This is a genomic window from Rummeliibacillus sp. NPDC094406 (assembly GCF_044763875.1).
Lineage (GTDB): Bacteria > Bacillota > Bacilli > Bacillales_A > Planococcaceae > Rummeliibacillus.
In genome coordinates this window covers 1-230686 of record NZ_JBIWGZ010000004.1, presented here as the reverse complement: position 1 = coordinate 230686, position 230686 = coordinate 1, and the positions used below count along the sequence as shown (strand labels likewise).

Sequence of the window (230686 nt, the reverse complement as noted above, 5' to 3'; positions counted from 1 at the left end):
TTTTATATGCTTCATCTTCGAAAACGTTTAAAGTCATAAGACCAGAAAGAACCGTAAAATAGGACGAAATCAGTTGTCGGGGATCACCTTTTGCAAATTCTCCTGCTTTCTGCCCCTCAATGAATAGAGGCTCCAATATGTCGACTACATAAGATTCCAGGGAATACTGACCAATAAGCTGTTTCGCCTCCTCAGGTACTCCGTCCGATGTACGAGCTTGGTGAATCAGCATGAAATAATGCTGCCCCTCATCGTCTAATTGCGTAATTGCCTTTAATTTTTTAAGAGGTGATCCAGGTAATTGATAAACACTCTTCATACTATCTATTGATTCCTGAATAGCTTGTTGAATAAGCGTGATGAATAGCTCATCTTTGGATTTGAAGTAGTGATATAGAAGGCCTTTACTAATACCTGCTTCTGTGGCGATCATACTCAATTTAGTCCCAATAATGCCTCTTCGTGCAAAAATCTTAAGACCTGCTTTCATGATCTGTTCTTTTCGTTCATCTCGAATATGTTGCAGCTGTTTTTCATTCATAGGTGCCAACGGATATTCACTCCTATATTTATTTTCGTTTTTTTAACCTTCCGGTGGAAATGGTGCAAAAGATGCTTCAGTAAAGATAGGTAATTGATCCAAATATTCTCCCAAGGTCCAACCATTTTTTTGTAAAAACTCAGTGAACCATTGTTTGTTAGTAATCGATGCATCATCAAGAATGGAATGTATCATTTGTTGATTGATTATTACACGTGGGGAGAACAATAATGAATTCACTCCCCAATATAATAAAAATTGCTCAAAGTTACGTTTCATCGTTGCCTCTCGGAGAAAAAGATTAAAGTATTTCTGAGTGAATTCGATCCCTTCCAACGGCCGACCTACATACTCTACGCCCGACCATTGTTGATCAGAAACGCAATTCAACCACCAGGCAGGTTCTACAATAGCTTGAAATCTTTGAAGCACTCTATGTTCAAAATCGGGTTTAGGATTTGTGCGCTGTTCACTTAAACATTGCTCTAACATATCCACTTCAACCGCAGCCATCGTCATCCCCAGACCATAAATTGGATCAAAGTTGCAGAATGCATCTCCTAAAACTAACAATCCAGATGGCCATTGTTCCATTTCTTCAAAGTGATGACGATATAATTCCGGTATCCGATACCCCCGGGGTGATGTAAGAGGTTCTATCTCCTGTACAATTTCTGCAATGAGTGGGTCTGCAAGCTGGGCAACGGTTTGTTCAAAAGTTTGAGCATTAGTCGAAGGATAGCTTCCACCCGCATTCCAAAGTAAAACTTCTGCCCTATTATTTTCAACAATGGAAAAGACCCCTGTGAATTCCTTCTTAGTGGGATTTCCATCTACCCGAATAACATCCCATTTTTCCGCTAAATGTGAGGGAATCTGATAGTGGCGAGTACTATATCCAAGAGAGACTTTTAATATGTCCGGTTCGGGTACAGCATAACCTAGATCCTGAAGCCATGTCACTAGCTTGGAAAAACGTCCGCTGCAATCTAATACTAGATCAGCTGTCAATGTTTTTTGCTGTCTAGATAGGCCACGATCTCGTATAGAGATACCTGTGACAATAGTCCGTTCCGGATTGGTTAACAAAGCAACCACGTCTTGTTTAAGTAAAAATCGTACATTTGGAATCCCTTTCACTCGTTCACGAAAGACCCATTCCAGCAAAGCTCTGCTAAATGTAGCTTCATTCTCTGAGTTTGGCATAGATAGGCTTCCATATGGATTACTCAAATGAGAGGTTTTGTTAAGTGAAGAAGGTGCACCTTGTGCAAATAAATCATCATTAAATCTAGGAAAGAGGCGGTTCATAATCATGCTCCCTCGTGGTGTAAGACGATGTGGTTGAAAAGCTTGTGGAGTACCAGAACGATTCTTAGGTTTTTCAGGAAAGTCATCTTTATCTACGATTACTACTTCATTGTAATACGCTGACAGCACTTTTGCAGTCAGTAATCCACCTATTCCTCCCCCAATGATAATGGCACGTTCTGATTTTTCTTGTGTAACTATAAAATTCGTTTCGCTCATGAAATTATCCCTCCAAATGATGAATTCTTGCTGATAATTCTATGAAACTCAAAAAATCTTACTTTTAATTTTTTGATTGACTCAACCGTTCAATATAAGATTAAAACAGTTATAATAATAAGTCAATAATAAATTGGAAAAAAATTCTATAGGGTTATCCATTTTTATTTAAAAAGTTTGAAGAAACCAGTGTAGCCTTGAAATAAAGTTTGATAAAACGGATGAAGGTAAGCCTTCTTTCGCAAAAACACAAAGAATCCGTTTTGAAAAAAGATTGATCAAAACGGATTCTTTTCTTATGGCTGCTATGAAAATTTTTATAATAAAGTTTAATCGTTTTTTGCGATCGTTATTGAGAAACGCTCCCCCTTGAAAATGGCCAACAATCGATCAAGAGAAACCAAACCTATCAAAAGGAGAAGTAACCCAACAAAAACTAACACAACCAACTTTCCCTTCTTTCTTTTCTTTAAACGCTTGGTTTGTAAAAAATTCTACATTATCACATCAGGATTTTAATCAAACTTAATTCAAAAGCTACAGTGACTGTGCTTTGAAATAAACTTTGATCAAAAATACCCCACAAACCAGTTTTTTACGTTAAATAAAAAGAATCCCTTTTGAAAAAAAGATTAATCAAAATAGATTCTTAGCTTTTTTGCCAAAAATTTCTTCCTTGTTCAACTAACCTTCACCGTTAGTTGAATAAGATATAACTTAACATCTCACTTATACTATATTTAAGTTGTGTGAATATTCTGGATTACACTATACCATTAAACACAAATAAAAGCTGAACTATTACAAAAATTAGTTCAGCTTTAAAATAACTTATTATAATGTTACACATTGTATAAAGAACACTGATACATTAAGTGCATTACTTAAAATCTTGAATTTAATAAAATTAAAAAAACTGAGTTCTTTTTTGGTTGTATACCTCAATACTACCAAATAAACAATCCTACAAGCATTGCACTTAATAATGAAACAGCAATACCACTGATAAGAAGTTTCCACACGTTTCTGCCGATAATCGCTGATTTCTTTTCGTTTAAAAGTGAGCTGAATGCGCCGTAAATCATACCAATTGTACTGAAGTTCGCAAATGATGTTAAGAAAGTTGCTGCTACCGCAACAGTATGTGGAGCCATTGAATGAATATGTTTCGTTAAATCCATCATGGCAACGAATTCATTGGTTGCTAATTTCATACCCATTAATTGTGCTACATACATGGCATCTTTCGTAGGTAAACCAAGCAAATAAGCAAACGGGCTAAAGAGGTAAGAAAAGACTTTTTGAATCGTTAGGCCATGAACTGCTAGACCTAGAATCCCATTGACTGCAGCTGTTAAAGCTACATAGCCAACAAGCATTGCAGCAATAACGATGACCATGTTCATACCAACTAACATACTGTTAGAAATGGTTGAGAAGAAGTCCTTCTTCTCTTCTTTTGATGGTTTGTAAACAATGTCTTCTTCGTTTGGAACATCAACTGGATGTAGCATATTGACAACAAGCAACGCGTTTAAACAGTTTAACGGAATCGCACAAAATACATATGCCGCTGGAACCATTGATAAGTAAGCGCCTACAATAGATCCACTAATACAACTCATACTCATAATCCCAAAAGTAAGTAAACGATTCTCATTTAATTTATCCAACTGATTTCGAATAACAGCTAATGCTTCGGTGTTCCCTAAGAACATCATTTGGATCGAGTAAAAACTTTCTAATTTTGGTAAACCTGATACTTTAGATATTAACCAACCTACTTTATCAATAATCCAAGTCAAAATACCGAAGTAAGATAAAATATCAAAGAAAGTTACGATGAAAATAATTGGCACCAATGCACTGAAGAAAAAGTCAACATTGTGATGTGCTAAAGCACTTGGCCAAACAAATGCAATCCCCTCATTTGCACACTTAATTAACCAATTAAAGAAGTCGGCAATCTTATTGATAATCCAACCACCAATTGTCGTTTTTAGCATAAACCACGTGATCAGTACTTCAGCTATAAGAATTGTAACAATGGCACGCCATTTTATTTCTTTCTTGCGAGGCGAGCACAGGAATACGATTCCCATAACAATAATTAACCCCAAAATGTTCAATAAAAAATACATATAAGCAACTCCTGGCTATAAGAATAAGCAACAAAAAAGCCCTTACATTTTTCACAATTGAAAGAATGAAAAGTAAGCGCGTCAGAGTAAAAATAGTCCAATTCACTTGAAAAACTACTTTTATTCAAACTTTCCTGTAGTTAAGTAATGAAGGATCCTAGTATTAACAATCATTCCTTTAATGATTCAATACAAGGAAATACTTTTCTTTAATTGATAAGAATATTACACTTTGCAAATTGAATTATCAATATTTTATCATTTAGTCGCAATAATAAAATTAACTTGAAAATTCCTAAAGGTCAGACGACTAACTTTTATAATGTACAATAATTAATTTTCTATACAATAGTAGTTATTCCACAAATTCATGTTTCTAATCAACCTCATATCATTTATGTTTGTTTATGAATGAATCAATTCAAAATGCAAAATTTATATAAAATATGTGAACATTTTTTAATGATATCCAATTTTGTTCCTTGCAATGCTTTCGAGGGCGAGTCATCGCGAATGTATTCGCAATTTCCTTCGTGTGATGTTAATTCAGTGAAGTTCATTCAAAGTCCTACGGAGAAAATATTAATCGTATTAATCTGTTTTCTGCATGATGTGGAATTAGCTTCGCTTTCCGCGGGCGAGCGGTGAGCCTCCTCGGAAGCCCGTACCGTGCTTCACTGCGGGGTCTCACCTGTCTCGCTTTCCCGCAGGAGTCTTCGCTAATTCCACATCAATAAAGAAGCTATACAAGATTTTTATTATTAATTTTCATCATTTTTACTTTTTCAGCACACTTCAACATAGTGTTACTAAGTCGAAGTGTGCTGCGAATAGTATAAAGTTAATGTGTTGAAATGTTCGTATTTAAAAATCGAAAATAGATTTATGAAATTGATTCATTTAGATATTCCAAGATTGAAGCCATATACGAATGAAAAGTTACCAATAGAGCGAAAGACAGGCGACTCCTGCGGGAATAGCAAGCGAATCAAGACCCCGCACGAACGGTTTTAAGGAACAAAGCCTAAGAACGCCACATCCTGTGGCAACGGCTTCGTGACCAACATCGTGTTGGCCCGAGGAGGCTTGATGCTTGCCCGCGGAAAGCGCCTGTCTGTAGCGGAACATCCAAATCTAATATTGAAAAGTTCATGTGTTTAAATGTTCGTATTTTATAACCCAAAATGGATTTATTAAATTGATTCGAATAGGAAATAATAACTTTCTTTATCATGATTTTTTACCAACATCTTATAGCACTAATGCTTAAGAGTAAATTTTTGTTTTTTTCAGAAAAAACTTTTTAAATTTTTTATGAACAAAATTCTATTATAATAAAATTATATTTTTATTAAGAATTGAAATGCAATTTTTGACAAATAACTGCGGACAAAGGGATAGTTGGGAGAGTAAAAATGCGCAATATTATTACCATCATTATTGGTTCTGTTTTAGTTGGGTTTGCTTTTAATTTTTTTCTAATACCGCATAAAATTCTAAGCGGTGGATTAAGTGGCATTGCAATAATACTTGGTATTGTCACTCCTTTAAATACAGGTGTGTTAAACTTCTTATTAAACCTACCATTACTTATAATAGGATTATTAAAATTAGGAAAACGATTTATTGGTTACACGATTTTGTCAGTCGTTGTACTTTCAATTAGTCTATATGTAATTCCTGTTTACGACATATCAGATGAACCTATTTTAGGGTCGCTTTTTGGTGGGGTTCTAGCAGGTGTTGGCGTTGGAATTATCTTCCGTGCGTCAGGATCTTCTGGAGGATTCGATATTATTGCTATGCTGTTAGCAAAAAAAAGAGATTTTCCACTTGGTGCAATAATTTCTTGTATGAATGCTGTTGTTGTTTTAATATCAGGTTTTGTATTTAGCTGGGATGCTGCTTTACTAACGTTATTATCCATCTACGCATCTGGAAAAGCGATTGATATGGTTCATACAAATCACATCAAACTAACACTTATGATTATTACTTCTAAAGGTGATGATATGAAGAAACAGCTTCTTGCAACTCTCTATCGAGGTATTACAATTATGGACGGCGAAGGTGCATATACTGGAGAAAACAGAAAAGTTCTAATTACGGTCATTACACGCTATCAACTTTCAGATGTTAAAAATATCATTCATGAAGTGGATCCTCACGCTTTTGTCAATATTACGGAGACAAAAGAAGTAATCGGTATGTTTGACCGTGGATAATAGTCATTCATTCTTCAATTACTTGAAGAGAACGATTAAAATAATGCTTGATGAATTAAGTAAAAAATAGAGTATTTTTATACTCTATTTTTTTTGCATTCTAAAATCTATATTTTTCACTTACACTTTTTAAAACATGGTTATTACTTATCTACATATGATGTAAAAAAGAGTTAACGAAAAATAATTTTCGTTAACTCTTTTATTAGTTCTTATGAAAGTCTACCCTTGAAATCTTCATAATTAAATTGATGAAGAATACGACAATCTCCATTTTTATCTTTAATCATAAGATTCGGTAGCGCCATTCCGTTGAACGTATTTGTTTTTACCATTGTATAAATCGCCATGTCACCAAATACGAGACGGTCGCCATTTTTCAACGGTTGATCAAAGGAATAATCTCCAATGATATCGCCTGTTAGACAAGTTGGACCACCAAGACGATACGTATATGGTTTTTCCCCTTTTTCTCCTGAACCGAATAGAGGTGGACGATAAGGCATCTCTAACACATCTGGCATATGACAGCATGCGGAAGTATCTACAATTGCAATATCGATACCATTTTTTAGTGTATCAAGTACTGAAGTTACTAGGACACCAGCATTCAATGCAATTGCTTCGCCAGGTTCTAGATAAACTTCTACATCATATTTTTTCTGGATTCTTGTAATACATTCTTCCAGTAAAGAGATATCGTAATCTTCCCTTGTAATATGATGACCACCGCCAAAGTTAATCCATTCCATTTGAGAAAGCCATGATCCGAACTTTTCTTCAATTGCGTCAAGCGTCGTTGCTAAATCATCGGAATTTTGCTCACAAAGTGTATGGAAATGAAATCCTGAAACACCTTCCAGTAATTCAGGACGGAATTGACTTAAATTCACTCCAAATCGAGAACCAATTGCACATGGATCATAAATTTCATGTCCTTCTTGTGTTGAGCATTCTGGATTGATACGTAAACCTATACTTTTCCCAGCACTTAACACTTTATCGCGATACTTTTCGACCTGTGAAAAGGAATTGAAAACGATATGATCACATAATTCGATAATCTCGTCGATTTCATCTTCACGATAAGCTGGTGAAAAGACATGATTTTCTTTACCCATTTCTTCATATCCAAGCTTTGCTTCGTATAAACCACTACCGGCAGTACCACTCAAGTACTCACCAATCATTGGATACATTTCATACATTGAAAATGCTTTTTGAGCGAGTAGAATCTTGCATCCTGTTCGATCCATAACACCTTTTAGAATTTGGAGATTCTTCTCAAGTAATGATTCATCTACTACAAAACTTGGAGTTGGGATTTCACTAAACTTCATCTTAGTCTACTAACTCCGGATCGAAGCTTTCTTTCCAAGGAAGTCCCCATTTGTTTAAGGCATCCATAAATGGATCTGGATCGAATTCTTCAATGTTGTAAACGCCTTTTTTATCCCATGTTCCTGTCATTAACATCATAGCACCGATCATAGCAGGTACACCTGTTGTGTAAGAAACGGCTTGTGAGCCAACCTCTTTATAGCATTCCTCATGGTCACATACATTGTAAACATAATAAGTTTTATCTTTTCCATCTTTTTTACCACGGAAGATACAACCAATGTTTGTTTTACCTTTTGTGCGTGGACCAAGTGAAGCAGGATCAGGTAGTACAGCTTTTAAGAATTGAAGTGGAATAATTTGTTTACCATCAAATTCAATTGGTTCAATAGAAGTCATACCAACATTTTCAAGGCATTTTAAGTGAGTTAGGTAGCTTTCACCAAATGTCATGAAGAAACGAATTCGTTTAATTCCAGGAATATTTAAAGCAAGAGATTCGATTTCTTCATGGTGTAATAAGTACATTTCTTTTTCGCCAACTTCTGGGAAGTTATACTGACGTTTGATTTCCATTGGTTCAGTTTCTACCCATTCACCATTTTCCCAATAGCTACCATTTGCTGAAACTTCGCGAATATTGATTTCTGGGTTGAAGTTTGTAGCGAATGGATATCCATGGTCACCTGCGTTACAGTCAAGAATATCAATGTATTCAATTTCATCAAATTCATGTTTAAGAGCATAAGCAGAAAATACACTTGTTACGCCTGGGTCAAAACCGCTACCTAAAAGTGCTGTAATACCAGCTTCTTCAAATTTTTCACGGTAAGCCCATTGCCAGCTATATTCAAATTTTGCAGTATCTTCTGGTTCATAGTTTGCAGTATCTAAATAGTTTGTTTTTGTAGCTAGACAAGCATCCATGATTGTTAAATCTTGATATGGTAGTGCCAAGTTCATTACGATATCTGGTTTTACTTCTTCAATTAACGCGATCAATTCATCTACGTTATCTGCATCAACTTGAGCAGTCGTAATTTTAGTACCTTGTCCATCTAACTTTTCTTTTAACGCATCACATTTTGATTTTGTACGGCTTGCAATACAAATCTCTTCGAATACTTCACTGTTTTGAACAGCTTTGTGAATGGCAACAGAAGCCACTCCTCCACAACCAATAATAAGTGCTTTTCCCATCATTATCGCTCCTAACAATATATATTTTACAAAGCATTTCTTGGTATCTACTCAGCAATCAAAGTTGCTACAGATTAATTCTTTCCAAGAAAACATTCATTGACACAACAATAAACAAATCAATGCGGATTCTCACGTTAACTCCACGAGGTAAATTCTGTCATTTCAGTTCTTTACCGAGATTAACGGGCGTTTTTCGCTTTCCAATAAAAAAAGCAAGTGCATAACGCATATCGCGCATCACTTGCTTTTGATATAAAGACAAATAGAAAGAAAATGTACAAGTATTATTACATATGTATCCTTTAACCATAAACTATCATGATTTTACGGCTGAAAGCTCTTTACTATTCAAATATATCATTTTAGGATCAGAGTCTATATAGCAAACAATTACTTTTACCACTCTTATTGACCGTTTCACAAGTTGATGTGCGCTTGCACTGGTTGTAAAGTAACCAACTTATAAAATTTGAGCTTCTAACTCAATCAATAAGGCAACGAAAAAGTTGCCAATCGGCATTTGACCCGGCACACCGTTGCCTTAACTCTCCAAAAGGAAAATGGTCAAAATCATCTGCTTGGAAAACCCCGATAGTTTGTATATCAGCTTTCCAAAATTCATAACTCAATCATAATATCAACTAATAACCAAATTATCAATAGGGAAAATTGAAATTAATTCGATATTCGAATATTGAAAATAGACCTTGTACTTTTCTTTTTACAATTGTTCCATTTTTTTGATTAAACTAAACACTTATAATAACAACCATTTTCTATAAAATAGTTAGCCATTTCTCGAAAAATCAAGAAATGGCTAACTGATTTAAAGTAGTATTCATTTTTTAGTGTCCTATTTGAAAAAATTAGGAATTCCTATGTTTAGTTCTGGCAGACACTAACTATTAATATTTTTTGAAAATTCAACGAACCTTTAATGCTACCGCTAATAATTACTGCATCTTATTTTTTTCATGCACTAATAAAATACAACTAGATATTGAGGAAGCTAAAAACACAATAGCACCAGTTATTGATCTAGCTAAAATATAATCAGATACATATGATGCAAACACCAAATAATAAAACACATACACAAAAGAAATTAACGATATTATATAAAATATGAATTTAATCATAATAAGCTCATTTTTTCTCACTATATCTATTCCTTTCAATGATATTTTTTTCATTCTACAGAATTATGTTTTATAGCTCCTATTTCAATATGACAAAATTTCTTCGAGATCAATTTACCTTTACAATATCCAAAACGCTTAAACAAATCCTCTACACAAATTTTAAGTTTATGTCTCCCTTTTTTTTAAAATCTCTTGATTTATATCCTTTATCTGGACCAGTAATAGAAACTTTAGTAGTAAAAGATTGTACTTACAACTAGCAGGTGCGTTTATTCATTAAATTTAAAGAACTTTATTATCATTTTTTATAGGTAATTGAGTCCATTTCATAAGTATTTTAGAACATTGTTTATGAAGCGGAAGATGGCGGCTCCTCGAAAATGCATTCGCATTTTCTTCGTGCGGTGCGAATTCAAGGAAGCTCATTCAATGTCCTGCGGGAAAGCGAGACAGGTGAGACCCCGCAGTGAAGCACGGTACGAGCTTCCGAGGAGGCTCAACGATTGCTTAGCACGAAAGCGCCATCTGGAGCGGTATACTAAGTAAAATACTAGAAATGGAATGTTATCCGAATTTTCGAATTATTAATTTAGGATGGGTGTTCGTCCTTTTTAAATAGTGACAAATTTGTACTAATTAATTGGTATACTAATTTTATCATCTAAAACAAAGGAATGAAGATTTATATGAAAAAACATCGTAACATTATTTTATACATTGGTACTTCAATTGATGGCTATATTGCAAATGATGATGGTACATTAGAATGGTTAGAATCAACAGAAGTAGAAGGAGATTCTGGCTACCATTCACTCCTAGACAGAATTGACACTGTTGTTATGGGAAAAGGAACCTATGATGTCATTCGTGGATTTGATATGAACTATCCATATAGTGATTATAAAAATTATGTATTTTCTAAATCTGTTAGTGGATCAGATGAATATGCTTCATTTATTAATGAAGATGTCAAAACTTTCATTAGAAATATAAAACTAAAGCCTGGTAAAGATATTTGGTTAATTGGTGGAGGAAATCTAGCTCGTGAATTTTTTAAAGAAAATTTAATTGATGAATTCCAACTAGCCATTGCACCTATTATTTTAGGGAAAGGAATCTCCCTTTATACCGGAGATGATATTACCCAAAAATACACATTAACGAAAGTAGAAAAATTAGGTCAACTTGCTATGCTTCATTATATCAAGTGAAACTTCCATCAGTTATCAGTGGGGGGTTTTTCATACCCCACTGATGGTTAGTTGAACCAATCGGGCGTTTACGGGCAGTTTATCCCCCACCTATCTTCTTTGCCTCTCTCTCAATCTTAAGGTGGGTCTTACTGCCCGTTATTAAGGGATAAAAAAATAATTTTCATCATCTTTCCCTTTTTCAGTAGGGCATGTTCTCATACTTCATAAAATGCAAAAACTCCATTTTGATCAATCTTTTTTCAAAATAATGTCTTTGTATTTGCTGTTAAATAAAGGTTGAATGGAACTTTTTAATCAACCTTTATTATAAAGCCACACCATAAGTCGTTTCAGCAGACTTCAAGAAAGCTCATTTTAACCCAGAAAACTTCTACCCTCGCTCTTTTTATACTTTAGTAATGATAAATAATTAAAAAAAGCCATTCCTTCAGTCTTTGGACGAAAGGAATGGCTTTAATCTATTCTGGCTAGCAATCACAATTTAATATATGAACGCTAGCAGTATGTGATAACCATTGTGCTGTAGACACTATGATCCCAATATTCTAATATTGAAGACTTTATGGTAAATAACGAAATATAAGGCAGGGAGCGTAATCAACATTAGCATTGAATACTGTATTGGTAAGCTAGTATTAATCAGATTACCTAATATAATAAATATAAGCGTAGCCATTAAAAATTTTATCATTTTCATAACTTCCTTTTCAGTAGTATTATATTTTTTCATTCAACGAAACTTTTAGTATTACAAAACGAGAATAATGCACTTTTTCCTCATTACTTAAGTAAACTAATGGCACATTCTTTTAAATTAAAAATAGAAAAAAACACGTATTATTAGTCTTATTTTACACTTATATGTCCGTTTTGTGAACAATATGTGTAGATTTTTTTCGAAATTCGAATATTAGTCCTTATTTCCGACTTTGATGTAACATTTTTTTGACACTTCGTTTCCTTGTTCAATAATTTGTAACAAATTAAAAGAGCTCCTTTTTGAGGAGCCCTTTTAATAAATACTAATTTCCTAAGAAATTAGAAGCTTAAATTTAATTAAATTATCCGAATGAATATCAGAAACCTAAAATATATTTTTCCTGTTCCTCTTTTGGCACCATACTTCCTCCAGTTGCCCAAACAATATGTGTAGCATTCGGATTTTGAGCCGCTTCAGGTAATTGTTTTAATCCGATAAATCCTGCAGTTGCGGATGGCTCAACGATAATTTGTTCAGCCTTATATAATTCACGAACATAATGAGATAATTGTTCATCTGAAATCGTCATTAGGCCATCTAATAGCGGCTCCAACTGTTTTCCTACGAATGAGGATGGGCGACCAACTGCTAATCCGTCAGCAATCGTTCGATTGGATAATCCGATATCCTTAACAGCAATTTGATCATGTAGTCCTGTTGCCATTCCTAAGAGCATGCAAGGTGATTCCGTTGGTTCAGCAAAATAACAATGTACGTATTCGCCAAAGCTTTCCTTCAGACCATAGGTAACCCCACCTGGTCCACCACCAACTCCACATGGAATATATACATAAAGAGGGTGATTGGCATCCACCATAATCCCTTCTGTTTTAAGTTGATGCTTCAATCTTCTCCCTGCAACTGCATAACCACCGAATAGTTGCTTTGAATTTTCGTCATCAATAAAATAACTGTTCGGATCTGCAAGCGCCTCTGCTCGTCCTCTGTCAACAGCTAAGCTAAAATCTCCACTATGTTCAACAACTGTTACACCCATTTCCCTCAATAGCTGCTTCTTCCACTCTTTTGCATCATGCGACATATGCACCGTGACCTTAAACCCAAGCGTTGCACTCATAATCCCGATACTTAATCCTAAATTACCTGTGGAGCCTACCACAATTGTATAGTTACTCAACAATTCTTTAACTCGCTCCGTCGTAAAAATAGCATAATCATCATCTTTTTCTACAAGCTGGTGCTCCATTGCAATTTTCTCCGCAGCATAAAGCACTTCATGAATCCCTCCACGTGCCTTAATAGAGCCGCTAATTGGTAAAGCATCATCTCTTTTTAAGTAGAGTTTTCCGGCTACCCCTAGCTTCTCCTGCATTTGCGGAATGTACTGTAATGGAGATTCAATTCTTCCATTATGTATTTTCGTTTCTGGAAAGACCTTCTGAAAATACGGTGCAAAACGATTTAACCTCTCTTCTGCATCATCGATGAGCTGTGAGTCAATTTGATAATTAGTTGATTTCTTCGGATTTTGCCAAATTATCGATTGTCTAGTTTGTAGTCTTTCAATTAGTTCTTTAAAAGGTGATAAATCCATTCCCATCCCCTGCTTCCTATTAGAGTTATTTTCATTCTACTCTAAGAGAAAATACAAAAAAAATCCAGCACTTCTTCTAGATTATGAAGAAATGCTGGATTTATTTAGAATAGCTTTAATCACTTCTCATCTTTCTTTTTAATAGTTATTTGATCATGAATGCATCAAAAAAGGACATACAATCATTCTAAAATGAGATACTTGCCAAAACTAGCCCCAACAATCCTAATATTGCAATCGGTGCAAAAGCTTTTCCTGAATCGTTTACACGCATATGAGAAATGACGCCACCAATTCCCACTGCAGTAATCAATACGGCACCCCAAAAAACATATTCTTGATACCAATAACCTACTATTAAAAAGGCAACTGCTACAGTTTCCACTAATCCAGTAATAACTCTAAACCATTGTGGTAATTTCAAATGAGTGAATGTGTTCTTATGGCTTGTTGTACCGAAAATTTTACCAATACCTGCAAATACAAAGACTAAAGCTAAAAACCCCTGTAAAATCCATATGAAAATATCCATCATTTTCACCTCCCTACTTGTTATTCACAATCGTTATTTCACCAATTAAGGCAACTTCATCTGTAAGTGAACTACCATCATTTCTGTTGATTTTGCTACCTATCTACAGCATATTCACTCTCTATAAAAGCGGTTACTTTAAAGCCTTTACAAGTGTTTTTGTGCAGTTATAGGGGAAATAAAATGACATAAAAAAACTACCTAATATTCAAACACTAGATAGTTTTTTAATTTATTCTGTTAGCAGGGCAACTGTATAGATAACGCAGGAATAGAGAATTTTTTTAGATTAGTAAGTGGTCTATGCTCCCTTATCTACAGGAATTTGATAGTATAGCTCATTTCTAACGATATCTTGCGGACTATACACACTCTTACAATCACAAACGAATGGAGGCTAAATTAAAAGACCTAAGTCTGGTAGAATACCGAGCTCAGGTCTTTGAAGCTGAATAGATTATTTGTCTAAGGGTTATTCAATATCATCTAGTACACTTTGCATCCTCAGTAACTCCAAACAGGATTGCAACAAAGAATTGGTGAATTTGGAGAGCATTATTTGGCATCATTTTTCCATGATGAAGTAATAATCCGAACTCCATGTAAACAGTTCTTTTCTATTTCAAGGTCTGGACCAATTTCTTGTAATACTTCCAATACTCTTAGTTACTCAACCATCACTTCAATTCCAATACCATCTCCTGGTTTAATGGCTATTTTTTATTTTTCATTGCCGACACCTTCACTATTTAAAAAGTGTAATGCTGCTTCTCTATAAATTGCTGTCGTAACAGCCAGCTCTTCAATATCTACATACTCATTTATTTGATGTGGAATATCTCTGTCTCCTGCTCCTATCGTAACAATTGGAACCCCATGCATATAAAGGAATGTCCCATCCGTAGCTCCAGGTACACCATTATACATGGGTTCTGAACCTGTTACATTTCTGACAGCTTCATAAATTGCTTGGACAACAGAGTCTTCTTTTGAAGTGCTGGTTGCAGGACGATTATCCAAAACCGTTAATTTCACTTTAAAATCCGGATCATCATTCTTTAGTTTTTCGATAATCGTATTGATTTTGCCAAGCAATTCATCATGATCTTGAGCAGGTAGAGTTCGAATATCGAGTGTCATCATACAATGATCGGGTATGACATTAATTTGCGCTTCACCTTTAACAGGAGCTTTTAGAATAGTTGGTGTAATAGAAGGCCATTTCAATAATGGATCTTCCCCTAATCTTTGGTGCTCTTCTTTCTCTAGTTTTTCCAGTTCCACAATCAGTCTAGCCATTCTCCAGTTTGGATTAATCCCGCTCCAAGACATTGCCCCATGAGCCATCTTGCCGAAGACATCGACTTGAAGACGAATCGCACCACGCTGTGCTATACAAACATTATTTTCTGTAGGTTCACATATAATGGCACCATCTACGCCATCCGCCCATCCTTGTTTGATAAAATGCTTAATACCAAGCATTAAACCCTCTTCATCAACAGGAATGCAGAGAATTATTTTTCCATTAAATACTTCTTTATCTAGTAGCAGCGATTGTACAGCCGTAATCATGCATGCTAAATTACCTTTTGTATCATTTGTGCCTCTACCATACATTCGTCCATCAACAATTTCTGCGCTAAAAGGATCATATGTCCATGCCTCTCTATTTCCTTCCGTTACGACATCTGTATGACCTTCAAAAAGGAGAGTTTTCCCTGGTTTACCTGAGTCAATAACCCCAATCACGTTTGGTCTTCCTGGTACCACTTCTTCCACGTATATTTCGATACCGATATTTTCTAAATACGCTGCAACAAACATCGCAACTTTTGTTTCGTTGCCTTCCGGATCATTCTCTCTGTAAACACTAGGAATTTGCACAAGTTTTTTCGTCAAATTAATAACTGCCTTTTTATCTCTTAAATACGTTTCGTTAATTGCTTGAATTTCCATGCGCTTCTCTCCCTTATTAATAATTAATAAAAATTGTAGAATTCAGAAAATTCTATACGTAAATTATATTTTAAAAATACTCTCATTTAAGTAGACACTATGTTAATACTTCACCGTAAAAAATTAACATAGTGTATATAAGTTTTAAGTTTAATACTCCTTTGTACACCCTTCTGCTTTGATATTGTTTAATCAAGCTTTGAATAGAAAAACCAGCATTTCTTCACATATACATGAAAAGACGCTGGTTTATATTAAGCATTTATATAATTTATATCATCTGGCACATTCTAATTCCCTAAAAAACTCATCATACCACCAGAAAGGAACGTACCATTCGAGGTGGTTTTACTTGTGTATTCTTCTAAAAACTCATTCCCACTCCTCTTCTAATACAGAGTAATAATACTCATCCCACCATTCAGTTCCATTTGGGATACATTTTTTGAAATAACCTTCTCTTCTCATTCCAATTTTCTCCATTACTCGATAGGAAGGTATATTTTGAGGTTGACACGTAGCAATAATCCTATGTATTTTCATCTTTGTAAAACCATAATCTACTATAGCTTTTGCAGCTTCTGAAGCGTATCCTTTATTATAATATTTCGGATTAAACACCCAGCCAATCTCATATGTATGCTCACCAAAACACTTAAAAAATGTAATGTGACCAATGACAATTTTCTCATCCTTCAATTCCACAGCGAACTTCTCAGGATTTTCACCACTATTTTCATTAACAAAATTCTTAGCATTGTCTTTCGTAAAAACACCTTCTGGTATATATTTCATCACATGACTAATAGATGTGTATTCATAGACATCTTGCCAGTCTTCTAATTTTAATTTACGTATCACTAGCCTTTTTGTTTTTATATTCATTTCATTCTCTCCTATCTAAAATATTCATCCATTTATCTTTATTTCAATAGTAAAGATATAAAAACCTCTAAAAATCTTATCTTTAATTCTACTTTCCCTGACCTTCCCTAGTGAAATAAACCATGTATGTCTTACACTGCAACAAATTATACGAACAGAGCCTTATTAACTCTTAACTTGTTTTCAGCCACATGCATAAACAGTTAACCAGATTAAATTTATATCAATTAAATTCACTATAAACACCATTGTATAATCTGAACAATCATTTAAATAAGAGATTCAATCATAAATCATGATCATAAATGACTGCATACTTAACATACGGTAAATCCAGCATTTCCCCACCTATAATCTAGAAAAATACTGGATTCCCTTGAGCATAATTTTATTCGATGCGATTGATTGTCCAATCTAACAATAAAGAAAATTCTGTAAATTATAATCATTTATCTTTTATGATTTTTCAAATTCATGATTACATCTTCCAATTTCTCGAATTTCTTTTCAAAACGGAGAAATAGATATACAGTAATAGCTATTGGAAATCCGAAATTACCAAGTAAGCTTACCCAAAGTGGAAATTCTGTAGGAGTCATTTTCTCACCTCGTTTCTATTAAGTGATTGCTTACATCCATTAATTCGATCATTTTCTTTTTCGTAAAATCCCCAAAATCCATCGATTTCTTCTATATCATACATTTTTATGATATTAACTAATTTGAGTTGGAGTTCTTGTTCTAGATCATCTCTGTTTTGAAAACTAGTTTGTTGTAGGGTTTTTTTTATCTTGGGTTTGAAAGCCTTTAATACCTTTTCAACTGCTTCAGTGTCATGTTTTGAATCAATTGCCAACTGATATAAAGTTTCAACCATTAAAATCCCCCCTTCAAAATCGAATTATAAAATACAATTTTCCGAAGATAAGTTAAGATCTCTTCTAATTTTCTTTATTGCTTTATTGCGGGACTTTGACACGGCTTGCTGTGACTTTTTCAAATAACTTCCAACTTCTGAGTCTGTCCATCCTTTTATATAAACAAGGTAAAGGATATTTCTTTGGTTGGATGTTAAGCTCTGCAATGCCTTATAAATATTAGGATCCGTTATATAATCTAGTATGTTATCGGATTTTAATTCAAAATCTTCGTGATAGATTGCAAAGTCTTTGAGAGATATTTCTGAATCTTCTTTTACTGGTTTATCTAGTGTTAAAGGAAAACGGTAATTCACTTTACTAATTTTTTTATCCAAATTTATTGCATGAAAGTAAAGTGTCGAAGAAATATATGCCGTAAATCGAATATTAAAATAAAACCCTCGAAACGCTTGATCTAACAGTTCTTTATTTTGAAAAGTTGGATGACAAATGGACTGTTTCAACAATTGATAATTCGCTTTTTCGGATATAAAATCTTTAATAACTGGATTATTTAGAAACTTTTCATTATCTTGCATGAATTCGCGGAATTTACAACACTCTTTTTCATTCACCAACTTTAATCCCCCCTTTATAACGTAGTTGAGTAATTTTGATTAAATGAATATATTTTCCTAATATCATAAAACTGATATGTTGATACTGTTTAATCCTTTTGTATTACATTAATAAATATTATTGGATTTTTATTAAATAAAAGAAGATTTTGGAATAAAAATAACAACCTTTAACAAATTATTCAAAACTTGTTTTAATAATATTTTAGTAGTTTTTTTCAAAAACATGCAACATTATTAAAAATATTTTTGTTTCAATTGTTTTAGGCTGTTTAAATTCCTACATAACTACTGCTTTTCTACTCGAAATCGCAGGTTCCATACCTCCTTTTCTAAACAAAAAAAAACGACCTGATTGTCTACAGGTCGCTCATTTATCAAATCTTTGCAATTTTTTTTTATCAATTTTCCCAACATGCGTTTTTGGTAGTTCTGATATGAAGTGTATACGTCGCGGAATTTTATACCCCCCAAGAAATTCTCTACATAGGACTTGAATTTCTTCGTCGTCATGAAATGCATCTTCAGCTACGATAAAGGCCGTAACAATTTCACCCAAATGGTGATCAGGAATTCCTATAACGGCCACCTCTTTTACTTTTGGATGTGTGATAATGCATTGTTCAACTTCTTGAGGATAGACATTTTCCCCACCCGAAATAATCATTTCTTTTACACGTCCTACAATAAAGAAATCTCCATCCTGATCCATCTTTGCTAAATCCCCAGTACGAAGCCATCCGTTGACAATGGTTTTAGCAGTTTCCGCAGAGTTATTCCAATATCCACTGAACATATGCTTTCCTTTAATATAAAGTTCCCCTACCTCATTACTTCTACATTCTAATCCACTTGAAGCTAGAATCTTTATGTGATTGAATTGCATACATTTACCGACGGATCCTAGTTTTTTTGCTGCTTCTTCCGGTTGTATGACGAAATTATTTGGTCCAGCTTCTGTTAATCCATAGCCCTCTTTAAATCGCAATCCCCTTCTTAAGAACGCTTCATGTACCGTGACTGGGCATGGGGCACCGCCTGATATAAAAACTTTTATTGTTGGAAAAGTTGAATTTCTGAATTCATCTGTTTCAATCATCATTTGATACATTGTAGGGACAAATAAGGATATGGTTGTCTGATAATCATTAAGAGCTTGAATCGCTTCATGAGGATTAAACTTTCTTCCAATGACAACAGTTCCTCCAGCCATAAGGATTGGAATAGATAAGGCATTAAGCCCCCCAGTATGAAATAATGGCATATAGTTCAATGTACAATCATCACTTCCAAGATCCCAACTCACGATTGTATTAAAGGCATTCCAATTTACCGAATCGTAGGATAATACAACTCCCTTGGGCTTGCCAGTGGTTCCCCCTGTGTAGATCAACAACCATGCATCATTAGAATTCCAGTCATTTTTCGGTAAATCTTCATCGTCAACTTGAAGATTTGGTGTAATTGAATATGATTTTATTTGCGGATTGTTCGTTGCAAGCGTAACAAATTGATGTTCATATAATAGTAGTGAGGGTGTACAATCTTGCAAAATATAGTTAAGTTCTGGCTGACTTAATCGCCAGTTTAAGGGGACATAAATATAGCCCCCTATTCCACAAGCAAAAAGAATAGCAAATAGATCAATCCTATTTTCAGCAATGACTGCAACTCGATCGCCCTTTTGTAATCCATTGTTCCCCAAAAATTTTGCCCATTTTTTCACTTCATCTGCTAATTGTTGATAGGTCCAACTTCTAGCAGTTGCAAAATCGACCAATGATGTTTTATCGGGAGTGATGGAAGCTCTTTTTAATATCCATGATTGCTCAGTTTGCATGTTCTTCCCCCTTACATCATGATCCCACCATCTACATGTAATACATGACCAGTGATATAATTCGCTTCATCTGAAGCTAAAAATAGATAAGCATTCGCGATATCTTCTGGAACAGCTAATCGCTGAAGGGAGACAATAGATTCCATTTTCTCTAATATTTTTTCAGGCATTTTCTCTACCATCGGTGTTCTAGTAAAACCAGGTGCAACTGCATTGACATTGATTCCTTTTCTGCCAAGTTCTTTCGCCCAGGTTTTCGTCATCCCAACAATCGCAGCTTTTGTGGCAGCATAATTTGTTTGACCTACATTACCATAAACACCACTAACCGATGAAGTATTAATAATTTTCCCATAACCTTGTGCCACCATAGAAGGAATAACAGCTTGCGTACAATTAAATACGCCTTTTAAATTGACATCGATGACTTGATCAAATTGCTCTGACGTCATTTTCGATAGCATCGCATCATTGGTTATCCCTGCATTATTCACTAATATATCAATCTTGTTATATTGTTCGAGAACTTTTTTAACGACAGTGTTGACACTTCCCCGTTCTGCTACATTAATAGGATAAAAAGCTACATGGTAGTTTTCTTCAATTAGTTCTGCTTCAATTTTTTTACCAGCTTCGTTGTTAAAATCAGCAATGATGACAGTTGCACCTTCTTGCGCAAAAAGTTTAACGGCAGCTAATCCGATTCCACTCGCTCCTCCTGTAATAATAGCCACCTTATTTTCTAATCTCATCTCGATTCCCCCTTTATATAAATTGTTCAATTACTCCAAGTAATTGTGGTAGATCATCGATTAATGGTGAATGACCACAATTATTTAGTTTCACAACTTTAGCACGCCCTTCAAAATCTTCGATAATCTCTTTTGTCATACTTTCCGCTACAACATAATCACGTTCACCATAGAGAACAAGAGTAGGTATTTGAATTTTGTTCACTTCGTTTTGTCCACTGCTCACTTCGTTATGAATTGTACTAATATTAAATGTATTTAACACATGATAAACATCCGCAAGATTACGTTGTGTTAGCATGTCATCAATATACGCTTCATATTGCGCTTCACTAGGTTGGTTATGCGTATAAATAAGCGCATTCCATACAATTTTCAATCCCTCACGGTTCGCTGTATCATATAGATTTTGCACTGGTAATGTTTTAGCGGTATCATTTTCTACTTCTTCTAAAGTTAGGAGCCTTTTTGATAGATTTGGTGTACCATCTACATTTGAATCATAAAATGCGTATCCCCTTGTAGATGCTGATGCTAATAGGATGAGCTTTTGACATATACCGGGGTAATCTGCACAGAATTGCATAGCAACAGCACCTCCAGTAGACCAACCCATTAAAGTAAAATCTTTTAGACCTAATGCATCAACCCAAAGCTTTAAATCCTCACTAAAGTCACGGATATGTGATACCCGTTTATTATAGGAAGATTGCCCAAACCCTCTTAAATCGGGAGCTAGAATAGTAAATCTTTCATTCAATGCTTTCATCAATACATCCCAATGTTTTGAAGATGTCATATTACCATGGACTAGGATGAGAATTTCCTCGCCACCTGCTCTTTCACGATATGCAATTGTTTCTCCATTTGTTAACTGTACCTTCTTTAATACTTCTTGATGATTTGTCATACAATCTCCCCCTTTTGTTTTCCCCATTGAATTGTTACTGCTCCCCATGCATAACCAATTCCAGCACTAACAAGTGTCACTATGTCACCATTTTTTATCTTACCTGCTTCTAAAGCTAGCTCTAATGATAATATTTGATCAATTTGGCCAATATGCCCGTAATGTGAAAGATAAACTGATTGAGATTCTTTTAACCCTAGCGAATGGAGTACATAATCATGCGCTGATTTTTTCATATGCAGCATGGCAAGGTAGGATAATTTGGATTCATCATAGCCACTTTTCGTTAAAGATTGGCGAATTACCTTTAAAAAGTTACTTAATGATTTTTGTTCAAGGCGTGCTTTCATACCTTCAGGGTCCGTCACATCTAATCGATATGCACCTGATTGTAATAATTCTGGTGTTAACGGTTGCTTTGTTCCGCCAATAGGTACAACTACATCCTCAGAAAATGAGCCATCCGTGATTACATCGCTCTCAAGTACGATATTTTCTATCACTCCTTTTCGCAATATCATGGCTCCACCGCCAGCCCCTAAGTTATACATGAAACGTGTGCGGTCATTTGTATAATCTATGAAATCATGATTGCGATAACCACCTGCCAGTAAGATTGTATGAATTTGATCGTCTGCTAACATCAAGCTCTTAGCAACCTTCATTGCCATGATGGTCGTTCCGCATCGAAGCTGTATGTCAAATGCCCAAGCATTTGAAGCACCAATTTCTTCTTGAATTTTAATTGCTGCGGTCCATAATGGATATTCCTTATGCTCCTCGCCTATATAAATAATGACATCAATTTCTCTGGGAGATTGATTCGCTTTTTCTAATGCCTTTTTCGCAGCCCATATAGCCATTTGGACAGTGTGATCTTCTGGTCCTGCAATCGTCTTTTCAATAACTCCTAATTTTGTTTGCACAACATCGACTGGAACATTGGATTGTCGGCTAATCTCTTCTGCTGTCATTCGATAATTTGGTAAATAGATTCCTGTACTGACAATCCCTACATTCATTCGAATCGCTCCTTATCATTCGCCAATGGTACGGATGGTGGTTGCTGCTTGTGTTTCACTTTTTTTGTCTTCCAAATCAAATATTTCGAATAGATTGTACCTACAATACCTTTCGGGAAGAAAATCACAGCAAGGATATAAAGTAATCCGAAGAAAATAATCCAACGTTCAAAAATTGGATAATCTTTTGCAAGCCCTGATAAATAATGTTGAGCAATTTCAATCACGAAACTTCCGATGATTGGTCCAACTAGAGTACCAACGCCTCCAATGATGGTCATTAATAGTGCATCTAATGTAATATCCATTGACATCACGCTTGTATTGACGAAGCGAAGAGATATCGCATAAAGTGATCCTGATAAACTGGCAGTCACACCAGCTACTACTGAAGCAATTACTTTGTAGTTTAGTGTTTTAAAACCTAACGATCTAGTCCGTTGCTCATTTTCACGAACTGCGATCAACACTTTTCCTAAAGGAGAAGATACAAATCTTCGAAGTACAAGGAACACTACTACTAAACAAACTAAGACAAAGAAGTAGAAGAAAATGCGGTCTCTAAATGCATCTGGTGCTCTAAATGTAAAACCATCATTCCCTTTTGTGACAGTACGCCATTTTTCGGCTAGCACTAAAAACAATCCTGATATGGCCAATGTCAGCATAGCGAAGAAATGACTCTTTAAGCGAAGTGTCAGTAAACCTACCAGGAAACTAACAATCCCAGCAAAAAATACGCCTATTAGTATAGATATAAGGAAAATTGTCATTGTGTTGTCATATGTACTAAGCATAATTGCTGTAGTATAGGCACCGATTCCAAAAAACATTGCATGACCAAATGACACGATTCCGGTATAGCCAAGTAAAATATCATAACTCATCGCTAAAATACTGAAGATAAATACTTGGGTCATTAATATTGTTAATGTCCTAGAATCTGCAATATAAGGAAAGAGGATCAACGCTAAAAGAATTATCAAAAATATTATATTTTTAATAGAATAGAATTTTTCCAACTTCATTTGTTAACCCTCCTTCGCATTTGTGAATAAGCCTTGAGGTCGGAAGATTAATACAATCGCCATCAATATCATATTGACTGCAAGGGACAAATACGGTACATAGTACGCCATGAAACTACCTGCAAGCCCCACCAATATAGCTGCCATTAATGAACCAGAAAAGCTCCCCATGCCCCCTATTACCACTACGATAAATCCTAAAATCGCATATTCCATTCCCATTTCAGAATAAATAACCCCGGAGTATGGTGCCATTAGTACACCTCCTAAAGCTGCAAGAGCCGATCCTGTCATAAATACAAATAAAAAAACGCGTTTGATGTTAATCCCTAATACTTGCACCATTTCTTTATTCATCACACCAGCTCGCACAATTAACCCAATCTTTGTTCGCTTCAATATATATTGGAATATTCCAAAAATAATAAGCCCAATTAGGATAATAAAGATGCGATATTTAATTAAAATTACGTCGCCAATTTCCCAGCTTCCCGCTAAATAGGAAGGTACTTCTACTGGAATACCATTTGGTCCAAAAACCACTTTTATAAATTCGGATAGTACAAGCATAAATCCTAATGTGATTAAGATTTGTTGTACGTGGTTGCCATATACTGGTGTAATGATTAGCTTCTCAGTAATCCATCCGAATACAAGCCCTGTGACAATTGCGCCAAGTATACCCACGAAAAAACTCCCCGACCAAATGTAAGCGAAAATTCCTGCATAGGCACCCCAAACAAACAGTCCGCCATGTGCAAAATTAAGAACATCCATCAAACCAAAAATAAGTGTTAACCCAGCTGCGAGTAAAAAGATTAGCATTCCTGTCGCTAGACCGTTTATCAATAAATTAAAGAATAAATCCATACTCGGTTCCTCCTAACCAATTCCTAAGTATTTCCGCTTCAATTCCTCATCTCCAATCAAGTCATTCATTAACCCTGAATGAACGGTTTTGCCATCATCAATTAATGTATAGGTATCCCCAATACGACTAGCCATTATAAAATTCTGCTCAACAAGAATAATGGTTGTTTTCATTTTCATCTCCGTAATTGCCTCCATTACCTTTTCAATAACAATAGGCGCTAATCCTTTGGAGGGTTCATCGACTAACAAAAGCTTACTATCATTTACAAATGCTCTTGCCATTGCTAACATTTGCTTTTGACCACCTGACAAATGACCTCCCGCTTTTTTCCAAAACTTTTTCAAATCAGGGAACAATTCAAGTACATAAGCTTGTTTTGCATAGATTTCATCTGTTTCTTTCCGCATAGCAACTTTCATATTCTCTTCTACTGTTAATTCATTAAAAATCCCTTGATCTTCTGGCACATACCCAATCCCTAAATTCGCAATATCATATGGTTTTCGTTTTGTAATGTCTTGCCCGTCAAAAAGCACGTTTCCATGCGTGGCAGGTGTCAACCCCATAATAGTTTTTAACGTAGTCGTTTTACCCGCTCCGTTTCTGCCAAGCAATACAGATACTTCACCTTCTCTTGCTTCAAATTCAATTCCTTGCAAAATATGATACTGTCCTATATGTGTTTGCAACTGATTAAGTTTCAATAAGTTGTTCATTATAGAGTCCTCCTAAATAGGCTTCTTGAACGATTTCATTGTTCATTATTTCTGAAGGCGTACCATCCGCTAAAAGTTTTCCATTAAAGAGCACCATAATCGAATCTGATAAATCTAAAATCATATCCATCTTGTGTTCAATTAATAATATGGTTTTATCTCCTTTATCTTTAATTGAACGAATGACATCTAAGATTGCTGGAACTTCTTCTAAAGACATTCCTGCAGTTGGTTCATCTAGCAATAAAATTTCAGTATTTAGTGCTAACAACATCGCTATTTCTAGTTTTCGCTTTTCTCCATGAGAAAGTTGACTAGCGATTGCATTTACTTTATTACCAAGCAACACTTGATCTAGAATTTCGATAGCTTCATCGGTAATCGCCTTATATTGCATATAATGTTTGAAAAAATTGAATCGAATTTTTCCACGGGATTGAACAGCAAGTCGAACATTCTCAAATACAGTTAGATTAGGAAAGACATTGGTAATTTGAAAAGAACGACCAAGCCCTTTTCGCGTCCTTTCGATCGGCGAATCATTTGCTAAGGATTTTCCTCGTAAAAAGATTTCTCCTGATGTAGGCTTCAATTCTCCACTTAGAAGATTAAAAAAAGTTGTCTTTCCTGCTCCATTTGGTCCAATTATGGATTTAAAGTGTTTTGCTGGCATTTCGAAATTCACGCCATCAACTGCTAGATGGCCACCAAATTGAATGCTTAAATTTTCTGCTCGAATGATTGATTCCAATGTCATTCCTCCTTCGTCTTGCTCTCTTGAAATCTTCTTTATGTAAAAAGATTTGAAGAGAGCTAGACCTACGATTTGGTCTGTAGCTCTCAGTTATTTAACTTTAATTAAAGGAAAGTTTTAAACGACGTCCTATAGGGGTTGAACATGTTCCGCTATAGACGGCGCTTTCCACGGGCTTAGCTTCCTTTTTGGGTACTGAAAAACAGTTTAAATAGAAATATTCATAGTCTTTATCTGGTTTCTACATGATGTGGAATTAGCTTCGCTTTCCGCGGGCGAGCGCTGAGCCTCCTCGGAAGCCCGTACCGTGCTTCACTGCGGGGTCTCACCTGTCTCGCTTTCCCGCAGGAGTCTTCGCTAATTCCACATCAACCAGGATAGTTATACAAGATTTTCATTATAAATTCTCATCTTTTTTACTTTTTCAGTACCTTCACTAAGTCAAGCTTTTCCCGTAACACTTTGAAAGAACCTCCTGAATTAACCTCGCACCAAGGAAATAGAAATGCATTTTCGAGTAGTCGCCGTCTTTTGCTTCATAGACAAAATCCTAATGGTGTTTAGATAAAGAACAAAGGCTTAATCTAATATTATTTATTCGAGTTGTTTAGGGAAACTTTGAATAATGAAATCAATTCAAAGATTCATTTTATTTTTTATTGAGTATTGGTGGCGCAGTTTCTTCAGGTGTTAGTTCACGAATTAGTACAGGAACAGGGTAATCAACGCCTTTTTGATTTTCTAATTTAATGGAATACATTGGTTGTAATGCCTGATGATCTTCTTTTCGGAATGTCATTGTTCCTTTAGGAGTATCAAAAGACATACCTTCCATTAATGGTATTAGTTTATTACCATCCGCATCACCATCTGATTTCTTTAATGCTTCTACAATTGCTACAGCAGCTGAGAATCCACCTGGTGTAAACAAATCAGGTACTGTATTGTTAAATCTTTTTTTATGTTCTGCTACTAACCAATCATTCACTTTGTTATTTGGAAGTGTGTGATAATACACAGAGAATCCTTCCATTCCAACTAGTGGCTTCATCAATTGAAGTGCAGTTATATCTGGAGCACCTGTTGAAATTTTGATTCCTTTTTCAGTTAATTTAAGATCTGCGATTTGATTCCAAGGTGAATTTGCTCCAGCCCATACAACAAACAAATAATCAGGTTTTGCTTTGATAATTTTTTGTAGGTTAGAAGTAAAGTCCGTCGCAGCTGGGTCTGCATACTCTTCTAACACTACTTTTGCACCTAATTTTTCTGCAGCTGTTTTAAAAGCTTTAACACCATCCAATCCGAATGCGTAGTCAGGTGCAAATGTTGCTATTTTCGTTCCTTTTTTTGCAATCGCTGCTGCGGCTGCATATGCGTCTTGTGATGAATTACGTGCAGTACGGAAGATAAATGGATTAAACTCAGAACCCGTAATACTATCTGCTACTGCTGGCTCTACAATCATGATTTTCTCGTATTCTTCTGCTAACGGTAAGACTGCTAGAGTATCGCCAGAGCTAGAAGATCCAACTAAGAAGTCCACCTTGTCATCTTCTAGTAATTTTGTTGCTTTTTGTACAGCAACTTCAGGCTTCGTTTCCGTGTCTTCCCAAACCACTTCAATCTTCTTTCCAGCAACCTCCATTTTGCCATCTGTTGCATAATCAAGTCCAAGTTCAAAGCCTTGTTTTGTCTGTTTACCGTATGATTCCAACGCACCTGTTAAAGATGCCAATACACCAACTTTGATTGTTCCACCTTCTTTTTCTTTCTCATTAGAAGCAGAGCCATTGGATTTTTTTGCACTTCCACATGCAGCAAGTAATACCATTACCGCAACTACTAAAAAGAGCAACCATTTTTTCATTTACTTACCCCCCTTTTATTTTTAAAGCTCTTACACCTTGCTGTAGTTGTATCATATCTGTTCTTAGTTACAAACCAGTTACAAATAAAAAAGACCCAACGTGTTTACGCTAGGTCATCTTAAGATCATGTCGAACATTTGAATGGTTGTTTCCATCGGTTCAATATTCAATTCTGTCTTTAATACTTTCTCACATTTTTCGTACCATTTAACCGCCTGCGTCCGATTCTGTAACTGATAGTAGCCATACATAATTAAGCGATATGCTTCTTCCCATGTATCATCGATTTTTAACAACTGTTCTGCCCAATAGATGGTTTGGTTAAATTCTTTTAAACGGATATAATTCTGCGCCAATCGTTCTATAGCTTCCAAAAAAAGAAATTGTATCTCCTCACGTATATCTTGAAGCCATATTAATTGGTGTTTGTCTGCAATCAATTTACCACTATATATTCGAATTCCTCTTAAAAGCCATTCATTCGAAAAATAAGGATCCTTTTCCTGCATCCCAAAAGATATAAATTGTTTAAATGAATCTAAATCACTTGTAATACAATGATTTGTCATCAGTTTGTACATTGACTGCTTTCGAACAACATAGGCACTTTCCGCACGGGGTAAACGGCTCGGTTCTAGCACTTTTAATAAAGCATTATAGACTACTTTAAAATCTCTCGTACTAGATTCTTCTGTAGCATCTGGCCATAAGACATTTATCATCTCTTCTTTAGACACAAATCTTGTTTGATTCAAATAGAGATAGATCAATAACTCTTTCGCTTTTTCTCGCTGCCAAGTTTTTTCATCGATTTCTTTATCATCTCTATACACTGTAAAATTCCCTAATAAATGTATTGTATATAAATGTTTCGGAACTGGAAGATTAGCATCCACTTCTAATAATTGATAAATTCTTAGAGTATAAGGGGATGGATTTTCTTGTAAAGTCGTCCATTTTTGCATCATTTGCCACCACACTATGTTCTTCCTAGGTCCAAAAATATGTTGGTTTCTGATATAAAAATCAAAATTTTTTTCTACAATAGTAGATATACAGCGATTAAAATTTGATACAAATGCAATATCATCATTTTGTAAATAAGCCAAATAAGCTTCCCAAAAATGGACAATTGTCAACCCAAAATAATCTTTTGTATTTTCAAATTTTCTATTAGCTTTTTTAAGTGTTTCTTTTGCTTCTTCGTAGTGTTCATGCTCCACAAAGATAACGGATAACGCGACATAAAGCAGGGCTGAAACCCAGTGATCATGTACTCTTTCTGTCTCAATTAAACCCAGTTGCGCATACATGATGGCTTGATCAAGTTGACCCTGCCGACTTTTTACAATTGCAAGACCCATATAGGATTCTGCCTTTGCACGATTCACCTGAATACGATCCATTATTTCAATCGTGTTTTTATAGCATTGTTCTGCTTCAGCTATGTCAGAAGGATTCAAAGCTAATAGTGTATGTCCTTTACGTAGGTATGCTACCGCAAGTATATATTGTGCGTGCTCATTTTCTTTTTTAGTAATACTTTTATTTGCCGATTCTAAAGCTATCACATGTTCACCTAATAATAATAATATGAACGCATGTAAAACATCTCTCTCTCTATACGCATCCGATGCAAGACTACTTGTGTCTAATCGATTCTCTAGTAGATTTTTTGCTTCATGGAGTTTTCCTTGTCGTAATAATATTCTTGCATCTAAATTTCCTTGCATCAGTACGTCAGGAGGTAGCCCTACCTCCGCAACCCACTCTTCTGCCTCATAGGGCTTGCCTAGATTCACTAGATTTTCTGCATATTGTTTCTGTATAAACTGGAGATGACTTTCTTCTAATTCCGCTCTTTCTACTAATTCAAGCGCTTCTTGCAAATAATTTTCAGCAAGTGACGGTTGAATAGTATCCAAATAGATATGTGCAATTCCTGCCTTTGCTTTAAAAATAACGTCATAAGCATTGTATTCTTCAGCAAAACGAATACATTTTTCATAAGCCTTTTTTGCTTTTTCATATTGTGCACGGAAACGTTGGCTTTCTCCTTCAAAATAGTAAAGTTGAAAGTGTTCTGCCATCGTCTTCTCAGATAACTCTCGAATTCGTTCGATAAACCAATCAAATTTTCCAACTTCTATAAATTGATTTGCAAAACAAATTAAAGTCGAAGCAATAAAATCTTCATCTTTCGTTTTCATCGCATGAAATACTGATTGTACTGAGTTTTGTTTTTGAGTGTAATACTTAGCAGCCTTTAGATGCAGTGAAATATATTCTTCTAGTTTCTGCTCCATCATTTTAACTTCTAAAAATTGCTGAAACAACACATGATATCGAAACTCTGAATGGCCACTTAAAGGTTGGATGAACACATGCTTATGCACAAGATTTTGAAGCAGTTCTGAAAATCGTTCTCCATAAAATGTTTCGATTAATTCATAAGAAAACGATTCGAAAATACTAAACTTCATAATGGCTTCTTTTTCGAATTCATCCAGCGATTCAAATACTTCCTCTGATAAATAATGGAAAAAGTCATTTGCCGAAGGATTCTGCAATTTCTTAATGGATTTCTCTAAATCAATTGTTTGAGTCGCAAGGAATAAAATAGCGATTGCCCAGCCCTCAGTTGTTTGGAGTATATGTTGTACTTGCTCCTCATTAATTTGCCGATCAAAATAATCTTCAAAGAAAACTTGAATTTCTTCAGCTGAGAAAACAAAATCCTCTTCAACACATTCGACTAACTGATGATTAATTCTTAGATTCCGTATATAACTCCAAGAAGGATTTGTTCTAGATGAAATAATAAGATGAATATTTGGTGGTAAATGTACGATCAACTTTTCCATGACATAATGTATATGAAAAATATGATCTACTAGATAGTAATCATCTAACACTACAAAAAAAGGAGTATTTATTTTGCAAAACTCATTTATAAAAAGGGTAAAAAGCTTGTTTAACTCTTCTACCTTTGGGAACATAGAAAGTTGATCCCATCCGCTCATTTTCTCTCCAAAAGAAGGCTGCACGCGCCGTACGCTATAAAATAAGTGACGTAAAAAAGGCAAAATATCATCATCATCTTCAGTCACTTGATACCATGAAAAAACTATATTTTGATCTGATAAAAATTGTGCCAAAGCTGAAGTTTTACCGAAACCTGCTCCACTATGCAAAATAGTAAGCTTAGCCCGATGGCTATTGGCTAATTTCTTCATTACTTTCGATCGTCTCATGTAATGGATAGCCGGTTCTGGTGGAATAAGTTTAGATAACAATATGTTGTCTTCCATATCGAAACCTCCTTTTAATTCCTATGTAAGTAATATTTTAACATATTCGTATGAATTCATATGTTGAAGTTCGATTTATAACTATTAATATATGCAGGGAAATCTGTGGAAAGACTTTGAGGTTTTTTTGTGGTGTAATTTTTGGAATGTGATTGTGTTGAGATGAAAATCAGACTTACAAAAAACTTCATATAGGTATTCTAACTACCCATATGAAGTAAAACTTCCCCTAAACAGGAAATAATATGATAAATGTAGTACCTCTCCCCTTTTTACTTTCTACTTTAATCGTACCCCCAGCTTTATGGATAGCATTATAAACCATAACCATGCCAAGTCCAGTCCCTTGCTTTTTCGTTGAATAATAAGGTTTTCCCAATGATGAAATCTGTTCATCTGTCATCCCAATTCCTGAGTCCTTTATTTTTAGAATGATGGTCCTCTTTTGCTCAGAGACTTCAATTTCCAATTTGCCGCCTTTTTCTTTCATAGCCTCTATACCATTTTTGTATAAATTAATGAAACATTGTTGAATCTGACTTTTATCGAAACTTTTATGCAGAGAATTATGAAAACGGGTTTGTATATCTACATTATGCATATTTGCATATGGCATCAGTATGTTTTTCGCATACTCAGTTTCTTCTTTTAAATTAGAATCTGCCATATTTTCATATTGAGGTTTGGAGAAAGTAAGAAAATCACTAACAATTTTTTCGGCACGTATTAATTCTTGTAACGAGTAATCAACATAACTTTTTTCTTTTGATGGAACCGATTCTGATTGACTTAATAATTGCAGAAAGCCGTGGGTTGTAGTAAGCGGATTTCGTATTTCATGAGCTACACTAGCTGATAATTCACTAATCACTTGATAACGATCTGATTGCATAATCAATTTTTGCGCTCTCATATTGGCAATAAGTCGCTCTATCATACTAACCATAATAATCATCATAATTAAATGAGTTCCCGTTGCATTAATAGCTAGTATCCAAAATTCATGATTTAATGGTGTTTGAAAGCTAAGTGTAAAAAGATAAAAAACCATCGTTAAGAAAGAAACCATTCCGGCAAATGGAATACGATACTTAGTATCCAAAGAAAGAAATTTTTTGCTACATAATGAGGCAGCTATTAAAATGACCGTTGAAAAGAGAAATGACTGTATAATGCCATCTCCACCAATAATAAATCGATATAAATTAAGTGCAAAATAAGGGATAAGTGCATTTTTAAATCCCCAATAAAGCGCAATAATGATAAAAGAAATATATCGTAAATCGAAGATAAATCCGCTCTGTAAATGAATTGGTAATGATAAACAACCAATCACTGAAATTGTAGCCATAATAGAAAAGATTAGATTTAAATGAGGATAATTCTTTGCATCGAAAAATATAGAATAACCTATAAATGGTAATAGTAAAAACATGAAGTCTAATAGTAATGTTTCAAACAAAATCGTACGTCCTTCCAAAATAAATTGATGCCTACTTTATTTTTACCATAGCTTTATCTCTAAAGATATGGTAAATCTGTAAATGGTACATTTGATTCAACTTTCGATATTATCTTTATTTTCAAACACCTATCAACAATAGTATATATAACTGGATCAAGGTACTACCTTTCTTATTCAAAACTGTCATAAATAAAACCAACCTAATTCTTTCATTATCATACTCTTATTCAATCTAAAATTATTGTGAGTTGTTATTATTTTGTTTTTTCCTGTATTAACTTGCAGAATTTATATTCCACCTGAAACACTTAAGTTTTCACCTGTAATACCCGTTGCTGCATTTGATGTTAAAAAATACACGCCGTCTGCAACTTCTTCTGGTGTTATCAATCGTTTCATCGCTTGTTTCGGATAAATAATTTCGGCAAGTGCTTGCCCTTCATCAAGCCCTTTTTCCTCTAATTCTTTGATTTGTCTATCTAAAAGTGGAGTTTTTACCGGTCCAGGCAAAACAGCATTTGCCGTAATATTATATTTAGCTCCTTCTAGTGCTGTCACTCTTGTAATGCCAATCACGCCATGTTTTGCTGCTACATAAGCTACTTTTTCCGGAGTTGCCTTATCTCCGTGAATGGATGATATATTGATAATTCGGCCATATTGCTGCTCTTTCATGTAAGGCATTGCATGTTTTGTCATAAGGAAAGTTCCTTTTAACATGACATCTATTAGAAGATCCCATTGTTCTGTTGGAAAATCCTCTACTTTTGCTCGATATTGGAGGCCAGCATTATTGACTATGACATCTACTTGACCCTTTCTTGCAACATGTTGTATAGCTTGTTTCACTGAGATTTCATTCGTCACATCTAATTGGATAGCTTGTACTCTTCCTGGAAAAATTTCTTCTAATTTCTTAACTTGGTCAAGATGCAGGTCTGTTGCAAATACGAAATCACCTTGTTCTACAAATTTTTTCACTAACGCTTGTCCTATTCCTCCAGCTGCACCTGTTATAATCACATTTCTCATATATTCCCCTCCATTTGATTGAACTATATTTTTTAGTAGATTCCATAAATAAACCGTAACTTCCCATTCATATTTTCTATTTGATGAAATTAACTTCTTTGATGACTAATATTTATAGATTACAAATGCCTGTATACCATTTCTGAAAACAATTAATTCTATTTAATTAGATGATTTTCTCTCGATTTTTAGAACATAGATCCTCTAAAATCTATTAATTTTTAATAGCTGATTTAGCGTAGCTTTCAGTTAAACGAATACCTCACATTGAAGCTTATCTACCAGCAAGTAAAACACACTATTTGTAGAAATAAAAAAACTGTAATATACAATCAGATATTGTATACTACAGCTCTTTAACGATGAAAATTTTGTTCAATAGTCATTGAATCTCCATTCGAATACACTTCCAATGATTATTCTTTTCTAGTTAAACAATACGAATATTTTCTAAATAAACAAGTCAAGGTTACTGTTGATATCTCATTTCCAGTATTTACTTAGTATGTCGCTCCAGATGGCGCTTTCCCGCAGGAGTCGCCATCTTCCGCTCCATAGATAATGTTCTAATATATATGGCATATAACAATGGCACATTTAATGTTCGTGTATTTTATCAAATCTTTGAATTATAAATTGATTCATCTTAATAAATTCTATACTTAACAGTTCAAAGAATATTTAAAACATTTCCTCGCCTATGTTTATGGATGAAACAGTTTATTTTGTAGAATATTTAAAGCTTGTTCAATTTCTTCTATATCCTTTTCAGTAGTATTCTGTATTCGGTTTAGGAAGCGTGATTCAATCGTGGCAAATGCCTCATTCATCATGATTTCCCCTTCTCTAGAAAGGCAAATAGATTGTTTTCTTCGATCTTCAGGATTACTTATTTTTTCAATTAGATTCTTTTCCTTTAATTTTTTTATTTCTCTACTCGTATTTGGCATAGAAATATGCTGACAATCGCTAATTTCACTAAGTGTGACTGGTTGACTAACCTTTAAATATTCTAGGATTTTGTATTGAACAGTAGTAAGTGAATCTGACTTGATGTTATGTGTTAAATCATGTGTTACTTGATGTACGGATGTTGTAAATGCTATTACTTTATTGAATAGTGCGTTCTTATTAATTTTTCTCACCTCTTTTTGATAACATATCAAAATAGTTATCAAAAAACAATTATCATTTGACAACAAAATGATATGAGTTGTATTATTTAGTTATCAAATGATAAGTATTGAGGGAGATGCTATGAAGGCGTTAATCATTTACACGTATCCAAATCACAACAGTCTAAATCATTCATTTTTGCAAAAAATTATCGAAGGATGTAATGAAAATCCTAACATTAAAGAATTACAGGTCTTAGATTTATATGAAGATAAATTTGACCCACTTTTAGTATTTAATGAAGAAAAGCGTAGACGGGATATGTACCGAGATCCTGAATTAGAGAAATATCGTAAGCAGATCACTTGGGCTGACAAGATTGTATTTGTTTATCCGATTTGGTGGGGACGTCCACCTGCTATGCTTATGGGATATATTGATCAATTGTTTGCATCTAACTTTGCTTATCGAGATAAGAAGGGAATATTGCCAGAGGGGCTTTTAAAAGGGAAGTCTGTTGTATGTGTGTCAACCATGAAGGGACCTACAAAATATCCACTTATTTGGTTGAATAATGCACATAAAATCCTGATGAAGAAAGCTGTATTTAATTTTGTAGGAATAAAAAAAGTGAAATTTTTTGAATTCGGAAATATGGAAAGTTCAAAGGGAAAGCAGACACTAAAATTAGAAAAAGTCTATCGCTATTTTAAAAAAATAGCAGAATAAGGAAAAGTTACATAGTCATTTAATAAGAAAATAATATAATTAGTTCAATTTTAAAGGCTATTTAAATGGATAGTTATGAATTCATATCCATAGTGCCATCACTTTAAACTCACAAATCAACGCGTAACTCTGTTGTCTCACTCATTTAAACGGGACAACGTTTCATTCTCGCAATCTGAGAGGAGAGCTGACACAATAACTATTTCTTCTAAATATAAACCATCAAATTAAACATTCCATAAAAAAACCGAAGAGGAAACTCTTCGGTTTTAGACTATAGAAAATAAATATAGATAATTACGATAGTTAATTTTCACTGCGGGCAGATTCTTTCAGTGGCTAGAGAGGGCCGAGCCGCTTCCATCGTTTTACGAAAGAAGATGGTCTCGCCTGTCTTCCTTTTGAGTGCACTGAAAAAGTAAAAATAGATGTAAATTTATGATAAAAATCTTGTATATCTATCTTCGTTGAAGTGGAATTAGCGGAGACTCCTGTGGGAAAACGAGTTAGACGAGACCCCGGAGCCCAGCGAGGAGGCTCGTCAGTTCGCCCACGGAAAGCGGAGCTAATCCCACTTCATCTAATAGCAGATATATACTATGAAAATTTTCTTTTGGTACTAATTGATCAGTTGAGCATTTCTAACTGTTCTAAATTATAAAGGTAAATTACGTTTTCTAAAAATTAATATACCTATTCCAGCGGTAAGTATTCCAATAAAACATAGTATGATAGATGTTTGCACTATATCGGCACTTCCGCTTACAATTTCACTTGGTCTAAACAAAGAATAAATAGTTATATTTCTTAACCATTCGACCTTATCACTTATCTTACCGATCATATCTAAGCTAAAGAAGCCAAATGCTATCACACCTGAGATTCCAAGTGCTTTCTTTTCATCATTTGCCAAGCAAGATATTAAAAATGAAATCCCTCCTACTGCAATGAAAAGGAATAACGTTGCGATATTAAGTTGAATAAATTTAATTGCATGAAAAGAATTTTCTCCTTTCATAAATATACCGTATCCCACAAAACCAGAAATGGTCGTAATTAGCATAATAAGAAAAACACCTGTTAATAAAACGCTTGCTTGTGTAAAAGCAATCTTCCCCCTTGTAGTAGGAGTAGCTAATAAATACGCCATTGAACCTTGATCAACTAATTTCGCCATTAGCTGAGTAGGCAACATAACACAAAAGATCGTTAAGATAATTGTTAGGATTACTCCATAATATTCACCCGAAATATATGATTCAAAGCTTCCAAAGCCATTTTCAAACCCAAATGCCTTCATAACACCTTTTGGCATAACTTTCATAAAATCATTTAAAGATTTTGTATTTTCTGCGATACTAGGATACACCCAAACCATTAGAAGCATATAAAAGGCTGATCCTATAGCATAATTCATCATTCCTTTTAGGTGAACTTTCATCATGTGCTTATAAAGTGAAAAATTCATTATAATCCCCCCGCATTATCATAATAATTCATGAAAATTTCCTCGAGGTTCTGAGTAAATACATCTATATTTCGTACATGATATTTAGCGGTTTCAGCCAAAAATTCATCAAAGTTTCCTTGTACAGCTACTCTCACCGTATTTTTTTCATGAAGTTCAATATGCAGGTTTGATTTTGCAAAAGCTGCTGCATCAGAAGGATCTTGAAAGGTTACTTCAAAAAGCTTACGCTGCATGGATTGTAATTCATGGATATCTTTTACCGCAATCACTATACCGTCCTTTATAATCGCAGCTCTATCGCAAGTTCTTTCGATTTCAGGCAGGCTGTGTGATGATAATAAGATTGTCTTTCCTTTTGCTTTTTCTTCAAGAATTAATTCAATAAACACTCTTTGCATTAGCGGGTCTAATCCGGATGTCGGTTCATCTAAGATAATGACTTCAGGGTCATGCATTAAAGCAGCTACAATGCCTACCTTTTGTTTCATTCCTTTGGACATCTTACGTATTGGCGTATTTACATCGAATTGAAGGCGTTCAATTAATTTATTGCGCTTTGATAGGTCTTTCAATCCTTGCATTTCACCCATAAAATCTAAGAAGCCCTTGCCAGTCATCCCTTCAAGAAATGCTATTTCTCCTGGCAAATAGCCAATATATTTTTGAACTTCACCTTGGTTTTTCCATGTATCTAAATCATTAACCTTTATAAAACCAGTATCCGGTTTCATAAAACCCATAATATGGCGAATGGTTGTTGACTTCCCGGCACCATTTGGCCCTAAAAAACCGAAAACCTCACCTTGCATAATCGAAAAAGATACGTTGAATATCCCTTTTCCATTCTTGAACTTTTTTGTAACATTATGAACTTCTAACACCCTAGCACCTCCTGAATAATTATGAAATATTCGTCCCTTTACATTTCATAATCATATTAAACTTTGGCAATAATCGTGTCAATATAATTATGAAATATTAATATGCTATAATTTCATAAATAAGAAATTTTCAATTTAAGGAGAAATAAATGAACGGTTTTGAGAAAAGAGCTGCTTTAATAAAAGATAAAATTTTAAATACGACTCTTGAAATGCTAAAAACATTGGAGCCCAGCAACTTACGTATTGCCGATATCGCTAAGGCTGCCCAGGTTTCACAAGTGACTATTTATAATTATTTTGGTGGTAAAGAAGCGTTAATACATGAAGTAGTCAAAAATTATATTGATTCATCTATTTCTGATTTTCAGAAATACATGCAACAGGATGGAACAGTTAAGGAAAAGATCGAACGAATGATACTACAGGATAAGGAAGCTTATCATACCTTATCACCATTTCTGATTAACCAGTTACTCACTGAAGACAAAGAATTGGCTGAGTATGTTCAAAAGGAAACTAATGAAAAAATAATTCCCTCTATGATTAAGCTGATAGAGGATGGGAAAGAAAATGGGGAAATTTCAGAAAAAGTTACAACGCAAGCATTTTTAGTATTCATAAACTTTTATTTAAAGCATTATCAAGAACTTGTTGAAATGGTTAATCAAGAAAACAATACAGATTTAATTGAAAGTATGCACCATATTTTCTTTTACGGCATATGTGGTAAAGAAGAGTAAATCGTTTAAGGTTCTTGAGTTACTCTTCTTTTAAAAGAATCCATTATTACAGGAATTACTTATTCGAATGGGGGAGATTATGAAAATATTTCTATTAATTAGCCAAATCTTCTATTTAATTTGTATAGTTTTCTGGATTCCGATTTTCGGATTGTCGTTTATGAGTTTTGATGCCGGCTTCAACCTATATAACGTAACTTTTGCCTTTACAATTGGATTCTATCCGATTGCGGTAATAGTTTGTTCCATTATTGCTTGGATCTTTCGGTTACGTAAAAAACGCGTTGCTATCATCATCAATCTTATACCAATGCTGTGGATTCTGCCTATAGGTCTGTCAATACTGTATTTTCTATAAAAACTAGATTACAAGATTAGTTTTGAAGGAATATAACAAGTCACTCCTTAGTGGCTTTTCTTTTTTTGTAAATGAATAGTATGAGAATTTTATCGCTGAACGAAAGATTTCATCCTACACGGTTTAAGCCAAAACTCAAGTGAGCTATCCTTCTCTATTTCCTTTATCCCATTTTTTACTTCTATAGTTATTCCATCGCCTCTTTTCCTTAATAATCCCTATTCTTTATTTCATAGTATCCTCTTACAACCTATTAATTATTTTTATTTTTAAATTTTCTAAAAATATAGATTGTTTTTTAGTTTCAAAAGGTTTATTATATTTACAATCCAAATAAGAATACTAAGAATTAATTGAGGAGGGATTTTTTAATGAAGAAATTTTTTACAGCAATTATTTTACTAGTTGCATTAGCTTCATTATCAGCTTGTGGTAAAGGTGCCGAAAGCAGTGCTGATAGTGGCAAAAAACTTAACAAATTAGAACAAATTCAAAAAGACGGAGTTATTAATATTGGGCTTGAAGGAACTTTTCCGCCATTTAGCTTTCATGATTCAAAAGGAAAATTAACTGGTTTCGAATATGAAATTGCAGATCAAATTGCCAAAGATTTAGGTGTGAAACCAAACTATGTTGAAACAAAATGGGATTCACTAATAGCTGGTCTTGATACAGATAAATATGATTTTGTTATAAATAACATCTCTATTTCTGATGAACGTAAACAAAAATACGACTTCACTATTCCTTATATGATTTCAAATGCGGTATTAGCAGTTCGAAAAGATAATTCAGAAATCAATTCACTTAAAGACTACAAAGGTAAAAAAAGTGCACAAACAGTTACTTCTAACTTTGCACAAGATGCAAAGAATCTAGGCGCAGAAATTGTTCCAAACGAAAATTTAACACAATCTCTTGACCTAGTAACTCAAAAACGCGCTGATGGTACAATCCATGATGAAGTAACTTTCCTTACCTATTTAAAAGAACATCCTGATGCAAATTTACGAATCGTAGACGGTAAAGTAAGTTCTACAGACATTGCGCTTATCCTAAACAAAAATCAAGATGATTTCCGCGAAAAATTAAACGAAGTTATTCAAAAAAGACTTGATGATGGTACTTTCTCTAAAATCTCAGAAAAATACTTTAATAAAGATATCATGAACAAATAGTCTTCAGATTTAGAGATTGTTAATTCTTGCAATCTCTATTTATTCACCATAGGAGGTCGTTTAATGGAACGTTCACTTGAAGTTGCAATCGAGGCATTTTGGCCAGTTTTAAAAGCGGGTCTTACGATCACTCTTCCTTTATCTCTTATTGCATTTGCCATTGCCCTAGTTATTGCAATCATTACAGCATTAGTTAAACTTTCACACTTCAAGCTGTTAAAGGCGATCTTCAGTATTTATGTATGGATATTCAGAGGTACACCATTACTTGTTCAGCTATTTATCGCATTTTATGGTCTACCTTATGCTGGAATTGAACTTGACCCTTGGACAGCAGCAATTATTACATTTGCCCTAAATACTGGAGCCTATTCTTCGGAATCAATTCGGGCATCAATTTTAGCAATTCCGAAAGGACAGTGGGAAGCCGCAGAATCTCTAGGCATGAGCTACGGTCAAGTATTACGTCGTGTAATTGCACCACAAACTTTCCGTATTTCACTACCCCCTATTACGAATGACTTTATCGATTTAGTAAAAGGAACTTCTCTTGCAGCAAGTATTACGATTGCAGAAATGACCATGATTGGGCAACAAATTACGGCTGTTACATATGAACCCCTAGCCATATATTCATTGGTTGCGCTGATTTATCTTGCTTTCTGTTCAATATTAACTTACTTCCAAAGCCGTTTAGAAAAAGCCGCTTCCAAATACGTTTAAGGAGGGATTGTCCATATGGTTCAATTCAAAGACATTACGAAAAGATTTGGAGATCATATCGCCCTAAAAAATATTTCAATCCAGTTTCATGAAGGTGAAACTACTGTGATTCTTGGACCATCTGGTTCTGGAAAATCAACTTTACTTAGGTGCATCAATTTGCTAGAATTACCAAATAGAGGATTTCTTTCGATTCCTCCTACAATCATTTCATTTGATCAACCAATATCAAAGATTGATAAGATGAACATTCGAAAAAATACAGCAATGGTGTTTCAAAGCTTTAACTTATTTCCACACCGAACTGTTATCGAAAATGTTATTGAAGGTCCGGTGACTGTACTTAAGCAAGATAAGCAACAATCGCTTGAAGACGCAAAGGAATTACTTGCAAAAGTAGGCATGTCACAGCGCGAAAATCATTATCCTTCTCAGCTTTCTGGCGGTCAGCAGCAACGCGTAGCTATTGCTCGAGCACTCGCAATGAATCCGAAATTCTTATTATTTGATGAGCCAACTAGTGCCCTAGATCCCGAACTTGAGGGGGAAGTTTTAAAGGTATTACAAAAGCTAGCTGAAGAAGGAAAATCGATGATTATTGTCACACATAACTTGAACTTTGCTCGTAAAGTTGCTGATAGGATTTTGTTCCTTGAAAACGGTGAACTGTTATTTGACGGATCAACCGACCAATTTTTCAATAATACATCAAATGAACGAATTCAAACGTTTATTCAATCTATGGAATTTATTTAAAGGAGACGATCATATGTCAAAAGATAAAACAAATGTAGAAAGTTTCGATTTAGATCATACAAAAGTTGTTGCACCTTACGTTCGATTAGCAGGTGTAAAGGAAGGTCAAAACGGCGATGTTGTGTACAAATATGATATCCGCTTTAAACAACCAAACAAAGGTCATATGGAAATGCCTGCACTTCACTCGCTTGAACATCTAATGGCTGATAATATCCGTAACCATTCAGACAAAGTCATAGACCTATCACCTATGGGGTGCCAAACTGGATTTTATTTATCATTCATCAACCATAATAATTATGAAGATGTGCTAAATATTCTAGAACTTACATTAAAGGATGTACTTGATGCAAATGCTGTACCTGCTTGTAACGAAGTACAATGCGGATGGGCAGCAAGTCATAGCCTAGAAGGTGCTCAAGAATTAGCAAAAGAATTTTTAGCAAAACGCGATGAATGGCATCAAGTTTTTGGTGAGTAGTTTTTATTATACGAGCTTGAATTGTTAAAAATAGAGATATTATATAATGCATAGGGCTATCTTAAACGTGGAATTCTTCACATTCAGATAGCCCTTTAAAATTGATAATTATCTGAATTTCTCCGTTTCTGAAGAGTTTTTAATCAAATCCAAAATAAAAAATGTACACCACTAAAATGAATTAGTAATGTACATTCGTTTACTTTAAGCTACATTTTATTTTAGAGTAAGTTTAAATATTATTAAATGATTTCCAAAAATGTACGTGAACGTTTTTCTATTTCTTCTGATGATGAGGATATTCTCTTGAAATCTTCCATTGTCACATTAATTTGTTCGTTTGTTTTCTCCACACTTTCAGATACCCGATTAATGCTATCTGTAACATTTTCGATTTCTTTCACAATACCTTCAATATTTTCTTTAACTTCGGTAATGGAATGTTCTACTCTAACAGAGAGTTTTCTTACTTCTTTTGCAACTACGTCAAAACCACGACCATATTCGCCTGCTCTTGCTGCTTCAATTGCAGCATTTAATGCCAATAGATTGGTTTGAGAAGCAATTTCACGAATCGCTTTAACTATTCCTTTAATGGAATCAGCCTCATTATGTAATCTTACTAAATTGTCTGCATTAACCTTGGAATCATCACTTATTCGATTTATAGTTTGAAGTAAATCTTTACTTCTTGTTATTCCTGCTTCTGAGCTATTAAATAATTGTTCTGACATTTTCTTCAAATTATCTGCTACATCAATAATCATGTTTTGCCGTTCTGTAATATTCGAAGCAATTTTCAATACGCCTATCACCTTTCGACTATTTGCTGCAAATATAGGCATATAGGTTGCTTCTAACCACACTGAATCTCCAGAAGCGTCCATTCGTTCCACCTTGTCTTGAAAGCTTTTTCCTGAAAATAAATTTCTCCAAAATCTTTCATAATCGACGCTTTTCACAAATGAAGTAAAACAAAATTCTTTATGACTTTTCCCATACATCTCTTCCACTCGATAGCCTAAAGTATTTGCAAAAAGCTCATTCACATATTCTACTTCCCGATTTAAGTTGAATTGGATCATCGCTACATTATTTTCAATTGAACTTAGCATAAGCTCTTTATTAATCTGACTTTCTGCAATCAACACATTCATCACATTCCTTAATTAGTCTAAGTTAACTGTATTTATATTATTTATGTACAAGCAATTCACTCGATTAGTTCTTTTATAACATTGTACGAGTATTTTACTTTTTTATCAAACAATATGATATGACAACGAATGACATATTACCTACAAAATTAAGATTAAATAACATTTTTATATTACTTATAAATAATCCCCCATCATTTTTCTAAGATTATTAAACTTTGTATACATATGTAAAACGTTATTTAAGGTTGAGATTCAAGTGAATAAACTAAATCCAAAGTCACCTACTGCAACGGGGGTTCTAAATTATGAGTAATCTCTTTAACAGCATGAATTGCCCAATTAGGTTCCTTTAGAATGCCACAAGCAACTGCTACAAGATCAGCATAACCCTATGATAAAATTGCTTCAGATAAGATTGAATTTTCAAAATGAGACAAATCCGATTATTGATTTTTTTATCTTAAATTTCACTAATATTAAATGTCATAATTTTATGTAAATTGACTACAATATTTCACATTTTCATTCATCAACTTATTTACAATATAATCCATATCTTATAAACTTAATGTATTGGCACCGAAAAATTCGATAACCATTTTCGGAGGGTTGAGATTATGACTGCATTAAAATCAAAAAGTGTTTTATGGCTAGTATTCGGCATACTGGTTATTACTTCAAACTATGTTTTATATCGTACTTCATTTGGCATGTCGATTTTGCCTGAAGACACAAACGGCGTTGTATTAGGATCGCTTGTAGACTTTATTGTAATTGCTCCATTAACTTTTCTGCTATATCAAAAAAAATTCACATTAAAGAGAATGGATCTTCTTGCTGCTTCAGGTTGTATCGCAGCCCGTTTCATCATACCAATGGAGCATTTGCAACCATTTGTTGCTTTTACATGGTTAGGTTTTGCCATTGAAGCTGCACTTTTTTTACTTGAAATTTCTTTACTACTGTCTCTTGTGATTTACATGCCAAAAATTATTCGCACAACAAAAGAAAGCCCATTTTCTATCGTCTTTGCGTTTCCACAATCAGTTGATCAACATGTAAAATCACATAGGCTCGTTCATATCATATGTTCAGAAGCATTGATGTTTTATTACGCCTTCTTCAGTTGGCGAAAGGAACCTCAGGAAGGATTTACACTTTACAAAAATTCAAGTTATATCGCCCTTCAAATAATGATGATTCACGCTATTGTCATTGAAACACTCGGAATTCATTGGTGGCTTCACGATAAATCAATTATTTTATCAATAGTATTGCTTATTTTCAACGTCTATTCCGTTTTCTTCTTTTTAGCTGACTTGCAAGCTATGCGATTAAATCCGGTGACATTCCAAAAAAATTCGTTGCTCATTTCTGCCGGGATTATGAAACGTTCAGAAATCCCATATGATTTAGTAGAAGAAATTATTGTGGATAACGAAATTTTGCAGAAGAAATCTTCAAAAGATACACTCGAATTTATTGTTCGTGATTTTGAAAAAGTTTATCCTAATGTATTGTTAAAACTTAAACAACCAGTTGAAGGAATCTTCTATCTTGGCATACGAAAAAAATACAATCAAGTTGCAATTCGAATTGATCAACCAACTGAATTCATAGCCGAGTTGCGAAATCAAACAGCACAAAAAAATAAGTAGATCATTTCGAGTAAAAATTAGTGCCTCTTTACATTAAAAAGTAAAGAGGCTTTTGAATTGCAATCTCAAGTATTAACGAAAAGCTTTTAGTTTTATCTCTCTATCATTTCTTCCAATCTTCGTTTTACTACCGGCCAATCCTCGTTTGTCACGCTATACATAACAGTGTGTCTTATCGTGCCATCTTTACGCATCATGTGATTGCGAAGGACTCCTTCTCTTTGCGCACCAATTCGCTCAATTGCTCTTTGGGAACGCTTATTTTCATGATCTGTTTTGATTTGTACACGTCTCAATTTTAGAACTTCAAAGCAATATTGCAGTAATAAGTATTTACAATTTGTATTCACTGCTGTTTGCCAATAAGCAGGCGTTAGCCATGTGAAGCCTATTTCTAATCGACTATGTTTCTCATCAATATCCATAAATTTAGTTGAACCAATAATCGTTTTTGTTTTTGGATCCATGATCACAAATGGGCATTCCACTCCGCTTTCTTTATTGGCAAGTGCATTCGCTACATATTTTTGCGTGTCTGTTAAAGATTCAATTGTAATTGATAAATATCGCCAGATTTCTGGATAAATAGCAACTTCTAAAATCCCTTCAATATCGCTTTTTTCCATCGGTTTTAGCATAACCTGTTTATTATGTAATGTTGTAAATTCCATTTCTATTCACTCCTTTTCTCTAAACTATCTTATTTTTGGTATGTTTAACATAACCAAATCAATCATAATAGCCCCTACCAGAAATGAAGTTTATCACTAATATTCAGCTAGTGATTGGCAACAAAAAGAGCATATGCAAATTTACATGCACATGCTCCTATGATCAATTCAAAACGAATTATCGAATTGTTTTTAATGCAGTTGACCATGCAATTACTTGATCTAGCATTTGGTTTACTGAATCCGCTTGAACCTCTTTTGGTTTGAAAACTGAACCGTTTTCGAAGTCAGTAAATAATGATAATGCTGGGTGTACGCGAACATCTGCGACTAATAATTCGCCCAAAATACCTCGCAAATGTTCTGCTGCACGAGCACCACCTACTGAACCGTAAGATACGATACCTGCTGCTTTGTTATTCCATTCTTCACGTAAGTAATCTAATGCGTTTTTCAATGCACCTGTGATAGAGTGGTTATATTCTTGAGCGATAAATACAAAACCGTCACAAGCAGCAACTTTTTGTGACCAAGCAGCTGCACCTGATGCATCTAATCCAGGTTCGCCTAATAGTGGTAATTTGAATTCTGCGATATCAATAATTTCGTATTCTGCATCGCCGCGTTTGTCTGCTAATTCTTTAACCCATTGACCTACTTGTGGACTTACTCTTCCTTCACGTGTTGAGCCTAAGATAATACCGATTTTAACCATTTTATCTCCTCCAGTTTGTTTTTCATCTATATTCTTACCAAATAAACTTTGTAAAAAACCCATTTATAAAATTTCACCTCCTTAAAAGTATTCTTATTCTTATTCCATTATGCTTTGAACTGTATTAATTGGACGTACCAGTTTTTCATTTTTGTCATACTTCTCCTCTAAAAATGGAGGTAATGAAAAAAATTCCTCCTATTGTTTTATAAAGCTCGTCACCCATAAATCCTGGACCATCGATTTCCCACTCAAATAATACCCCTAGTACTACTGTACATTCTCTCGATTTCGAGATATATTATTAAAAAAAAATTAGAGCTTCTCTGCCTGATATCCAATTTTCTTCATCAGCTCTATTATTTTATCTAACTCATTTTCTTCTAGACACCCAAATATGCCCGCAACTTTTTCTTGATGCAGAGGAAAAATCTGATCCATAAGCTCATTGCCTTTTGTTGTCAATGTTGCATAGATTACTCGTCGATCATTTGGGCAATCTCTACGTAAAACAAGTTGTTTTTTCTCTAATTTGTCAATCACATACGTAATACTGCTACTTGCAATCAATATTTTTTTACCAACTGTTTGAATCGGTTGTTCACCTTTATGATAAAGAAGTTCAAGTACCGCAAATTCAGTTGAATTAAGATCGTATGAAGCTACATCTTTTCGAATCACTTCTTGAATCGCTTGGGAGGCACGAAATATTACTGTTAAAGCTTTTAATTCTTTATTTTCTAGTTCCATTCGTATCACCACTTTTATTACCTTTAATTCTAGTATCTTTAATTCGAGATAATAGTAACACATCTTCGAAAATAAAGTCAACGCATTTATCCTAGAATTAGTGCCTTTAATTTCAAGAGGACAACGATCAGTATCGCTGCCCCTATTTTTAGATATTTAACCATCTTATTCATCTGGAAAATTCACGATTGTATTAAACACACCTAATTTATTTTCTTTCGCAATTTCATCAATCGTACGTGTAATTTCTTGAATAGTCTTTTCCTTATCCTTCGTTTCTGATCTTACAACGGCTTCTATTTCCTTCTTATTTTCCGGATATATGGAAAGTATAAAGCCAACTTGATATCCCTTTTTCTTCAGCTGCTCTGTAACTTTTTCAATCAATTGTGCTTGTTCAATTTCTTTCATATTGATTGCACCTTCATTTTTTTGTTGTTTTTTCTCCATTATTTTCATAGATGGTGTTGCTTCAGAATTCGTAATATAATGTCCAATTGAAGTGCATATAAGTAACCCAGCTAATAATGTTCCATTAAATATAACCTTTCCATTCATTTTCACCATCTCTCACCCTCTCCATTAATAAGCTACTAAACACTATGTCAAATCTCTTCAAAATATTTGTACTTTAGTAGATTTAGTTGCTATTTAATTTAGAGTAAGAGTTTCCTTTCTTTTATAAACAAAGAAAAACGCCTCACTTAATAATGAGGCATTGTCAATTAACTTCTATAGTGAAAAGTAAATGTGTATCATGTTCGGATTAAAAACAAAAATGGATTTATAAAATTGATTCAAGCGAAAAACAATTACTTTACTTCTGTGTGGAGCAATGAAAAAACGAAGGCATCATGAGATTGATTATTTTGATAGATGTAACCTCTTAGCAAGCCTTCTTTTTTAAAGCCTATTCGTAACAATAATTGATTAGAAGCAGTGTTTTGCGGATAAGTAACTGCCCCAATTCTAAACAAATCTAAATCTTCAAAGGAATAACGTAACACTTCTTTAACTGCTTCTGTCGTAAAACCTTTGTTCCAGTATGCAGGATGAAGTTCATATCCAATTTCAGCTTTTTTACTTCCAATGTTCAGATTATTTAACCCAATTGTACCAACGAAATCTCCTGTTTCTTTCACAATCATTCCCCATCTTATGCCTTTATTGCTCTCGAACGTTTTCTGAAACGAATCAATCATTTTAAAAGCATCTTCAATACTTTTCAAAGGATCCATTCCATAATACTTAGTCACCTTCTCATTTGACATTATATTATAATAGGATTGAGCATGATCTTTTGTAATTTGAACTAACTGAAGTCTTTCAGTTTCTAATTTTGGAAACTCCATTACACATTCTCCTCTCTATTAATCTTTTAAGCCCCCAATTTTCTATACTACTTAACCGGTAGCATTCTCCAGAAATACGATGATTCTTAGCAAATCGAATAACCATGTAACAATCGAATGATTCTACTTTCTATTATAGGATTCTTGAATCTAAAAATTTTACATAGAAAAAAATTGAGTCAATGGAATTTTTCTACCTTGATTGTGCCAATGATGATAGTCATTAAATAATTCCAGAATATTATGGTTATAGCGTCTTTCAACTAACTCATATATTTGAATAAAGCTTCTCCAATAGTCAAACATAATACTCGATAAACTCTCTGTGTAGGATTCTATGCCAAAATCATCTAAGGAATGATGACCATACTCACTTGAGAATTCTTGAATTAATTCCTTCTCTACTTGTAAGATTTGTTGAAAATCTGCTTCATTAAGGAGTAGCTTTCTTGGCAAGTAAAAGCACATGCCCTCTTCAAACCAAATACTATTTGTCCATTCATCATCAAAATCATCTATAAATAAATCGAGATGATGTGTTAGTTCATGCGCAAGTATGACAAATAAGTGTACTTCAGAATAGCTCTCGTAAAACTGTCGAATCTTATGTACGTTTTTATTATCTAATTGTCGAATAAATAATTTCCGCCATTCTTCGATATCCGGAGACATATAGATTACATTTTTACTCGTGTACGCAGGTAATGGAATAGTAGAAAATGTTTCCGTCGCTAATTGGGAAGAAGTCCATACTACTGCATTAGGGCTATCATCTAACGAGAAATCTCTTTTTAATATTTGCTCATATTCAATCAATTTCTTTTTAAATTTCTGAATGATTTTATCGTATTGATCATATTCACTTTTGCTTTCGAATGCATAAACATGTTTCATTTTCCTACCTCATTTGTTTATAAAATAAAATCTCTATGGTACTCCGAATTTCCACAAAATAAATCTTGGCATTATTGAAAATCTAGTTTAAGATTTCTATTTAAAGTCATACGAATTACAAAATTTTATCCAATATAATTGCTTATCGCAATCGCGACACCAGCAATGACTACGATAATGATCATTTCAACAAATATGATTTCCTGTTCTTTCTTTTCTTGTATTTGCATTCGATAAAGCTTTTGAATTTGCTTCTTATTCGTAAACTTCATCAAATCCCCCACACTTTCACATTTGTCTCTAAATTATTTATTTGCATGCACATTATTTTCTTTCTCAAGCTTGACCTAGGAAATAACAAAATATTTTTTCCTTTGGTATTGAAATAAATTAGTTATAATTATAACATAAAAGTAATTATTTGTTAATTTAGTAATAAATGAAAGGGGTGAGTAAATATTAAAAAGAAAAAGTTCACCATTCCTATAGCAATAGCTATTCTTCTTTTATTAGTTGGACATTTATATTACAGATTTGATGTATCAGAAAATACGAAGAAATATCCTCCAGTTGGAGAAATGATAGAAGTGAATGATCATCAAATACATATTTATAAAAATGAGAAAAAATCTGAACCTAAACCTACCATAGTTTTAACTTCGGGAAGTGGTACAACAACGCCTTTCGCAGATTTTTATCCGCTTTACATTAAATTAGACATCAATATGCATTTCGCCTTATACGAACGCCCTGGGTATGGTTGGAGTGAAGACACTTCTTCTTCTAGAGATATCGACACAGTTGTAAAAGAATTGCGCGAGCTACTGCAAAAATCACAGGAGAAGCCACCTTATATTTTCATTGGACATTCAATGGGAACTCTTGAAATCATACGATACGCTCAATTATATCCTGAAGAAGTAAAGGCTTTAGTGATGATTGATGGGATCAGCCCACAATACGCCAAAAACTATCAACTAGGTAAATCGCAATATCTAGGTTGGATAGCTTTGAAAGGACTTCGAGATTTCGGAATTATGAACTTACTTGCAAAAACAGGTGCAATGGATAGTTTATTCATTGATATTGATGGCTTGCCACAAGAAATACAGAATCTAAAAGTAAATATGGCATTAAAAAATATGAATAACCCTAATATGAAAGAAGAACTAGAACAGATGAGCGAAAACGGAGAAACAATTTTAAGTAGTGGAACAATCGGGGCTATTCCTATTCTCATTTTTTCAGCCACAAACAATGGTTATGATCATTGGGAGAAAACGCAACAGGAGCTATTATCCATTTCGACTCACTCAAAACAAATCATCTTTGAAAACACAAATCATTATATTCATCATGAAAAATCGAAGGAAATTGCAAAAGAATTAAAACAGTTCCTTACTGATCTTGAAAAATGAACTATGTTAAGCAAAAATTTTGGCCAAAGAGAAATTGTTTGCTTCCTTTTTAAGCGAAAATTGAAATTTTTTTCATTACCTTCACGTATAAATATAGAAAAACACTAAAATTTTCCGTAAGAATTTTAGTGAAATTTTTTTCTAAACACAAAGTCTGTTATTCAACATAATGGCGAAAAGCTAACGATTATGCAAAATGGGCTATTTACTCATGAAGTAACGAGTAAAATTTCAGGATCGCAAAATATGGGAATATTATGGATGTATCTTCATAAAAAGGAGGCGATTTTGATTAGAAAATATTTATCAAGACACCCAATTATGAATTTGCTATTTATGATTATTTTCTTTTTGTTATTCACAACTTCTGTAAATGCACTTAAATGGGCGTATCCGTTTGTATCATGGGATGGGTATGTCTATCAAGTATTAGATGAAAGGATTCCAGACGATAAAATCGGTAAGGAGATTGGTGAAGTCGATACGATACCAGATGAAATTGGCGATTTTAACGGAAACGCCTCAAATAGGTACGATATTGGAACTAAGTATTATCAAATTGTAGGTAAAAAAACTTCCAATGCAATCGCTGTGAGAGATGGTAATGAGTATCTGAAGGCAACCATTGAATATAAACAAACCTTCTCCCTTTCATTCTTTTTAAAGGAACATTCAGAGTTGCTTAAAATGATTGGCTTGGCCATAATCGTGATTATTTTATTAATACTTTTCCGTAACTTAGCTCTAAAAAGAAAAAATAAAACTTAGGAGGATCTATGACAAATAAAAAAAGCATTAGTGTAGTTACAATTATTTCTGCAATATTATTTTGTACAATAATTATTGCCGGTTCGTTATCACCGTTATCAGAATTGGGGGAAAATGCAAATAAGTTTAACTCTCAGGGAATGTGGGAATCGATTGGTAGTATTCTTCTCTTTTATGCGATTCCTTTATTCTTGTATCTCACCGGTTTGGATTGGATAATATACATCATGACATTTCTATGTGCTTTCGGCATTATAATTTTTGCTTTCGTATTATTTATTGCTTTGGTCATCGGAAATTCAATAAATTATTCAATTCCAGCACTGGTTAATGTCTTAGTCGTTTGTAGTTTAGCTATTATAGTCAATGTGATTTGGTTCTTTGTTGCATTTCGCAAAGAGAGAATACCCTCTCTTAAACCTCAGGCTTAATATAAACAAGAAACCAGCAAATATCTGATAGATATTTGCTGGTCATCCGTTTTCTTATTTAAATAAATTAATCGTTGTAATGATGATTGGCATTCCAAACACATCGATTAAAAACGCACCAACTATAGGTACGATTAAGAATGCCCTGCGGGATGGACCGAATTTATTTACTACAGCAGACATATTAGCCATCGCATTTGGAGTTGCCCCTAAACCATGACCTAAGAATCCGGCTACCATGACAGCTGCATCATAATCTTTTCCTAATAAGCGGAATAATACAAAAACTCCGAATAGGACAATAAATAGAACCTGTACGATAATAATACCGAAAAGAGGCAATGCTAGGTCAGCAATTTCCCAAAGCTTAATACTCATTAACGCCATTGAAAGAAAAACACCTAACGAAACATCACCAATTAGGTTAATTTCCTTCATATTAACGAAGCCAGGTTTTACTCGATCCATAATATTACGGGCTACAACAGCAGTAAACATAGCTCCAACATAACCTGGCAATACAAAGCCTGTTAGTGATGTAAAAAAGTCTCCAACATATGTACCTACAGCCATACAAAGTGTAATTAAGAATACTTGATGCATAAATGATTTTTCTTCTACAGGTTTCTCATCGTTGTCAATATATTCTTCCATTTCTTCAGTAGATGGTTTTAAGTTAAATTTGTTAACCAAATACTGTACAACTGGTCCACCTACTAAACCACCTGCAACCAAACCACAGGTAGCTGCAGCCATTCCAATCGTTACTGCTGAAGAAACTCCTAATTCCTCGATTGTTTGACCATAAGCTGCAGCAGCCCCATGTCCACCTTCCATGGAAACTGCTCCTGCCATCACGCCGAATAGTGGGTTAATATCAAACATTTTAGCCAATGAAACCCCAATTACATTTTGCATTAGTGCAAGAAAGCCACAAGCTAACCAATAAATAATTAATAGTTTTCCTCCGAGCTTTACCAGTTTAAAACTTGCTCCCAAACCAATTGTTGTAAAGAATGTAACCATGAAAATGGATTGTAAAGAAGTATCTAATACTATTTCTACAATTCCCGTCGTCTTTAAAATCGTTGCAACAATCGCAAAGATTAATCCACCAACAACTGGAGCAGGAATACAAAATCGATTAAGAAAATTTACTTTCTTTACAAGATATGTACCTAGTATATACAAAGCTACAGCTAAAAATAGAGTCGTAATTTGGTTGATTTCAATCATTTATTTTCCCCCTTTTGAAGAGCAATCACCGCTTCATTAATTAAATAAGCTCCCAATTTAACCGTTCTATTATTCTCATCAACCTCTGGATTTACTTCACAAATATTAAAACTTGTAACTTTAGGATTTTCACATACATAGCGAATAATGTTTCTTACAATTTTCGGTTCCAGGCCAAATGGTGATGTTGCACTTACCCCTGGTGCATGTGCTGCACTTAATACATCCGCACATAAGGTTAAAAGAATCACGTCGCAGCGTTTTATAAATGTATCCACTGTTTCTATAGTAGATTCAAAGCTCATTTCATCCTCATACAAATATGTAACCCCTAATTCATCCGCACGATTAAATAATTCTGTTGTATTACCATATCGCTGTATACCACAAACAAAATATTCTACATTTTGATCTTCATCAAGAATTTGTTTAAACATGGTACCAGAAGAAATTTGTTCATCATATTCACGGAGATCAAAGTGAGCATCGATATTTATTAAACCAATTCTAGATTCTTTTCCTACACTTTCTCGAACTCCAAGATAATGTCCATAGAGTGTTTCATGCCCCCCACCTATAACAATACATTTTGAATTTGCATTTAATATTTCTTTCACATAACTACCTAACTCCGCTTGCGCATCTTCTAATAGTTTCCCTTCACAAGATATATTGCCTACATCATATAAACCAATTTCTTGAGGCCCTCTCCAAGCATTGCTTGCTAATTGTTTTCTAATTTCATTTGGTGCCTTTCTAGCGCCAACTCTCCCCTTGTTTCTTCTAACACCTTCATCACATTCAAATCCAATGATAGAAAGTTTCTTTCCTGATATCTGTTGTAGCTGATAAACAGGTAGACAATTCATGACTTGATGATAACGAAAACTTTCTAAACGGATGGTACTATCTGTTCTCCCACTCCAAATCAGAGCATCTGTTTCTTTATACATTCTCTACACTCCTTTGTGCTTTCGAAAAATTCTATAATTTCAGTATAGATTTATTTTTTTATAATTTCTAATACTCATTTTTAATATTATAATAGTTAAAAACTATAAATGAGTTAGGAGTTGATATTCATATGGATTTAAAACAAATGACATATTTCATCACAATCGTTAAATATCATAGTTTTTCAAAGGCAGCTAGAGCGCTCCATATATCACAACCATCATTAAGCAACTCTATTCAAAATTTAGAAAGAGAACTTGGAACTCCGCTTTTAGAACGCACTACTCGTAATTTACAACTCACAGAAGTGGGGAAATTATTGTATGAACGAGCTAACAAAATGTTGCAAGAGATGAATATTTTACAAGAGGAAATACAAGACATTATTGATGGAGATCGTGTTGAAATTATCATTGGAATGATTGAATCAGCTAATAGGTGGTTTGCCAGATTAATGTATGAACATAAACAAACTTATCCTCATAATGATTTTACGTTGATTGATACGCTTTATAGTAAAACCGTATTAGAGGCTCTATTGCGATACGAGGTTCATGCGGTTGTGACAAACCAAGAAATCATCGATGAAACAATTGAAGCTGTACCGTTATATACCGAAAAATTTGTGGTGGTTCTTCCTAATAATCATCCTCTAATGTTAAGAGAAAACATTGATTTACAAGATTTATGTAATGTGCCTTTAATCTTAGGAATGCCCTCTTTTCAAACGTGTTCCCAGATTATGAGGGCATTTGAACATATAGATCTTAAGCCACAAATTGAATTCCAAATTGAACGATTTGAAATGGCTAAAATTCTAGTAGAAAATGGCGCTGGTATTACTATTCTCCCTGAGAACTATGTAAAAGATGCTTTACCTTCAACCTTATCTTATCGTTATATTAATAATGATTTATTACAAAGAACCGTATACTTTTGTTATGTTAAAAACCGGCATTTTCCAAGCGCAATCTTAAGTTTCTTTCTGCTGATTAAAAACAACTTCAAAACAACTCGAGTTCAAATTTCCTAATTGCTATGAATTCCGCTTGAAAATCTAACATAACATCTATATCAAGATTGACAAAAAACAGGCTTTCATGGAAATTATCCTATTAAAGAAAGCCTGTTTGATAGTATTTAGGAATTCTTGATTTCAATTACGATGGAGTGCGCTCAATTAATATTACTATTATTTTTTGTATGCTTAATATATTCATATTCATCGCAATAATTCATATCAGAGGTGAGTAAAATGGAAATATCTATTATTTTAACAAATGGTACTCCAAAATATATTCAAATATACGACCAGATTAAAAAAGCAATAATCGCCAAAAAGTTAGTATCACAAAGCAAGTTACCTTCCAAGCGTAATTTGGCAGCTGATCTTGGTGTTAGTGTACATACTGTGAAAGAAGCATATGAACAGCTAGATGCAGAGGGATTTATATACAGTAAGGAGCGTTCGGGTTACTTTGTTTCGCCTTTTGAATTTGAATGGCAGCAATCTCAGAATACAATTCTACCCTCCCCCTCTATTGAAAGCATCAAATCAAAAGTGGATATTGATTTTCATAACGGTCATATTGATACTACAACTTTTCCTTATTCAAGTTGGCGGAAATTATACAACAAACAATTTCAACCGCAAAACTTGATGAATAACACTTGGCAAGGAGAGCCTATACTCCGTCAAGAAATAGCATACTATGTTCAGCGTTCGCGGGGTGTACACTGCAATCCATCACAAGTATTTATCTATGGTGGTACCCAGCATCAATTACAGGCACTTTGTAACTTTTTCGGACCATCAATTCAAGCTGGAATTGAAGAGCCAGGTTTTAAACGAGCTCGGACTATTTTTAATCAACACTGTCTTCATACACATCATATCTCCGTCGATGAGTTTGGGGTTACTGTACCAACAGAGAAGATCAATCTATTGTATACAACACCAGCCCATCAATTTCCATTAGGGATGGTTATGTCTGTGGAGCGCCGTGCAGCATTATTAAAATGGGCTGCTGCAGAAAAAACTTTTATTATTGAAGACGATTATGATTCAGAATATCGTTTCAAAGGGCTGCCAATTCCCTCTTTAGCTAAAATGGATCAATTACAGCGTGTCATCTATTCCGGTACTTTTTCAAAAACACTTGTCCCGTCGATACGGATTAGCTATATGATTTTACCAAGAGCTCTTGTGGATTCATATTCTGAATTCTACAATGAACAGAAAACAGTCGTTTCAAAAATCGATCAGCTCGTACTTGCCGATTTCATAGCCCAAGGGCAATTTGACAAGCACTTAGCGAAAATGCGTACTCTTTATCGAAAAAAACAACAAGCGTTGATTTCTGCAATTAACATGCATCTCTCAAAAGAATTTCAAATAATTGGCGAGAAATCAGGTCTACACATCGTATTAAAATTGCCTAACTCTCTAAGTGAAAAAGAGGCCATAGAAAGGGCATTTTCAGTTGGAGTAAAAGTCTATCCGTGCTCCTCCTCTTACCAACAATCTTCAAATCAGCAACTCGTTATCATTGGATATGGAGGTTTATCATTAGAGCAAATCGAGGAAGGAATAATGAGACTGAAAAAGGTTTGGTGCAAGTAATACAAAGAGCTTCTCTCTAATAAAAGAAAGAAGCTCTTTAACGAATACTATTTTTTCTTATTATTTATACTACCTGTTTTTTCGAAAAAGCCAATCGATAAAAGATTATACTAAATAGGGAAATAGCAGCCATCACAATGTACAGTTGAGATTCAAAGTGGACTAGTAACCATCCACCTAATACCGGTCCTATAAATCCTCCTAAATTTTTAAACTGTGAAGCCCCTAGATAGGTTGCTTTTTGAGTGGCTGGTGCGATTTCTTCAATCAAAGCATTCATCATTGGAAACGCGAATATTTCACCGATTGTAAAAATGATCATCCCCACAACAAATACCCAAGAAGTATTGGCAAAATTAAAAATGACGAAACCAGCTGCAAGGAAAAGAATCCCGATAATTAGACTTTTCATAATGGATATTCTTTCAGTATAAATCCCAATTGGTAATTGCAACGCCAATACAACAATGGCATTTAGCGTAATCAAAACAGAAAATAGCTTAACCCCATTTTCAATATTCAAATTTATGTACTGTGGCAATGTTGAGTCAAATTGAGAATAGCCTAGACTAACAAGGATCCCTCCTGCAAGTAAGTACAACAGTTTTTGATCTGCAAAAACGACTTTGAACATTTGCAAAATCGTTTGTTTTTCTTCATGCTTTTGAGGTGTTACTTCATATTTTTTGAAAGTGAAAATCAAAAATACACCGTAAATTGCGTACATCGATGCCGTGATTAAAAAAGGAACCTTTGCATTGGACATGCTAGAAATCCATACACCACAAAGTGGACCGATTACTGCTGCTATATTAATCGCTGTGTATCGGAATGAAAACAAGCGTCTTCTCTTCTTCTCTACTGTAAAATCAATCATCAACGCCTGTGTTGCAGGTTCAAAAAACGATCGACACAACCCATTTACTGCATTTAGCACGATAAACAATCCAACAACTCGGACAGTTGCAAATCCCACGAACACTGCACTCCAAATAAAGATGGTTGTTAAAATGATAAATTTCCGTCCAAATTTATCTGTTAAATAGCCACCTATAAAACCACCAACTGTTGCACAGAGTTGCGCAATTCCTAAAGTTACGCCAATAATTAATGGAGAGGCATGTAACTCATTTTGCAAATAGATAGCTAAAAAAGGAATGGTCATAAAGCTTGCAATACGGGTAAAAATTGTTCCATTTAAAATAATCCAGACAATCGGATGGAAATAGGACATAAATTGCATTAGTACCTCCTATAAAGTAGTGACACTACTTTATCCTAAACTACCACAATTTACAATATGGCTTTATCATTAGATTCATAAGCTTATAACTTTATCAAACAAAAATACATTTAAATCAATTTTTAAATCCAATTTTTAAATACGAACATTTTACACATTGAAATTTCACTGTTCAGAATTATATGCTCTACTACAGACGGCACTTTTCACTGGCTTTGCCATAATAATCTATCAACATATAATATTCCCCAGGGAATATTCTGATAATTATTTCGCGCAATATCATTATTCACCTTCCATGCTATCTTTCTAATGATAATTACTAATTTACAATTGTTTTCAATCTCTCAATATCAACTTAATAATTATGTTTTATAGTAGAAATAATCAACAAACTCCGCAAAATTGGTTGTTAATGAGGCAATTTGTCTTGCTCTAAATGATCGTTAACAACATTGTCTGGACGTCTACAATTGGCGTCCAGTTTTTTAGTTTCAAAGTGGGACAAACTCTTATTACCTTTAAGTTTATGTTTTTATCATTAACTAGAGTTTGCATCCCTCAATGAGTTATTCTGATGATTTTCATGTTACAAAAAAACCTCTAAATAAACTATCGAGTAAATTCTCAAGCAACAGATGACTAAACAATTTATATCATTAAGAAACTTTTTAAAATAACACCCGTCACTAATAACATGGTAAACTATAATATATGAATATATTGGAAGGAGGAAGGTTTACATTAATTAAGCCGTAAATCCATGAAAAAGACTTTACTACTAACACTTTTTACAACAATATTATTTGCTACCTCTGTTTTTATCATCATTCAACAATTTTCTGAAACTGCTACTGGACCATCCGAAAAATACATAGAAGATCAAAGTGTGGAAAGTTTTATCGGCTCCATTGCTGAAAATGCGCGTGACATCGCATCTAACCATGATTTGTATGCTTCTGTTATGATTGCCCAAGCAGTGTTAGAAAGTAATGGAGGGACTAGCGATCTTAGTTCACCACCAAATAATAACCTTTTTGGCATCAAAGGTTCATATAAAAAACAATCTGTAACCTTTCAAACTTCTGAAGATAATGGCACTGGTCAAATGCACCAAATACAAGCAAAATTCAGAAAATACCCTAACTATAAAGCTTCATTAGAAGACTACGCAGAATTACTTCAAAAAGGCGTTTCTTGGAATACAAAGTATTATCAAAAAACATTTAAAAGTAAAACAAAATCATATAAAGAAGCAACAAAATATTTAACTGGCACCTACGCGACTGATACCAATTACCATCAAAAGTTAAATGCCCTGATTAAACAATATCATTTAACTCAATATGATCACCCAGCTAATGGCCCAAAACAAGTAGTCGTAAAAAGCGGTGAAACACTTCATTCACTATCAAACAAATACGGTGTCTCAGTGACATCGATCAAACAATGGAATCGATTAAATACCAATGCCATAGAAAGTGGCCAAAAACTTTTCATTTATCAATAATTACAGCTACTTTTTAAACCAAAAACCCTCTTTCAAGTCTAACAAACTTAAAAGTGGGTTTTTAATTTCTGAAAATATAATAATCTATCCTATTAAATAGTGTTGAAGTACAGGGAAGAATGTATCAGACAAAACAATACTAATCAGTGCTGCCACAATCATTGCTAGGCTTGAATAAGTTCCTTCTAACTCCCCTATTTCAAACGCTTTAGATGTGCCACAACCATGTGCCCCCATACCAAGAAGTAACCCTTTTGCCGCTGATGTTCGAATACGAATCGATTTAATTACAAATGGCCCGACAATACTACCTGTCAACCCTGTGACAATCACAAAAACAGCTGTCATTGTTGGCTCCCCACCGATGATTTCTGAAATATCCATTGCAATTGGAGTTGTAATGGAACGTGGCACTAAACTATTAATCATTTCATTGGATAACCCGATCCACATCGCAAATAAGAATGATGAAACAATTGCAACAGCAGAACCTGTTACAAGACTTGCTCCGATTGCTATCGCATGTTTTTTTAATAAAGCAAAGTTTTTATAAATCGGAACTGCAAATGCAACAGTTGCTGGCCCCAAAAGATTAGATAACCAAGTAGCTCCTGAATTATAATCTGAGTATGAAGTATGTGTAACAAGCAATACTACAATAATAATTAATGGACAAATTAATAATGGTGATAATATAATCCAATTCATCTTTTGATATACTTTTTTACTTAATAGAAAAATAATAATTGTCCCCAAAAAACTAATGATACCTATTAGGCTCATACTTTCTTCATCCCTCTTTTTTGTACATAATCCGCAACTAAACCTGTACATGCCATCACAACAATTGTACTAAGAACAATCACTGTAACAAGTTTAATACCAATTACCCCAAGAATTTGATCATATTGCACAACCCCTACTGCAGAAGGAACAAAGAATAATAATAACTCACCAGTTAATAGCCCAGCCCCAAGATCTACCCATTCGAGTTTAACAATGTGCAACTGTAATGCAACGAATAATAAGATAAGTCCAATAATACTACCTGGAATTGGTAGTTGGCTTACTTTTGCAATACCATCCCCTAAAAGCAAAATACCGTATAGAAAAATAATTTGAACAATTATTTTTAGTATCTTCACAAAAATCACACCTTTATTTTCAAATAGAAAAAACCGTCCGATGCAGTAGACGGTATTCGCGGTAACCGTCTGACCTTCGTACGATTTTTTTAACATATTTACTTTACTCTAAAAGGAAGCATTCGTAAAATATATATTTTTTATATTTTGTATGCCTAAATGGCATAGTTCGGTGCAATATATTTGATAAATCCTTTCGTTGCATGAGATACGTAATGACCTTTTTTAGCGATAAGCACAATTTCCCACGGAATAGATGGGTTTACGATAGGAATTGCCTTTACTGCCATTGGATTTACCTTCTCTGCAATCGCTTTTGGAAACATAGCAATACCAAGATCATGTTCTACCATTTGACTTATAAAATCCCATTGAGAACTTTCATAAGCAATATTTGGTGTAAATCCTGCCTGCTCACATTCTTGTAATATGCAATCATGTAGCGTGAAATCTTGACTAAAAAGTAGCATTGGCTCATTTTTTAAATCCTTCATCATGACTGTTTCTTTGTTTGCTAAAGGGTTGGATCGATTTACGATTAGCATAAGCTGTTGGGACGTGTATGGAATAACATGAAATTCTTCCATATCTGCAGGTAACATGACAAAACCAAGATCTAATTCACCTGTTGCTACTAAATCTTTAATTACATTTGCGCCTCGTTCATCAATTTCAATCGTAATCCCAGGGAATTTTTCTTGAAATCCTTTAATCATTTTAGGGAAAAACAGAATACCAATTAAAGGAGGCATGCCGATTTTAATCTTCCCTTTTTGTAAATGGGTTACATCTTCTAAGACAACATCTAATTCTTCTACTAAATTTAATATTTTTAAGGCCTGTCCATATACGACTTCCCCTACATCCGTTAATTCACTTCTTCTTGCAGAACGATGAAATAATGTGACATCTAACTGTTTTTCTAATGATTTGACGACTTTACTAAGCGTTGGTTGTGTAACATGTAAAGCTTCAGAAGCTTTTGTAAAACTTTTATATTTTGCAACAGTAACAAAATAATTTAACTCTCTTATCTCCATTACATAACACCTTTCCTATCCAGAATAATTTATTTATATCAAATTACACATATTTTATTGGTAAATTTAAACTATTTTTATAACAAAATAAGTTTTATTTAATCGAAAAGTACGATATGATTAACAGGTAAAAAGTTATAAATAATTAATTCGCAGTATATTATGAAAGAAGGTTTTTTTGTGAAAATAGGTAAAAAACTATTTCTATCATTTAGTGTATTTATCTTAATTATAGCAGTGACTTCTATAATCAATATGATCAATGCCAAAAAATCAGCAAATTCTATAGATGAATTGGTTAATCATCGTATTGAACAGGTAGAATTAGTAAAAGATGTTCAATATGAAACGGCATTACAAGGTTCTTATTTACGAAGTTACATCTTACAAAACCAGAATGTAGCACTTGATAAGATGAAAAAAGAACAACAAAATTTAGATAAAACACTAGACAGATTAGATAAAACAGCTAGATCATCAACAATGCAACAACTAATTAAAGATTCAATTACAGAAAAAGCAAATTTTGACCAATATGCTCAAGAAACCGTAGATGCATTCCAAAACAAAGATACGAAAAAAGCAATTCAGCTATTGAATAACAAAGTACAACCTACAAATGAAAAAATTTTAACAAATACTGAAGGTATGACACAACATCAAAATAAAGAATTAGCCATTATTAAAGAAGCAACGAGAAGTGATGCTTCATTTGCTTTAAATACTGCTATCTGGGGTTTCATTATTGCTCTTATTATCGCTTTATTAGTTAGTATCATTATGATAAAAAAATTAACTGCACCTATCCGTCAATTATTAAACGCAATAACTCGTGTTGCAAATGGAGATTTAACAGGTAAGCTTATTAAGCTTAAAACTAAAGATGAATTCGCCGATTTAGCAAATGCTTTTAATAAGATGAAAGACAATTTACAAGGATTATTATACAAAACTAAGAGCAGTTCAGATCATTTAAGCACTACAGCTTATGAATTATCATCGAGTACATCTGAAGTTGCTTCTTCTACAGATGATGTATCTAATTTAGTTGACATGACTGCTCAAAATGCTAAATTATCTTTAGTCGCTTCAAAAGACAGTGCAAACGCTATGGATGAAACAGCTTTTGGAGTTCAAAAAATTGCTGAATCTACCCAAAGCTTATTGAATAATGCTTTAGAAACATTGAATCACTCTAGAGAAGGTCAACAAAAATTAGCTGAAGCGAAAGATCAAATGCAAGAAATTTTTGATGCTACTGTTCAAGTCACAGATTTAACTAAACAATTAGGTAATCAAACGAAAGAAATAGAAAAAATTACACAAGTTATTACGGAAATTACGGAACAAACAAACTTACTTGCACTTAATGCAGCCATTGAGGCAGCTCGTGCTGGCGAACACGGAAAAGGCTTTGCAGTGGTTGCTGATGAAGTACGAAAGTTAGCTGAAGAATCAAAAACATCAGCCACTCATATTGTAAACTTAGTTGAAACAATACAACGTAATACTAAGAATGTTGAAGAAGGTGTAATACAAGGATTGGATACAGTAAAAGAAGGTGTTACTGTTATCAATCAAGCAGATGTTTCCTTTGGTTCTATTACCGAATCTGTACGTTCAATGACTACTCAAATTGAAGAAATTTCTGCTTCATCTCAACAAATTTCTGCAAGTGCAGAAGAAGTTGCTGCTTCCATTGCAGAGATTTCAAATCAAGCAGAATGTGCATCCGATCAAATGGAAACTATCGCTGCATCCATACAAGAACAAAATGCTTCTGTACAAGAGATCGATCATATATCCAAAGAATTAAAGGACAGATCTGTTTCCTTAAAAGAAGATATTCAAAAGTTCACTATTTAATAAGGTTTTATAGAGTATAAAATAATAAATTTTTCAGGAGTTGTCCAAAATAATGGACGGTTCAGACCGTAGACCACACACGAAGAAATTCGATTATATCTACGGTCTTTTTTTATTATTTATCGATAATTAAACGTTGATTTCCGCGACGGTGAACCTTTTCCAATGGCAAGTGCCAATACTATATCCCTATAATCACTCTTCTCTTAATAATTACAAATAAATTCTATTATATGTTAATATATACTTAATTTGATGATGTGGAGGGTTTATATGGCTAAGTTTGAGAAGATTGCTGAGCATTTGTTTTGTATTGATACGTATGATTTAGGATTACCGAATCGGACGAGCTCTTTTTTGTTGAAGGATGAGAAAATTGCATTGATTGAAACATCTGCAAGCCCATCCGTACCATATATTTTAAAAGCATTAGAGGAGTTAAATATTTCACCTTCTGATATTGATTATTTAATTTTGACGCATATTCATTTAGATCATGCAGGTGGTGCAGGCGTATTTATGCAGCATTGTCCTAAAGCAAAAGTGTTTGTGCATCCAAAAGGTATGCGCCATTTAGTAGACCCAAGCAGATTGATTGCTAGTGCTAAATCAGTATATGGTGAAAAATTCGATGACATTTTCGGTGAGATTCTCCCAATTGCTGAAGAACGATTCCATTCAGTAGAAGATGGTGAAAGTTTAAATTTGGGAACATCTACTCTCACTTTCTACCATACGAAAGGACATGCAAATCATCATATTTCCATTCATGATTCAATGACGAATGGGATGTTTGTTGGAGATACAACAGGAGTATATTATCCTGACATGGCCGAAGAAGATTTTGACGTAATTTTACCTTCTACTTCTCCAAATCAATTTGATCCTGATTTAATGGATGAATCCATTCGACTTTACGAAAAAATAAAACCTGAGATGATTTACTTCGGCCATTATGGTGCATATTCAAATCCAGAATATGCGTATGAAGAAGTAAGACGTTATTTACCAATTTTCGTTCAAGCAGGCCGTCAAGCTATGCAAGAAGAAAGTGAATTTACAAAGCAAGTAAATCGTACTGAGCAAATATTGACAGAAACAATATTTAAAGAATTAAAATTAAAAGGATTAACTGAAAATCATCCAATTTTCAAAGTAATCCCACTCGATTTAGCTGTAAGTGCTATGGGGATAATCGATTATTTGATAAAAGCTGAACAGAATTCACATGTAAAATAGTTTAGGTAACAAAAAATAAAAGAGTGATGGCGCAAAAATCATATGCCATCACTCTTTTAACTTATTCAATTAAACTGGAAGAAGTTTTTCTACAACGATACTATTTACTGCATTCATATATGCAAGAGCACTTGCTTTGATAACATCTGTATCTGTTGCTTTTGCTATATATTTTTCACCATTGTATTCAACTTGTAGTTTTACTTTACCTAGTGCTTCCTTACCTCGTGAAACGCTTGAGATTTTATATTCAAGAAGTTTAATGTCCATATCGATGATTTCTTTCATAGCAGAGTATAGTGCATCGATTGGTCCAGTTCCAACTGTGCTTGCGCTAAATATTTCGTCACCTTTTTTGACTTTGATACTTGCAGATGGGAATGTTGTATTACTAATTACTTGTAGATCTACAAGCTCAAAGAATTCATCACTATGGTGCTCAATTTTTTCGGCCATTTGATGACGAACAAAGTATTTTTCTACAAGAATATATAAATCGTGGTTGTATACTTCTTTCTTAGCATCTGCAAGATTTAAGAAATCAGCAAAAATTTCTTCAAATTGTTCATCTAAAATTTTACCAATTGATAACTTTTCTAATGCATTTTTCACTGCATGACGACCTGAACGTGCTGTTAATACAAGTTCCATATCATCTAGACCAACTTCTGTTGGGTGGATAATTTCATAAGCATCACGTGATTTTAGAAGGCCATCTTGGTGAATACCTGAAGAATGGGCAAATGCATTTTCGCCTGTGATTGCTTTGTTTACTTGCACATCCAATCCCATTAAGCTACTGACGAGTTTTGATGTATTCATTATTTCCTTTGTTTTAATGTTTGTTGCAACGTCACCAAAGTAATTGCCACGTGTGTGTAATGCCATAACTACTTCTTCTAACGAAGCATTACCTGCGCGTTCACCGATACCGTTAATTGTACATTCTACTTTATCTGCACCGTTTTTGATTGCAGCAAGTGTGTTTGCTGTTGCCATGCCAAGATCATTGTGGCAGTGAACACTTAGTAAAACTTGGTCATTTAAGTTTTTAATACGATCATTTAATTTATAAATCATTTCACCAAATTCTTCTGGAACTGCATACCCAACTGTATCAGGTACATTAATCATCGTTGCACCTGCCTTAATGACGGCTTCAATTGTTTTCCAAAGATATTCAAATTCTGATCGTGACGCATCTTCTGTTGAATATTGAACTTGTGGTATTAGTGATTTTGCATATTTTACTGCTTCCACGCCAATATCTAAAATTTGATCTTTAGATTTACCGAATTTCTTTTCAACATGGATATCAGATGTACCAAGTACCATATGAATCATCGGATTTTCTGCATATTTCACACTGTGATATACTGCATCGATATCAGCTTTTACAGCACGAGCTAACGCTGTAATCATAATATCATCTGTGTTACCAACTTTCATCGCCACTTCTTTTACCGCATTAAAATCGCCTGTAGATGAAGCTGGGAAGCCTGCTTCAATAATGTCAACTTGTAATTTCTTTAGTTGTTTTGCTACTTCTAATTTTTCATAAATGTTAAGTTTTGCTCCTGGAACTTGTTCCCCATCACGTAAAGTTGTATCAAAAACCCAAATTTTTCTAGACATCGTCAACACTCCTCTTTTTTTAATAAAATAAAAAATCCCGTCTCTATAAAACTATAGAGACGAGATTATACTCGCGGTACCACTCTAATTGAACAATTTAAAATTGCTCCACTTATTCGATAGCTATCACTATCTATCCTAATAACGGAAGGAATCCGAACTCCATTACTGTACTTTTCACGGAGTAGCTCATGGACGAGTTCAAAAGTATCTGACGACCGATTCACACCATCCATCGGCTCTCTTAGCGCTCACAACACTTTTTACTATTTCCAATCTTTGCTTTGATTTATGTGATTGATAGGATTGTAACGCAGAATGTTAACCACTGTCAACAGAATTTTTAGAAAATTTCATTATTTCAGAACTATAAGTGGTCGATCATTTCGCCAAATACACTCGACAGGTGCTTCAAAAAATGCACTTAACTTTTCACTTGTCAACATTTCTCTCGTTTTACCTTTCGCGAATACTTGCCCTTTTTTTAGTAATAATGTATTTTCAAATACCGGCAAAATTTCTTCCACATGATGTGTAACATAAATGATTGTAGGACCGTTTTCCATATTCGAAATATCAGAAACTGTTTTTAGTAAAGCTTCTCTTGCGATAAAGTCAAACCCTGTTGCAGGTTCGTCTAAAATAAGTAGCTCTGGTTCCCCCATTAATGCACGCCCCATTAAGATACGTTGTTTTTCCCCTTGCGATAAAGTTTCATAATCCCGATCTGCATATTCTATTGACCCTAATTGATGTAATAACTGAATTGCTTTTTTTCGTATTTCAGCAGTTGGTTTTTCATATAAACCGATGGAAGCATAGGCACCGCTTAATACAATTTCAAAAGCACTGTCCAATGGATTTAGTTTTTCTTGAAATCCAGCTGAAACAATACTTATTTTACGTCGTAATTGATCACCTAGAACCGATTTTCCAAAAGTTTTTCCAACAACTTCTACTTGACCACTTGTAGGAAAATAATAGGCACACAGCATATTTAATAAGGCGGTTTTCCCCGCTCCATTCAAGCCATATAAAACCCAATGTTCTCCCTTTTGAATCTCCCAATCAATATGTTGTAATATCCACGATTCATCTCTTCTTAAAGAAACATCTTGTAAATTCAGGACCATTTTAACATCTTCCTTTTATTTTCATCTTATATTTTAGTATTTTCATATAATTTGAGACCTTGTTTAATTTTTCTCTAATGCTAATTTAATACCAAATCCAACTAAAACAGTACCTGTAATACCTTCAATTGCCAATTGTGTTTGAGGCTTCATCATGAAGGTACGTATAGCATTTAAAAGAAGGATATAAAAGACAAACCAAATTGCTGTTAAAGCAACATATGTCAACCCCATCCAAACGAACGGCAAAAATGAATGATTATTTGGGTCCACAAATTGAGGTAAGAAAGTCAAAAAGAATACCGCTACTTTAGGATTTAGTAAATTTGTTAAAAATCCTTGTTTAAAACAAGAATAATCATCATATTTTACCTCATCTTCTTTCAAAATCTCCATTTTTTGTTTTCTCATAGAAATAAATGATTTTACACCTAGATAAATTAAGTATCCCCCACCTATATATTTAAAGATGGAAAAGATAAATGCAGATTTTGCGATTATTGCAGACAAACCTACTACTGCTGCTAATGTATGAATTAGCAAGGCACAACAAGTACCTAATATTGTTTTTAAGCCACCCTTTTTCCCTAAAGTTAAAGTATTTTTTGTCGCAATTGCTGTATCAGGTCCGGGTAAAAGTATTAGTAAGATACACATTGTCACAAATAACCAATACTGTTCCATTTTATTCACCTCTTTCATTTATGGATATCATTTTATCAGAAAACTCTAAATAAATCATATGTATTTTAGTTTGTTCTCTACGTCTACTATTCTACTTTCGAAACACAATATTAATATAGATGATTCAATTTCATTATACTTTTCTAGTTTAACAATACGAATATATTCTAAATAATCAACTCAATAATTCGGATAATATTTCCTTTCTAGTATTTACTTAGTAAGCCACTCCAGATGGCGATTTATAGACAATGTTCCAATAGAGAAGGCATATAACAATGGCCCATTATATGTTCGTATATTTTATAGATCTTTGAATTATGAAATTGATTCAATAATAATTTAAATATACTAATCTTACAGCAAAATGGATTCCAACTATTATTTTCCTTGTAATTGAGAACATATTCATCATTAGTAATACATATTTTGTACTATCAATAGTTTAAAAGATTGTAATCATCATTTTTACAAAGGGGTATTGATGATATGCATTCTATTAAATAAATAGATAAAGGGGATGTTTAGATGAAAAAGGTATTTGTTCTACTTATGATAGTACTTTCAGTAATTTTAACTGCATGTGGAGGTTCTGGAGCAGATAGTAGTAGTTCTGATAGCGGTACATCTACGATTGAAAAGGTTAAGAAAAACAAAAAAATCGTAATTGGGACTGCACCTGGCTATGCACCTTTCGAAATGGTAGATTTGAAAGGAAAATATGTTGGTTACGATATCGATACAGCAAAAGCAATTGGAAAAGCTCTTGGGGTAAAAGTTGAGTTTAAAGAATATTCCTTTGATGGATTAATCGCTGCTTTACAAGTTGGAGAAATCGATATGATCGTTTCTGGGATGACGATTACAGGACCACGTGCTTTATCTGTTAGCTTCGCAAATCCATACTATAAAACAAAACAAGTAGCACTTGTACCAAGTTCAGATACGACTACAAAAGAATGGACAGACTTAGACAAAAAAGGAATGAAAATTGCTACAGTTATCGGTACAACAGGACAATTAATTACAAAAAATACATTCAAACATGCAGAAATTAAAGATTATAAAGAAATGCCTGCAGCAGCACTTGCTATGATATCCGGTCAAATCGATGGTGTAGTTTATGACGAATCTTCTGTTCGTATTTGGAACAAAGAAAATGGTAAATCTAGAGTAATTGACAATCAAATTTCAGCTGAAAATTTAGGTATTGCTTTAAAACATAATGATTTAAAAACTGTACAATGGCTAAATTCATTCTTATACAGCTATATTGATGGACCAGATGAATTGAAATCAAGAAAATATTGGTTCGAAAGTGATGAATGGTACGACAACATTAACAACAAAGTAGAAGCCGAATAACGAATATGGAAGAAAGTATCGTTTATACAATCCTTACTTTCTTCCTTTTTTATATATGACAATATTTTTCCTAAAGGAGGAGGACCTTTATGATCTATCAACCGGACTGGAGTATTATTACAGATAATCTAGATATATTTTGGAAAGGCTTGCTGTTAACACTTAGAATTTCAGCTCTTTCTTTACTTTTAGCCATCCCAATCGGCATCATTGTTGGTATGGGACGTATTTCTAAAAATCGTTTAATCAATTTTCTCGCTTCTGCTTATGTAGAAATTATGAGAGGGATACCATTAATTGTTATTCTTATTTGGATTTATTTCGTGTTAGGGCAATTTTTAAAATTAGGCTCATTTTGGGGTTCAATATTCTCGTTGGGTATTTTCTCCGCTGCTTTTATTGCTGAAATTGTGAGAGGCGGTATTCAATCTATTCCTAAAGGGCAAATGGAAGCAGCGCGGTCCTCAGGTATGTCTCATTTCCAAGCTATGAAACTCATAGTACTACCACAAGCAATTCGGAAAACTCTACCACCCATGGCATCTCAATTTATATTATTAATAAAAGACTCTTCTCTCGTATCTACAATTTCTGCAGTAGATTTAACATTAAAAGCTACTAACTTAGCAGCAATATCCTATCGCTATATTGAAATTTGGTCATTTGTAGCTGTAGTATATTTTGCTGTGACATTTACATTATCACTGATCATCAGACAATTTGAGAAAAGATTGTTAAAAACTGAATTCTAGAGGGGGGAACAAAATGATAACTATCAAAAATGTTTCGAAGAGTTTCGGAAAAAACAAAGTCTTAGAAGATATAAATCTATCAATTGATAAATCTAACGTCGTTGCACTAATTGGGCCAAGTGGTGCAGGTAAATCCACCCTTATTCGCACAATTAATGCACTTGAGGAGATAGACCAAGGTGAAATTCTTGTTGAAAATATTCCTATTCATCAAAAAGGAACAAACATTAATAAAGTCCGAACACAAATTGGTTTTGTTTTTCAAAGCTTTAACTTATACCCATTTTTAACTGCTATAGAAAATGTCACAATTGCACCAATTAAAGTGAAAGGTATTCCAAAAGAGAAAGCGATTGCACATGGAAAAGAGTTACTTGATTCATTAGGACTTGGTGACAAATTTGATGCTTACCCATCCCAATTATCTGGTGGTCAACAACAACGGGTGGCAATTGCTAGAGCTCTTGCTATGGAACCACATGTAATGCTTTTTGATGAACCTACTTCAGCCTTGGACCCTGAAATGGTTAAAGAGGTATTAGACGCAATACGTAAATTAGCACATGAAGGAATGACAATGGTTGTTGTTACCCATGAGATGGGGTTTGCCAAAGAAATTTGTGATCAAATTGTATTTATGGCTGAAGGAAAAATTGTAGAGGTAGCTCAGCCAGTAGAGTTCTTTTCTGACCCTAAATCCGAAAGGGCAAAATCATTCTTATCAAAAGTTTTAAATCACTAACTCTTTGCTACTATTAATATTATTTTCTGTCTCTTTAAATCAATTTTGTATAAAAAAAGCACTCATATTTGAGTGCTTTCTTTACATATTAACCAAGTAATTCATGTTTAACTACTTCATAAGCTTGGCAAATTGATGCCAACTTATCTGCTGGTTCATTTTTAATTAATTCATTTGCGATTGTATAAAGATTTGCGTCATCATGATCAGCAAGATCCATTAGAATTTGTCCTTCAATCTTATCTATATAAAATTCAATATTGCTATCCATTTAAAATACTCCTTTTATTTTTTCAATAAGTACATCTTGTTGTTATATACATTTTTTAGCCTTCTATATCTTACATGGTCAGACATCTTACATCTAGTCTTTTGCTCTATTTTTATTAATGTTGTGTCAAATATTTGACACCCTCATTTCTTTGCTGTGTGGAATCGTTTTCATTATTTCAAACGAAATTTTCAGAACTTTAAATTTAACACTTGCACTCAAGAACAAATGTTCTTATAATGTAATTGAGGTGACAGACTTGCATCCGCTAGATAAACAAAAGATCACACTTTCCCCCAATGACAAAAACGCTTTAGAAACCGTAGCAAAAGAATTATTACAAACAGCATCAAAAGAACTTCTATTAGAAAACCTAGCTATCTATGAGATTAAACAAAAAAACAAAACGGTTGCTCGTTAGAACAACCGTTTTGTGAAAATTGATTATTTACTTATTAACTTTAACATTAGGATTATCATAGCCACGGAATGTATATGGTTCTTCAGGCTTTTCTGTATCTTCTATCTTCGTTACTTTTAAATAAGGAATTTTCGATTTAAAAGGTTGATAATATATTGTAGATAATGTTCCTTCTACATTAACCCATTCATCATTTTTAAAATGTTCATCCTTTGGAAGTTGTACAAGCATGCCATAAACACCGGCATCTGCGATACAGTGAATAACACCAAAACGTAATACAAACACTTGATTCTTCCCTAATTCATGATCTTCACCATGATAAATAAACCCTTTATAAGAAACTGTTTTACCCATGAAGTCTCCAGGGAAGTTATATAATGTTTCCATGCCCATTAAGAAATTATTATCATTTAAAGCAACAGGATCCATTTTAGAAAACTCATCTAACTCTTGTTGCATTAAATCTAAATAGCCATCTTTTCCAAAGAACACACTCGTATCCGGTTTTAGATACTGAGGTTTGATAAACTGGTCACCCTTTTGTAACGTATTGATTGATTGGAAAGAAAATCCCTTCGACCTAACAACGGTTGAATCGAGTGTAGCAATTGGCAAGCCTAATCCCGTTATTAAAGGAAAAGCAAACAACCCATAAAAAAGAATTCTTTTCCACCATGGCTTATCTTGCTCATGTTCATGGTCATGCCCACAGTCACATTCTACTTTTGAATCACCTTTTGCAATATTGAAAATTTGCACAACTGTTAAAGTAGCAAATAATATAATACCTAGAATGTTAATATACTCATATTTCATATTAATGTATTTCGCATTATCGCCTGAAGCAAAGAGGTAATAAAAGAAATACGTAAATCCCATTAAGATTAAAGCTCGGATCATCAATATTCCCCTCCTAGACTAGCATAGAGCTGATAAATACTAATACAACAATATACAAAATCAGCACTGCAATGAATTTTTTCTTAAATGTATGATACATCATTAATAAATTTTTGATATCTACCATTGGACCAATTAATAAAAAAGCTACCAATGATGATGTCGAGAAAGTGCCTCTAAATGATGCCGCGATAAACGCATCTGCTTCTGAACATAATGACAAAATACCTGCCAACATCATCATTACTAACGAAGATGTTGCTTTTGTTTGGCCAAGTTCCATTAAAACATCTGTTTTCACAAAAATTTGCATAGAAGCCGCGATAAATGCACCTATGATTAAATATTTACCTACAGAAAAGAATTCCTCAACTGCATGATTTAATGTACCCACAAATTTTTGCCAAAGAGTTGTTGCATGTTCATGATGGTGATCATGCTCATCTTCATCCAGAAGTTGTGTCCCCTTACCCTTGTATTGGTAAGATAGTATGATCCCAATGATAAATGCAATGATAATAGCAAATCCTGCACGATACCATACCATTTGCCAGCTATTTCCGAAAGCGATGAATGTTGAAAATAAAACGATTGGATTTATAATTGGTCCTGTTAACATAAATGGAATTGCCACATGAAGAGGAACTCCCTTTTTAAGTAAACGATGGACAATTGGTATTATCCCACATTCACATGAAGGAAATAGCGCTCCTATCAATGTACCATATAAAACAGCTAGCACTCTATTTTTAGGTACAATTTTTGCAATCATTTGATCGGTAACGAACATTTGAATAATACCTGATATAAAAACACCAATCAGTACAAATGGGAACGCTTCTATAATTATACTGATAAAGATGGTGTTTAGTTGTAAAAATGTAGACACGCTTCTCAAAACCTTCTTTTCTATCTATTTTTAAGCATTAGCATTATACTCTTTTTTTTATAAAAAAAGAAGTTTATCCAAACTAAAACTCCATTATAACTTGACTTTATTTAGAGGGTTTTGGTTGCATATTTTTTTAAATAAAAATCCTGCTGCGCTTACATACTCTTCTTTTGCCCCAAACTTAATCCAATAACAACACAATCACCTGTTAGATTTTCACCAAGTACTATTCTACCTTTAAATGTTTGCATATTCCTTTCCCCCTTAGTAATTTTTACCGTTTGCGCTTTATAATTAATGAATGCGTTAAGTATCACCATAGAAAAAGCACACCCATTTGGATGTGCTTGATTATTAATACTTATCGTATTTATTTTTAATGTAATAACCCAAATCTTACTCTTTCATCAATACCTAATGGTCAGGAATCTTACTTTATAGTACCCATTCCTTCTAACATAATTTTGGCATCTGTATTGAGATAAGCTAAAACTTCTTCGCGAAGAAATAAAGACTCTTTTCCTTTTATAACGAGCTTTAATCCTCTTATATCAAATTTTGACGCGTATACATTAATTGCATTGATTGTATTAATTTCAGACTTTGTTAATGGCTTAGCACCTTGATTTTTCTTATCAAGGATAAAGTTTAGAATTTCTCTGGCGTTACTATTTAAATGCACTTTAAAATGTTTTACTAAATCTGAATTTTCTTCGATATGTCTTCTTGCAGTAACAAAATCCAATTCATCAACGGATTTATTTATAACTGAAATAAGTTCTTTACTCTCCAACATGCTTGCCTCTTTCTAATTGTTTTCTTTACTTTATCGGTTTAAATAATAAAAATTGAAGAAAGATGTTAAAAATGTACTTATTATTATGTTGTGATAGGGTTCTAAATGTAGGTCAGTAAGTCAACTGATCTACCTGTTGACTCTATATTTTATTAACCTAAAGGTTTCAATATAGAATCAGCAATATCCCCCTCCCCATTGTAGACTTGAAGTTTCACTTGTTTGATGTAATATAGTATCCATTTATCGTCTCTAATTATTTATCCATAACATCACTAAATATCACTGAAAGCATATAATACTCTGAAAGGATTGATGACTATGCCATGGCAACATAAAATTGCGTACTTAATAGGTCAACCGGTAGGGATATCGCTTTCAAATGGGCAAGGAACATCAGGCATATTGTGTGGTGTATCAGATGGAAAGCTCCTTGTTATTGAATATCTGTATCATACTCAATTTGCGTTAAAAAAATATGATTTCCACATGATTCAAGATATAAATGGATTCCCACCTTGTAATAATCAACGATTATATTAAAAATTCATTACTAACCGACAGCTCAAAATTTGAGCTGTTTTTTGATTCACAAAATCTTTGAAATGTGTAACATATCGACTATTTGTTCAACTTACCGTTCTGATAATTTTCTCCTTACTTTTGAGAAATCACAAGGAGAATCAAAATAAGTGTAGGCAACGAATTTCTTCCCGTTCAAATATAATGATGAACAGTTTTTTGGATCAATATTTAACACCCCTGACAACAAGATCTGGCTTTGTCACTACCCCCTGTGAATAAAACGAATCTTCTTTATGCACCATTGCATGGTCTAGCTGTCTTTCGAGTATTTTTTTGTCGCCCCCCATGGAATTCTTACTTTTGTTTCGCAATGGTAGTGAATACAAGTCACGGATGGTTCCATTTAGGATGTAATGTTTCATATACATTTTGTAAAGGTACATTGACACACTTCCTTAAAATGGATATAATCACTGTAACAAGACTCACATAAAGGAGAAATGGTGGATTTGGTCATAAATAAAGTAAAACAATTCCGCGTTGTTAGAGACATCACCCAAGAACAACTCGCTTCAGCTGTTAATATTACCAGGCAATCCCTCATCGCTATCGAGAAAAACAGATATAACCCTAGCTTAGAATTAGCCTTAAAATTATGTGAATTTTTTAATTGTAAAGTGGAGGACTTATTTCAATTAGATAAAACTGGGGAGGAATAACATTGAAAAGCAAAGCTATTGAACAAGCGATATCTTATATTATCATCCTTATACTAGGAACTATATTAATTTATTTTAGTGATGGCCTTGAAGCAACTCTTCTTTATTTTGTAGCCTTTATTTTCTTCGGATTAGCCTTTGCGCTTCTAAAAAAGTTATTCTTTAAGAAGAAAACAGAATCAGAAGAGTATCCATTGCCAGTAATGGATGAAAGAATTGAAAAGCTGAGTTTGAAATTTATGGCTCAAATCTTCGGTCTTTCTCATATTGTTGGTGCTGTAATACTATTTGTTTTATTTATAAATAACAAAAGCTCGATGATACGGGTAGAGTATGTTCTGTATTACGTGATGGGAGTTCTTTTCTTTACTATGATGTTTGGCTTAAAAATCGTAAAGAGATTTGATCAGTAATTGAAAAAAAGAACCTTTATGGTTCTTTTTTATTGTTTTCGTAAATCAATATTTTTTTATTGTTTTTCGATAAAAAAGGTGGTAGTATAATTTCATTAAAGAAAGGAAGTTGAAAAAATGAATAAAAATATCATAAAAGTTACAAATGGTTTGGTGATGGCTGGAATTTTTCTAACACTATTAGCTCTTATTTCTTTGCCATTGGTAATGACAGCTTTTTTTAAAAGTGCCTTATCTATGACCGATACAAACTTAGATATGGTTGTAGTCATTGCAATTTATATCTGTGCTATTCCTTACTTAATAGCTCTATTCTCTTTAAAAAAGATGTGCAAACTATTATTGTTAAATAAACCTTTTTCATCAGATATGCCAAAACTATTGAAAATAATCTCTAAATGTTCTTTCAGTGAGTTACTTCTTTTTAATTTAACTACTCTAGGATTATTCATTGTTTACGGCATATACCTATATGCGTTCACAATCGTATCATGTCTAGTTGTTTCATTTGTTTCATTAGTAATATGTCTATTAAGCCTTGTTTTCGCAAATCTATTTAAAACAGCAATTGAAATAAAAAATGAAAATGATTATACAGTTTAATTAAGAAAGGAGATACTATGACCATCCAAGTGAATTTAGATTTAATTATGGTAAAAAGAAAAATGAGTTCAACTGAACTTGCTAATAAATTGGGAATCACTAAGGCTAATCTCTCTATTTTAAAAAATAACAAAGCAAAAGCTATTAGATTTACAACATTAAATGAAATTTGTAAAGCTCTAGATTGTCAACCAGGTGACATCTTGGAATATGTTGAAGATGAATAATGAATGAGGATAGCTCCAGCAAGTAGTTTTCTTGTTGAAACTGGTATTGTTGCTTATTTGCGTTCTAATTATTTTTGTAATTTTTGTTTTTTTATATAAATAATTACAGCTACTATTATTAATATTATAGGTGTAGCCCAAAGTATTTCTGTAAACTTACCAGATGATATACTCTGAATGCCGTATAAATAAATACTTACTAATGTTGCTGTAATTACTAACAAGGTTTCTTCTAAAAACATTATCATTATTAAATCTCCTCTATAACTCTATTTGTTAATAAAAACATATTCTATTTTTATATATTATATTACTAAAAGAAAGTTGAAGATACATATCTTAGAACTTTATAATGAAGCCAAAAAGAATGGTATTAAGGCTAAAGGTAGTAATTCTTGTATAACGAGAGGAAAAATGCCCTCTAAAGTAAAAAAGTACCTTCCATAGATTCATTCTACTATATTATCCATCAGTTAAAGTATAGAAAATTAAGTTATTCCCAGTGAATATATATTGAATTTCTTTTAAAATGTAGATATTTTATATACTTCTCGATTAATGTAAAAATCTTCTTTTATAAAAAAGAGCACCAAACAAACGCAGTAAATGCGTAAATTCAGTGCTCACTCCTGGTTGTTCCAGTAATCTTATTAGTATATTTTAACCTATTTATTCAAATTACATTTAGCTTTTCCATTATTACGATAGCGTTGTTTGTCTTGTTTCATATTTTCTTTTAAAGCGCTAATAACACGTTTCAGTCGCTTATTTTCTTTGTTTTTATTAGCTAATTGTCGTTTCAAGTGATAGTTTTCAGCTTCGATAAACTTGTAGTGTTCCCATACTGATTGTTCTCGTACAGTTTGCTCATTCATAGTTAAACACCTCGGCACGATTTTTTATTTAGCTAACACTTTTTCTAAATCTGAAAAACGTGATAATTGCTTATCTACTTTTACTATAACATGTTGATTGAATTTATTCATCCACTTACTTGTTTACTTCTTCAAAATTTCTGCGTATACTTTATTTCGCTGTGAGTTGGAATACCTTTATTACAGCTAATCTCCTATTTTCCGTATCCAGTTGGTGGTGGGGCACAACTTTAAGTTGACCGTCGTATACGCACTACATTTCTGGTAAATCAATTACTACAATTAAATCTTCATCTATTTTTCTTACCAAGAGCATTCACCCCAGTGATCTAATTGTATCACCCAATATATTTCCGTATATTATCATTTTTTTGTTTTACACTTTATAGGACCTTATAAGACAAAATAAGAAGCTTCGCCTTATGTCAGGTGAAAAAAGTTAAGCATAAGTTTATTTTAACTAAAGAGACCTCTTTTGAGCCCTTTCGCAACTCCTACGTTAACGAAGTCTAAAAAAAGCTATTCTAACATTTTGAGCTACCACGAATAACTACAAGGATTAAGTCATTCGTGTGCGTCACTTCTCTTTGCATATGGTGTAGATATCAAAGTTATTCAAAAAATACTTGGCCATGCACATATCAAAACATCTATACTCATGTGACTACCGAGACAATTGAAAAAACAACAGATTTGCTTATAAATTACTTAAAAGAATCAAAGAAAATGCTCTGGTGGTCAAAAAGCCTAAATAACAAAAAAACCACCCTAATTAAAGGGTGGTCTGAGTGTAAGTGTTAGGTTCGGAAAAGTCCGTCAGATTAAGCTTCTAGAAGTAAATCTTCTGGGTTTTCGATTAAGTCTTTAACCATTTTTAAGAATCCAACTGATTCTTTACCGTTGATTAACTTACAATTGTATAATTGAGTTTCTTCCTATATAAATTGATTATAGTCTACAATTATGACTACTTTAGAAAAATAAAAATTGTATTATTTCATATCATTTCATGCGTTCTGGTAGTCAGAATGGTAGTCAAGTTATTTCAGGCGGTATTTCGTATAAATTAGTCTATAAAGGAGTTCCTAGCTACAAAAAACTATTCATAGCTTTTTTAGTTTTGATTGAATATAATCACTATATAAAATATGACCCTCTTCCACAATTGGTTGAGGGACTTATTTTTGAACAGTATCTTTTATTAAAGCACTTGCTAGTTGAAGAAGAAAAATTACGCTGTATCGGGGATCCTCAATGCGGGCTTTATTCCCTATGTAATTCAAACTTACCGTTATTCCACAACTTGTATTCGAGTTCACACTTCATTGCTGATGCAAGCTTTCTTATCTAGTAAATAAATCATCTTTATTATCTGTAAAAATCATAAAGAATTTCCTCATTTAACAATATCCCACTTCGTTCCAGACGATTTTTCGCTTTTCAAATAAAAATTTTAATATCTCTTCCGTTAATGAACAAGGTATACATTCATTTTTTAAGAAAGATTACATTCCCCCTTTTAAGAGGTTAAAGGATGAAGATTCTACAACTCATGCTAATTATTTATAAATTTCTCTCTATGCCACTTCATATAATTTTGCTGCTGCTCATTCATTTTAATTTCCATTGTTTCATTAATATTGAGAAGTGCTTTATTTGTAACATCCAAGCTTTCCTTTATCAGAATTTTCCCTTCTCCATCAAAACTAATATACCCCTTGTCAAATAAAGCATCATGATTTGGACATAATAACAAGCCATTATTAATATCAAGCCTCTCTTGATTATTGGATTCACTCCATGGCTTGATATGGCTTGCAACTAGAAAGTGCTCATCCGTTACTCCGCATAATCTACATTTCTTTTCTTTTGCTAAAAGAGCTTTTTTGAAAGCAGATTGACCTATTCTAGACTTAATAATTGTTTCTTTTTCTGTTTTGTCTAATGTAATAGCAGAATCTAAATCATTTTCAATTTGTTTTATGATTTTTTCTTGAAGATCGTTTCCATTCTGAAACTTCCCACTTGAAATGCCATTTGTCCTTTTAATTATTTCAAAGAAAAAGTTTGCGAGGTCCTCAGATACCCTAAAAAGATAACCTGTATTCCCTCGTCCCGATTTATTAAAAGGAGCATATTTTTTATCTTGGAGCCTTAAAATATCCTCCATATAATCCTTATATGTAATAGGTTCCTCTAAATCAATGTATTCGGCATTAACTAACCAACCATCTTTCTCCCAAAGGTCTAATTGGTCTAATCCAGTCGGCCTTTCATGCTCTTTACAATCTTCTTTTGCAATTAAAACAGAAACTAATTTCCCATTAAAACTATTAAAAATAATATCCTTTTTTTTAATCATTTTCATATCAGTCCAGTGATGAAACGTTTGACCTGTCTCATTTTTTTGAGGTGCCCATAAATACCCACCTTTATGCTCTTCTTTAAAACTTTTGTTTTGAAAAACAAGAAAATAGTTCACATTAAATTTCTCCATTCCCTATCGATACCAATCTGGCACAATTTCCTTTCTTATCTTCCAGAAAATGTTTCCCTGTCTTCTGATTATTGAACCAGATATCCTTCGATATTTATGTACATATTTAGTTTATGTTACGAACCTTCCTTCTTCAACTATCCTGCCCCGTCAGTTTAAGTGAAAATCTTCACAATTTCTTCTTTCTTGCCAATTCTTCTTTAATAGTAATGTTCCACAATTTGGCCCTTTAATGTAAAAAGCACAGATCCATTTTACTCTAGAAATGCGCCCGATTGTTGAAAATCAATATAATGATCATAATTGTTATCTTTAGCTTGTTAAACTAACGCCCTCGTTAGTTGAATAACTATATTTATTCATCAAAGTAATGCCTACCATAGTTGATTACGTGCCTTAACCAATTCATTACTTATAGGGATTCCTAACAATCTTCTCTTAAAATAGAGTACATTTTTAAATCTTGATGCTTTCCTTTAACTAACAACGCTTTTCTAATGATCCCTTCAAATTGCATTCCCGACTTTTCCATTACCCGTGAAGAACCGATATTTTCTACAAAACATCTTGCTTGTATGCGAACTAAATCCATTTTATTAAAACCAAATCTTATTATTTCCTTTACCGCTTCTGTAGTTAAACCCTTTCCCCAATACTCTTTAGATAGAACATAACCGATTTCAGCAGTTTTGTGATTTGGTTGCCACCAAACAAAATCAATAGTCCCAATGAATCTTCCATTTTCCTTATATTCAATTCCCCAGGGAGCTACTTGCTTATTTTGATATTTGTTTAAAATAAATTCAATAAAACCTTTTGTGTCGGTAATTGATTTGTGTGTATCCCAAGTAACATATCTTGCTACTTCTTCATCAGAACCGTATAAATACATATCTTCAACGTCTTCTAAAGTAACTTTTCTAAGAATAAGACGTTCAGTTTCTAATATTGGTAAATCACTATATATTCTCTCAATCTCCATTAAGTCACCACCAAACCATTTGATTAATACACAACTTCTATGAAAATATTTATATATCCTTCTTTTTAAACTAAACTGCCCCGTTAGTTTAAGTAAATTACTTCACAATCTAACCCAAATTTTAACATAAATCCGCCGATTTTTTAAAAGAAGTTATTCAATTAAATGGCCCAATTGTTGAACAGTAACAATAATTTAAACAAAATCAAATCCCCTTTATTTTCCTACTCCTCAAAACATTAGGAATACTGTATATTCATTTATAGGAGGGATTTTATAATGAAAAAATTAAATTTATTGGTTATATTTTCACTACTTTTATCACTATTTATCTATGTATCCCCATCTAGTGCTGCAAGTAATGTAAAAGTACATGTTATTGATGTCGGACAAGGAGATTCTATCCTTATTCAAACTGGTAACGAAAATGTATTAATTGACGGTGGTAATAAAGGTAAGGGAGATGAGGTTGTAGCTTACCTAAAAAAACAAAAAGTTAAAACTTTAAATGCTGTCGTTTCAACTCACCCAGATGCTGATCATGTAGGTGGATTAGCAGAAGTCATCAATTCGCTAAATGTAAAAAGCGTATACGCTCCAAAAGTTACACATACTACACAAGCTTATAAAAACTTCTTAACTGCTGTTAAAAAAGAAGGCTTAAAAATTAAAGTGGCTAAAAAAGGTGTAGAGATTCCAACTAAAGCAAAAAATATTACTCTTAAATTCTTAGCTCCTGTTAAGGAATACACAAAATCTGATCTAAATGATTGGAGTGGAGTTTTACAACTGACTCATAGTAAAAAGAAATTCCTGTTCACTGGTGATGCTGAAACACAGGCAGAAAATGATATGTTAAAAGCTGGTGTACTATCTAAAGTTGATGTTCTAAAAGTAAGCCACCATGGTGCTAAAGAAGCCACTGGTACTTCATTCTTGAATAAAGTAAAACCAACTTATGCCGTAATCAGTGTTAGCAAAACAAATGGCTATGGCCATCCTACTGCTGAAACATTAAACCGATTAAAAAAAGCTAAAACAAAAGTTTACCGAACTGATAAAAATGGGAATGTTATATTTACATCAACTGGATCAAAAATTAGTGTAAAGGTGGATAAAAATTAGATGCAACGAGGGATTATTGATCGGTTTGAAGGTGACTTAGCAGTAATTGAGTTTGATGATGGTATAAAAGATATTCATAAATCATTATTACCAAAACAAGCGACTGTCGGTGATATGTTAGTTTTTAATGGTGATCAAATCTCAATTGATTATGAAGGAAAAAATAAATTAGCTAAAGAAATTGAGGACTTAGCTAATGAATTATTCGAAGATTAATTTGAATTGTATCTAATTAAATTAAAGCAAAATGACTCCTCTCATTCATGTATTTTATGTATATTGACATTGGAGTCGAACTAAATAAAAAAGAGGAACCTTATTTAAAGGATTCCTCTAGTTTTTTAGATAATTCTAAAGCTAACTTATTAAAAATTAAAGTTTTACAATGTTTGCAGCTTGTGGTCCGCGTTGGCCATCTTCAACTTCAAATTCAACTTTTTGACCTTCTTCTAAAGATTTGAAACCGTCGCCTTGGATTGCTGAGAAGTGAGCGAATACGTCTGCTCCGCCTTCAACTTCGATGAAACCGAAACCTTTTTCTGCGTTAAACCATTTTACTGTACCTTGTGTCATTTAAATGACCTCCATTAAAAAATTATTAATATATAAGCTTTTTAAAAGAAAAAAATTCACATATTACAAAAAGTACCGAACAAACACGATTACTCTTTGTAATATGCGAATTCAACTTTTTTCCTATAAAGGATTTTATTAAGTTCATTATATATTGTAAATACACATTTGTCTAATATCATTTTAGCTCAAGAAATATAAACAATCACCCCTCGTTAATAAAATCAATCAATGTTTATTCTAAGCTTAATTAACAAATTTACATTACACCATAGATTATTGATTGATAAGGGTATCTCTATTCTTTACCCATAAGCACGATAGTAGCTCCTGTTACATCTACAAATCGCTCAGGTGATACTACCAACAATCTCCTGCCGTTTAATTCAATTTTTTTGCACTTTCTATACACGTAAAGATTTAAAACTACAAGTGCAAACTGGTTTTTGGGGAACTGAAACAGAAGTAATTACACTTAAAAAGTAATAACTATTAATATAGAAGAAACTCAAGACCGCATATGCGTTCTTTTTATAAGTAAGAAGGATTTATTGAGATTTCATAGAACGTTATCTTAAGATAAATGGAGGTGCAAAATTCAAATGAAATTAGCGAAGTTCGTAGATACATCTACACCATACATAAACAAAATAATTAATAGTAGAAATTATACCGATCCAGAGGTTGCACTTGAAGCAAATCAAGATTTAATACGAGAGTTGGTTATTATTCATACGGATGAAGAAATAACCAATGAAAATGCAAAAGAAACAATAAAGAATTGGTACTCCGATAAAATAAAAAATTCCCCTCTTCCTAATGGTTGAGGGGTAAGTATGTATTCATCATATTTTTTCTAAAATGTGTATTTCCTCTACTTTTAACATATTAATCATAATATTATCGTCAATTACAATCATTTCTGTTCCTGGTATAGGCAATGGTTCTAACTGCATTATATCTGTATCTGTAAGTATTTCTAAGAATTGTCCATCTACCATTGTTAATGAAACTAAGTATTTTTTATCCATTTCTCCACCTCCTAATATCTGTAATTCGACAAATTAGGAGGTGGACCTTTATTAGTGTTTGACCAATTTTTGACAATTAAATTTCTCTATAATCAATAGGTGAGATATCAACTACTTCTTTCAAATTAATTGGACCACGAATATTTAAGAATGGATCACTATAATAAAACTCTTTTGTTTGTTCGTTGATTCTTGTGATAACTCCCCTGTGGAAATCAAATTTTCCGTCATTCCAAACTTTATATTCAAGTTCTATCTTAGAGTTTAAAGCCATAATCAGATTCTGTTGCATGTCTTCAAGTTCCCATTCATCTAATTCAGGTTTTGTAATGTAATTTTCTTTTTCCCTTTCCTTCTGTAATAGTGCAACATGTTCAGGCATCATCATAGCCATTGACCATTTGATGTTACCGCGATCTTTTAATTTAGCATCTTCATATATATTGTATAATTCCTCTTCGTTACTCAAATGACTTCACGCTCCTTATAGGTAACAGGCAACACTGCAAGAACATTTTCAATAATAAAAGCACGTTTAGAATTCTTTAGAAAACAAAATGCTTGAAACTTATCGCAACTAATTTTAGTAAGCCTTACTCGCCTTTTCGTGCTTTCACCTGTTTTGGACATATACATAATGTTTACTAATTGATTACGATTCATCGCTTTTAATAACTGTTCTTTCACAATGTTACCTCCTTTTAAAAATAAGAACATCTGTTTGTTTTTGTTTTATTATATAGAACAATCGTTCTTATTTCAAGTATAAAAAAATCCCTCTCTTCAACTGTAGAAGAAAGGGCAAATCCCCAAAGGAGGTATTGGTAAAGAAAGTTCATAGGTAAAGAATATGAAATATAAACAAGTATTTGTGTATATAGCTTATCCATTACCTTAATAACAACTTATGCAAAATCATGTTAATGCTCAAAGATTGTCACCTAATTTAGATAAATATTAATTACTTTTTATGTATTTAAACTTTCAAGTACTTCCACAATTTCTTTTTTTAGCTTTCTTAATTCTTCACTAAGCAATTTAAATTCCATTTTCATTTGTTCTATCTGATTTTCCATCGTTACACTCCTAGCGTTACTTATAGTACCATATTATAGATATTTATACCTATTAAATTTGCAAATAAAAAAATACCCAATCATCACTGTGGACGACAGGGCATTTGAAAGGATGAAAACTGAGCAACACTCTTTCCTTTAAACTAAATTGGAGGTAAAGTAAATGTTTTAGTAAAGGCAAAGCATACATTGTGAGGTGTAATCCTCTACTGTAATAATAGCTTACAAAAAGCAATTGCTCAGTGATAGTTAACAGCCTACGTTATTTCAATTTAATTTTCTGACCAACATAAATTAGATTTGGATTTTTTATTCCATTCAACGATTGAAGCTTCGCGACTGTTGAATTATTTTTATGAGCAATGGCACTTAATGTATCTCCAGATTTAACTGTATGAACGGTATTAGTAGCTTTGATATTTGAAATATTGCTGTTTGTAGAAGATGTTTTTACAGGTTTACTTACTTTCTTTATTACAGCCTCACCAATAAACCATGTAAGTGACTTATTGCTATTCAAACGATTTAAGTCTAATTTACCTGTATATCCTGGCACTGAACCCGACTCTGAGTATTGCCATAAATCACAAGCGTACTTTGGTTTAAGCGGGTAACGTGGAATCCATAAAAAGTCTGCTTTTACCTTGTTCATATTATATGGCTCATAGAAGTGATGACCAGTGTAAAGTCCAATAGGACGATGATCATGTGCTTGTAGATAATCGATAAAAGCTTGAGTTGCTGGTAACATTTCTGCTTTTGTTTTTGTTGTTTGTTCTTCTACATCTACCACTAAAAACTTTGCATCTTTATCTGCTCGTGCTAAAAAATCTTTCGCTTCTTGTTTTGCGTCTTCTACATTAATAAATCGTGCATATGCATAATGACCAAAAGGGATGCCATGTCCTTTAGCTGAAGCCACGTGCTTTTTGTATTCACGGTCAATTGTTGTGGATCCGTATTGCACTCTGATTATTAAAAGATCCACATTCTTTGCAAATGTAGACCAATTGAATTTGTTATTTGGTTGATGATGTGAAATATCAACAATGTACCCCATTATTTTAACCCCTTTTCTATTAAGTGTTGTTCTTGTTCACGTGCTTGTTTCGTTACGATATAACTATTCTTCCAAACTCCATAAATGACTAACACAAACGGTACTGTTGCTAATAAGGCATTAACAAAAGCATCAATAATTTCATCCGTAAACCAAGTAAATGTATAACCTAGTGATTGCAAAAATAAAAGGATTGCCGATAGCAACCCTCCAAAAAGTCCAATATATTGTTTTAATTTTTCTCCTGTCATGCTAATGACCTCCTACAAGGTTGTTTTTATTACTAACCCGATTAATGCGGCAATAACCATACCAATAATTGTTGTGGTTACCCACCAAATAATTTTGTCTATTTTATCTAGACGATGATGGGCACTCTTCGTACTTTCTAATGCTTTGTCTGCAATATCTTGTGCTTTGTCTGCTTTTTCTTCAGCTCGACTAGCTGTTATTCTCACTTCATTAACTCCATTCAACTTTGCGTCAATTCCACCAAGTCGCTCGTATATATCAAGCATTAATTTGTTTTCTTCACCCATATAGCACCTACTTTTCATAAGCCGTAAAAGGGCTTATATTTGTGTATATAAAAAGCACACCCAATTTGGATGTGCTGAATTTAAAAGTTATTTTACATATGCTTTGATTGTTACTGAAAAATCGTCATTTCTTGTTAATTCATTTACTATTATTCTATCTTCATTTCCTAACTCTAAAGCTAAACTAATAGTAGCATTTACTGCTTTACCATTACTAAATCCCAATACAATTGTATTACCGTTATCTTTTTTTATTCTTTCAAATAGCTCTTCTTTATCCATTAGTATCCCTCCTTTACCTATTAAACTTCGACAAAAAGGAGAGTATACATTTGCTAAAATCTGTCTATTTTTTGACAATAAAAATAACGCTAGTCGATTGACTGTGTTTAGCTGCACATCATGTTCCTATATAGAGATTACAATTCACTAAATTTTCAAATTAAAAAGGGATATTTCTAGAAGACACATCCTTTTTATTTATTTTTTATTTTAATTAATTCTTTCATTTTGTATGTTTTATATCCGCTAAGCTCACCATAATAAGTTTCTAAAATAGAACCAACATTCGGAGCATAATAATACAAAAAATATTCATCATTTTCGTTACCTTCCGGCATTACTTCCTTTACTACTACTACATTTTTGAAAGTACCTGCCTTTACTTTAACCTTCTTCTTAATCGATATAATTTTTAAATTTGAGCCTAAATCTTTGCTACTGTTCCAAGATTTATTTAATTTAACCGGATATGCTAAAAGTTTACCACGCCAACCATCATCAAATAATCCATTTTTAGTTTCTCTAATTCCAAAAGAAGACTCACTTTCCGTCCAATAATCATATTGACCAACTTTCTTTTGAAACTTATACGTCATTGGTATATGACCATCTATCATATAAGTATATAGTTTTTTCTTATCCATCAAATAACTAACTTTGTTTTTAGCTTCTGTTGCTTGACTAGCTGCACTTGTAGTTAATGTTGAAAAAGGTATTATCATGCTTAAAATAAGCACAACTGCTATAACTATCTTAAATATGCTTTTCAATCCAACCTCTCCTTTTAGGTAATATTATCTATCAAATTATATATGAAGATTGACCCAATAATAATATTATAATATTTAAAAAATTTTATCATATCATTTTTGGGTAATATTTTATCTATTGCTTAATCACAGGGTTCATATTTTTAAACTGTCGCTTTATAAGATTCATGAATGTTGGCTTATCTTTGTCGAATACAACTTCAATACGTTTTGGGTTCCCGGCTTCATAGATCTCTTTGACCTCGGTTATACGAGCATCCATTGTAATACCCCAGTTCTTATTCTGTTGAGTAGTAATGTCCCCCAGATCCCAATCTCGCTCATAAATGAATGGTGACTTTGTGAGAATTTGACCTTCCATGTAGATCTCCTGCTTATGTTCTTCTAACTTTTCATTACCTCTGTCAGTTAAATCCTCCACAATATCAGCGACAGGTCTAGGCACATCTTCTGTTGTTGGATTACCTTCCTCATCCACTGTATCTACACTTTGAGTCTCTTCTACATCTCGAGCATCAACGAATAATTCATAGCGATCTAAGCCTGTTGCAGTGTCACCAATTGAGATGACACGTCTATCTACCCCCTCTCCTTGTCCAGCAATATACGCCATATTTTTGTAGTCAAGATATGATTCTGTGTACCCCATAGATTTAAGGCTATTAAATTCCGGAGAGAAAATGACAGGTGGATTATCCCGTTGTGTAGCTACTCGATTTACACCCTCATTTACATCAAATACAAAGCGTTTATTCTTTATATCTACACTGATATTCCATCCTAGACCACTAAGTTGGGATATGGTTGTTAGCTCGTCTGATAGTACATCAAACCTTGCTGAGCGACTAATTGTATCACCACGGTTTTGATTAGGTGCAATAACTAGATTAGGAATTCTTCGCTTTGCATCGACTGGATTAACCGCACATATATCAACGAAATACTTCATAACCGTTTCTGCTTTCCCTTGTTTATTAACATAAGCTGTATGCACTGGTGGAAGTATTAAGCGTTGCGTTAGCCATGATTTTAATGATTTCGCTTTGATAATCCAGTTCTCTGTTTCCTTTCCATTTTCATCAAGCTCGATTTCTCTATGCTTAATCTGATAGACCTTATGCAACTGGTTATGAGGAAAGATGATTCTGTCCTTTGTTAATTCATTTGCACCCTTCACATATCTGTTAATTTTCAGTTCAATTTCACCGATTTCATGGTGTTTACGTGTTAACTGCAAAGATCCGTATAAGCTAACTTCTTCGATTAGTTTGAAATTCAGGTCGATAATTCTTAATGGTAGCATGTAGCACCTACTTTCATGGCAAAATAAAGCCCCACCACAAATACTGTGGAAGGGCCATACTGTGTTGTGCTTAAATATTTTGTTCAATTCAACTTCTAAATTAATTTAGTTAAACCTAAAGAAATAAATGTTATTGAGAATATTACTAATAATATTAGTAGTGCATTATTTTTTTCTTTGTAGATCAAAGTATTCATTAAATAGAATAAAACAACCAAACTAAAACATATCGAAAAGTTAACTACGATTATATTAAATACAAAGTTACTATCTATTTTAGGTATACTTGCTACATTAATACCTATTACTGCAAATATAGCTAACATTATAGAAAAAATAGTAAAAATATTTTTATTAAAATTACTAATAGCATTATCTGTACTTTTCATTTTTTTATCTAATATTTGAATTGCTTCGACACGTTCAGTATCTACTCTTTTTAACTCATCCAATTGCTTATTATTTCGAACGTTAAGCTCTTCTAAAACTGCTTTTAATAATTGCATTTCTTTAATTGAGTAGTCCATCATCGCTAAAAATCCACGTTCAGTTAACGTAATGTAATATATTTCTTCAAAAATATTTTCTATTATTGAACCATATTTTAAAGTGTCACTTTCCATTTTTGGCATTAAATTTAACATATCTCTCCTTTTCTCTGTTAAAGGAAGATTAAAATCTACATACCTCTTAATTAACAAAACTCTAAATTCATTAATCAGTTCATCTTTACTTATTCCTAATTGCTCCTGAATGTCTGCAACCCTAACGTTTGGATACTTTTGAAACGATGAACCTTTTTCTCTTGAGTAATATTTAAAACCTGTACCTGGATCGTGATTATTTAGTTCTTTCAATATTTTAAAACCTAGCTCATTTAATGGTTTATGCAGAACTTCCGAAGACATATCTAAAGTTCTATTTATCGCCGCAATCTCCTCTTGGACGAAACTAATTTCATCTAATTTCACAATAATCCTTCCTCTCTATCTACTAAATTTCGACAAATAGAAGAAAGATACCTTTAATAAATTTCAGCTATTTTTTACATAAAAATAACGCTTATTCAGCGCTTTGTATTTCCAGTTATTTAATAAAAACTTGTACGATATTTTCAGATACTCGTTTCATAACTCGATACCCATCTGTGGACGATGTAGCGATACCTTCATCATTTGGCTTACAAAATCCGTTTACTCCGCATGTTCCGTCATCACGAACTAATAATTTACCAACGATACCAACTGGCGACCATTCGGGACGTTGTTCCCTTGGGATGTATTCTTCGTCATAATTATGTTCAGGATTCGATATAGGTCTGTACTCTTGATGAGCTTCCCATATTACCTTTCCATCGCTATCGACCATGTCAGGAATATCTACATAGCGGAATTGAATACGACCCCATTCGTCAGTAACATATTGACTATTCCAAGCATCTTGATGACTATCTCCAACAACTGATGGATTGACTGATATTATACCTAAAATGTAGTCATCATCTGAAGTAGCTTTTCGGATTTTGTCTCCATCCATTGTGACAAAGAAACCTTGACGCTCCTCAGCATCAACATTACCATCCAGCCATTCGAAGTACTCTGCGTAATCGGCTCCTGTTGAGTTATAAGCTGCTTTTCCATAAACGGCACCTAGAGTTGTGACCCTAAAGGCGTTTGAAGCATTCCTTGATCCAAGTGGAGTCTCTCCGTTTCCTATCACCAAGGCATCAGTTACCGCCATATCCTTATTAACTTGTCCAAAAGCCATGCCGTAATTCACATTAGCTCTTGTGGCATAACCCATAGCAAAAGCCGAGTTAGCAGAAGCAACTGATTTACTACCTCCAGCATGTGACCAACCACCACTAGCTACTGTCTGGTCTCCTTCAGCATGTGAATAGAGACCACTAGCTACTGTCTGATATCCTTCAGCATGCGCTGAATCACCGCTCGCAATCGTTACTGTCCCTTCAACATGAGATGATGGACCACTAGCTACAGTATTTGAACCTTCAGCATGTGAAGCATTACCAGTGGCTATTGAACTTACACCTTCAGCATGTGACCCATAACCAGTCGATACAGAATTCATTCCTTCAGCATGCATGGAATAAGATGATGTAAAATCCTGTCGTTGTTTAATCAGCACAAACTGTCTGAGAGATGCCAGCTGTTCATTGGTTTCCAGAGTTACGTTCAACCCATTAATAGCTTTAATTTTTATATCTTTAACCAGTACTGCACCATAATTCTTTATCATAACTAAATCACCAACAGCAAGATTCTCTACCGTAGTGAGGGTTACAGTTTTAGTAGTGTCATTAACATATTCTATTTTATAAGACCATCCAAAAACTGCTATGGTGTTTACACCTTCGGCGTTCGCATTAGCGCCAATTTGAATATTACCTATCCCTTGTTTATGCAAAAGGGTATTACTAACATGTTCTGCCATTGCATCATTATTGAAGTTAGGTAATATTTTCGAGCCTGCCCATGGACAAATAACATCATTACCGCGTTCATCAATTACATTAGATGCACTAATAAATGTCTGCCCACCAACTACTTTTACTTGTGCTACCGATATTTCATATAGATTAGGTGTTTGAGCTAATACTGGTGGAACTGGGCTAGCACTAGCTACACCTTTTTTAACGAATGACTTTACGTGCCTTGCTTCTGTGCTTAAATCTAGTCTAATAACAATACGGTCAATCCTGTCTTTACCCACAACTTCTGTATCTAAAACATGGGTTAATAAGCTATCATTTTTATAATAGTGAGCCTCCACGAATGCCACCCCAGTGTTCAGTTTCACCTGCATACTAGCACCATCAGCACTTACACTTAACTGATTCCATACGCCTTTCATGACTCCTGTAGTCACCAATGCACCAAAGTAATCCGTAAATTCTTGAGCGTTATATTCTCTATCGTAAGTACCATCTTCATTTAACACAGGGTCAAAAAAGCTAAAATGTTCTGCCACGTAATAACCTCCTTTAAACGATTAAATATTTATTTTTATATCTCACGTATACTTCTGGACGCCCTCCATCAGTAATGAAACTAAAACGATTATCACCTTGTTGTAGCATAAAAAAGGAGGATTCTAAGTCTATATAATGCATTGCGTTTTCCTCGATGCCGTCTGGTGCAATAATCTTTACGTCTCTTTCGCGTTCATCTGTATTAATAACTAGCGTATAACCTTTTGGTATCACTCGATTAACCTTAATAAACTCCCCAGTTGTTAAATTTGTAATTTTGGGGTTAACCGCCTCGCCTCGGAACTCTACTAAAATTGGAGTAGGTACATGACCTTTATTAGTTAGAATTTTTGAGTCACCACGACTAGCAAATCTGACAGGAAAATGGAATGCAAAATGGAAATGAGCAACAAAATCTTCGAGTTTATAGTTTTCGTCTGTTTGGTCTTGATAGAATGGATCATGTGCGACAAATGTAACTTTCCCTTTTTGCAATACACTTTTTCTGCTTTCACCATCTGGAAAATCAGGTACATATTCTGATACACATTTAATTGTTCGAGTTACGTATTCGTTGGTGTATGTGAGCTCCCCAGGTCCTAGTTTTGGGTTACATACACGGCTTATCAGTTCCCTAGCTTTTGATATATCCCCGTAACCACCGAACGGATAATTAATCAAAAATTCTATCTCTATTTCTAAGTCATCCAGTAAGGCATCTAGAAAGATAGAACCATCCAAAAAAGGGCTTTTTTGCTTTTGGATATTAGCTGCTGTTCCTCCTAAGTTAATACTTTGCAAATAAAAAGGAGAGTCACCAAATTCAACGGACTCTCCACGACTATTCGTAAATATCACTTTTTCCAATGATGACTACCCCCATTCTTGTGCTAATTTTTGAGCTTGTTTTTTCATCAAACGAGCATTTTCAGATGGACTCAATTCTTTTGGACTGTGCAAGTGTACTTCTTGATTGACCACACCTACACCTTTTCCATTGTTATCATCACCATTTACATCTACTTTGACATTAACGTTCAACTCTTTACTAATTGCACTTGTAGATGCTGCAGTGTAACCAAGTACATCATTTTGTACTAAATCACTTGTTAGCCCTTGTTTAACTTCGTTTGCTAATTCCAATGCAGTAGATACTGCTTTAGCTTGCATGTTGCTAATACCATTGATAATCCCTAACACAAGGTTTTTACCAATGAAACTTTTACCCCATTTCGATGGGGAATGAATATCAAAGGCTTTTTGAATCGTTTTCTTTACACTCTGAGCTATACTATCAGCTTGTTTAACTAAAGCTGGTGTCATATCAGTTAAACCTTGTTGCATACCCTTAATGACATTCTTGCCGATTGCTGGCATAGATGCTGACAAAGCATTAAACTCATTTTTTGTCGTTCCAGTTATACTTTTTATCTCGGCTTGCCATTCTGAGTTATATTCTTTCAGTTGCTTTTTCGTATCTTTTCGCAACTTTGCAATCTGTGCGTCAGTGTCTGCACGCATATCTGTTAATTCTGTTTTTGCTATATTTGTAGCTAGTTTCGATTTTTCTTGCCATAAGCCGACATATTCTGTTAACTCTGATGTGCTCATAGTATTTAAAGCTGCTATTTGACTTGCAGCACTTGGTCCCATAGCTCTTAATTCTTCTAGTAATCCTTTATCGATTCCTTTTTCTGCAAGAGCTGCAATGTTTTCTGACCAAGAACGAATTGTATCAACTTGTGCCTGTAAGTTTGCTTTTAATTGCTGCCCACTTGTTTCTACAGCAGCTGGTACTTCATCAAACAATCCCACGAAATTCTTAATCGAATTTGCACGATCTTCTACAGCTTTCTTATATTCATCATTTAAAGCCTTTTCGTCATCAATTAACTTCTGATTCGCTTCTTGAATTTTTGCAGTGTACTCTTGATTCAAGGAAGTTAATTTATCGTAAATCTCTTGCTTTTTATCAGCTGCCATTTTTTCAAAGTATACTCGCTCTTCGCTATTTTTCTTATAGTTTTTCGATAGATCAGTGAGTATTTCTACTTCTCTCACAGCTGACAGCTTTCCAGTATTAATTTTTTTCTCGTAGTACTGCTTGTCGTGCTCAAATCGTTTTTCGAGTTCGTCTTTATTTTCTTTCGTTGTAGCTTTAACAATTTTTGCTTGAACAATAGCAGTTGCATTGGTCACGCTTTTATATTTTTCCGCTAACTCTTGCATTTGCTTAACATAACTAGCTGTATCAATGGATCCAGCTTGCAGTTTTAAATCTAATCCGCGTACACTTTCGCTGAACGCTTGCTTTGCCGCTGCTGCTGTTCTTTTAGCTGCTGCCGCAACTGTCGAAGCCTTGTTACTAATACCATTTGCATAACCTTGACCGGTATGCTCACCAAGTGCATGCGTAACACGGGATGGTGAGTGAATCGTTGTACACCCTAGCTTTCGCTATATTTAAAAGGGACTAGACTATACCATCAACTCTTTTGAGTTGCCGATTGGTAGTCGTTGAGGGCTTGTGATTTCTCACCTATCCCTGCTGATTGTCCATTGTTACATCTAACGAATTGTCACGCTTTGGTATCGTTAGCTTTAGGAGTTTCCAGCATATTCTCGGTTTGCTTATATGCTCACGCACATAAGGGGCATATATGTTTACCCATAGCACTTTTTATCGTGCTGGTCACTTTGTTAGCAAGGCCTTTCACAGTGCTAACAACATCGTTAATTTTAGATGTAATACCGTTTATTAAACCTTGTATGATGTTCTTACCAACGCTTACCAGATTAATACCATCCAAGAATGATTTAGCTGTATTCCAGCCCGTTTCGATAGCACTTTTAACTTTTGACATAGCCTTAGAAACAACATCTTTAAATGTATTAAAGATGTTTGATACTACTGTTTTAATAGCATTCACAAGCGTTAAGGTTATGCTCTTTGCACTATTCCATCCATTTGAAATTACAGTCTTCACAGTATTTAAAGAACTAGAAACAACACTCTTAATGCCATTCCATACTGATGAAATGATGCTCTTGATTCCGTTCCACACGCTAGATGTTTGGCTTTTAACACTATTCCAGGCATTCTGAATTGTGCTTTTAATACTATTAAATGAACTTATTGCAAGTGTTTTTATGCCACTCCATAAGGTTGATAGTGTTGATTTAATAGCATTCCAAACACTAGATGTTACGCTCTTAACATTATTCCACACTGTTTGTATTGTCGTTTTCACAGCATTGAATGAGCTAGAAGCTAAACTTTTCAATCCATTCCAGAGATTAGAAAGAGTGGATTTTATGCCATTCCACACAGTCGATGTGAAGTTTTTAACACCTTCCCAACAACTCTTTAAAAAGTTAGATATTGCAGTAAAGATTGAAACCGCAGATGCTTTAATGCTGTTCCATGTGCTAGACAATGAAGCTTTTATTGTGTCCCAGTTTTTATAAAGCATTACCCCTGCGCTAACTAATAAACCAATTATTGCAATAGTTGCTCCGATTGGACCAGCAAGTGCACTAAATCCACGGATAAGCCATGGGAGTGCTTTAGAAGCTAAACTAATGATAGTTGTTGCAACAGATGTGATTTTTGGGATTAAGCTAAATATGCTAGTAGCAAATGAAACTATTGAAGGAATGACCTTAGCAAATCCAGTACCTACAGATAGAATCCAAGGAAGAAATGTCATAACTACGCCAGTCAACGATGTAACAATTGCTATAACTTGACCTATGACTGGATGACTAGACATCATATTGTTGGTCCAAGATAAAAAGCTGTTAGCAAGCTCAAGAATCTTTGCACCTAGTGGAGCCATACCGATGCCTAAATTTACTAGGAACGTTGTTAAGTTTCCGATTAAAGCCATAACAGAAGGTGCCGTTTGAACCACATAGTCACAAAACTTCTGGAATCCTTGATTTTCTGATAATGTCGATGACCATTCTCTGAATTTTGCCATCATATTTTGCAAGCTTGTGAGCATGGTAGATGACATAGGACCAAATGCAGCAAATGTATTGACTATGCCAGCGATTGCATCAGCAAAAATCGACTTGATCTTTGGCATGTTCGTTTGTACATAGTCCATAAATGCTTGGAACTTCTTAGATTTATCTAATCCTGCTGCCCAATCTGCAAAGGATTTAGTCATTTCTAAAAAGCCTTTTGATGTGCTATCAGCAAGTGGAGCAAATGCAGTTAACATGCTTGCCATACCTTTAAATACGTTTCCAAACGCTTGTCCAAATCTTATAAGCATTGGAGCTCCGGTAGTATTCAGATAGTCTAAGAACTTTTGTATTGGTGGGGAGCTGATATTCTTTTGCAAGCTAGACATCAATTTATCAACAGCTTGAGCGCTACTCACAAACAAAGGCTTTAACTCATTTAGCAATGACTTTGTAATTTCCATTGCCTTATTAGTTGCTGATAAAATTGGTTTTTGTGTCGCTTGAGTTAAGCTTTGATATGTAGCTTTAACGCCCTCAATAGCTGCTTTTGTTTGCTTTTGCGATTCATTTAATATTGCATTCTTTTCGTAGAGTGCTTTTATGTTTGATGTAGCCATCATTGCTGCCGCACCCATACCTGCATAAGCAACTGTAAATGCTGCACCTAATCCTGCAGCTTGACCCGCAACTGTTCCTATCACTGGACCAAGAGAACCAATCAAGGCACCTAAATTTGCTATAAGAGGTGAAATAGCCGGGATAATAGAAATAAATGCACCTTGTAGAGATGTACCAATGATCTCTCCAACGTTTCGCATATTTGTAGCGATTTTGCCCATCATTTCTTGTCCGGCTCTCCAGCCTTCACGGAAGTTGCTCCAGTCAGCCTTAACACGAACTACAACTTCACTACTAGAAAGTGCTAACATTTTAGCTTTTAACACTGCCATTGTTCGGTTAAAACTCGAAATATCAGCACTTATAGATGCTTCTGACTTTGCGTATTCAACATCTCTCAAGCTTTGACGTACAAGTGTCATTTTTGCATTAAAAGCTTTCACGTTTGCACCTATATCCGCATTAGCACCCGTTGCAGTCTTTTGCAGTGCTGAATGCACTTCTCGCATTTTTGCAATAAAGTTTTTGACATTGGCGCCAACAATGGCGTTAAAGCGTTCTGTCATAAATTACCCTCCTATCTTGTATTTTTTCATTGCCTCTTTCGCTTTATTAAAGAGAGTAAAGTCTTTCTCTTCAGCTACTTCTGATTGATTATTTAGTATTTGTTTACGTACTTTTTCAGCATTAAACAACTTCTTAACGTTCACACGTTTTTCATTTTGTGCTCTAGCTGTAAATATCGCTTGAACTGCCATATCTTCATAATTCTTAACATCTCGGAGCATAGCGCCCTTCATGAGATTGTTGTATTCTTTTGGTGTTAGGCTATAAAGATAATCTAAATCAGTGATATTTAAATGCTGGATCGCATCAATTGCTAGTTGGTCAAAGTCTATGCCTCGATTTCGACTTTCTTCTCCATCATTAGATCGTAAGCTTTTTTGTTGTCCGCTTTCTCTTCCTCTGTTTTGCCGAAGTCTTTCATCATCTCGAGATTCTTCCAGAATTCCTTGACCGTCTTTTTGAAAAAACCTGAGTTTGTTAACTCACTATAAATTTCTTTTAGTAACGGTTCTGTATCTTCGTCAACCTCAATGCGAGACTCTAATGCTTCTTCTATTTTTTCGATTGTAGGCTTCTCTTTTAAATGAGCTGTAGCACAATCCCAATACTTTGCTGCCGATTGAACGTCACCTTCAATAACACCTGAAAGTATGTTCATTAAACCGCCTGTCATTTCCCCTGTTTTCTCTTGAAATGTTCCATACTTGGCATCTGCTAATTTTAAAAACGCAAATGATGGTTTACCTTGTACTTCTTTATCTCCAATTTTTAATAGTAATGACATATTTAATTCCTCCAATTATAATTTTTTTGTATAAAAAGAGAGGGTTAAACCCTCCCATTAACCTGCAGGTTGTTCAGTTTGTGTTCCACCTAGCTCACCTGATTTTTCACCAGGTTTTTCAAAGCCGTATTTTCCGAATTCAATCACTTCGATTGGTAATGGATCCAGTTCACCTTTTTGTGATTGGCCAAGTACTTGGATGGTGCCTGATATTTCGACAAAACCTTCCGTTCCGGATTTTTCATCTGCTGATTCAAAGTATCCATAAGCAAATGTTGCGTTATGCTTTCCTTTCGAGTTAAGTACTAAATCCACTTTCCATGCTTTGATTTGCTCACCATTTTTTAAAGCTTCCATGATAAGCTCTTGCCCTTTATCATCTGAATCTCCATATGCCGTTAGCTCGAAAGATTCTGAGACAGTGCCCGGTGCTACAATACGTCCAAATTTCGTCTTTTCGTCACTCATTTCAGATTCTATTGAGTGAGATAAGTCCGTTTGCTGTGCAATAACAAATGCAGATTCCCCAAGTGCTGCAGTGGCTTTTTGAATTAATAAAATCGTATCTTTACCGTTTTTAAGTGTCATGCTCTATGCACGCTCCTTTTCTAATGTTAAAAGCAATGTAAAAACGCCATGCCTGTGTACACCATCAATGTCCGGTAAGACTTTGGCGTCACGGTATGATGTTTTAACTGTTTTATAGCTTGAAATGTTCAATTTGTATTTAAAGGATTCATGAACAGCAGATAAAATCTTATAAGCCTCACTATTTCCTTTGTAGTTACTCCAAATATGAAGAGTGATCATTAAATCGACTACTTCACTATTTTTGATACCAAGTGGATCTATACTAGGCTCACCAACAACTATATAAGGATATGGAGTTGATTCTGATACATAATCATATATTCCTGATTGTTTATCAGCTTTATTGAGTAGGCTCGTGACATCAATATCTCCACGCACCCTATCCAATATAGCTTTTTGAGTAGGTGCAAATGCAAGAGACACTCAATCACCGTCCTAGCTTTTTCATTTCTTGATCATAATATTTTTTACCGATTTCAATAGCTGGAAACCAGAAAGGTTGTGGTCTCATTCCTTTAGTAAATACAAATTCACCATATTTCTCGCTGTAGAATACCCAACCGTCTTTTCTTCCGTTTCCATTTACTGCATAAATACCTGTACCATATTCGATGTATATTCCGTAATCAGCACCAACGGAAATAAGTGCACTCAATCCATCACTAGATGTATCAACTACGATAGATTTTCGTAAATAGCCAGAAGATTCAGGTGCCAGTGCTCTTGCTTCACTTTGTATGAGAAGTGCTGTTTCGTGAATAATACGATTTACTTCTTTTTCAATCTTGTCAGACCATTTATTTAATGCACGTTCAAGCTCTTTACTACCAAAACGAGTAATGCTCATTTCTTCACCAACTTTAAAGGTACACGCATGATTTCATGCATTCCCCCCTGGTCTTCTGGCTTTCCAGCTATCTTATATTTATCGTCATCACAAAGTACAAAATGCGTTTCTAAAACATCTTTACGATATGGATAATACATAAACCGATCTAACGGATTCTGCATTTGCATAGCTGTATATTGTTCTTGGCTAGTTGGTGTATCAACAAAGGCCATCATTTGAAACAATGTTTTAGGTTCATCTTCACCAAATCCACCTGAATCGTCTTCTTCGCCTTGCACTAACTCGTATATTTCTACAAGGCGTGGAAATTCATCATTCATACTACCACCTCAATTTCTTGAAAGGCTTTAAAGGTTTCATAACACTTGAAGGTAACTCAGTTGTATAGGAATAACTGACAGTACCCATTGAACGTGAAGTGAGTCCAGCTTTTTGTGTGTAAAATTGTATTGCTTTTGCTACAAATACTTTTACTGCTGACACTACTTTTGAAGATTCAGCCATATCAAACGTATTATTGCAATAATCGCAAGCTAAATCATAATAGATTGGTGCGAGTGTTCGATAATGTTCAATTCGTTCTGGTGTTGAAATATCGCTATTAATTAAAATTAATTCATTTACTTCTTGATCAGTCGGGGTCCACATTGTTATCACCATTAGTAGTTGTTGGGTCTACTGGATCTTTCGTGTCCTGATTATCCTCAGGTACTTCGACTAAATAAGCAATTAATTCTTTTTTGGCGTCATTAGATTTGTATTCAATTTTTTTAGAATCTAAGATTTCCTTGATTTGCGGAACCTTCATATCATTTAGTTGCTCGTATGAATAGGTATCAGATTCTTTTAATTTTGCTACTAACCGCTCTCGAGCACGTCGGAATGTATATGCTCCCATATAATCACCCTTTCATAATAAAAGAGCGCATCAGCGCCCTGATTATTGGATTTTAAATTTGAAATCAACCATACGTACAGCTTTAGGTTCGTATACCAACTCCCAGTTAGCGCCAGTTGCTAATTCAGTGTTTGTTGGGAAATCACCAGCAACTGATGATTCAGTCCACTTCACACCGCGTGGATGAAGCATGTAGATATTACGATTTATTAAGAAATCTTCACCAGATGAAGCCATCGTGTCACGATCAGTTTCAGTTTCAATAATATTTGGATGTTTACCGTTACCCCAAGCTAATGCGCCTTGACCAAAGATATATGTTTCTGCCACACCTGTTCCTGTATCGAAAGGCATGCCATCATCTACAATCACTCGTTTGCCCATGAAATAAGGAATACGAACTGATTGCCCTGCAGGTTGTACATACTCAATTAGTTGTAACTTAGCAAGATAGGTTTCGACTGCTGAGTGCATTGTAATAGCTGCTAAAGAATCCTTTGCATCACCCATGATTTGAACTGCATCCAGAAAGCTATTTGCGCTAAATAAGGCAGCTGCATCAGCATTACCTGAAATATCATGGATTTTTTTAGACATTGATGTTGAAGCGAATACACCCTTTAAAGTTGAAAGTAAAACTTTTTGACGATCACGAGCCCAATAATTAGTTACGAGATTACCGATTGCTCCCATTGGATCAGCACCAGAAAGCAATGCCGATAACCCATTCGCTCCCCAAGCTTTTGCACGTCCTTGTTTACGAGCTACATCTTTGCTAGTACCAATTTTACCTGGTGTTAAAGAGCCATCGTCTGACATTACTTCTGAGTCACCAGTAAGATCATTGAAATAAGGCATGTTAACAAGAGTGTTGGGTCCACTTGCTAAAGAATTGAATTCTGAATCGTTTGTTGCGATGCCACTGTTTAATACATTCGATAACTCCATAGTCCGTTGTGTTACATAGTTAGTAAAAATCTCTGGTTGGATAATATCTGCAATACGTGTAATTGCCATAATTTAATTCCTCCTATTGCCCTGCTTGAGCTTTTAATTGGTTGTATAAGTCGGGATTGTCACGTAATAAAATACCTTGCTCAGTTAAATTAAACGAATCCTTCGCAAATGGATTAGGCTTATCATATCCACCCGGTAAGTGTTGGCCTCCTCCTGGTGGCGTTTTACCTTTGAGTTTGTCAGATTCAAATAAATATGACTCTGATTCCTTTAAAGCTTTTAATTGATCATCAAGACCTAATATTTTTTCACCATCAAGTTTGAGTACTTCATGATTCAGTAACGGTTTGATAGTCAATGGATTCTTAACTTTTGCATTACGTAGCGCTTCCGTAAGAGCAAAGTTGAAGTCCTTTTTCTGAAGCTTTTCTTCATATTCATCAACAGTTGTTTTATTTTGTTCTTGTAAAGTTTGAATTTGCGATTGCAAATCTTCATTACCTGCTGCCTTTGTTTTTAAATCTACAAGCTGTGTATCACGATCTGTAATTTGAGTTTTCAAGTCGTTTACCTCTTGGATTTTGTCATCCAATCGGCTTTTAGGAACCATTTGGCCGAATCCTGAAATTACTTTATCTGCTTGCTCTTCTGTTAAACCTAATGCAATGAGTGCTTCTTTGTTCATCTTTCTTCCTCCTATTCGCTTTTAACGTGCAACGGCACGATAGGTATAGACTTTGTTCTTTAACGTCTACAAAGCTAAAAGACGATTTTGAGCATAATAAAAAGCCGTTCGCTAGAACGACTTAACCCCAATCCATCTCAAATATTAAAAACTTTATTATCTCCCATAGGAACCAACCTCCAATAAGAATTATTGGAATCCCTATAATGCTCATAAAGAAACAACCACCTAAAGCCTCGAGGTTAGCTAAGCAACCTTGACCATTTTCTTGAAGTTTCTTCACTTGCTCGTCTCTCATTTCCTCACCACCTACTACCTTCTCACTTCAGTATAATGGAAATTAGTAGATAGTATGGGATTACGTAACAAATTTCTTCTCCCACTCCTCATATGTTTGGAATGGAACAACAATGTTTGGTGGTTTAACCTCTTTTTGTGCCTTTTTAAGAGCCTTAGCATAAGTTAAACCTTGTTCCATATATTTATCGATACGATCGGCAAGTTTTTGTTGATAGTTCGCATCACGATAATCTCTACCTCTTCGGAGCTCTGGTAGCATTCCATTTACTAGATAAATCACTACACATCGACAGTTAATGTCCATCTTAGCAACATGCCATTGATGTGGCCCTTTCGCTTTCATTCCTTCATAGTGAAAATAACCGTCTTTATCGGCTTTATCTCCATCAAGTTTCCTATGAGCATTTCGAACATCATTATCGAGTGCTGATAACCATACTTTCGTTACTACTGCATGTTTGCTCGCTTGTTCATAAACTTGTTCATCTGAAAGAGATAATGCACGCCCTCCCTCTGTCCTTGCAACAGCCCTAGCCTTTTTCTTACTGAAATTGACTGCATTTTCAATGCGTTTTGCCATTTTCCAGTATCCTTCACCAGCCATTAAAGATTGTGATATCTCAATGTTTAACCTATGAACTATTTCATTTCGATGTCTTTCAAATACTAAAGGTAAAGTTAGATACTTAATAGCATTCCTTAATGATATTTGTACAAGGCTTTTAGCTGGTGGAGCAAAGCCCATCTCTGTACTTGCAAACACTTCAAAAAGATATGCTGATTTCAAGTAATTCTCAACAAAAATTGTTTCATTCATATCAGTGATCATGTTGACAATGCTCTTATAATCCTCTGTTAACTCTTTAGCTATGTTATCTAGCTCTTTCGATAATCGATTGTACTTATTTAAGTCTGTATAGCTTGTCTCATCACTTTTAACGAACTTGATATACATTTTATTCAATTCATCTAATATGTTCTGTAAACGCAAGGAAAAGACTAATTCAATGTCCGTTTCAACTTTTTGAATTAGCTTTTCAATTTCTGCTTTAATTTCTTGTTGGTTCATAGGTTAATCACCCTCTAATCCACCTAAAGAGTTACTGTAAGCATCTTGCTCATCTTTCAATCTTTGTTGTTCTAATGCCACATCTTTAACCCAAGGATGATTTTCTAAGATTGTTGTTTGCGAGATAACCCCTTGGCTCTTTTGTGCCATATCAACAATTTCAGATTCGTTTGTTAATATCATTTTGTTAAAAGTGAAAGTGATATCTCGATAATCAAACTCGCCTAATTTACTTAATTTAGCGTATTCAGCTACAAACCACATGAATTTTCGTAAAGCCTTGGTAAACTTACGTTCAAGCATAGACGCTTTTATATCTAGCAATGAATATAGGTTTTGTAACGCCACACCACTAGGAGCATTACCGATAATATCTGGACTAGGGTTAACTCCTTGACCAAATGAATAAATATCAGTGGTATAGGTATCACGTTGTGTTTTATACGCCTCAACAGGAACATCACCGCTTAACGTATCTACACCTGAACCTTCATCTGCCTCAACTTTTATTGCTCTATATCGTTTAAGCATGGTTTTAAATTCTTGCAAAGACTCGCCTTCATATCCTTTTAGCACATAGATTAAAGCTTGAATATCCTCAAGCGTATCTTGGGTAGTACTGATTAAATTGTCGTACCCATCAATCTGTTTTTTATAAAAGATTAAATCGGAAACACCAAATTCGTTGTTCTTAAATTCAATGAACGGAACCTCTCCCCAACTTACACTTTCTTCACCTTGATAAAAATGTGGAGATGGATTTATTTCTTCTATAACATCAATAAATATTTCACCGTTTATCATTTCAAAGTAGGTTACATCATCTGGAGTCCATAATTCTAATTTAACTGTATTGTCGCTAACCTTATAGAATCTAATACCAGCAACAAGTTTATCCTTGCGCTTTGTATCATAGATTGGAATGAACTCTTCAGCAGGTATGATAATGTGTTGAAATTCTCCATCCTCATCTACATAAGGGTGAAGCCACTCTCTTCCTTTGTTTGAAGTATTTAATATTAATTCAGGTAATGTATCTTCAAATTCTTCACCGATTAATTCCTCAATGAGTTCAAGTGCCTTTTTGTTATCACTTTTCGAACCAAAAGAAAGAGGCTCCCCAGCAAGATATCCTACCTTTTGGTCAACTAATATCTTGTGAAAGCCCGAAGGAATTTTCGATGCATCTTTTGTAGCATCAAGATCTATTGTTTTATTGCCTGATTCATCATAAACATATACTTTCTTATTCAGAATGTCATTTTCATTGAAATAGTATTTAACACCCTCTAAAAAATGCGAGGTATTAAATGTTGAATATAAATCTTTAACAACATCAATAACTTTAGGTTTATTGTTTTCAATGATATCAATAAATTCATCTGTTTGCGTTCTGCCTAGTAACCAATGCACTTTATCGCCTCCTTACTTCAATACTGATAGACCACGTTTCTTCATGACTACTGTATTGACAAAGTATCTGTCACCATCCATTTGATGGTCATTTTGTTTAACTGGTTTATCCTCTCCACGATCTGCAGCTTTTTCGTCCCAAATATAAGATGAAAACTCTCGGAATGTTTCTTTGCAACAATCGTTATAAAGAATTAAACCTTTGTTTAAGGCAGTCGCAACATTACGAATACCATCTAATACATCATTCTTAGCTTTGATTACATGTAATCCATTCTTTTTTAAAACAGCAATAAAAGATGCTGCAGAAGGGTCAACGATAATCCCTTTGAAGCCTTTAACGTCACCAATGAACTCGATTAAGTCCTCGTAATATTCTTGGTCTGTCTTTTGTTTTGCATTCTTACGGCCATCATAATGATATTCCTTTACCTTGTACCAAACTCCATCAAAAAAGCCCCACAATCCAAATGTTGTAGGGTTCTGAGTACCATAGTCAATGCTGACGTAATACTTTTCATATTCACGTTCATCTGTTTTCACAACATGCTTTTCGTTAGCGAACATGTCATAAATAACACCTTCAGCGAGCACCCATAAGCCAAGGATATATCGCTGAAAGAATACACCACTATACATTCGTTTGTATCGTTCTTTGATACGATGAGATAACGAAAGGTTATCGTCCATCGTGAAATGTAAATGAAGCATTCGTTTCTCTTCTAATTGATCTAAGTATTCAAGCTTAAACCAATGATATGGCCCTTCTGGGTTACAGTTGAACCAGAACTTTGCGCCGTCAACAGAACAACGGGCAGTCGCTTGATTGACGAATGATTGAGGCATCAAAGCTACTTCATCGAAGAACATACCAGCAAGTGTAATACCTTGAATCAAATCTTGGGACGCTTCATCTTTACCACCGAATATATAAAAAAAGTTCATCCGTCCATTTTTAGTGACGGTGAACATGTTTTCTGAACGATATTCTTTTACTTTGAATCCACGACTTTGAAGCATTCGTTTGAGTGGTTTGAAAACGTTACGACGGAATGAACCTATTGTTTTACCTGCCATCCCTAAGTTTTCGTCCTCAAATGTTTCCATGCCCCACATGACGAAGGACAAGGACATCACGACTGTTTTACCAGCACGAACGGAGCCGTCACAGATAACACCGTCTTTATCTTTATGTGGCGAATCATTTTGCCACCACTTAAGAACTTTCAGTTGTTTCTTACTAAAAGGCTTGAATTTGAATAATGCAGGACGTTTCTTTTTAATCTTCATCCCAGTTCACCTCAACGCCTTTTAAAGCATCCATGAAGCCATCATCTTCAAACTCTTCTTGATCATCGCCATTTTCTTTGCGGATTTCGATACGCTCACGTTCAACTTTAAGTTGTTTAAGCTCTTTTTCATCGAGTAAGTCGGTGTATTTAGTCAAGAAATCCAGAGCCTTCATTTTGTCAGCAAGTTTAACGGAAATACCATCTCTGCCTTGTTTAACTTCAGTAACAATGGTTCCATCAACTTGTGTAGATTCTTTTAGGTCTACATAGTTGACTGTCTCCATGATTGGCTTTTTCGTTTTCTTATCTACTAGAGGGCCATACATTCCAACAACTTGCTGTTCCCTTTTACCAAATGAAACATAATCGGTAATGTCTGCGAAGGCTATATCAATCCATTTTTGAAGAACTGCTCTGGATTCAATCATGATGCCATCAGCGATTTCTTTTTTGATATGTTCAATTTCTTTCCTAATGTTAGGTTTTGTTAGGCTACGCGAACCCTCAACGCGTGCTTGTAAGTAATCACATTCATACACCTTCTGATATGCTTTTGTAGCATTCCAGTACTTTGTGTAATACATACAAAAAAGCCACTGTTTATCGGTTATTTCGCAATTCTCATTAAGTGAAATATCAACCGATTCAGTGACTTCTTTTTTTGTTGGACTTTCTTTATTTTTTGTATGCACCCTTTTTTGTTTTGTGTGCACACTTTTTTCTTCCTTTTCTTTTCCCCATTTACGAGTTTTCCATGACTTCACCGTATTAAGGGATACGTCGTATTTAGTAGCAATGTCTTTATATTTCATTCCTGCCACATAATCTTTTTCAGCTAATTCGTATTTTTCAGCCACTCATTCACACCACCTCCTGGATAATCTTTTAAAGTTATCACCTCGTTATGCTAATTGCTTATTTTAATCAAAATAAAAAGACGTCAATTAGCGTCTTCTTTTTTCGCAGTCTACTTTTCTTTCATGTCCATAACAATTAAGGACTTACATTTTGGACAATTACAGGTTAGTTTATATTCTTTTTTCTGAGGATTTAAATCATCTACAAAAGTATTAATTATACCAGGAATAGATAATATAACAGCTACAAGCGATATAAGTGTCAAAGAATCTAAATCACCTGCAATACCTTTTACGATAAGAATAAAAATAGAATAAAATAAAAAAAGTATCAAAATAATTGCAATATAGAATTTATAAAATCTGTTCAATATATCCTTTGTTCTTTTTAACATGAAAATCCCTCCATATTAAAAATACGGATGAATTAATTAAAAGTTTCAGGATGATTAATTAATATATTTTTAAATAAAAGGCACCCCAAAGGATGCTCTTATTTATATTCCTTTATTAAATATTCACCAAAAGCAAATGCTGGATTAAGTGTATCTTTTATTGAAATCCACTCTGTTTTTTCGTGTGTATTAATATTCTCACCGCAACATAACGCTTCTTCATTTGAAACTATAACGATATCACAAATATATTTTTCTTTCCCTATATCAACTAACTTTCTTGTTACATCCCAAACATTAACATCATCATACATTCATTATCACCTCCCACTAAACTATATTAAATAGCTAGTAGAGAAGTATATTACATATCTGACAATCATAATAAAAAGCACCCATTAATGAGTGCTTTGGAATACTTCTAAAATTTCTTTAATTTACGTCTGTTTTTATAGTCCTCCTTAGATACTTTAAAGGTATTAACAGCCACATTGCCAACATTATCTACAGCTTTAATAGTGTAAGTACCTGGTGTAGCATCAAATCTTGGACTAGCTCCCAACATTTTTTTACCTAAATACTCTCTACGTCCTGATGGATAATAAATGTATTTAACACCTGTATCATCGTCAAATGCAGAAAATCTTACCATATAGCCATCACTAATCTCATGATATCTTGGACTGCCAATAGATATTTCAGGTGGGGTCTTATCAATATTGTAAATATTTATTGTTACATCTCCTAACCATTCATCTGTTTCGTTATCACGTATTTGTACAATGTAAGTACCATTTTTCTTAAAGTAAAATGTTTGTTCTAGTGACCCTTTGTATGTAGATTTATTTTTTTTGATGTCATACAAATAAAGACCAGCACCATCACCATAATTATTTGCATTTATATATACACCAGTACTTTTTCTAGTTGGTTTTGTATTAAGAAATTTTACTTTAAAAGGTTTCTTTGAAAAGCTAGTAATTTCATAATTGTTCTTAAATGCATCAGTAGTAAGACCAGAATGTACTATTATTTTTGCTTCGGATTTCATACCAAATATACTAATTAGACTAAATGTCAAAACTAATGCAAAAAGAATTTTAATCTTTTTCATATACTTCTTCTCCTTTAATTTTCCTATTTATTCAAAGTTAACTATATAAAATAAGAAAAAAGAAGTATATTAATTATCTGATAAACATAATAAAAAGACTACCGCCAGCACGATAGTCTTCTTTAAAAGGGGAGAATTTACACTGTTGAGATTCACATCTCATATAAACGAACAATACCGCCAAGCCTACGATCTCGTTTTGGATACTCAATGCTTCGTATTATTCGCTTATATCAGAAGGTACTTAAAAAAGTACAGACCTCAATGTGTTCTGAACCAGATGTCTTTTCCTCTTTAGCGAGGTATAACCAACGGAATTAATCTTCTTGGGTTGGTTGGTTTGGTTACGCACCATTAGTAATTGTTTTTTTATAATAAAGATAGGAAGGTCCAGATATGTAATACACAAACAGTTGAATGCTCTGTGCATATCCGTCCGAACCTGCCCCCATTTTAGCATTTCTGTTGTTGTTATCACTAATTTGTTAAGAATGGCAATTTTGGCAAGTTTCTTCGTATGAATAAGGGAAAAACTTCTTTCTAGCTTCTATAACCACTCTTTCGGCTTCTTCTTTTGTATCGAAAGTGCCTAAATGCATCTCTTTTCCATTAACTTTTAGTCTTGCTCTCCATCTAATTTTTTCTTGTAACCTTTCAATAGAAACTCCACGTAGCCCAGATATACTTGTATTTCTTCCTCTCACATTCTGCATATTCTGAGATTGTGTAATGATTCTCAAATTTTCCTGTCTGTTATCTAATTTGTTTCGATTTATATGATCTACAACCATTCCATTTGGAACTTGTTTTAATATTCTGTGCAAGTAAACGTCTTTTCTATTTACCTTTTTTCTTAACGTACATAATCATATAATCATCACATTCTATACACTTATTTTTCATTGTGCTAACACGCTCCTTTTAGTAGGCCTTTATTTTGTATAGCGCGGTCTATTATTTTGCTTTTTATATTTTGTATAGTTGTGTGGCTTAATCCCATTCGACTGCCGATACTCCTCATTGATTCACCTTCTAATAGCCAATAAAGAACTTCAGATTCTCTGTCTTCTTTTACTAAATTCACCATACTTTGAACAAACAAAACTTTTGCGAAATACACTTCGATAATTTTCGAACGCTTTTCACGTCTCAGATATTCTTGATAAACAGGATCAGAAATACCACCGCCTTTCGGCATTCTTGCTTCTTCACCGTAACTAGCTGTAGGAGCATCTATAGTTTTGTTTTTTTCTCGTAGCTCTTCTATCGTTTCTATCATCCAGTGATAGTCACTTATCATATTGTCAATGGCGTGTGCATTGATAATGAATTTCTGTTTGTTTGCATCCATATTCATCGCCCCTTTAAATAAATAAAAAAGGAGCACCAAATAAACGCAGTAATTGCGTAAATTTAGTGCTCCAGGTTGTTCCCGTAAGCATATTTATTTATGAATATTTTATCATATTTGTATATTTTTATATAGTAATAAATTTAATTGCGTATAAAAAGCGCGCAAAGATATCAATACAATAATGCGTCAATTAGGACACAGTAATATTAATACGACTACAATCTATACTCATGTCATGGATAATACATTACGTGATTCAGTAGAAAAAGCAGACCATAAAGGCCTGCTTATTTTTTTATCGTTTTAATCTTAGTAAGTTCGTAGATGGTATAAATCTGATTATTTTCAATCAATTCTTCTTTAATCTTTCCAGCATTCGGAGCATAATAACTTTTTATACAATAGATATCCTTATTTATATTTTCGGTAGAATTATCTCTTGCAACAACTACATGTTTAAATGTCCCCGCTTTTATTTTAACTGTTGCATCTGTATCAATTATTCTATTGACTTCGCCAAAAACTTCCCAAGTTTTGCCGAGTTTAATTGGATAAGGTAAAAGTTTCATAGGTTCTTCTACAGTTTTTAAATATAATCCTGTTTTCGTTTCTTTTTGCCAATTATAATAACCATCCATATCCTCACTCTTATTAAAATAAGTAATTCGATAACCATTTTTTGTCTTCACATATTTTTCTGTAAAAGGCATTGCTGAATCAATACCATAGTAAATCTTATTTTTATCTCTCATATAACTGGTTTTAGCAATTGCAGTATCTGTGTATAATAGAATAATAGAAGCAAAGATAATAGCAAATGCGAAAATAGATTTATATACATTTTTCATACTAAAGTCTCCTAACTTGGCAATTATAGCCATATACATAGTACCACTTTTATTTACTTTTTTGCTATATTTATTTTACTCTCCCAATCGATGTACATTTTCATCCTTAACTTAAAACTTCTGAGTATACTTAATTTCACTATGCGTAGGCATCCCTTTTTGCCAGCTAATCTCTTGCTTACCGTATCCTGTTGGCGGTGGGTCCACCACTTTAAGTTGACCACAAGATACTACATACACTGCATTTTCATGTAAATCAATCTCTGCAATCATGTCTGGATCAATTTCAGTAACTTCTTCTTTTTTTGCAACCAAGTATGTTCACCCCGCTGATCTAATCGTTTTGTCCAATATCTCACCAATTTCTAAAAATTCATCTCTGACTGGACAGTTTAAACATTGCTTAGAATAATTGTTTGGCTCTCTATAAGGGCATCCAGTGCATCTATTTGCAAATAGCAATCTCTGCCGTTCCAATGCATCCTTACGAATCGTAGATATAATTTATCTCACCACTTTAATATTTTTTATAAAAATGAATCTTTTAAGATTCTAGACCGTATAATCTATTAACAATTTGGTAAAAATGGAGATAAGACGGTCCGTTAAACCGTCTATAGAAATTTCTCCTTATTCTTTTAGTACGCACGTTTGAATTGCCGTTCAAGCGTGTTTTTTATTGAGAATATACTCATGGTACACTCCCCTTCGCATAAAATATCTCGAAATACTTTTGAATAAAATCATAAAATTACCGAATAAATGTTATTTTTAATATATTTACTTAACAAAACAGTATAATATTAATTAACAAAAGCATTTAGGAGGAATTATTTTGAACAAACTAATGAAATATGGCATAGCTACTACATTAACCTTTACTACATTCTTTGGTGCTTCATTAGCTACAAATAACAATGATGAAAATGCCCAAGCCGCGAGCATCTATTCAAGTTGTAAAGCATTTAACGCTAAATATCCTCATGGCGTAAGAGTATCATCCAAAACTAAAGATACTGTTCACAAACGTAATGGCAGCACAGTATATAAAACTTCCCGTGCAACAGTTTCAAAAACAATCTATAAAAAAGCTATGAAAAACAATTCTAACTTAGATAGAGATAAAGATAATATCGCATGTGAAAAATAATTATTATTTACGAGGTGCAACATTTAGTGTTGTATCTCTTTTTATTTCTTGTCACGCAACCCCCTCCACTTTGTTTCGCTCTGCTAAGAAAGAAACTGCATACTTCAAAGCACCTTCACGATCTAGACCGGTTAAAGTCATTAATTGACTAACATAGTTTTCAAAATTATCACTGAATACTTTTTCATTGAACTTTTGAAACTGGCAATATGTAATGACGATTTGGTCTACGATGTATTCGATTTCGTTAGTAACAGTCATTGTTTAGCACCTCGTCTCAGATTATAGTCAAGCCCATAAGCACGATTAATTTTCTTTAAGAATGGTTCGATTTGATCCAACACTTTTTCATATTCTTCTTGAGATTGAATAAAATCGAAATTAACTTTCGTCCCTTTGCAGTTAGGTTTTAACCAACGAGTTGGTTTTTTACCGTCATTAACCATCCCTAACCAAGCCCAAGCTTTACGCTCAGCGTATTCTTTGCTATCAATTTTATTAGTCATTTTTTCAAAGACAATTTGACCACTGACTAATTGAATTTTTGTATTATCCTTCACTTTTTCAGCCATTATTTAGCCTCCTTAAATAACTTCCGTGTACGATAATTCAATCTAAAATCCTTAGGAACGCTTACCGTAAATTCCTCTGTCATTTCGAATAACCTACTGCCAGTCGCTTCATCAATCGCTAATAGTTGCGCTGGATCCAACTCACAAGATAGTAAGATTGGTTTTCGATTCAAATATCGATAATTAACAATGTCGTACATTTTAAGTTGTTCCCATTCGCTCGCTTTCGGTTTACCTGCAGCTGGCTTGTACAGATCATCGATAAACAGAACATCAATTTCTTTTGCTTGATGGGTAATCGTTTCTTCTTTCTCGAACTGATTCGCACGCATTTCACTAGTCATAGTTACGAATGGAAAATACATTACTGGAACTTGTTGTTTTAGCATTAAGTTATTACTGATAGCCATAAGCAAATGCGTTTTCCCTATCCCTGGTTGACCCAGTAATGCAATACCGTTCTTTGGTGTACCCTTGATCTCTGCAAATTCGTCATAATACTGTTTAGCCTTCTTGGCCATATTGAGAATTTTTGTATCTAGGCCATCACCGACAAAGTTTTCAAAACGCATTTTTTGAAACTCTGATGTGATATGTGATCCGTTTATTAATCGCTCAATCTTGCGTTGTTTAGCACAAGAGCAATCCACCCATACTTGTTCTTTTCGTACGACTCTTCCATCACCGAATACATCAGCTTCACGCCATTCAGTCCATCCACCTTCGTCTTTGCAGATATCGCATGTGTAGTTATTCTGAGCAATATCCTCTTGCGACATCATAAGGGTTGCTTGTTCCTCCATTTTCTTGAGTACCTCTGCTATTGTTGGCATTTTGATCACCTCGTTTATTAGATTCATAGATTTCAGCCTGTTGACGAGTACTGACTAAGTTCTCTTTCCATTTCGTCAAAATGGATGTTGCGTATTTGATTGGATTAGTAACCTTAGGATTTGAAGCTGTGATTTCTAAAGCATATAAAACTAAATCAGCTGTAAAGTCATCCACCAACCCACCAAGCTTTTCTCCAGTCATTGGTCTTACGATTGAGATATTTTTTTCATAGAACTCAATTACTTTGGCAAAGTCTTTGTCTGGTTGGTTGTTAGGTTGATTATTTTTAGTATTGTTATTATTTATATTGATACTTTTAAGACTGTTACTATTAGTACCTTCATTTCCTACGCCTACGCTTTGTATGCCTACGTTTCCTACGCCTACATTTCGTATGCCTACGTTTTGACGTGGTACGGTTTCAGGAATCATTTGAACCAATTCGTAATAGTTTTTTGAAAAGCCATTTTCTAGTCGCTCTCTCCTAATTCTTATGAATCCTTTATCTAGTAACGCTTTGCGGTGTTTTCTATATCGATTTTCAGATATCCCTAATTCTGCACAAATTAACTCAACACTTGGGAATGCTTCATTGTTATTTCCTGCGAATGCTGATAAATATCCATAAATAGCTTTTGCTTCGATACTTAAATCTTTATCACGGGTAATCATTTGAGGTATTAGCCCGTAACCTTTTGATAGTAGTCCTTCGTATATAACTCCGTTGATATTTTCAGCCACTTTTATACCTCCTTGCTATGGGATGTAAATCATCTTCCCTGTTAGCTTTGCTACTTCATTTCTTATAAGTTGTTCATCGCTGTTGTTATCCGATAAATGCAGCAACCATATTTCCTGTACCTTTGATAAATCATTTGCTTTTAAAAATTCGAGTACGTTTTCCAAGCTGAAATGCGACTTCATTACACGTCTTTTCAAGAACACTGGGACCCTACCACTTTCTACGTTGCTATCCAGTACCGACTGGCAGTAGTTACACTCAATCATTAGATGTGTAAGGCCAGTGAATTTGTATTTGATGTAATACGTATCAGTGGCGAATAATAATTTCTCGCCACCTTGGTTCTGTAATAAGAATCCAAATGGTTCGTTCACGTCATGCTGCACATCAAATGGAAGTATGATCCACGTACCAATCTGAAATGGTTGCTTGTTTTGAATAACTTTTATTCTGTGGTGATCAATACCTGTACCGTCTTTAGTGCCTTGAGATGTATAAACAGTAATTCCAGCCTTTAGAACGCTTTGAAGACCTTTGCAGTGGTCTAAATGCTCATGTGATACTAAACAACCTTGTATATCATCTGTTTGATAATTAAGAGCCTTTTGAATCGCTTTGAATGATATTCCGCATTCAATCAGTAGCTTGGTAACGCCGTCTGTAATGACGTATGCGTTACCTTTACTACCTGTAGCTAGAGTTTGAATCTCAATCATTAGAATCCTGGGCCATTTGTAACTTGAACGTTTTCAGATGGTTCAGCAAAAATATCTGGTTCACTAAATTCAGCTTCAATTGGCTCTTGTTTTTGCTTAGGTTCTGGTTGAACCTTAGTTGTTGAAATATCAATAACTTCTTGATTTGCATGTTGCTTAATTTCTTGCTGCACTTGTTGTTCAGGTGTCACATCTTTCTTTATATCTGCATCATCTTCTGTGTACATTGCTCCCAAGTTTTCTGGGAATGCTTCACGTAATGCATTTACAATGGCCGATTTACGGATCATATTTAAAGGCATTTGCTTCCAAGTTGCTTGCCCTTTACCAAACTCATCGAGACTTATTTTCGAGACAATCGGCATTTCTCGGTCTTTTCGATAAACTTTGCACCATCCACCGATTAAATTGTCATCTTTAAGCTTTACAGCACCTTCGATTTCCACTAGATCACCATTTCGTTCAACGATAATACCAGCTTCAAACCCTTTGTAATTCGGGTTTGCCTCTGCACGTTTCATGAAAGCTTCTTTCGATACAATGATTTGTGATGGTTGAGATCCAAATTTGATTAAGTAAGCTTCATTAAGGAATGGATTTAACTTCTGGAACTTACAAAGGTTGATGAACATGACCACTTCTTGTTCTGATACTGCACCATTTCCTCTTACCAAATATTCGCGAACGGTGTTACCGGATAATTTCACTGGCTCACCATTTACTTCAAATTCAACTGCTTTAGTCATTAATTGATTTTCTGACATATTAGATAGCCTCCTTATATTCAATTCCTGGTACTTCTACACGTAACTGCTTGTCCTTCTCACTTACAACCAGACTAATAATTTGTGATTCGCTATCGATTAACTTTGTTACAGCCTCAGCGTTATCAACAAATATCGGAGCTCTCATGCCGTAGTGTTCAGATAATGTATTGATGATGTCGATACCGACATTGATTTTTGCTGCATTGTTCAAACCTGAGCTATATGGAACCCCTTCAAATAACGTTTCACAGCACTCTTCTAAACCACCGTTAACTTGCTCTTTGAATAATTTGAAGCGAGCGTATTTGAATTTGCTGTTGATCTTTTCTTCGAGCAATCGAACTTTTTCACGAATGAACTCTTCTGTTAAGAACAAGTGATGTTCTAGAGTTTGGAACTCTTTTGCTAAGAAACTTTCACGTTCTTCAAGTTCTGCGATACGCGCTTGAATACCAGTAATATTTGCGTGTTGTGATAGCTGTACATCGATTTCTTGCTTTTTACCTTGTAGTGCATAGATTTCTTTTTGAACGTCTTGTACAGCCTGTGAAGCATGTTCTTTCAACTGTGTAATTTCTTGTTGTAATGTTGATTTTTGCTGTAAGAATGATTGGTATTTTGGATCTTGTGTTACATCTGGAACTTTACTTTCTGCATCCTTTAATTTGGATTCATATTTTTTAACATCTTCTTGTTTTCGCTCAATATCGATGTTAAGAGCTACAATTTCTTCATGCTTTTTAGCAATGTCAGATTCAATCTTCTGAGTAGATTCAACTAACTCATCCTTGCGTTGGGCTAATTGTTTTCCTTGCTCCGTTGCTTTCGCTAGTCGTTCAGATTTACTTAAATTAAATGCTTCTAAAGCTGTTTGACGAGCTTGTTCAACTTGTTCAGCTGGTAAGTCTTGCTTACATGTTGGGCAAGTGCAATCATCTTCATAATGGAATTGCTCTGAATTAATAAAGCCCCATTGATCACGTAATTGCTGCAGTTGAACACCCATATCAGAAATCGCTCGTTTATTTTGTTCTGCAGTGCGTTTCATCATGTCAATTTCATGTTCAATCTGTTGAACTGGTTTTTGCATAATGGATAAGTTGCCACGTTCTTCTTGAAGTCGTGCACCAAGTTTATAGATTTCTTCTTTTGCGCTATATTCAAACTCACGTTTATAACCAGACATATCGTTATCCAACTTCATTAACTGTTGTTCCTTTTCAACAACTGCCTTACCGTTATTAATGTTGAAAATGATTTGTTTTTGACCATCGATTTCTTGTTCGATACTTATTAGTTGTGACTTCAAGCCTTCAACATCGATTGATAATTCTGGAATCATATTTTGATTTTCTTTAATTTGAACTGGAATCATTTCAAGTTCATCGTTAATTGCTTTTCGTTTACTAGCAACAATCTTTTTGTAATCCTCAACTGTTTTGTTTTGTAGAATTGTTGGTAGTTCTTTAAGCTTTGGATTTGCATTAATAACGTCTTGATCAGTGATATCACCAACGATTTCAAGCAACGTTTTTCGTTTATCTTGCCATTTGAGCACTTCATTGAAGTACGAAGGTGAAGTTAAGAGCTTGAATATTTCTTCTTGGATGATTTCATTTACTTTTGCTTCATACTCTTTCTTTTTAACTGGTACTTCATCGATGAAGTAATCTGTTGTATGACCAGAAAATTCTTTTGTTGCAAGACCACGTTTCTTAGTCCATTTCTCTTTAAATACCTTGCGTAGCGTGACTGGTGCGCCATTTACCATCAAAGTTGCTTCAACTGCATGATCCAAGTTGTGGACCTCTTTACCTTCAACTAATGTTTTGATTGCAAAATCTTTCTTATTAGATGAATCTTTATCGAATAACAACCAAGTAAATGAATCGAATAACGTTGTTTTACCTGTAGAATTGTCACCATAAACTTTTGCATTAACACCGTTTGTTTTTAGATTGAAACTTTGAACACCTTTGAAATTCAGCATTCCAAGACTTTGAAATGTAACTGTTTGCATTTGTATTGCCTCCCTATTTGTTTGAATTTATTGGGGCTATGTAATAAAATGATTTTGATAAGTTTTATTGATAACCCCGAATCCACTGTTGAGAGCAGTGGATTTTTTTGATGCTTAACTCGCATCACGAAACACGCAAACTTTTAAGGTTTCCTACGCCTTTAAAAGATGAAGTTTTGCCGTCTCCATATCGTCAAATTTGTATAAATACTATATTAGATACGATTTTTGCGTGCTTCGTGACGTGAATTAATTCGCATCATGAAGTACACGAATGAGTGAATAAGTAGTATAAAAATTGGAGGTTTATTCACCTCGTGTAATTAAATTTCCGTGTACTTCATGACAGGAATTACCCTGTCGTGTTATAATGATAATTGTGTAAAGTCAGCCAGTTAATTCCCCAAGAATTAGCTGGTTTTTTTATGCCCATAATGTGATAACCCATAATAAAATCATTGTGATAATTCCTCCATAAAACCAAATTCCGTCCGATAAATGAATTTCTTCTACTCCGAAAAAATACTCATTTATCTTTTTCATCTAGCCACCACCGATAAGTTAATACCTTCCCTTTTCATCATTTCTACCATTTCCACCAAGCGATCATGTTCTTGCTTCGCCTTTTGCATTCTTCGGATTTCTTTTATAGAAGAAATGATATCTTCTGCACAAAGTTCAGCAGTTGCGAAGTTGTTACGTTCTATGCAAATTGTTAATTCTTTTTGTAATGAATCGATGCAGTTGTATTCTCTTTCGGCTGCAGGCCAATCTTGGATTCTAAAATCTAATCTGTTCATCGTGCACCTCCTAAAGCAAGATAACCGTTGCTTGCTAATGATCTATAATGTTTGTCCCATAAATCCACGTAATTAATACCAGCGTCCATACACACAATAGCTACTAAGTGGTCGATGGCTGTTTGAGCTTCAACAAGTTCATCTAATGTATTTTCTATATCTTGCATTTCAAAATGCTCTACATTTCTCAACGGCTTTACTAAACTGGTTTTTGCAAGTTGTTCAATTGCTTCGTTCATTTCTTCAATGGTCTTTTCTCTTACTGCCGAACGATGTAAATCAACATTTGGACCGTCTAACCATCTGGGACCAGTTCCTGTGTACTCGTTGCGTAAAGTTATTGCAAATTTCGGATTGTCGTATTTTTTAGTAAGTTTACGACCGATATCTGCAGGAACTTTAGAACGCCCATTTTCATACTTTGATACTGTTTCTCTTGAAACATTTAATTCAATAGCTAATTGTTGTTGGTACTCATTTCCCCGCATTTCTTTAAGTACACTAGGTACATTTGTTTTCTTCATTTTTATTCTCCCCTTGTATCTAGGTGGTCACATCTCATATGCAAGTAATCTATTAGTTGACCACCATAAATTAATAGTTTTGTTATTCTTTACTTAAGAATATTTTTCAATAATGACTGTGTTATCCTCAATCCATTTAAAAACTGCATCCCTTGGATATCTTGCGGTTACGGCTGTTAATCTTGGAAATGATGGATCTCGGGTCAACTTATCGACTGTTGGATACTCAATTGATAGGATTTCTTTTAAATGCTCACGTTTTAGTACAGGTGGATAAGTAAAACGTTTTTCTCCGTCTTCTATCCCCTTTTCATACGCTTGTTGAATTAATATTTCGAATCTTTGTAGTAAGTATTGTTCATCTAACTCTTGTAATAACGATGGTGCATGCATGATACTACCTCCTAAACTTCCATACTCGGCGATTTAAATTGCTATTTCAGCAACGCTAATCGTAAAAAAATCGGATATTTCGCATTCTAATGATTTAGCCAATCGAGGTAATTGCTCCGCTTTAATAGAATAAACACCTGATTCATACTTCAGATAAGTCGACGCATTCTCATAGCCTAAAGTATCAGCCATCTCTTTCATTGTTTTTCCTAGGTGTAAGCGCCTTTCCTTAATGAAATTAAGATTAAGTTGTTTCAAGCTCAGCCCTCCTTCCGTTGCTATTTCAGCAACTTATTGAATATAATATACCATTGCTAAAATAGAAATGCAACAAAAATATTTCTATTTTAGCAATTGTTTTATTTCTAATTTGGAAACGTGTTAAAATTACAATAAGAATCAATCTATAAGGGTGGTGATTAAATGGACATTGGCAAGAAAATTATTTTGCTACGAGAAAAGAAAAATTGGAGTCAAAGGGAACTTGCAAGTCGTGTCGGATTGAATCCAAGTGTAATGAATCGGATTGAATCTGGTGAACGTCCTGCAAAAGATGAGGAAATACTAAAATTGTCTCGTGTACTAGACTGTTCAACCGACTTTTTACTAGGTAGAACTGAATCCCCTACGCCATCGCAAATGGATATTGAAGAAGAATTCCAAGCATTTGCTAATGATCCATCGCTTCAAAAGTGGTATAAGGAATTACCTAAGTCGAAAGAAGAAGATTTACGTAAGTTGCGAAAGATGTGGGAGATTTTGAAGGATAATGGTGAGATTTAAGAGACGCACAATTTTGTGCTTCTTTTTTTAAAACATAAATAGGTATAAAGAATGAATTATGAAAAAGGAGTTTTTACATAATGAGTGAAAATATAGAACTATTTAAAACAATCTTTTTGAACAATGCAGAATTAGAATATATAGAATCTTATCTATGCAATTTTAATAGTAACAAAGATAAATTGAGAAAAATTGATGCCATTCTACCAGAAGAACATATTCTTGAGATTAAAAACAATTTTAAAAATTTATTAGAGTTGCCAATAGACACTTTTGAAGTTGAGAAGGAATTAAATGACGTCGTATACCAGTTTGACGATAAAGATCAATTAAAATACTATTCAGCTATCTGTAATTCCCTCAATATTTGTCCTAATAATTCAAATTATAATTCAAATTCAGAAGAGATGTTGAAATTAGAGGAAATGCCATCTCCCACTAATTTAAAATTTATTATTCATAAAATGAGATATGTAAAAGAGCAAAATGAACAATGCATATATATTATTTCAAAACAAGATCGTATTGCTTTAAATAAGAAAAAAAATATCTTCATGCGAACTGAAGAAGACTTTTGTGAAATGGATAACTCTAAATTTTATATTTTCAATTCATATATCACATGTATTTTTGTTGAAGACAAAGTGTTTGTAGTAGATTATAAAAACTTTATAAATCTTTTTAATTATAAAGAATTCTTACAAACTAGAGTAAATCAAGTTATAGATAATTTTCAATCTGAGGGTATTATTTCTAACTTTGAGGAATATAAAGATTCATTAAATCATTATCGAAACTTCAATTCACTTACTAAAGTGTCTGAAGACCCTGAATCAATTAGAAATTTCTTACAAAAAAACTCTAATATTGAAAAGATAGAAAAAATACAAAATCAATATGAATGCTTCTTTAAATTTGATAAAGAAACCCATAAATTTGAAATTTCAGGAGAATTAGGACTGAAAATTATGATTCGAATTATTTCTAACAGAACTGGATTTGACTTTGAAGATAATCCATTTACATTTGCCAGTAAGTATTCATTGAAACCAATAGAAACATCCGTTCCCACTCCTTAATTGATTTATAATAAAACAATAGGGGGAATTATAATGGGCATTATTAAATTTTTATTTTATATTATATATTTATTAGCTGCAGAACTCCCAGTACTTTTAATACTTTTTTTGAGATCTTGGGAAGAACTACAAATTCATATGGTTATAAAATTTCTCACTATAAGTTCTATAATTGTCAATTTGATTTTTTGCATTGTAATTTTATGTTATAAAAAAGATAGTACTATGAGAAATCAAATAATTGAAATTACCCCCAACAACGCAAGTATCAGTGATTTTTTCAGTTTTTTCTTGTTACCATTTTTCACATTTTCATTTTCTAGTAATTTGAACTCTAATAGATTTTTTGTAGAATTAGGAATTTTATTCGTGCTGTTGTCTATATTACTTTTTAAAACAAAAAATCTTTCTTCTAATATTATCTTTTATATATTATTTAATAATTTTGATGTAAGAACAGACTCGAAAAATAATATACGTTTTTTAGTTTTAAACGATCTGAATTTTGAAGAGTTTTCCGAAGGGAAAAGCCCTACAATAAAAATAGCTAAAAATTTATATATATATTATGGGACAAAAAAGAAATTATTCTTTAATTTTATATTAGCTATAATTATATTAATCAGCATACTTCTATTTGTAATTTATAGTAATAAAATTCTGTAAACCTCACTTCCATTTAGCGGGGTTTTCTTATATACTTAACACGAACATATGTTTGTATTGGAGATGAAAAGTTTGACTCACCTAGAAGAATACATAAGAGATTTTTATAGTCAATTAGACATACACTTCCCTACTCAACTAGACAAGGAGGACATTGCAAATAAATTAGGAATTACCATTTTTTACTGGAATGAAGGTAGCCAGGCACTTTTTATTAAAAATCGTTCTTTCATTTTTTTAAATCATATGATGTTACAGAACTTCAAATGGCAAGAATTTTGCCATGAGCTTGGCCATGTACTGTTACATTCAGGAGATCAAATGTATCTCCCTTATTCATTCGTTGAATATCAAGAATTTAAGGCCAACAACTTTGCTCTACATGCAGCTGCACCAACTTTTATGATTGATGAACTTGATTTACCTAATACATATCAAGAAGCTGTAAGTCTTTTACAAGACACATTTCATATTAGCCTAACATTTGCTTGTAAACGATTAGATCATTACATCAATAATAATGAAATTACTTCACAAAGATACTGGTAATTGTTATAAACCTGCACATCATCTACTGATGCTTGATGCTACGATATATGTAATTAGAAAATATTTAGCCTAGGAGGATGAATATGGCGTCATTTTCAAAATATAAAACAACCGAAGGCGTGTTTTGGTTAATACGTATAACACTTACTGATCCAGTAACTAGAGAGAAAAGAAAGACCACTCGACGAGGGTTTAAAAAGCTTAGCGATGCTAAATTTGCAGCTAAACAATTAGAAGCTGAGGAAGCTAGTCTTTCCAAAAATTCTAAGTCTCATTACTTTTATAAAAATATCTTTCTAGAATTTGAAGAAGAGTATTCAAAACACCTTAAACCCTCTACGATTTATAGAAAGTCTGTTGATTTTAAAAAATGGATTCTTCCTACATTTGGAGAAAAAAGATTAAAAGAAATTACAAAGAAAGATTGTCAAAAATATATAGACTTTATGTCCACTCAATTGAAGTCATATAAACCCATTGTAATCCAAGCAAGAAATGTATTTGATTATGCGGTACGGAATGATTATATTGAGTCATCCCCTTTCAATAACACTGTATATCCTAAGACTACAATCTTTGAAGAGGATCAAAAACTAGAAAAATTCTGGGATAAAGAACAATCAATTTACTTCTTAGAAAGGCTAAAGGCAACCGATACTCTAAAACAATACGCTCTGTTCCGTACATTACTCTTAACAGGAATGCGTAAAGGTGAACTTCTAGCTCTACAAGAAAATGATATGCATGATGATACACAAAGTATAAGTATTACGAAAACACTCTTTTATGACGAAGATGGTAACTACCAATTATTAAAGCCTAAAACCTCATCATCTAATCGTGATATTCATTTAGATTCAGAAACTTTTACTGTACTCAAGGATCTTGTTAGACAAAATAAGAAACTTCGTCTTATATCTGGAGAAAAGGTAAAACATAAGTTCATTTTCATTAAGGAGTCTTCTTTTGACCCTTTTCGCAACTCTTATGTGAACGAAGTCTTAAACAAGCTTTGCAAGCGTTTTGAGTTACCTCGTATAACTGTACATGGTCTACGTCATTCTTGTGCATCTCTATTATTTGCCGCAGGTGCAGATATCAAAGTCGTTCAAAAATTATTGGGCCATGCTCATATTGAAACAACTTTGAACATCTATACTCACGTGACTACCGAAGCAATCGAAAAAACCACAGATTTGCTCATAAATTACTTAAATGAACCAACAAAAAAAAGCTCCGGGAGTCATATGGGAGTCACGGCGCTTAAAAAACAAAAAAACCACCCTAATTAAAGGGTGGTCTGAGTGTAAGTGATAGGTTCGGAAAAGTCCGTCAGATTAAGCTTCTAGAAGTAAATCTTCTGGGTTTTCGATTAAGTCTTTAACCATTTTTAAGAATCCAACTGATTCTTTACCGTTGATTAGGCGGTGGTCATAAGATAATGCTACGTACATCATTGGGCGAAGTTGGATTTCGTCACCAACTGCGATTGGGCGTTTTACGATATTGTGCATACCTAGTATCGCAGCTTGATCTCCGTTAATGATAGGTGTAGACATTAATGAACCGAATACACCACCGTTTGTGATAGTGAATGAGCCACCTTCAAGATCTTGAAGTGATAATTTTTTGTTGCGAGCTTTTGTTGCTAAGTCAGCAATTGAAGCTTCGATTTCAGCAAAGTTTTTGCGATCAGTATCACGAACGTTTGGTACAACTAATCCATCTGGAGTAGATACGGCAACACCGATATCAAAGAATTTGTTGTAGTGAATTTCGTCACCAACGATTTTAGCATTTACAGCCGGGTATTTTCTAAGTGCAGCTGTTACTGCTTTAGTGAAGAATGACATGAAACCAAGGCGAGTACCGTCATGTGCTTCTTGGAATGCATCTTTTTTACGTTTACGAAGTGCCATAACGTTTGTCATGTCGATTTCGTTGAATGTAGTTAGCATTGCAGTAGTTTGAGATACTTCAAGTAAGCGTTTTGCTGCAGTTTGTTGACGACGAGTCATTTTAACAGCATCAACACGTGATTCATCTACAGCTTTTTCAGCTGGTGCTGCTTTTGGAGCTGCTTGTTGTGGTGCAGCAGCTGGTGCTACAGGAGCGTTACCAAATGCTGCAACGTCTTGAACACGTACGCGACCTTGTGGATCTACTGGTGAAACAGCTGCAAGATCGATACCTTTTTCACGAGCTAATTTACGAGCTGCTGGGCTAGCAATAACACGTTCGTTTGATGATGTTTCTTCTACCACTGGTGCAGCAACAGGTTTTGCTTCTGCTTTTGGTGCTTCTTGTTTTGGTTCTTCAGCTTTTGGAGCTTCTTTTGGAGCTGGTGCTGCTGCAGCTGCGCCTGCTTCAACTTTTGCGATTACAGCGCCTACTTCTACAACATCGCCTTCGTTTGCTAAAATTTCTGTAAGAACACCTGCTTCTTCAGAAATGATTTCAGCATTTACTTTATCTGTTTCTAACTCAACGATGAATTCGCCTTTTTCTACGTGGTCACCAACTTGTTTAACCCAACGTACGATTTCACCTTCTGTAATAGATTCTGCTAATTCTGGAACGATAATTTCTGCCACTTTAATTTTCCTCCTTTAGTTGATTGCTCTACTATTTTGCAACAGCTTGGTCGATTACGGCTGTTTGTGCTTCTTTGTAAGAGTCAGCGTCACCTTCCGCTGGGCTAGAATGTTCAGGACGTCCTACATAAACAACATCTTGAGCATCAGTTGCTAAGTCGCGTAAGAATGGATCTGCAAAGAACCAAGAACCCATGTTTTTAGGCTCTTCTTGTGCCCAAGCAAGAGTTTTAACGTTAGGGAATTTTGCAAGGATTTCAGCAATTTCTTCTTTAGGGAATGGATATAGTTGTTCAACACGTACTAAATGTAAGTGATCATAACCTTCACCTTCGCCTACTTTTTCAGCAATATCAATTGCCATTTTACCTGAAGCAAATACGATTTTTTCAACTTTTTTCGCATTTTTACCTGTTGTTGGGTGTTCGATTACAGTACGATAGTGACCAGTTGTTAATTCTTCAACATCAGCTGCTACGATTTGGTTACGTAGAAGTGATTTTGGAGACATCATAACTAATGGACGTACTGATTCAGTACCAAGAACAGCTGCTTGATGACGCAATAAGTGGAAGTAGTTTGCAGCGCTAGAAAGCATTACAACTGTCCAGTTATTTTCAGCTGATAATTGTAAGAATCGTTCTAGACGAGCACTTGTATGTTCTGAACCTTGACCTTCAGCAGAGTGTGGCATTGATAATACTACGCCTGATTTAACACCCCATTTAGAACGAGTTCCTGAGATGAAGTTATCAAACATAACTTGTGCCATGTTTGCAAAGTCACCATATTGTGCTTCCCAAATTGTTAGAGCTTTTTCGTTTTCTAAGTTATAACCGTATTCGTAACCTACGATTGAAGCTTCAGATAATGGGCTATTAATTGCTGCAAATGAAGCATGTGAGCCAGAAATGTTGTGTAATGGCACGATTTCTTTACCGTCTTTTTCGTCATGTAGAACTAGGTGACGTTGTGAGAATGTACCACGTTGAACATCTTGACCAGTAATTCGTACTGGGTAACCATCTTGAAGAATTGTACCGAAAGCAAGTGTTTCAGCGTGACCCCAGTCGATTTTACCTTTTCCTTCGAAAGGATCGCGACGACGGTTTAAGATTTTGCTTAATTTTTTGAATACGTTGAAGTCTTCTGGGAATGCAAGAAGTTCTTCATTCATTTTTTCTAAGCGTTCTTTTTCAACAGCTGTTTCGATACCTTCTGGGAAACCGTTCTTCACTGCATCTGGCATTTCGTGGCTAGTTACTTGACCTTTACCAACTTCTTTTACATGATCAAGTGCAGCTTGTAATTCATCTTTAATATCTTTTTGAAGTTTTGTAACTTCTTCTTCTGTTACAACGCCTTCAGCAACTAATTCTTTTCCATATAATGCACGAACTGTATCGCGGTTGTGTACAATATTGTACATTTCTGGGTTAGTAATCATTGGTTCATCCATTTCATTATGACCATAGCGACGATAACCAATTAAATCGATTACAATATCTTTACCAAATTTTGCGCGGTATTCAACAGCAAAACGTGCAACTTGAACAACCTCTTCAGGAGAATCAGCGTTTACATGAATAACTGGTACTTCATAACCTTTTGCAGGGTCTGAAGAATATACTGTAGAACGAGAATCAAAACGTTCAGTTGTGAAACCAATCATATTATTCGCAATAATATGAACTGAACCACCTGTATTGAAACCATTAGTGCGAGAGTAGTTTAGTGTTTCAGTTACAATCCCTTGACCAGCAAACGCTGCATCACCATGAACTAAGATTGCAAGAGCTTTACTTGCATCATGTTCTGGAAGACCTGGTTTAGAAGTATTATCTTGAGCTGCACGAGCTTGACCAGTAACAACTGGGCTAACTACTTCTAAGTGAGATGGGTTGTAAGCTAATTTGATTGTTGTACCTTTTGGAGATTTGTATGTTGCACCAAGGTGATATTTCGCATCATTTGACCAACCTTTTGTAACTTCTAAAGAACCGTCTTCAGGTATAAATAATTCACTTGGTACATGAGCAAAGTCAGCTAACATCATTTCATATGATTTGTGAACATTATGTGTAAGCACATTTAAACGACCACGGTGAGCCATACCGATCATGATGTCTTTAGCGCCTTTGACTTCTGAACCTTTGATGATTTCTTCGATTAATACAACTAATGAGTCAACACCTTCGATTGAGAAACGTTTAACCCCAACAAAAGTCTTGTGCAAGAATTGTTCAAAACCTTCAACTTTGTTTAGCATTGAAAGAACTTCTTTTTTATCTTCAGAAGAAAGTTTACCGTTAAGTAATCCACTTTCAATCTTAGATTGAATCCATTTTCTTTCGTCTTTACCTACAACGTGATTAAATTCATAAGCAATTTTGCTTGTATAAATTGATTTAAGGTAATTAATGGCATCTAATCCATTGTGAACGTTTACAGGAATATCATTTAATAAAACAGATGCAGGAATATTCACTAAATCCTGATCAGTTAATCCGTAAGTAGACGCTTCAATACGAGTAGAGTCTTTTGTTTGGTTATTTAAAGGATATATATCTGCTGCTAAATGACCATGTGCACGGATATTATCTGCATATTGTACAGCAGCTAAAATTTTAGCAATATTTCCTGGTTCAACTGTTGTAGTGCTTTCAATTGACTCTACAACTGGAGCGCCGTATTGTTCAAATAAAGCCACAAGATCTGCATCGACTTCTTCAGGAGATGTTAAGTATAAATCATACATATCCATTACATAGCCGAGGTTTGGACCTGAAAAAGCAGCCCATGGAGAGCTTGCAAGTGAAACGTTGTTTGACATGAGAATTACCTCCAACTTTTTTGCCAAGTGGCAGTTCCATTAATTAAAAAGTATAATTCTGAAAATCCACTGTATATTTTACCATTCTTCCTGCTGAAGATACACGTATGTATTGCTGTATGCTGGAAGAACTTTTTCCTTTCAATCTTACTACTCTTCACAAAAAATTCAATATTATTGAGAGAATTGAGCAATTTTTATCTTGAATGATGAAATTCCCGAATAAATCCTAAGAAAAATGCTATTTTTCAGAAGGTAGTATTACTTTGAATTTTGTTCCAGTACCCAGTTTACTAGTTACAGTTATTTTACCGCCATACTTATTGACTAACATCTTCACGATACTAAGTCCTAAACCTGTGCCGCCTTCATCTCTTGAACGTGCTTTATCTGCACGATAGAACCGTTCAAAAATATGTGGTAAGTCATTTTCAGCGATCCCAATACCGTTATCTTCGACTTCGATTTTGCAATTCTTCATGTCATTTGTCAAGTAAATTTGAATATGTACCTTTTCATCAGAATACCGAATAGCATTTTGCAACAAGTTGCGTAAGACTTGTCCATAAGCATTTGATGAAATAGCTGCATATTGTATGGTTAGGTTATGATGCTCGACTGTGATTGTAGCCTCTGGATGAAGAAGGATTTGTTCTTGAATGATATCGGATGTAATTGCTTTTATATCACATTTTTCTTCATAATCTTTTGATTGACCTCTAGCAAGCTCTAACATTTCTTCAATCAGACTTTTCATGCGTTTAATTTCTGCTAAAGATGTTTCGAGTGACTCATCTAATACTTCCGGGTCATTCTTTCCCCATCGAGCGATTAAGGATAAATGTCCTTCTACAACTTGAACAGGCGTTCTAAGCTCGTGTGAGGCATCTGAGATGAATTGTTGTTGTAAAAGGAAGGATTGCTCTAGTTCCCCCATCATCTTGCGATAGACTCGTAATAGATCACCAATTTCGTCATCTTGATCATACTCCATATGAATTGGAGCTTGAAATCCCTTTTCAGCAACTGTTGTCATTTCCATGCGTAAATCTCGTAGTGGTTTTAAAAGAACAGTTGCTAACGCATAACCAATGTATGCGGATAATACCAATGCACCTACACCTAGTATTAACATAGCCATAAGCAAATAATTCATCAACGAATTAAATGATGTTAATGGATGTGCCAACTGTATATATCCTTGAATAGGCCCTATTTGTAGTTTACCAGTTGCAACAAAGCTTTTTGTTCCATCAATCTTTTGTGTATTTACAACATAACCTTCAGGAGGAATGTTACTGGGCACATCAGGAATTTTAGAAACGGTATCGTTAATGCGTAAAATTTCGATACCGTCTTTATTTAATATTCGGACCGTTTGATCTTTGTTTACGATTGAATTCATCAATCCCTTATTTGAACGTATATCGTCAATGGTTATTCCACTTCCTTGTGATTCAAAAAAACCTGTTATATCGTCCATTGTTCGATTGACTATTTGTTGTTGTTCCGATAATAACCACGTATGAATCGACCAATATAATACGGAGCAAATAATTGCAAAACTAACAAAAATAACAAAAGCGGACGTAAGCGCCCACTTTGTTTTTAAGGATTGATTTTTAAAAGATAAACTATTTAGATTTTTCATTCTCTAATCACATACCCTACTCCTCTCACAGTTTCAATGTAAGAACTCGCTTCTTTTGGTAGTTTGGATCTTAAATGACGAATATAAACATCTACTACATTTGTTTCAACATCTGTTTGATAGCCCCACACATTTTCAAGTATTTGATCTCGCGTGCATACTCGATTTTTATTATTAATAAGTAGGCTTAATAAGTCGAATTCAGTTTTTGTAAGTTCAAGTAAGCTATCATCGACATATGCGCAATACGCATCTTGGTTAATTTTGATGTTTTTGTATTGGAGTAATGGTGTTTTCTTTTGTTCTTGGCTTGTTCTTCTTAAAATTGAACGAATTCGTGCAAGCAGTTCTTCAATTGCAAAAGGTTTGACGATATAATCATCTGCTCCAGCATCGAGTCCGGCTACCCGATCCATTACTGCATCTCTAGCAGTTATTAAGATAATTGGTACTTGTGAATGGCCTCTTACCCTTCTACATACTTCGATACCATTTAACTCTGGAAGCATCACATCTAAGAGAATGATATCATAATGTTTGTTCTCATTAAGTGCCTCTTGTAAACCTTCTCGCCCGTTATAACAAATTGTTACATTAAATTGCTCGTGCTTTAATTCAAGTTCGATAAACCGCGCAATATTTTTTTCATCTTCTACCAATAAAATATGCTGTGTCATGTACATCTCGTCCATTCTTACTTACAGGCAAAATGATAGGAATCTTTTCCTGATATTTTTTTAGCATAATATAATGCTGTATCTGCTTTATCTAATAATAGTGCAATTTCAGTACCATCTTCAGGATAGCTTGCTATTCCAATTGAAGAGGTTGGTGAGAAATGTTCATTACCAATTTCCCATCCCAAGCGAAGGATTTTTTGTATTCTCTTTATTGTTTGATCAATTTGTTTTTCTCTTTTAGTTGTATTTTTGGACATCTTCGTTAAAATGACTACAAATTCGTCTCCACCAATACGCGCGATAATATCGCTGTCTCTTAAGCTTGACGAGAGTGCCTTACCAAATTTTCTAATAAATTCGTCTCCTACATCATGACCATATACATCATTTATACGTTTAAAATTATCTCCATCAATAAATAAAATAGCTACAGAACTTTTAGAAGAGTCTGCATTATTAGCAATTTCTTCAAACCTTTCTAATAGATATCGTCTATTTGGTAATAGTGTTAAACTATCATGATACGCAAGGAATCGAAGTTTTTCTTCCATTTCTTTACGCTCTGTAATCTCACGAGCAACTGTTACAAATTGTTTCACTCCATTACGTTCCGAATCATTTACTGCGGATACTTGTACTTCCATCCAGAAACTTTGACCATCTTTCGAAATAATTTCTAATTCCAATTTCGAATTCCCTAAATCTTTCATCATGGTATCAAACACTTGAACCAATAGTTCAGTACTAGTTGGTGCTAATATTTCTGAAAAGAATTTTCCAAGTAACTCTTCGTTATCGTACCCCAAACGAGCTTCATGATTTGGTGAAATGTATAGGATAATACCATCTTCACTTGTTATGATGATTAAATCATTAGTATGCTCTGTTATCAAACGAAATAGCTTTTCTACATTTCTAAGATTGGTCATAATAGATTTCTTTTCGGAAATATCTAAACTTATCGCTAAGAAATTTGTAATATCACCTTTCGCATTTTTGATTGGTACGATCGTTGTATCTGCCCAATATGTTCTTCCATATTTTGTTCGATTACACATTTCTCCACGCCATATTTCACCATTTAAAATACAATTCCATAAGTTTTTGTAAAATTCATTAGATTGTTCTCGTGAATGTAATAGTTTATGTGTGTTCCCAACTAATTCCGTTGAAGAATACTGTGTTTGCTTTTCAAAGCCAGCATTAACATATTCAATAACCCCATTTGCATCTGTAATACAAATATTAGCAGCTATATTTAATGCATCCTTGTAACTATCTAACAATAAATTTGTTTGAAGTAAATCCTTTTTTAGTTGGGTTGTACTTTTAATTTCTTGCCACTGAATGCAGATGGCCATAACATCATGATCCATATAGACAGGTGAGAAACTAACAAGAAAGTTCCTCATATAACTTTCTTGTTTCTCATGTGTAAAAATGACAGACGATGTACCGATACCACGAAAAGTATCATCTATATATTGTAAATACTTTTTTTCATTCTCAATGTTGATAAAACCTGAATCCATAAGATTTTGATTTTTTTTAAGGCTGTAATCAAATACGTTATTAAATATTGGATTCACTTCATATATTGTAAAATCTTTTAATAAGATAACAGTAGGATCAATCTTATCTTCAAATAAGGATTGTAAAAACACATACTTTTCTTCTAATGTTTTTTGATCTGATATATTATTTGTTATTGCCAATAAATATGTACGTTCTCCTTGGAAAATAGGCGTACAAACTGTCTCATTTGTATATCCATTTTCTGAGAACAAATAAAAATCACGATAGGTTACTTGCTGTTTCGTAATAATTGCCTTACGATAATTTTCTTCTATAGTGTTTCGAACTTCTGAATGTATAACATTTGCGAGAAATTCACCTTCTGGATTTGTTTTAAATACTGTTTCAGCAGACTGATTTATATATAAATATTGAAATTTATCTTCTACAAGTTCTAAAAGGAAAACAAAACCTTTATTTAATTGATAAAGGGTATTAAATTGCTCTTTTGTTATAAAAACTTCTGACATGCCAACACCTCAATATCAATTAGTAAACTGTAGTGGTAATCTCTTTGAAGCAAATTCAATAAGCGAATTATACGATTGTTGTTCATTCGTTTCTTGAATTGCTGTATAAGAATAATTTTCACCATCAACTTCTAAGGTATAAGTTGCAGTAACTGTAGCGTTTCCTACTAATTTTAAACTGTAATGATCTTGTTCCTGTTGTACTAGGCATTGAACAAAGCCTCCAGGATTAAATACGGTAATTTTTTCTTTTGCAGTGAAATCTAAGATTCTTGATACTAATGCAGAAGCTGTCATTGCAGTTCCACATGCATTTGTAAATCCAACACCTCTCTCGAAAGTTCGAACATATATTTCGTTATCACTGATTGGATAAACATAACTTACATTGACTCCGTCAGGACAAACTGGATTTGGACCATTTAAGTAGGAAGCTAACTTTTCTTGATGTTCTGTATTTTCAATTTTTTCTTTTGAAACAAAACCAATTAAATGCGGATTAGGCACTGAAACAGCTGTAAAAGCAATATCGCTTGCTAATTTAGAGTACTCTTCATTAATCAAAGTCGTCTTGTCTTCCACTTTCATCGGCAATGAAGAAAGTTCAAATGAAACTGGTGCAATTTCTACTCCATAAGTTGGAACCCCATCGAATAACTGTTTTTCTTTCGCTACATGTAGAGTTGCTTTCATCGTTTCAATCAATCCTTCTGTTACTCCATTCTTTTCTAATACATAGCGAGCAACACATCGTAGACCATTTCCACACATTGAGGCTTCCGTACCATCTGCATTGATTACGCGCATTTTAGCTAACCCTTTTTTTGAAGGTGCTACTAATAATAATCCATCTGCTCCACCTTGATTTGCAGTGTCGCAAAGCCATTTTGTTAAGCTTACCCAATTAAGTAACATTTCGTCTTTCGTTTCATATAAATAAAATGTATTTCCTGAACCATGAACTTTCAATAAATTTAAAAACATTAAAACTGCCTCCATTCTCTATGTTTATCATAATTCTATTCAGAAAAGCATACAACCGCTCAGTTTCGCATGCCAAGTAAAATAATTACGAATTTATATCATTAATATGACTAATTATCTTTTATAAGTCACTAAATTATAGTTATTTATATCTATAAAATTTTGTGAGAGCTAAGTATATTATATTATTTATTATGAAAATAGTATCTTTTTGCTTATTTTTGGTTAGAAGAAAATATAGCTTTTCTTTATATTAACAAATTTCAACTTTGCAATAAATCACAAAAAAATTTTAACCTTTTAAAACATGTTCACATTTGTCATTTTTACGATTATTTTTTTATCATAAAACAACAGTTTTTTCTTTGCATTTTGAGTAATTCTTAGTATAGTAAAAGTGCAAAATAATTTCATAAGTGATTCCTATTTTTTATAGAGTCAATAGGGAAGGCAAATGGTGCGCCACCAGTGTTCGCTGGTTCTAGTGGGTTCGATTCCCACCCCGAAATTTTTTATGCAACATTAAATGAAAAATTTCGAGCGGGGATAGAACTGGATTAGAAGTTCACCCCTAAAAAGGAGGCGTTCAGCATGATTAAGCGACGTGAATTGCAAGAATGTAATGAGCTTTTTGAGTTGTTAAGTCACCCATCTGTCTTCCCTTTTGTGCGTCAAAAGGCAGAGACAGCAGATGAATTTTGGTTTATGACTAGCCAATTGATGGAAGATGAAGAAAACGGTAAGGTAGTATCTCGTACAATTACAGATGATTGGGGTCAACCTATTGGAACAATTACTTTGTATGATGTGCAAGATGGCGCAGGATTCCTAGGTACATGGATTGGTGTTCCACATCAAGGCAAGGGGTATAACCAAAAGGCAAAAGAATTATTTTTGAAAGAATTATTCTTTGAATTAGATTTTCAATGTGTCTTTCTTAAAATAAGAAAAGAAAACACAAAATCTATACGTGCTGCGGCTAAACTTGGTTATGTAATGGATGCCAAAGACAGTCATCCTTCATTATATGAAGAGATCAACCGTGGTGAGAAGAAGTTCGAGTTATTGAAGATTCAAAAAGATACTTTTTATTTTTGTATGGCAACTCAAGAAAATACTTCAGAAGAACAGGCAATGTAATTATCAGAAAGGTGAGGACGTTGACTTGCAGATAACACTTAATAATACTGCGGACGTTGAACCCTCGAGTCATTTCAGCCCCCCGTTTGAAAACTGTCAAATTGTTTTCGATTCAGGACTGCAAATAGCTGCAGGGTCTGAAAGTATGAACTCCGTTTTTAGACAATAAAGACCATTTAGTCGCCTATGTGAGGCTTACTAGATGGTCTTTTTGCATTCGATATTCAATTTCTACTATTCTATAAGGCTAGTAAATATTATTTTGTGTATTGAGTAATTAGTTCAACCATTTCATCTGGCGTTTTTGGAGACTCGGCTTCTCGCATATTCTTGATTAGTGAGTCTTTATGAGCTTTTAGTGTTTCCATCGCTTTCATAAAGCTTTGATTATTTAGATCTTCCTCTTGTAAAACTTCTGCAAGCCCTTGTTCAAAGAATAATTTCGCATTTAAAATTTGATCTCCACGAGATTTCTGTAAAGAAAGTGGTATTAAAAGCATTGGTTTTTCAAGGGCTAAAAATTCAAAGATTGAATTGGAACCAGCTCTAGAAACAATATAATCAGAAGCATATAGTAAATCTGGTAATTCTGTTGTTACATATTCAAATTGCTTGTAGCCGGGCATATTAACAAGTGCTTCGTCTAAATGACCTTTCCCACATAAATGAATAATATTATGGTTTTTTAACAATTCTACCATGTTCGAACGAACAGCATCGTTGATGAACTTAGATCCTTGGCTACCGCCCATTATTAGAATGGTTTCTTTTCCATTGTGGAAGCCACACATTTCAAGCCCCTTGTCTTTTTTTCCTTCAAATAACTCGGAACGAATAATAGAGCCGGTGCATGTCGCTTTTTCAGCTGGTAAATGATTTAACGTTTGTTTAAATACTGTGAAAATATGTGAAGCAAAAGGTAGTGATAGTTTGTTTGCTAAACCAGGTGTTACGTCTGATTCGTGAGATACAACCGGAATGCCAGATAGTTTGGCCGCCATGACAACTGGTACAGAAACAAATCCACCTTTCGAAAATACAACAATTGGTTTTACACGACGCATAATAGATAATGCTTGTGAAATTCCTGCCAACACGCGAAATGGATCGGTAAAGTTTTTCATAGAGAAATACCGTCTTAACTTCCCACTTGAAATCGCATGATATTGTAAATCAGGGAAAGCCTGACCTATAATGTCCTTTTCGATTCCGTCTTTTGAGCCAATATAGTGAACATCATAGCCTTTTTCTAAGAAAGATGGTATGATAGCTTGATTGAGTGAAACGTGGCCTGCAGTACCGCCACCAGTTAATATTACAGTTTGTTTAGTCATTATAATTCTCCTATTCTACTCGAACAATGAAGGACCAGCTTGCTTTTGTTTTGAACAGGTACTTATTTTACTATACGAACTACTTTAATAAAACATGTCAATAAAACGGTGGCGGTCGTATTTAGGAAAATGACATAAGGTTGCGACATCGTGTCGCAACGGCTATCGGGTTCGCTTCATGTGGACCCGCCCCAGCTTGAATATCAACATAATGGGAGATGAAAACAAGTGCATGAAACAACAACGATAAGAGCAAAATGGATACTCATGTTGAAAATTGTGTTTCCTATTCTTATCACCCAAATTGCGTTATATTTGATGTCATTTTTTGACACCTTAATGTCAAGTAAATATAGTACTGCTGATTTAGCAGGTGTTTCCATTGGTTCTTCGATATGGATGCCTATTTATACTGGATTATCAGGCATTCTCTTATCTATAACCCCTATTGTAGCACAATTAGTTGGTGCGAAAAGAGAGAAAGAAGCAACATTTTCAATTCAACAAGGTTTTTATGTAGCAATTGCACTTGCATTGATTATTTTATGTGGCATGATGATGGCGATTAATCCTTTACTATCTAAAATGTCATTAGAACCTGATGTACACCGAGTTGCATATCAATATCTTATTGCTATGTGTATTGGTCTAATTCCTTTATTTATATACAGCGTACTACGTTGTTTCATAGATGCATTAGGTCGAACAAGAGTTTCAATGATTATTACTTTACTAGCTACTCCGATTAATATTATTTTTAACTACTTCTTTATTTTTGGGCATCTTGGGTTCCCTGAACTAGGTGGTGTCGGCTCTGGTGTTGCATCTGCCATAACGTATTGGCTTATTTGTGGGATTGCTATTTTCATCACGATGAAAAAAGTTCCATTTTCAGGTTTCAAATTGTATCAAAAACTACCAAAGATAAATTTATCTAAATGTATGGAAATAATTAAACTTGGATTACCCATTGGCTTATCTATTTTTGCTGAAGTAAGTATTTTCTCAGTCGTTACGATATTAATGAGTAATTACAGTACATCCGTCATCGGTGCTCATCAAATCGCGATGAATTTTGCAAGTCTGTTGTATATGATTCCTTTAAGTATCTCAATGGGGGCAACGATTCTGATTGGTTATGAAACTGGAGCGAAAAGATTCAAGGATGCCAAAGCATTTAGCCTACTATGTATTGCAACAGCTGTATCTATTTGTATTGTTTCTTTAACTATCCTACTTACTTTTAAAGAGCAAATCGCAGCGATTTATAGTGATGATCTAAATGTCGTACATCTTGCTGGCCACTTTTTAACATATGCTGCATTCTTCCAGCTTTCTGATGCGATTCAAGCACCAATACAAGGTGCACTTCGTGGATATAAGGATGTGACCATGACATTTGTGATGGCATTAATTTCATATTGGGTTATAGGGTTACCACTAGGCTATATATTAGCGAATTTTACCGACCTTGGTCCTTACGGCTATTGGATTGGCCTTATATCCGGTCTAGCTACAGGTGCACTCACCCTGAGTATTCGACTTCGTTTTGTACAACGAAAAATACAACGAATGGAATCTCCCTCTTACTGAGGGAGATTTGTTCGTTGTATTTATATAAATTTAACATAAATAATTCATGATATTTAATGATCTGATTACTCATTTTAAAATTCCTGAACGAATAATTTTCACATTCACATCCACTTTAAAATCTAATGTTTTGTAGATTTCTTTCCAATGGCCTTCCTTCCAAATTTTTGATCGACTAGCTCTTGCTTTTTTTCCAATACCTATAGGATCTGAAGATGCATCCTGGCATTTTTTGATCATTTTCAATGTTTCACTTTTTATTTTTTTCTCCAGAAATTTTTCTAATTTGTTTTTCACTTTTTGTTCACCAATATGATCTAAAGGATACTCATCTATATTCACTTTAAATGTAGATTTTAGGTAGACTTTCGCTGATTTACCTTGTTCTTGGATTTTAATTTTCTTTTTATATCGAATAATATCGACTGTTAGAGGTGTTTTTTTATCTTCCTCTTTAAATATATACGATAATCGAGCTGAATCCGCTTTTCCATAAGCTGCTAGGACTAAAAATAAGGAATCCCTTTTTCCTAGAGTTGTCCCTGTAAATTTTCTACCATTAAAAAGAGCAAGACCCTCAGCTATTGGTGTTTGATTCTTTTCATCTCTATTTAAATAAGGTAAAACTAAATCCTGCCCTTCTTCAAATAACATTGATCCTGCTTGTTGGATATCTAAGCCTTTTGGAAAAATAGAATTCCTCTCTACACTTTCTATAAATTCCTGATAATATTCTCCTAATCCAGATGGTAAAGACTTTTTAACATCAATAAAGTCTTTGGGAGAACCTTTTGTAATGGCAAATTTAGTAGTAATAGGATTTTGAGCATTACGATAGAAAATATCTAAAAAAGGATAAATATCATCATATGCACTTTCCTCTGCCATTAAATAAGTAGAAAGTTCTGATAAATCAAGCGTTAGTGCTGTCTTTAAATCTGCTTTGTTTCGAACATCTCTTGGTGTTAGCCCTTCTGATTCAACGATTGCAACTTTTGTAGGATCGTTAGGTGAACTCGGATATGCGTAATAAGCTTTCAAATCCCCCATATGGCCTTCGATTCCTGCAATTGATATAACTGCTAAATTTTTATATAACCGTTCATCCCAACAGCCAGCAAGTAACACAACACTTAACATACAAACTATTGTGACTTGTCGCATTTGGAATCTCTCCTTCTATTCTTTATAATGATGATGGTAGGTAAAACAATAGTGAATGGATAATATAAGTAACCAATATATTTTCGAATCAAATCTACTTGATATATACTTACTAAGAACAAAGTTACGACTAAAATAAAACAATGTAAAATAATCATCATTCGTTGCGGATGTTTTCTTTTTTTAGAAAAAAGTACAATACGAATATTAAAAATAAATAGGTTAATTGTTAAAATGCCCCAAGCAAGCCAAATGTAAATAAAAAATATATCTAGTCGTTTAACAAATGTAACTTTTTGGGATTTTAAGATATAGATAATGGGCTCAGGAATTAAATTAATTTCTTTTAATGCGTAGTAAAATTCTGTTCCGATAACAGAAGCACCCATAAAAATAGAAACGATTAAATGAAAAATCAATAATGGTTTCCCAGCTACTTTTTCATTTTCCAACACATATTTTCTTAATATTAAATAGCTTTCTATTCCAATAAATGCTATTGAGCTATTATGCATACCACTTAGCCATTGAGGCACCGTACTTGTACCAAGTGGCAAAACATTACTAAATTTCAGTTCATGTGTTGCAATCAATATAAATACAATGAAAATAATCACCAATGGAATGATTAATACACCTAAATTTATTATCGTGGATGGTCTACTCAAACTGATATATAAAGAGACAAGAAGAATAAGAGTTAAAGTAATGATGGGAGGCGTACTTTGAATAACCCAAGTGTTTAAGGTATATTGCATATAGCCTAAAAAGCCAATAATAAGCGCAAGCCAATATAAAATATAAAGCCAAGATGTAATTTTACCTAATATGAATCTTTGGTAGTATTTTTCAAATAAGAGCAACTGTATAAAAACAATGATTGCAGTAACAGCAAACATTATCCAAGCGTCTCTTCCTCCCCCTCTAATGAGCCCCTGCTGAAACGAAATGTAAACGATACCTGTTTCGATAAAAAATAACATTACAAAGAATTGGACTTTTGTTAACTTAAAACTCATTTCTTACTTCCTTCTGGATCAAAAGAACTTACTTGTGGTTCCGGTTTTACAAACGGCCCACGGACAAATATTTTTTTTATTTTTTTAGGCTCAAAAGGCACTATCGGAGTAAAGTAAGGTGACTTTAAAGAACTTAAATTTAATAAATGAACGAATAAAACTAAACTACCAATGACAATCCCGAAGAAGCCCATAAAAGCAGCGGCTAACATAAATGGAAAACGTAAAATCCGAATGGACATATTCATCTCCACAGATGGAACCACATAACTTGAAATGGCAGTCAAAGCCACAACTATTACCATCATGTTAGAAACAAGTCCTGCAGTCACAATAACAGTTCCAATTACTAAGCCACCAACAATACCAATTGTTTGTACAACAGCTTGAGGTAACCGAATACTCGCTTCCCTGATTAACTCAATTATTATTTCAAGTAACAACGCTTCTATAATTGGTCGATAAGGAATTTCACCAATATCTAACTTAAGCTTTTTACTTAACTCCAAAGGTAATACTTCAAAATGAAAACTGACAATGGCAATATAAAACGCAGGCAAAAATACCGCGCTAAAAAAACTGAATATACGCACTATTCTATAAAAAGAACCAACTAAAACACGCCCATTATAATCATCAGGTGACTGATAAAATGAGAAAAATGTAACAGGTCCAATTAGTACTGTCGGTGAAATACTTGTTAAAATAGCAATTTTACCTTCAACTAAATTTGCCAAGACACGGTCAGGCCTTTCTGTATTTAAAAGTTGCGGAAACGGGGAGTATACAGACTCCTCCAAATAGTCACCTACTTCTCCGGCTGTATACAAAGTTGGGGTTCTTTCTTGCATCAATTTCAATTTCCTTTCAACTTCCGACACTGATTGTATATTAGCAACTTGATCCAAGTAGATGTAGTAGACATCCGTTTTTGTTTCAACACCGATTTCCATTTTATTCACAACTAAATTTGGCACTCGAATTCGTTTACGAATTAATCCTATATTTACATCAGCATTCTCAATAAACCCTTCATGAGAACCACGAATTATATGTTCGTTTAAAGGTTCATCAGGAGCACGATGTGGTACCTCTGGTAAAGTAAGATGTACCATCTGCTGTTCTGTCATTAAAATAATGATGGTTTCACCTTGGCAAATATAATCAACGAATTTTTCTATTTGGAAAGGTTCCTTCACAGAAGCCATTGTCTCTGTCCATTTTTCTTCATCTACGGCTGCTTGAAGTTTCAATACGTTAAGTTGATCTTGAACATCTCGTTTATTAACCATTGAACTGTAATAGCATAAAATCGCATAATTTTCTTTAGGCCATGAAATCTCTTTTGCTGTAAAATCAACAGAATTATAAAAGGTAGATTTTAGTTTATCGACCATGGATTCAAGGAATAGCAAAATAGTACCCCCTTTTTCTGCTAGTATGGAAAAATAATCATGATTTCAAACAAAAAAACCAGCCAAATTTAAGGCTGGTTTTTATATTCATATGAAATTATGAATCTATCATTATTTTTGGATAAATTGTTGTGTCCAGTAGTTACCGTTTGCTGAAAAACCTACGCCGATATGAGTGTATGAAGCATTCATAATGTTAGCACGGTGTCCTGGTGATTGCATCCAAGCTTGTACCACTTCTTGAGGAGTTTTTTGTCCTTGTGCGATGTTTTCGCCTGCTGATTTATATGAAATTCCAAGAGACTTCATTTGATCAAATGGTGAACCGTATGTTGGACTCGTATGATCGAAATAGTGGTTTTTAGCCATGTCATCTGATTTTGCTTTTGCTGATTGCATTAATTTTGTATCAGCTTGTAACGCTGGTAATCCTTCTTTTGCACGTTCAGCGTTTGTTAATGAAATAACTTGTTGCTCAAATTGTGAAGCAGATGAGCTATTAGAATTTGTTGTTGAATTGTTTGATCCTGTATTTGAATTTGTACCTTTGTTTGATCCTGTGTTTGAAGTTGTTCCTTGGTTTGAACCAGTGTTTGGTTTAGTACCTTTATCTGACCCTGTATTTGAAGTTGTTCCTTGGTTTGAACCAGCGTTTGGTTTAGTACCTTTATCTGATCCTGTGTTTGAAGTTGTTCCTTGGTTTGAACCAGTGTTTGGTTTAGTACCTTTATCTGATCCTGTGTTTGAAGTTGTTCCTTGGTTTGAACCAGCATTTGGTGTAGTACCTTTGTCTGATCCTGTGTTTGAAGTTGTTCCTTGGTTTGAACCAGTGTTTGGTTTAGTACCTTTGTCTGAACTATATAAAGAAGCTAAATACTTATCTAGTTCAGCTTTAGTAAATTTTTTAACTTTAATAGTGTTAAGTGAATTATTATTTACATCTACATTCACCCAATTATAAGCTTGATTATATTGCCAATTACAGTTTGACATTGAAGTTTGCTTGGCTGTATCAGAAGTGATTGTTTTAGCCGAAGCTTCCATTGCTCCACTTTGAACTCCCACCATCATTAGTAGGCTTAATGGTAATGCCCATTTTGTCATTTTGTTCATCTTGCATTCCTCCTTGTCTGCATAAAGCTTATCGTACGTATGCGACAAAAAGTTGCCCAATGATTACCACTTTCTCCAAGAGGGGTGTCATTGGGCAGTATTAAAGCATCTTATTTGGTAGATACTTGAAGTCTATCTGCTTATTGCTATTTCGAAAGGGTTGACAGCTTTATAATTTCATAGTCAGTTTAGTAGTCCAATGACTTCTATTTCGCCAACATTCTCGCCAATTATTACAAGGTTTGGATCCATATGGACGTATTCTGGAAGCCATTGAGTTAAACCATATGCATATTGAAAAAGCATCGGATTTTTTATACCTTTTACAGGCACATATCCTTTCATTCGGTAAACAGATTCAGGGATTGTACGTACCCAATTCTCAAATTCCTCTTGTGTAAAATCTACTGATTCAGGGAAAGTGACAAGACGGGAGCTTAAATGTAAATGATGGCCTAAATCTGCTTTATGAATAGCTGAAGGTCTTGCTGTTGCATGTAAACTTTGTAAAAACTTTAAAGGTATTTTAGCATTTGATGTCTGTATTATTTGTGCATGAGGATTTAAACTTTGTAATTCAAACGTAACTTGTGCTCTTTCCGCTTCAGTTAACAAATCCATCTTATTAGCCAAAATTAAATGGGCATGGCGAATTTGCTCCAAAAATAATGTACGTGTTTGAGGAGACATTTTATCTCGTTCTAACCAGCGTTTACTATCTGCAACGGTAACAATCCCTTTAATATTCAATTTGTCGGCAAATAAAGGAGAATAGACTGCATCTAACGCCTCTACTGGATGAGCTGCACCAGTTGTTTCAATAATCAGTACGTCAAAATCAGATTCTGCTAATAAGGATTGAATTTGAGCTTCCGTTTTTTCAGCTCCAGAACAGCATATACAACCGTTTAGCATTTCTTTTAATGGAATCCCTTCCTCCACTGCTTGTGAATCAAAATTCAACTTACCAAGCTCATTCATAATGACTGCTGGTTTTAGGTTTTGTTCTTTTATTTGGCGAATCACATCCACCAACATTGTCGTTTTACCACTGCCTAAAAATCCGCTAAATAAAAATACGTCTTTCATTATGATCACTCCTAAGATATATAAACTATCTAGCTACGATTGCTAGTTATTTGTGTTTCATTTTTTTTGCTATTTTTACAATCTGAAAAAATAAGAATTAGACTAACGCCTTTATTACTCAAAATCTTAGAGTTCAAATCCTTAATAATAAAGAGCTGACAAGAATCCGTCAGCTCTCTTCATGATTATTTAAATAACTAAAGTCATCTACTTGATTTCTGTTTTCACAATTTCCATCGCTTTTTTCAATTGTGGATCGTCTTTTTTAATTTTCAAACGAAGTTCTTCCATCAAAGCATAAGTAGTATCACCTTTTAATACTCCAGTCACTTTTAACTTATGGTCTTTTTGGAACTGTTCAACAGCTACTGTTGTTGAAGAATCGTATAAACCATCGGCTTTGCCTGGATTATAGCCAACTGCCTTTAGCATTTTTTCAGCTGCTTTTACTTGGTCAGAAAGAGATCCTTCTTTTAGCGTCTTATCTGGACTTAAATATGGTAGAGAAGCATAGCTTGGGTAATTTACTTTGTAATCTGGTTGAATTCCTTTTTCATGAATCCAGTTGCCATCTGGTGTTAACCATTTAGCAATTGTAATTTTAAGGTTTGATCCGTCTGGAAGGTTTGCAGCTGTTTGCATAGTACCTTTTCCAAATGATTTCTCACCGACTAATTTTACATTTGCAGATTCTCTTAATGCACCCGCTAAGATTTCGGAAGCTGAAGCACTACCACCGTCTATTAACACAGTAACAGGCACTTTTACTTTTCGGCCACTTTTCGCAGAGACAACTTCTTTTTTACCATTACGGTCTTCAAATTGGACAATCGGTTCGCCAGTTTTAACAAATAAACTAGCGATATCCTCAACAGAATTTACCAAACCGCCTGGATTTTGGCGTACATCAATGACAAGGCCCTTCATGCCCTTACCTTCCATTTCATCTAATGCACTTAATAATTCTTTGTACGTATTATCAGAGAAGCTAGTAATTTGGATATGAGCAATTTTGTCCTTTTCCATTGTTGCATAGACAGTTTCCACTGGAATCTCGTCACGAGTAATTTTCATGGTGATTAATTTATCAGCTCCACCACGTTGAATTTCTAACGTTACAGAAGAACCTTTTTCACCGCGGATTAATAATACAGCCGCTGAAGCTGTCATTCCATCGAGGCTTTTGCCATCAACTTTTTTAATAATATCATTTGTTTTAACACCTGCTTTTTCTGCAGGAGAATTTTTAATCGGTGACACAACAACTATATGACCGTCTTTTTCTTGAATTTCTGCACCGATTCCTTGGAAGCTAGAAGAGATACTTTCATTAAATTGTGTTGCTTCCTCCTTATTCATATAGTCTGAATAAGGATCACCTAATGCACTAATCATACCGTCTACAGCACCATTAACTAATGCATCTGTATCAATGTCTTTGTAATAGCTTTTTGATATTTCATCATAAGCATTAAATAATTTTTGGAATTCGCTATGAGTAGGTGTACGAACTTCTACTACTTTTTCTTCTCCAAAAGTTAAAGCAAAGATTGTGACACCTGAAGTTGCGAGAATTAAAACAATAATCATCATGATAAAAGCGAAAGGTTTCATACGTATGTATTTACCCGCAGGTTTTATTTCTTGGCCGGGTTCTCCTTGTTGCTCTTTTTGTGGCTCATTGTTTTGTTCTGGATCAACTTTTGTTTTATCATCCATCTTGTTCACCACTTTCAATCTAACAGTGTTCAAACACTACTTATACCATAATATCAGGAATTATGCTCCACGAAAAGAAAAAGACTGCCAAATTCTTGACAGTCTTAAAAAATTTCATAATTTGAATAAAATTCATTAATCTATTTTGAGCTATTAAATACTAACAAGTTCACACATTAACTTTTCAATATTGAGATATAGATGTTCCGCTACGGCGCATTCCACTAGCTTGGATTTAATCTCCTCGTTACTACGTCTAGAGTACTGAAAAAGTGTATAAATACAAAAATTTATAGTATTAATCTGTTTTATGCATGATGTGGTATTAGCTTCGCTTTCCGCGGGCGAGCGTTGAGCCTCCTCGCTCACTTCGTTCCCTGTGGGGTCTCACCTGTCTCGCTTTCCCGCAGGAGTCTTCGCTAATTCCACATCAACAAAGATAGCTATAAAAGAAAATTGGTAAAGCATTAAATGTTCGTATATGTTTTATGAATGAAATTAATTTTTCAACTTAATACTTACTTTCTATTTATCTAGTAAAAGCTATTACCTACATTGGTATAATTCTAAATATAACTGCTACTACAATCATTACAATAGTTGTTCCACATGCCCATTTTAAGAAATTACGGTGTAATGCACCGAAATCTTCGCCAACCATCCCTACTAATAGATAAGTTGAAGGAACTAATGGACTTAGCAGATGAACAGGTAACCCTAAAAGAGAAGCTCTTCCTATTAAGGATGGGTCAATACCATAAGCTGCTCCCGCCTTAGCTAATAATGGAAGGACACCATAGTAAAATGCATCATTAGACATAAAGAATGTAAGTGGTGCACTGATTATTGCTGTAATTACTGCAAAATGCGAGCCCATCGAATCTGGGATATATTTAATCATAGAGTTTGCCATGGCATCAACCATATGAGTACCTGATAAAATTCCGGTGAAGATACCTGCTGCAAATACCATAGATACAACAGACAATGCATTATCTGCATAATTAGCTACCCGTTCTTTTTGATCGCTAACTTTTGGATAATTGACTATTAGAGCAATTGCAAATCCGACCATAAATAGGACAACGGCTGGTAGTAATTCTGTAATTAAAGCAACTAGTAAAGCAATTGTTAGTACATAGTTAAAAATAATTAATTTTGGTCTCTTATGTTCTACAATTTCTACTGTTGTAGCCGCATGCTGCGCTACTGTTTGGAAATTGATTTCGATAATGCCAATTCTTTTTCTTTCCTTTTTCCCTACAACATAAGCCATGAATAGAACAAAAAGAACTCCACCAATCATTGTAGGAATTACTGGTGTAAATACATCAGACATTTCTAGATTTAAAGCAGTCATTACACGAGCTGTAGGCCCTCCCCAAGGCAATAGGTTCATTACTCCAGAAGCTGATACAGCAATACCTGCTAATGTGATTGGTCTCATGCCGAGTCTTTTATAAAGAGGAAGCATCGCAGAAATGGTAATCATATAAGTTGTAGTTCCATCACCATCTAACGAAATGAGAAGTGCTAAAATAGCAGTTCCAATCGTGATTTTAACTGGATCACCTTTTACAACTCTAAGGATTGTATTGATAATTGGATCAAATACTCCTGCGTCAATTAAGACACCAAAAAACAAAATGGCAAATAATATCATAATACCCGTAGGAGCAACACTCTTAATCCCCTCTAAAGCCATATCACCCATACCGTTACCAAAGCCACCTATTATGGCAAAAATAGAAGGCACAATAATTAATGCAAGCATGGCTGAAAGTCGCCCAGACATAATTAAAAACATAAATACTATAATCATTAAGAAACCTAATAACGCCAACATTTCAAACACCCCTTAACTATTAAATTAGTTAAATTGTAAAACAAGATGATCGATTTGTAAGCGATTGCAAAATATTGTTTTTTTAAAATATAATGAAAATTTTGTTCATATTGTTCACGACAATTTACATGTGAATGTTGGGGTAAGGTTTCAAAAATCTAACAAAATAGTTCCAGTGACTTCTGCTCCTAAAAAAGACGAAACTGTATTAAAACAATTTCGTCCTTTTCATTTTCAGTTTTTAAATTTTACAATATTTCCGTTCAGGTCTACCTACTGCGCCATATACTACTTCTGCTTTACACGATTTAATCGAAGCCAAATATTCAAGATAACGTCTTGCTGTTGTTCTGGAGGCACCAATCTCAACACCAACATCTTCGGCCGATAGACTTGACGGGCTATTTTCTACCACATTCCTTACCTTGACTAATGTAATTTCATCGATCCCTTTAGGTAAGGATGATTCTTTAATTTCACTGGATGAGGTTGGTGATCTTTTGTAAATTAAATCTACAAAATCTTGATTTACTTCTTCACATGAATGCATTAGCTGATGTTTATTAATATATTCCTCAATGGTTTGTTTGAAACGATCTAATTTTACAGGTTTAATGAGAAAATACTCTACACCATAATGTAGTGCCTTTTCAAACAATTCTTTATCAGTTGCAGCTGTGACCATAATAATATCTGTTTGAGGAAATTGTTGTCTGATGATCGGTAGTAAATCAGTTCCAAGCTGATCAGGCATATAAACATCTAAAAGAAGTAAATCTGGTTGTAGTTCTTCCAAAAGTTGAATTGCTTCTTTTCCGTTTAATGCTTTTCCAATCACTTCTATCTCTTTAAAGGTTCCTAAAAACTTTTCATGAATTTCCGCTACACGAAAATCATCTTCAGCAATTACTGTTTTAATTTTCATCTGTTTCTCCCCCCAGTAAATCTTTTGGAAGATACACTGTAAAGACGGTGTTTTCTATTCCATTTTGTACTTCAATAATGCCTCCCAATTCTTTTACGGCCTTGTCAGTATTGGAAAGTCCATACCCCCTAGGAGACTCCCCTTCTTTTGAAGTAAAACCCATTTGGAATATGGAAGATACATTTTCATCTGAAATTCCTTTTCCATTATCACTTACCTCAAAAATAATATCTTCTCCAATGTCAGTAGCAAAGAACTTGATGGTAGGATTTTTTACGTTAGCAACTGCATCAAAAGCATTATCAATAATATTGCCTAGTATAAGGGTTAACTGTGATAATAAAATATGTTCTGGAAGTTTGTCTAAGTAACTTTGTGGATCAATTTCAAACGCAATTTTTTTCTCTGAGGCTACTCCTATTTTTCCTAATAGAATCACTTGAATTTTCGTATCATTTATCTGTTCGAATACGATTTGATTTTGAAATTGTAGTTCAGAGGTTTCATCTTGAATCATTTCAATTGCTTTATCATACTCCCCTAACTGCATTAAGCCTGAAAGGACATATAATTTATTTGTAAATTCATGGGTTTGAGCTCGTAACTCTTCTGAATAAGTTTTCATTTCAGATAATGTGTTCATCATTTGCTCAATCTCCGTTTTTTCACGGAATGATGCTACAACACCTCTTACAATTTCTTTATCAAGTATAGGTGTACAGCTGACGATCATGATTTTCTGTTTCCAGGACAACTCGATATCTATTTTGGATTCCCCTGATTTCAACACACTATACAGCTGACTTGAAGGGAAAAATTCATCAATCATTAAATTCCGAACACTACCTTTTACACCTAATAATTTTTTTGCGCGTTGATTCATCGATGTAATTTTACCATTTTGGTCTATGGACAAAATACCTTCTTGTACAGAATGTAAGACAGCATTTTTTTCTTTGTATAAATGAGCAATTTCATAAGGCTCTAAGCCTAACATTTCTTTTCGAATACTTCTAGCAAGTAAATAACTTCCTATAATTGAAATAAGCAAGGCTAATAGTGAGATAAAAAGCTCTTTTGAAATATCATTAAATATTTGTTTTTCAATATCCTTTACCAAATATCCAACAGAAACAACCCCAATGATTTCTCCATTCTTATTCAATATAGGCGATTTACCTCTCATGGAGAGACCAAGGGAACCCCTTGCTTCAGAAATATAGGATTGACCTTTTTGAATCGCTCTCTCGTTATCTCCACCGACCATTCGTTTTCCTATTTTATCTGGTTCAGGGTGAGAATATCGGATGCCCTCTTTATTTCCAACAACAATAAATTCTGCACCTGTTCTCTTACGAATTTGTTCTGTTATCGGTTGAATTATTTTAGATGGTTGTTCCGAATCAAATGCATTTATGATTGAGGGCATGACAGAAATCGTTTTCGAAAGTTCTAAAGCTAAACGTCCTCTATCTTCTACTATTTGTTTACCTTCCATATATGTATAGTAAGTTGTTAATAGGATAATCAGAATGAAGCTTAGTGAAAAAGTTAAACCTAGAATCTTTGTTTGCAGTGAAAATTTCCTCATTCATCGTCTTCCTTTATATTTTAATTATAAAAATATTTTATCATTTTAAAGTAAATTTACTAGAACAATAAATAAGATTAATAAGATTGGAGACGAGGTTAATAATGCCGAAAAAGATCTTATCTTTTTCTGAAAACGAGACTGTTAGTCATTTGTCTTATAAAAAAAGAGCGAGCAACATTTTAAATGACATTTTAGGTCACTTTTCGGTCACATGCTCTCTTTTTTTATTTTCTCATTTAAAGAAAGAGCTTAATGAACTCTCTCATTGTTATTTGTCATACTTAGTTTTTTAATAGCATTACGATTACTTCTACTAATTTATATGTTTTTTAATTGTTAATTTACTATACTAATTACCATTCTAAGTCAGGTACTCGTTCAATAAATTTTTCCCCATCAATAAACCCATTCTCAAATAATTCTTCAGCTGTACGGAATTCTTGTGTGTGTGAATCTTTTGAACGAGTTAATAAATAACTTTTTTCTTCACCAAATAGTCGGCTTATCCACCATTCTTCTAATTTATAAAAAAAGTTTAGTTCTTGTTCTTCATCTACTATTCCTTCTTTAAATTCTTTCCATTCTTTTTCGGTCACTTATTTCACCTCTTTATTTTATTGTTTTAGTATCCCTTACCAGGTGCCTATTCTCCTTTTGAATCACTGGATGAATAAAAGAATTTATTTAGAACCTTAATATTTATAAATTTCGGCGAAATGATCAAGGGTTTTATTTATTTTTTTGAAGTATTCAGGGAAAAAGTTATATATGAGGCTATTCTTTATACTCACATAATTATATTTACATATTAATTTTTCGTAAGTATCTATTTCTACTTAACATAGGTATACATTTCTACTTAGGTAAACTACTGATTTAATTTAAGGAAGAATAGGGTAAAATCAAAAAACAGTTAGATATTATATTGTTTTATATAACAGTATACTGATAAAATATTATTCATATACTTTCTACAGCAATAAGAAGGAGCAATTTTTGTGAAAAAGATTAAAGTTAAAGACATATTAGGGCATTCCCACAGCTTAATGAACGATATGGTAATTAATACAGCAAGTCAATTAGAGAATGCTTATGTAATAATTAAGTTAGATGATTTATTGAAAGAGAGAGGAATCACTCAAAAAGACTTAGCATTTTTGACAGGAATGAGAGTGGGTACTATTTCAGAGATAGCTAATGGTAAAGGTATCTCATGGAACAAAGCTCAATTACTTTCTATAATGTCTGCTCTTAAATTAACTAGTTTCTCTCAATTATATGAAATTAGATTAGAACCTACTCAGTGTGAGGAATATGAAAATGAATCGACAGAATGGATAGCTACCAAAGAAATGCCTAACACCGTAAAAGATATGTATAGAGAAAATTTATTAAAATCTAGAGGATTAGATTAAATCAGGCGAGAAGAATTAATAAAAAAGGTAATTAATCATCAGAACTTAGATGACTAATTACCTTTTTCTTATCAAGTATACGTAAGAGTTCAGGAATATATTAAGCTCTTTAAATCGAGTAGAGGCTAAATTTTTTTCAAAAGTTGTTTTCATACAGCAAGGGTATTTACAAAATAGAAGAACTTGAAAACCTTTCCGTGAATAAACGGTATTTTGCAAATTTTTTCTTTCCTTCTATTGATACAGTGATAATTGGGAATTAGGAATTTTGTTTTCCCGTTTATTGTAAAACAGCAGCAGGTTTTAAGAAATGCAAGGAGAATTATTGAAGGAAATTACTTATTTATTCAACAGTAAAAAATGAACGACAGGAGTACAAGTTCATTTTGATGGAGAAAAAGCACACCCTTATTTTAAATATGGAAGAAGATCCTCCTTATAACTAGTTAATAGAGTTACCCAATTTTGGCATCAATCATTGTTACTTTTCCGTTTTTGTCGACTTTATCAGTACCACTCTCTAAATTAGATTTCTTCTCCCACTTAATATAGTAAGTGTTCCCTTTCACTTCTACAGATAGAATAGTTGGCGAACCATTACCATTCGTATGCTTATCAATAACTAATTGTTCAGCTTCTTTTTGAGGTAGTGTATCCTCTATGTTAGAACAACCAACTAATGTTAATAGAAACAAAAGCAATACTACTAAACAAGTGTAATTTTTTCTAATTTTCAATCAATTCACCCCCCTTTTTTTTTGCATAATTGTATATTTTCAAAAGTATATAAATGTAAATATTAATAACGAAATTTTCTATATATTCAAAGTATAAATACACAAAGTAAATATTAAGCTGATAATAGTCAGGACATTTGCAAACAATATAAATATCAAAGTTATCCAAGAACAGCTAGGACACAAAATATAAGTGAAACGCTAGATACGTATTCCCATATTGATATACGTCAGAAGAACAAGCAACGCAATTATTTAATGAATTAAACCAATAAAAAAGTGACCAATTATAACCACTTTTTTTGAAAATGGTCACTTTTGGTCACTTGTTAAAAAGTTCAAACCCACGAACCCTTGCTACAACTAGTCTTGAATAGCCGCTTCAAGCGCTACAACGATCATATCATTGAAAGTTGTTTGACGTTCTTCAGAAGTTGTTGCTTCACCAGTTAATAGGTGGTCAGATACTGTTAATACTGCTAGAGCTTGACGGTTAAATTTAGCTGCTAAAGTATATAATGCTGCTGCTTCCATTTCAACTGCAAGAACTCCGTAGTCAGCTAATTTTTCGTTTTGGTTATCTTCACCATAGAATAAGTCAGCAGTGTAAATATTACCTACGCGTAAGTTAAGACCAGCTGCTTCCCCTGCTTTGTGTGCTTTAAGTAATAAATCGAAATCAGCTGTTGGTGCATAGTCGATTCCTTTGAAAATGATTTCGTTCATTTTAGAGTCAGTTGTTGCTGATTGTGCAAGGATAACGTCACGTACTTTCACATCACGTTTAAGTGCGCCACAAGTACCCACACGGATTAGCTTTTGGCAACCGTATTCTTGCATTAACTCTGTTGTGTAGATCGAAATTGAAGGCACACCCATTCCTGTTCCTTGTACAGAGATACGTTTTCCTTTATATGTACCAGTGTAGCCGAACATGTTACGTACTTCGTTATATTGAGTTACATCTTCCAAAAAAGTTTCTGCAATATATTTTGCGCGTAATGGATCTCCTGGTAATAGTACGATTTCAGCAATTTCGCCTTGCTTAGCGTTAATGTGGATGCTCATAGTTTATCTCCTTTTTCAGTTCATGTTTAAATTCATTTCGTATTCATATCATTTACTTCAAATACTTTTCCTATTGTATCAAGAATGTCTGACATCTGACAAATATTATTCAAAATATTTCTCTTCGTATAGTTGCCAAAGTTCATCAAAAACAACCGCACTCATTTCTGGATCTGCTTTTTCTTCTATATATCTAGAAATGGTTTGAAAATCCTCGTCCTGTTTTGGAAAACCGTGATCGTGAAAAGCAGCTTCACCAAAGTCTGCTTTTGAATCGTTTTTTCCTCCTCTGAAAGTTACAATAAAATGATAAAATGATGGTATCATATCTTTTCCTGCCTTTTGTTTCATTATATATTACGAATCAACTATCTAAAAAACGCATTTTCTGCATTAAATAGGATTTTCTACCCTCTACCAATTTATTTGATTATATCATGAGAAATATTATTAGTTCTCATTTTTTTACACTGTATAGTTCAAAAAACAATACTCCTTAAAGGAAGTAATACTAGTATGTCAATAATCCTTTCGAATATCACAATAAATCCATTGAAATAATCTCATCAATCCTACATTAGACTATCGATTCGAAAACAACTGTATCAAAATTAGCGATAAAACTTATCAAAATGCAATAATTACAAGCTATTTAGCAATACTCCCCATCGTATTAAAAACATATTAACAGTAATGAAGTCTTCGAAAAAAATCTCTCCAACAATCCTTTGTTTTTTTCATTAAATTGGAAACCTTCTAATTATCTCTTCGTTCTATTACTCGGATGCGTTACAAATACAAATGAAAACATGAAATCGACGCATCACTACCCTATTTAGGTAGTTTTTCAATGAGGAGATGATTTTAATGAAAATAGTAAAAACTTTACTATCTTTCATGGTCATGTTTGCCACTTTAATTACTTTTACAGCAAACAGTGACGCAGCAACAACAAACACAATGAGCGCAAAAGTAGCGAATAGCGTATATGTTCGCTCACAACCTTCTGTAAATGGGAAAAAAGTTGGAACACTTTGGAAAGGTGACACTGTTGTTGTATATAGCAAGTCAAAAACTGGCTGGGCAAAAATCAAATTCAACAAAAAAACAGCTTATGTATATTCATCTTATTTAACATTTGCTAAGAACACAGAAAAAAACAAAGATCAAAATCAAACAACTGCAATTACAGGTACAAAACAAGTAACTACTAAAAAAACTACTACAAAATCTACTAGTACTTCAACAAGTAAAAAAACAACATACCGTCCTGTAACAACAAACACTTACTACTATGTTGAAAACGGTAAAAAAGGTAAAATGTATTCAACAAACAAACGTAATTCAACTGGTTGGACTTATTGGTATAAACAAACAGGTACTGACAAGAAACAAACTATTTTAGTTCGTGAATCTGCAAAAGGTTTAGATTACAAGTTTGCAAAAACAGGTACTGTTCGCCAAATCGCTTACCCTTTTACGAAAGGACAAGTATTTAAAGCAGATACAAAAAACAGCAAAATTGTTTCTATTCAAAACAAAATGACAGTAAAAGCTGGTACTTTTAACACTGTTGTAGGCGTTAAAGCTGCTGATGGTTCTATTACTTACTATGCTCCAAATGCTGGTGCAATTAAAACTGTTAAAAATAAAAAAGCCACTTTTGAATTAACAAAAGTAACAACTAAATAAAGTGAAAACTTCACTTAAGATTGAGAGTTTTTCATTCCCGTCTTGAGTGAGAGTTGTACTAATCGTACTAACTGTTAATGCGGGATAACCTTAATCTTGGGCTACTTAAAATGTGTAAAAACCACTTTTTAGGTAGCCCTTCTTACGAATTAATTTACGATTGCTACTATTATTCATGCAAAAGAAATCGTGCGGCAGATTATAGATATAAACTTTTCTGAATATTACATTATTCTATTGCATAGCATTGCTTAAAGTGTTAATATTTCATTAATTAAAACTTTTCCTACAATTAAATTTGAATTCTTATCCAGAGAGATGGAGGGACTCGGCCCTGTGAAATCTCAGCAACCACCATTTTTGGTAAGGTGCTAATTCCAGTAGATGTATGTCTAGCAGATAAGAAGATTGACTTTCGTTTTTTTAGGTCCTCTTCTTAAGAGGGCCTTTTATTTTTTATAAAAAGGATGATGAAAATGACAGAAAACCATATTTCAACTCGCTTAGCACAAATCGGGACCAATACGGATCCTAACACAGGTTCTATTAATACACCTATTTATCTTTCGACTGCTTATCGCCATGCAGGGCTTGGCCAATCAACAGGCTATGATTATACACGTACAAAAAACCCAACTCGTTCCGTTTTAGAAGAGGGTATTGCTAATTTAGAAAGTGGAGATGCTGGCTTTGCATGTAGTAGCGGGATGGCTGCTATTCAATTAGTGCTTTCCCTATTCAAAACAGGCGACGAAGTCATATATACCGATGATATATATGGTGGTACATATCGACTTGCCGTTCAATATGAACAACAATATGGCATTAAAGCTCAGTTCACGCCTTTCCAATCTGGTGCTGAAATTGAAGCGTTAATTAATGATCAAACAAAGGCTCTCTTTATTGAAACACCGACAAATCCATTAATGCAGGAAATTAATATTATTCAATATGCAAAACTGGCCAAAACACACAATCTTCTACTGATTGTTGATAACACTTTTTTAACTCCATACTATCAACGACCAATTGAGCTTGGTGCAGACATTGTGATTCACAGTGCTACAAAATATATAGGTGGACACAATGACGTGCTTGCTGGGCTTGTTGTTTCAAAAGGAGAAGAACTTTCAGAAAAACTACTTTATAACCATAATGCATCAGGTGCAACACTTGCGCCTATTGATAGCTGGTTATTACTAAGAGGTTTGAAAACACTCCATGTTCGTATGAAACAACATACAGAAAACGCAAAGAAAATCGTTACTTACTTAGAACAAGAGCCTTTAGTAAAAGATGTTTTATATGCTGGATTAGGTGGTATGGTATCTTTCCGATTAAAGCGTTCGGAATGGGTAGGACCTTTCCTACAAAACTTACAATTGATTGCATATGCAGAGAGTTTAGGTGGTGTTGAAAGTTTTATCACCTATCCTGCAACACAAACACATGCAGATATACCTGAAGAGGAACGCATAGCACGTGGGGTCGATAATTCGCTCTTGCGGTTTTCAATTGGCATCGAAGAAGCTGAAGATTTAATCGCTGAACTGAAAAAAGTTTTTGCTACTATTCAAAAAGAGGTGACGATTCATGACGCAAAATAAACAATCCATCGAAACAAGCTTAATCACTGCTTCTACAAGAAGTGATTATGAACAAAAAGCAGGCGCAGTAAATGTGCCAATTTATCTTTCTTCTACATTTGACCAAGAACACTTTGATTCATTTGGTCCTTATGATTACAGCCGATCCGGTAACCCGACTCGAGATGCACTTGAAAAAACAATTGCCGAACTCGAAGGTGGCACACGAGGATTTGCCTTTTCTTCTGGCATTGCAGCTATCTCCTCCGCCCTTCTTACTTTAAATGCAGGTGACCATTTAGTCGTTACGAGTGAAGTTTATGGTGGAACTTATCGATTTGTTACACAAGTATTAACGAAATATGGCATCACACATACATTTGCTGACTTTACAAACCTACAAGAAGTGGAAGCAGCCATTCAACCAAATACGAAGGTTTTATATGCTGAAACACCCGCAAACCCTTTACTAGGCATTACAGATATTCGAGGAATTGTTTCGATAGCCAAAAAACATGGTTTAATTACTTTTGTTGACAACACATTTATGACACCACTTTATCAACGACCTTTAGATTTAGGAGTGGATGTAGTTCTCCATAGTGCTACAAAATTCTTAGGTGGGCATAGCGATATTATAGCAGGTTTAGCTGTAACAAAAGATGAAGAACTAGGCAAGCAAATTTACTTTATGCAAAATTCAATGGGTGCAATTTTAGGTGCACATGATTCCTTCTCATTAATTCAAGGAATTAAAACACTAAATGCACGTTTAACACAATCATCACAATCTGCATTGAAGATTGCTTCCTATCTTGATCAGCATGAACTTGTAGAAAATGTCTATTATCCTGGTTTATCAAGTCACCCTGGTTATGAAATTCATGGTAGCCAAGCTTCTAACGCAGGAGCTGTACTATCCTTTACCTTACCTAATCGTGAATTAACAAAAGCTTTTGTAGAACATTTACAAATTCCAATCTTCGCAGTTAGCCTTGGTGGTGTTGAATCTATTCTTTCATATCCTGTAACCATGAGTCATGCAGCTATTCCGAAAGAAGAACGTGATAAACGAGGGATCACGGAAGGTCTTCTACGTTTCTCTGTTGGCCTTGAAAATGTTGACGACTTAATTGCTGATTTTGAACAAGCGTTTCATGTTGCAAAAAAACAAATAACAGTTTCAAAATAATAGAAAAAGCTGATGACCTGTCCATAACAGGTACATCAGCTTTTCTTCTATTATAATCGATAGAAACTTCTACTTCTTATGATTCAAATAGCTTTAGGTAATCTGCATATCCTTCTTGTACAAGTTGGTCTTTTGGAATAAAAAGTAATGAAGCAGAATTAATACAATATCGAAGCCCACCCGTTTCCCTCGGACCATCTGTGAAAACATGTCCTAAATGTGAATCAGCATCTTTGCTTCGAACTTCAGTACGTCTCATGCCAAAACTAGTATCAAAATGCTCAGTAATTCCTGTACTCTCTACTGGTTTTGTGAATGCTGGCCAGCCACAACCTGAATTATATTTATCTTTTGAAGAAAATAGCGGTTCACCTGAAACGATATCTACGTATAATCCTTCTTCAAAATGTTCATCAAACTCATTTTGAAATGGTGGTTCTGTCCCTTTTTCTTGTGTTACATGATATTGCATTGGTGTTAATTCTTTTAGTCTATTTTCTTTATTCATCATGTTCCCCCCAATGTTGTTGCTGAAATGCAACCCGTCCTGAGCCAACAGAATAGAGTTCATAATGTGTTGGGTTTTTCTTATAATAATATTGGTGATAAGGTTCCGCTTCATAAAATGGATTTGCTTCTAATATTTTAGTGGCAATTGGCATTTTAAATTTCCCTGACTCTTCTAGTGCTTTTTTAGATGCTTCTGCAATTTTCTTTTGTTCTTCGTCATGATAAAAAATAGCAGTCATATATGATCTTCCTCTATCATGAAATTGTCCACCAGCATCTGTCGGATCAATTAACGTCCAATAAGTTTCAACCAATTTTTCATAAGAATAAACTTCTGGGTCAAAAGTAATTTGTATCGCTTCAAGATGCCCTGTTAATTCAGAACATACTTGCTGATAACTTGGGTTTTCCACATATCCCCCTGTGTAGCCAGAAATGACAGATTCAATACCAGGATGCTCATCAAATGGTTTTACCATACACCAGAAACACCCACCTGCAAATGTTGCTTTTGCTTTTGCCATACTTTAGACCTCCTATTTTGTAGGAATTACTACATCAAGTATAATGCGGTTTTCTTTTAAATTGAATTCTTTTGCTTGTACATGTCCTTTTAGTTTTTCACCAAGAGGTACATTCATTTTTGTCAAATTCAAATAAATCTGTTCTTCTTTTGGTTGAATTACCATCCAACTAGGCAAATCAACAGAATCCTTCAACAATTTAAGGGCAGTGTTAGGTGGTATATCTAGCATTCCAACTTCAACTGTTTTTTGCTTCAATAGTAGATTTCCATCTTCGATTGTTGGTTCAAACGTCAATGTAATGGGGAGTTCCATTTCAAAGACTGTTAAGGTACTTTGCAATGTCACATCTTCACCTACAGACATTTTCACTGGGATTTTAGAGGTTTTCATTGAACTTTCTATTAATCGATTGGCCATATTCTCAAAGTCTTTTGGTGTTGTCTGAACTTCCAGATGGCTACCATCTGGAAGTTTACTTGCCGATGGGTTCGGTGTTTCAGCGATTGGTCTTGTAATAAGATATACAGTAGAAACTATTACAACTATCACAAGTGTGCTGAGAAGTAAAAAGGCCACTTTCCATTTATTCATCTGTGGAATCCTCCTTAAAATCGAATTGACCATGTGATAGTTTCTTTAGATCAACCTCATGTAATGTTTTGATAATCCGTGCTGTCATTTGGTCATAACCTTTCGCATTAGGGTGGAAAAAGTCAGTGTGATATACCATATTATCATTTGAATCAAATAGATCCACTACATTAATAAATACTGCATGACCATCTTGATTTGCAAATCCTCTTATATCAGAATTCCATTCTCTCATTATAGTATTCATATCTGATTTTTCTTTTGTAAAGATAGACAATGGATTATATACTCCTATAAGAATAATCGGTGCGTTAGGATTACGTTCTCGAATAAGTTGCATAATCGTTTCATATCGCTGTTGAAATGCTGGTCTTTTATCGTCAAAAACTTCTTTTGTAAGATCTGTAATATTGGAACGTACAATTTTCATCAAGTCATTTCCGCCGATTGTCAAAGATATAATATCAGCTTGTTCGAGCGCATCATCAATTTCGCCAGATTGAATCTGATCGATTAATTGATCACTTCTGCGTCCTCTTTTTGCAGTATTTGTGACCGTTACTGATTTAACACCTCGCCAAGTTTCCATCTCTTTTTTCATCCGACCAACATATCCTTCTTTGTCTAGTTCATCCCCAACTCCCTCTGTCAAAGAATCCCCTAATGCAACATACTGTATGTCTTTAAGCTTGATCATTTGTGTAACAGCTATTTTGTTTTCTTTTTGTGAATTACTCATGATACCCGGTGCTTCGCATGCAGCTAAGATAAGCACAGATATCATCAGTATTACCCATTTTTTCACTTCTAATTCTTCCTCTCATCTCGACCTTGTCGCTCAAATGAAAGAAAGCAGGGAATGATTAGGATTCCCTGCCGCCTGTAATTAATCTGTATAGTAGCAAAAGCCAATTGCTCCTGGCCCTGTATGTGTACTAATGATTGGCGACGTATAGCCAAATTTTACATCATTATAGCCTGACTCTTCAATCATTGTTTTTAATGGATCTGCCATTTTTAACCCTTGTGCATGAGCAATACCAACACCTTTAATGACTTTTCCATTTGTATCTTCCTGGAAATGTTGAAGGAAGTATTTAATGACTTGTTTATGGCTACGCACTTTCGCTACAGGATTATATGATCCTCCCTCAAGGGATGCAATCGGTTTAATATTCAATAATGAGCCAATTAAACCTTTACCTTTTCCGATACGGCCACCTTTTATCAAGTTATCCAATGTATCTACAACCACATACAAATACGTATTTGAACGTACATGATCTAATCTTTTAATGATTTCTTCCATTGTTTTACCTTCTTCAGCCATCTGCGCAGCCTCTAAAACTTGGAAACCTAGGGCAAAGGAAATGAATCGTGAATCAACTACCACAACTTTTGTTTCTGTCATTGTTGCAGCTGCTTCTGCTGATTTTACTGTACCACTCATACCGCCAGTCATGGTTATAACTAGAACTTCATCTCCATTACTACCTAATTCATCAAATAATTCTTTAAAGACACCTACTGCAGGCTGAGAGCTTTTTGGCAGTTCTGGCGCATTTTCCATTTTTTCTAGAAATTCAACAGGACCGATGTCAACCCCATCAATATATGTTTCGTTATCAATTTGAATTGTTAATGGTACTACATGAATATGATACTTTTCAATTTCTTCTTTTGTTAACTCTCCTGTCGAGTCAGTTACAATATGAATTCGCCCCACGTTGACACATCCTTTTGTTCATTCATTTCATTATAAAATTATATTGTTATATAGTAAACTGAAAGCCTTATCATCATTTATATTACTAGTTTTTGTTTCATTGAACATGTGACATTTGTCAATCTTATTGACTTTTTGTCGAAATCATTATGAAAGTGTTTTAGACTGTTGGTTGGGTGTTAATTTATATTTGTAGTATGACAATATGTTTGCATACAAAAAAAGTGCTACTTTAGTAGAGGGCACTAATTAGCATTTATTTACGAGTACTTGAATCCGTTGATTTCCGTTCCGAGCGGACGCTTTCCGCGGGCGAGGCCGAGCCTCCTCGTCGCTCTGCTCCTGTGGGGTCTCGACTTTCTCGCTTTTCCCGCTGGAGTCGCCGCTCTCCACTCCAATCAACTCGTGTTGTTGGATATAGCTGCTCTTCAATAATTTAGTAGTGCCATGCTATCCATTAAAAACATCGCCATGCATAAAGTAGCAATATCCTTCGAGGTTAGGCAGTTAAATTACTTGTTAAAAAAGAGTGACTATAATAATATAGTCACCCTAATAATACTTCAAAACTTATAATCCTACTTATTATAGATTAAATAGGAAAACTTCACTTGATCTTCTGTTTCAAATTCTTCTGATTCGGAAGCTTCCTTCCATTCACTATCATACTCTGGGAAATACGTATCACCTTGATAAGAATGTTGGATTTTCGTTACATATAATCGATCTGCAATTGGTAGGGCCAAGCGGAAAATTTGTTCTCCACCGATGATCATAATTTCTTTATTTTCCTTCTTGGCTACTTCTATTGCTTCTTCAAAGGAATGAACGACAACAATCCCGTCCCCTTTATAGTCCGGGTCACGTGTAATGACGATATTCGTTCTTCCTGGCAAAGCCTTTCCTATTGATTCGAAAGTTTTTCGTCCCATAATCATCGGTTTACCCATCGTCGTTTTCTTGAAATATGCAAGGTCACCAGGTAGATGCCATGGCAATGCATTGTTAATGCCCATTACTCGATTTATGTCATGCGCAACGATTAAAGAAATCATCATTTAAAACCTCCTCACACTGAAATTGGGGCCGCAATACGAGGATACGGATCATAACCCTCAATCGCTAAGTCTGCCATTTCATAATCAAAGATTGAATCCTTGTCTGTTTTAATCACTAAATTAGGTAAGCTTCTCGGTGTACGAGATAATTGTTCTTTCACTTGATTTAAGTGATTTTTGTAAATATGCGCATCTCCTAAAGTATGCACAAAATCCCCTACCTCTAATCCACATTCTTTCGCAATTAAATGCGTGAGTAATGCGTATGAAGCAATATTAAAAGGCACCCCAAGGAAAACATCTGCGCTACGTTGATATAGTTGGCAAGAAAGTTTACCATCTGCTACATAGAATTGGAAAATTGAATGACAAGGTGGTAATGCCATGTCATCAACCTCTGCAGGATTCCAAGCCGTTACGATATGGCGTCTTGAATTTGGGTTCTTTTTAATCGATTCAATGACATTTTGAATTTGGTCGATCGTACCACCTTTTGCATCTGGCCATGAACGCCATTGTTTCCCATAAACAGGTCCTAAATCACCAAATTTTTGTGCAAATTCCTCAACTTCTAAAATGTTGTTTTGAAAAACAGCCATTTGTTCATCAAACTGTTGTTTAAACGTCTCATCTTTTAACACGCGATGACCAAAGTCCGTCATATCCGGTCCTTTATAATCCTCGCTTTGTACCCACTTCTCAAAAGCCCATTCATCCCAAATATGATTATTTTGAGCAATCAAAGTACGAACATTCGTATCTCCTTTTAAAAACCATAACAATTCCGTTGCAATTAAACGGAATGCTGTTTTTTTCGTCGTCATTAAAGGGAAACCATCTTGTAGATTAAATCTCATTTGGTACCCAAAAACACTCCATGTTCCTGTTCCAGTACGGTCTCCCTTATCATTACCATTTTCTAGAATATGGCGGCAAAGGTCTAAATATTGTTTCATCGATATAGCCTCCAATTTTTATACTATTGCTAATAATATCAAAGACGCTGGATGATTTCGATAAAATTACTTAATTCAACATAAAAGTGTAATAAACAAGCCTTGATGTCTAAGCGTTTATATCAGTTGTAAAAGATGAAACAAGAAACAATTGACAATAGTCATCGAGTTGAATCACTTTGGGATGCTTTAAATAATAGTGGGTAAATTTTGTCCTCTATTATTTATATTAAGGAAAAAGATAAATCACTTTATTAAGTGGTACTTTAAGTAAAAAACTATTTATCTACTATCTTGGTAGAGAAAAGCCTTTCCCTATAATGTCTGAAGCATTTAAGAAGATAACAAATGAATCGGTATCTTGGTTTTGGATTAGTTCTTTTAAATATACCGCTTCTGATTGTTCTACTACACTAAACAATAAGGCTTTTTTATTGCGAGAGTAACCACCTTCTGACCACACTTTGGTAAAACCACGATCAATCTCATTTTTGATAAGATGTGTAACTTTCTCTTCATTTTCCGTAATAATTAATACCAGTTTGGAAGAAGAAGAATGTAATTGAACAAAATCAATAACTTTACTGCAAATATAGATAGTAATCATGGCATACAAAGCAAGCTCCAAGTCAAATACAAACATTGCAGCAATCACAATCATTGCATCAATAATCATCTGAGCATAGCCACTGGATAAACCTGAGTATTTTTTTATCAGTTGACCAATTATTGTCGTTCCTCCTGTTGAACCATTTCCTCTAAAGACTAGTCCCAAACCAACTCCTGTGATGATTCCACCATAAATAGCTGCTAACATGGGATCATGTATTTTATATGGTAAATAAGAAGTTCCCCAAATAAAGAAAGGTAAGAGGATGGTACCGACCAGTGTTTTCACACTAAAATCTTTTCCTAACAAAAAATAGCCAAGAAAGAAGATAGGTATGTTAATGCACCACTGTACAATAGCAGGTGTCCAATTGTACAAATCATATAATAATGTACTAATCCCAACAACACCACCAGCTGCTAATTTCGCTGGTAATAAAAAGGTATTGTACGATATGCTGACCAACAATGCTCCTAATGCAATTAAACTATAGGAGCGTAATTCTTTTGATAAATTCATTTAAAATTTCCCTTCGTCTTATTTTAAATTTTTTCATTCACATTCAAACATTTTAACTGATTTCCTGATTTATAAATAGCTGATTTTTTTGTTCATGAGGAAATAATTCATTTTCAATTTTAAAAAGTGTAAGAAATGTTCTCCTGCATTGTAAAAAGACCTCCCAACAATTTAATAAATTGTTGGGAAGCATTCACTTAGTCTATAATTTTTTATACAAAGGAGTTGAATATATGAGCCTAGGTTGTGTTCATGAATTCGAATTGATAGAAGAAAAGAATTGGAATGTATCAGAAAAATCTGTGATACATGATGATTTTATTGATTATGTAAATGATCAAGTTGGTATTGAAAATAATTTATTTTTTGATGGTGTCCCTTCTATTAATCCAAGTTTCAAAAAAGGGCCATTTGCTGAAATAATCCCTTCAGAAAAAGGGTTTAATCATTGTTCTGATACGATTTTTAATCAATAATCTGTTACAGAATTAAAAGAAATGTTTTCACAATGGAAAGAAGTTGCAATTACTTTACCAACTGATATTTATTATTATTATTTGGAATCCATGGATGAAGAATTAAGAAATTCATTAACTGAGGAAGAGTTAAAATGGAATAAAGATTTTTATTTCGACAAAAAAGAATTAATTAACAGCATCAATATTTGTCTAAATATTGTAGATAAACTGAAAGATTCTCAATATATTTTGTATCATAAGGGCATTTAGATAGTTCAGAGTAAAGATTGATAGACTAAACAAAATAAAAAAGGCCTCCTACCAATTTAATAAATTGTTGGAAGACCTTTATTTCTGTCTATAATTTTACGGATGACTAAAAAGAATGACCAACCTTCTTCTTACTTAGAGATAAACTCTTTGTAATAGTGCGGTTTCACCAAATTCCAACGTTAAGACAACCATTTCGGTGGTGTATCCTTAGACCAGTAAATCTCCCCTAAGTTATTATGTGAGGCAAATTGGTCAACATATGTGTGATAGTGGAAATTGTAGTAGTAGCCATCGAAAGGACGGTTTTCTGTGCGTACATGGAAGCGAATGACGTCTTTTCCTGAAGCGACATTATAAATATGAAACATTTTTTCTGAGTAAGCACCACTTGGTTTTTCAGTGATTGCTAAATTTTTCATATCTGCTTGATCAACATTGTCTAAAGTCATATGAATAGCTTCTTCGATTTTAGGGAAAATAACATTGTCAAATTCATCACCGATTTTCGGTCCAATTTTACTACCGAATTTCATATAGGCTTGTTCCTTCGCTTGTTCTAAAACGTTGTCAGAAAATACTTCCGTATCTTCTATACCATTATCATTATATACTGTATTTATGTAATTTTCTGTATTTGTTGATTGTTTAGATAGTTGGGTTTTATGGTTTCCACTATGTTCTAATAGGTTCTCCCATATGGCATGACTAGGTGTAATGAAGCCAAGTGTTAAAACCGCAACTGTTGAAACTAATACTTTTTGAAGCCAATTTTTCATATCAATTTCACCTACTTATGAACATTTTTAAAACATCTCATTTATACTATATACGAATTTTGTAAGTAAAGGTTCCATCTTTTTGTAAATCATTGTACAATTAATTAGAACTTATATGTAAATAATATGTTCGTTTTTGTACAGAAGGAGGGCAAATATTAATGTCAATTGCAATCGGAATTGGATTTTTGGCGCTATTATTCTATTTAATGTCTCTTTGTATTACAGACTAATGCAATCCATTATACAAAACGGGAGAACTATGGGGAGATTTCTCTCATAGTTCTTTTTTATTAATTTGCGATGCTTATGGATAGGTTACTATATTTTGGATCTTCTAATGCTTTCAGGATGAAGTTTGCAACATCTACACGAGCTATACTTCTCCCCTTCTCTGGAATCCCCTCTATTGCTTCTCGATATATTCCAGTTGGTGCTTCATTTGTCAACCCCATTGGTCTAACTATTGTATAGTCCAAATTATAATTCATGATTGTGTCAACAGCATGTCGATGATCGAGTAAAGGATATTTTAATGTTTTCATAACCATCTTCCCAGAAATCCCTGGTATTTCACCATCTATACCTGCTGATGCCGTATATACTATTCTATTCACATGACCTGTTTGCATTCCTAAAACTATATTTTCAATCATTTTGCTAAGTTCTGTAGATTCTTTTAATCCTTTGCTTGAGGCAAGGCATGATACTACTGCATTTTGCCCTTTTATCGCAGTTGCAACATCATCTGCTTGTAAAGCATTCCCGTGATAAATATGTAAAAAAGGATGCGAGATTTGAAGCTTCGAAGGTGTACGAACGAATGCTGTCACTTCAATACCTTTTTCAAGTGCTAATCTAACAACATGCTGCCCTACTCTTCCTGATGCTCCAAAAACAACTATTTTCATCAAATACCAACTCCCTCATAATTTTATTATAACGAAATCGTGGCTTTGAAATAAAGAAGGATGATTTGCCTATTTTTTAATAATAAGTTATTTATGAGTAAGATATTCTGTAAAAAATGGCCGAATAGAGAACCATTTTTTAAAACAATTTCACAAGTATTCACCCTCGCGCTTCCCCTTTTAGTAAAGTGAAAAGCGCGATGGAAGTTGTTGCAGTGTTACTTCATTAGGTTCCATATTTCTACTTTTTTCCATTTGGCAGTAGACAAAATCGATATCAAGTAAGTTTACGCCTCTTAAAATAATTGGGAAGATCGTCGTTGGAAGGTTGGTAGTGATGTTAAACCCTAGAAGCTACTGAGCTACCATATTGAATTTGACTTAGCACAAATACAAGAGGTTCACCCACTGTATCCAATTGATTTATTTAATTTGGACCATTCGAACAAATTTAGAAGATAAAAAACCTGCGATCAAATCGCAGGTTTTTTTATTGTGATATTTCGATAATGCCATAATGAAACTTCGCATTTAATCGAATATCTCGTTGAAAATGATAACGTTCAAATAATGGGGACTTAAAGTGAGCTTTTAAAACTACTCGTTTTTTCGCTACACGTTTTGCCTCAGCTATCCATTCGTCTGATAACGAATCATGTAATCCAGCATTTCTTAAGGGGATAAAGTTTATTGATTCCTCAATTGTTTCCTCGAACATTGGATCCATATAAACAACATCAAATGAACGATCTGGTTGTTGCTTCAAATAATCGATTGCCAAACTTGGAATGACAGTAATTTGCTCCATACATTTTAATAGAGGCAACTGTGTAATGTCATACCTTTTCATTCCCTCACTGACGATAAACGCCACATTAGGATTGCCTTCACAGCCTACTACTTTTCCAGATTCACCTACAGCAAAAGCCGCTAACATACTATCTGAGCCGATTCCTAATGTACAATCCAGTAGAGAATTGCCTTCCTGCAAATTAACAGCATCCAAAAGAGGGTCATGTTCCCCTCTTGCAACACGTTTTAAGCGAAATGCAGCAGAACTTGGGTGAAAGAAAAATGCCTCTTTTGCACCAATAGGATAATACTCAAAACGGTTTTTCCCTGCTACTACTACATTTGCATGCTCAGTCTCCGCAATTTTCATAATAGATCTTTTTCGTCTCTCTACAAATGAAGCGTGAAGTGCCTGACATGCTTTTGCAGCTAATTGACGAGACTCATTGTCAGGCCGCCCTGCAGTTGTAACAATTGTTTTTATTTCGCACATACTTGGTCAAGCACACCTGCTAAATGATCACGAACTTGTTCCATTGCAAAGCCTTCAATTTGTTCACGTGGAATAAAGTAAGCTAAATTGCCATCTTGACAAATTGCAATTGAAGGAGAGCTTGGTGGCACTTCTTCAAAAAAGTTACGCATTTGAGCAGTTGCTTCACGATCTTGACCAGCAAAAACAGTTACCAGATGATCAGGTTTGTGTTCAGCTTTCTCAATAGCAGCAGCAACAGCTGGACGAGCAAGACCTGCTGCACAACCACAAATCGAATTAATCACGATTAGTGATGTTCCTTTTGATTCTTGCATATGATTAGCCACTTCATCAGGTGTTTTTAACTCTGTGAAGCCAACATTAACTAACTCTTCACGCATTGGTTTTACAATGCCTTGCATATATTCTTCGTAAGCATTACTCATGATTTCATCCTCTTCCATATTCTTTTATTACCCTTGATTTATTAGGTATTTACTCTTTTATTGTATATGTACTTTCGTATTATTTCATCCTTTTTCACTTTTCAATATTTTTTTATGTTCTCTGCTGCTACTTTTTCTATGTAGTTTACTCCCAATCAAAAAGCCATGTAAACAGCTCGACCATGCCAACAATCCCTAGGATCAAAGTTACAATACCTATAAGTACTTTCCATAACCAAAACAGAGGAGATCGTTCAACTGTAAATTTCAAAAATAATATACATAGTAAAGGCGATGCTATTGAAACGATTTGCTTATAAGGAGAATGATGAAGAATATTAATTTCTTCACCGGCAATTGTAAAGGTCACGAAACCTATACTCAATAATAAGAAATATAAAAAAACTTTTAAAAATTCCATTTTATCCACCTTAATTCATTATAATATCAAAAAAATATTATTTAACACTATACTATTATGGAGAAAAATGCTGAAGAGCAGATCAATAAAAACCGTTTTATAGACTCCCCATTGCATTAACACGTTTGCCTTTTAAACTTATTTTTTATTTTCAGCGAAGTCTCCCCTCTGCCAAATATTTAAGGGTCTTTACTCTTTTTATTTCACTCTTATTTTTTGTCCCACTTCAATCTTTTATATTTTTTTAACTTGAGTGTAAACACCTATTTTCAAACAATTTTAGATAACAGACTTATTTATTTTAAATCGTCCAATTCAACAGATTCTCCCTATATGATAAAAGACATTCTTGCAACAAGTGCTATAAGGAAATTTCCCTATATAAAAAAGCCAACAATTAAGTTGACTTTTTTTTGATAACGTTAATATTTTCTCTTTATGAGGCAGTTGGAACTGTTGCTGTATTCATAGGTGGTCCTGCATCATTTTAATTTGTTGATTACTCTCCATCTACTGAATCAACTTGTTCACCATCATCTTCCGAATCACCTTGCTCATTGTTATCTTGTTCTTGTGAATCAGCTTGTTCATTGTTATCATCTGATTTTGGTTCTGTAGTTGTCTTTTCATCATCCGTTTTTGGAGTTGTAGATTGTTCCGCTAAAGATTTTACTCGTTTAATTTCATCTGTAGCCAGTTGTTGAAGTTCTTTAGATTTCGTTGATAAGATTTCATAATCTGATGCATTTAATCTATTTTTTCTTTTACTCAATGATAGTTGTTTGTCAATTGCACGAAGCTTATTGATTTCTGCTTTCAATTTTCCTGTGTAGCTTTTATATTTTTTTGTTGCTACTTTCTTGCTTAAATCTTTATCCACTATTCCATCTTCACTTACAGCAAAATATGAATCTATAGATTTAGAAAGCTTGGTAATAGTAGAGTCAACATTATTTAAACGTTTTTCAACTGTTTTACTGAATTTAGATTTAGAAACTGTTTTGTTCTTTGATTCTTTTTTACTTTGATGTTTTTGATTTTTTTGCTCTTTTTCACTTTGATCTTTATGATCTTTTTTATTTTGATCTTTTTCTTCTTTCTTATTTTCTCCAGTATTAGAATTTTCAGCTTCTTCTTGGACCTGTCCTTTTGGTTGATGTTCTGACTTCCCATGATCTGAGCCTTTCGCACTTGCGAATGAAGCTGAACCTAAAACTAAACTAATTGCTACTGCACTGGATAAAATTTTTGTATACCCTTTTGTTTTCATTACCTTTTCCTCCTAATGGGTAACGGCAGCTGGCTGGCATAGATTACTCCTTAGCCCCGATAGCTTTGTGACATCAGATTTCCCTGATTGTACCTTTATTTTTAAATCATTTAATTTATCGGAGTTATTATGAAAAGTTTAAGAAGAGAAATTTATTTTTTGGTTAAGTAATAACTATTCATATGTACACACTATTTTGGGGTTACTTACATAATTTAAATAGTAACTGGAGAATAGCTGAGGGAGGCTTGGAAATGGCTAACAAAAACAACTATCGAAATGGTCAGAATGGGGAATCGCCAGAACTTATTGCTGCTAGGCTAGCCTTTATTGGAGCAGCACTCACTACTTTAGGTGATGGAATAACAACCATCGCTGTAGGTATTACATTGCAGGAATTAGAAAATCAACATAATCAAAACAATCAAAACAACCAAAACAATCCAAGTTCAAGAAAACAAGATGATCAATCAAAACAAATAGAAAGATTACAAAAGCAAGTAGATCAATTGACTAGACAAATGGCAAGAAAGTAGATTATTGAATATAAATAGAAAAATTTAAATCATTTATAATTATAAATGAACCAGAAAACCATGACACTTTAATTAAAAAGTTTCATGGTTTCATTTTTTCAATATGCAATTAAATAATCTCGCTTTCTCTACGAATTACCGGAACAATTGCTAGAACACGATCGATTTTAAAAGTGCGCTGTGCCTGTTTTAAGAAACAATAGGCTTTGAATGTATCATCCGTTATTTTCATGATTTTCACTCGTCTTTTCGTGACTTCACCTGTTTTGGACATATACATAATGTTCACTAATTGATTACGGTTCATCGCTTTCACCAGCTGTTCTTTCAGAATGCGGCCTCCTTATATTCTTTTATATAGAATATACGTTCTGCACGAAGGGATAATGAATATAGATTGAATATATCCAGCATAAAATACGTAGTTTCATATTTTTTCAATGATAAATGTCGCCCGCCATCACCACTTTTGTTAACAAGGTCAGGTGTAACCCCTTTTACTTATTTTTAAATCAAATCAACTATTTATTATATTGTTACTCCAATTATTTTAATCCTTTTTCCTTCAATAGCTTTTCTTGTTCTTTTGCTTTAGTTGTGACGATATAGCTATTTTTCCAAACTCCATATATCACGAACACGAATGGAACTGCAGTGATCAACACTTGATTAAAGGCATTAATGGATTCTTCAGTAAACCACTTAGACGTAACCCCTATTGATTGTAAAAATAAGAGAATTGCTGATAACATTCCTCCAAACAATGCTATACACTGCTTTAGTTTATCTGCTGTCATATTATTCACCCCCTCTCCTTCTATCTACAGCTATTTAATGCACTTTTTATTTGATTTGGCATGCTTATGACCACTTTATATCTTATTTCTTCATCCTTCGACGCTTTTTTTACATCCCCCTTCATTAGATACTATTCGTTCTAAACATCCAAAATACGTCATATGCTAAAGAAAAATCAGAAAATAGTTTGAAGTCGGATTTCCAACTTATTTGTTACCAATTCGCGAAAATTGTAGGGAAAATCTATTTTGATTCCATGTATTAAATTTATTATTGTCCTTTTTATTGGAGTCACTTAAATGTAATTTGAATAATAAATCAACTTAAATGAGGTATGTGAATGAAAGGGAATAACCAATTTAACAAGCCTCTAGAACAGGACATCAAAAACTCTGATAAGCTGGATTTACTCTCAGGAGTGATCACCACATTGGGTTATGCTGTCGGTGTTTTGTCAACGCTAGCATTGATAGAGGAAAAGCAAAAAACTCCAACAGAAAATGTACAAATTCAACAAGAACATTTGCGTCAATTGAATCAAATGCAACAGCAACTTGACCATATGACAAGGCAAATAGCTTTAATAGAACGGAGGACGCGTTAATATTATAATCATTACCATTTATATGCCCTGCTTCAAAAAATCATTTCATTTCGAAAATTCGCAGTATACACAATTAAACTATGCAAAAATAAACCGCCGAATTACTTTTGATGTTCAACAAAATCAAAAACAAACGCTGAACTAATGATTTTTTTAGTTCAGCGTTTGTTTTGGTTATATCGGATAATTAATGGATATATATTGAATTATGTATTGTTATTAGGGCTCGTTTGATATTCGAATGTCCTACATACTATTTGAAGAAAAACGGAGGGAATTGAATTGAAAAAACCAATCGGGGTAACCCTTATAAGCTATTTTTATATTTTTGGTATAGCTGCATTAATATTTATCACTTTTTTCTTACACCAAATTGCACACATATTTGTTTTTGCTGAACGATTTGGTTTTCCAGACTTTCCAGAAGAGTTATTCAGAGTTCTATTGGCCATTGTCACTTTAATAGTAATTTATGGCTATATGAACTTAAAAGCATGGGGATTTTGGTTGATGGTTTTATATTCTATAAGTTTTGGGATTGTTAGCTATCTTTTACTACTCTCCTATAATAAACAGCTGTTCATCGGAAATTTTATTTGGTCAGCAATCGTTTTAATTTATTCGATTTCTGTGCACAAATCTTTCTTCAATACAAAAAATATTAAGAAAGTAAGATAGCAAATTTTCTTCATATCTATTTACAAACACTATTTCAAATATTCACCCGACTCAAGATACACTTTGATAAATTGCATACATTCTTCTTGCTCTCGAAAGCATTCATGAAAAACATCTGATTGTAACGTTTCAAAAAAGCGCTTAGTTTTTCTAATCGAAATGTTGGAAAAGGTAATTTCTTGCCCAGGTAATAAGCTATTTATTTGTTTATTTATAGACATTAAGTTCGCTTGTTTATCCACATATTCAAATAAATCCAATTGATGACTCATTAGACAGACCACTCCTTATCTATAACATTCTATGTATTTTCTTTTTTTCCTTCTTGTCATCTATTCTTACCTTTTTAAAATAGACAAGTTCCTATATTTGCCCAATTCTCATAAGGTAATCTTAAAGGTGATAGGAAATTGAATGATTATATGTTTATGGGCAAATGCAGTGCCCTGTATTAAACGACTAAAAAAAGGCAATGGATGGAGACATGATGCAATTTGTTACTATGAAGTATTGGATAATCTGGCTACCAATCCAAAAATAAAAAAATAGATTCAAAAAACCAAGCATTTTCTGAAGCAGCGTCGGATGAACAAAATCATGCTGTATGGTTCTTGTATTTTATGCTAATTTGCCGTAATTAAGTCAAATTCAATCACTTCAATGCAGCTTGTAGATATACAATTCATCAAAAAATCAATCATAAAAAAACCGCCACATAATTTGTGACGGTTTTCATTATTTATGATGTTGAAAATATCTATTTGCCCATAAAAGGTTTTAACGCATTAACCCATATAGCATAACCTTCACCATTTAAGTGCAAACCATCTCTTGTATATTTTGAATCCAATTGATCACCTTTTAAAAATTGATCGTAGATATTGACCATTGGAATTTGATGTTTACTTGCTAATTCTTGAAGGCCTTCATTTAACTTAATTATTTGCGAATTGTGAACTCGATAACCATATAGTTCATTATTCACTGGTAACACGGACGTGATGATTATTTTTGTATTTGGACTTTTTTCTTTAATAGTTGATAATATTTTATCGTAATTTTTTAACGTTTGGTCTTCAGAATAACCTTTTGCAATATCATTGACGCCAATCATTAATACAATACGTTTTGGTTGACCACTTGTGATTGTTTCTAATCTTTTTAAAACACCAATTGTTGTATCCCCACCGATACCACGGTTCAATATTGGCTCAGCTGGAAACTCTTCTGCCCATTCATTGTATAAAATCATGCTATCACCTAACATAACGGTTGACTCTTTTGTTACAGCCAATCGTTCAAATAATGTTTGTCGTTGTTCATAGTGAGCAGGTCGCAATACAACAGAATGTGAAGTTTCCTCTTTTTTGTCCATTTTCGTTTGCATGTCTGCAAAGCTATTTGATTGTACAAATACCGTGATCAAAATAGTCAAAAGAATTATGTTTACGATAAATGAGATTCTCAATCTTTTTCCCATATGAATCACCCTCTTACATTTTTAAGTAATTTATAGATATTATTACCCTAATACTTTATTTTATCTTTTTAAGTTTATTTAAGGAAACAAAAACCTTATTTTTTTCATTAAAACATTTACGAATGTTATATAATCTACTATTCCTTGTGCAATTGCCCTACCTTGTTCATATAAACGTTGATCATCTCGCAACTTTTTGATGTCTATTAAAGAATCCATAAATCCTCCTTCAATTAAAATGGCAGGCATTTCTGTTTCCCTTAAAACATAGAAATCTGCTTCTTTTATCCCTCTATTTTTTAGTGACATTGCAGTTACCACTTTGAGATGTATATGCTGAGCTAGTAGTGTAGACTTAGGATTATTTACTTTAGGCGCCATGACAAACGTTTCTACACCAGTCCATGTTCCCCAATTTCCGGTACTTGCATTATGATGGCTAGAAATATAAATATCAGCCTTCTTCTTATTTGCAATCTGAACGCGATCGTATAAACTACGATCGGTTTTCCCCGTCTGATCGTCTACTCGAACGCATTTCATCATTGGATATTTGCCTAATTCATTCAATATAGCTTGCACAACTTTGTTATTAAAATTCCATTCCTTTTCTCCATCTGGCGATTGTTTTCCAGGTGTAAATTTCCCATGTCCTGCGTCGATTGCGATGACCCAATTTTTCTTCATTAAAATTCCCCCTTTTTATATTAAATAGAAGGAATTTTAATAAAGTAGACAATAAATTGCCAGTTCGGACTTTTACTTTCAAAAATGAAACGTTCCAATGATCTTCCTTTAACACCAACTAATTCAACACAATTCACAATTAATCGTCTGAATTCGACTTAATTTCCTATTTATCACTCTTCATTTCATAATTCGACTTCTCTATTTACTTTTTAATTAAATAATATTTTTCGCCATTTTTCGCCAATCCAGCATTCGACAAAAATCAATTTGTTTGGATTAAAATAATAAGAATGATTTTCGATTTAGCATAAAAAGAGCTGCAAACATAAATTTTAAGATACTTTGTATCGTCAAAAAAGCCGAACCACATATTCGTGGCTCAGCTTTTTAGATATAAAAAACACCAATATACAAGTTACAATTCACAGTATTATGTTAACTAAATATTAAGATAATTGGAACTTGCAAATATAAATTAACTTAAATAGAGTTTCATAAAAAACTAGTCTATCTTGTTAATTAAACGCATCTATCTTTTTTATTATTCTTTTATCCACTCCAACAGTTCAATACGATTGCCAAATGGATCAAAAATATACATTCTATTTGCACCAGGAAGTAATTCATCTTCTACATACTCCACCTGATTCTTTGAGAAATGTATTTTTAATTCTTCAATATTTTCTATTTCAAATGCTGGATGTGCTTTTTTAGATGGAAAAAATGGTTCTTCTATTCCTATATGCACTTGAATATTTCCAGATGCAAACCAAACTCCACCGTTTTTCTTCAATGTTGCTGGCTTTTCAACCTCTTTAAATTCTAGAATATCATTGTAAAATTTACGAGCAATTTCTTCACTACCTTTTGGAGCTGCTAATTGAATATGGTCAATTGATTTAAAACGAAATGACATATTGATCTTCCCCTTTTGTTTTAGTGAGGCCCTTACTTCATTCTATTACCAATCACTACCATAAGTAAATGTTATATTGTTTATATTTTATTATAAGTAAATCTTATTGAATTACAATTTTAGCATTTGGACATCTTTTTGAAAGGATTTCCATGAACTCATCTCGATCTTTAGGAGAAATAAAGTACATTTTGATACTGTCCGTATTCAATATCAAGCCTTTTTAATGACAAAGCCGGGCTTGATAATGGATTCATCGTTTTCTTTATAGATTTGATACTTTCTAATGGAATTGTCTTTTGGGTTTTAAATACGAACATTTTAAAACATTTACTTTTCAAAATTTAGATTCGTATGCTCCGCTACAGACGGCGCTTTCCACGGGCTTGGCTTCAATCTCCTCGTTGAAGTCTGCATCGCTACGCTAGCTTCGACTTATTAACACACTACGTTCCTGCGGGGCTTTCAGCTCAAGCTTTTCCCGTAGGACATTGAATTTGCTTCCTTGAATTAGCACCGCACGAAGGAAATGCGAATGCATTTTCGAGGACTCGCCGTCTTTCGCTCCACAATTAACAAATGAGATATTATTTAATGTTCGTATATTTTATATTAATTTTGCATTATGAAATTGATTCATATATGTAATATTTAATATGGTAATTTATTATCAACTATACGAAGTTGAATGCGACTCGGTTTCAATTTTTCTTACAAAGTCATCCTTGCATATGAGTTTAAATTAATTGGATTTTTAATATTATTATAAATAACAAAAACCACCCTTAAAATAAGAGCGGCCTTCGTCATTGTACTGATTGGTTAAGTTTATTCCTGTTAATGATATGGAGTTTGATTATTATTTTTATTTTTATAAGTGAATTGCATTCAATAAAAAATTTATTGCTTGAATTATTTTTCTTTAGATACGACCTTGTTTATTCTTAACCTAAGTTAAGTAGAAAAATAGTCTATTCCCTTTGAAATTATATGAACTATTTATTTGCAATAGGAATTTAACCTGTGAATAATTACAATTTCTTAACATTATTTAATGAATCTAATGTAACTCAGCATATTTAATAATAGATAAATTGTTTGAATTAGCATTCAACCTTTTATTAATACTTACACTTATATAATACTGCTTTCATCAATAAATAATCTTAATAATTTTTACAAATTTTCGAACAAGACTGAACTTATTATTTAGAATTAAGCTCTTTGGATTACTCAGTCGTTCTTTTCAGCAATTCAATTATTGAAGCTTCTATTTTATGCTCAATCTCTTCAACGATCTTGAAATTCACGTACCTTTTATAAATATCCTCTAACTGTTCATGTGATTTTTTGGCGTCAGCTAAATATGCTGTCCCCTCATTCATTTTTTCTCTGTACCGAGCTGAAATAGTGGCAATTTGATCCTCGAACATTTCATCCGTTTCTGGATAAATTGCCACATTGTATAAATCAATTATTTCATCGCCTTCACGATTTGGAAAGTACTCATGTGGTGCCGTACTATCGAAAATCGCTATACCAAGTTCACGGAAGATCAGCATATCTAAGCTGTTTGGATCAAAACCACAATGATATATTTCTACATCGAAACCTTTGCTTTCTGCTGTAGAAGCTAATTTTTTCAAAAGGGTTGATTTACCTGACCCTGGTCTTCCTTTAAGAAAATATCGTTTTCGAATGTCTGAAGTTAAATTAGGTATGAAGTCGACAGCTCCCTTTGGTGTAGCTGCTCCTAAAAACCGATGTCGGACGTTTGCCTCCTTATTTAAAACGATTTCTCCAAAGAAGAATGATTTTAGCTCTTCCGTCAAGTTATTTAATTTTTCATAATCCATATTTGATATATAAATGGTTTCCCATTCATCATGAATAGCTAACGCATCTGCAAATGCTTGATAGGCTGACGCATAAGCTTCTTCTTTTTCACTGATGAGATGAATGATTGCATCCTTTTTGGCACTCAGTTGCTGCGAATCCCATGCAACCCCTAAATTTACATATTCCTCGATTGCTCCAGGTACCTTTGGTTCAATGATATGTGGTGCCGTTCCATCTACAATCCCTATTTTTATAGCAGGAAAAATGATGCCATCAATTGAGTCAGAATCTGAAGAACAATGAATGTATTCCACATCATTTCCCTTTTCTTGAAATGCACTCGCTAAATTTTTCATCAATGTTGATTTTCCGTTTCCAGGACCACCTTTTAATATGAACACCTTTTCTAACACAGCAAAATTAGAATCAAATTGACTATAAAATCCTTTTGCTGTATTTCCTCCTGCAAAGTAATGCCACTCTTTTCCTTTCACGTTCAACAATTCTCCTCTCAAACGAGATGTGTTCTTTAACATTAAATTATGCGAAGTGGAAGTCATAGGTGATTGCCTACTTTACATGAAATTGGAGTTTATTAGAATTATTAAATCAAACGAACCTTTTTTCCATAAAAAAAGAAGGAACCCTATTGTTCCTTCTTTTCCATATACAGTTCTCAAAATTCGATATCATGGAGTAATATTATAATAAAAAAATACAATCTTCCCTATTTTAATACTTTAGTATGTGCGATATGGGTAAGGCATGTGATGATAATGTTGTGGATAGTGGTGAGGATAGTGACCATGATGATGCACTGGGTAATGCACTGGATATGGTGTATGATAATGGTGGTGACCATGGTAATAAACAGGATGTGTGCCATAATGGTGCATTCCGTGATGGTACATTCCTTGTGGGTACATGTTTACCATTTAATCACTCCTTTCATAATCATTTTAAAGGTATTATATGAATTAAATAATAATATACCGAGTATTAATGCCTAACATTGATATTAAAACTAACCATAGAATATTAATATCGAATCAATAATTGTAAATAATTTGTTTCGGAAGAAGGGAAAGATAATAAAAAATCCCTTTACCACATTAATTTGTGATAAAGGGGCTTAAATTGCTTCAAAATCTTCAATTATTATTTAATTAATCCTTCTTTTTTTAAGTAATCTGTGGCCACTTTTTGAGGACTTTTTCCTTCGACATTTACTTGATAATTCATTTCTCTCATTTCATCATCAGTAATTTTTCCAGCAAGCTTATTTAGCGCATTTACTATTTCAGGATACTGATCAGATGTTTCTTTTCTTAATAACGGAGCACCTTGATAAGGTGGGAATAAATGCTTGTCATCTTCTAAAACAGTTAATTGATATTGTCTAAGTTCACTATCAGTTGAATAGGCATCAACCAAATTGATATCTCCAGATTTGATTGCCCCATAACGAAGTTTGGGCTCCATTGTCACTATATTTGAAAAATGAATATCATAAAGTTTCTTGATACCTCGATAACCATCTTCTCGATCGTCAAATTCTAAAGTAAAACCAGCCTTTATCTTATTTTGAACAGCTTGTAAATCAGAAATTGTTTTCAACTGATACTGTTTAGCTAATTGCTGTGGGACTGCCAAAGCATAGGTATTGTTATATTGTAATGGTTTAAGAAGTTCCATATCAAATTTTTCCAACATACCATCTCTTGCTTGTTTATATACTGTTTTACTATCTGTACTACTTGCCGTTTCCTTTAAGAATTCAGAAATGGCTGTTCCAGTGAATTCGGGATAAATATCAATACTGCCTGATTTCAACGCGTTGAATACAAATGAGGTTTTCCCTAGCCCCGGTTTTAACTCTACTTTTAGATCTGTATCATTTTCAATAAGCAACTTATACATATTTATTAATATTTCTGGTTCTGAACCTAATTTACCAGCAATAACAATCTCTTTTTGCTGATTATTTATAACAAATGGTGTCACCATAATGAAAAAAGCCAATACTACAATGGTACCTAATGTTATCATCGATTTTTTATAAGAGAGGTGTTCGAATTTTTTTAGTAGAAAATCAAAAACAAGAGCCAATAAAGCTGCAGGTATTGCACCGAGTAAAATAAGCGAGGCATTGTTACGATCTATACCAAGCAGAATAATATCTCCTAATCCCCCTGCTCCAATCAATGCCGCAAGAGTTGCTGTACCAACGATTAATACCATTGCTGTACGAATACCTGCCATAATGATTGGCATAGCTAAAGGAAGCTCAACTTTTAGTAATCTTTTTCTTCGATTCATCCCCATTGCCATAGCCGCTTCGATTAATGAAGGGTCAACTTCCTTAATACCGGTATATGTATTTCGAAGGATTGGAAGCAGTGAATATATCACTAATGCTATAATCGCTGGCACTTTCCCTATACCAAATAAAGGAATTAAAAGACCTAACAAAGCTAATGAAGGAATTGTTTGCAATACAGCAGTTATACCTATGATTATTTCAGCGATTTGTTTCTTCTTAGTCAAATAGATCCCTAGTGGAATTGCGATGATTACGGCAAAAAATAGGGCAATAAAAGATATTTGGATATGCTCCAACAATGCATTAAGAAGTTGATCTTGTCTTTCATGAAACACTTTAATTAGACTATTCATGTGCACTACCTCCTTCTTGCAGGTCGTTGGCTAAATATTGGATCATAATTTGTCTATTTATTATTCCAATTACTTTACCATCTTTTTCAATAGCTACTTGTTCTTGATCTATTAGTTTCTCTAAAGCCTGTTCTAATGTACTAGAAGCAGAAATAGAACATGTAGGTATTTGTGACTTAAGTGGTTGAATGATTTTCTCCAGATATAGTGATTCATTTAATCCATGCTTATTATTACTACCTATAAATCCTCTTACAAAATTATTTTTAGGATTCTTAATAATCTCATCTGGGGTAGCTAACTGTTCAATTTCCCCATCCTTCATCACACATATTCTATCAGCCAGTTTTAGAGCCTCTTGCATATCATGCGTCACAAAAACAATCGTTTTCTTTAAATTCTTTTGAAGCTTTAGCAGATCATCTTGAAGTTTTTCACGACTAATCGGATCAAGTGCACTAAATGGCTCATCCATTAAAACAATATCAGGATCTGCGGCTAACGCACGGATGACACCTATTCTCTGTTGTTGTCCTCCAGATAGTTCGCTTGGTGTACGATTTAGATATGTATCTGGTTCTAGGCCAACCATATCTAAAAGCTCTTTTGCTCTCTGCTGCGTTTTCTCACGATTCCATTTTTTTAGCTCTGGAACAATTGAAATATTTTCTTCTATTGTCATATGTGGAAAAAGAGCAATCTGCTGCAAGACGTAGCCAATATTCCATCTTAACTCATTGATGTCATATTCACTTATTTTTTTGCCATTTATAGAGATTGTCCCATCAGATAATGGGATTAGACGATTAATCATTTTAAGCGTTGTAGTTTTACCGCATCCACTAGGGCCAATGATTACAAAAAATTCTCCTTTTTGAATCTCAAGATTTAAAGAATTAACAGCCAATGTTCCGTCTTTATAGCTTTTTGATACATTTTCGAATTTTATCATTTACTCCGATCACCCTTTCTATTGTATTTCCATTATCCACTATATCAAAAGATAATCGAAGTATTATTGTTAGAATCTATTTCATATATAGGTTTTCGGTTTGAAAGTACGAGCATTTAAAATAAATTAAAGGTCGAATATTCAGATTTAGGTGTTCCGCTCCAGACGGCGCTTTCCACGGGCTTGGCTTCAATCTCCTCGTCACTTCGCTCCTGCGGGGCTTTCAGCTCAAGCTTTTCCCGTAGGAGTCGCCATCTTCCGCTCCACTATAATAAAAAGTAAAGTTCATTAAATGTTCGGATATTTCATCTGAATTTTGCATTATGAAATTGACTCAAATAGAATTTCTTTAACCATTTCAACATCTTGATAGCAAAAAAACCTCCAGACAAATTAATGTCTGAAGGCATTTTAACTTAAAATAGCTGCGGTCATTCGAGTTATTCAATTTTTTACAGAGTTCGCCCAATTATTTACAGCAGTTTCTGTAAATCCTGTATAATTTGTACCATCTGTTTTAACTTTTGCAGAAGCTCCGTTAAAATCTTCTAAAGTAAGCCAATTACCATGAGCTTGAATACTTTTAAGCGGAATATAGTTTTGGAATAATACAGTTTTCTTATTAGTTTTCATATTCCATTTATAGAAATGCGAATCATTTGGCATAGTATAGTAAATTGAGTTTTTATCAATTGTGAAGGCTTGCGCATTCATTAAGAATTCATATTTCTTACTTGTTGCTGGATTTTCAGAACGATAGTTCCATGTATGGTCTTTGGCTAATTGTTGGTCAGTAATTAGGAAATAATTTAATCGATAACGATCCCCACGGTCAGGCATTGGATCATTCCAAGTAATATCTAGATTGTACCATTTCCCATCTACTTTAACCTTATTCCACGCATGGTTTTCTCCGTGAACTTGCCCGGTAATATATCTTGTGTCAACACCTGCTTCAGTCAACAATCGGTAAGCAGATAATGCATATCCTTGACATACAGCTTTGTGATCAAATAAGGCTGCATATGCAGAATGTCCCCCATCTGTTGCATCAGAACTATATGCAATATGTTGTGCCAAATATTTATTGACAAAATAAACTTTTTCAAAATCCGTCATTTGTTTCAAATGATTATTTTTTACAATTTCTTTTACCTTATTATTAATCTCTTGTTCTTGTTTTTGTGTAGTTAAATAATAGGCTTCTACTTTTATTTGGATAAATCCCATATTAGAAGAAATATAATATGAATAACCAGTGAGGTTACCGAATCCATAATTCCCGGTAGAACTTATTTCGTTAATAACATCCTTGAACATTTTTTCTGCTTCTTTTGATTTGTATATTGGAAGCTTCGTTGGAATTGTAAACTCCAGTTTCCCTTGATCCAAATTCTTTAAAACTTCTTGTTTTAATTGTTGTTCAGTTGTTATCGCTGGAACGTTGTCATTAGCATATACATTATAATGCCAATATCCAGCTCCCCCTAGACAGATTAAGATTCCTAGTAAAACAGCAAGAAATCTTTTCATCTACTTTTCTCCCTTCAATTGCGATTATCTATTAATAAACGAATTTAATTTTTATGTTTACTATAATAATAACTATAAGGCCAAAATCTCTAATTTGGACAAGTAATATATGGTACAAAGTCCAATTAAAAAACAGCCTAGACAAAAGTATTACGTCTAGACTGTATATTTTGATATGAAAGTTATTGCTTCTAAACATATTATTCTAGTACTTTCCAATTTGACAAAGCATTTTATCTTTTTCTTTTGGTAATTGGTAAAATGATGGGATAATGGTGACATTCATAATAGCAGGGACGATGGGAGGGCGATGATTAATTAATCTTATTTTTAACTATTGAAATTCCTTTATTTCAATTTCTAAAAAACAGGAGAAGTCTGCCCATTTTCTATAAACAAGTTGAGCTATTTATTTAAATGGCTTATTTATGTTACCAAAAAATGAGACTAATCCTTCCAAATTAACTTGGGAGGATTTTTTTATTCTCCCTTTAAAGAGAGGGATACCTTATATGCAGGAACTTGTAAAACTCGATAATATTAGCTTTCAATTTCAAGATCAACTGTTATTTGAAAACATTAATGCTTCCATTCAAGTAGCAGAAATCATTGGGGTTATTGGAAAAAATGGCGGCTAAAAATTAAAAGCAAGACTAGCTGAAGCGTTCTCAAAAAATGTGAGTCTTTTATTACTTGATAAACCACCCATAAAACATAAAAATATAAAAGGCCTTCCCCAATGAATGAAAAAGGGGCAAAGGCCTTTTGATTTACATTACTACCTATTTAACTTTATAACTTTTAAAAACTGAATTCTTGGGTACTTATTGAACAATATCTGCATTTGTTACAAACTTACTTTTATCTAACTTGAGAACACTTCGTAAAGTCTTACTTACTTTATATAAACTTTTCTTCTCTGGAATATAATAGTCAATTGTATCAACTCTTTGATCAGCGCCTTTTATTTCGATTGTATTGATTGAAAGGCTTTTTAGTTTTGAGTATTGCTTTTGTAATGCATATAGATCATTCATCGATAAATCTGTTTCAATATTTTTTCCTAGTATATCTGACAATTGCCCTACTTTAAAAATGGTGCCAGCAGTCATTGCTTGATCAATTGTTGCCTCCAAAAATTGTCTTTGTCTCTCATCACGAGTATAAGTAACTGCAACGTCTCTTTTTCTCATCCTTACAAAAGCAAGTGCTTCTTCTCCAGATAAATGAGCTTGTCCCTTTTTGAAATTAATTTTTTTCTTATTGTATATATTTTGTTCCCAGAATCCTTCTTTGATATCAATAGTTACGCCTCCAAGTGCGTCTACAATATCGCGAAATGCTTCAAAGTTAACAGCAATAAAATGATCAATTGGAATATTCAATAATTTTTCAATGGTTTCTACTTGAAGTTTAGCTGCTCCATAACCCGTTATATCTCCATAGGTATAAGCAGAGTTTATTTTATGTATACCCGTGTATTCTCCTGCATTATCAATATTTACTCTAGTATCCCTTGGAATGGTAACCATATTAATCTTTTTTGTATTAGGATCTAATGTCATAACTATTTGAGTATCTGCTCTGCCATCTTTTTTCTTACTAGAGTAATCTTCAATTCCTAGTAACAAAATAGAAATTGGATCCTTACTAAAAGTAACATCTTCATGTCTAAGTTCAGAGCGATTATTTTCTCGTTCTAAACTAACTTTTGAATTATCCAAAGCACTTTTCACTTTAAAATAAGCAAATGCCCCATAGCTTATGCCTACTAAAAGTAATACTATACTTGATGCTACTATCCATTTTAAAGCCTTGTTTCTGTTTTTTCTTCGTTTTAAAGCTGTTCTACTATTTTCCATAAAAAGTCTCCTTGTGAATATGAACTTTTCAAAAAAATTCGATGCATTAATACGGTGAAAACCAAACGAAAGTATGCAAACAGATTGTTAACGAATATAGGCATAACACTACTGTTAGAACTCGTTTATGTGTGACGATAAATTTGTCTAATTTAGACCACCATTTATTTTTGCAAATAAGTACCACATTTAAGAGTATCAGTACCAAAAATAGCTCAGGAAAAGCTAGAAAGAGACTAAAATCTCCAATAGCTAAAAATGCCTCAACAAAAAGCATATAACCGAATAGCTGAAGCTTGTCAGTATATAATTGTTGCTTCAACAGCATTTTCTCAAAATAAAGTTTGATCCTTGTAATAAAAATCACTCCACTTCAGCTGATTTTTAATTTTTGGAATTTTTACATTTATAAGCCTATTGTAGCAAAAATGACGAAAGCCCGCACCAAATTAATTGGTCACGACTTATATTCTTAATGCATTCCGCAACATCTCGACAATTATTAACTTTTACAAATAATTCAACATGCACATATAGATCGCAGCACTTCCATCTAATACAAATAAGTACCAAATTGCATTATTATAAGGTATCTTATTATTTTGATAGAAATACGTTCCGGCTGTATAGAAAAGTCCGCCTGACAGTAATGTCAAAAAGCCTTTTTAAGGGATATGATCAACAAGCGGCTGATATGCGATGACAATTAACCACCCCATCGCAATATAAAAAATATTACTAAATATCATGAATATTTCATCACAAGCATCATATTAAATAAACGTCATATACCCCCATATTATGAAGATACCTACCCCCACAAAGAGCATAGCATGTACAAATGAAGAATGCTTTACGGCTTCAATGAAAATTTCTTTAATGGTCACGATTACGATAATGCCCAGGGCAAAACTAATAATAAATGACCATAATAGAGGGTATTTCATTCCAATCACACTTCCGACTATTGATCCTACAGCCACTGGTAAAGATACAATGGTTGTGATTAACAAGAACATTTTGAATCTAAGACCTGCTAGAAATAATGGAATAAACATCGCAATCCCTTCAGGAATATTATGTAAAATGAGTGCTTGAAGTATCGGCTTGCTTATTCCGAGATTTTGGCTAGATCCAAAAGCTATACCTAATGGGAAATTATGAATTGTAATGCTTATAGCTAATAGAAATCCGGTTTGAATAAATCGATCCTTCTGTAGATTTTCCGTGGAAGGAGTAAATTTATGTGATACTTCATGTATTTGAAAAAAACATAAAACACCTAATAGGAATCCGATTGTAAATACAACCTTCCCACCAAGATATATACTTTCAGGTGCAATCTCTAAACAAACTAATCCTAGAATTAAGCCTGTACATAGAGCATTTATTGTTGAAACTTTATGCTGAAGTTTTTTAAAAAATATGGCCAGTACTCCACCGAGACCAAAGCCTACTGCTGTTGCCATAAAACCGACAATTCCTACATAATACATACAATCCCCCCATATCCTGACTATACACATATATGGGAAAATAATAGGTTTTATTCAGAAGTAGGATGTTAAATATGTGAATTCTATTGCATATATAAAAAATTCACTTTTAAATTGAAAAGAACTATTCCAAAGTAGCAAAATGTTACCTAGGAATAGCTCTATTTTTATATTATAACTAAATATTTTATTGTTTAGCTGTAGCCTTTCCAAAAATCATTTTCAATAGAGGTGGTGTCACAATGGTTGTTATTACGACGACAATTATCATTGGTGTATAGTATTCTACTGGTAATAATTTATTGTCCAATCCCGTAGCAGCAATGATTAGAGCCACTTCTCCGCGAGAAATCATACCAGCTCCAATCCCCATTGATGATTGCGTATTAAATCCTGATAACCGAGCTCCTAACCCAGATCCAATGAATTTTGAAAGGATTGCAATAAGTGAGAAGACAAGAATAAGTCCTAACTGATCCCCTATTCCTTTAAATGATACTGATAACCCAATACTAACAAAGAATATAGGAACGAAAATACCATAAGCAATTGGTTCAACCTTACTCTCAATATTCTTTTTGAAATTTGTTTGAGAAATGGCAATCCCAGCAACGAAGGAACCAATGATCCCTGCGATTCCAAAATACTCTGCAAAATAAGCAAATCCAAAACAAATGATTAATGCACCACTTATCAATGTTTCAGTTACTTTAAGCTTCGCAAAAATTTGCAAGAATTTCGGTACTAACCATTTCGAAGCTAAAATAATAACTACAAAGAATAGAATTTTCTTCACAATTAATAACGAAATGCTCACATCAGAACCACCGAAGAAGCTCATCGCAATAGCTAATAGTACGACTACGATAATGTCATCCAATACAGCCGCTCCAAGTAAAGTTGCACCTTCTTTACTATCTAGCCAGCCTAATTCTCGTAATGTTTGTACTGAAATGCTGACAGATGTTGCGGATAATAATAATCCAATGAAAATAGCTTCTGCTGTAGACAAACCAATATAAACAGATCCAACGTATCCCAAAATAATTGGCACAATAATGCCACCAACTGCAACTAGCAACGCTGCTTTTTTATTACGGTTTAAGTCTTCCAAATTTGTTTCAAGGCCTGCTAAAAACATTAAAAGTAGCACACCAATATTACTAAAAGCCTTTAGTACTTCCGTATCTTGTACCCAGCCCAGTAATGCTGGTCCTAAAATAATACCAACAATAATTTTCCCTAGAACGGATGGTTGACCAAGCCTTACACTTATATGTCCCGCAATTTTCGTTGCGAATAAAATGATTACAATTTGAAGAATAAACAAATTATTGCCTCCTCTTTATAAAATTTACCCAGCGCTGGCGCTTTTTACACAAAAAAACACATGGCGGTGCCAGATTGACTGACTCCTCCATGTGTTACGTTCAAATATTTGATTTATATTAATCTTACAGGATACTATTTCATTTGTAAAATGATAACTCGTAAACAAGTAAAATAATCACTACTTGAGCCAATTTCATAAATTCTTTTCTAGGTAAAAAATACGGATATTTTTTAAATAAACAACTCAATAATTCGGATAATATATCATTCACAGTATTTACTTAGTATACCGCTCCAGATGGCGCTTTCCGCGGGCGAGCGGTAAGCCTCCTCGGAAGCTAAAACATTGTGCTCCTGCATCGCTTCGCTAGCTTCGTCGCAGAAAATTCTTTTTGTGGGACAAAAAGAATTTTTGCTTCACTGCGGGGTCTCACCTGTCTCGTTTTCCCGCAGGACATTGAATGAACTTCACTGAATTAGCATCGCACGAAGTAAATGCGAATGCATTTTCGAGGACTCGCCATCTTCCGCTTCACAGACAATTTTCTAATAGATATTGCATATAACAATGACCCCAATTATGACCCCAATTAATTTTCGTGTTTTTATCAAATCTTTGAATTATGAAATTGATTCACTTATATTTTACCTAATATTTTTTTCTTTCATTATTTCTTCAATCACCTCTACAAATAAATCGACAGTTCTATATTCTTCTTCTAGAGTATTTTCAGCCCCACCAATTTCTACAAGAACCGATTGATCCATAAGATCTAGATTATACGTACTTTGCCTTGTACCATTGTCTTTTACCACTATACCTCTTGATAATCCAGGATACTTTGATTCCAAAATATTATGAAGCTTTTGGGCAAACCTTTTAGTTTCTTTGTAATTATCGCTTGAATGAGATACAACAAATATAATTCGTGCATAGTTTTTGCCCTTCCTCTTTATAGTTGTTGTATTACGTTCGGCTGAATCTCTATGGATATCGAGTACCATTTCAATACTTTTGTTCTTATTTATAATATCTTCTAATATACCTCTTGAAACCGAATATGAACTTCCAAAATGTAATTCTTTTTTCTTTAATATTTCAAAAATATTGCTCGTGTCTTGGATGTTTGGAATTCTTTTTTCTTCTAATTTCTCACTTAACCTTTTCCCCACTAAAGTAATATTCTGTTTTTCATCATACAGATTTTCAATTTTGGTCTTAGATTTAAATGATTCATAATTATGAGTATGATGAATTAAAATAACAGGATCACGTTTATTAGTAATAGACGAAGAGGTAGTATTGAATGAAGAAGTAGCCGTTTGATCTAAGGATTGGTTACCAGTATAAGTTAATATTGAAATAATAACGACCACACATAATAGTAGTCCACTGGATACAATAGACAACTTTTTATAAACTTTTTTTCGATTCAATTTTCTAGCTGCTTTTCTAAGCTTTTCTTCTGTAGATTGAACAAAATCTTTGTTTGGTGTCAGAGGGTACGTCTTTTTTATAAGGTCAAATATTTCCTTATCATTTTGCATTTTGAATTACCTCCTCCATTTCAATATTTAACTTCTTTTTAAGTTCTTTTAGAGCTCGGTGATAATCAACCTTTACTTTTGACTCACTGCATTGAAGAATTTCAGCTGTTTCCTTTATCGAAAATTCATTTATCCCCCTTAATATCACAACTGAACGAAAATGGGGTTTTAGTTTTGAAATAGCTTCATGAACAGAATTTTTCATTTCAAGCTGTTCCATTACTTCACTCGGTTCTCTATCTGCTGATATGATCTGCGTGAAAAATCCATCCGTAAAAAGTCCAATTAATCGTTTCTTTCTATAATGATCAATAGAAACATGTTTGGCGATGGAAAATATCCATGTCTTTAAATTATTTACTTTGTGTAGATTAGATAAATTATTCAAAACACGGATGAAAACCTCTTGCGTCATGTCTTCCGCTTCACTTTGATTGCCTGAAAAGCAAATCAAAAATCGATAGACGTCTAAATAATATTGATGATAAATATCAGTAATCCGATCATCTAAATGCTCGAAATCAAGCAAAATCTCACGCTCCTCCGTTCCATTTTCATATATTAATCGTTTGAGGATTGGAAAAAGTTACAACTAATTAAAATAAATTTTGTATTTAAAATTGCGGGCATTTTTAAGCGTTTCCCATAAGAGTGAACACTGAATCTTGACTCACATTTGCCAAAGCAATACCTGTTATGTAATAATAGGAACAAATGTTCCTTTATAGGTATTTTCTAAATTAAATTAGAGTACTATTCAACTAAAATTTGTTCATATCCTTTATTGTTTAAATAATATAGTTTTCAAATATTCTGAATTGTAAAATGAACACTTTATTTGGTATATTATTACTTGGGTGTTTTTTATCTTTAGTGTTAAAATTATTAATGTCAGAATGCGTAAATTAAAGTTTCAGATATACATGACTATCCAATGAAAAAATTTTTAGACAAAAAGTTAATAGATTATAATTTTATGCGTTTTGCATTTTTAGAATATTCAGATATTTAAATTCATTTTTATTAACTTACATAAATTAATTAATAAGTCCCTTGTTGAAATTAGTTGGCAATAACTTTGATAAATACGAAAAGATTAAATTAATACTCTACTTATTTTTTAAAATACTAATAAACTATCAACCATTCATGTTTAATCTAAATGATAAATTTTAATGGAATCTACTATTATTCAAAGTGAGGAAGAAGAAAAAATGAAAATAGGAGAATTTTTGGAAAAGATTCAATCTACAAAGGATACAATCCGATATTATGAAGAACTCAACTTAATAGATCCATTAACGAAAGGTGATAAGCGAGTTTATACTGAAAAAGATATGTATGACTTTTATATCATTAAAGAAATGGAATCATTAGGCCTTACTATTAGAGAAATTCAAACTATATTTCACATAAAGCGATCTGCTGGATTTCATTCACCTAGTTTACTTCAAGATATTCAAGATAGAATATATGGAAGTATAAGGAAAATAGAAAGTGCAGAAAAAGAATTGTCTATACGTAAAATGAAACTAAATTGTCTTTTATCAAAGTTAGAAAATTTACATAATAGAGATTAAATTCTTATCATTCATAAATTACCGATTATTAGTATTGCATTGTCTATACAAAATTAAATACTTCAATTGATTACTCCTAAATGATATTCTGATCTCTGTTTTTCGCTCGATTGCTTATAGTTCCTGAGATTCGGTACCAAATTCTCAACATATAAATCTCGAAGGGAGTTGACCTGAATTCTTTTTACATTTTTCAGCATGTCCGTGGCATGGTAAATCAAAGGCTACTATATGGTAACCATCAAGAAAACTTAGACAACTCTCCAAACGTTAACCCTGTATTTCCCATTCCATGTAAATTGACAATTGTTGCATTATTAGGATTTCAGTAAAATTATGTATTTATATACTATTTTACCTAAATTTAATGCCCTGATTGCAATAATCAATCAGGGCATCAACTCTATAATTTTTTCAAAAATTCTTTCATTAAGCCTGGTAAGTCTGGCCATGCATGACCACTTACAAGATTTCCTTCTGTATGAAGATTCTCTTCAATGTAGGTTCCACCTGCAACTTGTACTTCTGGTTTACAAGCAATATAAGCAGTAAGCTTACGTCCTTTTATGACATCTGGAATTACTGCAAAGATTTGCGCTGCATGGCAAATCGCTGCGATTGGCTTATCTGCTTCAAAGAAATGACTCACAATACCTGGTATATATTCATTTAGGCGAATATACTCTGGTGCACGACCACCTGGTATAATCAACCCATCATACTCTTCTGGATTAATTTCTTCGAAACTAGCATTTGCTTCCAATCCATATCCAGGTTTTTCTGTATACGTATCTACACCATCGATAAAATCATGAATAACTGTTTGGATTTTTTTCACACTTGGAGCAGCGATCGTTACAACAAAGCCTTCTTCTAGACAGCGATAATATGGATAATACACTTCCAAAGCCTCAACTGCGTCCCCGGTTAATATTAAAATTTTCTTTGTCATTTTGTCATCCCTCCATCAAAATAACTTACGCTAATAGAATTAGACAAATGCATACAAAATCCTTTATAAAAGTAAAGTTACAAATGACAGATTCATGAACACTGTTCTATGATTATGAACAAAAGATAGAATAAAATAATTCAGCAAATAAATTTAAATGAATCAATTTCATAATTCGAAGGTTTGATATAAAACGCGAACATTAAATGAGGGAATTGTTTGTGCTATTTCTATTAGAATATTGTCTAGTAGCGGAAGATGGCGAGTCCTCGAAAATGCATTCGCATTTCCTTCGTGCGATGTTGATTCAGAGAGGTCCATTCATAGTCCTGCGGGAAAGCGAGACAGGTGAGACCCCGCAGGACGATTAAGGAACGGAGTCTAAGAACGCCACGTCCTGTGGCAACGACTCCGTGACCAACATCCTGTTGCCCCGAGGAGGCTCAACGATCGCTTAGCACGAAAGCGCCATCTGGAGCGGCATTTTAAGCATATAGTATATTTGGAGTATAATCCGAATTATTGGGTTTTATATTTAGATAACATTCGTTTTTTGGGTTAGAAAAGCATTTATGAAATTGACTCAAATATATAAAAAAAACTGACCTAGCCAGAGTAGAAATCGCTAGGCCGATATTTAGCTCACATTATAGAATTTCTAGACTGGTTAAAAAGTAATTCTTATCATCCATTGGTAAAATGGATTCGAGATTTTTAATCTCTTGTACTTTTATCTTTTTCTTGGATTGTAAATCATATGTCTCTAAGAAAAACTCCCTATCTTCGTTTGAGTACATATAATATATCTGATTGTTGTTAAAAGTTATTTGTTCAAATCTTCTATTCCCCTTTTTTTCATGCTGTAACTGCAATATCTTTTGAGTTTTCTCAGTTGCATCCCTATATTCAAAAACCTCACCTAATCCATTTACATAATAGAAATGACCATCGTTTACATAAGCTGAGTGATTAAAATTATATGGTAAAGCATTTGTAACCTGATCTTCAGCGCGATATTTAATGAAAGATTTCGTCTTTACTTTATTTGTTTCACGGTTTACAATCACCAATTCTAAATCTTCCCGATTTTCTGCTTGATAATTTGACATGACGAAATAGAAATTGTGTTTATCTGCTACTACAGGTGTTAAAGCATCTAAATCCGCTGCATTTTCTAAAGGTAGATCTAGTAATTTTTTAGTCTTTGCTTCCTTTTTAAGTTGTACTTCCTGTAAAGCAAACTCACCAGTTATTAAATCTTGCGTCAACACAATGATTCGATCTGATAATTGCCCGACAGATGATACGAAATGTGGAACTTGTGAAATATGGAAGTCTCCTTCTTCCCCAAAACGAATTACCGTTTTATAGTCATGTTTTGTACTAAAGCCTGTATTGTAAAGACTATAAAATTGTTTTGTTTTAGAAAGATACCCTGTTTGTATTCCCCGTAATTCTTCGGAAGGTATATCATAAATATTCAACTTATCTCCAAGTAGCATTAGTCGATTGGATTCTTCTATTAAAAGCTCATCGGTATTGAAATATGTACTACCGTCTTCTAAACCCGATAATTTTAGCCCACGTGCATTTCCCTGGTGGTCGATAAAAATCACCAGGCTATCGCCCTTTCCTTTTTGTAAAACCTCAGTTGTAGATGAGGCATAAAGAACTGCTTCTTGCTTCTTTAAAAAATTTTGTTGTTTCAAATCTCTAATTGTAAGAGTAGCATCATTTAATTTTGATGCTTTTTTATAACTATTGAATGCAAATATACCGACTATTAATAGCACAATCATTGCAACAAAAATAATACTCTTTTTCAATTTCATTGAATCCTCCCATAAATTTACACGAATCAGTAATATATACTATTATTTTACCATATATTTTCAGATTAATTTGTGTAAAAATAAAAACCGATTCCACTTAGAGAATCGGCCTAACCCGCAACAACATCTTGATAATACCAATTTAAAAAATCTTCTTTTCGTACAACATTAAGCATACAAGGTGTGCGTTCTTGTTGTTCTAATTTTTTCCATTCAGTATAAAATTGACGTTCTACATGTAAAGTTATATATGGGAGTTTTGCTTGAGCTTTTTGTGAACGAATGTTTTCTAAACGTGCTCCTGCAAAAACATAGTTTAAATGTAATCTTTCAAAAGCAATCTTTAATATTTCTACTTTGGCCAATTGATTATATCCTTTTCCCCAATAAGGGCGCCCTAACCATGTACCTATATGGCATAGTTTTTGTTCTTCGTCTATACCTTTTAATGTAATAACACCGATCAATTGATTTTTTTCATTGAAAATCATTCGGGAAAGTTGTTGGCCTAGTCGTTCTTCTAATTGCATTAGTCTAATAAAATCTCTTGTTCCTGCAACCGAACATTGTGCATCTGACATTCCAAGTGCCTTTCGAACTTCTGGAATACTCGTCATTTTAGAAATTTCTTCTGCGTAATTTACATCATGAGGAACTAAATTAATACATACCATTTTCAAAACCTCCCTGAAGTAATATCTTCTCCAAGGTTGCTTGTTTCTCGACCTTTATGTATTATTATCGAAAACCGCAACCATTTCTGATTGGATTGCTATAATTATAGTCATAAAATAGACACATTTTCAAATGTTTGATGTAAAAAAAACAAAAAAACACTTTACAATTATTTAATTTATTCTTTTTTATATTTAATTGTGTAAAAATTCAGACAAAAAGAAGGTTTAAGATTTATAAATGTAGAAATAATAGTGGGACAAAAGCATAAGGAGATGTTGTGAATGAAGGATCTTAACACGGCTATTTTTCTTTTGGTATTAGGTATTGTTTTATTGGCTGCAGGAATTATTGCACCGATTTATAGTATTGAAATCCGGTGGTTATTAGGGATAATGAGTGTTGCATCCTTTTACTCTAGTTATGCTATGTATTCAGCTATGGGACGCCGCCGAGGAGAAAATATGATTCATTCTTAAGATGTTTGTATTTATCCAGTTACGCATTCCACCCCCTCATTCGAAAGCTGAAAGACCACTAATTATTAGGGTTTTGTAGAGCTTGTGAGGGGACACAGGATGTGTGGACTTAGGCCATCTTCATTCTAACAAGAGCATCACCCTTTTATTGAAAAGAGCACCTAAAAGTCATCATTAACTATAAGCCCCCCTTTTACCTATGTATTGAAATTAGATATCCTCAAATTGAATTTGATGAATTCCCGCTTCATGGCTTTTTTCAAAATACGTTTGAATCTCTATTAAAACAAATTGTGGGACAGTTGTTTCACAATCACATATTAATGCTGGAATGTTACTAACATTGACAACCCCATTGTTCGTTTGATAGCTATTTGAAATATGGATATTTTTCTTTTCACAATTACATTTACCACAAATCATTACAACTCTCCTAACTCCATCTATGCCTATTTTAATAAATCTCCCTCAGTATTATATATAACTATAGACTTACTATATTACATATTATATTGATTCTTTCTTCTTAATGTCAATAATAAAAAGGATATTTATCCTTTTCTTATAATAGAAAAAAGAGTAAGGAATAATTCATTTTCCCTTACTCTTTCTGAGTTTTTTTTACAAATGCTATTTTTGCTCTCTAGTTACTGTACGCGCTTCAGTCATTTGTTTCCAAACTGAGCCCATAGCTTCTTGTCCTTGTGAAATACGAACAATCGCCATTTTCACTTGTAATTTCACTTCAAATTCAGGATCATTACTTGCTCCTTCTAGCGCATCTAAACAAGCCTCAGTACCTGTTTCATATAAGAACATCGCTGCACGCCAACGGACAAGTTTGTTACGATCTTTTAATGCTTCCATCATAGCTGGTTCAAATTCTACAAAACCTAAATCACTGATGCAGTCACCTGCAGTACGGCGAACAGAAGCACTTTTGTCTTGTAATGCTCGGACTAAAATTGGAACAACCATTTTATCTTCAATCATACCAAGGTAGACTGTTGCAAGTCGTCTTACGGACGTTTTTTCATCTAATAATGCTTTTTGGAGTAAAGGTAGATCGTCTACTCCTGGATCAGCCATTTGATCAAGTAATTGGAAACGAGTTTCCCAATCATCCACATCAAATTCTTGCAGTGTGATTTTTCGTTTCTTTTGTGCAACAGTAACTCTTTGATCATGGCTCGCATTAATCAGTTCTACTATACGACTTTCTGGGAATGCTGCTTCTAATTCATCGACCATACTTTGGCCAATATCCTCTTTTCCTCCATATCGAACACCATAGTCGACCCATTTACGTTGTAAAATATAATTTTCATCTGCTTGCATCGCTTGATTAAAAGCATCGATAAAGCGTTTTGCTAGGCCAAAACGTTGTTCAGACAGACTATCAAAAACTTTCACTTGAAGTGGAATGCCTTTGAACATTTGAACATGAACATACACTTCTCCATAATGTTCATCTACTTTTTCACTCGATGTTGTTTCATTTTGTTCACCAAATGCATTACGTACAGCTGCTAAGATATTTTCCCAATCGTATTTAGAAATTCGTTCAACTGCTAGAAAATCTGCAACATGATAGACACCTTTGACGCCTTCAATGGTTAAAATTTCTTGAATTTCTTTTGGTGCATCTTCTTTGTTTTTATCATTATAATTATTTGCAGTACCAAACGGTAACTCCTGATCAAGTATTACTTTCATCGTATTTGGACTTGGAGTTGGTTCAATTGTAACTATTTTCATTATGTTTCCTCCCTATCTTTAACCATTCACGATATCTTGTAAGTATTCCCATCGTTCAATAAGCTGTTCATATTTAGCATTTAATTCTTCTAATTCAGCGGTCAAGTTCTGCAACAAGGTAAAGTCTGAACCCGCTCCTGAAATACCTTCTTCAGCAGCCATTATATCTTCTTCTACTTTGGCAATCTCCTTTTCAATGGTCTCCCATTCTTTCTGTTCTTTAAATGATAATTTTTTCTTTTGCGTTTTTAGTTTTGGTTCTTTTACTTTTTCTACTTTCTCTTCTTTTACATGAGGTAAGGTTTGAATTTGTGATTGTTTTGCAAGGTAATCACTATAAATTTCTAAGCTTTCTTTAATGCCACCATGACCATCTAATACCCATAGTTTCTTTGCAATACGGTCCAAAAAGAAACGATCATGTGAAATGGTCACAACAACCCCAGGGAATTGTTCGATGAAATCTTCTAAAACTGAAAGCGTTTCGATATCTAAATCATTTGTCGGTTCATCCAGCAATAACACATTTGGTTGTTCCATTAAGAGTTTTAGTAAATGCAGTCGTTTTCTTTCTCCACCTGATAATTTACCAATTGGTGTCCCATGAGTATGTAATGGGAATAAAAAGCGTTCTAACATAGAAGCAGCTGAATGATGCTCCCCTGTAGCATCTTCAATATCATTTGCTGTTTCACGAATGTATTCAATCATCCGCTGATTTGCATTCATCTCAGGAAGGTGTTGGGTAAAATGTGCAATCCGAACAGTTGAACCTACTTCAATTACACCTTGATCTGGAATAATATTGCCAGCAAGTATGTTTAATAATGTACTTTTCCCCGCACCATTCGCACCAATGATCCCAATTCGATCTCCTTGTTGTAAAAGGAAAGAGAAATGTTCAATAAGGTTTTTATCTTGATAGCACTTTGATATATCATTGGCCTCAATTACCTTTTTTCCTAATCTAGAAGTAGCAAGTCCCAGTTCAAGGTTCGTATCATCTGATTTATGTTCTAGATTTTCGGAAAGCTCTTCAAAACGTTGGATCCGTGCCTTTTGTTTCGTTGATCTAGCTTGAGCACCGCGTCTAATCCATTTTAACTCTGATCGATAACGGTTCCGCATTTTTGCTTGAGTTGCTACGGCCATTTCTTGTCGTATGGCTTTTGCTTCTAAATATGCAGCATAATTGCCGTTATGTTTGTACAATGTTTGATCTGCAATTTCATAGATATGTGTTGAAACTGCATCTAGGAAGTAGCGATCATGCGTGATGAAAATAACTGCTCCTTTTAAACGTAAAACCATATCTTGTAACCATTCAGTTGATTGAACATCCAGATGGTTGGTAGGTTCGTCTAGTAAATATAAATCTGCCGGTTCAATTAAAACCTTTGCTAAAGCAACTCTTTTTTGTTGCCCACCTGAAAGATTGACAACTTGTTCTTCAAACATTTCAATGCCAAGCTTTGTTAAAGCTGTTTTAGCTAAGGCATTGACATCCCATGCTTGTTGTTGATCCATCTGTTGTTGCAAACGGAAAAGCTGTTCCTGTAAGGTAGTAGATTCTGGATTGTGGCTAAGTGCAATCACTGTTTCTTCGTATTGACGATTTAGCTTTAAAATTGGAGAATCCCCAGCAAAGACAGCTTGTAGTACGGTTTCCCCAGGCGGAAATTCAGGATTTTGTGGTAAATAAGCTACACGATATTTATTGGGACGATCTAAATCAATCGTGTCTGCTTCAAGTTCGCCAGCTAAAATTGCCATTAGAGTAGACTTACCAGTACCATTAATACCGATTAGACCGGCTCTTTCTCCTTCAACGATCGTAAACTCTATATTTTCAAATAGCGTTTTATCGCCCACTGTTTTTGTACAATTTGAAACGATTAAATGACTCATAATTTCCCTTCTCTTTCTAACTTCAGTTGTTGTAAAAAGTCTACCATAAATTGATGGCGTTCTTCAGCCATTTGCTTTCCTTTAGCTGTAATCATTAAATCTTTTAACAATAGAAGCTTTTCATAAAAATGTGTAACAGATGCCGTTTCTTTTTTGCGATATTCCTCTTCTGTCATTTGCTGACGTGATTCTTCCTTCACATCATACAATTTACGTCCTTTCGCTCCACCAAATGCGAAAGTTCTTGCAATCCCTACTGCACCAATTGCATCCAGTCTGTCCGCATCTCTTACAATTTTTGCTTCTAGTGATTTTGCCTCAAGCTCATTACCACCGCGGAATGATACAGAAGCAATTATTTCTTGGATTTGTTTAACCTGTTCTTGTGTTAACTCCAGTTGATTTAAAATTGTTATTTCATTTTCTTTTCCAGTTGTATATTTTGGATCACTTACATCATGTAATAGAACAGCTAATTGGACCAATTCTTCATTAGCTGATAGTTCTGTTTTTAAAATTGCTTTTGCGTTCATCATGACACGTTCAATGTGTTGAAAATCATGACTAGCGTCAAATTGTTCATAAATGGATTTTACAAATTGTTCGCATTGCTCCACTTTATTCATAATTAAATTACTCCTTTTCTTGCAATAGTTCTATTATACCGAGAAATACACGATCATTGTGCATTTAAGAATGAATTCACTAAAAAAGACTATTTCCACTACAAAATTTGCAATGGAAATAGTCCTTCTAGTTGATTATTAGAATAATCCTACTGCGTTGCCATTTTCGTCTACATCCATTTTCAATGCAGCAGGTACTTTAGGGAGACCAGGCATTGTCATAATATCACCTGTTAGGCAAACGATAAATTTAGCACCAAGCTTTGGAATGATTTCACGAACTGTAATGGTAAATCCTTCAGGGCAACCTAATAATTTAGGTTGGTCAGACAATGAGTATTGCGTTTTTGCCATACAGATTGGCATTGAATCCCAACCAAATTTCTCAATTTCAGCTATTTGTTTTCGTGCCTTATCTGTAAATTTCACATCTTGGCCACCATAAACCTTTTGAACAATTGAACGTACTTTAAGTTCAATTGAATCCGTAACATCATAAATTGGTTTGAAGTGATTTTCTTTATTCACAACTTCAAGCACAGCCTTTGCAAGCTCTATACCGCCTGCACCGCCTTCTTCCCAGACATTTGTGCGAGCTACTTTAACGTGTTGATTATTACACCATTCCATAATTTCTTCAATTTCTGCTTCAGTATCTGTTATAAAACGGTTCAAAGCAATAATCGGCTCTACACCAAACTGACGAACAGTATCGATATGTTTTCCAAGGTTTGTAATGCCTTTTTTAATAGCTTCAACGTTTTCTTTTTTTAGTTCTGTTTTATCTACACCGCCATGCATTTTTAATGCACGTACTGTTGCTACGATTACTACCGCATCTGGTTTAATGTTTCCTTGAACAGATTTAATATCCATGAACTTTTCAGCACCTAAATCAGCACCAAATCCAGCTTCTGTCACAACGATATCAGCAAGCTTGCGTGCTGTATTCGTTGCTTGGATTGAGTTACAGCCATGTGCAATGTTCGCAAATGGACCACCATGAATAATGGCTGGAGTGCCTTCAATTGTTTGGACTAGATTTGGTTTGAAAGCATCTTTTAATAGAAGAGTTAGCGCTCCTTCAACACCTAAATCACGAACAAAGACAGGTTCTTTGCCATAAGAATAGCCGATCACAATATCGGAAAGTCTTTTTTTCAGATCTTCAAAGTCTGTTGCCAAGCAGAAAATAGCCATGATTTCTGATGCAACGGTAATATCAAATCCATCTTCACGTGGTGTTCCTTGTCCAGGACCACCTAGACCAATTACAATGTGGCGTAAAGCACGATCGTTCATATCTAATACACGTTTCCAAATAATTCGGCGTGGGTCAATATTAAGTATATTTCCTTGTTGAATATGATTATCAATTAATGCTGATAGTGCATTATTTGCAGTTGTAATTGCGTGTATATCGCCAGTAAAATGAAGATTTATATCATCCATGGGTAATACTTGTGCGTAACCACCTCCTGTGGCACCACCTTTTATCCCCATAACAGGTCCCAATGAAGGTTCCCGCAGAGCGACCATAACATTTTGTTCTAACTTATGTAACGCATCTGCAAGCCCAACAGTTACAGTCGATTTTCCTTCTCCAGCTGGTGTTGGATTCGTTGCAGTAACAAGAACTACTTTTGCATTTGGTGTATATTGCGATAGTTTACTAACATCGATTTTAGCTTTGTATTTCCCATAAAGTTCTAGAGCATCTTCTGGTATTCCTGCAACTTCTGCAATTTCTGCTATTGGACGCATTGTTGCATTTCTCGCGATTTCCAAATCTGATAAAGGTTGGGCAGTTTTTGACACAGCGGTTCCTTCTTTCCGTTTCAAAAATTATAGATGAGCTTTAAGCTTTATAATTGATACTCACCCTCTTACTAACCTAACCATACTATAAAATAGAATATTCAGCAATTAGAGCTAAGTATCGACAAATAATTGACATTTTTTATATAATAATGTATAGTTTATCCATCATTTATTATTGGATAAAGTGAAACTTCACTCCGTGTGGATTTTCTTCTCTCCCATGAAGTGTTAGTAAACAAATCAGGTTTTACGGACAGTTGATTCCTTACTTTCTTGTCTCACACTAGGGTCTTGAAGTGGAAGTGGATGTCTGGACTTGCCGCTAATGCGTAATAAATGTGAAAATTTGAATTTTGTTATTGGGAGGAACGCGAATGCACCACGGAAAAGTAAAATGGTTCGATAACGAAAAAGGCTATGGTTTTATTGAGTACAATAATGGTGATGACGTTTTTGTCCATTTCACTGGCATTCAAGAAGAAGGTTTTCGTACTTTAGATGAAGGACAAAATGTGAGTTTCGATATTATCGAAGGAAACCGCGGTCCCCAAGCGGCAAATGTAATTAAATTATAAATATAAAAGCTACTCAGTCGAATGACTGAATAGCTTTTTTCTATGCCCCTACCCTTTTTGCTTCAATTCTAACGATTTGATGCTTATTCACTTCATTTACGATAAATTGAAAACCGTCTGCTTCAAAGAAATCGCCTTCTTTTGCATTATCTTGGTGTGACATAAACCAGCCACCAATTGTATCAATCGCTTCCTCATCAATTTGTACACCCAACATATCATTTACTTGATTAAGCAATACTTTACCATCGAAACTAAAATGGCCTTCGGCTACTTTTTGAATCTCTGGTAATTCATCACCATCAAACTCGTCTCTAATTTCACCAACGATTTCTTCAATAATATCTTCAATCGTTACAAGTCCTGATGTGCCGCCGTATTCATCAAGTAGAATGGCCATATGAATTCTCTCTTTTTGAAATTTAACGAGTAGATTGTTAATTGGGACTGTTTCAATAATACGAATAACTGGTTGTATATAATTCTGCACTGTTTCAGATCCGCTTTTTTCATCTATAATAAGCGCTGATAAAAGCTGTTTCATATTAACGATTCCTATTACGTGGTCTTTATCGCCATCAGTAACTGGATAACGTGTATATTGCTCCAAATTCATCAACTCAAAAACTTCATCTAATGTTGTTTCTTTATCAAAACTTACAATTTCAGTCCGAGGCACCATAATTTCCTTTGCAATCCGTTCATCAAACTCAAAAATTTGATTCACTAATTTATATTCGGAAGGATTGATTTCACCATTCTTATAGCTATCGGATAAAATCATACGTAATTCTTCCTCACTATGAACTTCTTCACCTTCGGATTGCATTTTTAAGCCAAAAATACTCGTCAAAACTCTCGCTGATCCATTTAATAATTTGATTACTGGATACATGATGTTATGAAAAAGTATTAAAATCCCTGAAAAATTCAAGGTAATCTTCTCTGCTTGTTGAATCGCAAAAGTCTTCGGTGCTAATTCACCTACTACAACATGTAAAAACGTTACAACTGAGAAAGCAACAATAAAGGACAACAATGTTGCTGTACTTCCTTCTATGCCAATTGCTTCAAAAAGCGGATGCAATAGTTTATCTGCTACTGGTTCGCCAATCCACCCTAAGCCGAGTGCTGTAATTGTAATACCTAGCTGACAAGCAGATAAATATTCATCTAGTTGTGTTAGCACTTTTTTCGCTTTTATCGCTTTTTTGTTGCCCTCTGTGAGTAACTGATCGATTCGCGTTGTCCTCACTTTTACAATTGCGAATTCAGTTGCGACAAAAAATCCTGTCATCGCAATTAAAATAACAAACAGAACTAAATTACTGGCTATTTCAATGTCCAAATACGGTCTCTCTACGTCAAATACATTTTTTCAACGTAGAGAATTCACCTCCTGTTTTTCTTACTATTCTAAATTTATAGGAAATCATATTAAAAAAGCAAACTAAAGCTGTTATTAATATATTATTTTTTTCTAAAATTATAAAAGATTTCACTTTTTCTTTTAGCAAGACTTTATTTAACAATGCTGTTGATGTATCATCCGTTTCGCTACAGAAGTATACTTTTCCTCAGGGGCCTTCGCCTTTCGTTCAAGTAAGAATGCTATAAAAAATTAACAATATCATAATAAGAGACTATAAAAAAACACCTTAATTAAAAGGCGTTTTGTTTACAATATTTATCTTACAGCTACAACTGCAAAAAACTCATTATATAATGCTTGCAAAATCACATTTTCAAATTTTTCTTGGACACCAAATGACAAACTTACTTCTGACGACCCTTGGTTAATCATTTCGATATTCGCACCTGTTTTTGAAATAGTTGCAGTTGCTCGTGCTGCTAAACCAGTATTATTTTTCATGCCTTCTCCCACAACAACAATCATCGAAAAACCGTGGCGGAAGTATACATCATCTGCATGCAATTCTCTATAAACACGATTAATAATTCGTTCTTCTTTCATAGGTGATAATTGGTGGGTACGAATAATAACCGAAATATCATCCAATCCAGATGGTGTGTGTTCATATGAAATCTGTTCTTCTTCTAAGATTTGAAGTAATTTACGTCCAATTCCTATTTCTCTATTCATCAAATATTTTCTTACATATAAAATGGAGAATCCCGAGTCTGCTGAAATCCCTGTAACTGGTCGAAGATTTTCTTTTCGGTTTGAAACGATTCTTGTTCCCTCTGCATGAGGATTGTTTGTATTTTTAATGTTAACTGGGATACCTAGTTTAACAACAGGCATTAATGCTTCATGATGAAATACAGAAAAACCGGCATATGAAAGTTCTCCCATTTCTCTGTATGTAATTTCTTCAATTTCTAAAGGATTAGTTATAACATTCGGATTTACGCTATATACACAATCCACATCTGTAAAGTTTTCATACAGACTAGCTTGAACAGAAGCTGCCAAAATTGAGCCTGTAATATCAGAGCCTCCACGATCAAAGGTACGTAATACACCGTCTTTAGTATATCCAAAGAAACCTGGAAAAACGATTACTTCTGCAGAATTTTTTAGCGCGTTTAGATTAACATAAGCTTCTGGCTGAGCTTGAGCTCGTTCAGGTCCACTATTTACAATTAGTCCCGCCTCTTTAGGACTAACATATTTTGCATTAATACCAATATTGTTAAAAAACTTCGCTATCATTTTGGCATTATTATCTTCGCCACTTGCTTTTAATGTATCAAGTAAATATTCCTCACTAATTTTTGAAGCCTTATCAATTCGTGCATGTAAATCTGCTGCAATTTCTTCAGTAATTGAAGGGTCAAGTCCTAAGCCTTCCGCATTTTCTTTATACCGATTAACCACATTTTGCAGTTTTTCTTCATACTTGATTTTTGCAATAATTGCTTCTGCTAATTCAATTAATAAATCAGTGACTTTGAAATCCTCACTATATCGTTTACCTGGTGCAGATACTACTACAAATCTTCGAGTAACATCAGATTTTACAATTGCAGCTACTTTTTTGATTTGCTCTGCACTCGCGACTGAAGTTCCACCAAATTTACATACTTTCATCTCATCAGATCCTTACGTTATTTTTCTTTTGTACCCCTATAGCAAACAATTGTTTTTTCACAGTGTACAGATTATATTAAAAATAGTCAATACATTTAGTTAAATTACTATTCTAAATTTATACAATTGAACATTCATCAAAAATATCTAGGATACAATTATATTCGTTTCTTTAGATTTTCTCTACAAACATTTAAAAAAACACCATAAGAAAACTTATGGTGTCTTTTACAAAAAAATCTATGTTTTAAATTATTATGATTTTGTATAATACTTTAATAATTCTTGACCTAAAAACTGTAACTGCTCACCGACTGTGCAAGATTCAATACAAAATTTATGAGCACCTGCTTTGCCACGCTCTTTTCGCATTTGTTCTTTTGCTAAACAGCCTTCGCAATAGTTTCCTAACAGTTCATCGATATCTTTTACGATGGTGACCTGCTCCATCAAAGTGAATCACCTCATTTGCAGTATTTGTCTATTCTACTACCGATATGTGTTAAGATGCAAGTATAGAACTTGGAAGTGGTGATGAGATGTTAGAAGTATATATTGATGCTGCAAGTGCAGGAAATCCAGGTCCCAGTGCCATTGGCGTTTTCATAAAAGGCGAGGGTCACCAAGTTAAAATAAGTGAACCCATTGGTATTACAAATAATCATGTTGCTGAATTTATGGCTCTTATTCGAGGATTGCAAGAAGCAGCAAAGTTATCTACTGGTATAATTTCTGTTCGTTCTGATTCTAAAATCGTAGTTGCTTCTATTGAAAAAGAATTTGTAAAAAATGAAGAGTATAAACCTTATTTAGAAGCTGCATTGAAACTAACAGGACAATTTGATTTGTTCTTTATAAAATGGATTCCAGATTCACAAAATAAAGCTGCAGATGCACTTGCTAGACAAGGGATCCAAAAAGGAAAACATTGATTTGCAGTTATATAAGAAAGTAATAAGGATTGAACTTTAAATCATCTAAGTTCAATCCTTATTATTTCCTTTTTAAATTGTTTGATGCTGTGGCTTTCGAATTGTTTTAATAAAATAAACTAAACATGTAATGAAGACTACTACTGCTGCAACTACATAAACAGCATCATAATGATAATGCGTTGCTACAATTCCTAGCAACCACGATCCAAGTGCAATCCCTACATCGAATAGAGTGAAGAAAGTGGCTGTTGCGTAACCACTTCGACTATGTTCTGTTGATTGAACGCAAAGTGATTGTAAACTTGGCACCAATGCACCGTACCCCAAACCAACCAAAACACCTGCTACTAAAAACAAGACAGGTCCATTTACTGAAGCTAATGTCAATAATCCAAGTACAAAAAAAAGGAATCCAGGGATTATAACATATTTAGGGCCTTTCGTATCATATAGTTTCCCCGTGAACGGACGTGTTATAAGCATAGCTGCTGCATACACTAAATAAAACACACTAGCTACTCCCATCAAATGTTGTTCCTTAGCATAAACTGATAAGAAGGATAAAATACTTGAATATGAAATTGCAATAAAACAAGCAAAAAATGCATATGGTAAAGCCTTTTTCTCAAATAAATCAGAAAGTGTAAAAGATAATTTATCTGGTTTTGGTGGAACTGGCAGATCATCTAACTTAATAGTCATTGCACACAGACCACCTAAAATAACAACAATACTCATTATTATAAATAACATCTCAAAATCTAAATATTGAATGACAAGTAACCCAACAAATGGACCTAATACTACTGCCAAGTTTAGAGACATTGTAAAATATCCTAATCCTGTACCTTTTCGTGATCTTGGCACAATGTCTGCTGCAATTGAGTTATTTGCGGTTGTTAAGATACTAAAAGAAATACCTTGAATAAAACGCAATACGAGTAGTAACAGGAATGGTTTTATAAAGATGTATAAAAGAGTTGTAATTAGATAGAGGATCAAACTCATTAATAGCATTTTTCTTTTTCCGACTATATCAAGAACTTTCCCGGTAAATGGTCGAATAAGAATTGCAGAAAGCAAGAAGATTGAAAGGAGTAATCCTGCATCACCTTCTGAACGATGAAGCTCTCCAGTAGTATATAGTGGGAGAACAGAAACTAATCCATAAAACACAAAAAATACGCTCATATTCGTGCAAAATAAGCTAATAAATCTTTTCGTCCATATTCTATTTTGGTCTTCCAAAAAATCATCTTCCCTTCAATTTTCGTAAGAGAGACAAAAACATCTGTTGTTCTTCAATGGTTAATCCTTTGGCAATTGAATTTTCAAATTGTATTACAGCTGCTTCAACTGCTGGATACTTTTTAAGTCCTTCTTCAGACAATGTGACGATCTTCGAACGACGATCTTCTCCATCATGTCGTACTAACCAGCCAAGTTGTTCTAATCTTGTAACTGTTCTTGTTACAGTTGGTGCTTCAACATTCAAATACTTCCATATTTCTGTTAATGTCATCTCTTTATGTTGATGCACCGTAAACAAAATAGACCATTGGCTATTGTATAAACCATAGTCTTTTAAAACAGTATTTAAATTGTTAGTGAATTGTCTTGTCGTTTGAAAGATTTCGTGAAAAATAATGTTCATTATATCCTCCGTATATTATTTACCTAGGTAAATAACTATAATTAGTGTATGCCTAAGTTTTATATTTGTAAATAGTTTTTGTCATAACATAAAATGAAACTGCTAACATTGTATTAACACAATAAAAAAACTTAATAACCGCTTACAGGGCTATTAAGTCTTTTTATTAATCCATAATATTCATTAAAGCTCCAATAGCTCCACTGAAACCATGATCTTCTAGAAAAACAGGCGTTTTCTTTTTTAAAATAGTATAGTCGGCGATTATTTCTCGCAACTTGTCATTTTGGTCTAGTGTTGTACCAATATAAATAATATGCTCAACATCCATTTGTTCAGCTAATTGAATACTTAGTGTCGTAATTACTTCACCTACTAAACCTTGTACAGTTGCTAATATATCCGCTGATTCGTATTTTGCAGATTCTTTTATACCCACTTTTCCAAAATTACTGGCAGTTAAGGAAGGTTTCAGCTCAACTGGTGTTTCAATGCCTTGAAAAATCTCTTCCACCAACAAATCTATATCTTGTCGGTTACCATCTTTAGCAAGTTGAAGTATTTCCTTATAATCTTTAATACCAGTAGTTAAAGCTGCAAGGCCGATTAAAGTACCTCCGCCTACACCTGTTCCTCCCACTCTCTTATGCTCCGTATCATCCATATAATGAATAGAAGTACCAGTACCTACATTCGTAATAATACTTTTCTCAAATTGATGGTCTTCTTTCGCTAATTGATAGCGGACCCCCTTCAAGGTAGCTTCGAATTCTACTATATAATGAATCGATTTATCCGAATCTAACATCGCCTTAATTTGTCCTGTTCGGCCACCTGTTAGACCAATTTCTTCAATATCTTCTTGTTGCTGAATCCAATCTAGTATAGCTGGTAAATCATTTGACGGGAAATGCTTTAGCTGTATTTCATGCTGATCATTTAAATATGCCAACTTTGTCAGCGTTCCCCCAGCGTCTATTCCTATTGCCTTTGTCATACAAATCTCCTTTTTAATCGCCCACTAACACTTTACTCCATAATATTGGAATGTTCAATTTGGATTTTGGAAATCAATTTTTTTACTTTGCTTGGTAGAGGATTGATTCCCACTACAACTGTTTGACTTTCTTTTTCTATTCTAATCTAAACAACTTTTAGTCAAAGTCTGTCATATGTAATCGACTTCAAATACCGGAATCAACGTGTCTCTTTGCATATCAATTTTTTCAACAGCCTACGGTAATAATTCTTTCTACATACATCTAATATTCAATCCCTATCAGATAATACCACTTTAATTTTTTCATATTATAGCATAATGGGTATACTTTGAAAATGCTTTCAAAGATTTAAATCCCTATAGAAATATAGGCAATCAAATGCCTTTGCAAATTAAGATAAAAGGATGTTTATTTATGAGGAGACGCTATACAGAATACAAATGGATTACTAATATAATAAAGAGTTCCATTCTTGTAGGCGGGAATGGAACTCTTTTATTATTGATTATTTAATTTAGTATAAATCAAAAGCATTTGTGAGATTTCGTCATCAGTTAAGACTTTGAAATATTCTTTTTTCAGTTCTTGACCTAGTACTGTTGCTTGTTCCAGTACATCTAATCCTAACTGTGTTAATGCTAAATAAGAGATACGGCGATCTTCAGAGTCTGCTTTTCGAAGACAGTAATGATTGGTAATTAACTTGTCCGATAAATGTGTTAAAGACGCGGGTGCAAACTCTAGATATTTGGCAATATCTGAAGGTCTGCTTGGGCCATTATCTTTTAAATAACTAAGAACTAATATATGAGATATGCCAATGTTAACTTGGAAAAGTTTTTTCCAACACAAAATCATTTTCGCATTTACTTTATCCATCTCATGAAGTAATTCAAATAGGGTTGGATTTTCGTGCATGCTCTCCCCCCTCTTTTATATAAATTATTGTGCTGAATAGCCACCATCAATTACTAATTCTGCACCAGTGATGTAGGAAGCTTCATCAGATGCTAAGAATAATGATGCATTCGCAACTTCTTCTGGTTTGCCTAGACGGCCCATTGGAGTTGCACGGATTAACATATCCATAGCTTCTTTAAATTGACCTATATTAGCTGTCATAGGAGTTTCAATCACACCTGGAAATACAGTGTTTACTCGGATGTTAAATTTACCAAGTTCAGCAGCTGCAGCACGTGCAATTGCTCGTAATGATCCTTTAGAAGCTGTATAAGAGTTTGTGCCTGAACCGATTAATGCAGTGTAAGAACATGTGTTAACAATTGATCCTTTACCTGCTTCCTTCATATATTGTTTAACATGTTTGATCCCTAAGAACGGGCCAAATGAGTTGATTTTGTGTATCAATGCCCAATCATCTGCAGTAATATCATCAGGTGATTTTTGAGATGAAATACCTGCATTGTTGATTAAGATATCAATACGTCCATATTTTTCAACGATTGCTTTTGTTAGTTCTGCCCAGTTTTCGTCAGAAGTAACATCAAGTTTCATACCTTCAACGCCATCAATTTCGGCTATATTATCTAAGTTTTCCTCGCTAATATCAGCAGCGATAACTGTTGCTCCTTCTTTAGCAAATAATTCTGCCATTTTAGCTCCCATACCTGATGCTCCACCAGTTACAATTGTAATTTTATTTTCTAGTCTACCCATTTGTAAAATCTCCTTTAACATTAAAAATTTAGACATCTAAATATTAGCATGTGGAAAATTTTTTAGCAAAAGATTTAAACTTATATGTAGATTTAATTTTCTATTTTGTCGAATTTGAGATAGGATATAGTTAATGCTTTACATCGAACGGAGGAAGTCCCAATTGACACAACAAAAAGAATTATATAAAGAAGCAATGGCCGTTTTAAAAGCGACAAGCCGAACTTTCTTTATTCCTATAACCTTTTTAGATAAGGAGTTAAAAACTACTGTTGCAACAGCTTACTTATGCATGCGCGCAATCGATGAAATCGAAGATCATGAAGAGTTGCCTAATCAAATAAAAACAGATTTACTAAATGCAACAAGCAAATTATTATTAAAACCTTTTGATAATGAAGCTTATCTTAAGTTAGTAGAACCATATGCAGACCTATTACCTGAAGTTTCTTTGCGTCTTGCAGACTGGTTATCCCTTTGCCCAGATGAAATTCGTGATACAGTAGCAGCTTCAACTAGTGAAATGGCAGAAGGTATGGCAAAATGGGCAGCTAAAGGCTGGATTGTTAAAACAAAAGAAGATTTAGATGAATATACTTACTATGTAGCAGGTCTTGTTGGCACGATGCTATCTGAAATTTGGCGATGGGGAGCAGGTATCGAAACAGATCGTGAGCTTGCAATTGGATATGGTCGCGGCTTACAAGCTGTCAATATTTTGCGTAATCAAGAAGAAGATAAAGAACGCGGAGTAAGCTTTGTTCCAGAGGGTTGGACACGCGATGATTTATTTAAATATGCGCAAGAAAATTTAGCTAAAGCAGATGAATATAATAAAAGCATTCCAAAACGAAGTGTATTAATGTTCTGTAAAATCCCATTAGCATTAGCTCATAAAACGCTTGAGGCCATGCTCAAAGGTCATGAAAAAATGACTCGTAAAGAAGTGGAACAAACTGTGGAGGAAGTTACAACAGAGTAGAATTTTATAGTATGAAAGCTGGTAGCGAATATGCAACCAGCTTTTTTTATACACTACATCGTTTATCCATTGCTATTTTTCAGAACATGTTCACACAAATTTCGGAAATTATTAATAAATTTATCATTTATTTCTTTTGTTCTTTTTTTAGGACCTTTTGTACGACCACCAGCTTGACGAATTTTCTGATTTAAATGCCGTGAATATAAAAGCTGATCAATATTCTTCGAAGTATATTGCAAACCATTTTGATTCATCACATAAGCACCTCTAGCTAACACCATTGCTGCAAGTCCATAGTCTTGTGTGATTGTAATATCCCCTTTATGGATTTGATTAACTAGTGCAAAATCGACTGCATCTGCACCTTTTGACACGATTACGGTTTTCACTCCTTCTATTTCAAAATGGTGAGATGTATCACAAAAGATAATTACTTCTAATTGAAATTCCTTTGCTATTTGAATGGTCTCTGATACAACAGGACAGCCATCGGCATCTATACATATTTTTGTCATCTGACTTCCCTCCTATATATAGTTTACCTTATTTTTAACCTAACATTAATTTGCTAAATTGTCACAATTGTTAGCGTTTTCACGTTAAATTATCTATCAATTTTGCATTTTTATAATTTTCAGTGATTGAAAACCCATTTGATTATGTCTAATATATGTTTATAAGTCAAAATTTTATGGGGGTTTTTCTTAATGGTAACAACGATGTCAGATTCACAAAAAACAGCAACTGAGTATATTGATAAAGTGTATAACAATCTTAAAGAACATCATGGGCATGAACCCGAGTTTTTACAAGCAGTAAAAGAAATTCTCTATTCTTTAACACCTGTCTTTGCTAAGCGTCCTGAATATATGCAAGCAAGCCTCTTAGAACGAATTGTTGAACCTGAGCGTGTTGTAAAGTTCCGTGTTTCTTGGGAAGATGACAATGGTAAAATCCAAGTAAACCGTGGATATCGTGTACAATACAGTTCTTCAATTGGACCTTACAAAGGTGGTCTTCGCTTCCATCCATCCGTAAACGAAAGTATCATTAAATTCTTAGGTTTTGAACAAATTTTCAAAAACTCTTTAACTGGCCAACCAATAGGCGGTGCTAAAGGTGGTTCAGATTTTGATCCTAAAGGTAAATCAGATGCAGAAATCATGCGCTTCTGTCAAGCATTCATGACAGAGTTACACAAATATATTGGCCCAGATGTAGACGTACCAGCTGGTGACATCGGTGTGGGAGCTCGTGAAATTGGTTTCTTATTTGGTCAATACAACCGTATCCGTGGTGCATATGAACCTGGTGTGATTACAGGTAAATTACCTCGCTTTGGTGGATCTTTAGCTCGTAAAGAAGCTACTGGCTATGGCTGCGTTTACTTCGTACAAGAAATGTTAAAAGAAATTGATATGACATTCAACGGTGCAACTGTTGTAGTATCTGGTTCAGGTAACGTTTCAACATACGCAATTGAAAAAGCGCAACAATTAGGTGCGAAAGTTGTAGCTTGTTCCGATTCTAATGGCTATATTTATGATCCAAATGGTATCAACTTAGATACAGTTAAAGAAATTAAAGAAGTGCGTCATGGTCGTATTAAAGAATATGTTGAAATACATCCAGATGCAACTTACCAAGAAGGGTGCAATGGTATTTGGACAATCCCATGCGACATTGCCCTTCCATGTGCAACACAAAATGAAATCGATGAAGAGTCAGCAAAAATCCTTGTAAAGAATGGCGTGAAAGCTGTTGGTGAAGGTGCTAATATGCCATCTACTCTACAAGCAATTAATGTCTATTTTGAAAATAAAGTACTATTTGCTCCTGCCAAAGCAGCGAATGCAGGTGGTGTAGCCGTTTCAGCATTGGAAATGGCACAAAATAGTATGCGTCTATTCTGGACTTTTGAAGAAGTAGACGAAAAACTACATGACATTATGAAATCAATTTATCTAAACAGTGTAGAAGCTTCGAAAGAATTTGGTCATGAAGGAAATCTTTTAATCGGTGCGAATATAGCTGGTTTCTTAAAAGTAGCCGACGCAATGATTGCACAAGGTGTAATTTAAATTAATAAATCATTTTTTCTAAAGTAGTAAATCCATATGGGTTTACTACTTTTTATCATTTTATTTATTTATTTGTGCTATTTTTCCTTTTTTTAAGATTTTTTTCACTATTACCAATAACAATAACTTACAATAACATTGAAATGGGGGTATGAAAAATGGAACTGGTTTACAAAGGAAAAACAAAGGATGTATTTAAAGTAGATGATAGTCATTTAGTATTACAGTTTAAGGATGATGTTACTGGTGAAAATGGGGTATTTGATCCAGGTGCAAACACTGTTGGGTTAACGATCGATGGTGCGGGTCGCGCCGGTCTTAGCTTAACAACATTCTTTTATAAGAGACTAAATGCTATCGATGTTCCGACACATTTTATTTCTTCAAACATCGATGAAGCTACAATGACTGTGAAACCTGCAACTGTATTTGGCAAAGGGCTAGAAGTCATTTGCCGATTCCATGCAAATGGTAGTTTTTTAAAACGTTATGGTGCTTATATTGAAGATGGCAAAGAACTCGACTCTTTCGTTGAAGTAACGATAAAAGACGATGAACGACAAGATCCGCCTATTTCAAAGGACGCATTGGCTATGCTAGAAATTTTAACTGAAGAAGAATATGAAGTATTAAAACAGCATACTATTGACATTTCAAATTTTGTAAGAACTGAATTAGCAAAAAAAGGGCTAACTCTACACGATATTAAGTTAGAATTTGGCCGTGACGCAAAAACTGGCGAAATATTATTAATCGATGAAATATCTGGTGGGAATATGCGCGCTTATAAAGGTAAGGAATACATTGAACCATTAGAACTCGAGAAAATAATGTTAGCAATTTAATACACTATACCTAACGATAGATCCCTCTTTTCCGGATATAACGTTAGGTTTTTTTACCTCCTGATTTATCTGAAATATTTTACTTTACGAAATATACGATTTATAATGAAAATAATTCGTATTACGTAATAAAGGAGTGTTTCAATTGATAGATAATGTATTAAAACGTCAAGATGTTCCTGTTGCTGAGACTTGGGACTTGTCAGATCTAGTGCCAAATGAAGAGGCATACAATGCCGGTGTCAAAAAAATTGTTGAAGATGCAAAAAATTTCAACAACAAATATCAAGGTCATATTACAGATGCAAAGCAAATTGTAAATGTTATTTCTGATTATGAAGCTTTAGCTGAATCAATTATTCCATTGGGTTCATTTGTTGAATTAGACCTTGAAGTCGATCAAACAAATGATGCTGCACAAATTCGTACAAGTAAATTTGGAACAATTTCTTCCCAAATCGCTAGTTTAGTATCTTTTGTACATAGCGAAATTTTAGAATTACCTACAGAATTATTAGAAGAAGCGATTAAATTAGCACCGAATTATACTCACTATATAAATCGCTTAATCGATAAAAAAGCGTATCAACTACATCCTGAAGTTGAAAAAACTTTAGCTGCACTTGGTTCTACTTTTGATGCCGCTTATGGTTTGTACAATACTGCGAAATTAGTTGATATGAAATTTGAAAACTTCACTGTTGGTGATCAAAGTTACCCATTAAGTTACAACCTTTTTGAAGGAGATTGGGAATTAGAATCAGATACCGATGTTCGTCGTCAAGCTTTTAAAGCCTTTTCTGAAAAGCTTGCTGACTATCAACATACAACAGCTAAAACTTATAACACTCATGTTCAAACAGAAAAGACAATAGCTGATTTACGTGGTTATGATTCTGTAACTGATTATTTATTATTTGACCAAGAAGTTGATCGTGATTTATATAATCGTCAAATAGATGTCATTATGAAAGAATTAGCTCCCCATATGCGTCGCTATGCAAAACTTTTACAAAAAGAACATGGCTTAGAAAAAATGACATTTGCCGATTTGAAAATTTCATTAGATCCAAACTATGAACCATCCATTACTATCGAAGAATCAAGAGATTATATGAAAAAGGCACTTGCTGTTATGGGTGAAGATTATCTCGAAATGATTGATCGTGCATTTGAAGATCGCTGGATTGACTTTGCGAATAATGAAGGAAAATCTACAGGTGCATTCTGCGCTAGTCCATATGGTTCGCATTCCTATATTTTAATTTCTTGGACACAACGCATGAATGAAGTCTTTGTATTAGCTCATGAACTTGGTCATGCTGGTCACTTCAGAAATGCGCATAAAAACCAATCGCTATTTAATAGTGAATCATCTACTTATTTTGTAGAATCACCATCAACTATGAATGAAATGTTGATTGCTAACTATTTGTTAAATAATTCAGATGACCCTCGTTTCAAACGTTGGGTTATTGCTACAATTATTGCGCGTACTTACTACCATAACTTTGTTACACACTTATTAGAAGCAGCTTATCAACGTAAAGTGTATGAATTAGTAGATGCTGGAGAAAGTGTAAATGCGACGATTTTAAACAATTTAAAACGCTCTGTTTTAGAAGAATTCTGGGGAGAAGACGTAGAAATTAATAAAGGTGCAGAGCTAACTTGGATGCGTCAACCACACTATTACATGGGTTTATACCCATACACTTATAGTGCTGGGCTTACGATTTCTACACAAGTTTCACATCGTATTTTACATGAAGGTCAACCTGCAGTAGATGACTGGATAAAAGTTCTTCAAGCTGGTGGTACTAAAACACCTGTTGAATTGGCACAAATGGCTGGTGTGAATATTACAACAGACAAACCACTGCAAGATACTATTGCCTTTATCGGCTCATTAATTGATCAATTAGAAGCATTGACTGAAGAAATTCATCAAGTAAAATAATACACGACTTATATAACTTATTTAATTATCGAGATAAGTAATGAGTAAATAAACAGCGTATCGCTACAGTTCCTTTTCTGTGACGATCCGCTGTTTTAGTTTTATCAACTTGTTCAATATTTGTAACGATTAATTTACGATGCATTATTTTCATTTCCAGCACTTCTTATAACTTCCTGATAAATTTGAATTGTTTTAGCATACATTGTATCAATAGTAAAATGTTTTTCAAATATAGCTCTACTTTTATCTCCGAGTTGCTTACGTAAACTGATATCTTTAATTAATAATTTTATCGCATTCTGAATTCCTGAAATATTATTGTCAACTAAGAGTCCTGAGTACTGATCTATTATTAACTCACTAACACCTCCCACATTGGAAGCTACTGTGGGGATGCCTGCTCTCATAGATTCAATAATAACCAGTGGTAATCCTTCATAATCAGATAACAAAACATTAATATCTGCTTGTTCTAGGAATCGTTCTGCATCATTTCTTACACCTAGAAAAGAAATTCGAGCTTGTAGATTGTGGTCATTCATTCGTTTTTCATTCTGCTCTCTATTCGGCCCATCCCCAAGTAAAATCAATTTCCAAGGTATCTCTTGCATATTGGCAAGTGCTTGAATTAATAAATCTTGACGTTTTGGTGTTGCAAATCGAGCAATCATTATAATAAGTGGTGTGTTATTTGATGTTTTTTCTGTAGTTTCTTGCGTGGGGATACCGTTGTGAATCGTTTCCATCTTCTCCTGCAAAACGAGCTTTCTTTGAAGGGCTATTTGATAGTCATAAGTCGATACGGTAATAATTTTTGAAGTGTGTTTTGCTAAATACTTTTCAACCTTTTCTAAAATAAGGCGTTTCATTTTCGATATACCTTCACTAAAAGACCAGCCGTGTACTGTAAAGACTGAGGGGATACCAAGTGATTTTGCTGCAATTCTACCTATCACTCCTGCTTTTGAAGAATGCATAGCAACTAAATCAGGTTGAAAAGATTTTAGTCTCTTACGTACTTCAAGGATTGCTCTGATATCCTTCCATAAATGAAACTTCCTTTTCATAAAGTACAATGGTTCTAATTCAACACCCAAATCTTGTATCTCTATGATTTGCTGAATAAAAGGTTCATTTGATGTAAGTATTAATATCTGATGGCCATTTTTATGAAGTTGTTTCACTAATTCGATCAAATGAGATTGTTCTTCTCCTATTTCATCTAGCCTCAAAATTAATTGAACTATTTTCATAGTGATTATCCTTTCTTTTTGTATTACAAACTAAACTCTAACATGTTTTAAATACTGCTAATCAATTAATTTGAAAACCAATCTTAATACAACGCCAAATATTAGTGTACAATAATTAAGAAACTCCATTAATACCCTTACTATGTAAATTTATTAATATCCTTATCCTCCCTCATATAAATTATTAAGTCACTATTTTTATGCAAAAAAGGATTGAAACTGTTTTTTAGCTTCAACCCTTTTACTTAATACTACTAAGACATCTATTAAAGAAATTTATTTCGTTATATTTCTTACTTGGCGCTTTTTCGTCCATAAACCTACAATGATTAATAAAATCATACTTAAGATTGGGACAATATGTTCCATCATTGGGAAAGTAGCTTCGACAAGACGATGGCCATATTTATCATCTATTATCATTGTTCCTGCAGTGTAAGCAATTAATAATGCACCAATCCAAATAAGAATCGGGAATTTCTCCATTAATTTGATAATAATCTGGCTACCAAAAACAATTAAAGGAATACTTACAAGCAAGCCTAATGCGACAAGACCATTATGTCCGTTTGCTACACCTGCAATCGCAAGGACATTATCTAAACTCATTACAAAGTCTGCTACGATAATGGTACGAACTGCTGCGATTAAATTATTACCACTTTTAACATCCGGATCTTCTTCGCCTGATTTTAATAAATCAAACGCAATATAGAATAATAATAGACCGCCTACCACTTTTACAAATGGTATTTGTAAAAGCCAAACTGCGGCAAATGTTAATACTATTCTTAAACCAATGGCACCGGCTGTACCAATGATAATTGCTTTTTTTCTTTGATCTTTTGCTAAATTACGGCATGCAAGTGCTATAACTACTGCATTATCACCGCTTAGAACAATATCTAACAAAATAATTGAGGCTATTTTTGTCAGGAATGCTGGATCCATTTATTCTCCTACTTTCTAAAAATGCTATCTTGTATAATTCTACTCTTTTCCAACGAAATGAAAAGCGAAAACTATATTTTTTAGGATAATTTTCTTTATCTGTCATCAATTATTCTTTACATGTTTACAAACATTCACAACATTTCTAAATCAGCTTACGATTTATGCATGCGATTTATTCTTGTATTAATTTTTCATCTGAAAAGAATCGTTCCATAGAACCTAGTCTTCCCCCTTCTTCTTTAGATGTATTTAGATGTATTTTTTTATTCTTTTTGTTAATACTGCATTATAGTTCTTACTTTAAATAGACCTAATACCTTTTCACTCTGGTAATAGAAAGGAAATTAGTCATGCTATCACAAGAAACAATGGATATTATTAAATCCACAGCACCTGTTCTAGAAATACATGGTAAAGACATTACAACTGTTTTTTATAAAAGATTATTTGAATCGCATCCGGAACTGTTAAATATCTTTAATCAAACAAACCAACGAAAAGGACGCCAACAACTAGCTTTAGCAAATACAGTATACGCAGCTGCAATTCATATTGAAAATTTATCTGAAATCATGCCCGTTGTAAAACAAATTGCAGAGAAACACCGAAGTCTTGGCATTAAACCTGAACATTATCCAATCGTTGGGGAAAACTTATTAAAGGCCATTAAAGAAGTTCTAGGAGATGCAGCCACTCCTGAAATTATGAACGCATGGACTGAAGCATACGGTGTTCTTGCTGATGCATTTATTTCAACAGAGGAAACTTTATATAAAGAATCAGAAAACAAACAAGGTGGGTGGCGATTCTTTAAAGACTTCAAATTAGTTGATAAGGTCCCAGAAAATAACTTAGTCACTTCATTCTATTTTAAACCGGCAGATGGTGCACCTCTTCCAGACTATAAACCAGGTCAATATATAACTGTACATGTAACAATTCCAGGTGAAAAATATACACATAATCGTCAATATAGTTTATCAAAAGCATATGACGGTGAAAACTATCGAATTTCTGTTAAACGTGAAGTTGTAAATGAACCAGTAGGAATCGTATCGAACTATTTACACGATCATCTCAATATTGGAGACATACTTCCTATTAGTGCTCCTGCTGGTGTCTTCTTCTATCAATCAAAACCAGATACTCCTGTTACATTTTTAGCTGGTGGTATTGGTATTACTCCACTGATGAGTATGCTACAAATAGCTGTGAAAGAAAATAATGCTTCTATCAATTTTGTTCAAAGTGCCAATACTACAGATTTAGTTGTATTTAGTAAACCCATACATGATGTAGCACAACAATACTCTAATTTAAATTATTTCGAATTGATCACCGAAACATCTGGATATATTTCGAAGGAATTTTTAGAACAATATGTAGACCCATCAAGTGATGTTTATTTATGCGGGCCGGTACCATTTATGCTTGCAATGATTAAGAATTTACTTATAATTGGCGTTTCTAAAGACCACATTTACTATGAATTCTTCGGACCTTCAATGGCACTTGATATTGAAACATAATTTTTTAAAAAGTAAGGGTTAATAATAACACCTTCCCGCAGAAACCGCCTCTTTTCGCTCAAATAAAAATGTGTGAATAAAAGAGCGTCTATGAATCGGCGCTCTTTTTTTATATGGTAGTAAAATAAATTATATCACTATTCCTTTTTAACACTATTCTGTTTAAGATGGGTTAACGCTACTACTTTAATCGATGTCGCCAGAATATAACCGACAACAACAATATATATAAAGTACTTTTGCATTTGATTGAGAAAAATAAGATACGTAATGCAAATCATCAAAATAGTGTACATTAGAATATCAAACCAAATTTTCTGTTCTTTATTCTCCATATCATTTCACCTTTCGCAAAAGGATTTACTTTATACATTGCTATACCCGATATATTCTACAATACACATGCAAACCCCCTCCAAATAATTGGATTTTTTGGATTTTACACTAACTTTTCATATATAATTAATATTGTATTTACAATTTTACAATGAAGGAGAATTTAGCATGAAACCAAAACTCTTAGTTATGAGAGAAATTGAAAATCATACAATGGACCAATTAGCTGAGCACTTTGAAATCGATTACCAACCATCTTGTTCTCAAGAACAGTTACAAAACTTAATACAAGATACACAAGCGTTATTAACAATGGGTGCTGCTATTGACGAAGAGCTCATAAAAAATGCGCCTAATTTAAAAATTGTAAGTAATATAAGTGTTGGCTACGATAATTTTGATACAGATGCTATGAAAAAAGCTGGCATTATTGGGACACATACACCATACATTTTAAATGATAGTGTTGTAGAGTTGACATTTGGTCTCATGTTAAGTTCTGCTAGAAGAATTTCAGAACTCGACTCTAAGGTTAAAAAAGGACTTTGGAAAATAAAAGCTGATATAAACTACTACGGATTAAATGTTCATCATAAAAAATTGGGAATTATCGGTATGGGGCGGATTGGTGAAGACCTAGCAAAATGTGCAAAAATGGGGTTCTTAATGGATGTCTGCTATAATAATCGTCATAAAAAACCTGAACTAGAGGAAGAAAATATCATCTGGAAACCGTTAGAACAGTTACTTCAAGAATCAGATTTTATCGTTATGCTTACGCCTCTTACAGAAGAAACAAAAAACTTGATCGATGCCTCAAAATTTAAACAGATGAAAAATACCGCTATATTCATTAATATGTCGAGAGGTGCGACAGTAGACGAAAAAGCACTATACAATGCCTTAAAAAATAAAGAAATCTACGCAGCAGCTTCTGATGTTTTTGTACAAGAGCCTGTTGATTCTAACAACCCTCTACTCCAATTGGATAACTTTACTGCTACTCCGCATATTGGTTCAGCGAGCCATGAAACAAGAAACAACATGGCACAACTTGCAGCAGAAAATCTGATCGCTGTTTTTATTAATGGTAAAAATCAAAATGTTGTACCTGAATTACAGTTCCTTGTTAAATAATATGAATAGAAGCCACAGCATTCTCTATGATTATACTTATTCTGTTCTGCCAAAATTATCCTCACAATTGAATTACTTCGAACAATATCTAAATGTGATGTATACTAAAATGAGAATAAGTTATTCATAAGAATTTTCATGTAAAGGACGTAACAATAAATGGATGTAAATAAAAGTTCAGGTAAAAACTCTAGTGTTCTTACTAATGATGAATTAGCTGTATATGAATTTGCATTTCGCGATGAATTTAATGGTATGCATATTCCTCAGGAAAAACAGGAGTATTATATTGAAAAAATACTTAATGCCAATGAGGACGCCATTTTACATTTAAGAAAAAAAGGCGCGATTGCGATATCTAGAGAAGTCTTACAAGAAGATAATATTTTTGGGGCATAATAGGTAAAATAAACAGAAAGGTCGAACATCAACTACTATATTAGTGGTTTGTTCGACCTTTTTATACTATTTATTTTTTCAATTTTGGATAGCCAATTATTATAGCTACAATTGCGCTAATCCCCATCAAAATTGGATAAAACGAATATTGCATCATCTCTATTGTGGAAATACCCGCAACACTTGCTGCAGCTAGAAGTTGGGGTGAATACGGCACAAATCCTTGCCATACACTAGCGAAAATATCCAGTAAGCTGGCAGATTTTCGGTGATCCACTTCATATTCGTCTGCAATTTTTTTGGCAAGAGGCCCTGTCATTAGTATAGCGATTGTATTATTTGCTGTTGATATATCTGTCACACTAACAAGAGAAGCAATACCAAACTCTGCTCCTTTTTTCGAGCGAATACGTTTTGAAATGGAGTAAAGTAAGTACTGAATACCACCATTGTGTTGAATCAATGCAACAAGCCCACTGATTAATATAGCAATAATCGCTATATCTTCCATTCCCATCATACCGTTACTTACAGCTTTGATGAATGAAATAAACGTAAATTCCCCGTTGATGAATCCTATTAATCCAGAGACTAAAATACCTCCGATTAATACTTTTAATACATCTATACCGATTAATGCAGCAATCAGTACAAGTACATATGGAATTACCGAAACAATTGAATAATCATAGTTTCCTTTTAAAGCATGTCCTTTACCTATCGTCATGAATCCTAGAATAATGGCCGTTACAATGGCAGCAGGTAATACGATACGGAAATTCACTTTAAATTTATCTTTCATATCCGTACCTTGTGTACGTACTGCTGCAATTGTCGTATCAGAAATGACCGATAAATTATCACCAAACATTGCACCACCTACTACAGTAGCCATTGCAAGTGCCATTGAAATACCAGTCGCATCAGCAATTCCCACGCCAATTGGTGCTAGAGCCACAACAGTCCCCATGGACGTCCCCATAGAAAGGGAGATAAAACACCCAATGAAAAATAAACCGACTAATAGAAAATTTTGAGGTAAGTACGTTAACCCCAAATTAACAGTCGACTCAACTGCTCCCATTTCCTTTGCTACATTTGAGAAAGCTCCTGCAAGTACAAATATAACCACCATTAGCATTACATTTGCATCGCCTGCTCCCTTCGTGAAAATTTCAATTTTCTTTATCATCTTTTCTTGGCGATTCATAAGAAAAGCGAGAATACAACTTACTCCTACTGCTACATTTAAAGGCATCGCCGTAAAATCATTAGCTAAAATGCCTGTTCCTATAAATAAAAGTACAAATACAACAAACGGCAAAAGTGCCCATTTATTGCCTTTTTCAATCTTTTCCATGTATAAAAAATACCCCCTACCAGATCGGGCTAAATTTAAATCAGACAAATTTAATCATACTGAAAAGATGTGAATTTGTAAATTTTTTATATCTTTCGAATATTCATAAAGACTGTTTTTTAGAGATCTTGACCGATGACTTGCAATAACTCAGTATATTAAAAGTTAAATGTGTAAAAAACAATAAAGTTTTTTAATTTGGCTCTGTTAAATGATATTATTGTTTTTTGACTATGAAAAAAAGGACATATTAATTTAGATGTCCCTTTAAGTTTATTTTAATTCACCTTATCTCTCACATACGATGTCTCCTCTTTTATTTACATTGGAATCAACACCACAATACTAAGCTAGTTTTTAACATCTTACATATTTACGTTTGAAACCAATCCTCCCTCTATCAATTTCTTTATGAATACTTTCGTAAGCATTTAGGAAACTGCTTTTTTTATTGTCCCGTTTTACTTCTACTGTACCTACTTCCTTTGCGATCTCGATTGCCTTTTCATGTAGCGGCAAATATGAAATCCCCACGGTGGATAGAAAATTACTCATAGCCGATTTCGTTCGTTCTGGCGAGTCATGAATCGTATTTTTCACCATTTCAAGCATATTGGAAATCTTGCTTTCGGAAAATTCATTGTCTAAGCGATTGCCTAAAAGCCAGCAGTAGCAACTCCAGCCCGCTGACATTCTCAGCTCGTCATCGCTTGCAATCCATTTATCAGCAACGTCTTGTGCAAAATCTGACTCTGATAAAGTTACCGCCACCACAAAATCAGACACCATATAAAAATACGCCCCATCCATCCAACGATCAAAATCCGACTCACTCATAGCTTTTGGGTTTGCAATAATGCCTGCAAAGTACATTGAATCGTAGTTACCTGTGGAATAAAGCTCTTCAGCTAAATGTTGATTTATTTTTATTTTCTTTGCGATTGGTTTCATAGCACCTGTAGCTACGCCAAAAAGTGGCTCGTGCGCACCATTGGATATGTACATTTTTTTAGTTCTTTCCTTACCGAGGGCTTCAAGCTCATGCATAACTGTTTCGAAATCCATAGTTTTGCACTTCCTTCCTTATTATTAAAACCAAATAGTTTATATTCTTTATCAAGTCTTCCATACTCCTCAATTTTACCATTAATCTTATTCAAGTAGGATGTCTACAGTCTATAATACCTCACAAATTCGGCTTGAACTTTAAATAGAGACTCGCATTTTACGATCCATATCATCCACTCCTATTTTTATTTACAAAAAAGCCCACCCCCAAGACATTTGTCTTAGGGACGGGATCGTGGATACTACGATACGTGTTACCACCCTAGTTTACTACTACATCACTGCGAACAGCCTTAATCAGTACGGCGTTTACCTTACGCATATACCGTTACCCTATAACGGGAGTTCCCGTCACACAATCATTCTAAAAATCCCATGTGATACTCCGAGACTTGGTTCAATATTTCGTTCTTGCTCGCTTTCACCTATCCGAGCTCTCTAAAAAGAACATCCATATATACTCTTCTCTTCTTAGTATTTCGAAAAGTTATAACATAGGTAAAATTAAATTATCGATATATTCTGGAAATACACTATTATTTTCTACATACATAAATCATTTCATAACTATTTTCATCGATAGGTGTTTCATTCCAGTCTTTATATATTCCAAGAATTTCAAAACCATTGTGAGATAATATTCTTTCCATTTCTTTTGGAAAAACGTAGCGCAACGTAATATTAGTTCTTTTTTCATTTACAATAACACCATTCACTCCTACAAATTTCCGAATGGTCGTGTAATGTTGAAGTTGAGTAAGAGCATCATAACTGCTAATTGTGTAAACATCAACCTTTTGTTTTGAAACCTGGTCTGTATAGCTTCTCCAGTATTCCTCTGTAGGTGGTTGTAATAATTCATCTAAACTTGGAAATCTAGTTCCGAAAATGAATAAACCTCCATCGTGCAAATGCTTATGTACGGATGCTAGCAAGCCATCTTGTGCTTTATTCGTTAAAAAATGCTGGAATGAGTTTCCAACAGTAAAGATCAAATTACTTTTCACATCTAAATTCAAATTAGTACAATCTTGTTTTTCCCACTTTATATTTAATTCAAGTTCAGATGATTTCTTTTCAGCTGCTCCTAGCATCCCTTCATGAACATCCACACCGATTAACTCTTTTCCATCTTTAGCTAAAGGGATTGTAGCTCTTCCCGTCCCACATGCAATATCAATGATTGGCCCATCAATCGTTGATGCATACTTCTCTAAAAATTTTATGTCCTCATGATACATTCCATTTTCTTGATCATATATAACGGTATCTTCGTATTCCTCAAAATTATCGATTCCCATAAACTATTCTCCAATTCTTTTAGCAAAAATATTCCTTACAAATTTCTCTTTAAAATCAGTATATGCATTAATACCAATTGACTTTTTATTTATATAAGCTAGTTTTATATTCAAGTATTCTTTACTAACATCTTCGTGTTCGTTTAAATAATCTCTGAAAAAGATTAGATTGTTCCATAACTCTCCATTATATTCAACCAAGTGGATAAAATGTGTTTTGACTTCATACGTATCATCTGTGAATTTTGCGAAGACAATCTCATTCGGTCTTTCTACTCGTAACCGCAAAAAACCACTTTCTTTTAGCCCTTTTATAAGTTCTTCATTCAACACTTTTAAATCATTAACACCCATTAAAATATCAATAATTGGCTTTGAAGGCATTTCGACTATAGCAGTATTTCCGATGTGTTCAATTTGATTTTCGTTTACATTTGTATGAAGGAGAATTTCTTTTTTCACCCTTGTAAATTCATCTTTCCATTCAATTTCGTAAGGTACGATTTTAACTTCATTTTTACCTAGCCCTAGTTTCATATTATTCTCCTCCATATTTTTCGATTGAACTTTGTTAAGTTGTCAAAACGAACTTTTGGAATTTATCTTCTTCCTCTGAAAATGGATTATGATTACTTTCTTCGAAAATAGTGAAAGTTGCATTAGGAATTAAATTTGCAATTTCAGCTCCATGTTTCATGGGACATTGGGAGTCGAACTTACCAGAATAGATAAAGCTTGGTACTGTAACACTTTGTAAATTCTCTCTAATATCATATGTAGGATATTCAACTTTTCTAAAAAAGCCTAAGCGGTTTTCAACACACTTGCCACTGTTTGGCTTTTTAAGAGATTCTTTTAATTTCTCTTCAGAATGATAGGACATTAATGACCATTCATAGCTAACTTTTCTGCGTATTTCTAGCGGTGTTGAGGGATCATTCAACTGATCCATAATTTCAACAATTCTATTAAAGTTGGTATTTTGTTCACAATAGATACTATCTGGATCTCTGCCGTATTCAAAACTTGCAGCTGCCCCACCAGCAATTATTTTTGTTAATGATTTTGGACTATTAATCGCATATTTTAAAGCAAGCATCCCCCCAGTTGAATGACCAGCAAATCCCCATTTGTCGATATTTAAAGCTTTACGAATTGCTTCTAAATCAAGCACTGATTCATCCATACTAAATCTGCTGTCGTCCTTAACTTTCACTGAATTTCCTGCACCGCTGAGATTAATTAAGTACACATGATATTTTTCAGTGAATGGGTTTGCAAAACTATTTCCACGGTCATCATAAGCACTATATAGATGTGTGACTGCTAATGGTTCCCCTTGTCCTTTTTCAAACAATTCAAATCTTCCTCTTGTCGTATCAATAAATTGCCTAGTCCACATTATAAGACCCCCTACTATATAGTTTTTCATGAAACATCACTTCATATTGTTCCATCTTCCCGATAATGCTCTCCACCTTGTTACCGTAAATATGAGTAACTTAATAGTTGATTCTTAGTATAAAAACCCGCCTTATGATATACATGATTTGCGCTATCATTTGTGTTTGATACGCTTAATTGGATTTTATCTATACTTTCATATATAAAAATACGAGTTAACACTTCTTTTAATAGAATTGTTCCAAGTCCTTGATTTTGAAAGTGTGGACTTACGGCGATAAATTCGATAGATGCCTCACCATGTTCAGGAGCAACTTCAAAATATACATATCCCTGTATATTCCCTATATCATCTTTTAATATACGCAACTCCTGCTGTTCATTTAATATGCATTAGGGAAAGCTTTATTATGTATATTTGCAAATCTCTCGAAATCTGAAATTTGGAATAGATCACTTTTTATTTTTTTAAGAGGTATAAAATTTTCTCTCTCAATTTGTAATACAAGATGCTTTCCCGTTTGGGTAGCATTAATTTCTTTCATAAATGAAAGAACCCCTTTATTTTGCTCGTTGATAAAGAAGTAAAATGTATGAATAGTAGGATATATCTGTTGAATTTCATGCCACAATTTCATACTAATTTGTTGAGCATTTAAATCTGATTTGACAAAGGGTCCCCATACTTCAGCGCTTGCTGATCCTTCATCAATATCAAGACCAATAGCCGCCATTACACCATCAAGATCTTCAACTATTAAAAATGTCTTTCTCCCATTTTGATCAATAAAATCTTCTTCCAATGATTGAAGTATTTCTTCATACAATTCGCCACAATAACCGATATGGTGATTTTTATTTTGATTTAAGACACATAAAAATTGGGCCAATATTGCAAAATCAGTTGCTCTACTAATACTTATTTCCATTATTTTCACTCCATTAATACTTTTTAATTAGATTGTTTTATTTTGTTACTTTTCAACTTTCATACTATTTATTTCCATATAAAATCTAAAATTCCTTCTCATAGTCATAATTCATTTCAAATATCATCTTTGATCTAAGCAAGAAAAAGTTGGATTTACCCTATTTACGAGCTATCTGAAGGGGTTATTCATTATACAAAAATAGCCTGTTGGCAAGCATAATATTTCTAACTATTATATTTGGAGTGCTAATCTATACGCATATTTTTTGATTAACTAACCACAAAACACCCAAAATTTCTAATCAAATAAAAAGAGATACCTCAATATTAATGAGATATCTCTTTTCTTTAATAAGTTCCACCTAATGAAATTATAAGCAGTACAACAATCCCTATAATAATTGCACCAAATATGATACCTGGAATGACAAGGGTAAAAAATGCTTTCCAGTTTGAAAAACGATGCGCAATTGCAACACCCGCAACACTGATTACAAATGACCAAACTCCAGCTACAATGGAAATTAACATAAAAACGATTGCTGAAATAATCGTTACGGCTGAAAATTCAATACCTGTATCAAAATAAGTTAAGGGCGAGTTAGCCATCCATAAAAGCAGAAATGGCGCCATCGCAATGCTTGGCACATAAGATAAACTTGTAACTTTAAAAACATCTTCAAAGCTACCTTTTCCACGAAAAATTTTACCTACAAGCCATGTAAAGAATGTACTTATTGTAACAGAAAAGATCCCTATAAAAGGTCCTACCAAAATACAGGTAAGAAGCAGAATCCATGTTGAATAAGTAGGATAAAAATCTGAAGCTGCTAAACCTGTTATACCACTAGCTATTCCACCTAATAGCACAAAAATTAATGAATATGTCCATTTTTTATGGTCTATTAAATATTGAGCCGTCTTTTTGGGGTGTAACCAAGTAGAGAAAAAAGGTTGAATCTTATAATTTTGAGGTTGTTCTTGAGGTTGGTTCATTAAATATTATGTCTCTCCTTCCAATATAATATTAATTTTAACAGAAAACGTCCGTTAAATAGAGAAAATTTTTAATGAACCCTACTAATTTTCATCAAAATTATAAAAGTACACTATTAAAATATGGTCCAATATGTTCAATATAAAGATTCGCATCTTCCTTTGAACATAAAGTAAGAAGCGTACGATAACCATCCATTTTAAGAGTGGCATTAATTTGATGTAACTCTAATTGCTCTTGGATTTGTTCCTTTGTTAAAATGTTAAAATGTTCAAGCACACTAATTTCAAGTAAATCAAAAGGTTCTCCTTTGGTATTTACTGCATAAATTTTTTCGACTTTTTGTGTTTCTTTTGAAACAAGAATTTGACTAACTTTGAATTTATTTTCCAATATTTTCATCTACTTTCTCTCTTCTATTATTTAGAGTAGTATCTACTCAACCTCACTTTTTATTTCTATATGTAATGCCTCAGCAATTGCAGGATTGGATGTATCAATCGCTGAAGTCCAAATTACAAGATGATCACCTATTTTGTAATTTGTACTAACATCATTTTCTGGCAAAGTAACGTGATATATGGCGCCATTATTATTTTTCACAACAATAGTATGATCCGCTCGAATATCTGTAACTTTTCCTTCAATATCAAATTTCCCCTTTTCAGTATGATCTTCGTTGTTACAGCCAAACAACATAATACTAAGACAACATAAAAGAAAGATTCTTCTCAAAGAAATTCCCCTCTCATACACGATTATCTTTATACCTAAAATCATTTAAAAGGTTGTATTTTAATTGAAGGTGCATATTCAATCACGATTACTGCTATTATAGTTGGCAATTACCTTTATTATAACAAATAAGACTAAAGCGATTGTATTAATAGCACTCTATAGCCTTTAACTTCTTAAGATTTTATTTCACCTCAACAACAAAGGTATACGAAGTTCTGCCATTTTTCCATTCAGTATAAATTTCGATGACATGTCTTCCTTTATCAGATGGTAGCGTTATTTCGGAATCCTTAACTGGAAGTGTTTTTGTCTGATTTTGTCCTTCCCATAAGTTTGCTATTATAGTTGGGTTAGAACCATCACTATATTTAACAATTGCTGTTGAGTTGGGCACAACAGACTGTGCTATTAAACCCTCTCCAATTCTTATTGGATCAGCAGCATCAGCAATAACTCCAGTATTCGAAAATAAGCTCTTTGTTTCCCATTTATATCCTCCTCTTGAAGCATCGATTGTTTGATTTTCAATTTCCACAGAAATATTTGGTGGCAATTGCTCACCTGGTATGTTCGAACATTCCGAGATTCCAAAAAAGATAAACATTAAAGGTACAAACTTATACCTCCACATTCTCATCTTAAACATCCCCTTTTATTAAAATTTATATAAAAATCCCATTAATGTTCCCCTTCCTGGTCTACTAAAAGTACCCGTTTTCCTACATCAATAAGCTCATATGCTGTTAAGCTTGCAAGCCTTGCCTCAATAATAATTACATCATAATTTATTAATACAACCCCTTTATGAACTATATTCTTTCAACGACTTCTATTGATTGCCCTTAAAAAATGAACAAAAAAATCCATTTTAATTATAACTATCTGGTATAATCTTAAATTATGAGAAATGAAAAATAGATTAAAAGGTGTGAGTATATCATGATTGAATCTTTTGCTCTTTCTATATTTGATTATCAAAGAAAAATCCAAGTTTACTTACCAAATAACTATAAAGAAGTAAGTAAAACATACCCTGTGTTATATATGCATGACGGACAAAATGTTTTTGAAAATAAAGATGCAATTGGAGGAATTGCTTTAGAACTAAATCAATATTTAGAACAAAATAAACTGGATATTATGGTAGTAGGTATTGATCAAAACACTTATGGAGATGAAAGGATAAATGAATACTGTCCATGGCCCAACGGAGCATTTAGCGAGAAACTTATAGGTAATAAGAGCTTATCAGGTGGAAAAGGAAAGGAATATGTAGATTTTATTGTTAATGAATTGAAACCTTTAATAGATCGTAACTATCGTACTGAAGAAACTCAAACATACATGGCAGGAATCTCCCTTGGAGCTCTAATATCAACTTACGCTGCTTGTTGTTATCCTCATGTATTTAAACGAGTTGCAGCAATTTCAGCTGCATATTATCGTAATCAAGAAGAAATTGAAAAACTTTTAATAACGAGTAATCTAACACACTTAGAAAGATTCTACCTAGACTGCGGAACAAAGGAATCAGGAGAAAACGATGAAATCAGCCAACTGTTTTTATTATCCAATAGGACAATCTTTGAAATCTTAAGTGATAAATATGTGACATTACAGTTTAATATTATTGAAAATGCTGAACATCATTACAAAACTTTTAAAGAACGTGTTCCTAACTTTATCAATTACTTGACTGCTGAATCGGTTTAGTAAAAGGATAATTTTAGTTAACGGAAAAATAGATTCGCTAAAGAGTTTTAAGTAAGAATATAACGGAGGGATAACTAATGGTTGATAATCAGTTATGGAAAAACATAAATAGATTATAAGAAATGGAAAAAGTATAATGATGGGTAACTGGGTGAAGAATCAATGGTAGAAGATACAAACAACTACTTGCGAGCTTGCATACTTTTCATTATGTTAGTTAGATATTTGTACTTATTGTTGCTTTGTCTTTTTTCCAAAAGCTATCCATCTGCCATCAATATCTTCAATCACAAATTCCTTATTACTATAATCAGTATTAGATAATGAACGAACTATTTTTACCCCAGAATTATTATATTCTTCTTGAAGTACTTCTTGATTGTCAGTAATAAAATATGCGTCATAGCCATAACCGTATAAAATTCTATTGGGTACTACCTCTTTACCGTTTGAATTCGTCAATATTATTTCAGTTGCATCTCGATATAAACAAATATGTGGTTCTTTTGATTCCATATAAGGTACGGCTATAAAACCCATTATTTTTTCGTAATAGTTTGCTGTTTTCAAAATGTCTAATGATGGAAAGATGCAATGTGACTCTAATAATAATTTCTTCATTTATTATCCCCTTTAATATTCTTTAGACTGAATTTCTTCAAGATAAGAATTAACAAATGACATTTAACATCTGTTAATTTACCAGAACGCCTCACATTTAACAATTATTTTTTCATAGACTCTATGAAAATTATAAAAAGCCAAGGAAAACAATTGTTTTCCTTGGCTTTTTATCTACGTTCTAGAATTTAATAAATAATTATGACCCCTACGAGATTCGAACTCGTGTTACCGCCGTGAAAGGGCGGTGTCTTAACCGCTTGACCAAGGGGCCAATATATGGCGGAGAAGGAGG

At 33.9% G+C, this 230686-nt stretch carries 243 protein-coding genes, 1 tRNA gene, 3 pseudogenes, 2 riboswitches and 2 other annotated features (1 of these 251 cut by a window edge); of the genes and pseudogenes, 62 read left to right on the top strand and 185 right to left on the bottom strand.

Going from position 1 to position 230686, the window contains the following annotated elements:
- The 3 genes from ACIQ4I_RS12830 to ACIQ4I_RS12820 form a co-directional block, all read right to left on the bottom strand.
- Window positions 1-550, bottom strand: the 5' portion of a protein-coding gene (locus tag ACIQ4I_RS12830; protein WP_403096412.1) for a TetR/AcrR family transcriptional regulator. It extends 47 nt beyond the left edge of the window; the window shows 550 of its 597 coding nt (coding positions 1-550); the start codon lies at window positions 548-550; its stop codon lies off the left edge, out of view.
- Window positions 551-583: 33 nt separating this feature from the next.
- Entirely contained in the window at window positions 584-2071 is a 1488-nt protein-coding gene (locus ACIQ4I_RS12825) for an FAD-dependent oxidoreductase (protein ID WP_403096410.1), read from the bottom strand.
- Window positions 2072-3018: 947 nt separating this feature from the next.
- On the bottom strand, window positions 3019-4212 hold the full coding sequence (locus ACIQ4I_RS12820) for a NupC/NupG family nucleoside CNT transporter (RefSeq protein WP_403096409.1): 1194 nt from the start codon (window positions 4210-4212) through the stop codon (window positions 3019-3021).
- A 1415-nt stretch (window positions 4213-5627) separates the two neighbouring features.
- Between ACIQ4I_RS12820 and ACIQ4I_RS12815 the strand changes: the two genes are divergently transcribed.
- The gene (locus ACIQ4I_RS12815; protein WP_403096408.1) at window positions 5628-6437 is read left to right on the top strand and encodes a YitT family protein; all 810 of its coding nucleotides are present in this window, start codon (window positions 5628-5630) and stop codon (window positions 6435-6437) included.
- A 212-nt stretch (window positions 6438-6649) separates the two neighbouring features.
- On the opposite strand, the gene nspC is transcribed toward ACIQ4I_RS12815, so the two are convergent.
- Entirely contained in the window at window positions 6650-7777 is a 1128-nt protein-coding gene (gene nspC, locus ACIQ4I_RS12810; RefSeq protein ID WP_403096406.1) for a carboxynorspermidine decarboxylase, read from the bottom strand.
- A 1-nt stretch (window position 7778) separates the two neighbouring features.
- The gene (locus tag ACIQ4I_RS12805; protein ID WP_403096404.1) at window positions 7779-8978 is read right to left on the bottom strand and encodes a saccharopine dehydrogenase family protein; all 1200 of its coding nucleotides are present in this window, start codon (window positions 8976-8978) and stop codon (window positions 7779-7781) included.
- A gap of 1831 nt (window positions 8979-10809) precedes the next feature.
- On the opposite strand from ACIQ4I_RS12805, the gene ACIQ4I_RS12800 reads away from it, so the two are divergent.
- Window positions 10810-11334: a dihydrofolate reductase family protein gene (locus tag ACIQ4I_RS12800; protein WP_403096403.1), complete on the top strand. Its 525-nt coding sequence runs from the start codon at window positions 10810-10812 to the stop codon at window positions 11332-11334.
- Window positions 11335-12413: 1079 nt separating this feature from the next.
- On the opposite strand, the gene ACIQ4I_RS12795 is transcribed toward ACIQ4I_RS12800, so the two are convergent.
- Together ACIQ4I_RS12795 and ACIQ4I_RS12790 are read right to left on the bottom strand one after the other, a co-directional pair.
- Window positions 12414-13652, bottom strand: a complete 1239-nt coding sequence (locus ACIQ4I_RS12795; protein ID WP_403096402.1) for a D-serine ammonia-lyase — start codon at window positions 13650-13652, stop codon at window positions 12414-12416.
- A 187-nt stretch (window positions 13653-13839) separates the two neighbouring features.
- Window positions 13840-14184, bottom strand: coding sequence for a DoxX family protein (locus ACIQ4I_RS12790; RefSeq protein WP_403096400.1), 345 nt, complete (start codon window positions 14182-14184; stop codon window positions 13840-13842).
- A 363-nt stretch (window positions 14185-14547) separates the two neighbouring features.
- Between ACIQ4I_RS12790 and ACIQ4I_RS12785 the strand changes: the two are divergent.
- Window positions 14548-14640, top strand: a pseudogene (locus tag ACIQ4I_RS12785) (hypothetical protein); the annotation flags it as partial.
- A gap of 264 nt (window positions 14641-14904) precedes the next feature.
- Here ACIQ4I_RS12785 and ACIQ4I_RS12780 read toward each other — a convergent pair.
- The 18 genes from ACIQ4I_RS12780 to ACIQ4I_RS12695 all read right to left on the bottom strand — a co-directional run bounded on the left by ACIQ4I_RS12780 (window position 14905) and on the right by ACIQ4I_RS12695 (window position 35237).
- Window positions 14905-16143, bottom strand: a complete 1239-nt coding sequence (locus ACIQ4I_RS12780) for a M20 family metallopeptidase (protein WP_403096398.1) — start codon at window positions 16141-16143, stop codon at window positions 14905-14907.
- Window positions 16144-16515: 372 nt separating this feature from the next.
- Window positions 16516-17028: a GNAT family N-acetyltransferase gene (locus ACIQ4I_RS12775; RefSeq protein WP_403096397.1), complete on the bottom strand. Its 513-nt coding sequence runs from the start codon at window positions 17026-17028 to the stop codon at window positions 16516-16518.
- A 449-nt stretch (window positions 17029-17477) separates the two neighbouring features.
- Entirely contained in the window at window positions 17478-17627 is a 150-nt protein-coding gene (locus tag ACIQ4I_RS12770) for a YvrJ family protein (protein WP_403096396.1), read from the bottom strand.
- Window positions 17624-17905: a helix-turn-helix domain-containing protein gene (locus tag ACIQ4I_RS12765; RefSeq protein WP_403096395.1), complete on the bottom strand. Its 282-nt coding sequence runs from the start codon at window positions 17903-17905 to the stop codon at window positions 17624-17626. The genes ACIQ4I_RS12770 and ACIQ4I_RS12765 overlap by 4 nt, the downstream gene beginning before the upstream one ends.
- Before the next feature lie 24 nt (window positions 17906-17929).
- Window positions 17930-18523: a sigma-70 family RNA polymerase sigma factor gene (locus ACIQ4I_RS12760; protein WP_403096803.1), complete on the bottom strand. Its 594-nt coding sequence runs from the start codon at window positions 18521-18523 to the stop codon at window positions 17930-17932.
- A gap of 373 nt (window positions 18524-18896) precedes the next feature.
- A complete protein-coding gene (locus ACIQ4I_RS12755; protein ID WP_403096393.1) occupies window positions 18897-20366 on the bottom strand; it encodes a class I adenylate-forming enzyme family protein in 1470 nt (489 codons plus the stop codon).
- An 11-nt stretch (window positions 20367-20377) separates the two neighbouring features.
- The gene (gene fabG, locus ACIQ4I_RS12750; RefSeq protein ID WP_403096392.1) at window positions 20378-21118 is read right to left on the bottom strand and encodes a 3-oxoacyl-ACP reductase FabG; all 741 of its coding nucleotides are present in this window, start codon (window positions 21116-21118) and stop codon (window positions 20378-20380) included.
- Between the two features lie 13 nt (window positions 21119-21131).
- A complete protein-coding gene (gene phaZ / locus ACIQ4I_RS12745; protein WP_403096391.1) occupies window positions 21132-22028 on the bottom strand; it encodes an intracellular short-chain-length polyhydroxyalkanoate depolymerase in 897 nt (298 codons plus the stop codon).
- On the bottom strand, window positions 22025-23050 hold the full coding sequence (locus ACIQ4I_RS12740) for a 3-oxoacyl-ACP synthase (protein WP_403096390.1): 1026 nt from the start codon (window positions 23048-23050) through the stop codon (window positions 22025-22027). Before ACIQ4I_RS12740 ends, phaZ begins: the two co-directional genes overlap by 4 nt.
- Entirely contained in the window at window positions 23047-24078 is a 1032-nt protein-coding gene (locus tag ACIQ4I_RS12735; protein WP_403096389.1) for a branched-chain amino acid ABC transporter permease, read from the bottom strand. Before ACIQ4I_RS12735 ends, ACIQ4I_RS12740 begins: the two co-directional genes overlap by 4 nt.
- A 3-nt stretch (window positions 24079-24081) precedes the next feature.
- Window positions 24082-24948: a branched-chain amino acid ABC transporter permease gene (locus tag ACIQ4I_RS12730; protein WP_403096388.1), complete on the bottom strand. Its 867-nt coding sequence runs from the start codon at window positions 24946-24948 to the stop codon at window positions 24082-24084.
- A gap of 12 nt (window positions 24949-24960) precedes the next feature.
- On the bottom strand, window positions 24961-25668 hold the full coding sequence (locus ACIQ4I_RS12725) for an ABC transporter ATP-binding protein (protein WP_403096387.1): 708 nt from the start codon (window positions 25666-25668) through the stop codon (window positions 24961-24963).
- Window positions 25646-26425 carry an ABC transporter ATP-binding protein gene (locus ACIQ4I_RS12720; RefSeq protein ID WP_403096386.1) on the bottom strand — a complete coding sequence of 260 codons (780 nt, stop codon included), beginning with the start codon at window positions 26423-26425 and terminating at the stop codon, window positions 25646-25648. The genes ACIQ4I_RS12725 and ACIQ4I_RS12720 overlap by 23 nt, the downstream gene beginning before the upstream one ends.
- A 646-nt stretch (window positions 26426-27071) precedes the next feature.
- The gene (locus ACIQ4I_RS12715) at window positions 27072-28292 is read right to left on the bottom strand and encodes a substrate-binding domain-containing protein (protein ID WP_403096385.1); all 1221 of its coding nucleotides are present in this window, start codon (window positions 28290-28292) and stop codon (window positions 27072-27074) included.
- 114 nt (window positions 28293-28406) lie between these two features.
- Window positions 28407-31604, bottom strand: coding sequence for an AfsR/SARP family transcriptional regulator (locus tag ACIQ4I_RS12710; protein WP_403096383.1), 3198 nt, complete (start codon window positions 31602-31604; stop codon window positions 28407-28409).
- Window positions 31605-31833: 229 nt separating this feature from the next.
- A complete protein-coding gene (locus tag ACIQ4I_RS12705) occupies window positions 31834-33066 on the bottom strand; it encodes an ATP-binding protein (RefSeq protein WP_403096381.1) in 1233 nt (410 codons plus the stop codon).
- A gap of 291 nt (window positions 33067-33357) precedes the next feature.
- The gene (locus ACIQ4I_RS12700; RefSeq protein WP_403096379.1) at window positions 33358-34101 is read right to left on the bottom strand and encodes a 3-hydroxybutyrate dehydrogenase; all 744 of its coding nucleotides are present in this window, start codon (window positions 34099-34101) and stop codon (window positions 33358-33360) included.
- A gap of 704 nt (window positions 34102-34805) precedes the next feature.
- Window positions 34806-35237: a MarR family winged helix-turn-helix transcriptional regulator gene (locus ACIQ4I_RS12695; protein ID WP_403096800.1), complete on the bottom strand. Its 432-nt coding sequence runs from the start codon at window positions 35235-35237 to the stop codon at window positions 34806-34808.
- Window positions 35238-35358: 121 nt separating this feature from the next.
- On the opposite strand from ACIQ4I_RS12695, the gene ACIQ4I_RS12690 reads away from it, so the two are divergent.
- A complete protein-coding gene (locus ACIQ4I_RS12690) occupies window positions 35359-35946 on the top strand; it encodes an NAD(P)H-dependent oxidoreductase (protein WP_403096378.1) in 588 nt (195 codons plus the stop codon).
- Window positions 35947-36601: 655 nt separating this feature from the next.
- On the opposite strand, the gene ACIQ4I_RS12685 is transcribed toward ACIQ4I_RS12690, so the two are convergent.
- Together ACIQ4I_RS12685 and ACIQ4I_RS12680 are read right to left on the bottom strand one after the other, a co-directional pair.
- Window positions 36602-37414, bottom strand: coding sequence for an ABC transporter permease subunit (locus ACIQ4I_RS12685; RefSeq protein WP_403096376.1), 813 nt, complete (start codon window positions 37412-37414; stop codon window positions 36602-36604).
- Entirely contained in the window at window positions 37414-38298 is an 885-nt protein-coding gene (locus ACIQ4I_RS12680) for an ABC transporter ATP-binding protein (protein WP_403096374.1), read from the bottom strand. The genes ACIQ4I_RS12685 and ACIQ4I_RS12680 overlap by 1 nt, the downstream gene beginning before the upstream one ends.
- A gap of 149 nt (window positions 38299-38447) precedes the next feature.
- Between ACIQ4I_RS12680 and ACIQ4I_RS12675 the strand changes: the two genes are divergently transcribed.
- The 6 genes from ACIQ4I_RS12675 to ACIQ4I_RS12650 all read left to right on the top strand — a co-directional run bounded on the left by ACIQ4I_RS12675 (window position 38448) and on the right by ACIQ4I_RS12650 (window position 42540).
- Window positions 38448-39041, top strand: coding sequence for a TetR/AcrR family transcriptional regulator (locus ACIQ4I_RS12675; RefSeq protein WP_403096372.1), 594 nt, complete (start codon window positions 38448-38450; stop codon window positions 39039-39041).
- Between the two features lie 79 nt (window positions 39042-39120).
- The gene (locus ACIQ4I_RS12670; protein ID WP_403096371.1) at window positions 39121-39399 is read left to right on the top strand and encodes a hypothetical protein; all 279 of its coding nucleotides are present in this window, start codon (window positions 39121-39123) and stop codon (window positions 39397-39399) included.
- 371 nt (window positions 39400-39770) lie between these two features.
- A complete protein-coding gene (locus ACIQ4I_RS12665; RefSeq protein ID WP_403096369.1) occupies window positions 39771-40577 on the top strand; it encodes a transporter substrate-binding domain-containing protein in 807 nt (268 codons plus the stop codon).
- A 63-nt stretch (window positions 40578-40640) separates the two neighbouring features.
- A complete protein-coding gene (locus ACIQ4I_RS12660) occupies window positions 40641-41300 on the top strand; it encodes an amino acid ABC transporter permease (RefSeq protein ID WP_403096367.1) in 660 nt (219 codons plus the stop codon).
- Between the two features lie 15 nt (window positions 41301-41315).
- Window positions 41316-42056, top strand: a complete 741-nt coding sequence (locus ACIQ4I_RS12655; RefSeq protein ID WP_403096366.1) for an amino acid ABC transporter ATP-binding protein — start codon at window positions 41316-41318, stop codon at window positions 42054-42056.
- Window positions 42057-42069: 13 nt separating this feature from the next.
- Complete coding sequence (locus tag ACIQ4I_RS12650) at window positions 42070-42540, top strand: S-ribosylhomocysteine lyase (RefSeq protein ID WP_403096365.1); 471 nt, start codon at window positions 42070-42072, stop codon at window positions 42538-42540.
- 242 nt (window positions 42541-42782) lie between these two features.
- Here ACIQ4I_RS12650 and ACIQ4I_RS12645 read toward each other — a convergent pair whose 3' ends face one another.
- The gene (locus ACIQ4I_RS12645; protein WP_403096363.1) at window positions 42783-43697 is read right to left on the bottom strand and encodes a methyl-accepting chemotaxis protein; all 915 of its coding nucleotides are present in this window, start codon (window positions 43695-43697) and stop codon (window positions 42783-42785) included.
- Window positions 43698-44317: 620 nt separating this feature from the next.
- On the opposite strand from ACIQ4I_RS12645, the gene ACIQ4I_RS12640 reads away from it, so the two are divergent.
- Window positions 44318-45358, top strand: a complete 1041-nt coding sequence (locus ACIQ4I_RS12640; protein ID WP_403096362.1) for a beta-carotene 15,15'-monooxygenase — start codon at window positions 44318-44320, stop codon at window positions 45356-45358.
- Window positions 45359-45450: 92 nt separating this feature from the next.
- Here the strand turns inward: ACIQ4I_RS12640 and ACIQ4I_RS12635 are convergent, their stop codons facing one another.
- The 8 genes and pseudogenes from ACIQ4I_RS12635 to ACIQ4I_RS12600 form a co-directional block, all read right to left on the bottom strand.
- Entirely contained in the window at window positions 45451-46029 is a 579-nt protein-coding gene (locus ACIQ4I_RS12635) for a GNAT family N-acetyltransferase (protein WP_403096360.1), read from the bottom strand.
- A gap of 178 nt (window positions 46030-46207) precedes the next feature.
- Window positions 46208-46807, bottom strand: a complete 600-nt coding sequence (locus ACIQ4I_RS12630; RefSeq protein WP_403096359.1) for an NADPH-dependent FMN reductase — start codon at window positions 46805-46807, stop codon at window positions 46208-46210.
- Between the two features lie 36 nt (window positions 46808-46843).
- A pseudogene (locus ACIQ4I_RS12625) lies at window positions 46844-47006 on the bottom strand (ring-cleaving dioxygenase); the annotation flags it as partial.
- A gap of 53 nt (window positions 47007-47059) precedes the next feature.
- Complete coding sequence (locus ACIQ4I_RS12620; RefSeq protein WP_403096358.1) at window positions 47060-47494, bottom strand: MarR family winged helix-turn-helix transcriptional regulator; 435 nt, start codon at window positions 47492-47494, stop codon at window positions 47060-47062.
- A gap of 165 nt (window positions 47495-47659) precedes the next feature.
- Window positions 47660-48061 (bottom strand): hypothetical protein, encoded by a 402-nt coding sequence (locus ACIQ4I_RS12615; protein WP_403096356.1) that lies wholly within the window; start codon window positions 48059-48061, stop codon window positions 47660-47662.
- A 245-nt stretch (window positions 48062-48306) separates the two neighbouring features.
- Window positions 48307-48846, bottom strand: coding sequence for a GNAT family N-acetyltransferase (locus ACIQ4I_RS12610; RefSeq protein ID WP_403096355.1), 540 nt, complete (start codon window positions 48844-48846; stop codon window positions 48307-48309).
- A gap of 159 nt (window positions 48847-49005) precedes the next feature.
- Window positions 49006-49740 (bottom strand): hypothetical protein, encoded by a 735-nt coding sequence (locus ACIQ4I_RS12605; protein WP_403096353.1) that lies wholly within the window; start codon window positions 49738-49740, stop codon window positions 49006-49008.
- Window positions 49741-49865: 125 nt separating this feature from the next.
- Window positions 49866-50012, bottom strand: coding sequence for a hypothetical protein (locus ACIQ4I_RS12600; protein WP_403096351.1), 147 nt, complete (start codon window positions 50010-50012; stop codon window positions 49866-49868).
- A 306-nt stretch (window positions 50013-50318) separates the two neighbouring features.
- Between ACIQ4I_RS12600 and ACIQ4I_RS12595 the strand changes: the two genes are divergently transcribed.
- The 3 genes from ACIQ4I_RS12595 to ACIQ4I_RS12585 all read left to right on the top strand — a co-directional run bounded on the left by ACIQ4I_RS12595 (window position 50319) and on the right by ACIQ4I_RS12585 (window position 52357).
- Entirely contained in the window at window positions 50319-51158 is an 840-nt protein-coding gene (locus ACIQ4I_RS12595; RefSeq protein ID WP_403096350.1) for an alpha/beta fold hydrolase, read from the top strand.
- A gap of 288 nt (window positions 51159-51446) precedes the next feature.
- Entirely contained in the window at window positions 51447-51926 is a 480-nt protein-coding gene (locus tag ACIQ4I_RS12590) for a hypothetical protein (protein ID WP_403096349.1), read from the top strand.
- A gap of 8 nt (window positions 51927-51934) precedes the next feature.
- Window positions 51935-52357 carry a DUF5391 family protein gene (locus ACIQ4I_RS12585; protein ID WP_403096347.1) on the top strand — a complete coding sequence of 141 codons (423 nt, stop codon included), beginning with the start codon at window positions 51935-51937 and terminating at the stop codon, window positions 52355-52357.
- 54 nt (window positions 52358-52411) lie between these two features.
- Here the strand turns inward: ACIQ4I_RS12585 and gltS are convergent, their stop codons facing one another.
- Together gltS and hutG are read right to left on the bottom strand one after the other, a co-directional pair.
- Window positions 52412-53593, bottom strand: a complete 1182-nt coding sequence (gltS, locus tag ACIQ4I_RS12580; protein ID WP_403096346.1) for a sodium/glutamate symporter — start codon at window positions 53591-53593, stop codon at window positions 52412-52414.
- Complete coding sequence (gene hutG, locus ACIQ4I_RS12575; RefSeq protein WP_403096345.1) at window positions 53590-54546, bottom strand: formimidoylglutamase; 957 nt, start codon at window positions 54544-54546, stop codon at window positions 53590-53592. The genes gltS and hutG overlap by 4 nt, the downstream gene beginning before the upstream one ends.
- 131 nt (window positions 54547-54677) lie before the next feature.
- Between hutG and ACIQ4I_RS12570 the strand changes: the two genes are divergently transcribed.
- Both ACIQ4I_RS12570 and pdxR read left to right on the top strand, forming a co-directional pair.
- Window positions 54678-55580 carry a LysR family transcriptional regulator gene (locus tag ACIQ4I_RS12570; RefSeq protein ID WP_403096343.1) on the top strand — a complete coding sequence of 301 codons (903 nt, stop codon included), beginning with the start codon at window positions 54678-54680 and terminating at the stop codon, window positions 55578-55580.
- 222 nt (window positions 55581-55802) lie between these two features.
- Window positions 55803-57170: a MocR-like pyridoxine biosynthesis transcription factor PdxR gene (pdxR, locus tag ACIQ4I_RS12565; protein ID WP_403096341.1), complete on the top strand. Its 1368-nt coding sequence runs from the start codon at window positions 55803-55805 to the stop codon at window positions 57168-57170.
- A gap of 64 nt (window positions 57171-57234) precedes the next feature.
- Here pdxR and ACIQ4I_RS12560 read toward each other — a convergent pair whose 3' ends face one another.
- Window positions 57235-58413 (bottom strand): MDR family MFS transporter, encoded by a 1179-nt coding sequence (locus ACIQ4I_RS12560; protein ID WP_403096339.1) that lies wholly within the window; start codon window positions 58411-58413, stop codon window positions 57235-57237.
- A 763-nt stretch (window positions 58414-59176) separates the two neighbouring features.
- On the opposite strand from ACIQ4I_RS12560, the gene ACIQ4I_RS12555 reads away from it, so the two are divergent.
- Entirely contained in the window at window positions 59177-59923 is a 747-nt protein-coding gene (locus tag ACIQ4I_RS12555; protein ID WP_403096337.1) for a glucosaminidase domain-containing protein, read from the top strand.
- Window positions 59924-60007: 84 nt separating this feature from the next.
- Here ACIQ4I_RS12555 and ACIQ4I_RS12550 read toward each other — a convergent pair whose 3' ends face one another.
- The 3 genes from ACIQ4I_RS12550 to ACIQ4I_RS12540 all read right to left on the bottom strand — a co-directional run bounded on the left by ACIQ4I_RS12550 (window position 60008) and on the right by ACIQ4I_RS12540 (window position 62108).
- Window positions 60008-60706: an LrgB family protein gene (locus ACIQ4I_RS12550; RefSeq protein ID WP_403096336.1), complete on the bottom strand. Its 699-nt coding sequence runs from the start codon at window positions 60704-60706 to the stop codon at window positions 60008-60010.
- Window positions 60703-61068, bottom strand: coding sequence for a CidA/LrgA family protein (locus ACIQ4I_RS12545; RefSeq protein ID WP_403096335.1), 366 nt, complete (start codon window positions 61066-61068; stop codon window positions 60703-60705). The genes ACIQ4I_RS12550 and ACIQ4I_RS12545 overlap by 4 nt, the downstream gene beginning before the upstream one ends.
- Window positions 61069-61223: 155 nt before the next feature.
- Window positions 61224-62108 carry a LysR family transcriptional regulator gene (locus ACIQ4I_RS12540; RefSeq protein WP_403096334.1) on the bottom strand — a complete coding sequence of 295 codons (885 nt, stop codon included), beginning with the start codon at window positions 62106-62108 and terminating at the stop codon, window positions 61224-61226.
- 180 nt (window positions 62109-62288) lie between these two features.
- Between ACIQ4I_RS12540 and ACIQ4I_RS12535 the strand changes: the two genes are divergently transcribed.
- Window positions 62289-63974 carry a methyl-accepting chemotaxis protein gene (locus ACIQ4I_RS12535; protein ID WP_403096332.1) on the top strand — a complete coding sequence of 562 codons (1686 nt, stop codon included), beginning with the start codon at window positions 62289-62291 and terminating at the stop codon, window positions 63972-63974.
- A gap of 273 nt (window positions 63975-64247) precedes the next feature.
- Entirely contained in the window at window positions 64248-65213 is a 966-nt protein-coding gene (locus ACIQ4I_RS12530; protein WP_403096330.1) for an MBL fold metallo-hydrolase, read from the top strand.
- A gap of 69 nt (window positions 65214-65282) precedes the next feature.
- Here the strand turns inward: ACIQ4I_RS12530 and ACIQ4I_RS12525 are convergent, their stop codons facing one another.
- The 3 genes from ACIQ4I_RS12525 to ACIQ4I_RS12515 form a co-directional block, all read right to left on the bottom strand.
- A complete protein-coding gene (locus tag ACIQ4I_RS12525) occupies window positions 65283-66848 on the bottom strand; it encodes a 2-isopropylmalate synthase (protein WP_403096329.1) in 1566 nt (521 codons plus the stop codon).
- A 52-nt stretch (window positions 66849-66900) separates the two neighbouring features.
- Window positions 66901-67137: a binding site (T-box leader), on the bottom strand.
- Between the two features lie 67 nt (window positions 67138-67204).
- Window positions 67205-67981, bottom strand: coding sequence for an ABC transporter ATP-binding protein (locus tag ACIQ4I_RS12520; protein WP_403096328.1), 777 nt, complete (start codon window positions 67979-67981; stop codon window positions 67205-67207).
- Between the two features lie 63 nt (window positions 67982-68044).
- Window positions 68045-68665: a LysE family translocator gene (locus ACIQ4I_RS12515; protein ID WP_403096327.1), complete on the bottom strand. Its 621-nt coding sequence runs from the start codon at window positions 68663-68665 to the stop codon at window positions 68045-68047.
- Between the two features lie 528 nt (window positions 68666-69193).
- On the opposite strand from ACIQ4I_RS12515, the gene ACIQ4I_RS12510 reads away from it, so the two are divergent.
- From ACIQ4I_RS12510 to ACIQ4I_RS12500, 3 genes are all read left to right on the top strand, one after another.
- Window positions 69194-70030: a transporter substrate-binding domain-containing protein gene (locus ACIQ4I_RS12510; protein WP_403096325.1), complete on the top strand. Its 837-nt coding sequence runs from the start codon at window positions 69194-69196 to the stop codon at window positions 70028-70030.
- Window positions 70031-70119: 89 nt separating this feature from the next.
- Complete coding sequence (locus ACIQ4I_RS12505) at window positions 70120-70782, top strand: amino acid ABC transporter permease (RefSeq protein ID WP_403096324.1); 663 nt, start codon at window positions 70120-70122, stop codon at window positions 70780-70782.
- 13 nt (window positions 70783-70795) lie between these two features.
- On the top strand, window positions 70796-71524 hold the full coding sequence (locus ACIQ4I_RS12500; RefSeq protein WP_403096322.1) for an amino acid ABC transporter ATP-binding protein: 729 nt from the start codon (window positions 70796-70798) through the stop codon (window positions 71522-71524).
- An 88-nt stretch (window positions 71525-71612) separates the two neighbouring features.
- On the opposite strand, the gene ACIQ4I_RS12495 is transcribed toward ACIQ4I_RS12500, so the two are convergent.
- Window positions 71613-71795: a UPF0158 family protein gene (locus ACIQ4I_RS12495; RefSeq protein ID WP_403096321.1), complete on the bottom strand. Its 183-nt coding sequence runs from the start codon at window positions 71793-71795 to the stop codon at window positions 71613-71615.
- Between the two features lie 259 nt (window positions 71796-72054).
- Between ACIQ4I_RS12495 and ACIQ4I_RS12490 the strand changes: the two genes are divergently transcribed.
- A complete protein-coding gene (locus tag ACIQ4I_RS12490; protein WP_403096319.1) occupies window positions 72055-72216 on the top strand; it encodes a hypothetical protein in 162 nt (53 codons plus the stop codon).
- Window positions 72217-72243: 27 nt separating this feature from the next.
- On the opposite strand, the gene ACIQ4I_RS12485 is transcribed toward ACIQ4I_RS12490, so the two are convergent.
- From ACIQ4I_RS12485 to ACIQ4I_RS12475, 3 genes are all read right to left on the bottom strand, one after another.
- The gene (locus ACIQ4I_RS12485; protein ID WP_403096318.1) at window positions 72244-73119 is read right to left on the bottom strand and encodes a TIGR03943 family putative permease subunit; all 876 of its coding nucleotides are present in this window, start codon (window positions 73117-73119) and stop codon (window positions 72244-72246) included.
- 13 nt (window positions 73120-73132) lie between these two features.
- Window positions 73133-74017: a permease gene (locus ACIQ4I_RS12480; protein WP_403096316.1), complete on the bottom strand. Its 885-nt coding sequence runs from the start codon at window positions 74015-74017 to the stop codon at window positions 73133-73135.
- A gap of 424 nt (window positions 74018-74441) precedes the next feature.
- Window positions 74442-74804 carry a hypothetical protein gene (locus tag ACIQ4I_RS12475; RefSeq protein WP_403096315.1) on the bottom strand — a complete coding sequence of 121 codons (363 nt, stop codon included), beginning with the start codon at window positions 74802-74804 and terminating at the stop codon, window positions 74442-74444.
- A 324-nt stretch (window positions 74805-75128) separates the two neighbouring features.
- Here ACIQ4I_RS12475 and ACIQ4I_RS12470 point away from each other — a divergent pair, with 324 nt between their 5' ends.
- Window positions 75129-75350 carry a hypothetical protein gene (locus ACIQ4I_RS12470; protein ID WP_403096314.1) on the top strand — a complete coding sequence of 74 codons (222 nt, stop codon included), beginning with the start codon at window positions 75129-75131 and terminating at the stop codon, window positions 75348-75350.
- Window positions 75351-75553: 203 nt separating this feature from the next.
- Here the strand turns inward: ACIQ4I_RS12470 and ACIQ4I_RS12465 are convergent, their stop codons facing one another.
- Window positions 75554-75775, bottom strand: a complete 222-nt coding sequence (locus ACIQ4I_RS12465) for a hypothetical protein (RefSeq protein ID WP_403096312.1) — start codon at window positions 75773-75775, stop codon at window positions 75554-75556.
- Between the two features lie 66 nt (window positions 75776-75841).
- On the opposite strand from ACIQ4I_RS12465, the gene ACIQ4I_RS12460 reads away from it, so the two are divergent.
- The 4 genes from ACIQ4I_RS12460 to ACIQ4I_RS12445 all read left to right on the top strand — a co-directional run bounded on the left by ACIQ4I_RS12460 (window position 75842) and on the right by ACIQ4I_RS12445 (window position 77294).
- The gene (locus ACIQ4I_RS12460; protein WP_397537940.1) at window positions 75842-76051 is read left to right on the top strand and encodes a helix-turn-helix transcriptional regulator; all 210 of its coding nucleotides are present in this window, start codon (window positions 75842-75844) and stop codon (window positions 76049-76051) included.
- Between the two features lie 2 nt (window positions 76052-76053).
- Window positions 76054-76464: a hypothetical protein gene (locus ACIQ4I_RS12455; protein ID WP_403096311.1), complete on the top strand. Its 411-nt coding sequence runs from the start codon at window positions 76054-76056 to the stop codon at window positions 76462-76464.
- Window positions 76465-76581: 117 nt separating this feature from the next.
- The gene (locus ACIQ4I_RS12450) at window positions 76582-77067 is read left to right on the top strand and encodes a DUF2975 domain-containing protein (RefSeq protein WP_403096309.1); all 486 of its coding nucleotides are present in this window, start codon (window positions 76582-76584) and stop codon (window positions 77065-77067) included.
- A 17-nt stretch (window positions 77068-77084) separates the two neighbouring features.
- Window positions 77085-77294 (top strand): helix-turn-helix domain-containing protein, encoded by a 210-nt coding sequence (locus ACIQ4I_RS12445; protein ID WP_403096307.1) that lies wholly within the window; start codon window positions 77085-77087, stop codon window positions 77292-77294.
- Between the two features lie 68 nt (window positions 77295-77362).
- Here the strand turns inward: ACIQ4I_RS12445 and ACIQ4I_RS12440 are convergent, their stop codons facing one another.
- From ACIQ4I_RS12440 to ACIQ4I_RS12425, 4 genes are all read right to left on the bottom strand, one after another.
- Window positions 77363-77542: a hypothetical protein gene (locus ACIQ4I_RS12440; RefSeq protein WP_403096306.1), complete on the bottom strand. Its 180-nt coding sequence runs from the start codon at window positions 77540-77542 to the stop codon at window positions 77363-77365.
- A gap of 417 nt (window positions 77543-77959) precedes the next feature.
- Entirely contained in the window at window positions 77960-78169 is a 210-nt protein-coding gene (locus tag ACIQ4I_RS12435) for a hypothetical protein (RefSeq protein ID WP_403096304.1), read from the bottom strand.
- Between the two features lie 1555 nt (window positions 78170-79724).
- Entirely contained in the window at window positions 79725-80651 is a 927-nt protein-coding gene (locus ACIQ4I_RS12430; protein ID WP_403096303.1) for an HNH endonuclease, read from the bottom strand.
- 439 nt (window positions 80652-81090) lie between these two features.
- Window positions 81091-81648, bottom strand: a complete 558-nt coding sequence (locus tag ACIQ4I_RS12425; protein WP_403096301.1) for a GNAT family N-acetyltransferase — start codon at window positions 81646-81648, stop codon at window positions 81091-81093.
- Window positions 81649-81927: 279 nt separating this feature from the next.
- Between ACIQ4I_RS12425 and ACIQ4I_RS12420 the strand changes: the two genes are divergently transcribed.
- Together ACIQ4I_RS12420 and ACIQ4I_RS12415 are read left to right on the top strand one after the other, a co-directional pair.
- Complete coding sequence (locus ACIQ4I_RS12420; RefSeq protein ID WP_403096300.1) at window positions 81928-82773, top strand: ComEC/Rec2 family competence protein; 846 nt, start codon at window positions 81928-81930, stop codon at window positions 82771-82773.
- Window positions 82774-82989, top strand: a complete 216-nt coding sequence (locus ACIQ4I_RS12415; protein WP_403096299.1) for a DUF3006 domain-containing protein — start codon at window positions 82774-82776, stop codon at window positions 82987-82989. It abuts the gene before it with no gap.
- A 156-nt stretch (window positions 82990-83145) separates the two neighbouring features.
- Here ACIQ4I_RS12415 and ACIQ4I_RS12410 read toward each other — a convergent pair whose 3' ends face one another.
- On the bottom strand, window positions 83146-83346 hold the full coding sequence (locus ACIQ4I_RS12410; protein ID WP_403096298.1) for a cold-shock protein: 201 nt from the start codon (window positions 83344-83346) through the stop codon (window positions 83146-83148).
- Window positions 83347-83948: 602 nt separating this feature from the next.
- Between ACIQ4I_RS12410 and ACIQ4I_RS12405 the strand changes: the two genes are divergently transcribed.
- The gene (locus tag ACIQ4I_RS12405) at window positions 83949-84173 is read left to right on the top strand and encodes a hypothetical protein (RefSeq protein ID WP_403096297.1); all 225 of its coding nucleotides are present in this window, start codon (window positions 83949-83951) and stop codon (window positions 84171-84173) included.
- Window positions 84174-84191: 18 nt separating this feature from the next.
- Here the strand turns inward: ACIQ4I_RS12405 and ACIQ4I_RS12400 are convergent, their stop codons facing one another.
- The 36 genes from ACIQ4I_RS12400 to ACIQ4I_RS12225 all read right to left on the bottom strand — a co-directional run bounded on the left by ACIQ4I_RS12400 (window position 84192) and on the right by ACIQ4I_RS12225 (window position 111281).
- Window positions 84192-84377: a hypothetical protein gene (locus ACIQ4I_RS12400; protein ID WP_403096296.1), complete on the bottom strand. Its 186-nt coding sequence runs from the start codon at window positions 84375-84377 to the stop codon at window positions 84192-84194.
- Between the two features lie 76 nt (window positions 84378-84453).
- Entirely contained in the window at window positions 84454-84846 is a 393-nt protein-coding gene (locus tag ACIQ4I_RS12395; RefSeq protein ID WP_403096295.1) for a YolD-like family protein, read from the bottom strand.
- The gene (locus tag ACIQ4I_RS12390; RefSeq protein WP_403096294.1) at window positions 84843-85064 is read right to left on the bottom strand and encodes a transcriptional regulator; all 222 of its coding nucleotides are present in this window, start codon (window positions 85062-85064) and stop codon (window positions 84843-84845) included. The genes ACIQ4I_RS12395 and ACIQ4I_RS12390 overlap by 4 nt, the downstream gene beginning before the upstream one ends.
- 651 nt (window positions 85065-85715) lie before the next feature.
- A complete protein-coding gene (locus tag ACIQ4I_RS12385; protein ID WP_403096293.1) occupies window positions 85716-86513 on the bottom strand; it encodes a GH25 family lysozyme in 798 nt (265 codons plus the stop codon).
- Window positions 86513-86764 (bottom strand): phage holin, encoded by a 252-nt coding sequence (locus ACIQ4I_RS12380; protein ID WP_403096291.1) that lies wholly within the window; start codon window positions 86762-86764, stop codon window positions 86513-86515. The genes ACIQ4I_RS12385 and ACIQ4I_RS12380 overlap by 1 nt, the downstream gene beginning before the upstream one ends.
- A gap of 12 nt (window positions 86765-86776) precedes the next feature.
- On the bottom strand, window positions 86777-87052 hold the full coding sequence (locus ACIQ4I_RS12375) for a hemolysin XhlA family protein (RefSeq protein WP_403096290.1): 276 nt from the start codon (window positions 87050-87052) through the stop codon (window positions 86777-86779).
- An 87-nt stretch (window positions 87053-87139) separates the two neighbouring features.
- Complete coding sequence (locus ACIQ4I_RS12370; protein WP_403096289.1) at window positions 87140-87334, bottom strand: hypothetical protein; 195 nt, start codon at window positions 87332-87334, stop codon at window positions 87140-87142.
- 194 nt (window positions 87335-87528) lie between these two features.
- Window positions 87529-88104: a hypothetical protein gene (locus ACIQ4I_RS12365; protein ID WP_403096288.1), complete on the bottom strand. Its 576-nt coding sequence runs from the start codon at window positions 88102-88104 to the stop codon at window positions 87529-87531.
- Window positions 88105-88219: 115 nt separating this feature from the next.
- Window positions 88220-89407 (bottom strand): siphovirus ReqiPepy6 Gp37-like family protein, encoded by a 1188-nt coding sequence (locus tag ACIQ4I_RS12360; RefSeq protein ID WP_403096287.1) that lies wholly within the window; start codon window positions 89405-89407, stop codon window positions 88220-88222.
- 95 nt (window positions 89408-89502) lie between these two features.
- Window positions 89503-90378 carry a hypothetical protein gene (locus tag ACIQ4I_RS12355; RefSeq protein WP_403096286.1) on the bottom strand — a complete coding sequence of 292 codons (876 nt, stop codon included), beginning with the start codon at window positions 90376-90378 and terminating at the stop codon, window positions 89503-89505.
- 115 nt (window positions 90379-90493) lie between these two features.
- Entirely contained in the window at window positions 90494-92398 is a 1905-nt protein-coding gene (locus tag ACIQ4I_RS12350) for a peptidase G2 autoproteolytic cleavage domain-containing protein (RefSeq protein ID WP_403096284.1), read from the bottom strand.
- 13 nt (window positions 92399-92411) lie between these two features.
- Window positions 92412-93257 carry a phage distal tail protein gene (locus tag ACIQ4I_RS12345; protein WP_403096797.1) on the bottom strand — a complete coding sequence of 282 codons (846 nt, stop codon included), beginning with the start codon at window positions 93255-93257 and terminating at the stop codon, window positions 92412-92414.
- A gap of 15 nt (window positions 93258-93272) precedes the next feature.
- Window positions 93273-94598 (bottom strand): hypothetical protein, encoded by a 1326-nt coding sequence (locus ACIQ4I_RS12340; protein WP_403096283.1) that lies wholly within the window; start codon window positions 94596-94598, stop codon window positions 93273-93275.
- A gap of 440 nt (window positions 94599-95038) precedes the next feature.
- Entirely contained in the window at window positions 95039-97558 is a 2520-nt protein-coding gene (locus tag ACIQ4I_RS12335) for a phage tail protein (protein WP_403096282.1), read from the bottom strand.
- 3 nt (window positions 97559-97561) lie between these two features.
- Window positions 97562-97780, bottom strand: a complete 219-nt coding sequence (locus ACIQ4I_RS12330; RefSeq protein ID WP_403096280.1) for a hypothetical protein — start codon at window positions 97778-97780, stop codon at window positions 97562-97564.
- Between the two features lie 107 nt (window positions 97781-97887).
- Window positions 97888-98343 carry a tail assembly chaperone gene (locus ACIQ4I_RS12325; RefSeq protein ID WP_403096279.1) on the bottom strand — a complete coding sequence of 152 codons (456 nt, stop codon included), beginning with the start codon at window positions 98341-98343 and terminating at the stop codon, window positions 97888-97890.
- Window positions 98344-98400: 57 nt separating this feature from the next.
- Complete coding sequence (locus ACIQ4I_RS12320; RefSeq protein WP_403096277.1) at window positions 98401-98931, bottom strand: phage major tail protein, TP901-1 family; 531 nt, start codon at window positions 98929-98931, stop codon at window positions 98401-98403.
- Window positions 98932-98934: 3 nt separating this feature from the next.
- Window positions 98935-99357: a DUF3168 domain-containing protein gene (locus tag ACIQ4I_RS12315; protein WP_403096276.1), complete on the bottom strand. Its 423-nt coding sequence runs from the start codon at window positions 99355-99357 to the stop codon at window positions 98935-98937.
- 4 nt (window positions 99358-99361) lie between these two features.
- Window positions 99362-99781, bottom strand: coding sequence for an HK97-gp10 family putative phage morphogenesis protein (locus tag ACIQ4I_RS12310; RefSeq protein ID WP_403096275.1), 420 nt, complete (start codon window positions 99779-99781; stop codon window positions 99362-99364).
- Window positions 99778-100104 (bottom strand): phage head closure protein, encoded by a 327-nt coding sequence (locus tag ACIQ4I_RS12305; RefSeq protein ID WP_403096274.1) that lies wholly within the window; start codon window positions 100102-100104, stop codon window positions 99778-99780. The genes ACIQ4I_RS12310 and ACIQ4I_RS12305 overlap by 4 nt, the downstream gene beginning before the upstream one ends.
- A 1-nt stretch (window position 100105) precedes the next feature.
- Window positions 100106-100432 carry a head-tail connector protein gene (locus ACIQ4I_RS12300; protein WP_403096273.1) on the bottom strand — a complete coding sequence of 109 codons (327 nt, stop codon included), beginning with the start codon at window positions 100430-100432 and terminating at the stop codon, window positions 100106-100108.
- Window positions 100416-100682: a HeH/LEM domain-containing protein gene (locus ACIQ4I_RS12295; RefSeq protein ID WP_403096272.1), complete on the bottom strand. Its 267-nt coding sequence runs from the start codon at window positions 100680-100682 to the stop codon at window positions 100416-100418. The genes ACIQ4I_RS12300 and ACIQ4I_RS12295 overlap by 17 nt, the downstream gene beginning before the upstream one ends.
- A gap of 42 nt (window positions 100683-100724) precedes the next feature.
- Entirely contained in the window at window positions 100725-101699 is a 975-nt protein-coding gene (locus ACIQ4I_RS12290; RefSeq protein ID WP_403096271.1) for a major capsid protein, read from the bottom strand.
- Between the two features lie 13 nt (window positions 101700-101712).
- Window positions 101713-102324, bottom strand: coding sequence for a phage scaffolding protein (locus ACIQ4I_RS12285; RefSeq protein ID WP_403096270.1), 612 nt, complete (start codon window positions 102322-102324; stop codon window positions 101713-101715).
- Window positions 102325-102445: 121 nt separating this feature from the next.
- On the bottom strand, window positions 102446-102622 hold the full coding sequence (locus ACIQ4I_RS12280; RefSeq protein ID WP_403096269.1) for a hypothetical protein: 177 nt from the start codon (window positions 102620-102622) through the stop codon (window positions 102446-102448).
- 60 nt (window positions 102623-102682) lie between these two features.
- Window positions 102683-103693: a phage minor head protein gene (locus ACIQ4I_RS12275; protein ID WP_403096268.1), complete on the bottom strand. Its 1011-nt coding sequence runs from the start codon at window positions 103691-103693 to the stop codon at window positions 102683-102685.
- A gap of 3 nt (window positions 103694-103696) precedes the next feature.
- On the bottom strand, window positions 103697-105106 hold the full coding sequence (locus ACIQ4I_RS12270; RefSeq protein WP_403096267.1) for a phage portal protein: 1410 nt from the start codon (window positions 105104-105106) through the stop codon (window positions 103697-103699).
- A gap of 12 nt (window positions 105107-105118) precedes the next feature.
- Window positions 105119-106396: a PBSX family phage terminase large subunit gene (locus ACIQ4I_RS12265; RefSeq protein WP_403096266.1), complete on the bottom strand. Its 1278-nt coding sequence runs from the start codon at window positions 106394-106396 to the stop codon at window positions 105119-105121.
- The gene (locus ACIQ4I_RS12260) at window positions 106386-107255 is read right to left on the bottom strand and encodes a terminase small subunit (RefSeq protein ID WP_403096265.1); all 870 of its coding nucleotides are present in this window, start codon (window positions 107253-107255) and stop codon (window positions 106386-106388) included. The genes ACIQ4I_RS12265 and ACIQ4I_RS12260 overlap by 11 nt, the downstream gene beginning before the upstream one ends.
- Window positions 107256-107365: 110 nt before the next feature.
- The gene (locus tag ACIQ4I_RS12255) at window positions 107366-107650 is read right to left on the bottom strand and encodes a hypothetical protein (protein WP_403096264.1); all 285 of its coding nucleotides are present in this window, start codon (window positions 107648-107650) and stop codon (window positions 107366-107368) included.
- A gap of 98 nt (window positions 107651-107748) precedes the next feature.
- The gene (locus ACIQ4I_RS12250) at window positions 107749-107964 is read right to left on the bottom strand and encodes a hypothetical protein (RefSeq protein WP_403096262.1); all 216 of its coding nucleotides are present in this window, start codon (window positions 107962-107964) and stop codon (window positions 107749-107751) included.
- 107 nt (window positions 107965-108071) lie between these two features.
- Window positions 108072-108764, bottom strand: coding sequence for a hypothetical protein (locus ACIQ4I_RS12245; protein WP_403096260.1), 693 nt, complete (start codon window positions 108762-108764; stop codon window positions 108072-108074).
- Between the two features lie 485 nt (window positions 108765-109249).
- On the bottom strand, window positions 109250-109588 hold the full coding sequence (locus ACIQ4I_RS12240) for an HNH endonuclease (RefSeq protein ID WP_403096259.1): 339 nt from the start codon (window positions 109586-109588) through the stop codon (window positions 109250-109252).
- An 83-nt stretch (window positions 109589-109671) separates the two neighbouring features.
- Window positions 109672-110115 carry a LuxR C-terminal-related transcriptional regulator gene (locus ACIQ4I_RS12235; RefSeq protein WP_403096258.1) on the bottom strand — a complete coding sequence of 148 codons (444 nt, stop codon included), beginning with the start codon at window positions 110113-110115 and terminating at the stop codon, window positions 109672-109674.
- A 290-nt stretch (window positions 110116-110405) separates the two neighbouring features.
- The gene (locus tag ACIQ4I_RS12230; RefSeq protein WP_403096257.1) at window positions 110406-110966 is read right to left on the bottom strand and encodes a hypothetical protein; all 561 of its coding nucleotides are present in this window, start codon (window positions 110964-110966) and stop codon (window positions 110406-110408) included.
- A 111-nt stretch (window positions 110967-111077) separates the two neighbouring features.
- Window positions 111078-111281 carry a DUF3954 domain-containing protein gene (locus ACIQ4I_RS12225; RefSeq protein WP_403096256.1) on the bottom strand — a complete coding sequence of 68 codons (204 nt, stop codon included), beginning with the start codon at window positions 111279-111281 and terminating at the stop codon, window positions 111078-111080.
- 520 nt (window positions 111282-111801) lie between these two features.
- Here ACIQ4I_RS12225 and ACIQ4I_RS12220 point away from each other — a divergent pair.
- Window positions 111802-112116: an excalibur calcium-binding domain-containing protein gene (locus ACIQ4I_RS12220; protein WP_403096255.1), complete on the top strand. Its 315-nt coding sequence runs from the start codon at window positions 111802-111804 to the stop codon at window positions 112114-112116.
- Between the two features lie 51 nt (window positions 112117-112167).
- On the opposite strand, the gene ACIQ4I_RS12215 is transcribed toward ACIQ4I_RS12220, so the two are convergent.
- From ACIQ4I_RS12215 to ACIQ4I_RS12165, 11 genes are all read right to left on the bottom strand, one after another.
- On the bottom strand, window positions 112168-112377 hold the full coding sequence (locus ACIQ4I_RS12215; RefSeq protein ID WP_403096254.1) for a hypothetical protein: 210 nt from the start codon (window positions 112375-112377) through the stop codon (window positions 112168-112170).
- On the bottom strand, window positions 112374-112688 hold the full coding sequence (locus tag ACIQ4I_RS12210) for a hypothetical protein (protein ID WP_403096253.1): 315 nt from the start codon (window positions 112686-112688) through the stop codon (window positions 112374-112376). Before ACIQ4I_RS12210 ends, ACIQ4I_RS12215 begins: the two co-directional genes overlap by 4 nt.
- Window positions 112688-113521, bottom strand: coding sequence for a DnaA ATPase domain-containing protein (locus ACIQ4I_RS12205; RefSeq protein ID WP_403096252.1), 834 nt, complete (start codon window positions 113519-113521; stop codon window positions 112688-112690). Before ACIQ4I_RS12205 ends, ACIQ4I_RS12210 begins: the two co-directional genes overlap by 1 nt.
- The gene (locus ACIQ4I_RS12200) at window positions 113439-114263 is read right to left on the bottom strand and encodes a helix-turn-helix domain-containing protein (protein ID WP_403096251.1); all 825 of its coding nucleotides are present in this window, start codon (window positions 114261-114263) and stop codon (window positions 113439-113441) included. The genes ACIQ4I_RS12205 and ACIQ4I_RS12200 overlap by 83 nt, the downstream gene beginning before the upstream one ends.
- Window positions 114264-114278: 15 nt before the next feature.
- Complete coding sequence (locus ACIQ4I_RS12195; RefSeq protein ID WP_403096250.1) at window positions 114279-114980, bottom strand: MBL fold metallo-hydrolase; 702 nt, start codon at window positions 114978-114980, stop codon at window positions 114279-114281.
- Window positions 114980-115744, bottom strand: coding sequence for a phage recombination protein Bet (bet, locus tag ACIQ4I_RS12190; protein WP_403096249.1), 765 nt, complete (start codon window positions 115742-115744; stop codon window positions 114980-114982). The genes ACIQ4I_RS12195 and bet overlap by 1 nt, the downstream gene beginning before the upstream one ends.
- A 1-nt stretch (window position 115745) precedes the next feature.
- Entirely contained in the window at window positions 115746-117767 is a 2022-nt protein-coding gene (locus tag ACIQ4I_RS12185; RefSeq protein WP_403096248.1) for an AAA family ATPase, read from the bottom strand.
- 539 nt (window positions 117768-118306) lie between these two features.
- On the bottom strand, window positions 118307-118567 hold the full coding sequence (locus ACIQ4I_RS12180; RefSeq protein WP_403096247.1) for a YqaH family protein: 261 nt from the start codon (window positions 118565-118567) through the stop codon (window positions 118307-118309).
- Entirely contained in the window at window positions 118564-119091 is a 528-nt protein-coding gene (locus ACIQ4I_RS12175; protein WP_403096246.1) for a helix-turn-helix domain-containing protein, read from the bottom strand. Before ACIQ4I_RS12175 ends, ACIQ4I_RS12180 begins: the two co-directional genes overlap by 4 nt.
- Before the next feature lie 93 nt (window positions 119092-119184).
- Window positions 119185-119484 (bottom strand): hypothetical protein, encoded by a 300-nt coding sequence (locus ACIQ4I_RS12170; protein ID WP_403096245.1) that lies wholly within the window; start codon window positions 119482-119484, stop codon window positions 119185-119187.
- 33 nt (window positions 119485-119517) lie between these two features.
- Window positions 119518-119742 (bottom strand): helix-turn-helix domain-containing protein, encoded by a 225-nt coding sequence (locus ACIQ4I_RS12165; protein ID WP_403096244.1) that lies wholly within the window; start codon window positions 119740-119742, stop codon window positions 119518-119520.
- Window positions 119743-119907: 165 nt separating this feature from the next.
- On the opposite strand from ACIQ4I_RS12165, the gene ACIQ4I_RS12160 reads away from it, so the two are divergent.
- The 5 genes from ACIQ4I_RS12160 (at window position 119908) to ACIQ4I_RS12140 (ending at window position 123853) form a co-directional block, all read left to right on the top strand.
- Window positions 119908-120267 (top strand): helix-turn-helix domain-containing protein, encoded by a 360-nt coding sequence (locus tag ACIQ4I_RS12160; protein WP_403096243.1) that lies wholly within the window; start codon window positions 119908-119910, stop codon window positions 120265-120267.
- Between the two features lie 80 nt (window positions 120268-120347).
- Window positions 120348-121346 (top strand): Kiwa anti-phage protein KwaB-like domain-containing protein, encoded by a 999-nt coding sequence (locus ACIQ4I_RS12155; RefSeq protein WP_403096242.1) that lies wholly within the window; start codon window positions 120348-120350, stop codon window positions 121344-121346.
- 33 nt (window positions 121347-121379) lie between these two features.
- Window positions 121380-122012 carry a hypothetical protein gene (locus ACIQ4I_RS12150; protein ID WP_403096241.1) on the top strand — a complete coding sequence of 211 codons (633 nt, stop codon included), beginning with the start codon at window positions 121380-121382 and terminating at the stop codon, window positions 122010-122012.
- A gap of 72 nt (window positions 122013-122084) precedes the next feature.
- Window positions 122085-122561 (top strand): ImmA/IrrE family metallo-endopeptidase, encoded by a 477-nt coding sequence (locus ACIQ4I_RS12145; RefSeq protein WP_403096240.1) that lies wholly within the window; start codon window positions 122085-122087, stop codon window positions 122559-122561.
- Between the two features lie 83 nt (window positions 122562-122644).
- On the top strand, window positions 122645-123853 hold the full coding sequence (locus ACIQ4I_RS12140) for a tyrosine-type recombinase/integrase (protein ID WP_403096239.1): 1209 nt from the start codon (window positions 122645-122647) through the stop codon (window positions 123851-123853).
- 45 nt (window positions 123854-123898) lie between these two features.
- Here the strand turns inward: ACIQ4I_RS12140 and odhB are convergent, their stop codons facing one another.
- The 6 genes from odhB to dapF form a co-directional block, all read right to left on the bottom strand.
- Entirely contained in the window at window positions 123899-125155 is a 1257-nt protein-coding gene (odhB, locus tag ACIQ4I_RS12135) for a 2-oxoglutarate dehydrogenase complex dihydrolipoyllysine-residue succinyltransferase (RefSeq protein WP_403096238.1), read from the bottom strand.
- A 31-nt stretch (window positions 125156-125186) separates the two neighbouring features.
- On the bottom strand, window positions 125187-127988 hold the full coding sequence (locus ACIQ4I_RS12130) for a 2-oxoglutarate dehydrogenase E1 component (RefSeq protein ID WP_403096237.1): 2802 nt from the start codon (window positions 127986-127988) through the stop codon (window positions 125187-125189).
- Between the two features lie 241 nt (window positions 127989-128229).
- Window positions 128230-129639: a HAMP domain-containing sensor histidine kinase gene (locus ACIQ4I_RS12125; protein ID WP_403096236.1), complete on the bottom strand. Its 1410-nt coding sequence runs from the start codon at window positions 129637-129639 to the stop codon at window positions 128230-128232.
- The gene (locus tag ACIQ4I_RS12120) at window positions 129636-130316 is read right to left on the bottom strand and encodes a response regulator transcription factor (protein ID WP_403096235.1); all 681 of its coding nucleotides are present in this window, start codon (window positions 130314-130316) and stop codon (window positions 129636-129638) included. The genes ACIQ4I_RS12125 and ACIQ4I_RS12120 overlap by 4 nt, the downstream gene beginning before the upstream one ends.
- Window positions 130317-130333: 17 nt before the next feature.
- Complete coding sequence (locus ACIQ4I_RS12115) at window positions 130334-132364, bottom strand: PAS domain S-box protein (RefSeq protein WP_403096234.1); 2031 nt, start codon at window positions 132362-132364, stop codon at window positions 130334-130336.
- Window positions 132365-132379: 15 nt separating this feature from the next.
- Window positions 132380-133348 (bottom strand): diaminopimelate epimerase, encoded by a 969-nt coding sequence (dapF, locus tag ACIQ4I_RS12110; RefSeq protein WP_403096233.1) that lies wholly within the window; start codon window positions 133346-133348, stop codon window positions 132380-132382.
- Between the two features lie 591 nt (window positions 133349-133939).
- On the opposite strand from dapF, the gene ACIQ4I_RS12105 reads away from it, so the two are divergent.
- Window positions 133940-134488, top strand: a complete 549-nt coding sequence (locus tag ACIQ4I_RS12105) for a GNAT family N-acetyltransferase (RefSeq protein ID WP_397537926.1) — start codon at window positions 133940-133942, stop codon at window positions 134486-134488.
- 257 nt (window positions 134489-134745) lie between these two features.
- On the opposite strand, the gene ACIQ4I_RS12100 is transcribed toward ACIQ4I_RS12105, so the two are convergent.
- Window positions 134746-135822, bottom strand: a complete 1077-nt coding sequence (locus ACIQ4I_RS12100; RefSeq protein WP_403096232.1) for an undecaprenyldiphospho-muramoylpentapeptide beta-N-acetylglucosaminyltransferase — start codon at window positions 135820-135822, stop codon at window positions 134746-134748.
- 228 nt (window positions 135823-136050) lie between these two features.
- On the opposite strand from ACIQ4I_RS12100, the gene ACIQ4I_RS12095 reads away from it, so the two are divergent.
- Window positions 136051-137415, top strand: coding sequence for an MATE family efflux transporter (locus ACIQ4I_RS12095; RefSeq protein WP_403096231.1), 1365 nt, complete (start codon window positions 136051-136053; stop codon window positions 137413-137415).
- Between the two features lie 69 nt (window positions 137416-137484).
- Here ACIQ4I_RS12095 and ACIQ4I_RS12090 read toward each other — a convergent pair whose 3' ends face one another.
- The 10 genes and pseudogenes from ACIQ4I_RS12090 to ACIQ4I_RS12045 form a co-directional block, all read right to left on the bottom strand.
- Entirely contained in the window at window positions 137485-138579 is a 1095-nt protein-coding gene (locus ACIQ4I_RS12090; RefSeq protein ID WP_403096230.1) for a Ger(x)C family spore germination protein, read from the bottom strand.
- Window positions 138561-139598 (bottom strand): GerAB/ArcD/ProY family transporter, encoded by a 1038-nt coding sequence (locus ACIQ4I_RS12085; protein WP_403096229.1) that lies wholly within the window; start codon window positions 139596-139598, stop codon window positions 138561-138563. Before ACIQ4I_RS12085 ends, ACIQ4I_RS12090 begins: the two co-directional genes overlap by 19 nt.
- Entirely contained in the window at window positions 139595-141013 is a 1419-nt protein-coding gene (locus ACIQ4I_RS12080; protein WP_403096228.1) for a spore germination protein, read from the bottom strand. Before ACIQ4I_RS12080 ends, ACIQ4I_RS12085 begins: the two co-directional genes overlap by 4 nt.
- A 111-nt stretch (window positions 141014-141124) precedes the next feature.
- Window positions 141125-141505 (bottom strand): annotated as a pseudogene (locus ACIQ4I_RS12075) (CAP domain-containing protein); the annotation flags it as partial.
- An 804-nt stretch (window positions 141506-142309) separates the two neighbouring features.
- A complete protein-coding gene (locus tag ACIQ4I_RS12070; RefSeq protein ID WP_403096227.1) occupies window positions 142310-143215 on the bottom strand; it encodes a CobW family GTP-binding protein in 906 nt (301 codons plus the stop codon).
- Between the two features lie 207 nt (window positions 143216-143422).
- Window positions 143423-144934 carry a lmo1851 family serine protease gene (locus tag ACIQ4I_RS12065; RefSeq protein ID WP_403096226.1) on the bottom strand — a complete coding sequence of 504 codons (1512 nt, stop codon included), beginning with the start codon at window positions 144932-144934 and terminating at the stop codon, window positions 143423-143425.
- Window positions 144935-145484: 550 nt separating this feature from the next.
- Window positions 145485-146780, bottom strand: a complete 1296-nt coding sequence (locus tag ACIQ4I_RS12060; protein ID WP_403096225.1) for a CitMHS family transporter — start codon at window positions 146778-146780, stop codon at window positions 145485-145487.
- Window positions 146781-147021: 241 nt separating this feature from the next.
- Complete coding sequence (locus tag ACIQ4I_RS12055; RefSeq protein WP_403096224.1) at window positions 147022-147705, bottom strand: response regulator; 684 nt, start codon at window positions 147703-147705, stop codon at window positions 147022-147024.
- Window positions 147695-149296: an ATP-binding protein gene (locus ACIQ4I_RS12050; protein WP_403096223.1), complete on the bottom strand. Its 1602-nt coding sequence runs from the start codon at window positions 149294-149296 to the stop codon at window positions 147695-147697. Before ACIQ4I_RS12050 ends, ACIQ4I_RS12055 begins: the two co-directional genes overlap by 11 nt.
- Before the next feature lie 356 nt (window positions 149297-149652).
- Complete coding sequence (locus ACIQ4I_RS12045) at window positions 149653-149895, bottom strand: hypothetical protein (RefSeq protein ID WP_403096222.1); 243 nt, start codon at window positions 149893-149895, stop codon at window positions 149653-149655.
- Between the two features lie 402 nt (window positions 149896-150297).
- Between ACIQ4I_RS12045 and ACIQ4I_RS12040 the strand changes: the two genes are divergently transcribed.
- Window positions 150298-150714 (top strand): helix-turn-helix domain-containing protein, encoded by a 417-nt coding sequence (locus ACIQ4I_RS12040; protein ID WP_403096221.1) that lies wholly within the window; start codon window positions 150298-150300, stop codon window positions 150712-150714.
- 455 nt (window positions 150715-151169) lie between these two features.
- Here ACIQ4I_RS12040 and ACIQ4I_RS12035 read toward each other — a convergent pair whose 3' ends face one another.
- The 3 genes from ACIQ4I_RS12035 to ACIQ4I_RS12025 form a co-directional block, all read right to left on the bottom strand.
- A complete protein-coding gene (locus ACIQ4I_RS12035) occupies window positions 151170-151451 on the bottom strand; it encodes a hypothetical protein (RefSeq protein ID WP_403096220.1) in 282 nt (93 codons plus the stop codon).
- 363 nt (window positions 151452-151814) lie between these two features.
- Window positions 151815-152519 (bottom strand): purine-nucleoside phosphorylase, encoded by a 705-nt coding sequence (gene deoD, locus ACIQ4I_RS12030; RefSeq protein WP_403096219.1) that lies wholly within the window; start codon window positions 152517-152519, stop codon window positions 151815-151817.
- A gap of 105 nt (window positions 152520-152624) precedes the next feature.
- Window positions 152625-152846: a YozE family protein gene (locus ACIQ4I_RS12025; protein ID WP_403096218.1), complete on the bottom strand. Its 222-nt coding sequence runs from the start codon at window positions 152844-152846 to the stop codon at window positions 152625-152627.
- 540 nt (window positions 152847-153386) lie between these two features.
- Here ACIQ4I_RS12025 and ACIQ4I_RS12020 point away from each other — a divergent pair.
- From ACIQ4I_RS12020 to ACIQ4I_RS12010, 3 genes are all read left to right on the top strand, one after another.
- Window positions 153387-154211: an SH3 domain-containing protein gene (locus ACIQ4I_RS12020; protein WP_403096217.1), complete on the top strand. Its 825-nt coding sequence runs from the start codon at window positions 153387-153389 to the stop codon at window positions 154209-154211.
- 303 nt (window positions 154212-154514) lie between these two features.
- Window positions 154515-154617, top strand: a riboswitch (SAM riboswitch).
- 70 nt (window positions 154618-154687) lie between these two features.
- Window positions 154688-155818, top strand: a complete 1131-nt coding sequence (locus ACIQ4I_RS12015) for a methionine biosynthesis PLP-dependent protein (protein ID WP_403096216.1) — start codon at window positions 154688-154690, stop codon at window positions 155816-155818.
- Window positions 155805-156989, top strand: a complete 1185-nt coding sequence (locus ACIQ4I_RS12010; protein ID WP_403096215.1) for an aminotransferase class V-fold PLP-dependent enzyme — start codon at window positions 155805-155807, stop codon at window positions 156987-156989. The genes ACIQ4I_RS12015 and ACIQ4I_RS12010 overlap by 14 nt, the downstream gene beginning before the upstream one ends.
- A 76-nt stretch (window positions 156990-157065) precedes the next feature.
- On the opposite strand, the gene msrB is transcribed toward ACIQ4I_RS12010, so the two are convergent.
- From msrB to ACIQ4I_RS11970, 8 genes are all read right to left on the bottom strand, one after another.
- Window positions 157066-157497, bottom strand: a complete 432-nt coding sequence (msrB, locus tag ACIQ4I_RS12005) for a peptide-methionine (R)-S-oxide reductase MsrB (protein ID WP_403096214.1) — start codon at window positions 157495-157497, stop codon at window positions 157066-157068.
- Window positions 157490-158023 (bottom strand): peptide-methionine (S)-S-oxide reductase MsrA, encoded by a 534-nt coding sequence (gene msrA / locus ACIQ4I_RS12000; protein ID WP_403096213.1) that lies wholly within the window; start codon window positions 158021-158023, stop codon window positions 157490-157492. Before msrA ends, msrB begins: the two co-directional genes overlap by 8 nt.
- A gap of 12 nt (window positions 158024-158035) precedes the next feature.
- Window positions 158036-158617, bottom strand: coding sequence for a YpmS family protein (locus tag ACIQ4I_RS11995; protein WP_403096212.1), 582 nt, complete (start codon window positions 158615-158617; stop codon window positions 158036-158038).
- Entirely contained in the window at window positions 158610-159422 is an 813-nt protein-coding gene (locus ACIQ4I_RS11990) for a GDSL-type esterase/lipase family protein (protein WP_403096211.1), read from the bottom strand. The genes ACIQ4I_RS11995 and ACIQ4I_RS11990 overlap by 8 nt, the downstream gene beginning before the upstream one ends.
- A gap of 81 nt (window positions 159423-159503) precedes the next feature.
- Window positions 159504-160343 (bottom strand): DegV family protein, encoded by an 840-nt coding sequence (locus ACIQ4I_RS11985; protein WP_403096210.1) that lies wholly within the window; start codon window positions 160341-160343, stop codon window positions 159504-159506.
- Between the two features lie 578 nt (window positions 160344-160921).
- Complete coding sequence (locus tag ACIQ4I_RS11980) at window positions 160922-161398, bottom strand: dihydrofolate reductase (RefSeq protein WP_403096794.1); 477 nt, start codon at window positions 161396-161398, stop codon at window positions 160922-160924.
- A 14-nt stretch (window positions 161399-161412) separates the two neighbouring features.
- Window positions 161413-162357, bottom strand: a complete 945-nt coding sequence (locus ACIQ4I_RS11975; RefSeq protein WP_403096209.1) for a thymidylate synthase — start codon at window positions 162355-162357, stop codon at window positions 161413-161415.
- 289 nt (window positions 162358-162646) lie between these two features.
- Entirely contained in the window at window positions 162647-163486 is an 840-nt protein-coding gene (locus ACIQ4I_RS11970; RefSeq protein ID WP_403096208.1) for a YitT family protein, read from the bottom strand.
- A 233-nt stretch (window positions 163487-163719) separates the two neighbouring features.
- Between ACIQ4I_RS11970 and ACIQ4I_RS11965 the strand changes: the two genes are divergently transcribed.
- Together ACIQ4I_RS11965 and ACIQ4I_RS11960 are read left to right on the top strand one after the other, a co-directional pair.
- Window positions 163720-163962, top strand: a complete 243-nt coding sequence (locus tag ACIQ4I_RS11965; protein ID WP_403096207.1) for a hypothetical protein — start codon at window positions 163720-163722, stop codon at window positions 163960-163962.
- A 21-nt stretch (window positions 163963-163983) separates the two neighbouring features.
- Window positions 163984-164214 carry a hypothetical protein gene (locus tag ACIQ4I_RS11960; protein WP_403096206.1) on the top strand — a complete coding sequence of 77 codons (231 nt, stop codon included), beginning with the start codon at window positions 163984-163986 and terminating at the stop codon, window positions 164212-164214.
- Between the two features lie 182 nt (window positions 164215-164396).
- Here the strand turns inward: ACIQ4I_RS11960 and ACIQ4I_RS11955 are convergent, their stop codons facing one another.
- From ACIQ4I_RS11955 to ACIQ4I_RS11930, 6 genes are all read right to left on the bottom strand, one after another.
- Window positions 164397-164993 carry a YpjP family protein gene (locus tag ACIQ4I_RS11955; RefSeq protein ID WP_403096205.1) on the bottom strand — a complete coding sequence of 199 codons (597 nt, stop codon included), beginning with the start codon at window positions 164991-164993 and terminating at the stop codon, window positions 164397-164399.
- A gap of 293 nt (window positions 164994-165286) precedes the next feature.
- Window positions 165287-165904 (bottom strand): NAD(P)-dependent oxidoreductase, encoded by a 618-nt coding sequence (locus ACIQ4I_RS11950; protein WP_403096204.1) that lies wholly within the window; start codon window positions 165902-165904, stop codon window positions 165287-165289.
- 490 nt (window positions 165905-166394) lie between these two features.
- Window positions 166395-167189, bottom strand: a complete 795-nt coding sequence (locus ACIQ4I_RS11945; RefSeq protein ID WP_403096203.1) for a class I SAM-dependent methyltransferase — start codon at window positions 167187-167189, stop codon at window positions 166395-166397.
- Window positions 167177-167617, bottom strand: a complete 441-nt coding sequence (locus ACIQ4I_RS11940; RefSeq protein ID WP_403096202.1) for a BrxA/BrxB family bacilliredoxin — start codon at window positions 167615-167617, stop codon at window positions 167177-167179. Before ACIQ4I_RS11940 ends, ACIQ4I_RS11945 begins: the two co-directional genes overlap by 13 nt.
- Before the next feature lie 145 nt (window positions 167618-167762).
- The gene (locus ACIQ4I_RS11935) at window positions 167763-168038 is read right to left on the bottom strand and encodes a hypothetical protein (protein WP_403096201.1); all 276 of its coding nucleotides are present in this window, start codon (window positions 168036-168038) and stop codon (window positions 167763-167765) included.
- Between the two features lie 499 nt (window positions 168039-168537).
- Window positions 168538-169308, bottom strand: coding sequence for a hypothetical protein (locus tag ACIQ4I_RS11930; RefSeq protein WP_403096200.1), 771 nt, complete (start codon window positions 169306-169308; stop codon window positions 168538-168540).
- Between the two features lie 21 nt (window positions 169309-169329).
- Window positions 169330-169412: riboswitch (cyclic di-GMP riboswitch) on the bottom strand.
- A 150-nt stretch (window positions 169413-169562) separates the two neighbouring features.
- Between ACIQ4I_RS11930 and ACIQ4I_RS11925 the strand changes: the two genes are divergently transcribed.
- Complete coding sequence (locus ACIQ4I_RS11925) at window positions 169563-169844, top strand: translation initiation factor 2 (RefSeq protein ID WP_403096199.1); 282 nt, start codon at window positions 169563-169565, stop codon at window positions 169842-169844.
- 109 nt (window positions 169845-169953) lie between these two features.
- Here the strand turns inward: ACIQ4I_RS11925 and ACIQ4I_RS11920 are convergent, their stop codons facing one another.
- Both ACIQ4I_RS11920 and ACIQ4I_RS11915 read right to left on the bottom strand, forming a co-directional pair.
- Window positions 169954-170160, bottom strand: coding sequence for a WYL domain-containing protein (locus ACIQ4I_RS11920; protein ID WP_403096198.1), 207 nt, complete (start codon window positions 170158-170160; stop codon window positions 169954-169956).
- Between the two features lie 229 nt (window positions 170161-170389).
- On the bottom strand, window positions 170390-170641 hold the full coding sequence (locus ACIQ4I_RS11915; RefSeq protein WP_403096197.1) for a phage holin: 252 nt from the start codon (window positions 170639-170641) through the stop codon (window positions 170390-170392).
- Window positions 170642-170982: 341 nt separating this feature from the next.
- Here ACIQ4I_RS11915 and ACIQ4I_RS11910 point away from each other — a divergent pair, with 341 nt between their 5' ends.
- Both ACIQ4I_RS11910 and ACIQ4I_RS11905 read left to right on the top strand, forming a co-directional pair.
- Window positions 170983-171246: a hypothetical protein gene (locus ACIQ4I_RS11910; RefSeq protein WP_403096196.1), complete on the top strand. Its 264-nt coding sequence runs from the start codon at window positions 170983-170985 to the stop codon at window positions 171244-171246.
- A gap of 282 nt (window positions 171247-171528) precedes the next feature.
- Window positions 171529-171924, top strand: a complete 396-nt coding sequence (locus ACIQ4I_RS11905) for a hypothetical protein (RefSeq protein WP_403096195.1) — start codon at window positions 171529-171531, stop codon at window positions 171922-171924.
- Window positions 171925-171953: 29 nt separating this feature from the next.
- Here ACIQ4I_RS11905 and ACIQ4I_RS11900 read toward each other — a convergent pair whose 3' ends face one another.
- The 6 genes from ACIQ4I_RS11900 to ACIQ4I_RS11875 form a co-directional block, all read right to left on the bottom strand.
- On the bottom strand, window positions 171954-172196 hold the full coding sequence (locus ACIQ4I_RS11900) for a hypothetical protein (protein WP_403096194.1): 243 nt from the start codon (window positions 172194-172196) through the stop codon (window positions 171954-171956).
- A gap of 485 nt (window positions 172197-172681) precedes the next feature.
- On the bottom strand, window positions 172682-173404 hold the full coding sequence (locus ACIQ4I_RS11895; RefSeq protein ID WP_403096193.1) for a GDSL-type esterase/lipase family protein: 723 nt from the start codon (window positions 173402-173404) through the stop codon (window positions 172682-172684).
- 78 nt (window positions 173405-173482) lie between these two features.
- Entirely contained in the window at window positions 173483-174091 is a 609-nt protein-coding gene (locus tag ACIQ4I_RS11890) for an N-acetylmuramoyl-L-alanine amidase family protein (RefSeq protein ID WP_403096192.1), read from the bottom strand.
- Window positions 174092-174635: 544 nt separating this feature from the next.
- Window positions 174636-175010, bottom strand: coding sequence for a VOC family protein (locus tag ACIQ4I_RS11885; protein WP_403096191.1), 375 nt, complete (start codon window positions 175008-175010; stop codon window positions 174636-174638).
- 170 nt (window positions 175011-175180) lie between these two features.
- Entirely contained in the window at window positions 175181-175330 is a 150-nt protein-coding gene (locus ACIQ4I_RS11880) for a PH domain-containing protein (protein WP_403096791.1), read from the bottom strand.
- A 909-nt stretch (window positions 175331-176239) separates the two neighbouring features.
- Window positions 176240-177343 (bottom strand): PRK06851 family protein, encoded by a 1104-nt coding sequence (locus ACIQ4I_RS11875; protein WP_403096788.1) that lies wholly within the window; start codon window positions 177341-177343, stop codon window positions 176240-176242.
- A 260-nt stretch (window positions 177344-177603) separates the two neighbouring features.
- On the opposite strand from ACIQ4I_RS11875, the gene ACIQ4I_RS11870 reads away from it, so the two are divergent.
- Window positions 177604-177825, top strand: a complete 222-nt coding sequence (locus tag ACIQ4I_RS11870) for a hypothetical protein (protein ID WP_403096190.1) — start codon at window positions 177604-177606, stop codon at window positions 177823-177825.
- Between the two features lie 182 nt (window positions 177826-178007).
- Here the strand turns inward: ACIQ4I_RS11870 and opuFB are convergent, their stop codons facing one another.
- The 3 genes from opuFB to ACIQ4I_RS11855 form a co-directional block, all read right to left on the bottom strand.
- Complete coding sequence (gene opuFB / locus ACIQ4I_RS11865) at window positions 178008-179525, bottom strand: osmoprotectant update ABC transporter permease/substrate-binding subunit OpuFB (RefSeq protein WP_403096189.1); 1518 nt, start codon at window positions 179523-179525, stop codon at window positions 178008-178010.
- Window positions 179518-180477 carry an ABC transporter ATP-binding protein gene (locus ACIQ4I_RS11860; protein ID WP_403096188.1) on the bottom strand — a complete coding sequence of 320 codons (960 nt, stop codon included), beginning with the start codon at window positions 180475-180477 and terminating at the stop codon, window positions 179518-179520. Before ACIQ4I_RS11860 ends, opuFB begins: the two co-directional genes overlap by 8 nt.
- Window positions 180478-180921: 444 nt before the next feature.
- The gene (locus ACIQ4I_RS11855) at window positions 180922-182010 is read right to left on the bottom strand and encodes a transglutaminase domain-containing protein (RefSeq protein WP_403096187.1); all 1089 of its coding nucleotides are present in this window, start codon (window positions 182008-182010) and stop codon (window positions 180922-180924) included.
- A gap of 512 nt (window positions 182011-182522) precedes the next feature.
- Here ACIQ4I_RS11855 and ACIQ4I_RS11850 point away from each other — a divergent pair.
- Window positions 182523-182648, top strand: a complete 126-nt coding sequence (locus ACIQ4I_RS11850) for a hypothetical protein (RefSeq protein ID WP_403096186.1) — start codon at window positions 182523-182525, stop codon at window positions 182646-182648.
- Between the two features lie 186 nt (window positions 182649-182834).
- Here ACIQ4I_RS11850 and ACIQ4I_RS11845 read toward each other — a convergent pair whose 3' ends face one another.
- From ACIQ4I_RS11845 to ACIQ4I_RS11825, 5 genes are all read right to left on the bottom strand, one after another.
- Entirely contained in the window at window positions 182835-183872 is a 1038-nt protein-coding gene (locus ACIQ4I_RS11845) for an LCP family protein (RefSeq protein WP_403096185.1), read from the bottom strand.
- Window positions 183873-184645: 773 nt separating this feature from the next.
- Window positions 184646-185368 carry a ZIP family metal transporter gene (locus ACIQ4I_RS11840; protein ID WP_403096184.1) on the bottom strand — a complete coding sequence of 241 codons (723 nt, stop codon included), beginning with the start codon at window positions 185366-185368 and terminating at the stop codon, window positions 184646-184648.
- A 187-nt stretch (window positions 185369-185555) separates the two neighbouring features.
- Entirely contained in the window at window positions 185556-186698 is a 1143-nt protein-coding gene (locus tag ACIQ4I_RS11835) for a cation:proton antiporter (RefSeq protein WP_403096183.1), read from the bottom strand.
- Between the two features lie 647 nt (window positions 186699-187345).
- A complete protein-coding gene (spoIIP, locus tag ACIQ4I_RS11830; RefSeq protein WP_403096182.1) occupies window positions 187346-188248 on the bottom strand; it encodes a stage II sporulation protein P in 903 nt (300 codons plus the stop codon).
- Window positions 188238-188777 carry an RNA polymerase sigma factor gene (locus ACIQ4I_RS11825; protein ID WP_403096181.1) on the bottom strand — a complete coding sequence of 180 codons (540 nt, stop codon included), beginning with the start codon at window positions 188775-188777 and terminating at the stop codon, window positions 188238-188240. Before ACIQ4I_RS11825 ends, spoIIP begins: the two co-directional genes overlap by 11 nt.
- Before the next feature lie 646 nt (window positions 188778-189423).
- Between ACIQ4I_RS11825 and ACIQ4I_RS11820 the strand changes: the two genes are divergently transcribed.
- Window positions 189424-189828: a MerR family transcriptional regulator gene (locus tag ACIQ4I_RS11820; RefSeq protein WP_403096180.1), complete on the top strand. Its 405-nt coding sequence runs from the start codon at window positions 189424-189426 to the stop codon at window positions 189826-189828.
- A gap of 403 nt (window positions 189829-190231) precedes the next feature.
- Here the strand turns inward: ACIQ4I_RS11820 and ACIQ4I_RS11815 are convergent, their stop codons facing one another.
- The 3 genes from ACIQ4I_RS11815 to ACIQ4I_RS11805 all read right to left on the bottom strand — a co-directional run bounded on the left by ACIQ4I_RS11815 (window position 190232) and on the right by ACIQ4I_RS11805 (window position 193286).
- Window positions 190232-190780, bottom strand: coding sequence for a DJ-1/PfpI family protein (locus tag ACIQ4I_RS11815; protein WP_403096179.1), 549 nt, complete (start codon window positions 190778-190780; stop codon window positions 190232-190234).
- 647 nt (window positions 190781-191427) lie between these two features.
- Window positions 191428-192612 (bottom strand): hypothetical protein, encoded by a 1185-nt coding sequence (locus ACIQ4I_RS11810; RefSeq protein WP_403096178.1) that lies wholly within the window; start codon window positions 192610-192612, stop codon window positions 191428-191430.
- A gap of 110 nt (window positions 192613-192722) precedes the next feature.
- Window positions 192723-193286, bottom strand: a complete 564-nt coding sequence (locus ACIQ4I_RS11805; RefSeq protein WP_397537786.1) for a GNAT family N-acetyltransferase — start codon at window positions 193284-193286, stop codon at window positions 192723-192725.
- A gap of 285 nt (window positions 193287-193571) precedes the next feature.
- Between ACIQ4I_RS11805 and ACIQ4I_RS11800 the strand changes: the two genes are divergently transcribed.
- Window positions 193572-193766, top strand: a complete 195-nt coding sequence (locus tag ACIQ4I_RS11800; RefSeq protein ID WP_397537785.1) for a hypothetical protein — start codon at window positions 193572-193574, stop codon at window positions 193764-193766.
- Window positions 193767-193976: 210 nt separating this feature from the next.
- On the opposite strand, the gene ACIQ4I_RS11795 is transcribed toward ACIQ4I_RS11800, so the two are convergent.
- The 5 genes from ACIQ4I_RS11795 to ACIQ4I_RS11775 form a co-directional block, all read right to left on the bottom strand.
- Entirely contained in the window at window positions 193977-194189 is a 213-nt protein-coding gene (locus ACIQ4I_RS11795) for a hypothetical protein (RefSeq protein WP_403096177.1), read from the bottom strand.
- 207 nt (window positions 194190-194396) lie between these two features.
- Window positions 194397-195524 (bottom strand): conserved virulence factor C family protein, encoded by a 1128-nt coding sequence (locus ACIQ4I_RS11790; RefSeq protein ID WP_403096176.1) that lies wholly within the window; start codon window positions 195522-195524, stop codon window positions 194397-194399.
- 18 nt (window positions 195525-195542) lie between these two features.
- The gene (locus ACIQ4I_RS11785) at window positions 195543-197432 is read right to left on the bottom strand and encodes an ABC-F family ATP-binding cassette domain-containing protein (protein ID WP_403096175.1); all 1890 of its coding nucleotides are present in this window, start codon (window positions 197430-197432) and stop codon (window positions 195543-195545) included.
- The gene (locus ACIQ4I_RS11780) at window positions 197429-198058 is read right to left on the bottom strand and encodes an HD domain-containing protein (protein WP_403096174.1); all 630 of its coding nucleotides are present in this window, start codon (window positions 198056-198058) and stop codon (window positions 197429-197431) included. The genes ACIQ4I_RS11785 and ACIQ4I_RS11780 overlap by 4 nt, the downstream gene beginning before the upstream one ends.
- A gap of 138 nt (window positions 198059-198196) precedes the next feature.
- On the bottom strand, window positions 198197-199876 hold the full coding sequence (locus ACIQ4I_RS11775; protein WP_403096173.1) for a formate--tetrahydrofolate ligase: 1680 nt from the start codon (window positions 199874-199876) through the stop codon (window positions 198197-198199).
- A 377-nt stretch (window positions 199877-200253) separates the two neighbouring features.
- Here ACIQ4I_RS11775 and ACIQ4I_RS11770 point away from each other — a divergent pair, with 377 nt between their 5' ends.
- Window positions 200254-200454, top strand: a complete 201-nt coding sequence (locus ACIQ4I_RS11770) for a cold-shock protein (RefSeq protein WP_397537779.1) — start codon at window positions 200254-200256, stop codon at window positions 200452-200454.
- Window positions 200455-200494: 40 nt separating this feature from the next.
- On the opposite strand, the gene ACIQ4I_RS11765 is transcribed toward ACIQ4I_RS11770, so the two are convergent.
- The 3 genes from ACIQ4I_RS11765 to ACIQ4I_RS11755 form a co-directional block, all read right to left on the bottom strand.
- Window positions 200495-201802 carry a hemolysin family protein gene (locus tag ACIQ4I_RS11765; RefSeq protein ID WP_403096172.1) on the bottom strand — a complete coding sequence of 436 codons (1308 nt, stop codon included), beginning with the start codon at window positions 201800-201802 and terminating at the stop codon, window positions 200495-200497.
- 339 nt (window positions 201803-202141) lie between these two features.
- Window positions 202142-203509: an aspartate kinase gene (locus ACIQ4I_RS11760; protein ID WP_403096171.1), complete on the bottom strand. Its 1368-nt coding sequence runs from the start codon at window positions 203507-203509 to the stop codon at window positions 202142-202144.
- Window positions 203510-203764: 255 nt separating this feature from the next.
- Window positions 203765-203959: a zinc-finger domain-containing protein gene (locus ACIQ4I_RS11755; protein WP_403096170.1), complete on the bottom strand. Its 195-nt coding sequence runs from the start codon at window positions 203957-203959 to the stop codon at window positions 203765-203767.
- Between the two features lie 89 nt (window positions 203960-204048).
- Here ACIQ4I_RS11755 and ACIQ4I_RS11750 point away from each other — a divergent pair, with 89 nt between their 5' ends.
- A complete protein-coding gene (locus tag ACIQ4I_RS11750; protein WP_403096169.1) occupies window positions 204049-204441 on the top strand; it encodes a ribonuclease HI family protein in 393 nt (130 codons plus the stop codon).
- A gap of 72 nt (window positions 204442-204513) precedes the next feature.
- Here the strand turns inward: ACIQ4I_RS11750 and ACIQ4I_RS11745 are convergent, their stop codons facing one another.
- The 5 genes from ACIQ4I_RS11745 to ACIQ4I_RS11725 form a co-directional block, all read right to left on the bottom strand.
- A complete protein-coding gene (locus ACIQ4I_RS11745; RefSeq protein WP_403096168.1) occupies window positions 204514-205692 on the bottom strand; it encodes an MFS transporter in 1179 nt (392 codons plus the stop codon).
- A gap of 4 nt (window positions 205693-205696) precedes the next feature.
- Entirely contained in the window at window positions 205697-206098 is a 402-nt protein-coding gene (locus ACIQ4I_RS11740; RefSeq protein WP_403096167.1) for a MarR family winged helix-turn-helix transcriptional regulator, read from the bottom strand.
- A 166-nt stretch (window positions 206099-206264) separates the two neighbouring features.
- Window positions 206265-207095, bottom strand: coding sequence for a type II pantothenate kinase (coaW, locus tag ACIQ4I_RS11735; RefSeq protein WP_403096166.1), 831 nt, complete (start codon window positions 207093-207095; stop codon window positions 206265-206267).
- Between the two features lie 502 nt (window positions 207096-207597).
- Window positions 207598-208017 carry a MarR family winged helix-turn-helix transcriptional regulator gene (locus ACIQ4I_RS11730; protein ID WP_403096165.1) on the bottom strand — a complete coding sequence of 140 codons (420 nt, stop codon included), beginning with the start codon at window positions 208015-208017 and terminating at the stop codon, window positions 207598-207600.
- A gap of 24 nt (window positions 208018-208041) precedes the next feature.
- A complete protein-coding gene (locus tag ACIQ4I_RS11725) occupies window positions 208042-208776 on the bottom strand; it encodes an SDR family NAD(P)-dependent oxidoreductase (protein WP_403096164.1) in 735 nt (244 codons plus the stop codon).
- Between the two features lie 163 nt (window positions 208777-208939).
- Between ACIQ4I_RS11725 and ACIQ4I_RS11720 the strand changes: the two genes are divergently transcribed.
- On the top strand, window positions 208940-209758 hold the full coding sequence (locus ACIQ4I_RS11720; RefSeq protein ID WP_403096163.1) for a squalene/phytoene synthase family protein: 819 nt from the start codon (window positions 208940-208942) through the stop codon (window positions 209756-209758).
- A gap of 62 nt (window positions 209759-209820) precedes the next feature.
- Here the strand turns inward: ACIQ4I_RS11720 and ACIQ4I_RS11715 are convergent, their stop codons facing one another.
- Complete coding sequence (locus ACIQ4I_RS11715) at window positions 209821-210276, bottom strand: YaiI/YqxD family protein (protein WP_403096162.1); 456 nt, start codon at window positions 210274-210276, stop codon at window positions 209821-209823.
- 192 nt (window positions 210277-210468) lie between these two features.
- On the opposite strand from ACIQ4I_RS11715, the gene gdhA reads away from it, so the two are divergent.
- From gdhA to pepF, 3 genes are all read left to right on the top strand, one after another.
- Window positions 210469-211842, top strand: coding sequence for an NADP-specific glutamate dehydrogenase (gene gdhA / locus ACIQ4I_RS11710; protein ID WP_403096161.1), 1374 nt, complete (start codon window positions 210469-210471; stop codon window positions 211840-211842).
- A 158-nt stretch (window positions 211843-212000) separates the two neighbouring features.
- Complete coding sequence (locus ACIQ4I_RS11705) at window positions 212001-212687, top strand: phosphoribosylaminoimidazolesuccinocarboxamide synthase (RefSeq protein ID WP_403096160.1); 687 nt, start codon at window positions 212001-212003, stop codon at window positions 212685-212687.
- Between the two features lie 145 nt (window positions 212688-212832).
- The gene (gene pepF, locus ACIQ4I_RS11700; RefSeq protein WP_403096159.1) at window positions 212833-214647 is read left to right on the top strand and encodes an oligoendopeptidase F; all 1815 of its coding nucleotides are present in this window, start codon (window positions 212833-212835) and stop codon (window positions 214645-214647) included.
- A gap of 25 nt (window positions 214648-214672) precedes the next feature.
- Here pepF and ACIQ4I_RS11695 read toward each other — a convergent pair whose 3' ends face one another.
- The 3 genes from ACIQ4I_RS11695 to ACIQ4I_RS11685 form a co-directional block, all read right to left on the bottom strand.
- Complete coding sequence (locus tag ACIQ4I_RS11695; RefSeq protein ID WP_403096158.1) at window positions 214673-214801, bottom strand: hypothetical protein; 129 nt, start codon at window positions 214799-214801, stop codon at window positions 214673-214675.
- Complete coding sequence (locus tag ACIQ4I_RS11690) at window positions 214782-215903, bottom strand: glycosyltransferase family 4 protein (RefSeq protein ID WP_403096157.1); 1122 nt, start codon at window positions 215901-215903, stop codon at window positions 214782-214784. The genes ACIQ4I_RS11695 and ACIQ4I_RS11690 overlap by 20 nt, the downstream gene beginning before the upstream one ends.
- 276 nt (window positions 215904-216179) lie before the next feature.
- Window positions 216180-216854 (bottom strand): TerC family protein, encoded by a 675-nt coding sequence (locus ACIQ4I_RS11685; protein WP_403096156.1) that lies wholly within the window; start codon window positions 216852-216854, stop codon window positions 216180-216182.
- A gap of 353 nt (window positions 216855-217207) precedes the next feature.
- Between ACIQ4I_RS11685 and hmpA the strand changes: the two genes are divergently transcribed.
- The 3 genes from hmpA to ACIQ4I_RS11670 all read left to right on the top strand — a co-directional run bounded on the left by hmpA (window position 217208) and on the right by ACIQ4I_RS11670 (window position 220258).
- Window positions 217208-218386: an NO-inducible flavohemoprotein gene (gene hmpA / locus ACIQ4I_RS11680; protein ID WP_403096155.1), complete on the top strand. Its 1179-nt coding sequence runs from the start codon at window positions 217208-217210 to the stop codon at window positions 218384-218386.
- 504 nt (window positions 218387-218890) lie between these two features.
- Window positions 218891-219859 carry a 2-hydroxyacid dehydrogenase gene (locus ACIQ4I_RS11675; RefSeq protein WP_403096154.1) on the top strand — a complete coding sequence of 323 codons (969 nt, stop codon included), beginning with the start codon at window positions 218891-218893 and terminating at the stop codon, window positions 219857-219859.
- A 159-nt stretch (window positions 219860-220018) separates the two neighbouring features.
- Complete coding sequence (locus tag ACIQ4I_RS11670) at window positions 220019-220258, top strand: hypothetical protein (RefSeq protein WP_403096153.1); 240 nt, start codon at window positions 220019-220021, stop codon at window positions 220256-220258.
- A gap of 70 nt (window positions 220259-220328) precedes the next feature.
- Here the strand turns inward: ACIQ4I_RS11670 and ACIQ4I_RS11665 are convergent, their stop codons facing one another.
- The 11 genes from ACIQ4I_RS11665 to ACIQ4I_RS11615 all read right to left on the bottom strand — a co-directional run bounded on the left by ACIQ4I_RS11665 (window position 220329) and on the right by ACIQ4I_RS11615 (window position 228694).
- Window positions 220329-221618, bottom strand: coding sequence for a Na+/H+ antiporter NhaC family protein (locus tag ACIQ4I_RS11665; protein ID WP_403096152.1), 1290 nt, complete (start codon window positions 221616-221618; stop codon window positions 220329-220331).
- Window positions 221619-221975: 357 nt separating this feature from the next.
- On the bottom strand, window positions 221976-222683 hold the full coding sequence (locus ACIQ4I_RS11660) for a DNA alkylation repair protein (protein WP_403096151.1): 708 nt from the start codon (window positions 222681-222683) through the stop codon (window positions 221976-221978).
- 223 nt (window positions 222684-222906) lie between these two features.
- Window positions 222907-223168: a binding site (T-box leader), on the bottom strand.
- Between the two features lie 54 nt (window positions 223169-223222).
- Window positions 223223-223987 (bottom strand): class I SAM-dependent methyltransferase, encoded by a 765-nt coding sequence (locus ACIQ4I_RS11655; protein WP_403096150.1) that lies wholly within the window; start codon window positions 223985-223987, stop codon window positions 223223-223225.
- A gap of 3 nt (window positions 223988-223990) precedes the next feature.
- Entirely contained in the window at window positions 223991-224524 is a 534-nt protein-coding gene (locus ACIQ4I_RS11650) for a GrpB family protein (protein ID WP_403096149.1), read from the bottom strand.
- A 34-nt stretch (window positions 224525-224558) separates the two neighbouring features.
- Window positions 224559-225389, bottom strand: coding sequence for an alpha/beta fold hydrolase (locus ACIQ4I_RS11645; protein WP_403096148.1), 831 nt, complete (start codon window positions 225387-225389; stop codon window positions 224559-224561).
- Window positions 225390-225469: 80 nt separating this feature from the next.
- Entirely contained in the window at window positions 225470-225760 is a 291-nt protein-coding gene (locus ACIQ4I_RS11640) for a GNAT family N-acetyltransferase (protein WP_403096147.1), read from the bottom strand.
- Window positions 225761-225774: 14 nt separating this feature from the next.
- Window positions 225775-226320, bottom strand: coding sequence for a hypothetical protein (locus ACIQ4I_RS11635; RefSeq protein WP_403096146.1), 546 nt, complete (start codon window positions 226318-226320; stop codon window positions 225775-225777).
- Window positions 226321-226670: 350 nt separating this feature from the next.
- Window positions 226671-227318 (bottom strand): Yip1 family protein, encoded by a 648-nt coding sequence (locus ACIQ4I_RS11630; protein WP_403096145.1) that lies wholly within the window; start codon window positions 227316-227318, stop codon window positions 226671-226673.
- A gap of 100 nt (window positions 227319-227418) precedes the next feature.
- The gene (locus ACIQ4I_RS11625; RefSeq protein ID WP_403096144.1) at window positions 227419-227721 is read right to left on the bottom strand and encodes a hypothetical protein; all 303 of its coding nucleotides are present in this window, start codon (window positions 227719-227721) and stop codon (window positions 227419-227421) included.
- A 33-nt stretch (window positions 227722-227754) separates the two neighbouring features.
- On the bottom strand, window positions 227755-228054 hold the full coding sequence (locus ACIQ4I_RS11620; protein WP_403096143.1) for a hypothetical protein: 300 nt from the start codon (window positions 228052-228054) through the stop codon (window positions 227755-227757).
- Window positions 228055-228238: 184 nt separating this feature from the next.
- Window positions 228239-228694, bottom strand: a complete 456-nt coding sequence (locus ACIQ4I_RS11615) for a hypothetical protein (RefSeq protein ID WP_403096142.1) — start codon at window positions 228692-228694, stop codon at window positions 228239-228241.
- Window positions 228695-228996: 302 nt separating this feature from the next.
- On the opposite strand from ACIQ4I_RS11615, the gene ACIQ4I_RS11610 reads away from it, so the two are divergent.
- Window positions 228997-229770 carry an alpha/beta hydrolase gene (locus ACIQ4I_RS11610; protein WP_403096141.1) on the top strand — a complete coding sequence of 258 codons (774 nt, stop codon included), beginning with the start codon at window positions 228997-228999 and terminating at the stop codon, window positions 229768-229770.
- A 231-nt stretch (window positions 229771-230001) separates the two neighbouring features.
- Here ACIQ4I_RS11610 and ACIQ4I_RS11605 read toward each other — a convergent pair whose 3' ends face one another.
- Window positions 230002-230391, bottom strand: coding sequence for a VOC family protein (locus ACIQ4I_RS11605; protein WP_403096140.1), 390 nt, complete (start codon window positions 230389-230391; stop codon window positions 230002-230004).
- A gap of 202 nt (window positions 230392-230593) precedes the next feature.
- Window positions 230594-230665 (bottom strand) — tRNA-Glu (locus ACIQ4I_RS11600).
- Window positions 230666-230686 lie beyond the last annotated feature (21 nt).

Bases quoted from the DNA above. Each gene is read 5' to 3' on its own strand.
- ACIQ4I_RS11655 (WP_403096150.1), bottom strand. From the start codon at position 223,987: ATGGGAATCGATAATTTTGAGGAATACGAAGATACCGTTATATATGAT.
- ACIQ4I_RS11780 (WP_403096174.1), bottom strand. From the start codon at position 198,058: ATGAATAAAGTGGAGCAATGCGAACAATTTGTAAAATCCATTTATGAA.
- ACIQ4I_RS11665 (WP_403096152.1), bottom strand. From the start codon at position 221,618: ATGGAAAAGATTGAAAAAGGCAATAAATGGGCACTTTTGCCGTTTGTT.
- ACIQ4I_RS12615 (WP_403096356.1), bottom strand. From the start codon at position 48,061: ATGGTGAAAATGAATGGAAAGGTTATATTTAATGGAACATTATTAGCT.
- ACIQ4I_RS11800 (WP_397537785.1), top strand. From the start codon at position 193,572: ATGAAGGATCTTAACACGGCTATTTTTCTTTTGGTATTAGGTATTGTT.
- ACIQ4I_RS12205 (WP_403096252.1), bottom strand. From the start codon at position 113,521: ATGCCAACAATAGCAGAGGTACTCAAGAAAATGGAGGAACAAGCAACC.
- ACIQ4I_RS12635 (WP_403096360.1), bottom strand. From the start codon at position 46,029: ATGGAATTTACAACATTACATAATAAACAGGTTATGCTAAAACCGATG.
- ACIQ4I_RS12150 (WP_403096241.1), top strand. From the start codon at position 121,380: ATGGGCATTATTAAATTTTTATTTTATATTATATATTTATTAGCTGCA.
- ACIQ4I_RS11840 (WP_403096184.1), bottom strand. From the start codon at position 185,368: ATGTATTATGTAGGAATTGTCGGTTTTATGGCAACAGCAGTAGGCTTT.
- ACIQ4I_RS11625 (WP_403096144.1), bottom strand. From the start codon at position 227,721: ATGAAAATATTGGAAAATAAATTCAAAGTTAGTCAAATTCTTGTTTCA.
- ACIQ4I_RS11715 (WP_403096162.1), bottom strand. From the start codon at position 210,276: ATGACAAAAATATGTATAGATGCCGATGGCTGTCCTGTTGTATCAGAG.
- ACIQ4I_RS12115 (WP_403096234.1), bottom strand. From the start codon at position 132,364: ATGTCAGAAGTTTTTATAACAAAAGAGCAATTTAATACCCTTTATCAA.
- phaZ (WP_403096391.1), bottom strand. From the start codon at position 22,028: ATGACAAATCATCAAGAAGTATTAAAGAAGGTACAGTTAACAAATGGA.
- msrB (WP_403096214.1), bottom strand. From the start codon at position 157,497: ATGAATAAAGAAAATAGACTAAAAGAATTAACACCAATGCAATATCAT.
- ACIQ4I_RS12450 (WP_403096309.1), top strand. From the start codon at position 76,582: ATGAATAAAAATATCATAAAAGTTACAAATGGTTTGGTGATGGCTGGA.
- ACIQ4I_RS11970 (WP_403096208.1), bottom strand. From the start codon at position 163,486: ATGAATTTATCAAAAGAATTACGCTCCTATAGTTTAATTGCATTAGGA.
- ACIQ4I_RS12010 (WP_403096215.1), top strand. From the start codon at position 155,805: ATGACGCAAAATAAACAATCCATCGAAACAAGCTTAATCACTGCTTCT.
- ACIQ4I_RS12780 (WP_403096398.1), bottom strand. From the start codon at position 16,143: ATGGAAATTCAAGCAATTAACGAAACGTATTTAAGAGATAAAAAGGCA.
- ACIQ4I_RS12630 (WP_403096359.1), bottom strand. From the start codon at position 46,807: ATGGGTTTTTTACAAAGTTTATTTGGTAAGAATATAGATGAAAAACAA.
- ACIQ4I_RS12155 (WP_403096242.1), top strand. From the start codon at position 120,348: ATGAGTGAAAATATAGAACTATTTAAAACAATCTTTTTGAACAATGCA.
- ACIQ4I_RS12825 (WP_403096410.1), bottom strand. From the start codon at position 2,071: ATGAGCGAAACGAATTTTATAGTTACACAAGAAAAATCAGAACGTGCC.
- ACIQ4I_RS11630 (WP_403096145.1), bottom strand. From the start codon at position 227,318: ATGAACCAACCTCAAGAACAACCTCAAAATTATAAGATTCAACCTTTT.
- ACIQ4I_RS11900 (WP_403096194.1), bottom strand. From the start codon at position 172,196: ATGAGTCATCAATTGGATTTATTTGAATATGTGGATAAACAAGCGAAC.
- ACIQ4I_RS12280 (WP_403096269.1), bottom strand. From the start codon at position 102,622: ATGAGAGACGAGCAAGTGAAGAAACTTCAAGAAAATGGTCAAGGTTGC.
- pdxR (WP_403096341.1), top strand. From the start codon at position 55,803: ATGGAAATATCTATTATTTTAACAAATGGTACTCCAAAATATATTCAA.
- ACIQ4I_RS11695 (WP_403096158.1), bottom strand. From the start codon at position 214,801: ATGAAAATAATGCATCGTAAATTAATCGTTACAAATATTGAACAAGTT.
- ACIQ4I_RS12715 (WP_403096385.1), bottom strand. From the start codon at position 28,292: ATGAAAAAATGGTTGCTCTTTTTAGTAGTTGCGGTAATGGTATTACTT.
- ACIQ4I_RS12440 (WP_403096306.1), bottom strand. From the start codon at position 77,542: ATGATAATGTTTTTAGAAGAAACCTTGTTAGTAATTACAGCAACATTA.
- ACIQ4I_RS12655 (WP_403096366.1), top strand. From the start codon at position 41,316: ATGGTTCAATTCAAAGACATTACGAAAAGATTTGGAGATCATATCGCC.
- ACIQ4I_RS11705 (WP_403096160.1), top strand. From the start codon at position 212,001: ATGGAACTGGTTTACAAAGGAAAAACAAAGGATGTATTTAAAGTAGAT.
- nspC (WP_403096406.1), bottom strand. From the start codon at position 7,777: ATGAAGTTTAGTGAAATCCCAACTCCAAGTTTTGTAGTAGATGAATCA.
- ACIQ4I_RS12470 (WP_403096314.1), top strand. From the start codon at position 75,129: ATGCCATGGCAACATAAAATTGCGTACTTAATAGGTCAACCGGTAGGG.
- ACIQ4I_RS12255 (WP_403096264.1), bottom strand. From the start codon at position 107,650: ATGTTAAAAAGAACAAAGGATATATTGAACAGATTTTATAAATTCTAT.
- ACIQ4I_RS12560 (WP_403096339.1), bottom strand. From the start codon at position 58,413: ATGCAATTTATGTCCTATTTCCATCCGATTGTCTGGATTATTTTAAAT.
- ACIQ4I_RS11845 (WP_403096185.1), bottom strand. From the start codon at position 183,872: ATGGAAAATAGTAGAACAGCTTTAAAACGAAGAAAAAACAGAAACAAG.
- ACIQ4I_RS11610 (WP_403096141.1), top strand. From the start codon at position 228,997: ATGATTGAATCTTTTGCTCTTTCTATATTTGATTATCAAAGAAAAATC.
- ACIQ4I_RS11755 (WP_403096170.1), bottom strand. From the start codon at position 203,959: ATGGAGCAGGTCACCATCGTAAAAGATATCGATGAACTGTTAGGAAAC.
- ACIQ4I_RS12790 (WP_403096400.1), bottom strand. From the start codon at position 14,184: ATGGATATTTTCATATGGATTTTACAGGGGTTTTTAGCTTTAGTCTTT.
- ACIQ4I_RS12400 (WP_403096296.1), bottom strand. From the start codon at position 84,377: ATGGATAAAAAATACTTAGTTTCATTAACAATGGTAGATGGACAATTC.
- ACIQ4I_RS12485 (WP_403096318.1), bottom strand. From the start codon at position 73,119: ATGATCCGAGCTTTAATCTTAATGGGATTTACGTATTTCTTTTATTAC.
- ACIQ4I_RS12525 (WP_403096329.1), bottom strand. From the start codon at position 66,848: ATGTCTAGAAAAATTTGGGTTTTTGATACAACTTTACGTGATGGGGAA.
- ACIQ4I_RS11925 (WP_403096199.1), top strand. From the start codon at position 169,563: ATGGCTAACAAAAACAACTATCGAAATGGTCAGAATGGGGAATCGCCA.
- ACIQ4I_RS12415 (WP_403096299.1), top strand. From the start codon at position 82,774: ATGCAACGAGGGATTATTGATCGGTTTGAAGGTGACTTAGCAGTAATT.
- ACIQ4I_RS12125 (WP_403096236.1), bottom strand. From the start codon at position 129,639: ATGAAAAATCTAAATAGTTTATCTTTTAAAAATCAATCCTTAAAAACA.
- ACIQ4I_RS11980 (WP_403096794.1), bottom strand. From the start codon at position 161,398: ATGATTTCTTTAATCGTTGCGCATGACATAAATCGAGTAATGGGCATT.
- ACIQ4I_RS12185 (WP_403096248.1), bottom strand. From the start codon at position 117,767: ATGCAAACAGTTACATTTCAAAGTCTTGGAATGCTGAATTTCAAAGGT.
- ACIQ4I_RS12500 (WP_403096322.1), top strand. From the start codon at position 70,796: ATGATAACTATCAAAAATGTTTCGAAGAGTTTCGGAAAAAACAAAGTC.
- ACIQ4I_RS11850 (WP_403096186.1), top strand. From the start codon at position 182,523: ATGCAGGAACTTGTAAAACTCGATAATATTAGCTTTCAATTTCAAGAT.
- ACIQ4I_RS11730 (WP_403096165.1), bottom strand. From the start codon at position 208,017: ATGCACGAAAATCCAACCCTATTTGAATTACTTCATGAGATGGATAAA.
- ACIQ4I_RS12195 (WP_403096250.1), bottom strand. From the start codon at position 114,980: ATGATTGAGATTCAAACTCTAGCTACAGGTAGTAAAGGTAACGCATAC.
- ACIQ4I_RS11690 (WP_403096157.1), bottom strand. From the start codon at position 215,903: ATGAAAATAGTTCAATTAATTTTGAGGCTAGATGAAATAGGAGAAGAA.
- ACIQ4I_RS11645 (WP_403096148.1), bottom strand. From the start codon at position 225,389: ATGTGGACTAGGCAATTTATTGATACGACAAGAGGAAGATTTGAATTG.
- ACIQ4I_RS11685 (WP_403096156.1), bottom strand. From the start codon at position 216,854: ATGGATCCAGCATTCCTGACAAAAATAGCCTCAATTATTTTGTTAGAT.
- ACIQ4I_RS11650 (WP_403096149.1), bottom strand. From the start codon at position 224,524: ATGAAACTAGGGCTAGGTAAAAATGAAGTTAAAATCGTACCTTACGAA.
- ACIQ4I_RS12310 (WP_403096275.1), bottom strand. From the start codon at position 99,781: ATGAGCATTACTCGTTTTGGTAGTAAAGAGCTTGAACGTGCATTAAAT.
- ACIQ4I_RS12640 (WP_403096362.1), top strand. From the start codon at position 44,318: ATGACTGCATTAAAATCAAAAAGTGTTTTATGGCTAGTATTCGGCATA.
- ACIQ4I_RS12215 (WP_403096254.1), bottom strand. From the start codon at position 112,377: ATGACTGTTACTAACGAAATCGAATACATCGTAGACCAAATCGTCATT.
- coaW (WP_403096166.1), bottom strand. From the start codon at position 207,095: ATGACAAAGGCAATAGGAATAGACGCTGGGGGAACGCTGACAAAGTTG.
- ACIQ4I_RS11770 (WP_397537779.1), top strand. From the start codon at position 200,254: ATGCACCACGGAAAAGTAAAATGGTTCGATAACGAAAAAGGCTATGGT.
- ACIQ4I_RS12650 (WP_403096365.1), top strand. From the start codon at position 42,070: ATGTCAAAAGATAAAACAAATGTAGAAAGTTTCGATTTAGATCATACA.
- ACIQ4I_RS11750 (WP_403096169.1), top strand. From the start codon at position 204,049: ATGTTAGAAGTATATATTGATGCTGCAAGTGCAGGAAATCCAGGTCCC.
- ACIQ4I_RS12800 (WP_403096403.1), top strand. From the start codon at position 10,810: ATGAAAAAACATCGTAACATTATTTTATACATTGGTACTTCAATTGAT.
- ACIQ4I_RS12055 (WP_403096224.1), bottom strand. From the start codon at position 147,705: ATGAAAATTAAAACAGTAATTGCTGAAGATGATTTTCGTGTAGCGGAA.
- ACIQ4I_RS12675 (WP_403096372.1), top strand. From the start codon at position 38,448: ATGAACGGTTTTGAGAAAAGAGCTGCTTTAATAAAAGATAAAATTTTA.
- ACIQ4I_RS12090 (WP_403096230.1), bottom strand. From the start codon at position 138,579: ATGCGACAAGTCACAATAGTTTGTATGTTAAGTGTTGTGTTACTTGCT.
- ACIQ4I_RS11860 (WP_403096188.1), bottom strand. From the start codon at position 180,477: ATGATAAAATTCGAAAATGTATCAAAAAGCTATAAAGACGGAACATTG.
- ACIQ4I_RS12710 (WP_403096383.1), bottom strand. From the start codon at position 31,604: ATGGAAGACAACATATTGTTATCTAAACTTATTCCACCAGAACCGGCT.
- ACIQ4I_RS12325 (WP_403096279.1), bottom strand. From the start codon at position 98,343: ATGTCATTACTATTAAAAATTGGAGATAAAGAAGTACAAGGTAAACCA.
- ACIQ4I_RS12295 (WP_403096272.1), bottom strand. From the start codon at position 100,682: ATGGGAGCATATACATTCCGACGTGCTCGAGAGCGGTTAGTAGCAAAA.
- ACIQ4I_RS12595 (WP_403096350.1), top strand. From the start codon at position 50,319: ATGATAGAAGTGAATGATCATCAAATACATATTTATAAAAATGAGAAA.
- ACIQ4I_RS12515 (WP_403096327.1), bottom strand. From the start codon at position 68,665: ATGGAACAGTATTGGTTATTTGTGACAATGTGTATCTTACTAATACTT.
- ACIQ4I_RS12085 (WP_403096229.1), bottom strand. From the start codon at position 139,598: ATGAGTTTTAAGTTAACAAAAGTCCAATTCTTTGTAATGTTATTTTTT.
- ACIQ4I_RS12805 (WP_403096404.1), bottom strand. From the start codon at position 8,978: ATGGGAAAAGCACTTATTATTGGTTGTGGAGGAGTGGCTTCTGTTGCC.
- ACIQ4I_RS12160 (WP_403096243.1), top strand. From the start codon at position 119,908: ATGGACATTGGCAAGAAAATTATTTTGCTACGAGAAAAGAAAAATTGG.
- hmpA (WP_403096155.1), top strand. From the start codon at position 217,208: ATGCTATCACAAGAAACAATGGATATTATTAAATCCACAGCACCTGTT.
- ACIQ4I_RS12645 (WP_403096363.1), bottom strand. From the start codon at position 43,697: ATGAATGTGTTGATTGCAGAAAGTCAGATTAATAAAGAGCTTATGCTA.
- ACIQ4I_RS11740 (WP_403096167.1), bottom strand. From the start codon at position 206,098: ATGAACATTATTTTTCACGAAATCTTTCAAACGACAAGACAATTCACT.
- ACIQ4I_RS12465 (WP_403096312.1), bottom strand. From the start codon at position 75,775: ATGTACCTTTACAAAATGTATATGAAACATTACATCCTAAATGGAACC.
- hutG (WP_403096345.1), bottom strand. From the start codon at position 54,546: ATGTATAAAGAAACAGATGCTCTGATTTGGAGTGGGAGAACAGATAGT.
- ACIQ4I_RS12725 (WP_403096387.1), bottom strand. From the start codon at position 25,668: ATGAACAACTTATTGAAACTTAATCAGTTGCAAACACATATAGGACAG.
- ACIQ4I_RS11670 (WP_403096153.1), top strand. From the start codon at position 220,019: ATGGATGTAAATAAAAGTTCAGGTAAAAACTCTAGTGTTCTTACTAAT.
- ACIQ4I_RS12605 (WP_403096353.1), bottom strand. From the start codon at position 49,740: ATGAAACATGTTTATGCATTCGAAAGCAAAAGTGAATATGATCAATAC.
- ACIQ4I_RS12245 (WP_403096260.1), bottom strand. From the start codon at position 108,764: ATGAAAAAGATTAAAATTCTTTTTGCATTAGTTTTGACATTTAGTCTA.
- ACIQ4I_RS11880 (WP_403096791.1), bottom strand. From the start codon at position 175,330: ATGTTCGTATTTAAAACCCAAAAGACAATTCCATTAGAAAGTATCAAA.
- ACIQ4I_RS11895 (WP_403096193.1), bottom strand. From the start codon at position 173,404: ATGGGAAAAAGATTGAGAATCTCATTTATCGTAAACATAATTCTTTTG.
- ACIQ4I_RS12285 (WP_403096270.1), bottom strand. From the start codon at position 102,324: ATGAACAAAGAAGCACTCATTGCATTAGGTTTAACAGAAGAGCAAGCA.
- ACIQ4I_RS11605 (WP_403096140.1), bottom strand. From the start codon at position 230,391: ATGAAGAAATTATTATTAGAGTCACATTGCATCTTTCCATCATTAGAC.
- ACIQ4I_RS12405 (WP_403096297.1), top strand. From the start codon at position 83,949: ATGAAATTAGCGAAGTTCGTAGATACATCTACACCATACATAAACAAA.
- ACIQ4I_RS12570 (WP_403096343.1), top strand. From the start codon at position 54,678: ATGGATTTAAAACAAATGACATATTTCATCACAATCGTTAAATATCAT.
- spoIIP (WP_403096182.1), bottom strand. From the start codon at position 188,248: ATGCAAAATGATAAGGAAATATTTGACCTTATAAAAAAGACGTACCCT.
- ACIQ4I_RS12540 (WP_403096334.1), bottom strand. From the start codon at position 62,108: ATGGAGATAAGAGAGTTAAATTATTTTGTTACTGTTGCAAAATATAAA.
- ACIQ4I_RS12235 (WP_403096258.1), bottom strand. From the start codon at position 110,115: ATGGATGCAAACAAACAGAAATTCATTATCAATGCACACGCCATTGAC.
- ACIQ4I_RS12330 (WP_403096280.1), bottom strand. From the start codon at position 97,780: ATGCTCCGAGATGTTAAGAATTATGAAGATATGGCAGTTCAAGCGATA.
- ACIQ4I_RS12765 (WP_403096395.1), bottom strand. From the start codon at position 17,905: ATGGTTGAAACTTTATATCAGTTGGCAATTGATTCAAAACATGACACT.
- ACIQ4I_RS11955 (WP_403096205.1), bottom strand. From the start codon at position 164,993: ATGAAAAATTGGCTTCAAAAAGTATTAGTTTCAACAGTTGCGGTTTTA.
- ACIQ4I_RS12735 (WP_403096389.1), bottom strand. From the start codon at position 24,078: ATGAAGTTGGAAAAATTCTATTCTATTAAAAATATAATATTTTTGATA.
- ACIQ4I_RS12505 (WP_403096324.1), top strand. From the start codon at position 70,120: ATGATCTATCAACCGGACTGGAGTATTATTACAGATAATCTAGATATA.
- ACIQ4I_RS12140 (WP_403096239.1), top strand. From the start codon at position 122,645: ATGGCGTCATTTTCAAAATATAAAACAACCGAAGGCGTGTTTTGGTTA.
- ACIQ4I_RS12180 (WP_403096247.1), bottom strand. From the start codon at position 118,567: ATGAACAGATTAGATTTTAGAATCCAAGATTGGCCTGCAGCCGAAAGA.
- ACIQ4I_RS12730 (WP_403096388.1), bottom strand. From the start codon at position 24,948: ATGGATTTATTCTTTAATTTATTGATAAACGGTCTAGCGACAGGAATG.
- ACIQ4I_RS11805 (WP_397537786.1), bottom strand. From the start codon at position 193,286: ATGGTATGTATTAATTTAGTTCCTCATGATGTAAATTACGCAGAAGAA.
- ACIQ4I_RS12015 (WP_403096216.1), top strand. From the start codon at position 154,688: ATGACAGAAAACCATATTTCAACTCGCTTAGCACAAATCGGGACCAAT.
- ACIQ4I_RS12050 (WP_403096223.1), bottom strand. From the start codon at position 149,296: ATGAGGAAATTTTCACTGCAAACAAAGATTCTAGGTTTAACTTTTTCA.
- ACIQ4I_RS11945 (WP_403096203.1), bottom strand. From the start codon at position 167,189: ATGTGCGAAATAAAAACAATTGTTACAACTGCAGGGCGGCCTGACAAT.
- ACIQ4I_RS12425 (WP_403096301.1), bottom strand. From the start codon at position 81,648: ATGGAGATTGAGAGAATATATAGTGATTTACCAATATTAGAAACTGAA.
- ACIQ4I_RS11760 (WP_403096171.1), bottom strand. From the start codon at position 203,509: ATGAAAGTATGTAAATTTGGTGGAACTTCAGTCGCGAGTGCAGAGCAA.
- ACIQ4I_RS12795 (WP_403096402.1), bottom strand. From the start codon at position 13,652: ATGGATTTATCACCTTTTAAAGAACTAATTGAAAGACTACAAACTAGA.
- ACIQ4I_RS12375 (WP_403096290.1), bottom strand. From the start codon at position 87,052: ATGGGTGAAGAAAACAAATTAATGCTTGATATATACGAGCGACTTGGT.
- ACIQ4I_RS11855 (WP_403096187.1), bottom strand. From the start codon at position 182,010: ATGAAAAGATTTCTTGCTGTTTTACTAGGAATCTTAATCTGTCTAGGG.
- ACIQ4I_RS12300 (WP_403096273.1), bottom strand. From the start codon at position 100,432: ATGTGGACCCCGACTGATCAAGAAGTAAATGAATTAATTTTAATTAAT.
- ACIQ4I_RS12555 (WP_403096337.1), top strand. From the start codon at position 59,177: ATGAAAAAGACTTTACTACTAACACTTTTTACAACAATATTATTTGCT.
- ACIQ4I_RS12820 (WP_403096409.1), bottom strand. From the start codon at position 4,212: ATGTATTTTTTATTGAACATTTTGGGGTTAATTATTGTTATGGGAATC.
- ACIQ4I_RS12120 (WP_403096235.1), bottom strand. From the start codon at position 130,316: ATGACACAGCATATTTTATTGGTAGAAGATGAAAAAAATATTGCGCGG.
- ACIQ4I_RS12510 (WP_403096325.1), top strand. From the start codon at position 69,194: ATGAAAAAGGTATTTGTTCTACTTATGATAGTACTTTCAGTAATTTTA.
- ACIQ4I_RS12720 (WP_403096386.1), bottom strand. From the start codon at position 26,425: ATGACATTGGAATCAATCATTCGAGCAGAAAATTTAAGCATTCAATTT.
- ACIQ4I_RS11615 (WP_403096142.1), bottom strand. From the start codon at position 228,694: ATGAGAATGTGGAGGTATAAGTTTGTACCTTTAATGTTTATCTTTTTT.
- ACIQ4I_RS11870 (WP_403096190.1), top strand. From the start codon at position 177,604: ATGGGTAAGGCATGTGATGATAATGTTGTGGATAGTGGTGAGGATAGT.
- ACIQ4I_RS12585 (WP_403096347.1), top strand. From the start codon at position 51,935: ATGACAAATAAAAAAAGCATTAGTGTAGTTACAATTATTTCTGCAATA.
- ACIQ4I_RS12755 (WP_403096393.1), bottom strand. From the start codon at position 20,366: ATGCAAACTGAGCAATCATGGATATTAAAAAGAGCTTCCATCACTCCC.
- ACIQ4I_RS12600 (WP_403096351.1), bottom strand. From the start codon at position 50,012: ATGAAGTTTACGAATAAGAAGCAAATTCAAAAGCTTTATCGAATGCAA.
- ACIQ4I_RS12170 (WP_403096245.1), bottom strand. From the start codon at position 119,484: ATGCATGCACCATCGTTATTACAAGAGTTAGATGAACAATACTTACTA.
- ACIQ4I_RS12070 (WP_403096227.1), bottom strand. From the start codon at position 143,215: ATGAAAGACGTATTTTTATTTAGCGGATTTTTAGGCAGTGGTAAAACG.
- gdhA (WP_403096161.1), top strand. From the start codon at position 210,469: ATGGTAACAACGATGTCAGATTCACAAAAAACAGCAACTGAGTATATT.
- ACIQ4I_RS11795 (WP_403096177.1), bottom strand. From the start codon at position 194,189: ATGATTTGTGGTAAATGTAATTGTGAAAAGAAAAATATCCATATTTCA.
- ACIQ4I_RS11885 (WP_403096191.1), bottom strand. From the start codon at position 175,010: ATGTCATTTCGTTTTAAATCAATTGACCATATTCAATTAGCAGCTCCA.
- ACIQ4I_RS12100 (WP_403096232.1), bottom strand. From the start codon at position 135,822: ATGACTAAACAAACTGTAATATTAACTGGTGGCGGTACTGCAGGCCAC.
- ACIQ4I_RS11960 (WP_403096206.1), top strand. From the start codon at position 163,984: ATGTTTTCACAATGGAAAGAAGTTGCAATTACTTTACCAACTGATATT.
- ACIQ4I_RS12210 (WP_403096253.1), bottom strand. From the start codon at position 112,688: ATGGCTGAAAAAGTGAAGGATAATACAAAAATTCAATTAGTCAGTGGT.
- ACIQ4I_RS11940 (WP_403096202.1), bottom strand. From the start codon at position 167,617: ATGAGTAATGCTTACGAAGAATATATGCAAGGCATTGTAAAACCAATG.
- ACIQ4I_RS12380 (WP_403096291.1), bottom strand. From the start codon at position 86,764: ATGACAGGAGAAAAATTAAAACAATATATTGGACTTTTTGGAGGGTTG.
- ACIQ4I_RS12025 (WP_403096218.1), bottom strand. From the start codon at position 152,846: ATGATACCATCATTTTATCATTTTATTGTAACTTTCAGAGGAGGAAAA.
- ACIQ4I_RS12495 (WP_403096321.1), bottom strand. From the start codon at position 71,795: ATGGATAGCAATATTGAATTTTATATAGATAAGATTGAAGGACAAATT.
- ACIQ4I_RS12670 (WP_403096371.1), top strand. From the start codon at position 39,121: ATGAAAATATTTCTATTAATTAGCCAAATCTTCTATTTAATTTGTATA.
- ACIQ4I_RS11910 (WP_403096196.1), top strand. From the start codon at position 170,983: ATGAAAGGGAATAACCAATTTAACAAGCCTCTAGAACAGGACATCAAA.
- ACIQ4I_RS12685 (WP_403096376.1), bottom strand. From the start codon at position 37,414: ATGAATTTTTCACTTTATAAGCACATGATGAAAGTTCACCTAAAAGGA.
- ACIQ4I_RS11810 (WP_403096178.1), bottom strand. From the start codon at position 192,612: ATGAAATTGAAAAAGAGTATTATTTTTGTTGCAATGATTGTGCTATTA.
- ACIQ4I_RS12105 (WP_397537926.1), top strand. From the start codon at position 133,940: ATGATTAAGCGACGTGAATTGCAAGAATGTAATGAGCTTTTTGAGTTG.
- ACIQ4I_RS11635 (WP_403096146.1), bottom strand. From the start codon at position 226,320: ATGGAAATAAGTATTAGTAGAGCAACTGATTTTGCAATATTGGCCCAA.
- ACIQ4I_RS12665 (WP_403096369.1), top strand. From the start codon at position 39,771: ATGAAGAAATTTTTTACAGCAATTATTTTACTAGTTGCATTAGCTTCA.
- ACIQ4I_RS11785 (WP_403096175.1), bottom strand. From the start codon at position 197,432: ATGAGTCATTTAATCGTTTCAAATTGTACAAAAACAGTGGGCGATAAA.
- ACIQ4I_RS12520 (WP_403096328.1), bottom strand. From the start codon at position 67,981: ATGGTCCTGAATTTACAAGATGTTTCTTTAAGAAGAGATGAATCGTGG.
- ACIQ4I_RS11975 (WP_403096209.1), bottom strand. From the start codon at position 162,357: ATGAAACAATATTTAGACCTTTGCCGCCATATTCTAGAAAATGGTAAT.
- ACIQ4I_RS12410 (WP_403096298.1), bottom strand. From the start codon at position 83,346: ATGACACAAGGTACAGTAAAATGGTTTAACGCAGAAAAAGGTTTCGGT.
- ACIQ4I_RS11965 (WP_403096207.1), top strand. From the start codon at position 163,720: ATGAGCCTAGGTTGTGTTCATGAATTCGAATTGATAGAAGAAAAGAAT.
- ACIQ4I_RS12265 (WP_403096266.1), bottom strand. From the start codon at position 106,396: ATGAAGATTAAAAAGAAACGTCCTGCATTATTCAAATTCAAGCCTTTT.
- ACIQ4I_RS12770 (WP_403096396.1), bottom strand. From the start codon at position 17,627: ATGACTCCTACAGAATTTCCACTTTGGGTAAGCTTACTTGGTAATTTC.
- ACIQ4I_RS12230 (WP_403096257.1), bottom strand. From the start codon at position 110,966: ATGAAAAATGTATATAAATCTATTTTCGCATTTGCTATTATCTTTGCT.
- ACIQ4I_RS11930 (WP_403096200.1), bottom strand. From the start codon at position 169,308: ATGAAAACAAAAGGGTATACAAAAATTTTATCCAGTGCAGTAGCAATT.
- ACIQ4I_RS12620 (WP_403096358.1), bottom strand. From the start codon at position 47,494: ATGGAACTAGAAAATAAAGAATTAAAAGCTTTAACAGTAATATTTCGT.
- ACIQ4I_RS12815 (WP_403096408.1), top strand. From the start codon at position 5,628: ATGCGCAATATTATTACCATCATTATTGGTTCTGTTTTAGTTGGGTTT.
- ACIQ4I_RS12435 (WP_403096304.1), bottom strand. From the start codon at position 78,169: ATGAATGAGCAAACTGTACGAGAACAATCAGTATGGGAACACTACAAG.
- ACIQ4I_RS12530 (WP_403096330.1), top strand. From the start codon at position 64,248: ATGGCTAAGTTTGAGAAGATTGCTGAGCATTTGTTTTGTATTGATACG.
- ACIQ4I_RS11790 (WP_403096176.1), bottom strand. From the start codon at position 195,524: ATGAAAATAGTTACAATTGAACCAACTCCAAGTCCAAATACGATGAAA.
- ACIQ4I_RS12065 (WP_403096226.1), bottom strand. From the start codon at position 144,934: ATGGATGATAAAACAAAAGTTGATCCAGAACAAAACAATGAGCCACAA.
- ACIQ4I_RS12175 (WP_403096246.1), bottom strand. From the start codon at position 119,091: ATGAAGAAAACAAATGTACCTAGTGTACTTAAAGAAATGCGGGGAAAT.
- ACIQ4I_RS12320 (WP_403096277.1), bottom strand. From the start codon at position 98,931: ATGACACTTAAAAACGGTAAAGATACGATTTTATTAATTCAAAAAGCC.
- dapF (WP_403096233.1), bottom strand. From the start codon at position 133,348: ATGTTTTTAAATTTATTGAAAGTTCATGGTTCAGGAAATACATTTTAT.
- ACIQ4I_RS11815 (WP_403096179.1), bottom strand. From the start codon at position 190,780: ATGACAAAGAAAATTTTAATATTAACCGGGGACGCAGTTGAGGCTTTG.
- ACIQ4I_RS12275 (WP_403096268.1), bottom strand. From the start codon at position 103,693: ATGAACCAACAAGAAATTAAAGCAGAAATTGAAAAGCTAATTCAAAAA.
- ACIQ4I_RS12550 (WP_403096336.1), bottom strand. From the start codon at position 60,706: ATGAGCCTAATAGGTATCATTAGTTTTTTGGGGACAATTATTATTTTT.
- ACIQ4I_RS12700 (WP_403096379.1), bottom strand. From the start codon at position 34,101: ATGAGAAATGTGATTATAACAGGTGCAGCTGGAGGAATAGGACAAGCG.
- ACIQ4I_RS12020 (WP_403096217.1), top strand. From the start codon at position 153,387: ATGAAAATAGTAAAAACTTTACTATCTTTCATGGTCATGTTTGCCACT.
- ACIQ4I_RS12660 (WP_403096367.1), top strand. From the start codon at position 40,641: ATGGAACGTTCACTTGAAGTTGCAATCGAGGCATTTTGGCCAGTTTTA.
- fabG (WP_403096392.1), bottom strand. From the start codon at position 21,118: ATGAGATTAGAAAATAAGGTGGCTATTATTACAGGAGGAGCGAGTGGA.
- ACIQ4I_RS12250 (WP_403096262.1), bottom strand. From the start codon at position 107,964: ATGTATGATGATGTTAATGTTTGGGATGTAACAAGAAAGTTAGTTGAT.
- opuFB (WP_403096189.1), bottom strand. From the start codon at position 179,525: ATGAATAGTCTAATTAAAGTGTTTCATGAAAGACAAGATCAACTTCTT.
- ACIQ4I_RS12290 (WP_403096271.1), bottom strand. From the start codon at position 101,699: ATGGCAATTACACGTATTGCAGATATTATCCAACCAGAGATTTTTACT.
- ACIQ4I_RS12335 (WP_403096282.1), bottom strand. From the start codon at position 97,558: ATGACAGAACGCTTTAACGCCATTGTTGGCGCCAATGTCAAAAACTTT.
- ACIQ4I_RS11915 (WP_403096197.1), bottom strand. From the start codon at position 170,641: ATGACAGCAGATAAACTAAAGCAGTGTATAGCATTGTTTGGAGGAATG.
- ACIQ4I_RS11675 (WP_403096154.1), top strand. From the start codon at position 218,891: ATGAAACCAAAACTCTTAGTTATGAGAGAAATTGAAAATCATACAATG.
- ACIQ4I_RS12360 (WP_403096287.1), bottom strand. From the start codon at position 89,407: ATGCTACCATTAAGAATTATCGACCTGAATTTCAAACTAATCGAAGAA.
- ACIQ4I_RS12690 (WP_403096378.1), top strand. From the start codon at position 35,359: ATGAAGGCGTTAATCATTTACACGTATCCAAATCACAACAGTCTAAAT.
- ACIQ4I_RS11725 (WP_403096164.1), bottom strand. From the start codon at position 208,776: ATGGGTAGACTAGAAAATAAAATTACAATTGTAACTGGTGGAGCATCA.
- ACIQ4I_RS12445 (WP_403096307.1), top strand. From the start codon at position 77,085: ATGACCATCCAAGTGAATTTAGATTTAATTATGGTAAAAAGAAAAATG.
- ACIQ4I_RS12385 (WP_403096293.1), bottom strand. From the start codon at position 86,513: ATGGGGTACATTGTTGATATTTCACATCATCAACCAAATAACAAATTC.
- deoD (WP_403096219.1), bottom strand. From the start codon at position 152,519: ATGAGCATCCACATTAACGCTAAGCAAGGCGAAATTGCTGAAATCGTA.
- ACIQ4I_RS11935 (WP_403096201.1), bottom strand. From the start codon at position 168,038: ATGGAATTTTTAAAAGTTTTTTTATATTTCTTATTATTGAGTATAGGT.
- bet (WP_403096249.1), bottom strand. From the start codon at position 115,744: ATGTCAGAAAATCAATTAATGACTAAAGCAGTTGAATTTGAAGTAAAT.
- ACIQ4I_RS11660 (WP_403096151.1), bottom strand. From the start codon at position 222,683: ATGGATTTCGAAACAGTTATGCATGAGCTTGAAGCCCTCGGTAAGGAA.
- ACIQ4I_RS12130 (WP_403096237.1), bottom strand. From the start codon at position 127,988: ATGTCAAACAACGTTTCACTTGCAAGCTCTCCATGGGCTGCTTTTTCA.
- ACIQ4I_RS11995 (WP_403096212.1), bottom strand. From the start codon at position 158,617: ATGAATAAATGGAAAGTGGCCTTTTTACTTCTCAGCACACTTGTGATA.
- ACIQ4I_RS12420 (WP_403096300.1), top strand. From the start codon at position 81,928: ATGAAAAAATTAAATTTATTGGTTATATTTTCACTACTTTTATCACTA.
- ACIQ4I_RS11950 (WP_403096204.1), bottom strand. From the start codon at position 165,904: ATGAAAATAGTTGTTTTTGGAGCATCAGGAAGAGTAGGGCAGCATGTT.
- ACIQ4I_RS11890 (WP_403096192.1), bottom strand. From the start codon at position 174,091: ATGAAGAAAAATTGGGTCATCGCAATCGACGCAGGACATGGGAAATTT.
- ACIQ4I_RS11820 (WP_403096180.1), top strand. From the start codon at position 189,424: ATGGAATCTACTATTATTCAAAGTGAGGAAGAAGAAAAAATGAAAATA.
- ACIQ4I_RS12305 (WP_403096274.1), bottom strand. From the start codon at position 100,104: ATGAATGATGAATTTCCACGCCTTGTAGAAATATACGAGTTAGTGCAA.
- ACIQ4I_RS12370 (WP_403096289.1), bottom strand. From the start codon at position 87,334: ATGGATAAAGAAGAGCTATTTGAAAGAATAAAAAAAGATAACGGTAAT.
- ACIQ4I_RS12775 (WP_403096397.1), bottom strand. From the start codon at position 17,028: ATGAATATAAAAACAAAAAGGCTAGTGATACGTAAATTAAAATTAGAA.
- gltS (WP_403096346.1), bottom strand. From the start codon at position 53,593: ATGATTGAAATCAACCAAATTACGACTCTATTTTTAGCTGTAGCTTTG.
- ACIQ4I_RS12740 (WP_403096390.1), bottom strand. From the start codon at position 23,050: ATGAATGTAGGGATTGTCAGTACAGGAATCTATTTACCAAATTATCGA.
- ACIQ4I_RS12610 (WP_403096355.1), bottom strand. From the start codon at position 48,846: ATGGAGTTTCCAAAATTAGAAACTGAAAGACTTCAGTTAGTTCAAATT.
- ACIQ4I_RS12060 (WP_403096225.1), bottom strand. From the start codon at position 146,780: ATGTTGGCGTTATTAGGTTTCTTAATGATTATAGTATTTATGTTTTTA.
- msrA (WP_403096213.1), bottom strand. From the start codon at position 158,023: ATGGCAAAAGCAAAAGCAACATTTGCAGGTGGGTGTTTCTGGTGTATG.